The organism is Micromonospora sp. NPDC023869 (assembly GCF_055559695.1).
In genome coordinates this window covers 129,866-360,551 of the sequence record NZ_JBVHKD010000001.1, presented here as the reverse complement: position 1 = coordinate 360,551, position 230,686 = coordinate 129,866, and the positions used below count along the sequence as shown (strand labels likewise).

152 protein-coding genes, 2 tRNA genes and 1 pseudogene (1 of these 155 only partly in view) are annotated in these 230,686 nt (G+C 71.8%); 95 read left to right on the top strand and 60 right to left on the bottom strand.

What is annotated here, in order from left to right:
* The 6 genes from ACZ31C_RS01360 to ACZ31C_RS01335 form a co-directional block, all read left to right on the top strand.
* Positions 1 to 32,727, top strand: partial view of a hypothetical protein gene (locus tag ACZ31C_RS01360; protein ID WP_465793714.1) — the 3' portion only. It extends 12,057 nt beyond the left edge of the window; 32,727 of the gene's 44,784 nt are visible here — the last part of the coding sequence; its start codon lies off the left edge, out of view; its stop codon occupies positions 32,725 to 32,727.
* A 63-nt stretch (positions 32,728 to 32,790) separates the two neighbouring features.
* The gene (locus ACZ31C_RS01355) at positions 32,791 to 34,953 is read left to right on the top strand and encodes a hypothetical protein (protein ID WP_465793713.1); all 2,163 of its coding nucleotides are present in this window, start codon (positions 32,791 to 32,793) and stop codon (positions 34,951 to 34,953) included.
* A 73-nt stretch (positions 34,954 to 35,026) separates the two neighbouring features.
* Positions 35,027 to 39,076: a type VII secretion protein EccCb gene (gene eccCb, locus ACZ31C_RS01350; protein WP_465793712.1), complete on the top strand. Its 4,050-nt coding sequence runs from the start codon at positions 35,027 to 35,029 to the stop codon at positions 39,074 to 39,076.
* 549 nt (positions 39,077 to 39,625) lie between these two features.
* Entirely contained in the window at positions 39,626 to 39,940 is a 315-nt protein-coding gene (locus ACZ31C_RS01345; protein ID WP_465793711.1) for a YbaB/EbfC family nucleoid-associated protein, read from the top strand.
* Between the two features lie 9 nt (positions 39,941 to 39,949).
* Positions 39,950 to 40,651, top strand: coding sequence for a hypothetical protein (locus tag ACZ31C_RS01340; protein WP_465793710.1), 702 nt, complete (start codon positions 39,950 to 39,952; stop codon positions 40,649 to 40,651).
* Positions 40,652 to 40,692: 41 nt separating this feature from the next.
* Positions 40,693 to 42,165 (top strand): hypothetical protein, encoded by a 1,473-nt coding sequence (locus ACZ31C_RS01335; RefSeq protein WP_465793709.1) that lies wholly within the window; start codon positions 40,693 to 40,695, stop codon positions 42,163 to 42,165.
* Between the two features lie 10 nt (positions 42,166 to 42,175).
* Here the strand turns inward: ACZ31C_RS01335 and ACZ31C_RS01330 are convergent, their stop codons facing one another.
* Positions 42,176 to 42,874, bottom strand: coding sequence for a LuxR C-terminal-related transcriptional regulator (locus ACZ31C_RS01330; protein WP_396740929.1), 699 nt, complete (start codon positions 42,872 to 42,874; stop codon positions 42,176 to 42,178).
* 163 nt (positions 42,875 to 43,037) lie between these two features.
* Here ACZ31C_RS01330 and ACZ31C_RS01325 point away from each other — a divergent pair, with 163 nt between their 5' ends.
* The 6 genes from ACZ31C_RS01325 (at position 43,038) to ACZ31C_RS01300 (ending at position 91,754) form a co-directional block, all read left to right on the top strand.
* Positions 43,038 to 46,196: a hypothetical protein gene (locus ACZ31C_RS01325; protein WP_465793708.1), complete on the top strand. Its 3,159-nt coding sequence runs from the start codon at positions 43,038 to 43,040 to the stop codon at positions 46,194 to 46,196.
* A gap of 153 nt (positions 46,197 to 46,349) precedes the next feature.
* Positions 46,350 to 46,904, top strand: coding sequence for a sigma-70 family RNA polymerase sigma factor (locus tag ACZ31C_RS01320; protein WP_465793707.1), 555 nt, complete (start codon positions 46,350 to 46,352; stop codon positions 46,902 to 46,904).
* A gap of 57 nt (positions 46,905 to 46,961) precedes the next feature.
* Complete coding sequence (locus tag ACZ31C_RS01315; protein ID WP_465793706.1) at positions 46,962 to 48,602, top strand: S8 family serine peptidase; 1,641 nt, start codon at positions 46,962 to 46,964, stop codon at positions 48,600 to 48,602.
* Between the two features lie 7 nt (positions 48,603 to 48,609).
* The gene (locus ACZ31C_RS01310; RefSeq protein WP_465793705.1) at positions 48,610 to 51,351 is read left to right on the top strand and encodes a right-handed parallel beta-helix repeat-containing protein; all 2,742 of its coding nucleotides are present in this window, start codon (positions 48,610 to 48,612) and stop codon (positions 51,349 to 51,351) included.
* Between the two features lie 25 nt (positions 51,352 to 51,376).
* Complete coding sequence (locus ACZ31C_RS01305) at positions 51,377 to 52,756, top strand: EsaB/YukD family protein (protein WP_465793704.1); 1,380 nt, start codon at positions 51,377 to 51,379, stop codon at positions 52,754 to 52,756.
* 163 nt (positions 52,757 to 52,919) lie between these two features.
* Entirely contained in the window at positions 52,920 to 91,754 is a 38,835-nt protein-coding gene (locus tag ACZ31C_RS01300; RefSeq protein WP_465793703.1) for a hypothetical protein, read from the top strand.
* Positions 91,755 to 91,761: 7 nt separating this feature from the next.
* On the opposite strand, the gene ACZ31C_RS01295 is transcribed toward ACZ31C_RS01300, so the two are convergent.
* Together ACZ31C_RS01295 and ACZ31C_RS01290 are read right to left on the bottom strand one after the other, a co-directional pair.
* On the bottom strand, positions 91,762 to 92,211 hold the full coding sequence (locus ACZ31C_RS01295) for a hypothetical protein (protein ID WP_465793702.1): 450 nt from the start codon (positions 92,209 to 92,211) through the stop codon (positions 91,762 to 91,764).
* Positions 92,212 to 92,365: 154 nt separating this feature from the next.
* Positions 92,366 to 93,214, bottom strand: a complete 849-nt coding sequence (locus ACZ31C_RS01290; protein WP_465793701.1) for an SDR family oxidoreductase — start codon at positions 93,212 to 93,214, stop codon at positions 92,366 to 92,368.
* 105 nt (positions 93,215 to 93,319) lie between these two features.
* Between ACZ31C_RS01290 and ACZ31C_RS01285 the strand changes: the two genes are divergently transcribed.
* A complete protein-coding gene (locus ACZ31C_RS01285) occupies positions 93,320 to 93,697 on the top strand; it encodes a winged helix-turn-helix transcriptional regulator (protein WP_465793700.1) in 378 nt (125 codons plus the stop codon).
* A gap of 2 nt (positions 93,698 to 93,699) precedes the next feature.
* Here the strand turns inward: ACZ31C_RS01285 and ACZ31C_RS01280 are convergent, their stop codons facing one another.
* Positions 93,700 to 94,299, bottom strand: coding sequence for a ClpP family protease (locus ACZ31C_RS01280; protein WP_465793699.1), 600 nt, complete (start codon positions 94,297 to 94,299; stop codon positions 93,700 to 93,702).
* A 204-nt stretch (positions 94,300 to 94,503) separates the two neighbouring features.
* Positions 94,504 to 95,157: a helix-turn-helix domain-containing protein gene (locus tag ACZ31C_RS01275; protein WP_465793698.1), complete on the bottom strand. Its 654-nt coding sequence runs from the start codon at positions 95,155 to 95,157 to the stop codon at positions 94,504 to 94,506.
* A gap of 157 nt (positions 95,158 to 95,314) precedes the next feature.
* Between ACZ31C_RS01275 and ACZ31C_RS01270 the strand changes: the two genes are divergently transcribed.
* Entirely contained in the window at positions 95,315 to 96,328 is a 1,014-nt protein-coding gene (locus tag ACZ31C_RS01270) for a potassium channel family protein (RefSeq protein WP_396740909.1), read from the top strand.
* 13 nt (positions 96,329 to 96,341) lie between these two features.
* Here the strand turns inward: ACZ31C_RS01270 and ACZ31C_RS01265 are convergent, their stop codons facing one another.
* Positions 96,342 to 96,824: a MarR family winged helix-turn-helix transcriptional regulator gene (locus ACZ31C_RS01265; RefSeq protein WP_465793697.1), complete on the bottom strand. Its 483-nt coding sequence runs from the start codon at positions 96,822 to 96,824 to the stop codon at positions 96,342 to 96,344.
* Positions 96,825 to 96,907: 83 nt separating this feature from the next.
* On the opposite strand from ACZ31C_RS01265, the gene ACZ31C_RS01260 reads away from it, so the two are divergent.
* On the top strand, positions 96,908 to 97,549 hold the full coding sequence (locus ACZ31C_RS01260) for an FMN-dependent NADH-azoreductase (RefSeq protein ID WP_465793696.1): 642 nt from the start codon (positions 96,908 to 96,910) through the stop codon (positions 97,547 to 97,549).
* A 67-nt stretch (positions 97,550 to 97,616) separates the two neighbouring features.
* Here the strand turns inward: ACZ31C_RS01260 and ACZ31C_RS01255 are convergent, their stop codons facing one another.
* Together ACZ31C_RS01255 and ACZ31C_RS01250 are read right to left on the bottom strand one after the other, a co-directional pair.
* Positions 97,617 to 98,651: a 2-oxoacid:ferredoxin oxidoreductase subunit beta gene (locus ACZ31C_RS01255; protein ID WP_465793695.1), complete on the bottom strand. Its 1,035-nt coding sequence runs from the start codon at positions 98,649 to 98,651 to the stop codon at positions 97,617 to 97,619.
* Positions 98,644 to 100,491: a 2-oxoacid:acceptor oxidoreductase subunit alpha gene (locus ACZ31C_RS01250; protein ID WP_465793694.1), complete on the bottom strand. Its 1,848-nt coding sequence runs from the start codon at positions 100,489 to 100,491 to the stop codon at positions 98,644 to 98,646. The genes ACZ31C_RS01255 and ACZ31C_RS01250 overlap by 8 nt, the downstream gene beginning before the upstream one ends.
* 329 nt (positions 100,492 to 100,820) lie before the next feature.
* Between ACZ31C_RS01250 and ACZ31C_RS01245 the strand changes: the two genes are divergently transcribed.
* Complete coding sequence (locus tag ACZ31C_RS01245) at positions 100,821 to 101,198, top strand: NADH-quinone oxidoreductase subunit A (RefSeq protein ID WP_396740900.1); 378 nt, start codon at positions 100,821 to 100,823, stop codon at positions 101,196 to 101,198.
* A gap of 6 nt (positions 101,199 to 101,204) precedes the next feature.
* Here the strand turns inward: ACZ31C_RS01245 and folP are convergent, their stop codons facing one another.
* Positions 101,205 to 102,074, bottom strand: coding sequence for a dihydropteroate synthase (gene folP / locus ACZ31C_RS01240; RefSeq protein ID WP_465793693.1), 870 nt, complete (start codon positions 102,072 to 102,074; stop codon positions 101,205 to 101,207).
* A gap of 144 nt (positions 102,075 to 102,218) precedes the next feature.
* Between folP and ACZ31C_RS01235 the strand changes: the two are divergent.
* Together ACZ31C_RS01235 and ACZ31C_RS01230 are read left to right on the top strand one after the other, a co-directional pair.
* Positions 102,219 to 102,579 (top strand): annotated as a pseudogene (locus tag ACZ31C_RS01235) (DivIVA domain-containing protein); the annotation flags it as partial.
* Between the two features lie 436 nt (positions 102,580 to 103,015).
* Complete coding sequence (locus tag ACZ31C_RS01230; RefSeq protein ID WP_449945425.1) at positions 103,016 to 103,513, top strand: SRPBCC family protein; 498 nt, start codon at positions 103,016 to 103,018, stop codon at positions 103,511 to 103,513.
* A gap of 126 nt (positions 103,514 to 103,639) precedes the next feature.
* On the opposite strand, the gene ACZ31C_RS01225 is transcribed toward ACZ31C_RS01230, so the two are convergent.
* Both ACZ31C_RS01225 and ACZ31C_RS01220 read right to left on the bottom strand, forming a co-directional pair.
* On the bottom strand, positions 103,640 to 104,023 hold the full coding sequence (locus ACZ31C_RS01225; protein ID WP_465793692.1) for a PIN domain-containing protein: 384 nt from the start codon (positions 104,021 to 104,023) through the stop codon (positions 103,640 to 103,642).
* Complete coding sequence (locus tag ACZ31C_RS01220; protein ID WP_131056284.1) at positions 104,020 to 104,268, bottom strand: type II toxin-antitoxin system Phd/YefM family antitoxin; 249 nt, start codon at positions 104,266 to 104,268, stop codon at positions 104,020 to 104,022. The genes ACZ31C_RS01225 and ACZ31C_RS01220 overlap by 4 nt, the downstream gene beginning before the upstream one ends.
* A gap of 107 nt (positions 104,269 to 104,375) precedes the next feature.
* On the opposite strand from ACZ31C_RS01220, the gene ACZ31C_RS01215 reads away from it, so the two are divergent.
* Both ACZ31C_RS01215 and ACZ31C_RS01210 read left to right on the top strand, forming a co-directional pair.
* On the top strand, positions 104,376 to 104,966 hold the full coding sequence (locus ACZ31C_RS01215) for a DNA-3-methyladenine glycosylase I (protein WP_465793691.1): 591 nt from the start codon (positions 104,376 to 104,378) through the stop codon (positions 104,964 to 104,966).
* Between the two features lie 4 nt (positions 104,967 to 104,970).
* Positions 104,971 to 105,594, top strand: coding sequence for a hypothetical protein (locus ACZ31C_RS01210; RefSeq protein ID WP_465793690.1), 624 nt, complete (start codon positions 104,971 to 104,973; stop codon positions 105,592 to 105,594).
* A 10-nt stretch (positions 105,595 to 105,604) separates the two neighbouring features.
* Here ACZ31C_RS01210 and ACZ31C_RS01205 read toward each other — a convergent pair whose 3' ends face one another.
* Together ACZ31C_RS01205 and ACZ31C_RS01200 are read right to left on the bottom strand one after the other, a co-directional pair.
* Complete coding sequence (locus ACZ31C_RS01205; RefSeq protein ID WP_465793689.1) at positions 105,605 to 106,396, bottom strand: enoyl-CoA hydratase/isomerase family protein; 792 nt, start codon at positions 106,394 to 106,396, stop codon at positions 105,605 to 105,607.
* Positions 106,393 to 107,217, bottom strand: coding sequence for a PaaX family transcriptional regulator (locus tag ACZ31C_RS01200; protein ID WP_131056292.1), 825 nt, complete (start codon positions 107,215 to 107,217; stop codon positions 106,393 to 106,395). The genes ACZ31C_RS01205 and ACZ31C_RS01200 overlap by 4 nt, the downstream gene beginning before the upstream one ends.
* A 191-nt stretch (positions 107,218 to 107,408) precedes the next feature.
* Between ACZ31C_RS01200 and ACZ31C_RS01195 the strand changes: the two genes are divergently transcribed.
* Together ACZ31C_RS01195 and ACZ31C_RS01190 are read left to right on the top strand one after the other, a co-directional pair.
* Positions 107,409 to 107,576, top strand: coding sequence for a DUF3117 domain-containing protein (locus ACZ31C_RS01195; RefSeq protein ID WP_013283866.1), 168 nt, complete (start codon positions 107,409 to 107,411; stop codon positions 107,574 to 107,576).
* 142 nt (positions 107,577 to 107,718) lie between these two features.
* The gene (locus ACZ31C_RS01190) at positions 107,719 to 109,182 is read left to right on the top strand and encodes a leucyl aminopeptidase family protein (RefSeq protein WP_465793688.1); all 1,464 of its coding nucleotides are present in this window, start codon (positions 107,719 to 107,721) and stop codon (positions 109,180 to 109,182) included.
* Between the two features lie 28 nt (positions 109,183 to 109,210).
* Here the strand turns inward: ACZ31C_RS01190 and ACZ31C_RS01185 are convergent, their stop codons facing one another.
* Positions 109,211 to 109,885, bottom strand: a complete 675-nt coding sequence (locus tag ACZ31C_RS01185; protein WP_396740882.1) for an O-methyltransferase — start codon at positions 109,883 to 109,885, stop codon at positions 109,211 to 109,213.
* A gap of 257 nt (positions 109,886 to 110,142) precedes the next feature.
* Between ACZ31C_RS01185 and ACZ31C_RS01180 the strand changes: the two genes are divergently transcribed.
* Positions 110,143 to 111,399 carry a S1C family serine protease gene (locus tag ACZ31C_RS01180; protein ID WP_465794338.1) on the top strand — a complete coding sequence of 419 codons (1,257 nt, stop codon included), beginning with the start codon at positions 110,143 to 110,145 and terminating at the stop codon, positions 111,397 to 111,399.
* Positions 111,400 to 111,472: 73 nt separating this feature from the next.
* Positions 111,473 to 111,907: a twin-arginine translocase TatA/TatE family subunit gene (locus tag ACZ31C_RS01175; protein ID WP_396740881.1), complete on the top strand. Its 435-nt coding sequence runs from the start codon at positions 111,473 to 111,475 to the stop codon at positions 111,905 to 111,907.
* 15 nt (positions 111,908 to 111,922) lie between these two features.
* Here ACZ31C_RS01175 and ACZ31C_RS01170 read toward each other — a convergent pair whose 3' ends face one another.
* From ACZ31C_RS01170 to ACZ31C_RS01160, 3 genes are all read right to left on the bottom strand, one after another.
* Positions 111,923 to 113,071 (bottom strand): Mrp/NBP35 family ATP-binding protein, encoded by a 1,149-nt coding sequence (locus tag ACZ31C_RS01170; RefSeq protein ID WP_465793687.1) that lies wholly within the window; start codon positions 113,069 to 113,071, stop codon positions 111,923 to 111,925.
* Between the two features lie 74 nt (positions 113,072 to 113,145).
* The gene (locus tag ACZ31C_RS01165) at positions 113,146 to 113,772 is read right to left on the bottom strand and encodes a DUF1003 domain-containing protein (RefSeq protein ID WP_396740880.1); all 627 of its coding nucleotides are present in this window, start codon (positions 113,770 to 113,772) and stop codon (positions 113,146 to 113,148) included.
* The gene (locus ACZ31C_RS01160; protein WP_396740878.1) at positions 113,765 to 115,075 is read right to left on the bottom strand and encodes a magnesium transporter MgtE N-terminal domain-containing protein; all 1,311 of its coding nucleotides are present in this window, start codon (positions 115,073 to 115,075) and stop codon (positions 113,765 to 113,767) included. Before ACZ31C_RS01160 ends, ACZ31C_RS01165 begins: the two co-directional genes overlap by 8 nt.
* Before the next feature lie 81 nt (positions 115,076 to 115,156).
* Between ACZ31C_RS01160 and ACZ31C_RS01155 the strand changes: the two genes are divergently transcribed.
* Positions 115,157 to 116,026: a PhzF family phenazine biosynthesis protein gene (locus tag ACZ31C_RS01155; RefSeq protein ID WP_465793686.1), complete on the top strand. Its 870-nt coding sequence runs from the start codon at positions 115,157 to 115,159 to the stop codon at positions 116,024 to 116,026.
* Positions 116,027 to 116,100: 74 nt separating this feature from the next.
* On the top strand, positions 116,101 to 116,565 hold the full coding sequence (locus ACZ31C_RS01150; RefSeq protein WP_465794337.1) for a hypothetical protein: 465 nt from the start codon (positions 116,101 to 116,103) through the stop codon (positions 116,563 to 116,565).
* A 14-nt stretch (positions 116,566 to 116,579) separates the two neighbouring features.
* On the opposite strand, the gene ACZ31C_RS01145 is transcribed toward ACZ31C_RS01150, so the two are convergent.
* Positions 116,580 to 117,323 (bottom strand): HAD family hydrolase, encoded by a 744-nt coding sequence (locus tag ACZ31C_RS01145; protein WP_465793685.1) that lies wholly within the window; start codon positions 117,321 to 117,323, stop codon positions 116,580 to 116,582.
* Positions 117,324 to 117,430: 107 nt separating this feature from the next.
* On the opposite strand from ACZ31C_RS01145, the gene ACZ31C_RS01140 reads away from it, so the two are divergent.
* Entirely contained in the window at positions 117,431 to 118,351 is a 921-nt protein-coding gene (locus ACZ31C_RS01140) for a DMT family transporter (RefSeq protein WP_465793684.1), read from the top strand.
* Here ACZ31C_RS01140 and ACZ31C_RS01135 read toward each other — a convergent pair.
* Together ACZ31C_RS01135 and ACZ31C_RS01130 are read right to left on the bottom strand one after the other, a co-directional pair.
* Positions 118,348 to 119,193, bottom strand: a complete 846-nt coding sequence (locus tag ACZ31C_RS01135) for an SDR family NAD(P)-dependent oxidoreductase (RefSeq protein WP_465793683.1) — start codon at positions 119,191 to 119,193, stop codon at positions 118,348 to 118,350. The two genes, ACZ31C_RS01140 and ACZ31C_RS01135, sit on opposite strands and share 4 nt — an antisense overlap.
* A gap of 111 nt (positions 119,194 to 119,304) precedes the next feature.
* Entirely contained in the window at positions 119,305 to 119,811 is a 507-nt protein-coding gene (locus tag ACZ31C_RS01130) for a DUF4190 domain-containing protein (RefSeq protein WP_465793682.1), read from the bottom strand.
* 187 nt (positions 119,812 to 119,998) lie between these two features.
* On the opposite strand from ACZ31C_RS01130, the gene ACZ31C_RS01125 reads away from it, so the two are divergent.
* Positions 119,999 to 120,835: an SDR family NAD(P)-dependent oxidoreductase gene (locus tag ACZ31C_RS01125; protein ID WP_396741486.1), complete on the top strand. Its 837-nt coding sequence runs from the start codon at positions 119,999 to 120,001 to the stop codon at positions 120,833 to 120,835.
* 28 nt (positions 120,836 to 120,863) lie between these two features.
* Here ACZ31C_RS01125 and ACZ31C_RS01120 read toward each other — a convergent pair whose 3' ends face one another.
* The 3 genes from ACZ31C_RS01120 to ACZ31C_RS01110 all read right to left on the bottom strand — a co-directional run bounded on the left by ACZ31C_RS01120 (position 120,864) and on the right by ACZ31C_RS01110 (position 123,477).
* On the bottom strand, positions 120,864 to 121,370 hold the full coding sequence (locus ACZ31C_RS01120; protein WP_465793681.1) for a DUF4190 domain-containing protein: 507 nt from the start codon (positions 121,368 to 121,370) through the stop codon (positions 120,864 to 120,866).
* Between the two features lie 625 nt (positions 121,371 to 121,995).
* Complete coding sequence (locus ACZ31C_RS01115) at positions 121,996 to 122,403, bottom strand: CoA-binding protein (RefSeq protein ID WP_465793680.1); 408 nt, start codon at positions 122,401 to 122,403, stop codon at positions 121,996 to 121,998.
* Positions 122,404 to 122,433: 30 nt separating this feature from the next.
* Positions 122,434 to 123,477 carry an Rv2578c family radical SAM protein gene (locus ACZ31C_RS01110; protein WP_465793679.1) on the bottom strand — a complete coding sequence of 348 codons (1,044 nt, stop codon included), beginning with the start codon at positions 123,475 to 123,477 and terminating at the stop codon, positions 122,434 to 122,436.
* A 92-nt stretch (positions 123,478 to 123,569) separates the two neighbouring features.
* Here ACZ31C_RS01110 and ACZ31C_RS01105 point away from each other — a divergent pair, with 92 nt between their 5' ends.
* Positions 123,570 to 123,974: a thiol-disulfide oxidoreductase DCC family protein gene (locus tag ACZ31C_RS01105; RefSeq protein ID WP_465793678.1), complete on the top strand. Its 405-nt coding sequence runs from the start codon at positions 123,570 to 123,572 to the stop codon at positions 123,972 to 123,974.
* A gap of 24 nt (positions 123,975 to 123,998) precedes the next feature.
* On the opposite strand, the gene ACZ31C_RS01100 is transcribed toward ACZ31C_RS01105, so the two are convergent.
* From ACZ31C_RS01100 to trxA, 3 genes are all read right to left on the bottom strand, one after another.
* Positions 123,999 to 124,931 carry an MFS transporter permease gene (locus tag ACZ31C_RS01100; protein WP_465793677.1) on the bottom strand — a complete coding sequence of 311 codons (933 nt, stop codon included), beginning with the start codon at positions 124,929 to 124,931 and terminating at the stop codon, positions 123,999 to 124,001.
* Positions 124,928 to 125,368, bottom strand: coding sequence for a hypothetical protein (locus tag ACZ31C_RS01095; RefSeq protein ID WP_350695945.1), 441 nt, complete (start codon positions 125,366 to 125,368; stop codon positions 124,928 to 124,930). The genes ACZ31C_RS01100 and ACZ31C_RS01095 overlap by 4 nt, the downstream gene beginning before the upstream one ends.
* A 148-nt stretch (positions 125,369 to 125,516) precedes the next feature.
* Positions 125,517 to 125,879, bottom strand: a complete 363-nt coding sequence (gene trxA, locus ACZ31C_RS01090; protein WP_465793676.1) for a thioredoxin — start codon at positions 125,877 to 125,879, stop codon at positions 125,517 to 125,519.
* 544 nt (positions 125,880 to 126,423) lie between these two features.
* On the opposite strand from trxA, the gene ACZ31C_RS01085 reads away from it, so the two are divergent.
* From ACZ31C_RS01085 to ACZ31C_RS01045, 9 genes are all read left to right on the top strand, one after another.
* Positions 126,424 to 126,900: a hypothetical protein gene (locus tag ACZ31C_RS01085; RefSeq protein WP_465793675.1), complete on the top strand. Its 477-nt coding sequence runs from the start codon at positions 126,424 to 126,426 to the stop codon at positions 126,898 to 126,900.
* A 70-nt stretch (positions 126,901 to 126,970) separates the two neighbouring features.
* On the top strand, positions 126,971 to 127,594 hold the full coding sequence (locus ACZ31C_RS01080; protein WP_465793674.1) for a TrmH family RNA methyltransferase: 624 nt from the start codon (positions 126,971 to 126,973) through the stop codon (positions 127,592 to 127,594).
* A gap of 127 nt (positions 127,595 to 127,721) precedes the next feature.
* The gene (locus ACZ31C_RS01075) at positions 127,722 to 128,420 is read left to right on the top strand and encodes a TFIIB-type zinc ribbon-containing protein (protein ID WP_350695941.1); all 699 of its coding nucleotides are present in this window, start codon (positions 127,722 to 127,724) and stop codon (positions 128,418 to 128,420) included.
* A 116-nt stretch (positions 128,421 to 128,536) separates the two neighbouring features.
* Positions 128,537 to 128,695, top strand: coding sequence for a hypothetical protein (locus tag ACZ31C_RS01070; protein WP_007455302.1), 159 nt, complete (start codon positions 128,537 to 128,539; stop codon positions 128,693 to 128,695).
* A 6-nt stretch (positions 128,696 to 128,701) separates the two neighbouring features.
* Positions 128,702 to 129,577, top strand: a complete 876-nt coding sequence (locus ACZ31C_RS01065; protein WP_350695939.1) for a PH domain-containing protein — start codon at positions 128,702 to 128,704, stop codon at positions 129,575 to 129,577.
* A 102-nt stretch (positions 129,578 to 129,679) separates the two neighbouring features.
* Entirely contained in the window at positions 129,680 to 130,456 is a 777-nt protein-coding gene (locus tag ACZ31C_RS01060) for a SigE family RNA polymerase sigma factor (RefSeq protein WP_465793673.1), read from the top strand.
* A 56-nt stretch (positions 130,457 to 130,512) separates the two neighbouring features.
* Positions 130,513 to 131,718 carry a hypothetical protein gene (locus tag ACZ31C_RS01055; protein ID WP_465793672.1) on the top strand — a complete coding sequence of 402 codons (1,206 nt, stop codon included), beginning with the start codon at positions 130,513 to 130,515 and terminating at the stop codon, positions 131,716 to 131,718.
* Between the two features lie 24 nt (positions 131,719 to 131,742).
* Positions 131,743 to 132,603, top strand: coding sequence for a PHP domain-containing protein (locus tag ACZ31C_RS01050; RefSeq protein WP_396740854.1), 861 nt, complete (start codon positions 131,743 to 131,745; stop codon positions 132,601 to 132,603).
* A gap of 170 nt (positions 132,604 to 132,773) precedes the next feature.
* The gene (locus ACZ31C_RS01045; protein WP_465794336.1) at positions 132,774 to 133,631 is read left to right on the top strand and encodes a RecB family exonuclease; all 858 of its coding nucleotides are present in this window, start codon (positions 132,774 to 132,776) and stop codon (positions 133,629 to 133,631) included.
* 81 nt (positions 133,632 to 133,712) lie between these two features.
* Here the strand turns inward: ACZ31C_RS01045 and ACZ31C_RS01040 are convergent, their stop codons facing one another.
* Together ACZ31C_RS01040 and ACZ31C_RS01035 are read right to left on the bottom strand one after the other, a co-directional pair.
* Entirely contained in the window at positions 133,713 to 134,570 is an 858-nt protein-coding gene (locus tag ACZ31C_RS01040) for an oxygenase MpaB family protein (protein ID WP_396740852.1), read from the bottom strand.
* 31 nt (positions 134,571 to 134,601) lie between these two features.
* A complete protein-coding gene (locus ACZ31C_RS01035; protein WP_350695929.1) occupies positions 134,602 to 135,030 on the bottom strand; it encodes a Fur family transcriptional regulator in 429 nt (142 codons plus the stop codon).
* 197 nt (positions 135,031 to 135,227) lie between these two features.
* Here ACZ31C_RS01035 and ACZ31C_RS01030 point away from each other — a divergent pair, with 197 nt between their 5' ends.
* Positions 135,228 to 135,713 carry a DUF2231 domain-containing protein gene (locus ACZ31C_RS01030; protein ID WP_396740850.1) on the top strand — a complete coding sequence of 162 codons (486 nt, stop codon included), beginning with the start codon at positions 135,228 to 135,230 and terminating at the stop codon, positions 135,711 to 135,713.
* A gap of 13 nt (positions 135,714 to 135,726) precedes the next feature.
* Here the strand turns inward: ACZ31C_RS01030 and ACZ31C_RS01025 are convergent, their stop codons facing one another.
* Positions 135,727 to 136,182, bottom strand: a complete 456-nt coding sequence (locus tag ACZ31C_RS01025; RefSeq protein WP_465793671.1) for a hypothetical protein — start codon at positions 136,180 to 136,182, stop codon at positions 135,727 to 135,729.
* A gap of 136 nt (positions 136,183 to 136,318) precedes the next feature.
* On the opposite strand from ACZ31C_RS01025, the gene ACZ31C_RS01020 reads away from it, so the two are divergent.
* Positions 136,319 to 136,495, top strand: a complete 177-nt coding sequence (locus ACZ31C_RS01020; RefSeq protein WP_465793670.1) for a hypothetical protein — start codon at positions 136,319 to 136,321, stop codon at positions 136,493 to 136,495.
* Between the two features lie 98 nt (positions 136,496 to 136,593).
* On the opposite strand, the gene ACZ31C_RS01015 is transcribed toward ACZ31C_RS01020, so the two are convergent.
* Together ACZ31C_RS01015 and ACZ31C_RS01010 are read right to left on the bottom strand one after the other, a co-directional pair.
* Positions 136,594 to 136,974: an FmdB family zinc ribbon protein gene (locus ACZ31C_RS01015; RefSeq protein ID WP_465793669.1), complete on the bottom strand. Its 381-nt coding sequence runs from the start codon at positions 136,972 to 136,974 to the stop codon at positions 136,594 to 136,596.
* Positions 136,975 to 137,014: 40 nt separating this feature from the next.
* Positions 137,015 to 137,653, bottom strand: coding sequence for a 5-formyltetrahydrofolate cyclo-ligase (locus ACZ31C_RS01010; RefSeq protein WP_465793668.1), 639 nt, complete (start codon positions 137,651 to 137,653; stop codon positions 137,015 to 137,017).
* Between the two features lie 118 nt (positions 137,654 to 137,771).
* Here ACZ31C_RS01010 and ACZ31C_RS01005 point away from each other — a divergent pair, with 118 nt between their 5' ends.
* The 6 genes from ACZ31C_RS01005 to ACZ31C_RS00980 all read left to right on the top strand — a co-directional run bounded on the left by ACZ31C_RS01005 (position 137,772) and on the right by ACZ31C_RS00980 (position 144,496).
* The gene (locus tag ACZ31C_RS01005) at positions 137,772 to 140,024 is read left to right on the top strand and encodes a GGDEF domain-containing protein (protein ID WP_465793667.1); all 2,253 of its coding nucleotides are present in this window, start codon (positions 137,772 to 137,774) and stop codon (positions 140,022 to 140,024) included.
* Between the two features lie 9 nt (positions 140,025 to 140,033).
* A complete protein-coding gene (locus tag ACZ31C_RS01000) occupies positions 140,034 to 140,987 on the top strand; it encodes a UTP--glucose-1-phosphate uridylyltransferase (RefSeq protein WP_465793666.1) in 954 nt (317 codons plus the stop codon).
* Complete coding sequence (locus tag ACZ31C_RS00995) at positions 140,984 to 142,297, top strand: molybdopterin molybdotransferase MoeA (protein ID WP_396740838.1); 1,314 nt, start codon at positions 140,984 to 140,986, stop codon at positions 142,295 to 142,297. Before ACZ31C_RS01000 ends, ACZ31C_RS00995 begins: the two co-directional genes overlap by 4 nt.
* Before the next feature lie 30 nt (positions 142,298 to 142,327).
* Positions 142,328 to 142,969: a GNAT family N-acetyltransferase gene (locus ACZ31C_RS00990; RefSeq protein ID WP_465794335.1), complete on the top strand. Its 642-nt coding sequence runs from the start codon at positions 142,328 to 142,330 to the stop codon at positions 142,967 to 142,969.
* A 179-nt stretch (positions 142,970 to 143,148) separates the two neighbouring features.
* The gene (sepX, locus tag ACZ31C_RS00985) at positions 143,149 to 144,042 is read left to right on the top strand and encodes a divisome protein SepX/GlpR (protein WP_465793665.1); all 894 of its coding nucleotides are present in this window, start codon (positions 143,149 to 143,151) and stop codon (positions 144,040 to 144,042) included.
* 380 nt (positions 144,043 to 144,422) lie between these two features.
* Positions 144,423 to 144,496 (top strand) — tRNA-Ala (locus ACZ31C_RS00980).
* An 89-nt stretch (positions 144,497 to 144,585) separates the two neighbouring features.
* Here the strand turns inward: ACZ31C_RS00980 and ACZ31C_RS00975 are convergent.
* Positions 144,586 to 145,281, bottom strand: coding sequence for a proteasome protein (locus tag ACZ31C_RS00975; protein WP_465793664.1), 696 nt, complete (start codon positions 145,279 to 145,281; stop codon positions 144,586 to 144,588).
* Positions 145,282 to 145,377: 96 nt separating this feature from the next.
* Positions 145,378 to 145,959, bottom strand: a complete 582-nt coding sequence (locus tag ACZ31C_RS00970; protein ID WP_465793663.1) for a DM13 domain-containing protein — start codon at positions 145,957 to 145,959, stop codon at positions 145,378 to 145,380.
* Positions 145,960 to 146,224: 265 nt separating this feature from the next.
* Here ACZ31C_RS00970 and ACZ31C_RS00965 point away from each other — a divergent pair, with 265 nt between their 5' ends.
* Both ACZ31C_RS00965 and ACZ31C_RS00960 read left to right on the top strand, forming a co-directional pair.
* On the top strand, positions 146,225 to 146,968 hold the full coding sequence (locus ACZ31C_RS00965; RefSeq protein WP_396740828.1) for an SDR family NAD(P)-dependent oxidoreductase: 744 nt from the start codon (positions 146,225 to 146,227) through the stop codon (positions 146,966 to 146,968).
* 133 nt (positions 146,969 to 147,101) lie between these two features.
* Positions 147,102 to 147,875 carry a M23 family metallopeptidase gene (locus ACZ31C_RS00960; protein ID WP_465793662.1) on the top strand — a complete coding sequence of 258 codons (774 nt, stop codon included), beginning with the start codon at positions 147,102 to 147,104 and terminating at the stop codon, positions 147,873 to 147,875.
* Between the two features lie 34 nt (positions 147,876 to 147,909).
* On the opposite strand, the gene ACZ31C_RS00955 is transcribed toward ACZ31C_RS00960, so the two are convergent.
* Both ACZ31C_RS00955 and ACZ31C_RS00950 read right to left on the bottom strand, forming a co-directional pair.
* The gene (locus tag ACZ31C_RS00955) at positions 147,910 to 148,911 is read right to left on the bottom strand and encodes a HEAT repeat domain-containing protein (RefSeq protein ID WP_465793661.1); all 1,002 of its coding nucleotides are present in this window, start codon (positions 148,909 to 148,911) and stop codon (positions 147,910 to 147,912) included.
* Positions 148,898 to 149,590, bottom strand: coding sequence for a HEAT repeat domain-containing protein (locus ACZ31C_RS00950; protein WP_465793660.1), 693 nt, complete (start codon positions 149,588 to 149,590; stop codon positions 148,898 to 148,900). Before ACZ31C_RS00950 ends, ACZ31C_RS00955 begins: the two co-directional genes overlap by 14 nt.
* Positions 149,591 to 149,659: 69 nt before the next feature.
* Here ACZ31C_RS00950 and ACZ31C_RS00945 point away from each other — a divergent pair, with 69 nt between their 5' ends.
* From ACZ31C_RS00945 to ACZ31C_RS00920, 6 genes are all read left to right on the top strand, one after another.
* Positions 149,660 to 150,139: a hypothetical protein gene (locus ACZ31C_RS00945; RefSeq protein ID WP_465793659.1), complete on the top strand. Its 480-nt coding sequence runs from the start codon at positions 149,660 to 149,662 to the stop codon at positions 150,137 to 150,139.
* Between the two features lie 25 nt (positions 150,140 to 150,164).
* Positions 150,165 to 150,599: a VOC family protein gene (locus ACZ31C_RS00940; protein ID WP_465793658.1), complete on the top strand. Its 435-nt coding sequence runs from the start codon at positions 150,165 to 150,167 to the stop codon at positions 150,597 to 150,599.
* A 101-nt stretch (positions 150,600 to 150,700) separates the two neighbouring features.
* The gene (locus tag ACZ31C_RS00935; RefSeq protein ID WP_465793657.1) at positions 150,701 to 150,985 is read left to right on the top strand and encodes an SgcJ/EcaC family oxidoreductase; all 285 of its coding nucleotides are present in this window, start codon (positions 150,701 to 150,703) and stop codon (positions 150,983 to 150,985) included.
* Positions 150,986 to 151,248: 263 nt separating this feature from the next.
* Entirely contained in the window at positions 151,249 to 152,646 is a 1,398-nt protein-coding gene (locus ACZ31C_RS00930) for a family 43 glycosylhydrolase (RefSeq protein ID WP_465793656.1), read from the top strand.
* 36 nt (positions 152,647 to 152,682) lie between these two features.
* Positions 152,683 to 153,078, top strand: coding sequence for a hypothetical protein (locus tag ACZ31C_RS00925; RefSeq protein WP_465793655.1), 396 nt, complete (start codon positions 152,683 to 152,685; stop codon positions 153,076 to 153,078).
* The gene (locus tag ACZ31C_RS00920) at positions 153,078 to 155,495 is read left to right on the top strand and encodes a DUF4132 domain-containing protein (RefSeq protein WP_465793654.1); all 2,418 of its coding nucleotides are present in this window, start codon (positions 153,078 to 153,080) and stop codon (positions 155,493 to 155,495) included. Before ACZ31C_RS00925 ends, ACZ31C_RS00920 begins: the two co-directional genes overlap by 1 nt.
* 70 nt (positions 155,496 to 155,565) lie before the next feature.
* Here ACZ31C_RS00920 and ACZ31C_RS00915 read toward each other — a convergent pair whose 3' ends face one another.
* The 4 genes from ACZ31C_RS00915 to ACZ31C_RS00900 form a co-directional block, all read right to left on the bottom strand.
* Positions 155,566 to 156,369, bottom strand: coding sequence for a peptidase (locus tag ACZ31C_RS00915; RefSeq protein ID WP_449945509.1), 804 nt, complete (start codon positions 156,367 to 156,369; stop codon positions 155,566 to 155,568).
* A complete protein-coding gene (locus tag ACZ31C_RS00910; RefSeq protein ID WP_465793653.1) occupies positions 156,369 to 157,673 on the bottom strand; it encodes a VWA domain-containing protein in 1,305 nt (434 codons plus the stop codon). Before ACZ31C_RS00910 ends, ACZ31C_RS00915 begins: the two co-directional genes overlap by 1 nt.
* Positions 157,674 to 157,770: 97 nt before the next feature.
* Positions 157,771 to 158,922 (bottom strand): DUF4352 domain-containing protein, encoded by a 1,152-nt coding sequence (locus ACZ31C_RS00905; protein WP_465793652.1) that lies wholly within the window; start codon positions 158,920 to 158,922, stop codon positions 157,771 to 157,773.
* A gap of 169 nt (positions 158,923 to 159,091) precedes the next feature.
* The gene (locus tag ACZ31C_RS00900; protein ID WP_465793651.1) at positions 159,092 to 159,748 is read right to left on the bottom strand and encodes a 4'-phosphopantetheinyl transferase family protein; all 657 of its coding nucleotides are present in this window, start codon (positions 159,746 to 159,748) and stop codon (positions 159,092 to 159,094) included.
* A gap of 261 nt (positions 159,749 to 160,009) precedes the next feature.
* On the opposite strand from ACZ31C_RS00900, the gene ACZ31C_RS00895 reads away from it, so the two are divergent.
* Positions 160,010 to 160,300, top strand: a complete 291-nt coding sequence (locus ACZ31C_RS00895) for a hypothetical protein (protein ID WP_465793650.1) — start codon at positions 160,010 to 160,012, stop codon at positions 160,298 to 160,300.
* 325 nt (positions 160,301 to 160,625) lie between these two features.
* Here the strand turns inward: ACZ31C_RS00895 and ACZ31C_RS00890 are convergent, their stop codons facing one another.
* Positions 160,626 to 162,305 carry a dolichyl-phosphate-mannose--protein mannosyltransferase gene (locus tag ACZ31C_RS00890; protein ID WP_465793649.1) on the bottom strand — a complete coding sequence of 560 codons (1,680 nt, stop codon included), beginning with the start codon at positions 162,303 to 162,305 and terminating at the stop codon, positions 160,626 to 160,628.
* A gap of 66 nt (positions 162,306 to 162,371) precedes the next feature.
* On the opposite strand from ACZ31C_RS00890, the gene rsmI reads away from it, so the two are divergent.
* A complete protein-coding gene (gene rsmI / locus ACZ31C_RS00885) occupies positions 162,372 to 163,241 on the top strand; it encodes a 16S rRNA (cytidine(1402)-2'-O)-methyltransferase (RefSeq protein WP_465793648.1) in 870 nt (289 codons plus the stop codon).
* A gap of 52 nt (positions 163,242 to 163,293) precedes the next feature.
* Here rsmI and ACZ31C_RS00880 read toward each other — a convergent pair whose 3' ends face one another.
* Positions 163,294 to 164,235 (bottom strand): hypothetical protein, encoded by a 942-nt coding sequence (locus ACZ31C_RS00880; protein ID WP_465793647.1) that lies wholly within the window; start codon positions 164,233 to 164,235, stop codon positions 163,294 to 163,296.
* A gap of 149 nt (positions 164,236 to 164,384) precedes the next feature.
* Here ACZ31C_RS00880 and metG point away from each other — a divergent pair, with 149 nt between their 5' ends.
* Positions 164,385 to 166,199, top strand: coding sequence for a methionine--tRNA ligase (gene metG, locus ACZ31C_RS00875; protein ID WP_465793646.1), 1,815 nt, complete (start codon positions 164,385 to 164,387; stop codon positions 166,197 to 166,199).
* Between the two features lie 114 nt (positions 166,200 to 166,313).
* On the opposite strand, the gene ACZ31C_RS00870 is transcribed toward metG, so the two are convergent.
* Positions 166,314 to 167,165, bottom strand: a complete 852-nt coding sequence (locus ACZ31C_RS00870; protein WP_396740794.1) for an alpha/beta fold hydrolase — start codon at positions 167,163 to 167,165, stop codon at positions 166,314 to 166,316.
* A gap of 310 nt (positions 167,166 to 167,475) precedes the next feature.
* Here ACZ31C_RS00870 and ACZ31C_RS00865 point away from each other — a divergent pair, with 310 nt between their 5' ends.
* The 6 genes from ACZ31C_RS00865 (at position 167,476) to ACZ31C_RS00840 (ending at position 173,970) form a co-directional block, all read left to right on the top strand.
* Positions 167,476 to 168,366, top strand: a complete 891-nt coding sequence (locus ACZ31C_RS00865; RefSeq protein ID WP_465793645.1) for a TatD family hydrolase — start codon at positions 167,476 to 167,478, stop codon at positions 168,364 to 168,366.
* 2 nt (positions 168,367 to 168,368) lie between these two features.
* Positions 168,369 to 169,241 carry a 16S rRNA (adenine(1518)-N(6)/adenine(1519)-N(6))-dimethyltransferase RsmA gene (rsmA, locus tag ACZ31C_RS00860; protein WP_465794334.1) on the top strand — a complete coding sequence of 291 codons (873 nt, stop codon included), beginning with the start codon at positions 168,369 to 168,371 and terminating at the stop codon, positions 169,239 to 169,241.
* Positions 169,242 to 169,338: 97 nt separating this feature from the next.
* Complete coding sequence (locus ACZ31C_RS00855; RefSeq protein WP_396740789.1) at positions 169,339 to 170,286, top strand: 4-(cytidine 5'-diphospho)-2-C-methyl-D-erythritol kinase; 948 nt, start codon at positions 169,339 to 169,341, stop codon at positions 170,284 to 170,286.
* Positions 170,287 to 170,882: 596 nt separating this feature from the next.
* The gene (locus ACZ31C_RS00850) at positions 170,883 to 172,685 is read left to right on the top strand and encodes an ABC-F family ATP-binding cassette domain-containing protein (RefSeq protein WP_465793644.1); all 1,803 of its coding nucleotides are present in this window, start codon (positions 170,883 to 170,885) and stop codon (positions 172,683 to 172,685) included.
* A 117-nt stretch (positions 172,686 to 172,802) separates the two neighbouring features.
* Positions 172,803 to 173,258 (top strand): DUF4383 domain-containing protein, encoded by a 456-nt coding sequence (locus ACZ31C_RS00845; protein WP_465793643.1) that lies wholly within the window; start codon positions 172,803 to 172,805, stop codon positions 173,256 to 173,258.
* A 232-nt stretch (positions 173,259 to 173,490) separates the two neighbouring features.
* Positions 173,491 to 173,970, top strand: coding sequence for a DUF4383 domain-containing protein (locus tag ACZ31C_RS00840; RefSeq protein ID WP_465793642.1), 480 nt, complete (start codon positions 173,491 to 173,493; stop codon positions 173,968 to 173,970).
* A gap of 39 nt (positions 173,971 to 174,009) precedes the next feature.
* Here the strand turns inward: ACZ31C_RS00840 and ACZ31C_RS00835 are convergent, their stop codons facing one another.
* Positions 174,010 to 174,699, bottom strand: a complete 690-nt coding sequence (locus ACZ31C_RS00835; RefSeq protein WP_396741478.1) for a TetR family transcriptional regulator — start codon at positions 174,697 to 174,699, stop codon at positions 174,010 to 174,012.
* A 112-nt stretch (positions 174,700 to 174,811) separates the two neighbouring features.
* Positions 174,812 to 175,777, bottom strand: coding sequence for an acyl-CoA desaturase (locus ACZ31C_RS00830; RefSeq protein WP_449945536.1), 966 nt, complete (start codon positions 175,775 to 175,777; stop codon positions 174,812 to 174,814).
* Positions 175,778 to 175,909: 132 nt separating this feature from the next.
* On the opposite strand from ACZ31C_RS00830, the gene ACZ31C_RS00825 reads away from it, so the two are divergent.
* The 9 genes from ACZ31C_RS00825 to cysN all read left to right on the top strand — a co-directional run bounded on the left by ACZ31C_RS00825 (position 175,910) and on the right by cysN (position 184,379).
* Positions 175,910 to 176,767, top strand: coding sequence for a helix-turn-helix domain-containing protein (locus ACZ31C_RS00825; RefSeq protein WP_465793641.1), 858 nt, complete (start codon positions 175,910 to 175,912; stop codon positions 176,765 to 176,767).
* A gap of 26 nt (positions 176,768 to 176,793) precedes the next feature.
* Positions 176,794 to 176,865, top strand: a tRNA-Gln gene (locus ACZ31C_RS00820).
* A gap of 100 nt (positions 176,866 to 176,965) precedes the next feature.
* On the top strand, positions 176,966 to 178,492 hold the full coding sequence (glmU, locus tag ACZ31C_RS00815) for a bifunctional UDP-N-acetylglucosamine diphosphorylase/glucosamine-1-phosphate N-acetyltransferase GlmU (RefSeq protein WP_465793640.1): 1,527 nt from the start codon (positions 176,966 to 176,968) through the stop codon (positions 178,490 to 178,492).
* Between the two features lie 60 nt (positions 178,493 to 178,552).
* The gene (locus ACZ31C_RS00810; RefSeq protein ID WP_131051673.1) at positions 178,553 to 179,533 is read left to right on the top strand and encodes a ribose-phosphate diphosphokinase; all 981 of its coding nucleotides are present in this window, start codon (positions 178,553 to 178,555) and stop codon (positions 179,531 to 179,533) included.
* 308 nt (positions 179,534 to 179,841) lie between these two features.
* Positions 179,842 to 180,522, top strand: a complete 681-nt coding sequence (locus ACZ31C_RS00805; protein ID WP_465793639.1) for a 50S ribosomal protein L25/general stress protein Ctc — start codon at positions 179,842 to 179,844, stop codon at positions 180,520 to 180,522.
* Between the two features lie 109 nt (positions 180,523 to 180,631).
* Positions 180,632 to 181,222: an aminoacyl-tRNA hydrolase gene (gene pth / locus ACZ31C_RS00800; RefSeq protein WP_465793638.1), complete on the top strand. Its 591-nt coding sequence runs from the start codon at positions 180,632 to 180,634 to the stop codon at positions 181,220 to 181,222.
* 30 nt (positions 181,223 to 181,252) lie between these two features.
* Positions 181,253 to 182,074 carry an inositol monophosphatase family protein gene (locus ACZ31C_RS00795; protein WP_465793637.1) on the top strand — a complete coding sequence of 274 codons (822 nt, stop codon included), beginning with the start codon at positions 181,253 to 181,255 and terminating at the stop codon, positions 182,072 to 182,074.
* A gap of 74 nt (positions 182,075 to 182,148) precedes the next feature.
* Positions 182,149 to 183,060: a sulfate adenylyltransferase subunit CysD gene (gene cysD, locus ACZ31C_RS00790; protein ID WP_396740773.1), complete on the top strand. Its 912-nt coding sequence runs from the start codon at positions 182,149 to 182,151 to the stop codon at positions 183,058 to 183,060.
* Complete coding sequence (gene cysN / locus ACZ31C_RS00785) at positions 183,060 to 184,379, top strand: sulfate adenylyltransferase subunit CysN (RefSeq protein WP_350695850.1); 1,320 nt, start codon at positions 183,060 to 183,062, stop codon at positions 184,377 to 184,379. Before cysD ends, cysN begins: the two co-directional genes overlap by 1 nt.
* A 663-nt stretch (positions 184,380 to 185,042) precedes the next feature.
* Here the strand turns inward: cysN and galK are convergent.
* Together galK and galE are read right to left on the bottom strand one after the other, a co-directional pair.
* A complete protein-coding gene (gene galK, locus ACZ31C_RS00780; RefSeq protein ID WP_465793636.1) occupies positions 185,043 to 186,200 on the bottom strand; it encodes a galactokinase in 1,158 nt (385 codons plus the stop codon).
* Positions 186,197 to 187,180: a UDP-glucose 4-epimerase GalE gene (gene galE / locus ACZ31C_RS00775; protein WP_465793635.1), complete on the bottom strand. Its 984-nt coding sequence runs from the start codon at positions 187,178 to 187,180 to the stop codon at positions 186,197 to 186,199. Before galE ends, galK begins: the two co-directional genes overlap by 4 nt.
* 116 nt (positions 187,181 to 187,296) lie before the next feature.
* Here galE and ACZ31C_RS00770 point away from each other — a divergent pair, with 116 nt between their 5' ends.
* The 5 genes from ACZ31C_RS00770 to ACZ31C_RS00750 are packed head-to-tail and all read left to right on the top strand — an operon-like array spanning position 187,297 to position 191,368.
* Positions 187,297 to 188,295 (top strand): hemolysin family protein, encoded by a 999-nt coding sequence (locus tag ACZ31C_RS00770; RefSeq protein ID WP_465793634.1) that lies wholly within the window; start codon positions 187,297 to 187,299, stop codon positions 188,293 to 188,295.
* Between the two features lie 33 nt (positions 188,296 to 188,328).
* Positions 188,329 to 189,354, top strand: coding sequence for a tryptophan--tRNA ligase (gene trpS / locus ACZ31C_RS00765; protein WP_465793633.1), 1,026 nt, complete (start codon positions 188,329 to 188,331; stop codon positions 189,352 to 189,354).
* 49 nt (positions 189,355 to 189,403) lie between these two features.
* Positions 189,404 to 189,949, top strand: a complete 546-nt coding sequence (locus tag ACZ31C_RS00760) for a 2'-5' RNA ligase family protein (protein ID WP_465793632.1) — start codon at positions 189,404 to 189,406, stop codon at positions 189,947 to 189,949.
* Positions 189,950 to 189,952: 3 nt separating this feature from the next.
* Complete coding sequence (locus tag ACZ31C_RS00755) at positions 189,953 to 190,876, top strand: YihY/virulence factor BrkB family protein (protein ID WP_465793631.1); 924 nt, start codon at positions 189,953 to 189,955, stop codon at positions 190,874 to 190,876.
* Positions 190,877 to 190,930: 54 nt separating this feature from the next.
* Positions 190,931 to 191,368, top strand: coding sequence for a hypothetical protein (locus tag ACZ31C_RS00750; RefSeq protein ID WP_465793630.1), 438 nt, complete (start codon positions 190,931 to 190,933; stop codon positions 191,366 to 191,368).
* A 127-nt stretch (positions 191,369 to 191,495) separates the two neighbouring features.
* On the opposite strand, the gene ACZ31C_RS00745 is transcribed toward ACZ31C_RS00750, so the two are convergent.
* Together ACZ31C_RS00745 and ACZ31C_RS00740 are read right to left on the bottom strand one after the other, a co-directional pair.
* Positions 191,496 to 193,127 (bottom strand): glycoside hydrolase family 13 protein, encoded by a 1,632-nt coding sequence (locus tag ACZ31C_RS00745; RefSeq protein WP_465793629.1) that lies wholly within the window; start codon positions 193,125 to 193,127, stop codon positions 191,496 to 191,498.
* Between the two features lie 205 nt (positions 193,128 to 193,332).
* Positions 193,333 to 194,415 carry a LacI family DNA-binding transcriptional regulator gene (locus ACZ31C_RS00740; protein WP_465793628.1) on the bottom strand — a complete coding sequence of 361 codons (1,083 nt, stop codon included), beginning with the start codon at positions 194,413 to 194,415 and terminating at the stop codon, positions 193,333 to 193,335.
* Between the two features lie 326 nt (positions 194,416 to 194,741).
* Here ACZ31C_RS00740 and ACZ31C_RS00735 point away from each other — a divergent pair, with 326 nt between their 5' ends.
* The 11 genes from ACZ31C_RS00735 (at position 194,742) to ACZ31C_RS00685 (ending at position 207,149) form a co-directional block, all read left to right on the top strand.
* Positions 194,742 to 196,046, top strand: a complete 1,305-nt coding sequence (locus ACZ31C_RS00735; protein ID WP_465793627.1) for an extracellular solute-binding protein — start codon at positions 194,742 to 194,744, stop codon at positions 196,044 to 196,046.
* 98 nt (positions 196,047 to 196,144) lie between these two features.
* On the top strand, positions 196,145 to 197,164 hold the full coding sequence (locus ACZ31C_RS00730) for a carbohydrate ABC transporter permease (RefSeq protein WP_465793626.1): 1,020 nt from the start codon (positions 196,145 to 196,147) through the stop codon (positions 197,162 to 197,164).
* Positions 197,164 to 198,036 (top strand): sugar ABC transporter permease, encoded by an 873-nt coding sequence (locus ACZ31C_RS00725; protein WP_465793625.1) that lies wholly within the window; start codon positions 197,164 to 197,166, stop codon positions 198,034 to 198,036. Before ACZ31C_RS00730 ends, ACZ31C_RS00725 begins: the two co-directional genes overlap by 1 nt.
* Before the next feature lie 50 nt (positions 198,037 to 198,086).
* A complete protein-coding gene (locus tag ACZ31C_RS00720; protein WP_465793624.1) occupies positions 198,087 to 198,428 on the top strand; it encodes a hypothetical protein in 342 nt (113 codons plus the stop codon).
* A gap of 275 nt (positions 198,429 to 198,703) precedes the next feature.
* The gene (locus ACZ31C_RS00715; RefSeq protein ID WP_465794333.1) at positions 198,704 to 199,768 is read left to right on the top strand and encodes a BMP family lipoprotein; all 1,065 of its coding nucleotides are present in this window, start codon (positions 198,704 to 198,706) and stop codon (positions 199,766 to 199,768) included.
* 158 nt (positions 199,769 to 199,926) lie between these two features.
* Positions 199,927 to 201,669: an ABC transporter ATP-binding protein gene (locus tag ACZ31C_RS00710; protein ID WP_465794332.1), complete on the top strand. Its 1,743-nt coding sequence runs from the start codon at positions 199,927 to 199,929 to the stop codon at positions 201,667 to 201,669.
* A 76-nt stretch (positions 201,670 to 201,745) separates the two neighbouring features.
* The gene (locus ACZ31C_RS00705; protein ID WP_465793623.1) at positions 201,746 to 203,068 is read left to right on the top strand and encodes an ABC transporter permease; all 1,323 of its coding nucleotides are present in this window, start codon (positions 201,746 to 201,748) and stop codon (positions 203,066 to 203,068) included.
* A 3-nt stretch (positions 203,069 to 203,071) separates the two neighbouring features.
* Positions 203,072 to 204,352, top strand: a complete 1,281-nt coding sequence (locus ACZ31C_RS00700; protein WP_465793622.1) for an ABC transporter permease — start codon at positions 203,072 to 203,074, stop codon at positions 204,350 to 204,352.
* A 16-nt stretch (positions 204,353 to 204,368) separates the two neighbouring features.
* Positions 204,369 to 205,082, top strand: a complete 714-nt coding sequence (locus ACZ31C_RS00695) for a cytidine deaminase (RefSeq protein WP_465793621.1) — start codon at positions 204,369 to 204,371, stop codon at positions 205,080 to 205,082.
* On the top strand, positions 205,079 to 206,359 hold the full coding sequence (locus ACZ31C_RS00690) for a thymidine phosphorylase (RefSeq protein ID WP_465793620.1): 1,281 nt from the start codon (positions 205,079 to 205,081) through the stop codon (positions 206,357 to 206,359). The genes ACZ31C_RS00695 and ACZ31C_RS00690 overlap by 4 nt, the downstream gene beginning before the upstream one ends.
* 109 nt (positions 206,360 to 206,468) lie before the next feature.
* Positions 206,469 to 207,149: a DUF4272 domain-containing protein gene (locus tag ACZ31C_RS00685; protein WP_396740741.1), complete on the top strand. Its 681-nt coding sequence runs from the start codon at positions 206,469 to 206,471 to the stop codon at positions 207,147 to 207,149.
* Here ACZ31C_RS00685 and ACZ31C_RS00680 read toward each other — a convergent pair.
* The gene (locus ACZ31C_RS00680) at positions 207,146 to 208,141 is read right to left on the bottom strand and encodes a putative RNA methyltransferase (protein ID WP_465793619.1); all 996 of its coding nucleotides are present in this window, start codon (positions 208,139 to 208,141) and stop codon (positions 207,146 to 207,148) included. The genes ACZ31C_RS00685 and ACZ31C_RS00680 overlap by 4 nt on opposite strands.
* Positions 208,142 to 208,215: 74 nt before the next feature.
* Between ACZ31C_RS00680 and ACZ31C_RS00675 the strand changes: the two genes are divergently transcribed.
* Complete coding sequence (locus ACZ31C_RS00675; RefSeq protein ID WP_465793618.1) at positions 208,216 to 209,295, top strand: adenosine deaminase; 1,080 nt, start codon at positions 208,216 to 208,218, stop codon at positions 209,293 to 209,295.
* A gap of 15 nt (positions 209,296 to 209,310) precedes the next feature.
* Here ACZ31C_RS00675 and ACZ31C_RS00670 read toward each other — a convergent pair whose 3' ends face one another.
* Positions 209,311 to 209,919, bottom strand: a complete 609-nt coding sequence (locus ACZ31C_RS00670; protein ID WP_465793617.1) for a uridine kinase family protein — start codon at positions 209,917 to 209,919, stop codon at positions 209,311 to 209,313.
* Positions 209,920 to 210,113: 194 nt separating this feature from the next.
* On the opposite strand from ACZ31C_RS00670, the gene ACZ31C_RS00665 reads away from it, so the two are divergent.
* The 4 genes from ACZ31C_RS00665 (at position 210,114) to ACZ31C_RS00650 (ending at position 215,079) form a co-directional block, all read left to right on the top strand.
* Entirely contained in the window at positions 210,114 to 213,605 is a 3,492-nt protein-coding gene (locus ACZ31C_RS00665) for a sensor histidine kinase (RefSeq protein ID WP_465793616.1), read from the top strand.
* Positions 213,602 to 214,006 carry a roadblock/LC7 domain-containing protein gene (locus tag ACZ31C_RS00660; RefSeq protein WP_131057168.1) on the top strand — a complete coding sequence of 135 codons (405 nt, stop codon included), beginning with the start codon at positions 213,602 to 213,604 and terminating at the stop codon, positions 214,004 to 214,006. The genes ACZ31C_RS00665 and ACZ31C_RS00660 overlap by 4 nt, the downstream gene beginning before the upstream one ends.
* Positions 214,007 to 214,106: 100 nt before the next feature.
* The gene (locus ACZ31C_RS00655; protein ID WP_396741472.1) at positions 214,107 to 214,484 is read left to right on the top strand and encodes a DUF742 domain-containing protein; all 378 of its coding nucleotides are present in this window, start codon (positions 214,107 to 214,109) and stop codon (positions 214,482 to 214,484) included.
* Position 214,485: 1 nt separating this feature from the next.
* Positions 214,486 to 215,079 carry a GTP-binding protein gene (locus tag ACZ31C_RS00650; protein WP_334628720.1) on the top strand — a complete coding sequence of 198 codons (594 nt, stop codon included), beginning with the start codon at positions 214,486 to 214,488 and terminating at the stop codon, positions 215,077 to 215,079.
* A gap of 74 nt (positions 215,080 to 215,153) precedes the next feature.
* Here ACZ31C_RS00650 and ACZ31C_RS00645 read toward each other — a convergent pair whose 3' ends face one another.
* The 10 genes from ACZ31C_RS00645 to deoC form a co-directional block, all read right to left on the bottom strand.
* On the bottom strand, positions 215,154 to 216,371 hold the full coding sequence (locus ACZ31C_RS00645; protein WP_465793615.1) for an ABC transporter substrate-binding protein: 1,218 nt from the start codon (positions 216,369 to 216,371) through the stop codon (positions 215,154 to 215,156).
* A 130-nt stretch (positions 216,372 to 216,501) separates the two neighbouring features.
* Positions 216,502 to 218,871 carry a transposase gene (locus ACZ31C_RS00640; protein ID WP_465793614.1) on the bottom strand — a complete coding sequence of 790 codons (2,370 nt, stop codon included), beginning with the start codon at positions 218,869 to 218,871 and terminating at the stop codon, positions 216,502 to 216,504.
* A gap of 40 nt (positions 218,872 to 218,911) precedes the next feature.
* Positions 218,912 to 219,973 carry a DNA primase gene (locus ACZ31C_RS00635; protein WP_465793613.1) on the bottom strand — a complete coding sequence of 354 codons (1,062 nt, stop codon included), beginning with the start codon at positions 219,971 to 219,973 and terminating at the stop codon, positions 218,912 to 218,914.
* Between the two features lie 170 nt (positions 219,974 to 220,143).
* Complete coding sequence (cydC, locus tag ACZ31C_RS00630; RefSeq protein WP_465793612.1) at positions 220,144 to 222,009, bottom strand: thiol reductant ABC exporter subunit CydC; 1,866 nt, start codon at positions 222,007 to 222,009, stop codon at positions 220,144 to 220,146.
* A complete protein-coding gene (gene cydD / locus ACZ31C_RS00625) occupies positions 222,006 to 223,676 on the bottom strand; it encodes a thiol reductant ABC exporter subunit CydD (RefSeq protein WP_465793611.1) in 1,671 nt (556 codons plus the stop codon). Before cydD ends, cydC begins: the two co-directional genes overlap by 4 nt.
* A 127-nt stretch (positions 223,677 to 223,803) precedes the next feature.
* On the bottom strand, positions 223,804 to 224,679 hold the full coding sequence (locus ACZ31C_RS00620; protein ID WP_465794331.1) for a M56 family metallopeptidase: 876 nt from the start codon (positions 224,677 to 224,679) through the stop codon (positions 223,804 to 223,806).
* A gap of 40 nt (positions 224,680 to 224,719) precedes the next feature.
* Positions 224,720 to 225,202 (bottom strand): BlaI/MecI/CopY family transcriptional regulator, encoded by a 483-nt coding sequence (locus tag ACZ31C_RS00615; RefSeq protein ID WP_465793610.1) that lies wholly within the window; start codon positions 225,200 to 225,202, stop codon positions 224,720 to 224,722.
* Between the two features lie 479 nt (positions 225,203 to 225,681).
* Positions 225,682 to 226,506, bottom strand: coding sequence for an aldehyde dehydrogenase family protein (locus tag ACZ31C_RS00610; protein ID WP_465793609.1), 825 nt, complete (start codon positions 226,504 to 226,506; stop codon positions 225,682 to 225,684).
* Positions 226,499 to 227,929, bottom strand: a complete 1,431-nt coding sequence (locus ACZ31C_RS00605) for an aldehyde dehydrogenase family protein (RefSeq protein WP_465793608.1) — start codon at positions 227,927 to 227,929, stop codon at positions 226,499 to 226,501. The genes ACZ31C_RS00610 and ACZ31C_RS00605 overlap by 8 nt, the downstream gene beginning before the upstream one ends.
* Before the next feature lie 5 nt (positions 227,930 to 227,934).
* Complete coding sequence (deoC, locus tag ACZ31C_RS00600; RefSeq protein WP_465793607.1) at positions 227,935 to 228,894, bottom strand: deoxyribose-phosphate aldolase; 960 nt, start codon at positions 228,892 to 228,894, stop codon at positions 227,935 to 227,937.
* Between the two features lie 132 nt (positions 228,895 to 229,026).
* On the opposite strand from deoC, the gene upp reads away from it, so the two are divergent.
* A complete protein-coding gene (gene upp / locus ACZ31C_RS00595) occupies positions 229,027 to 229,659 on the top strand; it encodes a uracil phosphoribosyltransferase (RefSeq protein ID WP_465793606.1) in 633 nt (210 codons plus the stop codon).
* A gap of 79 nt (positions 229,660 to 229,738) precedes the next feature.
* On the top strand, positions 229,739 to 230,413 hold the full coding sequence (locus ACZ31C_RS00590; protein WP_465793605.1) for a GOLPH3/VPS74 family protein: 675 nt from the start codon (positions 229,739 to 229,741) through the stop codon (positions 230,411 to 230,413).
* Positions 230,414 to 230,686 lie beyond the last annotated feature (273 nt).

Sequence of the window (230,686 nt, the reverse complement as noted above, 5' to 3'; positions counted from 1 at the left end):
GATGGGCGCTGGCTGGCCTCGCTGCACGCCGACCCGGCACTACGGGCCCAGGCTGCCCTGCTGATCCTGACCGGTAGGGACGAGCCGTACCAGTTCGGGTCTTCCCGGCCGGTCGTGCCGGGGCTGGGTCCGGTGTGGTCCGACCCCGTCGTCACGTCTGCGTCCGCCGCGACATCGGTGGCGTCGAGCCCGGCCCCGGTGGACGACGACGGCGACGTGGAGATGGACGGCAGCCCGCCCGACCCGACCGAGGCACCGGTGGCGGTCGGATCGTCGCCGCCCGTGCTCGTACCGTTCGCGGCGTTTCCTCTGGCGTACGACCAGGAGAGCCTGACCGCGCCGGATCCGGCGGTGCCGAATCCGGCGGCGGACGCGGCGACCGACCTGATCGACGCGTACGCACGGAGACTCGTACAGAGTCGGTGGGAGACGGTCGGTGCGCCGGCCCGATCGACAGGTCAGTTGACCGAGCTGCTCTCCACCAGGCGACTCGAGGACCTGCCGCCCGCGCAGCTTCGGGCCGGCGTGATCATGCGGCCGGTCCGTTCCGGAGATACCGGGAACGAGCGGTTCCGGCTCATCGTGCGGACCGAGCCGGCCGGCCCCTACCAGCACGTCGATTCTGCTGGTGGTGCGCATCGGTTCGACGCGTCGCTGTTGGTGACGGTGCGGCTGGAGCACACCGGGCCGGTGCCGGCCAGAAACACGGGACCCGAACCGGTCAGGGACCTGCCGCAGACCCGCGCGGCGCTGCTCGACCAGCGGGTCACGGTGGCGGACGAGGTGCTGGCGCAGCCGATGCCACGGACGGCTGCCACCGGCGTCGAGCGGGTGCCGGCGCTGCCTGGTGGCCCGCAGGAGACGCTCCGCGCGCTCGGCCTACGGCCGCAGACGGTGACCGGGCACGACGTACGGAACGGACAGGTTCGGGTAAGCGCGATCGCCCCGACGGCGGTGCGGACGCTGCACGACGCGGTGGTGGCGGAGCTGACCTCCGGCCGCTGGGCAAGGCACCGGCCGGCTTCCGCCCCGGGCGGCCTCCGGTCCCACCCGGTGCTGGCCGATCCGGTCGCGGTGGACCGGATCCATCACGCGCTCTCCGCGCGGGGACTGACCGCGCTGCTGCCCGGTGCGCTCGACGGACCGGGCGCGGCGGCGGGTCCGCTCCGGGTCGAGCTGGCGATGTTCGGCGGGGTACGGCTGGGCCGGTCGAACCAGAGCGAGACCGCGCGCGAGCGGATCCGAGTCGGCCTGCTGGCGCAGGTGACTCCGTCGGGTTCGCCGGGCGCGTCACCACTGGCGGTCCGCCTGGACGACGCGGTGGAGCTGTCGGTGTCGCCCGACACCGCCGACCGGATCCAGCGTGACGCCCTTCCCGTGCGCGAGGAGTCGCCCACCTACGAGCGGAAGTCACCGTCGGCGTCGGGGCTGAACGCCGAGCAGCAGGCCATGCTCACCGACGCGCTCGGCGGCTCCGACGCCTGGGACCACCTGCTGAGGAGTCAACCGAACGGGTTCGACGGTGCCGCGTTCCTGCGGTTGGCCGGGGCGCTGGCGGTGCTCGACGAGAACGGTCAGGTCGCCGACGCTGCCCGGCTGAACCGGATGTTGCGCTGGGTGCAGCTCATCGAGCGGGTGCCGGAGCCGTCCCAGATCGAGCCGCTGGCGTTGGCGGCGGTGCTGACCCAGGCGCGCGACGCGTTGGCGCACGCGGAGGCCGAGCTGGTCCAGGCCGACAAGACGCACTGGTCGGCGGAATACCAGCACCGCTACTGGCAGTCCAAGGCGACCGGCCTCGACCAGAAGGCGGAAGGTCTCCGGGGCCGCGCGGAGGACCTGCGGCGTCGGGTGCACCCACACCGGGAGTCGCTTCCCGACGCTGCGGCACCGGTCACGGGACTCGCCGATGTGCAGGCGGAACTGGCGAACGTGTCGGCGGACATCGACAAGGTGCGCGCCGCGTTGGCCGGCGCCGCCGATGAGAGAAGTCGTGCGGCGCGGCAAGTCGCCGCACTGCGCATCGAGGTCGCCGGACTCCGCCGAGGTCTGGCGTCGCTGCACGCGAACCCGTCGAGTGCGGTGCAGGTGCCCGTGGTCCGGCAGGCCTGGTTTGCGCTCGCCGTGGAACTCGGCGTGGACCCGTACGCGCTTGAGGTGTTCGGTGGCGAGTTGGCCGCGACGATGGTCGGGCGGAGTGAGATCGCGCCCGGGGACCTGTTGGCCGAGCTGCGACGGCGGCTACGTCAGTACGGGGTGTACACCGACAACGACCTGATCATGTTGGCGGATGTCGGCAGGCGGCTGATCCTGGATCCGGCTGACCTGCCTGTCCTGCGGTGGCTCAACGACCGGGGCGTGTCGTTGGAGTTGTTGGAGGCGTTGCCGGCCGACCTGTTGGCCACGTCCTTCAACTGGGCCTGGCAGCAGCATCATCGTGGTGATCCGGCTTCGGTGCCGGAACTCGGCCATCGTGATTCCGGTGCGCCGGACGGTTGGCCCGCTCTGCTGAGCGGTCGGCTCGGCTTCCCGATCACGTCGCTGCTGGCGGATTCGTCGTCCCGGCACCTGAAGCTGCTGCTCTACCGGATGCTCAGCGACCGACCGATGGACGACGTCAGCGAGTTCCTCGACTCGCTGACGCCGCCTCCTCCGTCGTACCGCAGCGTGCCCCCGGTCAGCGAGGAACAGGCGGCCCGGTGGGCGGCCCGGTTCGGGGTGACCGCCGACGAGGTGCGGGCCTTGGCTGCGAACGCCTGGGCCGACCTGCCCCGCATGGTCGGTCTGGCCGATCGGATGGCACTGGACGACGGCGAGGCGCACTGGCTGTTCGACCTGATCCGCACGATCGGCCGGATGACCGCCGACCTGCCGAGACTGGCGTATCGGATGGGCGTGCGGCCGCAGGTCGTGCTCGAATGGAGTTGGCGGATGGCCGCCGACTCGCGGGACCTGATGCCGTTCCGGTCGGCGGTGCGACTGCTCTCGACCTCACCTCCGCCGGTGTCGGATGAAGGTCGACTCTCTGTCGCGGAACTGGTGACGAACCTTCGGGACAGCCTCGACACCGTGACCGACGCGCCGTGGTGGGCGTTGTGGATCGCCACGCACACCCCGTCGACCCTGGGCCCTGACGGACTGACGCCGGGAGAGCTGTACGACCTGCTGGGCGAGGAGACGCAGGACGTCTTCGTGTATCCGGGGACGCTAAGCGCGGTGAACCTCCTCGACCGCATCAGGGACCCGTACCGGCCCCTCCGGGACTACGCGGAGATCAGCCCGTTGCCCGCCGACCGGGCCGCCGACCAGTGGTTCGCCACGTGGTTCGGCGACCAGTTCGGCGTTGGTGAGCTGGTCATCCACCACGACCTGATGAGGCGGCCGGGTCTGGACCACCTCGCGGTACTCGACGAGGCCGCCAGGATGGAGGTGGAGCCGTCCGGGCCCCTCGAGTACGCCCGCTGGTCGGGCGGCGGCGACCTGGCGGCGACGCGGGCCTTCGCCCTGCCGACCGGAGATCCACAGGCCGTGCTGATGCAACTGGCCTATCGGTGGGACTTGCACCTGCACCAGTTCGCTCCGGTCGTGGACGTGCTGCCTCGGGATCCCGACGCCGGGGAACAGGATCTCGAATCGATCGCGAAGAACGTGCTGACTCCGATCTGGGGCGACGCGGAGTCGATTCCGGACGACCCCTACCAGGCGGCCACGCTGCCGCTGATGCTCATCTCCGATCTGGGACTCAGCGCGAATGCCTGGCAGGCGATGGAAGGCCAAGAGCAGAGAGGTCTGATGGCCCGGTGGCTCGCCTGGCAGTGGGGAATCGCCGCCACTGCGGAGCCGGAGGTCGCCCAACTCCTCGACCACTTGCCCGAGTTGGAACCGCGTAGCTTCCTGGACCTGCTGCCGAGACTCGCGGAACGGAGGGGCCTGTCGGGGGCGGCGCGGACGGCGTTGGCCGACCGGTTGGGAATCAGCAGAGGGTGGGTGGACGCGTTCAGCCTCCGGATCGGGGCGGTTCCCGACGGGGTCGCCGACCAGGCCCGCCGCCTGGGGGTGACCGATCCGGCCCGGCTGTTCGCCCTCGCCGCCATGCTCGGCGTCGACCCGAGGGTGCTCGGACCCGACGACGGTCTCGACCGCCTCAACCAGGACCCCGGCGGCGATCGCTTCGGCGTCACGTACGACGTCGCCACGTCGATCCGGGCCCGCTCCGACTGGCCGGGGCGGTCGTCGGGCGACACGATCACCGATCGGCTGTTCCGGTTGGTGAAGCGGTCGTGGACCGTCCCGTCGAACCTGCCGACGCTGCTCAACGACGACGGCAGCTGGCTCGGTGTCGACCGGCTGCTGGAGGTCGCGGAGCGGCTGCACAGTGCGCCGGAGTCGGTGGCTCTGTACGCGAACACCCAGCGGCCACCGGCCGTGTCGGGCGATGGGCAGCCCACGACCGAGCAGGTGGTCACTGACTACCAGGCGTGGGCGGAGTCCGCATACCAGAAGTACGCCCTCGGTCCGAAGCAGCTCTGGCGGGTGTGGAACCGGGAGGGCACGGCCTCCCTCGACCGTTACAGCGTCCGCGCGATCCAGGCCGCCGCGCTGGCGTCCGCAGAGCCGACCGAGGCCACCGAACTGTTCGACCGGTTCACCGCCGGTGCCAACCCGCTCGGGGCGGTCGAGGAGCTGGCGCGGGCGCGTGTACCCGGCGCCTGGCTGGTGCCGTTCCTGCCGGAGGCCCCCGAGCCGGCCGGTGTGACGATCTGGCTGTCTTTGACGCCTATCACCGGTGACCAAGCCGGTGAGCTGCAACAACAGGTGACGGAACTGCCCGGTGCCACCCTGTTGGGGAACGATCTGCTCTACGAGTTCGGTGCCGGTCGCGGCAACTGGGCTGGACTGGCCCGCCTGGTGGACATCGTGCCTCGGCAGGCCGCCGCAGAGTCCGTGACGATCTCCGTGCGGTCCGAGTACGGCATGGACGCGGCCGCCTACCTCCGGCTGGCTCACCTCTATCACACGCAGGCCGACGTGTTGACGGCTGCCGGACTGACTCCCTTCACCGACGAGAGCGCCTACGCGGCCAGAGAGTTCGACTCCTTCGAGGAGTTCCTTGAGCACCACCGCAATGGCTCATTCCTCATTCGCGCGAACTGGCGTTCCGGCGACCATGTCGCGTTCGTCATGGCTCCCGGTCAGGTCTGGCCCGGTGTCCTGCAGGCCCGCGTACGGATCGCGGCGGAACTCGTCCGGATCGCCCGGCAGCCGTTGTCGCCGCAGTGGTGGAACCAGCGGTTCACGGGCCCCGGCTTCCAGGACCCGTCGCGGGTGGGTGACCCTCACCGCCTGGGGGACCGGGCACACCGACTGATCGAGCTGCTCCCCGATCCGGCGCTGCGGGTCCGAGCGGCCGGGCTCGTTCTCGGCGGCCCACAGGTCCACCACCACGCCGAGCCACAGGCATCGGGGCTGGGCCGGGTACTCGCCGATCCCAGCCTCGCCCACACGTCGTTCGCGGTGCCACCGACGCCGAGCACAGACCGCGTACGCGAGATCCTCGCCTCCGACACGTCGACGTACGGCCTCGACGTCGAAGGTCTGACCGCCCGGCTGAGCAACGGCATCGACCTGCGGGGCGAGCAGGTGAGCTGGCAGGAGGCGGTGCTCCGCGCGGCGATCCACGGGAGGGTGGATTTCACCGGCCTGCTGACCGGGCAGCCCTGGCCGATCCTGGCCCGCCAACTGATCACCGGCCGGATGGCGCTGCCCGACGAGTTCGTCCGGACGGCGTACCGATTCGTCGCCCAGACCTCGGACGCGGACTGGACGAGCCTGCTCTCCGCGCGAATGCCGCGGCCACCGTGGAACCTCACGGCGTCGAACCGGGTCGACGCGGAGGCCGCGGACGGGCGGGGCGACTGGCCGGACCTCGGTGTGCCCGGAGCGCGACCGCCCGCGCAGAGTCTGGTGCCGTGGTTGCGGGGCCGTGTCTCGGTCGGCGAGGACCCGCTGCCGTACCTCGTCGAGAACGCGTTGGGTGGTCTGGCGGGACCCGACACGAGCACCACCTTCGGCCTGCAGATCGTCATCGAGCAGGAGGATTCCGCAGACGGCGTATCCCACCCTGCGTTCGACGAGATCAGCTACTACATGGCCCCGGTGTGGCAGGGGCTGCGGGATGCCGTGCCCGATGTGGGTCTGATCAACGAGCTGGTACACCCCGGGGGGTATCGGCTCACGGCACAGGAGTTGGTGGACAGCCCTGCGGTGTGGCGGGCCCTCGGTCTGCTGATCGACACATTGCGGCAGTTGACCGACCGGGCAGAGGTGCCACTCTCCATCGACGTGCAGACGCCCGCCACACGGAACGGACTCTTCTCGTCCGACGCTCTCCACCGGGCCGCCGAGACGTACTCGGAACTCCTCCAGCGGATGTCGTCCGGCCCGGACCGCGCGGCCAGCACGCGGACCGACTCGGAGAGCACGTTCGAGAGCACCGGCGACGGCGTGCGCACCTCGTCGATGCCGCTGCACCTCGCGTTCGGGCTGGCCGGACTACAGGCCCGGCTGCGGGTCGTGCTCGCGCTGGTCCGGGCGGTGGAACGCGGCGGCGCGGGGACCGACGGGGACGTCCCGTCGCTCGCTGACGGGGCCGGGCGGTTCGATCCCGACCTGGTCTGGCTCGACGACTGGCTGCTCGACCTGTCCGGCTGGACGGATCTGCACTCCCTGCTGGACACGCTGGACCTGGACCCGCCGGGTGCCGCGCAGGTCGCGACGCTGTTCCAGCTGACGTCGTGGTATCCGCCCGGCGAGGAGCGTGTAGGTCTGCCGCGTGGGATCCGGTGGCGGCCGGACGTGCCGCTGCTCACCCCCGACGAGGAACACCCGGCCGCTTTCCTCGCTGCGGTCGTCGAAAGCGCCCCGGAGACCCCCGTTCGGGACATCGTGCAGGGCAGGGATTCGGGCCAACTGCCGTTGCGGTTCCTGCACGGGCTCTACGCCCGGTTCCACACGTTCGCCGCCGCGCTCCCACCCGACGCGGACCTCGAATCGGCACGCGCTGTCCGGCGTCGGGCCGCCGCGAGAGCGTGGCACGAGCTGGACCGCAGCAACGAGCCGGTGAGCGTGTGGCACGAACGGTTCCAGGCGCAGAACCGGGTATCGGAGTGGACCTCACCCACCTCCGTCCCGGCCGTCCCCGATGCGTACGAGGCGGCCCGCTCGATCTGGCTGGCCACTCCGGCCCGTCCGGAGACCGCCACCGCGGAGGACGTCGCGACGCTGCGGACCGCAGCCGGTTGGCTGGACACCGTGCCGTCCGATTCCGCCGCGCGCCTGCAGCACCACGTCGGCACATGGCTGGTACGACAGAACCCGGATCGGTTCTCCGTGTCGATGCCCGAGATGCAGGTGCGGCCGGGCCGGTGGGCGCAGCACGGTCTCCTCGGTGCCGTCATCGACGCCGCCCGGTGGCAGGGTGTCCGCCTGCCGTCCGGTGTCCGCGCACCGGGGGGACTCCGCCGCCACGTGCTGGCGCAGATCGGGCAGCACGACGACCTCGTCCGCGACCTGCTCGGCGCGGGACCGACACAGCTCGCCGAGGAGGTGCCCCCCGGAGCGCTGGTCGATCTGGTGACGAGCCTCCCGGCGGTGGCACCAGCGCCCGAGCCGGCCGCGCATCGAAGGACCGTCATCGAGCGCAACACCCGGCGCGAGCATCCGGGGATCAGCGGTCAGGAGTTCGCGCACCGGGTCCAGGCCGCGCTCGACGGATGGCTATCCGAGAACCGGCGGCAACACCTGCGCGCGGAGCTGGTCCGGTTGCTCCAGACGCAGGAAACGGCAGCGCAGGTGCACCAGGCCGTGACGGCCAGAATCGGACCGCGTCCGACGCTGGCCGCCGCGTTGCGGCGTGCCATCGACGGCCGGACGGGCGATCTGGCGGGTTACCTGGGTTCCTGGGAATCCCGCAGTCCGACGGCGAGCCGGCACCTGGTCGTCCTCCTGGCCCGTGCACTCGACATCGACATCGTGATCCGCAGCGGTGCGATCGCCGAGAGCACCAATCCGGGCGAGCGTCCGGTCCTGCACCTGGACCGGTCCGCCAGCATGACGTACCGGCCGCTGTCGCCGGTCGCGTCCGGAGCCTCGACTCATTCCGAGACGTCGGTCCTGCCGCAGTTCGACGCCGCCGACCCCGAGTTGACCGCCGAGGTGCGGACCTGGGCCCGTGACCACTACGCGGCGCTCGCCGGTGGCGACTCCGCGCGGTCGCAGGCGTGGACGGCGCTGACGGACCTGCTGACCGACTGGGTCGGCCTTCCTGAACTCGCCATCGAGGTGGTGCCGGGGTTCGGCTTAGGTGTGGACTACTCACAGTGGGCGGTGCAACTCGCCCCCACCTCGGTCGATCACGACCTCGGCGCGCTGTTCGCCGAGATTCTGCGCGCCGAGCAGCGGATGCTCGTGGAGCAGGCGTCGTACGCGGGGAGCGCGAACAGCGAGTCGTTCGTCAGCCCCTTCACCCAAGATCGGGTCCGGCGTCTCATGCGACGGACGCTCGTTCCCGGCGATCGCCGCTTCGGTCCGGCGGTGCAGATGTGGTCCCCCGAGGACGAAGGGCAGCGAGCTGAGCTGCACGCCGCTTTGTCGGCCGCCGAACGCTGGTTGATCGCCGGGGAGACGCTCACCGCCGGGGGCGGTCAGGTCTCGGCGCGACTGCGGGGACGCCTGGTGCGTGACCGCAGCCGGGTCGAACGGTTCCACGCCGACACCCTCGCCCTGCTGCACAACCAGCCGATCGAGACGCATGTCCGGGCCCTGCAGGCCCGCCTGAGTGCCGGCGGTTCCGTTCGGGACTGGCGGGTGGGGCCCGACATCCAGGTCGACCCGGACTCGGGCGTCGAGGTGACGTGGTTCGGTCCGGCGGGCGTCCAGCTCCGACTGGCGGGCGGTGCCGTCGCACCACAGCACCGTCTGGTGCATCCCGAGCGGCCGATCGTGCTGGTGCACGCGACCTCGACGGCCGAGGCCGCACAGATCCTCGGGCGGGTGGCCGCCGGACTACCGGCGAACGCCCTCGTCGAGCTGGTCGTGCCCCGTCCGGTGGACGCGACCCGGGCGATCACCCTGGCCGGTCTGCTGCACGCCGACCAGGAGCTGGCGCTGCGGCCGGACCTGATCACCCGTGGGGCACGGGAAGATCATCTCGTCGGGTACTCGCGGGCACACGCTCGGGCGGTCGGGCCCTTCGTCTCCTACTACACCGTGCACACCGAGCCGCAGGCCGAACCGCTGTCGGTGTCGTACCTGAAGCAGCTGCCCCACCTGGGCGGCGGTCGGTTCGCCCTCGTGCCGGGCTGGACGGTGGTTGCCGAACCACACCGGATCTGGATCCGGCCCGACGACGTCGGGGACACCGTGCCCACCTTCGGAGACGAGTCGGTCGCCATCGGCAGCCCCGGAGCCTTCGTGCCGTGGACGGTCGTTCGTCTCGGAATCTGGTTCACCAAGTGGTGGGCCACGCAGAACGGCATGAACGTCGATGATGGTCTGTGGAAGGTGTACGGGAACGTCGCCTCGCCACCGGCGATCCGCAGGCTCCGTGACGTGATCGCCGCCGATCCGGTGGACGCGATGGTGTGGACTTCCGCCTTCTCTGTCGTCGACCTCGACGGGATCGATCAGCGCCTGGGCGGTGAGGACGGCTTCCTGCCGTTCATGCTGCTCGACCAACTGGTCGGTGTCGCCGGCGGAGACGGGGAGGCCGACCCGGACCGGGTCGTCGATCTGTTGACCGAGCTGACGCGTCGGCTCGGACTGCACGACGGAGGTCAGGGAGACGGAACCGACCTGATTGCCCGGATGGCTCTGCTGGGCGTCGCACTCGGCGTGCACGAGACGCACGGCATGGCCGGTGTCACGGAGGACCGCCTCAGGACCGTGGTAACCGAGGAGCGCCTCAGGAACGCCGAGACGGACGTGGATCTCGACTCGCTGGACGCCAGCGCGCCCATGCCGGCCGAGGAACCGGTGCCGGTCGCCGCCCCCGGGGACGACCTCGGGTGGCAGCGTGCCGCCGACGGCACGTACACGCATCCCGAGGAGGGAGCCGACGACCTTCCCGAAGCACTGCGCGAGAACCCGTCGTCGCCGCTCAACGAGGTGGGCTTCCTGGCGGCGCTGCGTCGCCTGGTGATAGCCCGGACCGCTCCGGAGCAGGTGCCGACGGAGAACCAGTGGGTCGACCACCTGCTGCGCCGGACCACCCGGGACATGGAGCTGGCCGGTGGTCGGTTCATGACCGGGCTGACCGAGGCATCGCAGCGTCTGATGTCCCGCGAGCCGGATTTCCGGCTGCAGTACTTCGTGCGGGAGGCGAACGATGCCCCCGTCAGGGCGCAACCGGTGCAGGGCGACAGCGGTGACGTCTTCTACATCTACCACGAAGTGAACGAAGACGCTTTCGACATCTACCTCCTGGGGGAGGCCGCACGCCTGGTCGGAGACATCGCACGACCCGAGCCGGTGCCCGGACTCGCGCGTCGGATCCGGCAGGCACGACTCGGCATCCCCGCCACGGTGACGCCGGGCGGACGGTACGCATCCGACTCCGCCAGCGGCTCGGACCCGACTGCGGTGACCGCGACGGCCCGGCAGTGGCGTCGCAACGTCCTCTGGCTCCGGTCGCTCGCCGTGGATGGGACACCGCTGGTCGAGCAGGAGGTGATCGAGCAGATCGACCTGCTGCACGGCGAATCGCGGACCGTGATGGAGGCCGGCTGGTCCGTGCTACGGCGGCGGATCGGCCAGGCATGGCAGTGGGCGACGCGACCCGGTGTCGAGATGCAGACCCCCGGCAACGGTCAGCGAGAGCACGCGGGCCGGCTGGCCGGTGGGCTGCACGCGGACCTGGCCACCTTCCGGGGTGAGCTGGCCGAGGCGGTCGACGCGGCCACGCAGGAGAGCCCGGAGAGCCACCCGGGAGGCCGTCGGGGATCCGCGTTCAGCGTGGTCGGGTCGGAGCCGTTGTCGGCCGACCTGTCATCGATCCTGGTGGCGCCGGTGCGGAACACCGGCGGTTGGGACCTGCGCCCGGATGGCGGTTACCAGGCCGGGGAGGCCGCCGGGCTGCCCACGGGTCTGTGGTTCGACGACTCGGACGCGGTCTCCGAGCAGAGCGAGGACGACCTCCTCCGGGTGGGGCGCGAGTTGCTGGCCGCCGGGGCCCGTCCGGCACGGATGCCCACGGTGCGGGAGCTCCGGGATGCCGGGCCACCGGCCGGGTCGACGGCCCCCGAACCGGAGCGGTGGGACGAGCAGCTCTACGCGTGGCTCGGGGCGGCGGCGGCCAGCGGGGGTGGCGTCCCGTTCCGGTTGCAGGCCTTCGAGCGGAGTGCTTCGGGTCGCATCCTGGCGTACCCCGTGCAGGGCGAGACCGGTGACGTGGTGTTCGCATACCTGCAGGGGGAGACGCTGTATCGGCTGCGCGGGTGGGCAGTCACCTCGACGGGCGGATATCAGGAGACCACCGCTTCGGAACTCCCACCCGGACTGTCGGTCGTCAGCACCGGAGAGTCCGAACAGCGCAGCCAGATCCTGTACACGGTGCAGATGCTGCTGACGCAGGTGATGGGTGCGAACCGGTCCCCGGAAATCTCCGAGATGCTTGCGAAGTTGGAGACCTACTCGCACCTCACCTGGCCCAAGCAGGTCTTCCGGCTTCTGCGGTGGGCGGTCAAACAGTTCGCCGGCGAAACGCCGTTCCGGCTACAGGCGTTCGAGGACGTCGAGCGAGGTGTGTACCGGGCGTACCCGATCGAGGGTGACTCCGGGCCGCTGATGCTCGTCTACCGGGCGGCGCTCGGCGAGATCTTCCCACTGCGCATGCGGGAATGGGTGCGGTCCGGCAACGGTGGCTACGAACCGGTCCCCGGTGTTCAGGCCGTCCGCCTGCCCGACGGCCTGAACACCGGTGCCAGCACCGGTGCCGACGCTCCGGGCCTGGCTGACGCGGTGGCCCGACTGATGACCGCGCACGGACACCCGGCGACCGGCGAGGGGCTGTGGCGGCACCTCGTCGACCGAGATGCCGTACCCGCAGGAACGGTGCCGGCACCACCCGCCGATGCGGCCCTGCTCGGGGTGATGGGGCAGGAGCTCGGCTTCCGGACGCAGGTCTTCGTGACCGACGGCGAGACCGTCGCCACCGAGCCGGTCCGGGGCGAGATCGGTCCGCTCTTCCACCTGGTGCGTGACTCCCGCGACGGCACGTACGCCCCGCTCTGGTCCGGGCCGTCCACCCAGCTGCGGCCGGCGCCGACGCAGCCACCGCACGACGACCTCTGGCCGATCACCGACGACGGTGAGTACCAGCGGGAGGGGACGGCTCCCCGACTGCCGCAGGCGCTGTCGCCGGGAATGGGCGGGTCGTCGTCGCGGGCCGTGCTGCAGGCGGTGCGGGAGCTGGTGGTGGCCACCGGTGTCCGGCGGGTACCGACCTCGGCGCAACTGCGGCGGTTCACCGAAGCGGTGCCCGCCGGACTCGACTGGGACCAGGAGATCTTCGAGTGGCTCCAGCTCGCCGCCCAGGGCCTCGGCGGCAGCGGAGCGTTCCGTCTCCAGGCCTTCGACGAGATCCAGCCGGGCCGGATCAGGTCGTACCCGGCGTGGGGCGAGTCCGGTCCGATGCTGTACCTGCTCCGGACTCACGGCGACCGCTACCACACGCTGTGGGGCGACCGTCCGGAGCAACTCGTCGTCTCGCTCGACGCCCTCGTACGCGAGGGGCGTCCGGTGGCGGCGGCCGAGGTACGGGACCGACTGACCCGCTTGAGCCGCGCGGACCGTGGTCGGTTCGCCCGCCGCTGGTCGCAGCTCAGCGACCGGATCGAGCGGGCACGGCGCAGCCTGAGCGCACGCCAGGAACTGGCCTTCGGCGGTGAGAACGAATGGGCCCGTACCGTCGGGCAGGCACTGGCACTGCTCCGCGCGGACCTGAGCCGGTTCGATGGCGAGCTGGAACGGGCGGTGGCCGACGCGGAGCTGACCTCCTGGTTCGGGTTCGGGACAGAACTGTCCGACTGGCACCGGCAGGTGTGGGAGCTATTCAGCCGGTGGGGTGTCGACGGTGGTTTCGGGTCCTGGCTGTCGGAGACCGCGCGGGCGATCGGGCTGTACCACCAGCCGAGCACTGCGCAGTGGGGACAGGAGATGTCCCGGCTACGTCCGTGGGGCCAGCGGCCGGACGTTCCGATCTGGGCCCGGCGACGCCTGTTCCACATCGTCGGTCTCACCGAGGAGCTGTACCCGGGACGACTCGCCGAGGGCAGCCCGACGCAGCGTGCCGCCCTGTTGCAGCGGGTGCGGCGGCTGGTGGACGCCCTCCGCCGGGACCCGCTGTGGCGACGCACGCCAGGTGTGCAGGATCGGGTGCGTCCGGAGCTCCTGACCGCCCTGCTGCGCGGCTGGCAGAGGTCCTCCGCCGAACGGCCGATCACCAACGACGACCTCCGTGCGCTCGTGGACGTGGTCGACGAACTCAAGCAGCCGGGACGGTCGGTTCGGCTGCACCAGGTCCTCGACGCCTGGCAGCAGCGGTACCGGGCGGCCACGGCGCAGCAGGTGCCGCCCACTGCCGACGAGGCACTCGCCCTGCCCGTCCAACGGATCGCCGACCGGTGGGAGTTGCCGCACCACCTGGTCGAGGGTCAACTCCTCGGTCCGGCCGACGCGACGCTGCTCCCGGCCGAGGCCGCTCAGGTGTTGGAGCTGGTCCGGACTGCGGTCGGGGGCGGCGTACCCGACCAGGACCCCGGCATGGTGCGGCTGCGCTACGACCTCGAACACCGGTACCGCGACTTCCTCGTCAACGGCAACCGCTACTTCATGCGGCGCGATGGCATCCCGATCGAGCTGCACGTCGGTGCGAAGCTGGTCAACACCCTGGTCGAAGAGACGTCGACGGGGCCAAGCTCCCGGCGGCTGGACAGCGCCACCATGTCCGCGCGCAAACAGAAGTACCTCAAGAAGTTCCTTCGCCCGCGTACCGTCCACCTCCCGTTCTCGGCGCTGTTCGGTGCCCTGACGGCTGGTTTCGTCGCCGTGCACGTCGCGATCACCCGTAACGAGCCGGCGAGCACCATGAGCAGGTCGACGGGAGTTCTGCACACCCGGATGCTGCGCAGCGGCACCACCGCCACGGCCTTCCGCGCGGACAGCAGATGGACGGTGACCAGCAGCGCCCCCGGTGCGGAACCCGGCCAGGCGGTACGCGGTGAACCGCACAGCCGACTGATGCCGCAGTCGGTCCTGCTCGACGTGCCGGTCTACCTGACGCGTCCGACGGCGAAGGCGAAGGGCAAGGCACGGGCGGTCGAACCGTCGGTGTCCGGCTCGAACAGGTCTGCCTCCGACATCGCCGAATCGGTGATCTCCGGGTCGAGCCACCAGGCGCCGTCCCCACCGTTGCGTCAGGGTTCGTGGGGTGCGGAGGCAGCGGGTGAGCAGTCGCCGACAGCTCTCTCCCGCCGCAGCTCGACCGACTCGTCCTCGTCGTCGGTCGTTCGGCCGATCAGCGGCTTGAGCAGGAGCGACCGCCCGGGATGGCGCTTCATACAGCGGGTGACGTTCCGGACGAGCAAACGTGAGCAGCCGCCCGTCGACCTGAAGCAGTTGCGGCGTACGCCCTCCGGGCGGCTGGTACCGCCATCGAGCGTCAGTCAGCCCGTCGGGGAACAGGTGACCGCCGGTGACCTCCCTCCGACGCTCGACTTCCAGGGCGAACTCCCACGGGCGTTCGTCGTCGATGACGTCGGTGACACGACGGCGTTGACCGAGGCGATGACCTCGACGGTGGGACAGCCCCTTGTGGTGGGCGGCTCGGCCCGAGCTTCGTTGTTCGAGTTCTCCCAGCGGAGCGACGTCGGCAACAGGATCCACGAGATGGTGGACACCTACCAGTACACCCCGGTCCTGGCCGACGACGAGACCCGCAAAGCCATCGGGGCCGAGCGGGTACGAGCGCACTTCGGCACCGCCCGACTGCTCTCGGTCACCGAGCAGGCAGACGACGTGGCGATGCGGCACATCTTCGCCAGAGTGATCGAGGTGGCCGCCGAGACCGGGGTCATCGACGGACTGAGCGGCACGGTGGGTGCCGGCCCCGGATCGCGTTACCGGGGGCCCGGCCTGACCGTGTCCGGCGGTCTGCGCTGGTTGTTCGCCAAGTCGTTCCGACGGACTCGCGGCGGTGCCGCCGGCAGCGGTGCGGTCGGCCAGAAGTTCGCCGAGACCGTCGGCCCGACGGCCCTGTACGCGGTCGAGGTCACGTTCGACGTCGAACCGATGGGTGACGAGCCGGCCGGTCAAGCGAACGTGATCCTCCTCATCCGCATGCAGGTCGAAGAGGCCCAGCGGCTGGCTGACGCGGGCCGGGTGGTCAGCCCGCAGCGAGTGACCGACCTGACGTACCGCTACCAGGGTGAGTCGACCGCGCCGCGGGGCGTAGGGCGCCTGCCCAGCAACGGCGACGTGATCCAACCGCCGAAGTACCTGATGAGGGAGCACCCGACCACGATCGGCAGCTCGGTGGTGGCCGACCTGACCGGTATGCGCGAACTGCACGACCGGCTGCTCGGCGAACTCGAGTCGCGCAAGCCGGAGCTGTTCCCCGGTTGGCGGACGGTGAAGCCGTCCGGCCGATCCCTGCGGGACGTCGATGCGATCGTGCAGAACTACGGCACCCTGGCCGCCGGCCTGGCGCGGACCTCGTCGATCGGCGGTGGCCTGTCACCGCTGATCGGCAACGGCACGCGGATGAGCTTCCGGCAGTTCGGCGTGGTGCACTCCGACTACTACGAGCTCGTGGTCAAGGGGACGCTGAGCAACCGGCGGCACGCCGGTAGCACGAGCCTGATCAAGCCGGTGGACGTCGCGGTCCTGACCGATCTCGTGAATTTCACCCACTCCCGTGAGCAGGCGTACTCGACCGGCCCCGAGATCGCGGTGGCGGTGAAGTCGTTGCTCACCGATATCGGTGGCCGGTTCGGTGTGGTCGGGAAGGTGAGCTGGCCGCGGGTCCGATCCGGCGGGTTCGGCGCGCCGGTGTTGGCGTACCGATGGTCGAACCGGGCGACCGGGGTGGAGGTGTTCGACTTCGACCTCGACTTCGAGGCGCTCTGGTCGCATCACCAGCGCCCCGCGCGGTGGCGGCGGTCGGCGCTCGTGGCGTGGGCCAACGCTGGCTGGCGGATGCAGGTCAGTCCGCCGGAGCGGCTGTTGGCCGAGGATGAGCCGGCACGGGGGACGGTGAGTCTGTGGACGCCGTCGGACATGTCCTGGCGCGTCGAGTCCGGCGTCACGCCGGCCACCGTTCCGGCCGCGACACACACCGAGCCGCTCGAGATCGCCGCCCCTGACGCCCGACTGGCCGTGGGCGGGGCGCGGCCGGAGCTGTTGACCCGCGCCTTCCACGTCGACGCGATGGACGTGCCACCGGGGCTGTTGGGCGAACTCGCCCAACGGGCGCTCAGTGACGTCAGCCATGGTTCGCCGATCATGACCATCTCGGGAACTCCGGTGAATGTGGCGCTGACGGAGTCGTTCGAGGAGTCGGTGCAGAAGGGACACTCCAGCACACTCACCGCGCCTGGCGGGTTGCAACTGGGCGGTCTGTTCGGAGACGGCAGCTACGCCGACTGGCACGCCGGAGTTGCGGCGCGGATCACGCCGGTGAACTGGCGATTGGAGCACTACATCGAGTCGCTGGCCGTCGAGGACTACTACCGGGGCACCAGCGGCGCGCATGCGTCCCGAGGCGGTGGGATCAAGTGGACCGGTGGCGTGGTGTTGGGGCCAGGCTGGACCCCCGACCACCCCGGTGGGCGATTCGCCGGCCGTCTCTTCGGCAACTACAACTACGACCGGGAGCGGACCCGGGCCGAGCGTCGGGAGGTCACCGGCGCGCAGGAGCGCAACCGGTCGCACACCGGCCGATACCTGGTGCTGAAGGCGGACCTGGAGTACATCGCCCTCGCCACCGCCAGATGGGGCAACCTGCTCACCGAACTACCCCTCGTCGAGGACCTGCTGACGATGCTCCCCGACGGACGAGGTCCGCTGCTGCGGTCGTCGGCCTGGCAGGCGACGGTCCCCGACGGGCTGTACGTGTACGTCGCCGAGTCCGACCTCCAGGACCTGGCCCTGTTGATCCGTGCCTCGGATCCGACGACGGCGGGATTGCTGGCGGGACTGCTGCCGCCTCCACTGGGACGGGAGCGGGCCTGGCGGGCGCCCGAGCCGATGCGGCTCGGGCAGGGCCTGACGGTCAACGTCCTGGAAGACAAGATCGACCTCGATGAGCTGAAGGCGTTGCTCCACGACCGCCTCGCCGGGCAGATCAAGGGAGTGCTGCCCACCGATCTCGCCGACGACGTGCTCGGTGGTCTGCGGCACCTGCTGGCCGGGCTCCGCGCCGACGGCGTCAACGCCTTCCTCGACGACCTGCTCGAAGACGGGATCCCGCTGGTGCTGCGCCGGCGGGCGTACCTCGGTCGGCGGGTCGTGCAGGTCTCGGTGCGGCTGCGGCAGGAGGGCGAACCCGTCTTCCGGGACCTGCGCCACGACGTCAGCATCGAACACCATCACATCGCGCACATCCGGCAGGAGGAGAACGACACGACCTCCCGGCGACACCTGGGGACGCTGCAACTACTGGCCGGCGACGGCATGCCGCACGGTCCGGTCTTCGCCCTCATGCCGGGGGCGGCAGTGGGCACCGCTCGGGGCCGTTCCACCCACCGCCACCAGGCGCGCCTGCTGCGCGTGCACACCACGGTGACCTCCACGGGGCCGACGGTGCGATTCGCGATGAACCTCGTCCCGGAGGTCGTCATCGAGCACGCCGACGGGACCACCGAGGTCGTCTCCGGTCACCCGGTCCAGCCGTTGGTCCGGGTTCCGGAGACGATGAGCCGTCCGGCGGTCCGGGATGCCATCGAACGGGTGGACCCCTCACCGGGGGTCGTGACGATCCGGTTGCTGGCATCGTGGGAGGTGGAGCCGGCTCGACTGGTCCGGTGGAAGAACGACCCGTTCGCGGTTCGCCTGCCCACCTTCTTCGGACCCGGCCAGGCGTGGGGATCGAAGGTGCTGCGGCTCGCGGCGCAGCGTCTGCTCACCATGATGGTCAGTGGCCGGACCGGCCTGCCGGGCAGCGACCTGGCGGGCATGGACCGAATCGGTTCGTCCTATCAGGTGGCTGGATCCGATGCGAGCGCCACCCTGGGATCCCTCTTCACTCGAACCGTCCTGAGCAGCACCTTCTTCCAGATCAACGACGCGAGCGACCGAGACTCCGCCGGCCGCCTGCCGGATGTGGACGGAGAACAGGCCGGGCTCGCCCTGCCGACGGTCTCGGTGCTCTCGACCCTGAGCGCGGCGGAGGGCACCTGGCTGGACGTGGACGCGCGCCTCCTCGCCAACCTGCGTAACGTCCGCCTGCACTCGGTGTCCGGGGCACAGGGCGAGGCCGTCCGGATCGAGCGTCGCAAGGTGCTGCTGACCCCGGCGGGCACCGATCACCAGAGCGCGGACAGCGGGATCCAGGACGTCCTCTTCCAGACCTCGTTCGACCACCAGAACCAGCGCGACGGTGAGATCAACGAGACCGACCTGTTCGCCCTCACCGGTGTGACCGAGACGTCCAACACCGAGGACGACGCCGCCGGCGGGGAGGGTGAACCGGGCAGCTACCGCAGCGTCCGCGACATCGGGCGCACGTACGAGTACCGGGCCGACGTCGTGTACCGGATCGTCGCGACGCTCGACGGTCGGTCCGAGGGCATCGAGGTCGTCATCCCCGACGGCTTCTGGTTCCGGCTGCGGGAACGCGAGGCGTTCCCCACCGGCCTGCTGACGGTGCCACTAGCCCGGGCACTGTCGCCGTATGTCGACGTGGTCGACCATGCCGCCGCCGCGTATCGCAAGGCCGCTCAGGAGTCGGAGGACGCCTGGCACCGCGTCGTCGTGGCCGGGCAGGAACTCGCGCAACGGATCGAGGCCGAGCAGCAGGCATGGCGACACCTCCTCGAGTCGTTCGCGGCGGCCCGCGAGACCGGCGACTCCCCGCTGCCCGACGGTGTCGAGCGGTGGCTCCAGGAACGGACCGGCGACCGTGACCGCGGGTATCTGCCGGAGGTCCAAAACGCCCAGCAGGTTCGCGAGAGTTACCTCGACGCCCACCGGAAAGCCCTTCGGGCCAACCAGGATCTGCGCGAGGAGCAGGCACACAGCCAACGCGGCATCACCTTCTACCCGAGCGCCGCAGCCGACCTGTCGGCCGGACAGGAGGCGGTGGAGCGGGCGGACGACCGGGAGACGGACCAGCGGGAGGAACTCCAAAAGGCCCTGGCGCAGCTGGCCGGGCCGGCCACCATACCGGCGCTCGCCGCGGATCTGACGCACGATCATCCGGAGCTGACGCGGCGCGGTGCTGCCTGGCGCGAGGCGGCGGGCCGAGCGCGTGCGGCGGCGGGTGAGGCGAGAAAGCACCTGGCCGACTTCCCCAAGTCGCGTACGAAGACCGAGGAGTCCGCCACCTCGCTGCGGAATCTGCGTCAGTCGCTCAAGCAGCAGGTCGCCCGCCTGGTCCCGGGCAACGTGTGGGCGGCCGAGTCGGGGACCCGGTCGGTGGACGACAGTGGCCTGCCTGCCACGCAGACCGTCGGTGATCTGGGCGGACCGGCCGCAGGGGAGTTCGCGAACGCGGGGATCGGGTTCCCCGGTGGGTGGTACTGGCCGCCGGAGGTGGACGGCCCGGACGTCGCTGCGGTGCAGCCACTGCCGGTCGTTCCAGGTGCCTTCGTGGTCGCGACGCACGGCGACGCCCGTGGCGTACGGATCCGGGGCCGGCACGTCTCGGTGGCCCATTTCGCCGAGGTCATCCGTCAGACGCCGGGGTGGCGGGGACAGCCGTTGGCGCTGGCGGTCTGCAACTGCGCCACGAACGGCTGGTCGAGCCGGTTCGCCGACAGGCTGCGGCGGATCCTGCAGGTGGACGTGTACGCCAGCGACGGTTGGGCGGAGACCGGGCGTGGGCGGTTGCGGGCCCTGCACGTGGGCTTCGAACCGGACCACGAGCGAGGGCTCGACCAGCCAGCACCGAGCGGTTCCGCACGGATCACGCTGCGGCCGGCGGCGTTCTGGCACTACCCGGCCGACGGTGGTGACCCCGTCGAGGTCGGGCCGGACCTGACCGCCGTACCGGCCACCGGATCTTTTCCCGCACCGCCGCAGTCGTTCGCCCCGGATTCGGTGAGCGGGTTCCCCCTGTCCGGTCCTGAGGTGCAGCGGGCCTCACACGCCCTGGCCCGGATCCACTTCGAGGCGCTGACCCGCGCCTGGCAGAGCACGGCCGTCGCGGGGGCGGCCGTCGCACCTGCCGAGCCGGCGTCGACCTCCGACCCGTCCGACACCGGTGCGGTCGTGTCCACCGCCGAGGCGGCGTTGCAGGAACTGGCCGACCACCTGGCCGTCGCTGAGCAGATGCCGTCACCCTCGGTCGAACTCCTGCCGCCCCCCGGCACGACCGTCGGCTTCGACCCGGCTGCCTGGACGGTGCGGGTGGTGGTGGACGAGCCGGACCGCATGCTGGTGGATCTACGGCGCGCGGTGCTGGCGGCGGCGCAGCACTTCCTGGTGTCCCGCCTGATGGCGGGAACCGGTGACCCGCAGGCCGGTCGGGAGGCCGCCGACCGGGTCGCCCTGCACGCCCGTGGGATCCCGCTGTTCGTCGGGGACGCCCAGTCGGGATTGGCTGCGGCACTCTGGCACGATCTGCACCACCCCGAGCAGGGTGACGTGGCCCACCGCCCGGTGCGGGAGCGACTGCACCAGGCCGCCCGCGACGCCGACCGTCGGCTGGCCGACGCCGGGGCCACCCCCGGGTTCAGCCCGCGAGTACGCCGACGGCTGGCGGAGGCACGGGACGAGGCGTGGCGGCGGTTCACGCACGCCGTGGAGTCGTACCGCAGGTCGTTGGCGCAGACCCAGGCCGACGCGCTCGAACTGGCCGCGTCGCAGCTCGGCTCGGCCCGGGACTGGCGCACCGACCTGCTCGGTGCCGACATCGACGCACCGACCGGCCAGTGGCTGCTGCCCCGGCCCGGCGGCCTGTACGTCGGCCCCGACATGCAGCGGCTGGGTGAGCTGCCGGACCGCCCGGCGCATCCGTCGCGGCTGCGCCTGGTGGTGGACGCCCGGGACACCGGGTCGCTCCGCAGGGTGCGGCGGCAGGTGTGGGCGGCGGTGCAGGCACTGCCCGGTCACCTCGCGGACCGGGTGATGGTGGAACTGCTGCCGCCCGCATCGCTGGACACCACCAGGGCGATCAAGCTGGCGGACCGGCTCGGCGGCTCCGGCCGTTCGCTGCTGCTCGGCCGGGACGCGGTGGCCGGCGTACCGGCCCGGTCGGAGCGGGTCCGGCCGCTACGCCCCGGAGGCTGGGACAGCCTCGTGGCGACGGCCACCGAGTTCGAGTTCCGCCCGAGGGACGCCGCACCGCCATCGACGCTGCGCCTCAGCCCGTCCCTGCACCTGCCGCGTCGGTCGGACGGGACCTACCGGCTCGCCGGTGAGCGCGACCGCTGGCTGATCCTGGACGAGGAACTGTCGCTGGACGGCGCCGTGCCCGGCTCGGCCCCGTGGGCGGCGCTGGCACAGGCACGCCGCGTGGCGTGGGCGCTGGCCGGGGGCGACGACCTCCACCCGGCACCGCTCCGGACGCCGGACGAGGTGGCCGCACTGCCGCCGCTGCCCACGTCGTCCGCGCCGGACGCCGTCGGGCCGGACCTGCTCGGCCCGGTCGACCCGGCACGCTACGTCTGGTCCGGCGGTGCCGGCGATCTCGGGTTCGCGCTGCCGGACCTGGTGTACGCGCTCGGTGACCTGGCCGGCGTCGCGTCGGATGCGCCGCCGGACACGGCCCGCGAGGCGTGGGGGCGGCTGGCCGAATCCGTCGGCGTCGGCTCCGGCGACCCGCTGGCGCTGCTCGACGTCGGTTTCGCGGCCGCGCTCGCGTACGGCATCGGCGGCCTGACCTCGGCCCGGGTGACCGCTGCCCGGCAGCTCGTTGCCCTCGACCGAGGGATCTCCGCCGGTCCGGCGGACGCCTGGTATCGCAGCCCGGCCCAGCTCACCGCTCTGCTGCACGAACTGTGGGGCCTGTCCGACCCGGATCCGGACACACCGCTGGCTCTGGACTGGTTGATGGTCGCCGTCGAGCTGGCTCCGGGCGCCGCCGACTTCGCCGAGCTGGCCCACCGCAGGCGGCAGCTCTACGCGACGGTCGACGCCTGGATCGACTCGGCCCGTCCCCTGTTCGCCGGCCGGGTGTGGTCGGTCGGCGATGCCGGTCCCGAGGACCCGTGGCCGGACGCGGTGGTGATCGCCTACCCGGCCCACGACGACGGCCGGCCGCGGCCCCTGGACCCGGCGATCGGTGTGCCCGGTGGGGCGGGCTGGCTGACGGTCCTGCTCGACCGCGCACGCACCGCCGATCCCGATCTGTTCGGCGGCCCGGTCGTGGTCCGGCCGGTCGGCATCGACGCCCGGTGGCTTCCGGAACTGCGTCGGCAGGCCGCCGCACTCGACCACCGGCTGTCGCAGGGCCTCCTGGTGCAGCCTCCCCGCGCCCATGCCGAGCCGATCCTGCGGTTGCGAGGTGGGCGGGGAGCCCGGGAGCTGGAGTTGCCGGTTCTCATCAAACGGCTGGCCCCGGGGCGGACCGACGCGCAGCGGGATATCGCCCGTTCACCGCACGGGCTTCGGCTCGACGCCGACGGTGACGTGGGCACGATCCTGGAGGTGGTGGAGCCGCCGCTGCTCGTGCTCGACGACGAGGTGGTCGGGGCCGACTCGGCGGCCGTACACGCCGCCACGGCCGAGGCGGTCCGACGCGCCACGCGGTCAGGCACGCTCGGCTCCCTCTTTCCCGACTACACCGTGGCACCCGAGATGCGGGACGTGCCGCTCACCCCGCTTGCCGGGCGGCCGTACGTGCAACACAACTACGGCTTCCCGGTCGAGGACATGTACGAGTTCCTGGGGGACCTGGTCGACTACCGCGACCAGGCCAGGAACGAGGCGTTCGGGAAGGCTGCCGCGCTGACCACGCAGGGCCTCGTCTTCGGTGAGCACATCGCCACCGCGTTCAACGGCGGCGTGAAGCCGGACCTGACCCGGCCGTCGCCCGCCACCACCCTGGCCGGTTACCTGGCGCAGGAGTACACCCGGGTGGGCGCGGTCGCGTCGGCGTACCACACCAAGGAACACCGGCCGAAGAACCTGCTGCTCTGGGCGACCCGGGAGACCTGGCGGGCCGCGCTCGCCGCGCTCCCGGCCGAGCTGCGGCGCTACCTGCACACCCATGCCGAGTGGGTGCAGGAGCAGTTCGTCACGCGATACCGGACCCACCACGCCGAACAGCTCTCGCAGGCCGGACGTGGCGCGGACCTGCTGGACGTCGAGGTGCCGGGCAAGTCGTTCACCCTGCGCCAGGTGCTCGACAACGTGGTCCGCCCCAACCCCGACCGCGTGATCACCCCGGCCGAGGCGCTGAACATCCGGACCTACACCGACGAGATCGACTCCAACGAGGGCCACCTGCGCCATGTCGGGCTGCGCGTCGGAGAGGGACGTAACTTCGGGCTGGCGCACTCGATCTTCTCCTCGGTCCTCGAACGCGACGGCCGATGGCTGTGGCGGCGGGTTCGCCGGGGATATCAGAAGGTCGCTTTCGCACGTACGGCGTCGGCCGCCCCGCCCACCGTCGAGCTGGCCGACCTGGTGGCGGACCTGCGACGCCAGGTGGCGTCCGGTGAACCGGCCCCGGGCGGCCCGGCCGGGCCCGAACCGGTCTGGCAGGGCGCACTCCGGCTGCTGACCGGGCTGATGGAGCACCCGGACCGGCTCGACCTCTCGGCGGCCGGCGACGTGCTGGACCGGGTGCCGCCACAGCGGCGCATCGACCTGGCGACGGCAGTGCTGGAGAGCGTGCACCTGCGGCTCGACCCCGCGTTGCGCCGCCGGATCCAGATCGTCGACCTGCGCGCGGTCGACCTGCCCGAGCGGTCGTGGCCGAAGATCCACCAGTGGTTCCCGAAGGCGGAACTGCGCGTCGTCGACGAGCCGGTCCAGTTCCCACCGGGCTGGGCGCAGCTCAGCGACCGGTTCGCGGGGGCCAACAGCGCACCGGTCCGGGTGCCCGTGCGCGACGTGGCCCGACGCCTGGACGAGCTGGCCGGGGACCGACACCGGGTGGCAGGGTTCGCGCACGGTCTGGGACTGACCGACGACCCGGCCACCGGCGCCGCCGCCCGGGAGGCGCTGCACGATCTGGCGTACCTGACCGCGGCGGTCTCCGGGCCCACGTTCGACCGGGCCGACCTGGAGCGCCACGCCGGCCTGCTGACGGCGCTGCGCCCGAAGCACCGCGTGGTGACCTGGAGCGACCTCGAAGCGGCGGTCGGCCGGCTCTCCGCCGACCAGCCGTGGGCCGTGACGCTCTCCGTGCCGGACGTCCGCTGGTTGCTGGAGGTGCTGGCCGACGGCGACCGGCGGGCGGCGGACGCGCTTCTGCGTGCGGCGGCGGCGCTGGCCCGCTGGGTGTACGGCCCCGAGCCGCGCGAGGGCAGCCTGGCCCGGTTGGGGCGGACCATCGAGGTCTTCACCGGGCGGACCTTCGTCGGGGAGACCGACCTGCGACAGGCCGTCGTCGCCGTCACCGGCGGCGACCCGGCGCAGCTTCGCGGAACCGACGTCGCCCTGACGGCCACGCTCATCACCGACCTGGACAAGCGTGAACCGGCGACGGTCGACCTGCTGCGCGAGGTGCGGGCACTTGCCGCGCGGCTCTTCGACGACGAGGCCAAGGCGGCGGACCTCGTCGGTACGGCCCGGCTGGTCTCCGTGCTGCCGGACCGGCCGAGACTCGACGATCCGGCCGCCCTGATCGCACCGTTCCGACGGCTGGTCTTCGAGCATCTGCGGATCTCCGAGGTGGAGCCGCGACACCTGCGCTGGCTGGCCCGGACCCTCCAGCACTTCCATGACGACGCGGTGGAGATGCTCCACATGCTAGCCCGGGACACGAACGTCCTGTTCGGCCCGACGGCCACCGCCGACGACATGGTCGGGCTGGGACGCCTGATCGGCCTCCTGGCCGGCCCTCGCCGATGGAACCTCCGGCTGGACGACGTCGTCGATCTGGTGGGTCACCTGGAGGCGCCGGCCGGCCGTGGGCCGCTCCGGCTGGCCTACGTCGACATTCAGGCGCTGACCCGTGTGGTCCGGCAGGCTGCCGACGGCGGCGTCGTCGCCGCCGTACGCGGCACCCTCCAGTCCGTCTGGTCCGTGTTCGGCTCGTCGGACGATCCGCAGCCGACGGCGGGGGACCTGGCGGGCCTGGTGCACCTGGTCCGGGCGCTGGGGAGCGGCCGAGCGTCGGTGGACCGGGATGGACTTGCCGCCGCCGTACGGCGGGAGATCTTCGCCGACGACCCGCTCTGGACGGGCAGCGTCGCCGAGATCAGAGCGGTGGCGAGCGCTCTCCTCGGATACGGCGCAACCGACGGGGCCGCACGGCAACTCCGGCGTCAGGTGTGGGCGTTCGAGCCGCCCGGTCATCCGGCCACCCGCGAACTGGTGCAGAGCTGGCGGCAGACGCTGAGTGACTGGCTGACGGGCCTCGCCCCGTTGGACGCCGCACCGGGTTGGTTGGCGCAACAGACCGGTCTGCGACACGGCACCAGCCTGCGGAAGCGGTTCGGCCGGCTGCTCAACGAGGGCCTGCCGGCGGACAGTGACGAGCAGGAGTCGTTGCTCACCCTGGGCGTGTGGGCGCGGGCGTTGTTCGGCGCGCGGACCACCGTCACGCAGGTCGCCTCGGTGCGCCGGCTGTCGGCCGCGCTGTCGGCGGAGGACCGGAGCCCGGTCCAGTGGGGCAACCGCTTCGACCTGGCGGTGTGGGCGCTGCGCGGTGGCGACTCCGCAACGGTCACCGACAGCGAGCTGAGGCGGCTGCTGGCGGCCGTGGAGCACGCCAAGACCACCCGAGGCGACCGACCGGTCCGGGTGGCGGATCTCCCGGCGGCCTGGGCGGCGGTGGGCAGCGCACCGGAGACGGCCGGGGACTCCACTGCGACATCACGCGCCAGCCGCAAGAGCCGGGTCGGTGGCCAGGTGTCCGGCGACGTGTGGGCAGTCGACGGCGCGTCGCGTGCCTCGGACGACGGCGACCTGCCGGCCCCGTCCACGCCCACACTGCACGACGGCGGCGTCGGCGGAGAGTTCCCCGACGCGGGAGTCGGCTTCCCCGGCGGGCGGTACTGGTCACCCGAGGCGAGCGGCCCGGAAGCCGCCGTGCCGCAGTCGTTGTCGACCATTCCCGGCGCCTTCGTGCTCGCCCTGCACGGCGACGCCCGAGGCGTACGCGTCAACGGCCGGCACGTCTCGGTGGCCCGGTTCGCCGAGATCATCCGGGTGACGCCGGGGTGGCGGGGACAGCCGCTGGCGTTGGCGATCTGCGACTGCGCGACGGATTCGTGGTCGACCCGCCTCGCTGACACGCTCCGCCGCATCCTGGGCGTGGACGTGTACGCCAGTGACGGCTGGGTCCAGAGCGAGCCGGGGCGGCTGCGGGCGCTGCACGTCGGCTTCGACGCGACCGGCGAGTACGCGCTGCGTCGCGACCTGGCGGCGTTCTGGCGGTACCCGGCGGACGGCGGCGATCCCACGCGGATCGGACCCGAGCTGACCGAGGTGCCGACGGTCGGGCAGCCGTCGGCACCGCCCACGTCGATCGACCCGCACCCGGCCAGCGGGTTCGCCATGGCCGCCCCCGAGGTGCAGCGGGCCTCCCACGACTTGGCCCGGACCCACTTCGACACGCTGCTGCGAGCCTGGCAGAGCATGGCCGTCACGGGGGCGGACGATGCCGCTGTCACCGCCGCCGAGGACGCGCTGCGGGAACTGGCCGCTCACCTCGCCAGCGTCGAACAGATGCCGCCACTCTCGGTCGACCTGCTGCCGCCGGACACCGACGGCATCCTCGGCGTGGCCTTCGACCGTTCCACCTGGACCGTGCGGGTGGTGCTGGACGAGCCGGACGGGATGCTCGTCGGACTGCGGCGGGAGGTGCTGGTCGCCGCGCAGCACTTCCTCGTTCACCGTTCGGTCGCGGCGACCGACGACGAGCGGTCCTGGCAGCAGGTCACGCAGAGGGTGACCGACCAGACCGCGCTGGACGCTGCCCGCACGAACCCGCTACCCGTCGACGACGATCGGCACGGTCTGGCCACGGCGCTGCGGCAGGACCTGTACGACCCCGCGCACGGCGACGGGGTCCGCCGGCCGACCCGGGAGCAGCTTCACCAGGACGGCCGCGACGCCGACCGGCGACTGGCCGAGGCGACGGAGACCCCCGGCTTCAGCCCCCGGACACTGGCCTGGCTCGGTGTCGCCCGCGAGCAGACCTGGGAGCGTGCGACGACCGCCTCCGCCCTGCACCTCGCGTCGCTGGCCCAGACCCAGATGGACCACCTGGAACTGACCTCGGCGGCCCTCGGCTCGGCCCGGGACTGGCGGGTCGATCTGGCCGACGTGGACCTCACCGCCCCGCCCGGACAGCACCTGCTGGCCCGCCCCGACGGCCTGTTCGTCGGCCCCGACCGTGAGGCCCTGCATGGGCTGCCGGAACGCCCGGCGCACCCGAGCCGCCTGCGGGTGGTGGTGGACGCCCGGGCGGCTGCCGTCGCACCGGCGGTGCAGGCGATGCTGGACGTGCTGCCCGGTCACCTCGGGGAACACGCGATCGTGGAGGTGCTGCCAGCGGCATCGCTGACGACCGATCAGGCCGTGGAGTTGGCCGACCAGCTCGGCGGGAGCCGGTCACTGCTGGTGGGCCGTGATGCGCTGGCCGAGGTGCCGGTGCGATCGGGGTGGATCCGTCCGCTGCGTGCCGGCGGCTGGGACAGCCTGGTCGCGACGGCCACCGAATTCGAGTTCCTGCCGTCGCACGCGGCGGCGTACTCGGTGCTGTGGCCCGGTCCGGGCCTGACGCTGCCGTCGACCCGTGGTGGCGGCTACGCGCTCACCGACCACAACGACTGGTGGCTGACGCTCGACGACGAGCTGACCCTGCACACGGGACCGGCGGACGAGCTCGCACCCTGGGCGGCGGTGGTGCTGGCTCGCCGGGTCAGCCGGGCCCTGGCCGGGGGCGACAGCGTCCATCCGCACCCACTACGGGTCCCGAACGTGGTGGCCGGTCAACCTGCGTTCCCCGACCGACCCGCACCGACGGCTGACACGTCCGACCTGATCGAGGCCCTGTTCGGGCAGGTCGACCCGGGCCGTTACCAGTGGCCCGGCGACGACGGTGGCATCGCCTTCGGCCTGCCGGACCTGGTACGCGCCATCGGTGACCAGGCGAGCACCACGTCAAGTGATCCACCTGCGGTCCGCCTGTCCTGGTCGCACCTGGCCGAGGCGGTCGGTGTCGACCCGCGCACTCCGTCGGCCCTGCTCGACGCCGGTTTCGTCGCCGCGCTCGCGTACGGCATCGGTGGGTTGAGTTGGCCCCGGCTGGCCGCAGCCGGTCGGCTCCTCGCCCTGGGCGGACCGACCGACGGTGTGGATCCGGCCCGCCTCACCGCCCTCGTACACCGGCTGTGGGGCCTGCCCGCACCGCCACCGGACGAGCCGTTGGCGCTGGACTGGCTGGTGACGGCGCTGGAGCTGGCCACCGGGGCGGTCGACGCCGACGACCTGGCACGGCGGGTGACGCAGACGCACGCGACGATCGACGAATGGATCGGCTCGGCGCGGTCCTCGTCCGAGGGACGGGTGTGGGCGCTCGGCGGTGTCCGTGCCGAGGAACCGTCGCCGGACGGCGTGGTGGTCGGCTACCCGGCCCGCGAGGACGGCAGGCCCCGGCAGCAGGACCCGGCGGTGGGCGTACCCGGTGGTGCGGCCTGGCTGACGGTGCTGCTCGACCGGCTGCGGGCCGCCGACCCGGACGCGTTCGACGGTCCGGTGGTGTTCCGGCCGGTCGGCCTGGGCACCCGATGGTTCCCGAAGCTGTGGTTCAGCGCCGACGAACTCGACCACCGGTTCGGCCTGGACTTCCAGGTGCTGCCGCCGCGCTCGTTGACGGCCGGTGACGGCGAGCAGGCCGACGCGGCCACGCCGCCGACCGGTACGGCACCGACGTCCGCCCTCGCGCGCCATCGTGCCCTGGCCGGGCTGGCGGGGGTCGCGTCGGGAACGAACGCGCTGGCCGACGTGGCCCGGCGGGAGGCCTTCCGGCTCCGGCGGAGGATGGCGGCGTACGCGGAGACCTCGACCGTCATTCACGTCGCCGAGGCGGGCCGGGGTGGCACGACCTTCCGGCCGGTGCCGGTGCTGGTCGACGAGAGCGGTCTGCACGGCCTCGACCCCGAGACCGGGCTGCCGGACCGGGACTACCGATGGGCGGGCAACGGCCGGTGGGAGACGGTTGGCCGGCTGCGTGGCGGACGGGGCGGCAAGGAACTGGAGACGTCCGCCCTCAGGTGGCCCGGTGACGCGTCGCCTCGCAACGCCAGACGGATCGCGACGTCCAGGGACGGATTCCGTCTCGACGCGGATGGGCGGTGGGGCGACGTCCTGGAGATCGTCGAACCGGCGACACTCGTGCTGGACGACGAAGAGGTGGGTGCAGACCCGCACTCCGTGGCCCGGACGACCGCCGTCGCGATTAGGCGAGCATCGCGGCGCTCCACTCTCGGCGAGGCGTTCTCGGACTGGACGGTCGCTCCCTATTTCCGGCAGATGTTGATCGTTCCCGACAGGCGCTACGCCTTAGAGGCCCAGCACAATTACGGTCTGCCAGTCGAGGACATGTATCGCTTCCTGGAAGACCTCGTCGACCATCAACGTCGGCACCACCCCGAAACGCGCGTCGACAAGTTGGCCCTGCTCGACGAAGGTCTGGACTTCGGCCGGCTGATCGCCACGGAGTTCAACGGTGGCCTGCGCCCCGATCTGACCACGCCCTCCCTGGCCACGACCCTCGCTGGTCACCTGGCCCACGAGTACACGCGGGTCGGTGCGGTCGCGTCGAGGTTCTATCAGGTCAGGTCTATGCCGAAGAGCCTGTTGCTGTGGGCCACCAGGGAGACGTTCCATGCCGCGCTGATGGCGCTTCCACAGGAGTTGCGGAACTACCTGGCGACGAACGCCGCACGGATCCAGCGCCTGTTCGCCGACCACTATCGTCGGCGCTACGGCACCAACCTGGACCTGAACGTTCTCCCGGGTAAGTTGCGGAACCTGCTGGACGACCGGATGCCGGGCGGGATGTTCACCGTGCGGGAGCTGCTGGACAACGTCCTTCGCCCGAATCCCGGCCGGATCATCGGAGTGGCCGAGGCGCTCGGCATCACCACGGAATTCACTGCGGTCGACACCAACGAAGGGCATCTGACCCACGTCGCGTTGCGGGTAGGGGAGGGGCGGGGCTTCGGCAATTTCGCACCGTGGTTCCGCGCCGAGGTCGAACAGGACGAGGAGTGGCTCCGAAAGAGGGTGCGTAGGGGCTACCGGCGGATCGTCCTCGAACGCTCGGCACAGAAGTTGCTCAGCGCGGTCGATCTCGTCGAGGTGGAATCCGATCTTGTTCGCCAACTGGCGTCGCTCGACAGTTCGGCCGAGGGGGCGGGCCGAGAGGCGGCCGACCTGCGCCGCATCTGGCAGGGCACGTTGCGGTTGGTGGTCGGCCTGCAGGACCTACCCAGCCGGCTCTCCCTGTCGACGGTCGCACCGTTGTTGGCGCAGGTCCCCGAGGGGCACCGACCGGTTCTGGCGATGGGCCTGCTGGAGAGTGTGAACCTGCGACTGGATCCGGCGCTGCGACGGCAGATCTTCCACGTGGACGTGCGCGGAGCAGGCCTGGCCGGCCCGGTCTTGCTCAAGGTCCAGCGGTGGTTCCCGAAGGCCTGGCTCCGGGTGGCGGACGACCAGACGTGGCCACCACTGCGGTGGGCGCAGCTCAGTGACCGGTTTCGTGGGGCGAACACCGCACCGGAGCGGGTGCCGGTCCGGCGGGTTGCTTATCGTCTGGCGGACGTGGCCGGGGGCGCGCACCGGATCACGGAGTTGGCCCGGAACCTGGGGGTGGAGGCCGATCCGCCCGGCGACGCGGATGCGGAACAGGTGCTGTATGACATCGCCTACTTCACCGCTCCCGTGTTCGGGCCTTCGTTCAGCGGGAACGACCTGGTGCGGATGAGCCGGCTCCTGCTGGTGCTGGGTCGCGGTCACCGTCCGTACACGTGGGAACAGATCGAGGTCTCGGTCGGTCGGCTGCTCGGTGCGCCGACGCCTTCGATCACCTTGTCGTCGCGGGACGTGGCGGCACTGGCGGCATTGATCAGCCCCACCGACTCGCCGGAACGGAATCGGGCAGCGCTCCGCAACCACGTGACCAGAGCCGAGATGATCTTCGGTGGCGAGTTCAAGGCCGGAGACATCTCGCGACTCAGCCGTGCCGTGCCGGTCCTGTTGTTGCAGGGACTTCTGGTCGGTGACCTGAATGCGGCCGAGGTCAGCCGAGCGAGGGTCGCCATCGACGTCGTCGCAACGTTCCGCACAGCCATCATGCCCGCTGAGGTGAGGAGTCGATTCCTGCACATGCAGCGGCTGGGCCAGGTCGTTTTCGGTGCATATCTCGAAGAGCCGGACCTGGTCGGTCTGGCGCGGATGTTCACCGTGCTACCGCAGGGGCTGCCGCTGGACCAATCCTCGTTGCAGCGAGCGGTCGCCGCCCTGCTGCGGCGCCGTCTGCCGATGCTTGGCGAGATCCGGCCGATGCACCTCCGTGCGCTGAGCCGCCTCCTCATCCACCCGTGGGGTGACGTCGGGGAAGAGATCGATTCCCTCGTCAAGGACACCGCCTTCGTCTTCGGGCGCGATGCGAATGCGGAGGACCTGATCGGGATGAGCCGCCTCACCCAGGTTCTGCGCTCCGTCGCCACTCGCCGCCGGCCCGACCTGATCGCCGTGACCGCACTGTGGGCAGCGGCGAACGGTCTCGCCCTGGCGCCGGATCGCTCCGATCTGCGGGCACTCTCGAACATGGTGCGCGATGCCGACAGGCGCGACGCGGATCCCTACCCCGAACTGGTCGACCTCATCACCCTGGCTCGACAGGCGCTGGGGAAGTCGGCGAAAGGCGGGGACCTCGCGACGCTTGCCACCCTCCGGGCAGGCGCGCCAGTCCGGCGTCCCATGCCTCCGACAGCCGCGGCGGGAACACTCGTCGTCGTTCCCCGGCCCGGTCCGGCCGGGTCACAAGATGCCGCCGACACCCGCGCCAATCTGCTGGTCCGCGCCATCGCTGGTGGTGATACCGCGACGATCCGGATGCTCTCCGATCGGGTCTACGATGCGGGACCGACGAGCGTCGAACGTGCAGCGGTCGCGTTGCTGGATCGGGTACGGGCCATCCTCGACGGTCGGCCGGGCCCCCACGTCATGCCGTTCACTCTCGTCATCGCTATCGAACCGCACAAGCTGGACGCGAGTCGATCATTCCGTGCGCTGGGAGTTCGCCGGCCGGAGCTCCACGAAGAGTTGGCCGCGCTCAACCGATCGCTCTTCGTCTGTCCGCCGGGGACGTCCCGGCGGCCATAACGGGGACTGTCGCGCGTCCCGTCCGGGATGGCACGGTGACGCCTGACGATGAGGAGCCGTGGCGTGGTCACCCACCTTCCCTTGATCACCCGTCCGATGGCGGAGCTGTGTGCCGACGGACGTACGGTGTTCCTGCCCGGCGGGGCGATGGCCGTCGGGACCGACGCGATGCCCACGGCCGACGATCCGTTCGTCCGGCGGGCCGACGCCGCCGCCAGGTTCTCCGGCCCGGTGGCCACGCCACTGTTTCCGCAGGTCGACTCGGATCTGTTGGGTCGCATGCTGGACCGGCAGTCGGCCGAGCAACTCGATCTGATGCCGGTGCACTGGCCGGACTCGGCCGGACCGGCGTCTCTGCCAGGGCTGGCACAGTGGGCGGACGACCTGCGACTGTCGACGCAGGTGCTGCGTACCCAACTCGACGGCGCGACGGGCGGCGCGGTGCCGATCGGAGCGCACCGCGTCGTCGATCTGGATGCCGAGGGCCGGATCACCGCAGCCGGCACGGGCGTCACGGTACGGGTGGTGCCGTCGGACCACCGGGCGTCGAAGCCGTGGGCGGAGGCATCCGCCGAAGTGCTGGATATCCTGTCCGGGAAGCCGTACCTCTCCGGGCGGATCGTCTTCTCCGCCGACGGTGTCGAGGTCGGCCTGCCGGCGGCGCTGACCAACCACCGGTACCGCGCGGCACTGCGTACCCACGGTCTGCGGTTCGCCTCCGGCGACGACGCCCTCGCGGCGACCGGCGCTGAGCGGGTGGACGAGCCGACCGGGTACGTCGATCTGGCGTACCGGATGGACCAGGCCGGTGCCGGCGCGCACGCCGTGGTCGTCGTGGACGGCCCGGACGGCGAGTCGATCCATCTGGCGGTCAACGACGAGGCCCGCAACCTCTCGCTGCTCGGCCCGGACGGGTCGGTGCTGCTGCCTGCCACCGAATCCGGCCGGATCCGACTCGCCCGGTACCCCGGGGAGCCGATGAGCGTCGAGGAGCGACTGGTCCAGATCGCTGCGGCTTCGACTGGTAGCTCGGCCGCTGTGTCCACCGGCCCCTCCTGGGCGGAGACCACCCGCAACGAGGTCGCGCTCCACACCTGGCAGGCGGCCGACGGCACGGGCCGGGTACTGGAGATCATCGGCCCGGCGGCGGCGGTGTCCACACACGACCTGGGCGTACTGGCGGAGGCGGCCGAGTACCTCGACCAGCCGATCATCGTGCTGGCCACCGAACGGCGCGGTCAGCAGCCCTCCGCGGAGCAGGTGTCGCTGCTGAACCGGCGTCTCTTCGTGCACCTGGGTGAGTCGGTCCTGGCCGGCGGTCACGACCCGGTGCCGGTCGTCTACACCCGCGCGTCCGTGTCGCCGGAACTCACCCGGGTGCTCGACGAGTACGGCGCGCCACTGGTGTACGAGGCACCCGGGCTGTCTGCCTCCGGCAGCGGCGGGATGCTGAACCTGGGCAGTGCGTGGACGGCGCGGCGACCGGGCGGCACCACGGGCGGGGATGGCCAGGCGGCACCGCCCGTCGTGGACGCGCTCAGCGTGGACCTGATCGAGGCGGCCACCGGTCTGCGCCGGGCACCCGCGTTCACACCGCCGACCGTCCCGGTGGTGTCGTTCCTGTCCACCTCGCTGACCGATCCGCAGGCCATCGTGTCCGGGCTGGACCGCGCCGGACCGGCCCTGCCCGACCAGCACTCCCAGTTGCGGGAGGCGGTGGAACGGGTCCCGTCCCTCGCCGGCTACCACGCGGTGCTCAGCCTGGCCAAGCCGTTGCTGCTCGACGGCCCGGCCCGGCCCGGCGGCGCGGCTGGCACCCGAGGTGCGGCCGGTGCCGGCGGCGCGGCTGGCACCCGAGGTGCGGCCGGTGCCGGCGGCGCGGCTGGCACCCGAGGTGCGGCCGGTGCCGGTGGCGCGGCCGGCTCCGCAGCGCAGCTCGGCGCGATGGCACCGATGCTCGCCGACCTCGCCGGTGTGTCGTTCGACGACCGGGCCAGCCACGCGATCCTGGGCGCGATCGGCGACCTGATCGAGGGCACCAAGTCGGCCGAGGAGGTGACGACCGCCATCTGGGAGTTCAAGGACGACCTGCCGAGCACGGGTGGGGTCCGGCCGAACTGGATCCGCAAGATCAACGCGCTGGTGCCGCTGGTGGCGGAGGGCCACCGGGAACCCCTCGCGCAGATCCAGAAAGCGATCATGACCTGTCCCGACCCGGACAGATGAGCCCGTCGCGGCGACTGAACGGGAGGTCACCCCGGCCCGTCGTGGAGGACATGAACGAGCGGAGCGTGGCCGGATGAGCCGGGTCGCCTTCCACCGTCCGGCCCGTCACATCCTTCCGGCGCTGCCGACGGACCGGATCGTGCTGCCCGTACCCCCCGAGGTGCCGGACGCCTCGACCGGTTCGCACGCCTGGAACCTGGTCCTGCCGCTGATCAGCAGCGTCGGCATGGCCGCGTACATGGTCAGCTTCGGGCAGCCGGCGACCATCATCCTCGGCTCGGTCTTCTTCTTCTCCTCGATCGCCGCCGTCGTCTTCCTCTTCCTCGGGCAGCGGCGTACCCGGGGGGTCACGGCCCGCAAACAGCGCCGCCGGTACCGCAGCCACCTGCGGCTGGTGCGGGACCAGGCGCGGCAGAGCGCCAACGCGCAACGCGCCGCCTCCGCGCTCGCCAACCCCGAACCGGCCCGGCTCTGGTCGATCGGTGTCGGCGGCCACCGCGTCTGGGAGCGCCGTCGCGACGACGCCGACTTCCTCCAGGTCCGGCTCGGCCGGGGTACGGTCCGACTGACCACCCCGATCGAACTCGATGCGAAGATCGACCCGCTGACCGACTACGACTGGGAGTCGCAGGAGGCCGCCGAACGGCTGGTGGAACGGCTCGGCGTGGTGCCCGAGCAGCCGATGGTGGTCGACATCGGTCGGGCCGGGGTGATCAGCCTGCTCGGCCCGCCACCGGCCACCACGCAGGTCGCCCGCGCGATGCTCTGCCAGGTCGGCGTCTTCCACGCGCCGGACGACGTGCTCGTGGCGGTGGAGGCCGGCGGGGACGACCAGTGGCAGTGGGCGAAGTGGCTGCCGCACACCACCGACCCGGAGCTGCGCGGCGAGGCGGGGGAGTTGTCGCTGGTCGCGGAGAGCCCCGCCGCGCTCACCGACTACCTGGAGGCCGAACTCCGGCGTCGCCTCGACCAGCAGGGCAACCGGCGTCCGACCACCGGCGGACCGACCCTGCCCCGGCTGATCCTGGTGTTCACCAGCTTCGACCCGTTCTCCGAGTGGGGGCGTGGCGAGCTGATGGCCGCCCTGCTGGCCGGAGCCGGTCCGCATCTCGGCATCACGCTCGTCTTCCTGGTCCAGCGCGAGTCCGACGAGCCGAGCCGGGTCAACCTGCGGCTGCGGTGCGGGCCGGACGGCCAGCTCACCACGGAAGGCAGGGCGGAACTGGTCGTCACACCCGCCACCGACTGCCACGTCGACCAGGTGAGTCTGGGCATGGCCGAGCTGGTCGCCCGCACCCTGGCGCCGCTACGGCTCAGCGACGAACGAGAGCAGGTCCTCGCCCGCACCGTTTCGCTGACCGAGATGGTGCTCGGCGGCGACCCGATGAACTCCGAGATCACCAGCCGCTGGATCGGTGCCGGTGACCCACGGCTGCTGCGCGCGCCGATCGGCACCGACGGGGACGGCCACCCGCTGGTGCTGGACATCAAGGAGTCGGCGCAGGGCGGCTCCGGCCCGCACGGCCTGATCGTCGGTGCCACCGGTTCCGGCAAGAGCGAGTTGCTGCGGACGCTCGTCACCGGCCTGGCGCTCACCCACCCGCCGGAGCTGCTCAGCTTCGTGCTGATCGACTTCAAGGGCGGTGCCGCCTTCGCCCCGTTGACCGGGCTGCCGCACGTCGCCGGTCTGATTACCAACCTGGCCGACGACGCCGCGATGATCGACCGGGTGCTCGCCGCGCTCATGGGCGAGCAGCAACGCCGGCAACGCATGCTGCGCGACGCCGGCAACATCGACTCGGTACGCGAGTACCAGAGCCGCCGCGCGGAGGGTGCCGTCGGCACCGACGGCCGTCCGCTCGACCCACTGCCGTACCTGCTGATCGTGGTCGACGAGTTCGGTGAACTGCTCTCCGGCCGACCGGACTTCGCCGAGTTGTTCGTGCAGATCGGCCGGGTCGGTCGAAGCCTCGGCATGCACCTGCTGATGGCCACCCAGCGGCTGGAGGAGGGGCGACTGCGGGGCCTGGACTCCCACCTGTCCTACCGCATCTGCCTGCGTACGTTCAGCGCCAGCGAGAGCCGAACGGTGATCGGCACCACCGACGCGTACAACCTGCCACCGATTCCCGGATCCGCCTACCTCAAGGTGGACGAGTCGATCTACCAGCGGTTCCGGGTAGCGCACGTCTCCGCCGGTTACGTCTCGGCCGAGGAACGTGAGCGGATCAGGGGCGCGAAGCCCCGCAACACCGTCGCGCAGTTCCCGCTGCGGGGCATCAGCCGGATCAGCGAGGAGGAGCTGGACGAGCCGCCACCGGCACCGGAGCGGGGCGGCCAGACCGAGCTGGGCATCGTCGTGGACCGGCTCACCTCGGTCATCAGCCCGGTGCACCAGGTCTGGTTGCCGCCGCTGCCGAAGGCGCTCGCCCTGGACCACCTGCTCGGCCCGGTCGCCCACCACCCCGGCCGGGGCTACAGTGCGAAACACTGGCCGATGACCGGTTCGTTGGCCGTTCCCATCGGCCTGCTCGACCTGCCGCTGAAGCAGGAGCAGGAAACGCTGATGATGGACTTCGGCGGGGCACACGGCAACATCGCGATCGTCGGCGCACCGCAGACCGGGCGCAGCACGCTGCTGCGGACCCTGATGCTCGCCGGGATGCTCACCCACAGCCCCGACGAGATGCAGTTCTACTGCGTCGACTTCGGCGGCGGCACGCTGCACACGATGGCCGAGGCGCCGCACGTCGGCTCGGTGGCCGGTCGCAGCGATCGTGACCTGGTCAGCCGGATGATCGTCGAGGTCCGGTCGTTGATCAGCGAACGGGAGCAACTGCTCCGCTCCCTCGGCCTGGACTCCATCGCCGACCTGCGGGACCTTCGCCGCGCCGGCAAACTGCCCGAGGGCGTACGCGCCGCCGACGTCTTCCTCTTCGTCGACAACTGGGGCGCGCTACGGACCGAGTTCGACTGGGCCGACCCGGTCATCAACGAGATCGCCGCCCGGGGACTCGGCGTGGGCGTACACCTGATCATCACGACCGGCCGGTGGAACGACATCCGCCCCGCCCTGCGGGACAGCATCGGCACCCGGATCGAGCTGCGCCTCAACGACCCGGCCGAGTCCGAGGTGAACCGCCGCCTCGCCGCCCGGGTGCCGGCCAAGGTGCCCGGCCGGGGGCTGAGCCAGCCGGGCGTCTACTTCCAGCTCGTCCTGCCCCGGATGGACGGACAGGACAGCATCGACGGTCTGCGCGCCGCCCAGCAGGACGTCCTCGGAAAGATCGCCGCCGGGTGGTCCGGCCCTCCGGCCCCACCGGTACGCCTGCTCCCGGCTCGGATCGACGCCGCCGAGGTGCCGGCACCACCGGACGCCGCGCCGACCGCCGTACCCCTCGGCATCGGCGAGTCCGACCTGAAGCCGGTGACCATCGACCTGATCCGCGACGACCCGCACTTCCTCGTCTTCGGCGACGCCGGTTCCGGCAAGTCGTCGGCCCTGCGTACCTGGCTGGCGGCGCTCTGCGCGCGACAGTCCGCCTGGGACGCGCGGGTGGTGCTGCTCGACACCCGTCTCTCGCTGCTCGACGCCGTGCCGCAGGACCACCTGGCCGCCTACGCCGGCGACCCGGACACCGCCAGCGCCTACGTCCAGCAGGTGGTCGCGAAGCTCACCGAGCGGCTGCCACCGGCCGGGATCAGCCCGCAGCGGCTGCGCCAGCGGGACTGGTGGGAGGGGCCGGACATCTACGTGGTGGCCGACGACTACGACCTGCTGCCCACCGGCTCCGCGGCCCCGCTCGCCCCGCTGTCCCGCTTCCTGCCGCAGGCCCGCGACATCGGCCTGCACCTGGTGCTGGCCCGCCGGGTCAGCGGCATGGCCCGTGCCATGGCCGACCCGCTGCTCAACCGGGTCAAGGAGATGGGCTGTAGCGGCCTGATCCTCTCCGGCGACAGCCGCGAGGGCGTCGTGCTGGGCAACGAACGCGCCGCCGCCCGCCCACCCGGCCGAGGAACCCTCGTCGAGCGGGCCCAACCGGGCCGACTGATCCAGGTCGCGCTTCCGCCGCCCGTCGACGAGACACCCGAGCAGGACGAACCCGACACCGCCTCGGCCTGACGGTTCCAGCGTGGATAGACGTGGCCCGGTCGTGGCTCAACCACCGCGACCTGCGTCGGCGGCCGACCGGAACCGACCGCCGCGGACTCCCTCCTGCCCGCCTTTGCTCTGCTTCAACCCGCGCAACGATCAGGGCGTTAAGGACCTATTGCCGGGAAGATCCACTTTCGCATAGCCGTTCCTTCTGCTCGAAGCCGTGCAAATCGTCGGAAGTGTTGCGTGGAGTGAAGCAGAGCAAAGGCGGCGCGCAGGTGGGTACGGACGGGAGCGGGGAAGCGTCCGGGCTGAGTCTCGGCCCCAACCCCGAACCCCGAACCAAGAGCCCGAATTCCGAGCCTTGGGTGCGGGGCCTCAGAGGGGGAGGCATGACGTCCCCGTTCTGGGACATCGGTGTGTCCCCTGGGGAAGCGGGTGGTGCCTCGCCTTGCCGGAGTGCGTGCCGGATGAGGGACTACCGGGTGCTCCGTGTGGCCTGCGAGGCTGGGGCCATCGTTCGGACGGCCGTGCGCGGTCGGGTGGACGCGGATCGGCGAGGAAGGGGCTGGTGCGGTGAGCGAGCAGGCGGATTTCAGCGGGCTGTTGGCTCGGACCCAGGCGCTTGAGTACGAGGTCGCCGAGCTGGCGCAGTCGATGAGTAACTCCGAGGTGGTCGGGTCCGCGGCTGGCGGGGGCGTGACGGTCACGCTGGCCGACAGCCAGTTCCAGGCGGTGCACATCGACCCTCGGGTGATGGAGACCTGTGACGCGGAGGAACTGGCCGACCTGGTGTTGGCGGCGTTGCAGGACGGGACCGAGCAGTTGCGCGTGCAGGCTGCCGAGCGGATGACGCTGCTGACCGAGTCGATCAACAGGCTGGCCGGGTAGCAACCGATCGTGGACCCCACCGAGGCGACGCAGACGCCGGCCCGGCGGGCGGTGCGGTGGCGCTCGGACTTCGTCGCCGCGTTCGTCGAGCACGCCGGGTCGAAGCCGGCCAGTGACCGGTTGTCGGTCAGGCTACCGACGCTGATCACGGTCACCGCGGTGTGTGTGCTGCTCTCCCTGGTGGTGGGGATCTTCTGGCAGCTCATCAGTCCACGGTCCAGGGCCGGGGCGGCGGACCCGGGCTACATCGCGACTGCGGGCTGGGGCTGCGACACCACCAACGACCGCGGGTTCGACGTGCAGGGGCGGACCGACCAGTGGCGCACGGTGGCCGACGGGGGATGGTCCGAGGGCGGCTGCCGGGGCACCTTCCAGACCCTGCCGATCAGCAACGACGCCGACCAGTCGGTCCAGTGGTGGTTCGTACCGTCCACCGGCGGGCAGTGTCGCGTCGAGGTGTACGTGCCTCGTGACCCGTCCGGCGGCGGTAGCTGGGTGACCAGCGTCCGCTACGAGGTGCTGGCCGGTCGCGGCGGCGCCGCGTACGCCGAGTTCGAGATGAACCAGGCGCAGAACACCGGGCGGTGGGTGGACGTGGGCGCGTTCCCGCTGCGCACCAGCGAGTTGGCGGTACGGGTCACGGCGCGGGCGGCGGGAGAGGCCGACGCCCGACTGGCGGTCTCCGCCGTACGTGCCACCTGCGGCCGGTGACGGTCGCCGGCAGGCAGTGAGCCGGAAGAGGGAGGGGAACAGTGCGAGGGCTGCGCCGGATCGTCGTGGTGTGCCTGACCGCCCTGGCCGTGCTCGGGCCGGTCGGTCCGGTCCACGCTGCCCCGGCCGACCCGCCGCCCGCCCCGGTCGGGTCCAAGTACTACGTCGTCGGTGAACCGGTCGCCGGTCAGCGCGAGTCGCTGTACGAGATCGCGGCCCGTACCCTCGGCACCGGCCGGCGGCACCTGGAGATCTTCGAGCTGACCAGGGGCCGTCCGCAGCCGGACGGCGGGCAGCTCAGCGACCCGATGGTCCTGAAGCCGGGCTGGATTTTGACGCTGCCCGCCGACGCCAGCGGCCCCGGCGTCTACGACGAGTACCCGGTGGTGAACCAGGCCGCACCGCCACCGACCCGGGATCTCGCGACTCCCGGGCGGCAGGGTGCGCCCATCTTCGAGGCCATCGGGGTGTTCGCGGCCGTCATGCTGTTCGCGGTGGCGGTGGCGGTGCTGCGTGGAGGCCGTGGCACGAGAGGGGCCAGCGCGCAGGCGGTGTCCGCTGCACCGCCGCCGTTGTCGGACCCGCCGCCGTTGTCCGACCCGCCCGCGCCGTCGGACGCACCACCCGTGCAGGGCCACCCGGCCCGCTCCGCCCCACCAGCGGCCGACGCCGAGCGCGAGCTCGTGCTGGCCGGGGCACACTCCTCCGCGACGCCGGTCGTCGACCCGTACCCGGCGACCGCCACCTCACGTGCACCGCACCCGCCGGCGACGGCGCCCGAGCGACCGGCGGCACCCGAGCGACCGACGGCGCCGGAACGGCCGACGTCGCCCGAACGCCCGGCACGGCCGTCGCTGGGCGGTCGCCTGCGGCCGGTGGGACCGCCCTCTCCCGAGCTGCCGCGCCGGACGCCGACGCCGGCTCCGGTGCCGCCGCTGGTGGAGCCGCCCGCCGGGCCCCGCCGGCCGGAGGTCGGCGACGCCACCGAGCTGAGCGCCGACCTGCGCGTCGAGGGGCTCAACCTGAGCGTGTCCCTGAACGGGGCACGGGACGCGGCGGCAGCGCCGTTCGGCTGGTACGGCCCGGGTGAGGCGCCGCCGGCCGCCACCCTGCCGCTGCTGCTCGGCGACCGCGACGGCTGGCGGCTCTATGTCGACCTGGTCCGCTGCCCGGACGTGCTCACCGTCGCCGGGAGCCTGCCCGACGGACAGCGGTACGCGCGTCGACTGATCCGACAGGCCCTGGCCGACGGCAACGAGGTGACCGTGGTCGGGGACGTGCTCGGCGAGTCGCTGCCGAACGGCTGCAACCGGGCGGCGCAACTGTCCGACGTGGAGCCGTCGCCGACCCCGGGCATCGTGGTCTGCGCCCGGCTCGGCAACGGTGACGGGCGGGTGGCCCGCGAGTTGCGGACGGCCGGAGTGCAGGTGCCGGTGGTCCTCGGTGAGGTGACGCCGTCCCGCTGGTCGATCACGGTGCGGCCGACGAGGGAGCCCGATGCCGAGCTGTCCTGAGCGGAGTGGGCTAGGAGGCGGCGCGCCAGCCGTGGCTCAGGTGACCGTGGGTCAACCGGCCGTGCGCCACGCGTCCCTGGGTAACGTGGCCCAGCTCGATCGCCATCCGGGTCAGCTCCGCCTTGTTGGTCACGTTGAGCTTGGCCCGGATCCGCTTGGCGTACGTGTTGACGGTCGCCTGGGACAGCCCCATCCGGGTGGCGATCTGCGCGTGGGTGAGCCCGAGCGCGATCCAGCGCAGCGTCTCCACCTCGCGCGGGGCGAGACCGTTCTCGTCGGCGTCCGCCGGGCGCGACAGGTCCGCCGCGAACCGGTCGGCCAGCTCCGCGCCGATGTGCAGCCCACCGGTCGCCACCACGCGCAACGCCAGGCGTACGTCGGGTTGCTCGGCGTACCGGGTGATCACGCCTCGGGCACCGGCCCGGACGGCGGAGAGCAGGCCTGGTGGCTGCTCCCAGGTGGCGCAGACCAGCGGGGCGCCACGGGTGGCGAGCTTCCCGATCAGCTCCAGCACGCTCGCGCCGGGAAGCGCCGGCAGGTCGATGAAGATCACCCGGTAGTCGGCCGGTCCGGCCTGCTCCAACTCGCCGACCGAGCCGACCGAGGGGCCGAGCGCGAGCCCCGGCTCGTCCTGCACCAGCCGCTCCATCCCGACCCGCGACAACGGCTGGTCGCAGACGATCGCGACCGTACCCAGATCCTGTTCCATCGCCGTACCCCTTCTCTGCCCGGTGCATCACACGACGGACGCGGGACCCGCCGTGTTCAGTGCGGTGATGGCACGGACTCGCCGACGTCGGATTGAGAAAACCGGGTACCGCCGTCCGTTGAGAGGACGTGCAAGGGGGGACATCGAGGAACGGACGAGCGTCATGACCGGCAGGCTGCCGCCGACACCGGCTACCCGGGCGCGCCCGGAGCACCGGCGCATCGACGGGCTCTACGACATCTGGCTGCGTACCGGCCCGGACGGTCTGCCGGTCGCGCTGCGGGGCAACGGGACGCCGCTCGACGCCGTGCAACTCGCCGACCTGGTCCGTCGGGGCGGTGGGGCGGGCGACGACGTCCGGATCATGATGGATGGCGGCGCGGAGCACGCGGAGATCTTCGCCGAACTGGCCGGGATCCTCGGGCGGGACGTGCTGATCAGCCCGGCCGGCAGCATGCTCCGGTACGACGGGGACCGCGAGCCGGAGCCCAGCCTGGTGGACGCCCAGACCGGGCGACCGGCGGAGTGGCTCGTCGTCCAGCCCCCGGCGATGGCCACCGACCTGCCCGGCTGGTACGAGACGACCGGCGGCGTGCTGCGTCCCCGGTCCGGTGTCGTCGCCGCACCGCTGCCCGGTGGGCTGACGCTGGCCACCCGGGCCGACTTCGTGGCTCGTCGGGCCGCTGCGGTGGACCTGGCCCCGGGGCACCCGGAGCTCACCACCATCGGGGTGTCCGTCCGGGGCGGCGGCTTCGTGGTCGGCGACTACACCGGCTCCTACCGAGTGACCGGTGGGCGTCAGCTCGCCGCCGCCCTGTCCGAGGTGCCGCTCTACGGCAGTGAGATCCGGATGTGGCTGCACTGGCCCTCCGACCCGGACGAGCGGCAGCGTCTGCACGCCAACCTGGCCGCGTTCGCGGACAACACCGGCGCGATCGTGTGGGCGCCGGAGCGTACCGCCGCCCTGGAGGTCCTGGAGAGCTGCCAGGACCTGAGCGCCGTGGACCGCGCCGGGGGCCCGGCCGAGTGGCGTACGTACCTGCCGCCGATGGCCGGCTCGCCGCGCTTCGAACCGGACCAGGACGGCCGGCTGTCCCCGGCCGGGCGGATGGTCGTCACCCCCTATCCGGGCGCGCCCCTGGTCAGCGTCGCGCCCGCCCGCCAGCGGGCGATGAACTCGCGGTACAGCAGCCTGCGGGCCCAGCATGGGTTGTTCCGGATCGACCTGACCATCCTCAACGACGGCCGGTGGGCGGTGCAGTACGCCGACTCCGGGCCGCACGCGCTCGGACCACGGGTGCTGCAACGGATGCTGCGTACGGCCGGGTGGCAGGGCGAGGACCTGCTGCTGCTGGCGAGCTATCCGGCCTCCGCCGAGGCGGGGGTGCGCCGCTACGGCAGCCGGCTGGTGGAGGGACTCCGCGCCGAGGTGTGGGTGCTGCCGCCGGAGGCCGCCTTCGACAGCGTCGACGGTACGGCCCGTGCGGTCGACGAGCGGGGCCGTCCGATGGACTGGCAGCGCCTCGACCTGGACGACTCGCAGCGACGCTGGCAGAGCGACGACGGTGTGCTGGTGACGGCCGAGAGCAGCAGCCGTCCGATGGGCGCCGGTCGCGGGGCCGGCATCGGCCGCCCGACCGAGGCAGCTCTCCGCGCGCCGGAGAAGATCGCCCCTGCCCCGGACAGCGCTGAGCGGAGCACCGCGTCCGAGGCGACGCCCTCGATCGACCGGCGGCAGGCGGGTGAGCCCGGCCTGTCGACCTCGCCCTCGGTGTCCGACGTCCGGGCGTACCCGGGGCCGCCGTCGACGGGACGCCCTGCGGCGGTGACGTCCGGCCCGGTGTCCCCGGTCCCGGTGCACGCGGTCCTGCCCCTGCCCGCACCGACGTCCCCGGCCTCGCCCCCGGCCCCGGCGGTGCCACCGTTCCGACCGGCACCGCCGCGACCGGCCCCGGGTGCGCCGGACGCGACGGCCGTGGCCTCTGTGGCCCCCGCGTCTCCGGCCGCGCCGGTGGTGGCCCCCCTGCCACCGGCCGCCCCGACTGGTGCCCCTTCGTCGCCCGCTGTGTCCGCCGGGTTCGACTCCCATGGGGAGCCGTCCTCGCCCGTGCCGCCACTTCCGCCGCAGGCGCGGGCGGGTGGCTGGGCTCAGCCCAACCGGACCGAGCCGAGGCGCGTCGAGCGGCAGGTCGGGCCGCCGCGACCGGTGGTCGGGCCGGTAGCGGGCCCGCGCGCGATCGCCGGTCCGGCGCGGGAACCTGCTCCGCGAACGGTGCGACACGACGGCACCGGGCCAGCCGTAGAGCCCGGGCCAGCCGTAGAGCCCGGGTCGCTGCGGCGTCCGGGTTTCGGGCCGAGCGCGGCGGCGGAAGCAGGGCGTCCCGACCGCCCTGCCCCGCCGGGTGGACCCGAGCTTCCGGTCGGTGCCGCGCCCCGGCTCGGCACCGTCCGGCGGCCCGTCGCGCACGCGATCTACTGGATCGCCGAGCGTCCGACGGTGAACGCCGAACCGGTCGAGCTGTACGTGGTGGCCGGTTGCTCGCCGACCGACGCCACCGGCGCCGGCGTACCCACCTCGAACCTGTTCCTGGTCGGCACGCTCCGCCCGCCGGTGCCCGCCGCGCTGCGGGCGGACGAGCACCTGCTGCGGGTACGCGTCCTCGCCGGTGGTGCGGTGGACATGTCCTCGATCACCGTGCACGAGCCACCGGCCCTGCACGAGCTGCTCGTCGACCGGGACGAGTCGTACCTGCTCCCGGGCGGTCTGCTGGACCGTACCCAGCTCGTCGCCGGCTACGGCGTCGACGCATCGGGGCGGTACGTGGAGCAGTCGGTCGCCTCGTCCACGCCGCCGCTGGCGTTGCGCTGCACCGGGGCCGGGCACGGCATCGAGGGGTTGCCGGCCGACCTGCCCCGCTGGCCGTACGAGGCTGACGCGCTCGCCTACGCGTTGGTGCGCGACCCCGGCTCCACGACCCGCAGCCAGGGTCTGGTGCTGCTGCGTAACCGGCCGCGAGCCCGTCGGGGCCGGCTGCTGGTGCAGGTGCGGGTGCCGTGGCGGTGCGCCGTCGACGTACGGGCGACCGTGGCGCAGATCGGCGACCTGCCGCAGATCCGGTCGGCGGCCGGTCAGATGCTGGAGGCCGGCGCGGGCCTGCTGCTTCCCCGCGAGGCGAACGAGCAGGTCGAGGTCGTCCGGCTGCTCTCGGCGGGCCGGCTCGGCTGGCGGACGGTGGGTGAACCGGAGATGTCGCTGGCCGACTTCCTCGCCAGCCGGGCCGATGCCACGACCCGGCAGGGCAGCACCGCACCGACCCGGTAGGGCAACATCGTTCCGTCCCGGCCGGACCGCGCTGCCGGGACCAGACCTGGGCCCCACTGAGTCCTTCGGCTCACGCCGCCCGCCTCCCCGGTCACTAGCGTCCCGTTTGAGCGGTGCTGGTGAGAGGTCCGGGTCCTGGGGAGGGCTACAGCGATGGGTGCCAACGTTGGTGTGCAGGAGCGCGTCGATGTCGATGTCGACCTCGATCACCGGATGCGTCGCGTCTTCGCGGACAACGCCCAACCGTTGTACTACTACCTTCTCCGACTGACCCGGGGACAGGGCCAGCTCGCCGAGGACCTGTTGCAGGAGACCATGCTGCGGGCCTGGTCCCGGTTGAGCGAGCTGCCCGCCGACGACGCCACGATCCGCCGGTGGCTGTTCATCGTGGCGCGGAACCTCTCGATCGACGTGGCCCGGGCGCGGGCCGCCCGGCCGACGGAGGTCTACGGGATGGACGTGAGCTGGGCCCACTCGCCGGACGACGAGTTCGACGGCCTGCTCGACCGGGCCGCCCTGGCCGACGTGCTGCGCAAGCTCACTCCGGAACACCGGGCGGTGCTGGTGGAGCTCTACTACGGCGACGTGTCGGTGGCCGAGGCGGCGGCCCGGATCGGCATCCCGGAGGGGACCGTCCGGTCGCGGTCGTTCTATGCGCTGCGGGCCGCCCGGGGCATCATCGGCGGGCCCGGCGCACTGGCGGCCTGAACGGAAACTCCCGACGCGACGGCTGAACGTCGCGGCGAGTGGGACCGTCGTGGAGTCGTGAGTCCGCACCGGGACGGGCACGACGAGGGGGCGAGGGAGATGTTGGTCAGCCGGTACCCGTCACGGGTGGGACGGTACGTGGTGGTGGTGCTCGGCGTACTGCTGGCCGCGCTGCCCGTCCTCCCGGCCCGCGCCCAGGCGGCACCGTACGTCAAGTACTACACGGTGGAGTCCGCGTACGCGGGCAAGCCGGAGGGCCTGCGCGACATCGCCGAGCGTTTCCTCGGCGCTCGAGACCGGGCCGAGGAGATCTTCAACCTGAACGTCGGCCGGGCCCAGCCGGGCGGCGGCGCCCTCACCGACCCGAGTCAACTGCGCGCCGGCTGGCACCTGGTGCTGCCGTGGGACGCGGTCGGTAACGGGGTCGAACGCGGCTCGCTGCCGTCCCCGACGTCGCCGACCTCCCGTCCACCGTCGCCCGGGGCGTCCGCCGCACCACCTGCGGCAAACCCACTGCCCCGACCCTCCATCCCCAGCCCCAGCCCCACCCCGAGTCCGAGCGGCACCAAGAAGCCCGGCTCGGGAGGTGCCAAGTGCGGCACCGCGGCGCGCGGCGACAAGGCAAGCGCGGACTGGGCGGAGCGGCGCATGTCACCGGAGCGGGCGTGGTCCCGTAGCCGGGGCGAGGGCCAGATGATCGCGATCGTCGACTCCGGTGTGGACGGCAGCCTGTCCGAGCTGCGCGGCCGGGTCACCCAGGGCATGGACGTGGTGGCCGGCAGCGGCCGGGGCGACATCGACTGCCTCGGCACCGGCACCGCGATGGCCGGTATCGCCATCGCGCAGTCCGGCTCCAAGGGCAAGGTGACGGGAGTGGCTCCGGAGGCGACCGTGATGCCGGTCCGGGTGGTCACCACCAAGGCCGAGGCACAGCCGGCGGACCAGGCGGCCGGTATCGAGGTGGCGGTGGCCGCCGGTGCCACCGTGATCGCGCTCGGGTCGTACGTGGACCCGAACGTCCCGGCGGTCGCCGAGGCGATCGCCACCGCCGTCAAGCACGACATCGTGGTGGTCTCCGCCGCCGACCTGGACTCGAGCGACCCGGAGTCGGGCCTGCCGGACCAGGGCATGTTGCGGGTCGGCGGCATCGGCGGCGACGGCAAGATGGCGGCCAGTTACCGCGCCGGTGGGGTGGACGTGGTCGCGCCCGGCGTGGACGTGGCCAGCCTGGGCATCGGCGGTGCGGGCGACTTCGTCGGCAGCGGCACCCAGTACGCGGTGGCCTACGCGGCCGGCCAGGCCGCCCTGGTGCGGTCCGCGTACCCGAACCTGTCGGCCGGTCAGGTGACCGAACGGATCCGGAACACGGCCAGCCGGACCGCCGACACCCCGGAGGACCCCGCCTCCTACGGCGACGGCGTCATCGATCCGTTCACCTCGGTCAACGCGGCGCTGGAGAACGACGGCGGGGTGGCCGCGCCGAACGGCCCGCCCGCCGGTGACAGCGGATCGTCGACCAGCGGCGGCCAGGTACTCATCTTCGTGCTCATCGGGTTGGTGCTGGTGGCCGTGACGGTGCTGTCGGTGTTCCGGCTGCGTACCGTGCTCCGCTCCGACGACCGCAAGGATTCCGAACCGGAGTTCGACCCGCCCGCGAACCGTCCGACCGACCACTCCGATGCACAGCGGTTGAGGTGATCGCCCAGTGACGGGGCAGCCCGCGGTCTCCGCCCCGGCCAGCGCGCCGTCCGGCCGGATCGAACGGGTCTCCACCCGCCCCTGGAGTCGGCACCGCACCATCTCCTCGGCGATCCGGGCGGCCCGCGACGGCGGGGTGGTCTCGGTGGTGGCCGGCGTGTACCGCGAGTCGTTGACCGTCGACAAGTCGGTGACGCTGGTGGCCGAGAACGACGGCGGCGCGGTCGAACTGGTCGCGCCGCACGGTCCGGCGCTCGCCGTACGGTCCGGGTCGGCCACGATCCGTGGGTTCGTGCTGAGCGGCACCGGTGCCGTGGTGGTCGCCGCCACCGGTCGGCTCGCGCTGGAGTCGACCACGGTCACCGGGGGCGCGGTCCAGGTCAGCGGCGATGCGTCAGCGACGCTGCGGGACTGCGCCATCCTGCGTACCGGGGCGGCTCCCGGGCTCATCGTCGCCGACCAGGCGACGGTGGTGGGCACGTCGGTCGAGGTGACGGAGACCGGTGGCGCCGCGGTCGAGGCCGCCGGCAGCGCCCAGGTCACCCTGGCCGACAGCCGGATGGGCGGCGTCGGAGGTGGCGCGCTGGTGGCCGAGAACGCCACGCTGACGCTCACCCGGTGCGAGATCGGGCCCAGCGGCGGCGTGGGCGTCGAGGTCAGCGGCGGTGCCCAGGCCCGGCTGACCGACTGCCAGCTGCACGACCTGGCCGCCGAGGGCATCCGGATCAGCGGCAGCGCGACGTTCGGACCGGACTGGTGGCCGCCGCTGCGGCCCGAACACGCCGGAACGCCGGGCGCGGGGGAGACCGGTGAGACCGGCGGGGTGCTGGTCCGGCGGTGCACGATCAGCCGCGCCGCCTCCGCCGGGGTGCTCCTCGCCGGGTACGGCCACCTGCACCTGGACGAGTCGACCGTGGATGCCGCCCGAGGCCCGGGCGTGCTGGCCGGTGGCGACAGCCGCCTCTCGATGGCCGGCAGCCGGATCAACCAGTCCGGTCAGACCGCGCTCGCCGTCCGGGAACGCGCCGAGGTGCGCCTCACCGACGGCGCCTTCGCCGACTCGGCCGCCAACGGGCTCTACGCCGCCGACGACGGGCGGATCCTGATGCACGGCTGCGAGGTACGGCGCTCCGAGTACAGCGCGGTGCACCTCACCGGCACGGCCAGTGCCGCGCTGGTCGAGTGCACGATCGCCGACACCCCCGAGTTCGGGGTACGCGCCTCCGACCGCGCCCTGCTGCGGGTGGAGGGCGGCACCATCACCGGCGCCGGTCTCGGCGGAGTGCAGATCGACGGCGGCGCCGACGCCGAGTTGCGCGGGTTGACCGTCAGCGACTCCCGGGCCGGCGTACGCGTGGACACCCCGCACCGACCGCTGCTGACCGACTGCGAGGTCCGCGACGTCGAGCAGACCGGCATCGAGGTCGCCCCGCACGCCGGGCTGCTGGCCCGGCACTGCCGGATCGCCTCCTGCGGCGCGGCCGGGGTGCTCGTCGACGCGTACGCCACGCCGACGCTCGAAGAGTGCGAGATCACCGACATCGGCGGCAGCGGGCTGGTGCTCTGGGAGGGCGCCGCGCCGATGATCCGCAGCCTGACTGTGCGGGAGTGCCGCAAGAACGGCGTGTACGTCGGCGACGGCGCGCACGGCAGCCTGACCGACTGCGACATCTCCCGAACCGACTACCCGGCGGTGCACGTCGGCGTCGACGCCGATCCGGCGTTGCTGCGCTGCCACGTGCACGACGCGGCGACCGACGTCGACCAGACCGACCAGGGTCGGGCGACCTTCGAGGAGTGCTGGAGCACCGACGTCGCCGAGGCGACCCTGCCGACCGAGCCGGTCGCCGCCCGCGCGGTGCCGGCCGGTCCCGGTCCGCGCCGCCCCGCCGCCGCGCCCCGAGCCGGTGCCACGAGCAAGGTGCCGGAACTGGCCGACCTGCTCGGCCAGCTCGACGACCTGGTCGGGATGGCCCGGGTCAAGCGGGACGTGGGCACCATGGTCAAGCTGGTGCAGACCGTCAAGCGCCGTCGGGAGGCCGGTCTCGCGCCGCCGCCGATGTCCCGGCACCTGGTCTTCGCCGGCAACCCCGGCACCGGCAAGACCACCGTGGCCCGGCTCTACGGGCAGTTGCTCGCCGCGCTGGGCATGCTCGAACGCGGACACCTGATCGAGGTGGACCGGGGCACGCTGGTCGGCGAGTACGTGGGCCACACCGCACCGAAGACCCAGGCGGCCTTCCGCAAGGCCCTCGGCGGGGTGCTCTTCATCGACGAGGCGTACGCCCTGGTGCCGACCGGTGGTGGCACCGACTTCGGCCAGGAGGCGATCTCGACGCTGGTGAAGCTGATGGAGGACCACCGCGACGAGGTGGTGGTGATCGTCGCCGGCTACCCGGACGAGATGCGGCAGTTCGTCGCGGCCAACCCGGGCCTCTCCTCCCGCTTCTCCCGCACGCTGACCTTCGCGGACTACTCGTCGGTGGAACTGGTCCAGATCGTGGAGAAGCAGGCGAGCCGGCACCAGTACCACGTCGCGGAGGGCGGTCGCGCCGCGCTGCTGACCTACTTCGACGGCATCCAGCGGGGCGAGGGCTTCGGCAACGGCCGGTTCGCCCGCAAGGTCTTCCAGATGATGACCGAGCGGCACGCGGCCCGAATCGCCGAGATGGACGCGCCCAGCACCGCCGAGCTGAGCACCCTGGAGGCCGACGACCTGCACGTCGACGACCTGGAGGTGGCCGGATGACACGGCTCGGGTGCAGGGAGGACCGATGAGCGGCGAACGGAGCCGGATCACGGTGGTCGGCACCCGCCGCCGACTGGACGTGTCGGTGCCCTCCGGGGCGCCGGTCGGCGAGTACTCCGCCCGCCTGGCCGAGATGTGCGGCCAGGACCGGGCCGACGTGCTCCCGCCGGCCTGGTCCCTGGCGCCGGCCGGCCACCCGCCGCTGCCGCTGGACGCCACCCTGCTCGACGTCGGCGTGGTCGACGGCCAGGTGCTGTATCTCCGCGACGCGGCCCAGGAGCCGAACGACGCGCCGCTGGTGGAGGAGATCGAGGAACTCGTCGCCGACGAGACCCACCGGCATCGTCAGCAGCGACTTCGCGGCGGCACGATCGTCCTCAGCCTTGGTCTGCTCTGGACGACGGTGGCCGCGATCACGGCGGGACTCCGGTTCGAGGGGGGTGCCGGCACCGCCGCCGGGCTCGTCCTGGCCGGGTTGGGGCTGCTCGCCGGAGCGTGGAGCCTCACCCAGCACCGCGAGGTGGTGCCGGACTGGCTGCGGATGGCGGTCGCGTTGACCTCGGTGCCGTGTCTGGCGGCGGCCGGCATGCTGGTGACCCGGGTGCTGGGTGTGTCGGCGTACCGCTGGGACGGCGCGGTGTTCGGCGCCTGCCTGGCCGCGCTGATGGCGCTGGTGGTCATCCCGACGGCCGCGTTGGTCGTGGTGCAGTTGCACCTGACCGTCGGCTTGGCGCTGGTGTCCCTGATCCGGGCGCTGGACACCGACCGCGCCGGTGCCGCCGCGGTGGTCACCGTGACGGCGATGGGGATCATCGCGGTGGCCCGGCGGATCGCCGCCACCGTGGCGTCGTGGGGACAACGCCGACCACCCGACCAGACGGCCGCCCTGCCGGTCACGGTCGGCCTGGTCGACCGTTCCCACCGCCTGCTCTCGGTGGTGCTCGTCGGCCCGGCGTTGGCGTTGGCCGCAGCGCTCCCGGTGCTGGCCTGGAACGGCGGCGGCTGGGCGGTCGCGTTGACCGCAGTGGCGAGCATCGCGTTGATGGCCCGCTGTCGGCTCGTGGCGTTCTCCGCCGAACTGCTCCTACTCGGCATCGCCGCGCTGGTCGGCTGCTTCAGCCTGATCCTCGCGGTCGTCGGGATGTTCGGCGCGGGTCCCGGCGCGACCCTGGTCGTGTTGGTGCTGGCCGGGCTCGGCGTCGCCGGAGCCGGGGTGGCGCTGAGCCTGCTGCGTCCCTCGACGCCCGAGCCGCCACGGGACGGGCCGATGGTGCACCCCTCGGCCCGTCGCCGCAGCCGGGCCGAGGTGTTCGGCGTGATCACCAGTCTGCTCATGGTGCCGTTGGCGCTGGGCGTGCTCGGCGCGTTCCGACACATGGTCGAGGTGGGTCGCAACATCTTCTGACTCCGTGGGGACGAGACCACGGCCCGAATGGGGACTTTCGGGCATCCCGCTTCGGGGTGCCATGGTGTACGACGGGTGCGGCGTGACGCAGTGGCGGCGACCCGCATGAAGTGGCGACAAGGCGAGGTATCAGGTGCCCGGCGGCGACGGTTGCAAGGAGATCATGGCCGTTCCGGGCCGATTCGTGCTCACCGGCGCGATGACCCAGACGGCGCACCTGTACGCCCATGCGGTCGCGGTCGCCACCCCGGCGCCGGACGACGGCACGCTGATCCACCTGATCGAGGAGACGCCGCGTTCCGCGGTCGGCCTGGACTACCTGCGCGGACAGCGGTTCCCCGACTCGCTGGTGCTGGTGCCGTGGGACCTCGACCGCTGGGCCACCGGGGGGCAGCCGCTCCCGGACGACCCGGAGGGCCTCGGTAACCTCGCCGACCTCTACCGCCTCCAGGTGCAGGTGCCGGTGGGCGAGGCCCGTGCAGACCAACTGGTACCGGTCGACGCGCGAGGCCGGGAGGCGTCGTGGGACGACGCCACGTCGGTACGGGTGCTGCCGTGGTCACACGTGGCCGGACGAATGGCGCTGCGGGCCGCGTACGACCGGATCGTCGCCAAGGAGGAGCCTGGCCGCCGACGCGTCGAGGCCCTGCTGGCCGACCTGGAGGAGATCCAGCGGGCACTGCGGGTGATCATCCCGCCCGGGAGCCTGGCCGCCGCGATCCACCTGGTCCGAGCCGGTACCGAGCCGGAGGCGGCGGCTCTACTCCGAAAGGTGCTGCCCGTCGCCGTTGCCGACGTGCCGACGATGGTCGGCGGGTCAGCCCAGCCGATCGCCGCCGACGTGCTGCGTGCCACGCTGCGCGCCGCCCCGGAATCGGCAGCGCTGGTGTCCTACCGGGCACCGAACGGCGGGCCGGCGGTGGCCTGGCTGCTGCCGGACGGCGAGGACGTGTGGTGGATCGGGACACCGGAGTCGGACACCACACCGATCAAGGTTCCACTCACCGACGACTGGCGGATGGTCGCGCTGCGCGACGCGGCCACCACGGTGGTGCTGCTCGACGCGGACCATCGGCCGGTCAGCGTGGACGTCGAGACCCCGCCCGTGCCTTCCCCGTCCGGCGAGACTGCCGAAGAGTGGGCGGATCACCCGCCGGTCATCGAGCAGCGCTCCGCAGAGCTGGAGGCGCGCCTGGCCGAGATGCGGCGCACGTTCATCGAGACAGGCACCGAGCTCTGGGAGTTGCGCTCCGCATCGACTGCCATAGACCATGGCCGGGACGCCGAGGAACCGGCTGCCTCCTCCGGGACTGCCGACCTGGCCGCACGGGAGTGGGAGATCGCTGCCGAGGTCGATCGTCAGCGGACGCGAATCGCCGAGCTGACCAAGATCACTAAGCATGAGCCGATCGAGGAGACGCCGGACGGCGTTCTGCACAGCTACGTCTGGGTGCGGCAGGCGGTGGAGGGGCGCGCCGGATACGTCCGAATCCCAGTGCGCGTCGACGAGGCGGGCGTGCGTAGCAGACACCCGGACACGGGTGCCCTGACCGGTGAGTTCCACCTGGACCGGGGGGAGTGGTTGCGCCCGTTGCGTGGCGGTGGTCCTGGCCTCGCCCCGGCGTGGGGATCCCCGGTCGGCCCTTCCGCGACAGCCGGACCGGTCGATGCCAGTCCCGCCGCCAGCGCCTCGGGGACGACGCTGCGCAGGTTGTTGGATGGCATGCCGCAGCAGTACCGGCCAAGCCAACGGTCGGACTGGACAGCCACCCCGCTGTTCGCCGTCGTCGCACTACCGCCCGAGGTGGCCTTCACGATCGGTCTGGAGGCGAGGACGACCGAGGACCACGCTGATGTGCACGTGCTGCGGCCCGTGCTCGAAGGGTCCGCCGGAATGGCCAACGGGCTGGTGGGATTCGGAGTGGGGCGACTTCCCCGGATCCCGCTGGACGGCGACGTCATTTATGTCGCCCTTGCTCCGGGCGGTATTGACGTATCGGCGAGCCCGGCCTTGGCGGCGGTTTCCCCATCGGTACCCGAGGTGCTGGGTCAGGTAACGGGCAACAACGTGCTCGCCGCGTGGCGGGTGTCCGTCGACGCGTCCGGTGCGGTCCGCTTGGGGCCGGTACGGCCCAACCCGTTGGTCGATGTCCGTGACGAGACCGGTGCGACGGTCGGACTCCCCGACGTCGACCGGCTGGACGCCGAGATCGTCGAACTCCTCCACGTAATGGTGGCCCAGCAGGGCGTAGCGCTGGGCCGAGAACAGGACGATCCGGTCCGGCCGGCGAACTATCGGTCTTTCTGGTCGATGGATCCGGACTACTGGGCGGAGGTGCGTGGCCAGGTCCGGGACAACGTCGCAGCCTTCTCCGACGAAGTCGACGTGATTCGACAACAGGGGGCATGGCAGGAACTCGCCGACCGCTTCGCCGAACGGCTCCGTGCTCCGAGAATCGAAGTGCTGCTCCTCGACATCGACGGCCAGGGGTCCTTCGATCCGAATAGCTGGATCATGCATGTCGGTCGGAGAGGTCCGCTCGACCAACGGCTGACCACGTTCATTCACGAGTCCTTTCACGTCGAGCAGCATCTGGTCATGTTCGGAGCGGTTGCGCGGTCCACGAACGACTTCGCCGTTCTTCGGGCCATGGTGTCGCAGCCCAGCATCGCTGGGTCGCTGTGGAGGCATCCCCTTCCGGTGGAGGACACGCGTTACGACGCGGCCATCCGCACTCTGTGGGACAGGAAGGTTGTGGACCGCGAGGGCGGCGCCATCTTCATGGCGCGGAACTCCGCCTCCGCTGCTCTCAGCAGGGCCAAGCAAAGGTTGGCAACGGCCGATGCCGGGTTCAATCCGGTGGTGCGGGACCGCCTCGCCGCCGACCTGACTCGTTCGTATCGCCTGTGGCTGGAGCGGACCGTGCGCGCTCTGGCGCGTCCAATGGAGATCCCGGCGTACGTGGTGGAGCGGGCCTTCACCACGGGAGGGTCCGTCCGTGACTGGCAACGGGTCCACCCTGAGGCACCGCGCCTGCCCGGATACCGGGCCGAGACGAACGCGGCCGGTGCCCACCTGTGGCCGGAACACGCCGAGCGGCTGGAGGACCAGGCCCGACTCGTTCATCCGGCGCGCCCGCAGATCGTCGTCGAGGTGGGCGATACCGGAAACGCCGCGTCGGTCCTGTCGCAAGCGGCGGAGGTGCTTCCCTCGTCGGCGATGGTGGTCCTGGTGACACCGCATCGGCTGAGCCCGGAGGAGGCGGTCGAGCTGGCCGGACTCCTCGCCGACGACCAGGTGCTGGCCGTCGGCGCTGCTACGGCCACTCCCCCCGCCGGCGATGATCGGCTGATCGAACACTTCGTCGGTCACTCACCCTGGCACGACGTGTCGATGATCCCCTTCGCAGCCTATTTCACCGTGCATCGTGTTCCACAAGCTCCCGAGATCGTGGGCTCCGGGCTACCACAGATGTCCAGCCTCGGTGGTGGGACGTTCGACGTCTTGGGGTGGCAGGCGGTCCCGGTCGGTGACAACCTGTTTGTTCGCCCGGCGGACGAATCGCCGCAGGCGCAACCGGTCCCAGTCGATGCTGCGGCCGGGGTACCCCGCCTGGTCGTCGGGGTCCCGGGCCGCGACACCCCGTGGGGTGTGTTCCAGGTTGCGAACGCACTGGTCGACTACCTCACCGGAGTGCCGAACGCCGCGTCGGATCCACGCCTTCTCCAGGTTCACCGACCTGTCGTCAAGGCACCTCCGCTGCCCAGGCTCTCGATCGAGCCGGAGCCGAACGCACCGGGCTGGACTGACCGGTTGCCCTCGCTGATCTTCGGCGCGGACATCGACCGAAACGAGCCGCGGATCGACGCGTCGGCAGGAGACCTCGGTCTCGACCGGCATCTGCTGACGTACGCCCTGCTCGGTGCAGTGGACGCCCGGCCGGCGGAGGTGATGCCCGAGCAGCTTGTCGTCGCGATCGACGAGTTGACCGACCGGCTCAGCGTGACCCGGTCGGAGTTGCTGACGGTCGGCTACGTCACCGCCATGGCGTACGGCGTCGGTGGGGTGACCGAGCCACGTCTACGCCAGGCGCAGCGACTGCTCAGGGCACTGCTCGACACGGCCCCCGGCGTTCCCATGCCGGCCGGCGATCTCGCGGTCCGGTATCTGCTACAGGCGGTCGGCCACAACTCGGACGATCACGGTGACGTCACCGGTCTCCTACGGCTCTTCGAACTGGTCGAAGCGCGGCCCTCGGAGGGGAACGCCGTGAGCCTGACCATGGCCGAGCTGGCCGCCGCCTTCGACGACGACCGTCAGTGGCGGGAGAGCCCGGCGCTGTCGCCCCGGCGACTCGACTCCGGCGAGGAGACCTGGTGGCTGGGGCCACCGACCGAGCAGCACGAGGTGTCCGCAGTTCCCGGCCATATCGTCGTGGGATACGCGGCGAACACGGATCTCATGCCGGCGCAGATGCCGGTACCTGCCGGCGTCGCGGCCCTGGCGATGACCGCCGTGGCGGTCCGGGAACGCCTGCCGAGGCAGTGGGGACCAGATCCCCTTCCCCTGCTGCTGGTGCCGGTGACGTCCGAGTTGGTGGACGCCGACGGGCTGCGGACCGGTCTGGCTCGGCTCGATGATCGGGTGCGGTTCGGTCAGTTCCGCATGGAGCGTTTGAACCTGATGCTCACGGAGCCGGTGATTCGTCCCGAGACGACGCCACAGGTGGCCGTGGGGCCGGCCCATCTCGCCGGAATGCGGCGCGAACTGATGGCGCGGGCGGAGGAGTTGCGAAGACTGCGGTCGCGCCTGGAAGAAGCGAAGCGGGAGCGTGACCGGGCGGGCCAGGACCAGGTCCGAATGGCCGACGCGATCCGGCGTATAGCCGATCTGTCCACCCGTGAGTGGAACATCCAGGCCGACATTCACCATCGGCACAGTCGGATCACCGAGTTGACCAGGCTCGTGGGCGACGGTCCGGTGACGGCGAAGGCATCGGGCCTGACCAGCCACGCCAGGGTGCGGATCTCGGCATCAGACGGTCGGCTCGATTGGCTGCGAGTCCCGGTGCTCGTCGATGAGGCGGGGGTGCACAGCACCCACCCGGAGACAGGCGAGATCACCGGTGACCTTCGCCTGGTCGACGGTGAGTGGACGCCCCGCCTCCTAGGCGGCGCGCCCGGCTCGTCGCAGCGACGGGTGGGTTCGTCGTCAGCTCGGCGGAGCGGGCCCGGACCATCGTCGGCGGCTAGGACGGCCGTGCCCGGTGCGACACCGAGTGCTTCCGCCATCGTGGTGCCTGCCGGTTACACCGAGCAGAACCTGCGGCGGACCTTGCCCGACCGGTATGTCGAGAGCCGGCGGCCGGACTGGGAGACGAGACCGCTCTGGGCCTCCGTACCGATTCCGCCGGAGCTTGCCTTCACCACCGGCCTGCAGCAGCGGGTGACTCCGGACGGTGACCCGGGTGGGATCCTGCCGGTGTTCGGCGGCACCGCAGGCATGGCGAACGGGCTGGTGGGCTTCGGAGTCGGCCGGTTGCACCGGATGCCCGCCGACGGCGAGATGGTCTATGCCGTCGTGGCGTCCGGCGGGATCGACGTGTGGGGAAGCCCGGCCACGGCGGCGGCACCGCGCACCGCACCCGACGTCCTGGGCCAGTTCACCGGGACCAGGGTCGTCGCCGGATGGCCGGTGTCGGTGGACCCGCACACCGGTCAGGTCATCCTGGGCCAGGCGGCGGCGAACCCCAACCTGGCGGTGTACCGAGAAGGCTCACCCACACCCGGGTTGACGGCTCTGGACGGTGCGCTCGCCGCCATGCTCACCCGCCTCGCGGGAGATCGCGGCACGACGCTCACTCGCGGGAGTGCGGGGTGGACGCCAAGCAGGGTCAGCGAGGGCTACGGGTCGCTGAAGGCGACGAACCCGGCCTACTGGGCGGAGCTGCGGCGTCTGGCCCGCAGCGACTACCGCGCCCTGGGCAGTGGGAGCGGCCAGAGCCGTGCCTGGCAGGAGGCCAGCGACCTGCTCTTCCGGCACCTCAACGCCGGCACCGACGGCATTCCCGCAGCCAGCACCGTCGTCACCGACTTGTCGGAAGAGGGCTCCTCAGCCACATTCGTGGGCGAGAGTTGGACGGTGGAGCTCGGAGAGTCGAACTCCGTCGACGACAGGCTCGCGTTCTTCGCGCACGAGGGGCTCCACGCCGAGCAGTACGCGCTGATGGGGCGGCTTGTTGCCGGTGCCAGCAATGACGACGAGACCATAAAGCTGATCACTGAGAACGCCGATGTGGTTGCGGCGTTGCGGGCACAGCCGCTTGATCGCGGCGATCCACGCTACTCGCTGGCACTGCGGTTGTGGTGGCAACACCATTCAAGCCTCGATGTCCAGATCGGGAGCGCGCGCCAAGATGCGGCACTGCTGCGCAGGCGGACCGAAGCCCAGTTGGTCAAGCTCCTGGGGATGGGGCAGTTCAGCGCACCCGTTCGCCAGTTGCTGACAGCGCGGCTGGTCAGCCGGACGGCACACCACTTCGAACTGGGCATTCTGCTGGTTCGGCTCGGTTTCGAAGGCCCGGCGTACCGCGCGGCTCTGGAGTTCTCAGCCGGCGGTTCGGTGCGGGACTGGCGGGAGGTCTCTGCCGCCGGGGTGCCGCCGCTCGCCGGCTACCGGGCCGAGACAAGCGAGGTCGGCACTCACCTGTGGCCGGCGTCGACCGAGCGGCAGGACTTCTCCCCGCGGCTGGTGCACCACTCTCGCCCCACCGTGGTGGTGGAGTTGGGGCCAGTCGAGAACTTGCTGTCCCGCCTTGCCGACATCGTGCGCCGGCTGCCGGCGGACGCTCTGGTGGCGGTGGTGACCTCCGATCCACTGACGCCGACCCAGGCAGTGGAGCTGGCGGCGACGGTCGGCGAGGGACAGATGGTGGCCGTCTCCGCCTCGTCCGGTCCTCGGATCGATCCGGCCGATCCACTGTTCGACCACTTCGTGCCGTACTCGCGGTGGCACACACAGTCGATGAGCATCTTCGCCGACTACTTCACCGTCCACACCGAACCGCAACGGCCCTTGCTCCGACTCAACTACGCGCTGAAGCCGCTGTACAACGTCGGAGGCGGGGTCTTCATCCGGCAGGACCTGAGCGACTGGCAGATCAGGCCGGTGGGACAGACGCTCTGGGTGCGTGCTTCCGACGAGCCGGCCGGAGCGTTGCCGGTGCCGGTGGAGCCTCACAACGGGATGCCGAGGATCGTCGTCGGCGCTCCCGGTCGGGACACCCCCTGGGCGATCGTCCAGCTCGGGCTGCTGCTGGCCGAGCAGTTCACCGGTGTTCCGGACAGTCGCGGTATGCCGGACCTGGTGCAGATTCACCGGCCTGTCCTGGAGCCACCCGAGCTGCACGACCTGCCCCCCGTCGAGACCGCCGCACCGTGGACCCGGCAGCTCCTGGTCAGCGCCTTCGGTGAGCGCGGCGTCGACGACCCGAGGCTCACCCACACGTCGAAGATCGAGGACTTCGACATCGACCCGTACGTGCTGACGGCTGCTCTGGTGGGTGCGGTGGACCCGGCACCGCAGGCGATGTCGGACTCCCACCTGGTCGAGGTGTTGACCGGCCTGGCCGCCAGGCTCGGCGTGACCCGCGAGGAACTCCTTCCGGTGGGTTTTGTCACGGCGTTCGCTCACGGCATCGGTCATGTCACCGTGCCACGTCTGACCGTGGTGACGCGGGCGTTGCAGGCCCTGCCCGACCGGGGGAGGGAACAGCCGGACGAGAGCCGGATCCTGAACAGTTTCCGCAGCCTGGTGCCGGACGACAACGAGCGTCGTGCCAAGCACGAACTCTTGCGGCTGCTGGAGTGGCTCGGACATCCGGGCACGACCTGGCCCGCCGAGGGACTGTCCTCCGAGTACCTACAGCAGGTGGTCGGCAGGGACAGGAGTTGGACCGACCAGTTGCTGTCGCAGCGGACGCCGGACGGCAGTGGGGTCTGGTGGTTGGGGCGGGTGGTGCAGCGGCACCTCGTCGCTCCCGTCGAGGACACCCTCGTGCTCGCGTACGCGGCTGGTGCTGATCTTCTGCCGGTGGGGATGCCGGTCCCCGGGGGTGCCGCCCTGCTGGTGCGGGTGGGCCAACTGGTGCGGCGACAGCTACCGGAGGAGGAGTGGGGCACTCCGGTGCTGCTGGTCCCGGTGATCTCTGCCCCGGCCGACAGCGATTGGCTGCGGGCCGAGTTGACAGAGACGGAGAACCGGCTCAGCCTCGGGGTGACGATGGCCGATCCGGTCGTTGTCGCCGTGGAGGACGATGCGGCCGCCGACCCGATGGACCTCGACGAGAGCGTGGTTGGGTCGGCGATGGGGCAGCAGCCCGAGGACGCCGGTCGGGTGCGCCTGGCCACGATGCGGGAGCATCTCACCAGGTGGGCGGAGCATCTGGTGCGCCTGCGTGCGGACGGTGTCGGCGCTGACACGTCGACGGAGGTGGCGCGGGCCCAGTCGGAGATCGACCGGTTGCGGGAGCGCATCACCGAGCTGACCGAGGTCGTGGCGTACGGTCCGGTCACGGCGACGGGGAGTGGGCTTGTCGGTCGCGTCTCCGTGCGGCAGTGGATGGAGGGCCGCTTCCAGCGGGTCGAGATCCCGGTGTTCGTCGACGATGCCGGGGTGCACGGTCTGCACCCGGAGACCAACGAGCTGACGGTCGACCTTCGCCTGGTCAACGGCGAGTGGATGCCCCGGGTGCTGGGCGGCGCGCCCGGCTCGTCGTCGTCACGGCGGGGCGGCTCCGGGTCGTCCTCAGCGCGGCGGGGCGGCTCCGGGTTGTCCTCGGCGGGGACGGCTGCGGCCGCCTCGGCACCGAGCGTTCCCGCCATCGTGGTGCCTCCGGGGTACACCGAGAAACAACTACGGCGGAACTGGCCCGCCTGGTTTGCCAAGAGCCGGCGGCCGGGCTGGGAGACGGAGACGCTCTGGGCCTCGGTGCCGATCCCGCCGGAGCTTGCCTTCACCACCGGTCTGCAGCAGCGCGTACACGACGGCCCGGACGGCGTCATGCCGGTGTTCGACGGTGTCGCGGGCATGGCGAACGGCCTGGTGGGTTTCGGGGTCGACCGGTTGCACCGGATGCCCGCCGACGGCGAGATGGTGTACGCGGTCGTGGCGCGCGGTGGTATCGACGTGTGGGGGAGCCCAGCCACGGAAGCGGCGCCACCGACGGCCCCCGACGTCCTGGGGCAGTTCCCCGGGAGCACCGTCGTCGCCGGGTGGCTGGTATCGGTGGATCCGGACACCGGTGAGGTCACCCTGCACAAGGTGGCGGAGAACCCGAATTTCTCGGTACGCCGCAAGGACGACCACTTCCATCGGGTGACCCCACCGGACCTGGGGGACCTGGACGCTGCGCTCGCCGCCATGCTCGCTGCGATGCTCGCCGACCCGGCCGGAAATCGTGGCACGACGCTCGTTCGCGGCGTCGAGGTCTGGCCACCGCGCAAGGTCGTCGATGAGTACGGTTCGCTGTGGGCGACAGGCCCGGCCCTGTGGGCGGAACTCCGAGTTCGGGCACGGAAGGAGTACCACACCCTGGGCGGCGGGGACCGGCAGCGCCGCGCATGGCAGAAGAAGACCGATTTGATCTTCGGGCACCTCCGCAGGGGTGCCGACGCCGACGTTCCTTCGGCTTACACCAGCGTCGCCGACGTGTCGGATGAGCATCATGCGGCCAGGTTCGACGGCACGACCTGGGAGTTGGAGGTCGGGCAGTCGGATTCGGTCGACTACATGCTGGCGGGTCTCGCGCACGAGGGGGTCCATGCCGAGCAGTACATGCTGATGGGCCGGCTCGTCGCGGGTGCCACCAACGACCGTGAGGCCATGGACCGGGTGACCCGCGCCGGGCACGTGCAGGACGCCCTGTGGGCACAGCCACTGCGTCTCGACGACGAGCGCTATCCATTGGCACTGAACCTGTGGTGGAACCACTACACAAGGATCGATCAAGACCACAGCAACCTACACATCAGAGCGGCGCAGTTGGCTATCCGGAACGCGGCCCAGGTGTTCAAGGTCAGAGGGATTGAGCAGTTCAGTCCGCCCGTACGTGAACTGCTCGAAGCGCGGATGATCGACCAGGCGGCCCGTGACTTCGATACCGGCACCATGATGTTCCGGCTCGGTCTGGAAGGCGCGGCGTACCGCGCGGGCCTGGAGTTCTCGACCGGCGGTTCGGTGCGGGACTGGCAGAAAGTTCCTGCCGCGAAGGTGCCGTCGCTCTCCCGGTACAGGGCCGAGACGAGCGAGGCCGGGACCCACCTGTGGCGGGCGTCGGCCGAGCGGCAGGACTACTCCCCGCGACTGGTGCACCACTCTCGCCCGACCGTGGTGGTGGAGCTGGGGCGAGCCGAGAACGCACTGTCACGTCTTGCCGGCATCGTGCCCAGACTGCCTGCGGACGCCCTGGTGGAGGTGGTGACCTCCGATTCACTGACGCCGACTCAGGCGGTGGAGCTGGCGTCGACTATCGGCACGGGGCAGATGATGGCCGTCTCCGACGCGGCCGGCTTCCAGATCGACCCGGCCGATGCACTGTTTGACCACTTCGTCCCGTACTCGCGGTGGCATGCCCAGTCGATGAGTCTCTTCGCCGACTACTTCACCGTGCACCCGGAACCGCAATGGCCCGATTTCCACCTCACCAACACCCTTGAGTCGCTGATCAATCTCGGGGGCGGCCTCTTCACACGGAACAACCAGGTGGACTGGCGGATCAGGCCGGTGGGGCAGACGCTCTGGGTGCACGCCACCGACGAGCCCTCGACCGCGCTGCCGGTGCCGGTGGAGCCCGATCACGGTATGCCGAGGATCGTGGTCGGTGCACCCGACCGAGACACCCCGTGGACGATCGTTCAACTCGGACTGTTGCTGGCCGAGCTGTTCACCGGTATCCCGGACAGTCGGGGTGACCTGAGTCTGGTGCAGGTCCACCGGCCCGTCCTCGAACCACCCGAGCTGGACGAACTGCCCCCTGGCGAGACGGCGGAGCCGTGGACCAGACAGCTCCTGACCAGCGCCTTCGTTGCCGAGGGCGACGTCGACGATCCGCAGTTCGGCCCCGGGTACGACGTCGACATCGACGATCCGCAGCTCAAACACATATCGGACACGGGCGACTTCGACATCGACCCGTTCACGCTGACGGCCGCCCTGGTGGGAGCGGTGGAGCCGGCACCACAGTCGCTGTCGGAGTCTCAACTGGTCGACGTGCTGACCGGCTTGGCCGCCACGCTCGGCATCACTCGTGCGGAACTGCTCCCGGTCGGCTTCGCCACGGCGTACGCCTTCGGCATCGGTCACGTCACCGTGCCACGCCTCGTCGTGGTGACGCGGGCTCTGCTGTCCCTCACCGGCTATCGGGCCGACCTCGACTTCGGTGACGGATACGAGTCGAACGCGCCCAGGGACACCGGTGAGCCGATCCGGAGTTGGCTCCTCACCGATTTCCGCCGCTTGGTCCCGCAGGACGACGAGCGTCGCGCCAAGCAGGAACTCGCCCGACTCCTGGAGTGGCTTGCCCATCCGGACACGACCTGGCCGTCCGACGGACTGACCTCCGAGTACGTGCAGCAGATCCTCGGCCAGGACCGGAGCTGGATCGGCGGGTCGTTGGCGCGACGCACCAGGGACGGCAGCGGTGTCTGGTGGCTGGGGCCGGTGGCGCAACGGCACCTCGTCGCCCCGGTCGAGGGTGCGATCGTGCTCGCCTACCAGGCGGATGCCGATCTTCTTCCGGTGGGCTTGCCGGTCCCCGGTGGCGCGGCGCTGCTGGTGCTGGTGGGCCAACTGTTGCACCAGGACCTACCCAGGGGCGAGCGGGACAAACCGGTGCTGCTGGTGCCGGTGACGAGCGGGCCAGTCGAGAACCACTGGCTGCGGTCGGACCTGACGGACTTCGAGAACCGGCTGGCCTTCGGGGTGACGATGGCCGAGCCGGTCGTGCGGTCGACCGACGACGTCGATGCGGCACTCGCGCAGATGAGCCTGGACGACTCGATGGACCCGCTCTGGTGGACCGGTAGTCCGGTGGAAGCCGATGCGGAGCCGGTGCCCATCGGCAGAGCCAGGCAGGAGTCCCGGTCCACACCGTCCACCCCGCCGGCTGTCCCCGCCGATAGGAACGCGGTCGAGGACGAGCTGGTCGTGGCCCGGGCGCAGGCGCGGCTGGTCAGTTGGGCGGTGCCGGACCGGCTCGTCGAGCTGCGGCGGTTGGCCGACGAGGGCCGTCCGGGCGCCGCCGACGCGCTGGCCGCCGTCGAGGCGTACCGGAGCGCGTTGGCGCGGGCCGAGAAGGGGTCGCTGGACGAGGCCGGAGAGGTGGCCACCGCCTACCGGAGCCTGCACGATCGGTTGGCGGCGTTGAACCTGCCGCATCTCGCTCCGCCGACCTCGTCGACCGATACGGACGTCGAGCCTGGCGTTCCGGTGCCGGCGGCGACCTTCCCGGTGGAGCTGACTCCCCCCGACGCACCGAAACCGCTCCCACTCGGCGATCTGATGACGGATCCGCAGGAGGTGCGGTGGGTCGAGCGCGTGGGGGTTCCGGCCGCTCAGGCCGCCCGACTGCTGACCGACGGACGGCTGCGGATCGACCCGACCGAGGTCGACCGACTGGCCACCGCCCTGCGATTCGGCGAGGACGAGGTCCGTGACCTGGTCGATCTGGTCGAGGTGCTCGGCACGGTACCGCTCGACCTGCTGACCATCTCTCGGGCCATGGGGCTCGCCGGGCCGGGGCCGCTCTTCGGTGTGGTCCGCGAGTTGGGGGTGCCCCCGGACGACGTCACCGCGATCGGTGACGTGCTGGCGCGGGCCGCCGCGGGCTCGCGGGACGTCGAGCCCGACGAGGGGACGTGGGCTGACCGGTTGCGGTCGGAACTGGCCAACTCCGGGGTACGCACCAACAGCGATCTCGTGTGGTTGATGCGATTGTCCCGCCGACTGGAGTTGGCGCCCGCCGACCGGCCGAGGTTGGGGGAACTGCGCGAGCTCGGGGTGTCCCTGGAACTGCTGCACGAGTTGCCCGACGAACACGTGCGGGCGGCGCTGGAGGGCCGGCGCCTGGCCGCGACGGGTGTGGCCACCTTGGCCGTTGCCGCCGGCCTCGGCGGTCCCGTCGCGTTGGAGGCGGCGGCCGAGCGGCTGGACGTATCTCCGATCGACCTGGCGGTGGCGCTCGGCGGCCAGCTCCGGGAGGCTGCGGGCGGGGTGCCTCCCACCGGGGCGAGGGACCAACTGCGGCTCCAGGGGCAGCAGGTGGCGGACCGGCTGTTGGCCCGGTTCGAACCGGGCGGGCCCACGCTGAGCGACTGGGTGCGGTGGAGCGCCCGACTGGGCTTCCCGGTGGACCAGCTCCGCCCGCTGGCCTCCGCACCGGTCATGTCCGGGCTGATCTGGGAGGCGCTCGGGGACGTGCCGAGGGGTCGGGTAGCCGACGCCCTGGTGCCGGTGTTCCCCGCGACGGCCGCGTCGGAACGACTTGACGCAGCGCTGGCCTGGCGAAGGAGCGCGGCGGCACCTCGTCCGGTTGAGCTGGCCGCCTGGGCGGCCCGGCTCGGTGTTCCCGGCCCGTACCTGCGTCGGGTCCTGGTGCGGTCAGACGTGGACGGAAGCGACGTGGTCGCGTTGGCCGACCATCTCGGACTCGCCCCTGACCAGGCGGCGGCCCTGGTCCGGCTGACCGAGGTGACCGGCCGGGTGCCGGGCGACGCGCTCGCTCTCGTCTACAGACTGGGTCTGTCGCACCATCCCTATCTGCTGATCTGGCTGGCCGCGTACTGGGAGACTGATCCGCGCCGGTTGATGCCACTGCGTCCGCTGTTCGCGAGGATCAAGGAGCTGCCTCCAGACAGTCGACCCGACCCATGGCAGGTCGAGGAGTGGGTCCGTACCTGGGCGGCATCGCATGATCAGGACGAGGAACGGCTCCTCTTGGCTCCGGAAGACCTGGACTTCACGCTCTCGAACATCGCCGATGACTTCGCCGACTTCCCGGAGTTCCCGACCTTCCCGGCCTTCTCGGGCGACTTCCCGGACCTCCCCCGGCAGCAGGTTCCGAGCGCGGACGACAGCAGCGCGAGTAGCGTTCAGAGTGGCCGACCGGCCGGTGAGCCCGAGGCCGGCTCCGACCGTGACTCGGCATCGGGCTCGGAGAGTTTCCCGGCCATCTACCGGGATTCTCTTACCGGCGACTTGTCGGTCCGGAGTCCCTGGGGACGGCGGCGGGCCATGGCAGAGCAGCGCGGAGTGCTTGCCGCGCTGGACCACCACAACGAATCAATAGTGGTCGATTCTGATGACGCCGCCCCGGACCGCCGAGATGTCGCTGCGCTGCTCTGGTTCGCGAGCAACGGCGTGGGTCCGGACGGGGTCGGGCTGCGGGTGGTGAATCCCCTTCGCCGGATGCGGTTGGCTGCCGTCACCGAGCGGTACGAGGCGCTGCAGCGGTGGCAGGACCTCCCCGGACGGGCGATGACGGAGTTGTGGCGAGACGCCGACTTCATGGCCAACGACCCCGACCTGGGTTACCTGATCGGGCGGGTGGCGGTGGTCGCTGCGGCGGCCAGGGCGGCCGTTTCTGCCATGACCCTCGAGACCACCGCCTCGAACCGAGGTGAAGCCGTCCGCGCCGCCAGTCGTGCCGTCGATGCAGTGATCGATGGTGTGCGATGGTGGAGGGACCTCCAGGCTGGCCGGCCGATACCTCCGGCCGATGCCGACACGGTGGCGTCCGGAGACATCCCAGGGCTCTTGGCCGCATTGCGCCAAGAAGCAGGGCGGAGCCCGGCGTCACGAGGTGACGATCTCGGCCCGATGGTGGCCGAACTGCGTGGACTCCTCGACACGTGGAGTGGTTCGGACTCGACCCGGAACACCTATCAGGTGCTGTCCCGGGTCCTTCACACCGTGGTGGCGCAGGTCGCCCGCATGGTCGTGGCAGCCGTCGCCGACAAGCCGACATCGACGACGCTGGCCGCGTACGGCATGGTGGCGCAGGCGATCGCAGGCGTTCGCAACGTCGCGTCCGCGCTGGCGGACTGGGACCGGTTGGCCGGTGGCCTGACGGCGGTGCAGGTGAGCGGAGCCGCAGCCGACGTCGTGGCGAAGGCCGAGACCATCCGGGACAGCTGGAACCAGGACGGGGACGTCCTGCTCTCTTCGTGGTGGTCGGAGCGGATCGGCGTGTCCACGGAGGAGGTCGAATGGAGTTATCACCACCGACCTTGGTTGGACTTCTCGGCGGTTCTCGAGACGGCCGCCGAGTTGCGGCTGGAGCCGGGTCTCGTCTATAAGCACGCCAGCCGGCATGAACACCTTTCTCGTCGGGATCCGGAACTGATCACGCGGTGGAATCTGCACCACACGAGTCGGGCACTGTACGAGTTGGCGGACGAATTCCGGGTGCCGGTGCGACTGCTGGCGCCGCTCAGGGCCCTGCTGACCGAGCAGCCTCCGGCCAGCGAGCGCCGGATCCGCCGCTCATTGGACCGGCTACCCGGCATCCCGAAGGCGATCATCGAGGATCCGGCGCGACAGCTCGCCCTCCTGACCGACCTCGGGACCGGCCTACCCGACGCCATCGCTCCCGATCAACTCCGTGTCCTGGGTGAGCAGTGGCTCACCGAGGTCCTGGCAATCGATCCGGTCGATCTGGAGATCCTCGACCGCTACTGGTTCGACAAGCTGCACTCGGTGGTGAAGCTGGTTCGCGAGCACCACGAGGAGCGCGAGCCCAGCGGAGGCTGGAGCGAGCACGACATCGAACTGCTGGCTGACGATCTGGGTCTCAGCGGCCTGTTGGTGACGGGCTTCAGCGTACGGATCGGCCGGGTGCCGAAAGAGCTGGCAGACCAGGCGCACGGCACGAGCACGCTACTGGTGGCCAGCCGGCTCGGGGTGGACCCGCGCGACCTGCCACCGATCCACGACCTGGTGGAATCCTCCGTTCATTCCGATGGACCGCGGCACCTCATGGTGGACGCGCTGGTGGCGCAGCTACGCAGCGCCGACCGGGCCCCCGCTCCCCGGACGTCTCTCGCCGGTCGGCTGTTGCGCCTCGGTGCCGAGAACAAGCGACTTCCGGCCTCACTCGGCGCGGTGACACGAGACGCTGGCATGTCCGTCGACGACCTGGTCGAGACCGCGGAACTGGCAGGCAATGTCGACCTGCGGACGGTGTCGGAGTTCGTCGGCTTCGCGTTCGGTGGCGACCCCGCGACGACCGGTCCGAACCGTTCACCGGCCGCCGTCGGCACGGCCACCTCCCGTGCTGACCTGTCGCCGGAGGTCGTTGCTGGTCACCTGCGCGACTGGATCGGCCGACTCCGCGACGAGTTCCAGGTCGAGCGGAACGACATGCTGACGGTGTTGCGGACCGCCAACCACGGGGGTTGGACCTCAGCGGCACTGACGACGCTGCCGGCCGACGCTGCCGACCAGGTGCTCAAGAGCATCTCGAGCTTCTCCATCGGGAGAGTGGTCGACGAACTTGACGACTTCGCCTACGACATCGCCAACGACGGGGCCGCCGCTGCACAGATGTTCGACCGCCTCGTTCCGTTGGTGAACGGAGCGGTCGACGCACGCATCGACGACCTGCTGCCGCTGTGGCTGAAGATCGGTGAATCCCCTCCCGCGCTCCTGGAGTTCACGCTGCCGCCGGCCGCGCCGGAGCAGCCGCCGACGGCCTCTTCCGGGTCGTCAGAGCGCCACCTGGCGCTGCGGCTGTGGGAGTTCTCGCGTGCTCAGGACCGGGAGGTGGTGGCAGCCGAACTACGTCGACTACGGCAGGCGGGTCACCGATCCGTGCCTGCTCTCCTGTCCACCGGCGTCGCGGGCGACTCCCGGGCAAAGGTCTGGATCAGCGAACTGGACCCGCAACCGCTGTTGGTCGGCGCCCTGATCGCCGTGAACAGTCTGCCCGGCGGGCTGGCAGGGTATCCCGATCTCCTGGCGTACCTGGGCTACGAGGTCTCTCCGTACGACGCGAACCGACTCGACCGCCGAGTCAGCTGGGTCCGGCCGTTGCACACCGAGGCGTTCGCGCCGTTGACGGCCGGAGCGGCTCGGGCCGTGGTGATGACGGCGGCCGTCTGGCACCAACGACAGTCTTCACCGCCTGATCCGGTTGCCCGGCTGGAACCATCGACGACCTGGCTGCTGGACGGTCCCGATCCCCACCCGACCCCGGCAGCGGAATACCGGCTCGGCCCGCAGGATGTGGGAAGCGAGGCGGGCAGCCTGCTTCGGTCGATCCTCGACGGCGCCCGTGCACAGGGAGTGGACCTTCCCGCCGGCGTACGCGACGAGGCCACACTGATCGAGCGCGCGGCGCAGACCGCGCACGACGATCCGCATCGGTTCGTGCTCCGCAGCATCGGCACGGTGCTCAGTGCCGACCTCGACGAACGGACGATGCTCCGACTCGCCGAGGTGCTCTGGCCCACCGAGCAGGCCGGCCCGCGACGTGACCTGCTGCGTCTGCGGATCGCACTTGCTGCCGACCAGGACGATCCGCGCCTCAACCGGCTTCTCGCCATCTCACCACCGCTGTCCGGCGTCGGTCCGGAATGGATCGTGCGTCGGGCGACGACGAGAGAGAGCACCCGGACCCGTGACGTGTCGCGTCTCCTGCAGGATGCGATCCGTGATCCGCGACTCTGGGATTCGACGCTGCTCGAAGAGGTCACTGCGGTTCTCGCTGTCGCACTCGGCGTCGACCTGGTGGTCGTGGAGGACGACACTGCTCGTACCTATCCGGGCGGTGGCTCCACTCTCTTCCTGCACCGGGTCGAACGGGATCGTTTCCAGCCCTATCTTCCGGCCGGCGTCGCCGGCGGACCGGTCGACCTGGGGGCGGCGCAGGGGATATTCGGCGACTACGACCCCGCCTCGGACGTGGTACGCCTTCCCGTCGTCCTGGCTGGTGCCGACGGCCAGCAACAACGTGGTCTGACCGCCCGCCTCGGCGGCGAGGAGTTGATCGGTCTCTGGGCCGTGCGGCAGGCCGGTGCCGCGACTCCTGTGGTGTTGGTCATGGGCGGAGCGGCTCAGCAGGTCGGTGCAGATGGCGTGCTCGCCGCCCGATTCCGGGACCGGCTCGGTCTGGGCGTCATCGCCGGCACGGACGACATCGTGCTCGACACCGACGGCCGGGTGTCCGCGGTCGCGCTACGCCATCTGCCCGACGGCGCCGTCGACCTCGACAGTCCGGAGCGAAGCGAGTTCTGGTATTTCCCGCCGGATGGTGAAGCACCCGTTCCGCTCGGTGCCGACCTGGTGGCAGGCGCGGGATCCGTCGGCCTACGGCTCGTGGTGGACCTTCCGCCGGCCGAGGACACGCCGATCGTCCTGGCTGTCCGGCCCGCCCCGGCGGCCGAGGTCGAGGCGCGGGAGCCACACCTGTTCACGGACGGCGACGGCGTCATCCACATCGGTCGGTACGCCACGCCGCCGGACGGGTGGGTACCGCTCGGTGGTGCCAGCCCGTACCTCGCCCTCCGCTGGCTGCGGAACGGCGGGTCCACGCGCGTGCCCGACGCAGCAGTCGAACAGCGAGACCTCCAGACCTTCGCGTCGGACAGCATCAGACTCCGACTGGGCCAACGGGCGGTACGTGATCTGCCGGACCGGATACGGTCGGTGCTCGCGGAGCAGCCCAGGGGTGGAGTGCGGGTACACCCGCGGCTTCCCGCAGTGTTGCCTGGTGACGAGGTCGTCTTCGTCAGCGTTGCGGGTTGGGCACATGCCGCCACCGTGCGGCCCAACGGCGAACTGCTCGTTCACCGACCCACCCATGGCGACGCCTCGGCCGAGCGGATGTCACATGCCCGGTTCGTCGACGAGTCCGGCTCCGGGTGGTATCTGGTTCGCCGTCGGCTTCGGAGTGACTGGACTCCGGTGTACCCGGCCGATCGGTCGTCCGGTCCGATCGCCTCGGGGTGGTCTGAGCGCCCGCCGGACGTGCTACCCACCCGGGTACTGAAGGTTGAGCGGGAGCCCTGGAGCGAGGAGGCACGCGGAGACGACATTCGTGGTGCCGAGGCGCGGCTGAATCCGCTGTGGATGCCCCTCGCCGACTTCACCCCGGAGCTGTGGGCGGGGCGGCCAGGGCATACGTGGCTGTACCTGGTGCTGGAGCGTCGGGCGTACACCGGTGACTCGGAGACGGAGGTCGCTACCGGACGCCCCGACGACCTGCTGGTCTTCGTCGGTTCGGAAGCGGCGTCCGGCGCGCTCTCCGATGGTCAGTTCGACGACCTGCTGGCCTCGCTCCGGCAGGTCGATCCGGACATCACGCCGGGGATGGTCAGGGACCTGGTCGACGGTCCCGGGCATCCTTCCCTGGGGGTCCGGTTCACCACGGGGTCGCAGGGGCAGGGGACCGCAGTCGTCACCTCGGCGGGTGTCGCGGGCGAACTCCGCAGGATCCTGGACAGCGGAACCTGGGAGATGAACGAATCCTCCGGTAGGTACATGTTGGGAGAGACGCGTTCGGTCCCGCCAGACGTGGCGCAACGATGGTTGCGCGTCGCCGCGCAGCTCGTCGCAGACCAGGTCGGCGAGCCGGTCCTCCCGCGCACGGTGCAGCTGGACGCCGGGATGGCGACGGGCGGAAGCCTTCAAGGAGTCCATTCCGGGATCTATTTCGTACATCCCGACGACACTCAGGACACTTTCGCAGCGGTTCGGCGGATGCCTGCCTACGCCGGCTTCAAGTCCGTGTACGCCACCGTGGATCCACGATCTTTCGAGGTGGTGACGAAGGCGGGCCGATTTGGTCCGAGGAATTTCAACAACCAGATCGACCGCTTTTATGTGGAAACCGACACGAACTTGCTGCTGGTGCTGTTCCTGCCCACCGGTTCGGAGGAGTCGGCGTCGGACGCTGAGGCAGTGGTGCGGTTCGCGAGGCAGCTCCAGGAGGTCCGCTTCAGCGACATCGTGACCAACTACGGGGTTGCCCGAATCTTGCCCGGCCTTGACGATGTGCAGCTGGGAAACTTGGTGACGAATGGCAGCGGCGTGCCGGTGGTGGCGTCGAGTGGATTGTTCGTGTTGCTCGGCTCGGGCATGCAGCCCCAACCGCTGCAATCCTCGGCGTCCATGTCCATGGAATCGCTCGGTGCCTATCGCATTCCCTACCACGGTAACGAAACAGGGCAGCAGTATCCGGTTCCGTTCAGTGCACCTGGCATCGAGCCGCCGCCGGGTGCCTATTACGACCGGGGCGTGTTGGTCGTGGGTGACCTGGCCAGGTGGCGGGAGTGGCCGGAGGCCGACGCGGTGGTGGAGGCTGCGCGGCAGTCGGCTCGTCCGATCGTCGTGGCCGAGGTCGGTTCCGGCCCGGTTTTACGGGCTGCCGAGATGGCCTCTCTTGCCGAGACGATGCAGCGGTTCGTGCGTTGGCCGCTTCGGCCGCTGGTGGTCGCGACTGCGGATCTCGCCGATCTGAGGGCGATGGCGCACCTTCACCACGTACCGATGGTGCTCGCGGAGACCGCCGGCCATGGCACGCGGTGGCACGCGATCGGTCCGGACGGCGTGGCCCGGTGGTCCACGACAGTGTTCACGCCGGCCCTTTTCGTGGCCGCCACGGAACCCGCATCCGGACCCGCGATCGAGTCGCGGTCGGTGGATGTCGGTCAGGTCCGTTTGGCGGAGATGCGGGCGCGTCTCGCCAGATGGGAGGCGCATCTGGGGTGGTTGCAGGCGGGCGAGCGGAGCGGTCGCGCCGACAGTTCGGCGGAGGTGGCGCAGGCTGAGTCGGAGATCGCCCGGTTGACGGCGCGTATGACCGAGTTGACCGCGATCACCGCCGACTACCCGGTTGAGGAGACCGCGCGGGGCCTGCTGAGCTACATCAGGGTTCGTCGGCGCTCGGCTGGTGACCGGGGGTTCGACGAATATCGGGTGCTGATCGACGACTCCTTGGGGGTGCGCAGCATCCACCCGGAGACGGGCGAGGTGACCGCTTCCTTCTGGTTGTCGAACGGCGAGTGGATGCCCCGCCTTCTGGGTGGCGCGCCCGATTCGACGGCGGTGCAGGACGTCCGGCGGACGCCGCCCATCCCGCCACCGGTTCCCGGCCGGACGAACGGGGTCGAGGACGAGCTGGTCGTGACCCGGGCACAGGCACGGCTGGTCAGTTGGGCGGTGCCGGACCGGCTCGTCGAGCTGCGGCGGTTGGCCGACGAGGGCCGCCCGGGTGCCGGCAAGGCGTTGGCCGACCTGGAGAAGTACCGGGAGGTTCTGGCGCAGACCACCGCACCGAACCGGCAGCAGCCCGGCAACGCGCGGCGGGACGTCGCTGCGGTGGCGACCGCCTATCGCGTCGTGCACGACCGGCTGACGGCGTTGGCGTCGGCGCTGGACCTGCCGCATCTGGCACCGCCCGGCCCACCGGCGGTCTTCGTCGACGACAGCGTCGTGCCGGTGCACGCGGTGCCGGTGCCGGCCTTCCCGGTGCAGCTGGTGCCACCCGGGTCCAAGGCGGAAAAGGAGGCACCCGGGTCCAAGACGGCATCCGGGTCCAAGAAGCCACCCGCGATCGCCGACCTGGTGGCCGACCCGGCGACGCGGGCGTGGCTGATCTCGAACACCATCCCACCCCACCAGGTCGCGCGACTGGTGACCGGCGGACGTCTGCGCTTTGAGCCGGGACAGGTCGACCGGGTGGTGCGGATGCTGGGCGAGGAGGCAGACGCCCGGGAACTGGTCGCGCTGACCGAGGTCCTCGGCACGGTGCCGCTGGACCTGCGGGAACGGTCCGAGGCGGCCGGGCTCGCCGGACCCGGTCCGCTGTTCGGTGTGGTCCGTGAACTGGCGGTGTCCCCCGCAGACGTGGCAGCGCTCGGCGATGTGCTGGCCCGGGTCGCGGACGGCTCGTCGGCGGTCGAACCGGACGAGGGCACCTGGGTCGACCGGCTACGGCCGGCACTGGCCGACGCCGGGGTCCGCACCGACAGCGACCTGGTGTGGCTGATGCGGCTGACCCGCCGGATGGACCTGGCCCCCGCCGACCGCAGGTGGTTGGGCGAGCTGCGCGACCTCGGGGTACCGCTGGAACTGCTGCACGAGCTGCCCGACGAGTACGTCCGGGCGGCGCTGGACGGCCGGCGTCGGGCCGACACCGGTCTGGCGGCGCTGGCCGCCGATACCGGCTTCGCCGGCCCGGCCGCGTTGGAGGCGGCGGCCGAGCGACTCGGCGTACTCCCGGTCGACCTGGCCCTGGCCCTCGGCGACCGGCTGCGGGCGGCCGTGTCCGATGCTCCACCGCTGTCCGACGCGGGGCCGGACGGCCTCCGGGAGCAGGGGCAGCGGGTCGCCGATCGCCTCCTGGCCCAGGTCGCGTCGACCGGACCCGGACTCGACCGCTGGGTGCGCTGGAGTGCGCGGCTCGGATTCCCGGTGGACCGGCTCCGCCCGCTGGCCGAGATTCCGATGCTCGAAGGTCTCATCTGGGAGGCCCTGGGTGACGTGCCCGGGGGCCGGGTCGCCGAGTTCCTCGGACCGCTGATGTCGGGGACGGAAGCCCCGACGCCGATCGCTCCCCAGCACACCGCCGTGCCCACCCCGGAGGAGTTGGCCGCGTGGTCGGCCAGACTCGGTGTGCCTGACTACTACCTGCGACGGGTGCTGGTCATGCCCGGCGTCGACGGGCGAGCGCTGCCGGCGATGGCCGACCGCCTCGCGTTGCCTCCAGACCAAGCCGCCGCACTGGTCCGGCTGGTCGAGGTCACCGGTCGGGTGTCGGCTGACGACCTGCTCATGTTCGCCTACCGGCTGGGCATGCCAGCGGGTCCCTATCTGCTGGTCTGGCTCGCCAGCTACTGGGAGATCCATCCGCGCAGGCTGATGCCGCTGCGTCCGCTGTTCGCACGGATCTTGGAGATGCCCAGTCAGGGGCGACCGTCGATGCAGGAGATCGAGGAGCTGGTCGGTCGCTGGGCGGACCCGGGCCGCGCTGGTGCGGAGTACCACGCAGAGCCTGCTGCCGACCTCGCGGACGGACTGCTGCTCGACCGGCACGACACCTTCGACGACGACGACCTGTTCCGGATGTGGCCCACTGCCGAGGAGACGGCGCCGAGCGTACGCACGCCGCAGCCAGCCACCCGGACGGCCAGTGGTCGCGACGACGACTCGGACCTCAGTTCGTCGTCGGAGTCGCACCGTTCCCGCAGCCTCCTGTCCATCCCGGACGATGACGAGCAGCAGCCTCAGCACACGAGCCTGGCCGCGCTCGTCTACAGCGGTCGCTCGACCTGGACCAGGGCGGACGGTGCCGGCCGGAGCCGCCGGAACGCCTCGGCACTGTTCTGGGCAGCCGGTCTCGGATCAGGCCCGGAGGGAGCCGGGCTGGAGGTCCTGGACCGCCTCCGGACGTTCGTGCCGACGGCGGTCCGCGATCGGCGCGACAGGCTGCGTCGGTGGGCGGAGATCAGTTCCGTCGAGGCCGAGGAACTGTGGCAGGACACCGAGAAGGTCGCCGCCGACCCCGACCTGGGAGCGCTGACCCGGCAGGCGGCGATCGTCGCCTCGGCGGCGACCGCAGCGGTACCCGCGCTGACCCGCGACATCACCGCACCCGACGTGGCGGAGGTGGTTCGGGGAGCCGTTCAGGCTGCCGACGCCGTGGTCGACGCCGTACGCGCCTGGACCGAACGGCACGCCGACCGGCCGATACCGTCGGCCGGAGACGATCCGGCCCGGCCGGTGCGCGTTCCCGACCTGCTGCGGTCGCTGCCAGCGGGCGGGGTATTGACCTCGGCGCAGGCCGGTCGTGACGACCTGGCCGCGATGTTGACCGGGGTACGCGCACTGCTGCACACGTTGACCCGGACGACCGAGGCGGGCAGCGTCTATCGGACGGCTGCCATGGTGATCGAGGCGGCCGCCACGCACATCGCTCGTCTGGTGGTGGGGGCGGGCATACCCGCTCGGCCCGGTGCGGCGTTGATCGCGAACGCGGTCGCCGCCCAGGCGATCGAGGCGGCTGCGCGGCTCACCGCGGCCGTGGCGGCCTGGGACCGGCTGGCCGGTGGCCTGTCCGCAGCCGAACTCGCCGCAGCCGTGACCGACGGTCAGGCAGAGGTCCGGAACAGAGCGGAGACCGACGACCAGAGCGCGGATGTCATCCTGGCCTCGTCGTGGGCGAAGCTCATCGACGTACCCGAGTCCGAGATCGAGGAGGACCGCTACCTCCGCCCCTGGTTGGATCACCTGGCGATCGTGGCGACGGCTGGCAGACTCCAGGTACCGCCCGACCTGGTCTACGAGTACACCCGACGCAACGGGTACCACTCCGAGCGCGCACCTGGTCTGCGGGCGAGCTGGAGCCTGGGACCGTCGCACGAGGACGTCTACCGCCTGGCGAACGATCTGTCGGTGCCGGTGCGGTTGCTGTCGCCGCTGCGGGCCCTGCTGAGTGCGAGGGCGGGCACCGCGCCCGACCTGGAGCAGGTGAAGCGTTCCCTGCTACGGGTACAACTGCCTGATCGGATCGCGAAGTGGCCCCGGCGCCGGCTCGCTTTCCTGACCGACGTCGGCCTGCGGACGACCCAGGCCACCCGCCCCGGCGAACTTGAGGACTGGCCGAATCGATGGGTGGCCGACATCCTCGGCATGGACCCGGAGGATCTGGAAGTCGCCGACCGGGTCTCCCTCCAGTCGCTTCTCGCGCTCATCGATATGGTGCGTCGCGAGATCGCCGTCCGCGAACCCGACGGAAACTGGGAACGGCACGACCTCGAATCGCTGGCCGACGCGCTGGGCCTCAGCAGCTACCTGGTCACCGGCCACAGCGTCCGGATGGGCCGAGTGCCGATGGAACTGGCGGACAAACGGGACGGTGCGTACCTGTTCCTGCTCGCCACCGCACTGCGGATGGACTCGCGGGAGGCGACGAAACAGTTCCGGACGGTGCTGACCGAGGTGATGGATCGTTCACTGCCCCGACAGGTCGTGGTGGACCGGGCGCTCGCGCGAATCCGGGCGAAGGGGAAGGCCCCGGCACCGAGGGAATCCCTCACCGGCAAACTGCTCCGGATCGGTGTGGCCTCGAACGACCGGGTACCGCGACACCTGGGACTCCTCGCACAGCAGGCCGGCGTCTCCGCGACGGAACTGGTCGAGACTGCCTACCAGGCAGGTGAGGTCAACCTCTGGCTGACCGCCGACGCCATCGGACTGGCGGTCGGCTCCCGTCCCGTACCCCAGGGCCGGCCGGAGGCCGAGGCGCCCGTCCGCACCGTGGACCTCGCGGCGCTGCCACGCATGGTCAACGAGTGGGTCGACTGGCTCGGCGGGATCGCCTGGGCGTCCACACGCCTCCACCCGCCGTTGACCGCGCAGGCGCGGCGGGTCGGCTGGACGTTCGACGAACTGTCGGCGCTGCCCGTGGACGAGCGGGCGAAGGTGCTCGAAGCCCTCGCGGCGTCCGCCTCGGAGGCGGGGCTCATCGGGGGCTTCCACAACACCGTCTCGAGGTACCGCCACGACCCCGATCAGCTTCTCCAGGCGCTGACCGAATTCGTCGACGAGGTCGCCGGCGCCCGCCTCGAGCTGCCGATGCCCCAGTGGGCTGAGCTCGATTCACCGGTTCGCGTCAGCGTTCACGTGTCGCACTCGGTCGACGCTGATTTCGCCGCGTTCGCAGCGGTCGAGACCCGGCGGGAATGGGTCCTCACGAACGAACCGGTCACCTGGGAGGAGTTGGAGCGGGGCCTGCGTGAGCTCCGACAGGACGGAACACGTGTCGCTGCCGCGACCGTCTCCCTCGCTGCCTCTCCCGACCTGGCCGTGCGGATCGCGGAACTGGACCTGACGCCGCTGACCGTCAGTGCGTTGATCGCCGTGATCCTCCTCCCGGGCGACCTCACGATGCACCCAGAGCTGCTGGGATATCTGGGGTACGAGGTCGACCCGTATGACTCGATGCGACTGGATCGTCGGGTCAGCCGGCCCGAGCCGCTACACGTCGACCCGTTCCTGTCCATCGAACATCCGCCGACCGCGGCCGTCGTCATGGCGGCGGCGATCGCACGCCTGCGGCAGCCCGCACCCCTGGTCGTAGCCGACCGTCCGAGTACGACCACCACCTGGTTCCTGGACGACAGGGATCCCGCCCCCGTCGGGGCCGACGAGCACCACCTGGTGCCGCACGACGTGGGTGACGCACCCGGCAGCCTGGTCCGGGCCGTCCTCGACGGCGCCCGCGCCCAAGGGCTGCGGCTACCGTCGCAGGTGCGCGACGAGGACGATCTGATCCGGCACGTGTGGCAGGCGGTCCAGGACGACCCGACCAGGTTCCCGTTGCGGACCATCGGTGACCTGGTCGCCGAAGACCTCGACGACCGGGCGCTGCTCGGCCTGGCGGAGGCGCTGCCGATCGGGGTCGAGTCACTTCAGAACCTGGTGAGCCTGCGGTGGACGATCATGAGAATGATCAGCGAGGGCAATCCGCGCCTGCGCAGACTTCTCGGCACCGCCGTCGCTTCGCCGAGCAGTGGCGCGGCATGGACACTGAGCCGCGTCGGCGCGGGCGGTGCCACCGCTGCCAGCCAGGTCGCACACCTGTTGCCGGACGCGATCGGTGACCCGACGCTGTGGGACTCCGCGCTGGTCGAGGAGATCCTCGGTGTGATCGCCGTCGTGCTGGACGTGGACCTGGTCGTGGTGGGGTCCGACGCCGCCCGCCGGTACTCGGGCGGGGGAGGCTCGACCCTCCACCTGCTCAGGGGCGAGCGGGGCCGCTTCCAGTCCTACCGCCCCGCACCGGTGCCGGCCCAGCTCACCGCGATCGAACCCGCGCAGGTGATCTTCGGCGAGTACGACGCGACCACCGACGCGGCGCGTCTGCCGCTCGTGGTGACCGGGCTGGACGGTCGGCGCCTGCGGGACCTGACCGCCGACCTCACCGGCCAGGAACTGATCGACCAGTGGGCGGTCCACCCCGCCCGGGGACCGCAGCCGCTGGTCCTGGTGATGGGCGGGGCCGCCGACGAGTCCGGCCCGCACGGTGCGCTCGCCCGCCGTTTCCGGGACCGTTTCGCCACCCCGGTCATCGCCAGCACCGTCGACATCGTCCTGGGTGCCGACGGGAAGGTCTCGGCGGCCTCCGTGGTCCGCGCCCCGGACGGAACCGTCGACCTCACCCGGACGGAGCCTGGCGAGTTCCGTTACTTCCCGCCGATCGGAGGTGGGTCGGAGTCGCTCGGAGACGACCTCGCGGTGGGCACGGAACCCCTCGGGCTGCCGATCGTGGTGAACCTCCCGCTCCCCGACGCCGGGGCGACCGTCCTGGCGGCCCGACCGGCCCGGCCGACGGTCGAGGAAGCGCCGGTGCCGCACCTCTTCGTGGACGGCGACGGCACGGCGCGACTCGGTAGTGCCGCCGCACCACCGCAGGGCTGGCTGTCGCTCGGCGACGCCACGCCGTACCTCGCCCTGCGATGGCTGCTCGACGGCGGTCCGGATGAGGGGCTCGACCTGAGCGCATTGCGGCAGGAGGAGTTGGAGTTCGCCGCTGCGCAGGCCGTCAAACTGCGCGGGGAGCGGATGGCGCCGGCGGACCTGACGACACTGGTGCTGGCCGCGTTCGCCGAACAGCCCGAGGGAAATGCTCGGGTGGATGACCGGCTGACCGACGTCTGGCCCCGTGACTCCATCGTCTTCCTCAGCCAGAACGGGACGGCCCGCGCGGCCGTCGTACAGCCCAACGGGGAACTGCTCGCCTACCGGCCGGTCCACGGCGGCGTCGGTGTCACCCGGCTGTCCCAGGGCCAGTTCGTCGAGGAGGCCGGACCCGGCTGGTACGTGGTGCGCGAAGGACTTCGGGGCATTCAGCAGCCGGTGCTGCCGTCCCCGGAGAGCGTCGATCTCAGCGAGTCACGACGGTACGACCGCCCGGCCGGCGTACTGCCGCGTTTCGTCAAGCCGGTCGAGCAGATCTCTGCCGTCACCGAGAAGACCGACGTGGACGGACTGGAGGTACGACTCAACCCGCTCTGGATGCCGCTGGCCGAGTTCACGCCGGAGGTGTGGGGCAGGCGGCCCGGTCACACCTGGATGTTCGTGGTGCTGGAACGTCGGGCGCACACCGGGTCGGAGCAGGAGGATCCTGAGGCCGGGACGCATCCCGACGACCTGTTGATGTTCGTCGGCTCGGAGGCCGCGTCAGCCGCGATGTCGAGCTGGCAGTTCGACGAGCTGTTGGCGATGCTGCGTCGGACCGACCCGGAGGCCACTCCGGGTCACGTCAGAGACCTCGTCGACGGCCCGGGCCATCCCTCCCTGGCAGTGCGGTTCTCCACCGACCCGGCGACACGTGACGCGGCCCTCGTGGCACCTGCCGGTGTCACGGGCGAACTGCGCTGGAACCCCGACGCCGACATCTGGTATATGAACGACTTCTCGGGCAGGTTCAACGACACGGAGGAACGTCTCCAGCACCACCCTCATGCGATGCATGACTGGTTGACCGTCGCGGCGCGGTTCGTCGCCGACCAGGTGCGGGCACCGGTGCTCCCGCTGAGCGCCCGGGTCGGGTCCGGCACGGGACGGCCTGCCGCCCGACACGAGATCCATGCCGGGCTCTACTTCGCCCATCCTGCCGACAATGAGGACACCTTCGCCGCCGTCAGGCGGATGCCCAGGTACTCGACCTACACCTCGGTCTTCGCCACCCTGGAGCCGGCGACCGGCGAGGTGGTGACCCGAGAAGGCCGATACGGTCCACAGACCTTCGACCACCAACTCCACCGTGCGGGCCTCGACGACACGGTCTCCCTGCTGCTGGTGCTCTTCCTGCCCGGTGGTGCCGAGGGATCCGCAACGGATCGGCGAGCCTTGATGCGGTTCGCGCAGGCCGTTTACGGCCGCCGGATTTTCGCGGATGTCGTCGTCAACGACGGCCCTGCCCGCATCCTGCCCGGGGACACCGACGTGTGGCTGGGGACGCTGACCGCCGACGATCGCGGCGGTCCGCTGATCGAGGAGGAGGGCCAGTTCGTCAAGCTGACCTTGCACGGCGAGCCGAGGCGACTCGCTTCCTCGGCCGATGCGGCGATGCGGCGCCTGTACAAGCGTAGGGAAGCGTCCGATGCGGAGGCGGAGACTCAGCGGTATCCGGTGCCGTTCGGCGCACCCCGCATCGAGGCGCCTCCCGGCACGGCTTACGACGGCGGCGTGCTGGTCGTGGGTGACCTGGACCGGTGGCGGGAATGGCCGTTCGCGGAGACGGTGGCCGAGGCGGCAGCCTCCTGGGCGCGTCCGGTGGTGGTGGTCGGCCCGGAGCCCGAGCCGAGACACGCGGCGCTGACCGCGCTCGGCGCGACGCTGACGCTGTTCGGCGCTCGACGTCAGCTACCGCTGGTGCTCGCGGCCACGCACAGTGCCGAACTGACGGCCCTGGTACGCCGGCACGGCCTGCCCGTGGTCGGTGCGGACGAGGCGGGTCCCGCCGCACCGTGGCGGGTGATCGGTCCGGACGGTCGGGTGCACTGGTCCACCGCTGGGTTCACGCCCGCCCTGTTCGTGGCCGCGAGCGAGGTCACCCCGGTAGAAGCAGCGGGTGTCGACCGCGTCCGCCTCCGTGAGATGCAGCGTGCCTTGATCGACAGGGCGAAGGCTCTCACGGATCTGACTGCCGACCGGACAGCCGTTGAGGAGGGCCGCAACCGCGACGAGCTCGAACCGACGGCAGCCGCTGCGCGGATCGCCGATCTGTCGGACGAAATCCTGTCCGTGCAGACGGAGATCCACCGCCTGCGGGAACGTACGGCCGAGCTGACCGAGATCGTCCGGCACCAGCCGGTCGAGGCGACACCGGAGGGCTTGACCAGCCACATCAGGGTCGAGCAGTCGGTGCCGGGCGCCGATCGGTGGCTGCTCGTGCCGGTGCTGGTCGACGACACGGGTGTGCACGGCCGGCACCCGGAGACCGGCGAACAGACCGCCGACTACTACCTGACCGCGAGCCGGCAGTGGCTGCCCCGCCTGCGCGGTGGCGCACCCGGTGCGATTCGTGATGCGTCTGTCGTGGCGCCGACCACGCGACGGACCGACACGGCACCGACCGGGTCGAGCAGTTCTCCGGCATCACCCGATGCCGGCTCGCCATCCGATCTGCCGGATGCGCTCGCCACGGCCGAGGCCCAGGTGCGGTTCGTCGCCTGGGCGATGCCGGACCGGTTCGCGGACCTGCGACGCCTGGCTGCCGACGACCATCCCGGAGCCGGTGCGGCGTTGGCGGCGGTGGACTCCCACCTGCGGCTGCTGTTCGGTGCGGCGGACGGCCGGACGGCGCGGGTCTCGGCGGCCGATCGCACCACCAGCTATCGGAACATGCACGAGCGATTGGCAGCACTGGATCTACCTCACCTGGCGCCGCCCGCGTCCGATCCGTCGGGCACCGGCGAGGCGCTGCTCCCCGCAGTGCCCGCGACGGACTTCCCGGTCGACCTGGTCGCCCCTGCGCCGAGGTCCGGACCAGGGCTCGACACTCGGGTGGCGGACACCGAGGACGCGCGTTGGCTGCGGCGCGTCGGGATGACCGGTCCGCAGGCGGCTCGTCTGCTGGACGACGGGGAACTGCCGTTCGACCGGACCGAGGTCGACCGGCTGGCTCAACGGCTGGCCATGGAGGGTGACGAGGTCACCGAACTAGTGAACCTGGTCGAGGTGCTCGGCACGGTTCCGCTCGACGTGGGCACCCACGCGCGAGAGATCGGGCTCGCCGGGGCCGGGCCGCTGTTCGGTGTGGTCCGCGACCTGGGGGTGCCGCCGGAACTCGTGGTGGCGGTGGGGGACGTGCTGGTGCGCGTCGCGGCGGGCTCCCGCGAGATCGAGCCGGACGAGGGGTCCTGGGTCGACCTGCTGCGCACGGAGTTGGCCGGGGAGGGCGTCCGCACCGACAGCGACCTGGTGTGGTTGATGCGCCTGATCCGCCGGTCGAAGCTGTCGCCCGCCGACCGGTCCGCGCTGGGAGAGCTGCGCGAACTCGGCGTACCGCTGGAACTGCTGCACGAGCTGCCCACCGCCCACGTGCGGGCAGCACTGACCGGCCGAAGCCGGGCGGCCGGGAGCCTGGCGACGTTGGCCACAGAGTCCGGCCTCGCCGGCCCGGCGGCTCTGGAAGCGGCGGCCGAGCGGTTCGGCGTACCCCCCGTCGACCTGGCGCTGGCCCTGGGGGACCAGCTGCGGATGGCCGCCGCATCGGTGCCCGTCGCCAGTCCGGACGACACGGCACAGCTGCGCCGTCAGGGGCAGCGGGTCGCCGAAGCGGTGTCGGCGCTGCTGCCGGCGGACGCCGACGTGGTCAGATGGGTGCGGTGGACCGCGCGCCTCGGGTTCCCCGTCGAGCACCTACGTCCGCTGGTGGACTCCCCGACGATCGCAGAGTTGGTCTGGGCCGCTCTGGGCGATGTGCCGAGCGAGCGGGTGGCCGATGCCCTCGTGCCGGTGGCACCCGAGACGGCGACCACGGCCGAGCTGACCCGGGCGCTCGCCCGGAAGCTGGACGTTGCCGCGCCCGCCCAGACCGACCTGGCGCAGTGGGCGGAACAACTCGGTGTGCGGGTCGCCTATCTCCGTCGGGTGACGGCATTGCCGGGAGTAGACGGCGCGCGCCTGTCGGAGTTGGCCGACCGCCTCGGGCTGTCGGCCACGCAGGCACCGGCGTTGGTACGACTGGTCGAGGTGACCGGTCGGGTACCGGTCGAGCTGCTCTGGATCGCCTACCGGCTCGACAGGATGCAGCTCCCGTACGACGTGGTCTGGCTGGCGGCCACCTGGGAGACGGACCCGCGCGGGCTGCTGTCGCTGCGCCCGCTGTTCGACCGGATCCGGGAGATGCCCTCCGAGGTACGGCCCAATGCGGGACAGATCGAGGAATTCGTCACCCGGTGGGCCGCGCTCGGCCGGCCGGGACCGCATAGCGACGGCGGTGGTCACGCGCAGGAGTGGTCGGCCTGGCCGGATCGGAGCGACGCGTCGATCCTCAGCGAGTCCGCCGACGATCAGCGGCCACGGTACGTCCGGGAGCTGCTGCGGTTCGCCGAGGTCGGCGCCGGTCCGCAGGGCGGGGGACTGCACCTCGCCGATCGCATCCGGGCCGTACACGTCGCGGAACTGACCCGCCGTGTCGAGCAGTTGCGCCGGTCGCGGGACGTCGTCATGGCCGACCCGACCTCGGTGTGGCGGGAGGTCGACGCGGTCACGGACGATCCGTACGTCGGAGCGTTGACCCGGCAGGCGGCGATCATCGTCGGTACGGCCCGCTCCGTGACCCTGACGCTCCACCACCCCGTCGCCGATCCGGGCGACGTGATCCAGGCAGCCACCCGTGCGGCCGGAGCCCTGACCGCCGCCGTCCGGTGGTGGACGGAGCACCACGCCGACCGATCGATACCCGGAGTGGACGAGACGACCACGCCGGCTGGTCTCGCCAACCTGGCGGCTGCGCTACCCGGGCAGAAGCCGGGCGGGCGACGGGACGCGCCCGTGCAGATGCTGGCCGAGGTGCACGCCCGACTCGAACCGCTGAGCCGGCCCGGCTCCACCTGGCACGCCTACCGCAACGCCGACCTGGTGATCCGTACGGCGGCGGTGCACGTCACCCGGCTGCTGGTGTCGGCCGGGTCCGCCGCGTCGCCGTCGGCGTCGCTGATCACGGCTGCGGTGGCGGACCAGGTGGTCGAGGCAGCTGGACAACTCGCCACGGCGATGCGGACCTGGGACCGACTGACCGGCGGCATGTCGGCGACGGAGGTGTCGGCGACGGCGGATACTCCGGCTGGCACCGACGATCTCCCGCCCGCGCAGTTCGTGGACAACCTGCTGGCCGTGTTCTGGGCTCGGCGATTCGGTGTGCACCAGCGCGAGATCGAGGAGGATCGACGCGAGCGTCCGTGGCTGGACCCGAAGGTGGTGCACTCGGTGGCAGCCGAGGCGCAGGTGCCGCCGCAGCTCGTCTACCAGCAGGCCAGGGCGCAGGGGCAGCTGTCCGAGCGGACGCCGGGCCGGCTCCGGGCATGGGGTGTCCAGCCGCCGTACGAGGCGGTGTACCAGTCGGCCCTGGATCTGCAGGTGCCGGTGCGGCTGCTGCAACCCTTCCTGCGGGCCGGAGGGGTGGCGGCGCAGTCCGATGCCGCTTGGATCCGGGGCGTTCTCGGTGACGTGGCCCAGCGGGTAGGAATGATCACCGAGAAGCCGGGCCAGCAACTGGCCTTCCTGGTCGACGTCGATTTCGACTCCCACCAGCCGGTGACCGGGCGCGAGCTACGTTCCTCGGACAGGCAGTGGACCGCCGACGTGCTGGGCATGGACCCGTCGGACCTGGACCGGATCGGCACGGCGACGTTCGACGACCTCGCGCAGGTCGTCGAGAGGGTCCGTGAGTACCACGACGCCAGGACGCCCGGCGGTTCCTGGGGCCGGCACGAGATCGAATCCCTGGCGGACGCGCTCGGTCTGAGCTACCTGCTGGTGCTGGGACACAGCGTGCGGGTCGGCCGGGTGCCGGTGGAGCTGTCGGACGACCCGTACGGGCCCTCCGTGTTCCTGCTCGCGAACCGGGGCCGGGTGGACGCGCGCGAGCTGGCCCCGATCCGCAGCGAGATCGCGGTCCGCGTCGACCGTGGTGGTCCTCGGCACGTGGTGCTGGACGAACTGACCACCCTGCTGCGCGAGCAGGTGGGCGAGGTACCGCCGCGCGACTCGCTCACCCGTCGTCTGCTGGGAGTCAGCGACGCGGAGGAACTCAAGTTGCTCCACCTCAGGGAGCAGTACCAGCTTGCGGGTGTGCCCATCGAGGACGCCCTCACGGTCGCGGAACTGGCCGAGGTCACGCTGGACGTGGCGCTGGAGTTCGTCACGTTGGCGGCGGCCCACCCCCAGCCCGGCGCGGACGGTGCGGCGGCACGCGAGGTCGCCGAGCTACCGGCGGCCTCTCTCACGCCCGAGGCGACGGCGACCCGGCTCCGGGAGTGGATCGCCCGGTTGCACGGCATCCAGGACTTCGACGGCGACGTCGCCGAGGTCTTCTGGGCCGCGCGGGACGCCGGCTGGACCCTCGAAGACCTCTCGGCGTTGTCGGTCGACGACGCGGAGCGGGTGCTCACGGCCCTGGGTATGGCCCTCAGACTGGACGTCGAGTTCCGGAGCATCACCGTCGGATACGGCCGTCACATCGAGGAGATGTACGCCCGGCTGGAAGAACTCGTCGGGTACACCGCCGACAGCCGATTCGACCAGCAGAACATCATGTGGGCGCACGTCGACCTCCCCGGGGTCCGGATCGACGTCGACCTGCCCGGGGTCACCGGATCGGAGCCAGAGTCCCGCGACTGGGATCTGGAAGACGAGCACGACCGCCGGTCCGCCCACACCGAACTGAGCCGGTTGTACAGTGCCGGGACCACGACGGTCTCCGTGAAATTCCAGACCCCGGCCGGCGACGTCGTCCGGGTGGCGGAGGTGGACACCGCGGGACCGGTCTTCGGCGCGTTGGCCGCGATCCACGGGCTGCCGGGCGGGCCGGCTCGTCATCCCGACCTGCTGGCTCACCTCGGATACGAGTTCGCCCCCTACGACCACAGTCGACTGGACCGCCGGGTCAGCGCGGTGCCACCGCTGGCCCTCGCCTCCTTCGCGCAGGTGGCGGATCCGTCGCTACGCGCCGTGATCATGATGGCGGTCATCTGGCGGGTACGGCAGCCCGCGCCTCTCGTGCCCGCGAGTCGCGTGGAGCCGCTCACGACCAGGCTGCTGGCCGACGGCGAACCCACCGTCGTCGACGAGTGGGAATACCACCTGGGCACCGAGCCCGGCAGTCTGACTCGGGCGGTGCTCGACAGCGCCCGCGCCCAGGGCCTGGAGCTGCCGGCGCACGTACGGGACGAAGCCACCCTGCTCCAGCACGCCGGACAGGTCGTCCGCGCCGATCCGCACCGGTTCACGATCCGGTCCATCGGCGAGCTGATCATCGGCAGCCTGGCGGACGAGGCGGTCACCCTGCTCGCCGGGGCACTGGGCCTGAACGAGCTGTCACCCGGTGAGCCGTCGCTGCGCACCCGGTTGGTCGCGATGGCGGACGAGGACACGCCACGCCTGTACCGGTTCCTCGGCACCACCCTGCTCACCCCGGACTCCGACGCGGCGGGGGCGCTGGTGCGAGCGGGGTCGCCCGAGGCGAACCCGGCCCGGGATGCCGCCGCGCTGCTGGTCGCGGCGATCGGTGCGCCCCGGATGTGGAACTCCGCCATCCTCGACGAGGTCGCCGCGGTGTTCGCCGTCGCGTTGGGAGTCGACCTGGTGGTGCTGGGCGACGAGGACGCCCGTACGTACCCGGCGGGCGGCTCGACGCTGTTCGTGCGCCGGGTGGGCGGAGACCTCTTCCAGTCGTACCATCCAACCGGCTCGTGGGGTCAGCCGGCCGCCTTCGGCTCGTCGCGGGCCCTGTACGCCGAGTACGACCCGACCACGGACGTGGCGCGCGTGCCGGTGGTGCTCGACGGCCGACGCCACCGGGACGTGACCGCCCGGTTCACCGGAGCCGACCTGATCGACCGCTGGGCGGCGCGGGCACCGGACACCTCGGCGCCGCTGGTCCTGCTGGTCGGCGGTGCCGCCCGTGGCGACGGCACACACGGCCCGCTGGCTGATCGCTTCCGGGACCGGCTGCGGCAGGGCGTGCTCGCTCCCCTCGACGACATCGCACTCGACCCGCAGGGAAGGGTGTCGGCGGTGCGGGCGGATCGGCGCTCCGACGGCACGGTCGATCTCCACGGGGCACAGCCCTCGGAGTTCTGGTACTTCCCCGCCGACGGCGGCACCGCCACACCGCTCGGCGGTGACCTGGTGACGGGTGCGGCCACGGTCGGCCTGCGGCTCGTGGCGGACCTGCCGACGACCGGCGAGGTGCGTACCGCGCTGACGCTGCGGCCCGTACCTCCGCTCGGCGACGACGTGCCGGCCCCGAAGCTGTTCGTGGACGGCGACGGCTCGGTCCGGCTCGGTCGTCTCGCCTCGCCTCCGGAGGGCTGGTGGCCGGTCGGCGACGCGTCGCCGCTGCTCGCCCTGCGCTGGCTGACGGCCGGCGGACCGGCCGACGGGATCGACCCCTCGGCCCTGGAGCAGCCGGACCTCCAGGCCGCCGCCGAGCATGCCACCCAGCTGCACGAGCAGCAGATGGTGATGATGGACGTGCCCTACCGGATGCGCTCGCTGCTCGCCGCCGAATCCCCACGGGCGACCACGGTGGACGACAGACTTCGCGCGTTGCAACGGGGTGACGGCGTCATCTTCGTCAGCGTCTCCGGACAGGCGCAGGCAGGCACCCGACTACGCAACGGTGACCTGCTCGTCTACCGGCCTGCTCGCAGCGACACCTCCACCGAGCGACTGTCCTGGGCCCGGTTCGTCGAGGAGGCGGGCGACGGCTGGTTCCTGGTCCAGCACCGCGCGGCGGACCCGGCGCCGTTGGTGCTCCCCACCGACGGCCCCGTCGATCCGACCGCCTCACGGTGGTACGACCGGCCGGAGAACGTCGGAGCCTTCGTGGTGCCGGAGATCGAGCAGGCGCCGCAGAGCGGTGTGGTGTGGGGCGACGCAACGGACGGACTCGACGTCCGGCTCAATCCGTTGTGGATGCCGCTGGCCGATTTCACACCCGAGGTCTGGGCCGGGCGTCCGGGCCACGACTGGCTCTTCCTCGTCCTGGAACGCGGGTCGTTCGCCGAGGCGCAGGAGGGTGAGGACCCCCGCGACCTCCTGGTGTTCGTCGGCTCGGAGACCGCGACCGACGCGATGTCGCGGGCGCAGCTCGACGACCTGCTCACCTCGATGTGGAAGGTTGACCCGACCGTCACGCTGGCCGATGTCCGGGACATGCTCGACGGTCCCGGACATCCCTCGCTGGCCGCGCGGTTCGAGGGCGACGGCACCGCGAGACTGACCCGGGCCGGGGTGGCCGGGAACATGCGTCGGGATCCGCAGACCGGCACCTGGGCGTTGGACGGTCTCTCCGGTCGGTACTCGTCGGGCCGAGTCGGGCCGCTTGATGATCTGGACCGGTGGTTGCGCGAAGCGGCCCGGCTCATCGCCGACCAGGTACGCGAACCGGTCGCGCCGAGCGTGTACAACAGCAGGTCGAAGGTCGAGTCACGGTACGAGTTCAACTCGAAGATCTACTACCCGCACCCTGAGGACTCCCTGGACACGTTCCACGCGGTGCGGCGGATGCCCGACTTCCGGCCGGGGGTGTGGTCGGTCTACGCCACGCTGGATCCACAGACGGGCGAGGTGGTCACCCGCAACGGACGGTACGGCCCCCGGAACTTCACCCGGGAACTCGCGCGCAGCAGCGCCAGGTTCGAGGGCGCGTTGCTGTTGGTGCTCTTCCTCCCCGGTGACGCGGAGGGCACTGCGGCGGAGCTCCAGGCTCTGTCCCGCTTCGGGGAGCGCGTGCAGGAGGCGCGCCGCACCGACGTGACGGTGTCGGTCGGGACCGCTCACATCCTGCCCGGAGACGGGGACGTGCGGTTGGGCACGCTGACCGCCGATGTCGTCGGTGCTCCGATGGTCGAGCCTGAGGGTGCGTTCGTCCGGTTCCGGCAGCCGGAGCCGGGGAGGGAATCGGAACCCAAGCCTCCGCCGGAGTCGCTCGACGCGTCGGCCGACGCGTCGATGATGGCGCTGCTGGTGATCGGCTACCCGTCTGGCGTGCACGATTCGCCACAGCGGCACCCGGTGCCGTTCGGACCGCCTCGGATCGACGCACCCCGGGGTGCCGCGTACGACGGCGGATTGTTGGTCGTGGGCGACGTCGACAGGTGGCGGCAGCGACCGGTCGCCGAAGCGGTGGCGCGGGCGGCACGCGCGGTGCGACGTCCGGTGGTGGTGGTCGAGGGCGGTGCCGGAGTCGACGAACGAAGCGCCGTGCTGACCATGCTCGGCATGACGCTGATCAAGCTCGGCGAACGGAAGCTCCAGCCGATCGTGGTCGCCGCCGCGCCCGCCGCGGCCCTGACCGCGCTGGTTAACCGCTACAACCTTGCACTGATCAGTCCAGAGACCACCGGCGCGGACGCCGGCTGGCAGGTCACCGGGCCGGACGGTGCGCAACGCTGGTCGACGTCGGCGTTCGTCCCGACGCTTCTCACCAGCGCCGGTCAGATCACCACGGGTCCGGTCGCGCGCTCCGGATCGGTGACCCTCTCCGAGTGGCTGGGGCAGCCCGACTGGCCCACCGCAGAGGAGTACCTCCGCGAGAACGTCGCAGACCTGCGGCACCCGTACGTCGCCGACGAGCTCGCTCACCTCCAGGCGCGGGACCCGGACAACCGACTGCTCTCCGCCCACAAGGCGGTACTCGAACTGGTCAGGGCGGCAAATGGGGCGATCGACCCGGCCGAGTCCCGTTACCAGCCGACCGAACCGATCCAGACGTTCGACATGGAGCCCCGCACCAGCGTGCAGGGCCCGATGATGGTCACCTTCGCCCTCGACTACCTCGAACCGAAGCCGGATGCGCTGTCCCGCAAACCCTGGGACGACCGCCTGCTCCGCCTCATGTACAGCGACGGTCGGGCCCGCGAGTGGGCCGCCGCCCTGGCCGCCGGGGTCGTCGGCGAACAGCAGGACCGCGTCGACGACGGACGCTGGAACGCCACCGTGTTCGGCGCGGTCGCCATCGTGCTGCGGATGACCCGGGAGGAAGCCCGCACACCCGGCTTCGTCGACGCCTGGGGCAAGGCACTGGAGGACGTGGCCTGCTGCGAGGCGAACCCCACCCACCGCATGTACTGGGTGCCTCGCCTGGACGAACTCCGCGACGAGGTCGGTGCCCACGGCATCCCGGGCCACGTGGACGGACCGGCGGAGCACCACGCGGCCCTGCTGGAGGTGCTCACCTACACCCTGGCCAACTGCTGACCGGCCGTCAGGAGCCGGGCAGGGTGCCGTAGCTGTTGCGGTAGACCTTGCCCGGCTTGGGGTGGGTGAACTTCAAGCCCGCCCACACCTCGTCCACGCGCAGGCAGGTGCTCTCGACCAGCCCGAAGTCGTAGCCGATCCGGATCACACTCTTGAGCTCCAGGTCGGAGCCGAGCCGGCCGCCCTTGGGCCAGGAGAGCCAGAGCATGCCGCCCCGGCGCAGGTGTTCCCGCAGCACCGGGAAACGGTGTCGCATCTCCTCCTGCGTGGTGACGAAGAGGTGCAGGTAATCGAACTCCCCGGTCAGCGTGTCGGCGACCGCCAGCTCGGGCAGCCGCAGCGCCTCGACCGCCGATGCGGGCGCCGCGTCCAGATAGGCCCGGCTGCCCGGCTTGACGCCCATCTTCTGCGCCACCGTCCGACCCGACGTCACTCGTTCCCCCGTTGCCTGCGTCATACCGTGGACGCTAACCCGCCCCTGTGACAACGCCCCGTCCGTCACCGGCGACGAGCCCACGTCACCGCGGACGGAGGCCCGCCACCCAGAACAACGGCCCGCCGCCACCCAGGACACCGCGTGCCAGCACCGAGGGCGACGGGCCGTCCGTGGGTCAGAGCGCCGTGCGGATCGCCTCGGCGAGGGTCACCGGCGGCCGTCCGATCAGCGTGGCCAGGTCGTCCCCCTCGACGTACAGCTCACCCTCGGCGGCACCCCGGTCGGCGTCGGCCAGCACCTCCGCGTACCCCTGCGGCAGTCCGGCGCCGACCAGCACCTCCACGTACTTCTCCACCGGCAGGTCGAGGTAACTCACCTCCCGACCGCTCTGCCGGGATACCTCGGTGGCCAGCTCGCCCAGGGTGAACGCCGGCCCACCCAGCTCGTACACCCGGTTGGTGTGCCCCTCGCCGGTCAGCACCACGGCGGCGGCCTCCGCGAAGTCCGCGCGGGTGGCGGCGCTGATCCGGCCGTCACCCGCCGCCCCCGCCACCCCGTGCTCCAGGTACGTCGGCACCTGCGGGAGATAGTTCTCCAGGTACCAGCTGTTGCGCAGCAGGACGTACGGCAGCCCGGAGGCGACGATCTCCTGCTCGGTGGCGCGGTGCTCGGTGGCGAGGATCAGGCTGGACGTTTCGGCCTTCGGGATGCTGGTGTAGACGACCAGCCCGACGCCGGCCTCCCTGGCGGCGGCGACCACGTTGCGGTGCTGTGCGACCCGCCGGCCCACCTCGCTGCCGGAGACGAACATCAGCTTCTCGGCACCGGCGAACGCGACCCGCAGCGACTCGGGATCGTCGTAGTCGGCCTGCCGGACGGTGACGCCACGCCCGGCCAGGTCGGCGAGGCGGGCGGTGTCCCGGCCGAGTGCCACGATCCGCCCGGCCGGTACGCCCCGATCCAGCAGCGAGGTGACGATGAGCCGGCCGAGGTGCCCGGTGGCACCGGTGACGACGATGGACATGGGTACTGCTCCCTCCACGGAAACTGCCTGACGTCGGAGGCAACCGGAAGATCGCCCGACGACTTCCCGTTGGAGAGTAGGCACCTTGAAGTGCGCCACATCCTGATGGAGAGTAATAGCGTGGAACCCGACCTGTACGACCGGAAGTGCGGCAGCCGGCAGGTCCTCGACCGGATCGGGGACCGGTGGAGCGTCCTGGTGGTGCTGACCCTCGCGAACGGCCCCAAACGGTACGGCGAGCTGGCCCAGCGGATCGACGGGGTGAGCCAGAAGATGCTCACCCAGACCCTGCGCGGCCTGGAACGCGACGGCCTGGTCACCCGCACCGTGCACGCCACCGTCCCGCCCCGCGTCGACTACGAGCTCACCGACCTGGGGCACGACCTGCGGTCACTGGTCGCCGGCCTGGAAGCCTGGGCGACGGACCACCTCGTCGAGGTGGAGGCCGCCCGCGCCCGCTACGACGCCCGCCAGCCGACCTAGCGTCACCCGCTTGTCAGGGGCGTCGGGAGGTCGGTGGCGGCGCGGACCACCTGGTCGATCAGGCCGTACTCGCGGGCCTCGTCGGCGGTGAACCAGCGGTCCCGGTCCCAGTCGCTCTGGACCTCCTCCAACGGGCGACCGCTGTGCTGGGCGATCAACTCCAGCATGGTCCGCTTGACGTGCAGCATGTTCTCCGCCTGGATGGTGATGTCGCTGACGGTGCCGCCGAAGCCGCCGTGCGGCTGGTGCATCACCACCCGGGTGTGCGGCAGCGCGTACCGCTTGCCGGCGGCACCCGCGCAGAGCAGGAACTGGCCCATCGAGGCGGCCAGGCCCAGCGCCAGCGTCGCCACGTCGTTGCGGACGAAGCGCATCGTGTCGTAGATCGCCAGTCCCGCGCTCACCGAGCCGCCCGGCGAGTTGATGTACAGGTGGATGTCCCGGTCCGGGTCCTCCGCCGCGAGCAGCAGGATCTGGGCGTTGATCCGGTTGGCGACCTCGTCGGTCACCTCGCTGCCGAGGAAGACGATCCGCTCCCGCAACAGCCGCTCGTACACCTGGTCGCCGAAGGTCCGCTGACCGTCGTCCAGCATCGTGACCATCTCGTCCACCTCCACCCGCCGGTGGGCGACGACCTCCGCCGCTCGGGAACCGGCCCGTCCAGCGTGCGCCGGTCGGGTGGCCGGTCCCCAGCACTTCTGCCCCGGGCAGATCCGCCCACGGCAGAACGGTTCCGGCGAGCAGACGGGGTGGGCCGTCGGCGATCTGGTCGATGCGATGCCGACGCCCGTGACAGCGTGGGCGGATCAGCTCGACAGCGGTTGCAGGTGACGTCCGGTCGGCTCGGGTGTCGCCTGGTCGGGACCGTCGGCTCCCGCGTCGACCTCTGCGGTGTCGCCGAAGACGATGATGCGGAGACCGCCGCCGAAGCCGAATCCGCCGCCCGGCCCGGCGACGACAACACCGGCAGCAGCACGACCGGTGTCGAACTCGCCGCCCAACCGGGCGTACCCACCGATCGTCGTCGTCCCGCCGTTGTCCCGGAAGCCACCGACCAGGTCGGTGCCGAGTGACGCGGTGTCGATCAGGCTGCTGCCGAAACCGATGCCGCCGAACTGCGCGACCGGGTGGGCGAAGCCGTCCGTGCCGCGCGGGACGGAGGCGGTGGGGTTGCCACCCCGGACGGCCGGGACGTAACTGCCCTGGGGAGTGGTCGGGGTCGGCCGTTCGACCCGGCGCAGCTCGTCGCGTACCTCTCCGAGCAGGTCGGACAGGGGGAGGCCGAGTGCCCGGGAGACGGCACCGAGCACCTCGGAGGAGGCTTCCTTGCGCCCCCGCTCGACCTCGGAGAGATAGGGCACCGACACGCCGGCGGCCTCGGCCACCTCGCGTAGCGTGCGGTGCTGTCGTTGGCGCTGGCGGCGCAGCACCGCACCGATCACCCGTCGCAGCAACGTCATGCGTGGGCCTCACTCTCGCTGGTCTGCGCTGACCGTACCCATCATGCCGGGCCGACGCCCGCCGCGCCGCCCCTCGCTGCGCCACCCCGCCGTGCGGATCGGCGGGCAGGGGCTATCTTGTGGGCGTGCAGTCGACCGAGTCGGGCCAGGCCCCGCGGTGATCCACTTTCCCGCGCAGCGGCGAGGTCCGCTCAGCGCGTTGAGTCTGCGGCTGGCCGCCGCCGTCGGACTGGTGCTCGCGGTGGTCACGGTGGTCTACCTCGACCGCGACGGGTACCGGGACGTGAACGAGGACGGCATCACGCTCCTCGACTGCTTCTACTACGTGGTCGTCTCGCTCTCCACCACCGGGTACGGCGACATCACCCCGGTCAGCGACTCGGCACGGCTGATCAACGTCCTGTTCATCACGCCGGCCCGGGTGCTGTTCCTGATCATCCTGGTCGGCACCACCCTGGAAGTCCTGACCGAGCAGTACCGGACCGGCCGCCGCCTGCACCGGTGGGAGAGAAAAGTGAAGGATCACGTCATCATCTGCGGCTACGGCACCAAGGGCCGTAGTGCCGTCTCGGCGCTGCTGGAGAACGGGTTCGAGAAGTCCCGGATCGTGGTGGTGGAGCGCAACGGCGCGGCGCTGCGGCAGGCCACCTCGAACGGGCTGGTCGCCATCGAGGGCTCCGCCACCCGATCCTCGGTGCTCAACCAGGCGCATGTGCGGACCGCCAAGGCGGTGATCATCGCGACCGACAGCGACGACGCGTCGGTGCTGGTGGCGCTGACCGTACGGCAGCTCACCGCCGGACAGGTCCGGATCATCGCCGCCGCGCGGGAGGCGGAGAACGCGCCGCTGCTCAAGCAGAGCGGCGCACACCACGTGATCGTCTCGTCAGCGACCGCCGGGCGGCTGCTGGGCCTGTCGACCTCCGCGCCACCGCTGATCGACGTGGTCGAGGACCTGCTGACCCCCGGTCAGGGGATGGCCCTGGCCATGCGGTCGGCGGAGCGGAACGAGGTGGGCCGGAATCCGCGCGAACTGGAGTCCCTGGTGATCGCCCTGGTCCGGCGCGGCAAGGTGGTCACCCTGGCCGACCAGGCGGGCGCGGTGGTCGAGACCGGCGACATGCTGGTCCACGTGCGCGACGACCGACCCACCGCCAACACCCTGCCCTGATCGCCGACCCGGATCAGCAGAGGACGTCGGGGTTGTCCCGGATGGCCTCCGTGCAGGTCGCCGGCCCGCCGCTGCTGGCTCGCCGCAGCAGGTCGTAGAGCGTGTCCCGCTCGACGGGGTCGAGTGCGGCGAGCACGTCGTCCTCGGCGCCGGCCAGGGCGCACTCGGCCTCGTTGAGCCGCTTCGTCCCGTGCTCGGTGAGGCTGACCACGTGTCGGCGGCGGTCCTCGGGGGAGCGGCGACGCTCGACGAGATCCGCCGTCTCCAGGTCGTTGAGCAGCCCCACCACGTTCGTGCCGTCGAGTTGCAGGCTGCCCGCCAACGCCTGCTGACTCATCTCGCCGGCCTCCCGCAGCACGGTGAGCGCGACCAGGTGGCGGGGGCGTAGGCCGAGCGGTGCCAGCACCGACTCCGATCGCAGCCGCATCCGGCGGGCCAGGAACTCGAGCAGGGCACCGGAACGGCGCTCCCTGTGCTCGGCCGGCCCGGCAGTCATGTGACCGAGTTTACCCCCACCACAAAACATTGGCCTGCTATAAATAGTTGGCGCTACACAAACCATCTGTGAGGGGTTAGCCAATGCCGCACCTGTTGCACATCGACTCGAGCATCCGGGGAGAGCAGTCGGTCAGCCGCCGGCTCACCGCCCGCGCCGCCGCCGCGTGGCAGGCCGCGCACCCCGGCGGCACGATCACCTACCGCAACCTCGGCAAGGAGCCGCTGCCGCACCTCGACGAGGCCGCCGAGGCGGCCCGGCGGACGCCGCCCGACCAGCGCACCCCGGAGCAGCACCGCACCTGGGAGCTGACCGAGCAGGTGGTCGCCGAGGTGCGGGCCGCCGACACCGTGCTGCTCGGCCTCCCGCTCTACAACTACGGTGCGCCGAGCAGCGTGAAGAGCTGGGTGGACCTGCTGATCGCGCCCGGCCTGTCGTACGACCCGGCCACCGGCGCCGGCCTGCTCGGTGGCCGGGAGTTCATCGTGCTGGCCTCCCGGGGCGGCGGCTACGGCTCCGGCACCCCGCGCGAGGGCTGGGACCACGCCGCGCCCTGGCTGCCGCACGGCCTGTCGATGACCGGCCTGGAGCCGAGGTTCATCGGTTGCGAGCTGACCCTGGCGTCGAGCGTCCCGGCCATGTCCGAGCTGATCCCGCTGCACGAGGAGAGCCTCGCGGTGGCGCAGCGGAGCATCGACGAGCTCTGGGTGCCGGCCACGGTCTGACCCGGAACGGAAACGGCCGGGCCGCCCCGTCAGAGGGCGGCCCGGCCGTTTCGGATGATCCGGTGGCTCAGAGAATCGTCCAGGTATCGCCGCTGCCCAGCAGGCCGGCGAGTTGCTGCTCCGGCGTCTCGGTGACCTTGGCCTGGGCCTCGGCCACCTGCCCCTGGACCACGCTGTCGTACGACGGCCGGCGCACCGAGCGGAACACCCCGATCGGGGTGTTGCGCAGGTCGAAGCCGGGCAGCCGGGACAGCGCGAAGGCGTACGCCGGGTCGTCGACCGTGGCGTCGTGCACCACGATCTCCTCCGGCGGGGTGGACGCCGTCTCGCGGACCTCCAGGCCGAACCCGCGCGGCGGGTGCACCACGCAGAACTGACCGTCCTTGCCGAACGTGATCGGCTGACCGTGCTCCAGCCGGATCAAGTGGTCGTCCCGAACGCCCGGGTCCTTGAGCTGCTCGAACGCGCCGTCGTTGAAGATGTTGCAGTTCTGGTAGATCTCCACGAAGGCCGAACCCTCGTGCTCGGCCGCCGCGCGCAGCACCGACTGGAGGTGCTTGCGGTCCGAGTCGATGGTGCGGCCGACGAAGGTGGCCTCCGCACCGAGCGCCAGCGACAGCGGGTTGAACGGCGCGTCCGCCGACCCGACCGGCGTCGACTTCGTGATCTTGCCGACCTCGGAGGTCGGCGAGTACTGCCCCTTGGTCAGACCGTAGATCCGGTTGTTGAACAGCAGGATCTTGAGGTTGACGTTGCGGCGCAGCGCGTGGATCAGGTGGTTGCCGCCGATGGAGAGCGCGTCACCGTCCCCGGTGACCACCCAGACCGACAGGTCCGGGCGGGAGACCGACAGGCCGCTGGCGATCGCCGGGGCACGCCCGTGGATCGAGTGCATCCCGTAGGTGTTCATGTAGTACGGGAAGCGCGACGAGCAGCCGATGCCCGAGACGAAGACGATGTTCTCCCGGGGGATGTTCAGCTCCGGCATGAACTGCTGGACGGCCGCGAGGATCGCGTAGTCACCGCAGCCGGGGCACCAGCGCACCTCCTGGTCGGACTTGAAGTCCTTGGCGGTGAGCTTCAGAGCGACGGGCTCAGACATTCTTCAGGACCTCTTCCAGCATCGACTCCAGCTCGGCGGCGGTGAACGGCAGGCCGCGGACCTGGTTGTAGCCGATCGCGTCGACCAGGTAGCGGGCCCGGATCACGTGGGCGAGCTGGCCGAGGTTCATCTCGGGGATGACCACCCGGTCGTACGCGCCGAGCACCGTGCCCAGGTTCGCCGGCATCGGCGCGAGGTGGCGCAGGTGCGCCTGGGCCACCGGCAGCCCACGCTGGCGCAGCGCCCGGCAGGCGGCACCGATCGGGCCGTACGTGGAGCCCCAACCGAGCACCAGCACCCGGGCGTCGCCGTCCGGGTCCTCGACCTCGACGTCCGGCACCGGGATGGTCTCGATCCGGGCCGCCCGGGTCCGCACCATGAAGTCGTGGTTCGTCGGGTCGTACGAGATGTCGCCGGTCTTGTCGGCCTTCTCCAGACCGCCGATCCGGTGCTCCAGCCCGGGGGTGCCGGGCACCGCCCACGGACGGGCCAGCGTCTGCGGATCGCGGAGGTAGGGCAGGAAGGTGGTGCCGTCCTCGCCGTTCGGCGCGGTGGCGAACTCGACCCGCAGGTCGGGCAGGGACTCCACCTCGGGCAGCAGCCACGGCTCGGAGCCGTTGGCGACGTAGTTGTCCGACAGCAGGATCACCGGCGTGCGGTAGGTCAGCGCGATCCGCGCCGCCTCCAGCGCGGCGTGGAAGCAGTCCGACGGCGACTTCGGCGCGATCACCGCCACCGGCGCCTCGCCGTGCCGCCCGAACAACGCCATGTTGAGGTCGGCCTGCTCGGTCTTGGTCGGCATACCCGTGGACGGCCCGGCCCGCTGCACGTCGACGATGACCAGCGGCAGCTCCAACGCCACCGCGAGCGAGATCGTCTCGCCCTTCAGCGCGACGCCGGGACCGCTGGTGGTGGTCACCCCGAGCGCGCCGCCGTACGAGGCGCCCAGGGCCGCCCCGATCGCGGCGATCTCGTCCTCGGCCTGCATGGTGGTGACACCGAACCGCTTGTGCTTGCTCAGCTCGTGCAGGATGTCCGAGGCCGGGGTGATCGGGTACGCCCCGAGGAACACCGGCAGGCCGGAACGGACCCCGGCGGCGACGAGACCGAGCGAGAGCGCGGCGTTGCCGGTGATGTTGCGGTACGTTCCGGACGGCATCTTGGCCGGCTTGACCTCGTACCGGACGGCGAAGTCCTCGGTGGTCTCGCCGAAGTTCCAGCCCGCCTTGAAGGCGGCGATGTTGGCGGCGACCAGCTCCGGGCGCTTGGCGAACTTGCGCTCCAGGAACCGCAGCGTCGACTCGTAAGGTCGGGAGTACATCCAGCTCAGCAGCCCGAGAGCGAACATGTTCTTGGCCCGCTCGGCGTCCTTCTTGGACACGTCCTGCTCGGCCAGCGCGCCGATCGTCATCGAGGTCAACGCCACCGGGTGCACCGCGTACGCGTCGAGGCTGTCGTCGTCGAGCGGGCTGCTGGCGTACCCGACCTTGGCCAGGTTGCGCTTGGTGAACTCGTCGGTGTTGACGATGATGTCGGCCCCGCGCGGCAGGTCGGCGAGGTTGGCCTTGAGGGCCGCCGGGTTCATCGCCACCAGCACGTTCGGCGCGTCGCCGGGCGTGAGGATGTCGTACTCGGCGAAGTGCACCTGGAAGCTCGACACACCCGGCAGGGTGCCGGCGGGTGCCCGGATCTCGGCCGGGAAGTTGGGCAGCGTGGAGATGTCGTTGCCCAGTTGCGCGGTCTCGGAGGTGAACCGGTCGCCGGTCAGCTGCATGCCGTCGCCGGAGTCACCGGCGAACCGGATGACCACCCGCTCCAGTTGGCGGATCTGCTTGCTCACGGCCGCACCCCGCTCCGTCGTGCGTGGCCCGCTCGGCTGAACTGGATGGTGACCTCGCCTTGCCCGGCCACGAGACCTCCTTGACGCGCCGCTGCACCGGCCGTCCGCGAAAGGTCCGGCCCGCCTGTCATTCCTCACCCAGAGCCTACGTCGGATCGAGGCTCCGCCTGCCCCGGAGGTCCGCCGACTGGGACTGGATTGTGGGGGTCTATGCGGCCCTCTGGGGGGTTTCGCCCGGCACGCCGTAATCCAGATCACCGCCCAATCCGGGCGGACCGCCAGGGATTGACCCGACCCGCCGACGGTTTCCGCCGGTAGGCTGATCGATCGTGACCGGTTACCTGGGCTCGTACGCGACGCTCGGGCTGTTGCTGCTCGCCGGCGTCCTCTTCCTCGTCGTCGCCTTCTCGGCCAACCGGGTGCTGCGCCCGGCCCGCCCGGCGGACCCGCCCGGCAAGCGGGCCAACTACGAGTGCGGTGTCGACCCGGTCGGCGGCGACTGGGCGCAGATGCAGATTCGCTACTACGTCTACGCCTACCTGTACGTGCTGTTCGCGGTCGAGGCGGTGTTCCTCTTCCCCTGGGCGGTGGTCTTCGACCGGCCCGGCTTCGGCCTGGTCACGGTCGTGGAGATGGCGATCTTCGTGGCCATCCTCGCGCTCGGCCTGCTGTACGCCTGGCGTCGCCGGATCCTCGACTGGACCTGACCCTGGTCAGGCCAGCCCGCGCCGGGTCACCGTGGGCGGGCGGGTGCCCCGGATGGACGCCACCATGTCCAGCACGCGGCGGGTCTGGCGGACCTGATGGGCCCGGAAGACCCGGGCGCCCAGCCACGCGGAGACCGTCGTGGCGGCGAGCGTCCCCTCCAGCCGCTCGGCGACCGGCAGGTCCAACGTCTCGCCGACGAAGTCCTTGTTCGACAGCGCCACCAGCAACGGCCACCCGGTGTCGGCCAGCTCACCGAGCCGCCTGGTGATCTCCAACGAGTGCCGGGTGTTCTTGCCGAAGTCGTGCGCCGGGTCGATGAGGATCCCGTCGGGGCGTACCCCGAGGGACACCGCCCGCTCGGCGAGCCCGGTCACCGTCGTCACCACGTCGGCCACCACGTCGTCGAAGGCCGCCCGGTGCGGCCTGGTCCGTGGGCTCAGCCCTCCGGCGTGCGAGCAGACCAGCCCGGCCCCGGTCCGCGCGGCGACCCGGGCCAGCGCCGGGTCCGCACCCGACCAGGTGTCGTTGAGCAGGTCCGCACCGGCGGCCACCGCCTCCACCGCCACCTCGGCCCGCCACGTGTCGATGGAGATCACCACGTCCGGGAAGGCGGCCCGGACGGCGGCGATGGTGTCCACCGTCCGCCGGATCTCCTCGGCCACGTCCACCTCGGCACCCGGCCCGGCCTTCACCCCACCGATGTCGACGATCTGCGCGCCCTCGTCCACGGCACGGGCCACCGCCCGCAGCGCGCTGTCCGCCTCGTACGTCGCGCCCCGGTCGAAGAAGGAGTCCGGAGTGCGGTTGACGATCGCCATCACCACCAGCTCGTCGGGACCGAACGTCTGTCCACCGAGCCGCAGCTCCCCGGCCACGCCGCCTCCTCCATCGCCGTACGCCGCCGGCCGCTCACCCGGCCGCCGACCACGACGCTATCCCGCGCCAGGTCACGGGCACCGTCCGGTACGGCGCGCCGGGTGGGGTCGCTCCGGGGCCGTCGACATGCCACGATCAGTGGTATGGGTCAGCTTCTGCTCCTGCTGGTCGTGGCGGTCGCCGTCGCGGCGGTGGTGTTCGGGGTCACGGTGCTGGTCACCGGCCGGGATCCCGGCCTGGTGCCGGTCGAGGCGGACGGGCGGGCGGTGCCGCTGCCCGGCGACCGTCCCCTGCGCGAGTCGGACGTGGGCGAAGTGCGTTTCGACACCGCCCTGCGCGGATATCGAATGGCCCAGGTCGACCAGGCGCTGCGCCGGGCGGCGTACGACATCGGCTACAAGACCGAGCTGATCGGGGTGCTGGAGGCAGAGGTGACCGCGTTGCGCGACGGACGGACGGCCGAGGCCGACGCTCTGCAGCGCGCCCGCGAGCAGTCTGTGGGCCTGGCCACCGGCCCGGCCGCCGACGTCACCCCGCCCGCACCCGACCCCTCCACCCCGTCGGTCTCCGACATCACCGTCACCCCGGCGGAACCGGACGTCCCCGCCACGCCTGCGAACGCCGCTACGTCCGGCACCGCCACGTCCGACAGCGCCGTGTCCGCCGCGACCAAGGCCAAGGACGCGCCGACGACCGCCCCGGCGGCGACCGCCCCGGCGGCGACCGCCCCGGCGGCGACCGCCCCGGCGGCGACCGCCCCGACCGGCGGCCACGGCGACGCCGCGACCGGTGAAGGTCAGATCGCCGAGACCGGCGGTACGGGCGTCACGCCGACCGGCGATCAGCAGATCACCCCGCCCGTCGAGGCAGCAGGCCACACGTCCGACGACGACGCGCCGGAGGCCGAGCCGCGCGGGCCGGTGGTCCGCTCGGAGTCGGCGTGAGCGATCCGGAGGGGCAGGACGATCTGCGCCAGGCGGCCCAGCCGGGCGCCGGTGAGGTCACCGCGACCGTGATCGTCGACGCTCCCGCCGAGAAGGTCTTCGCGGCCCTGCTCGCCTGGGAACGGCAGTCCGACTGGATCCCGTTCACCAGAGTGCGGGTGGTCGAGGGCGACGGCGGCGAGGGAAGCCTGGTCGAGGCGGTCACCGCGCTCGGCCCGGCGGTGCTGCGGGACAAGATGCGGGTCGTCCGGGTGGACGCGCCATACGAGATCGGCGTGGTGCACTGCGGCACCCTGCTGCGCGGGCCCGGCGTGCTGCGCTGCACCCCGTTGGCGGGCGGGCGTACCCAGGTGGTCTGGCACGAGTGGTTCCACCTGCCCGGCGGCACCGCCGGGAGGGCGGCCTGGCCGGTGCTCTGGCCCGGCTCGAAGTTCAGCCTCACCCAGGCGCTGCGCCGGTTCGCCCGCCAGGTCGAGCAGGGCCGCCTCCCCTGACCCGGTCACCCCACCGGTCGCTGAGCCGGCTCTCGGTCTTTGGAGGCAGGGTGGGCGCTGGATCTGTTCCGTGCTGAGCAGGCCCGCGAGCACCACGAGCTTCCTTGCCAGCGGGCGGTGTGCAAGTCAGATCGTGTGAATCGTGATGAGGTCTTCGAGACCTGCAAGGTCCCCGGCGTTACGGGTGTACACGGCGGCGTCATGGGCGTGTGCAGTTGCCGCGATCAGCAGGTCCATCACCCTGGCTCGCGGCTGGCGGCCGGTCTCGACGACGCGTGCGGCCAACCGTGCGTAGCTGTCGGCGACCACGTCGTCGATGGGAAGTGGATCAAATCGACGTTGAATGGCGCTCAACCGTGCCAACCGGAGTGCCCTCGCCTCGGCGGTCTTCGCGACCAGGACACCGAACTGGAGTTCGGCGAGGCTGGCGACGCTGATGGCCAACTCACCGGGAATCGGGGTTACGTCGGTGGCGATAAGGATGCTGGTGTCGAGGATGCCGCGACTCACCGTTCGACCCACGGATCGGTGATGGCGTCGTCGAGCAGGTCCCGATCACCCGCCCACCCTGGGTCTGTGGGTTGGTCGAACACGCCGGCAAGGTCGTCCCACTCACGCCAGGTTCGAGGACTGACCGGGCCGAGCACGGCTGCCGGTCGGCCAGCGACGGTGATCGTCACACGTTCGCCCGCCTGCGCCCGACGTACCAGGTCGCTGGCGTTCTGCCGCATCTCCCGCAGCCCGACCTCATGCATACGGGCACCGTAGCACATGTGCTACCCGCCCCGAGGGTCATTAAGTACCTCGCTGCGGCCGATCCTTCGGACTTCGACGGTCACACCCGCGACGTAGCCTCGGGGCCGTGACTGAACTGGTGATCGGTGCCGACGGGCTGGCCCGCTGCGCCTGGGGGGCGAGTACGCCCGACTACGCGGTCTACCACGACACGGAGTGGGGCCGCCCGCTGCACGGCGACGACGCGCTCTACGAGCGGATGACACTGGAGGCGTTTCAGTCCGGGCTGTCCTGGTTGACGATCCTGCGCAAGCGTCCGGCGTTCCGGGCGGCCTTCGCCGACTTCCGGATCGAGACGGTGGCCGGCTACGGCGAGGCCGACGTGGCGCGGCTGTTGGCCGACGCGGGCATCGTCCGCAACCGCGCCAAGATCGAGGCGGCGATCGCGAATGCGCGGGCCGCGCTGGAGCTGCCGGAGGGGCTGTCGGCGCTGCTCTGGTCGTTCGCGCCGGCCGCCGACCGAGACCGTCCCACCGCGCTGACCGGGGTGCCGGCGTCGACCGACGCCTCCGCCGCGATGGCAAAGGCGCTCAAGCGGCGCGGCTTCCGGTTCGTCGGCCCGACCACGGCCTACGCGCTGATGCAGGCGACCGGGATGGTCGACGATCACCTGACGGGCTGCCACGTCGTGGCGACCCGGGCGAACGTGATGAGATGAGGACATGACGACCGACACCGCGCACCGGCGCAACGGCGCGAGCCACGCGGAGGGCACCGGAGCCTGGGCGGTGCTGCTGCCGCCCGGCAGGTACGACGCAGAGCGGCTCGTGCACCACGACACGCTGGAGCTGACCGGCCTGGACGACCGCCTTCTGCCCGGCCCCGGCGACCAGATCGCGGTGCTGGCCGACGAGCCGCCCCGGCTGGTGGCGCTGGGCCGGGTCGCCGTGCCGACCGGTCCCGTCCCCGACGACCCGGAGGACCCGCAGTCCGACCGGGGGCCCGACGCGTTGGTGGTCACGTACACCCGGCGGGCCTTCGACGAGCCGGTGCCGGCGGAGACGCTGACCCTCGACGGGCCGGTCACCGCGCTCGACCCGGTGACCTTCCGCGAGCTGGCCGACCGGCTCGGCCCGGCGCCGCAGCGGCAGACCTGGCTGGTCAGCCTGGACCTGCCGATCGAGGCCGACTCGCCGGCCGAGGCGGTCCGGCTGTTCTGGGCCTACGTGCAGGAGTTGGGCCCCCGGGAGCTGCCTGCCTTCGTCTCACCCTCCGGCGACGAGTTGGCCATGCAGGCCTTCGTGCTGGGCGCCGAGGCGAACCAGGATCCGGAGGAGGACGACTGACCCGTCCGGGTCAGCGTCCCTCGAAGACCGGCTTCTGCTTGTTGACGAAGGCCAGCGTGGCCGCCCGGTGGTCGGCAGTGCCACCGCAGATCGCCTGCGCCTTCGCCTCGGCGGCCAGCGCGTCGGCCAGCGTGCCGGCGTCGGCCACGGAGAGCTGACGCTTGATCGCCCCGTAGGCCACGGTCGGGCCGGCGGCGAGTCGGGTGGCGAGTTCCTGGGCGGTGGCGAGCACCTGCTCGTCGTCGTCCAGCAGCCGGTTGAGCAGGCCCAGCCGGGCAGCCTCGTCGGCGCGTACCGGCTCGGCAAGCATCAGCATCTCGACGGCCTTGGCGTGGCCGACCAGCCGGGGCAGCGTCCAGGACGCGCCGGTGTCGGCGGCGAGCCCGACCTTGGCGAACGCCATCAGGAAGCTGGTCGACGGCCCGCCGACGCGGAAGTCGGCGAGGAACGCCAGCGAGGCCCCCGCACCGGCGGCCATCCCGCGTACCGCCGCCACCACCGGCTTGGCCAGGTTGGCCAGCCGGGCGGCGATCGGGTTGTAGTGCAGCGCCACGGTGTCCAACGGCCGACCCGCGCCCTCCTGGAGGGTGGTCACGTGTTCGCGCAGGTCCTGACCGGCGCAGAAGTTCCCGCCGGCACCGGCGAGCACCACCGCCCGGACGCCGCGGTCGGCCTCCAACTCGGCGAGGGTGTCCCGGAGCGCCTCCTTGAGCGCCACGTCGAGCGCGTTCATCGCCGTCGGGCGGTTCAGGGTGAGCGTGGCGACGGCGTCCGTGCGGTCGACGAGTAGCGGCTCTGTCACGTGTGGCGACCCTTCTGTCGGGCGATCCGGTGTCCTCCGTCGAGGCACTGTTCGACGTACCGGTCGGCGGCCGGCCGGAGCCGGGCCGCGTGCCGGTCGAAGAAGCCGGCCGCGGCGGTGCCGGGCCAGCGTTCGGGAAGCAGCGCCGGTGGTAGCTGCGGGTCCCGGAACAGGAAGGTACGCCACGCGTGCACCAGCCGGAACCGGGCCGCGTACGCCTCCTCGTCGCCGCTACGTGCGGAGACTCCGCTCAACAGGGCGCGCTGCTCGGTGACGAACTGCTCGTACGCCCGGCCGATCTCGGCGAGGTCCCAGGCCCGGCGGACCAGGCCCATCGCGCCCGGCGTGCCGGCGGCGTGCGCCGCGCTGAACCGCTCGAACCGGACGCCCGCCTCGCTGAGCAGCAGGTCGACGTCCTCGGCCGGGCGGGTGGCCACCCAGGTCTGTTCGTCGAGCGTGCCGTAGCCGAGATACCGCAGGTTGGCGGCGAGGCGCTGGCGGTCACGTCGCGCCGTCGGCGCGTCGAGCACCAACAGGTCGAACCGGCCGTCCCAGGTGACCCGACCGGTGCGGTAGATCCGGGAGGCCGCCTCGTCCAGCCGTCGGGCCGCCTTGGGTGTGATCGAATAGCCCGGTCCGGAGGTCAGTTTGACCGGTTCGAGCCACCCCTGGCGGACCATGCGGGAGACCGCCGTCCGTACGGCGGGTGGAGCGATCCCGAGCGGCGCCAGCAGCTTCACCAGGGCGGCAACGGGTGCGCGGCCACCCCGGGGTCGAAGGTGGTCGCCGTACAGGTCGAAGAGTGCCGACCGTGCCTGCATGACCGCACATTGTGACAGGCCATCTCGCGATAAGCTAGATGCTGTTACATCAATGCTGCTTCGGTTTGGGTCCGGCGGTGTTCATCAGGGAAAATCGTTGGTCGACACCTCCCGTGCACATTGCGGGTGGTCATGGCGAAGTGGCTGTGGGGCAACCCACCGACCCTGGTGTAGGTCTGAGGGGAGACAACATGGCGGCGATGAAGCCGCGGACGGGCGACGGTCCGCTGGAAGTCACCAAGGAGGGCCGGGGCATCGTCATGCGGGTCCCGCTGGAGGGCGGTGGCCGGCTCGTCGTCGAGATGACTCCCGACGAGGCGACGGCGCTCGGTGACGCGTTGAAGGCGGCCGCCGGCTGAACAAGGCCGGTTCGTCGGCGACGCTCGCCGCCGCGGACGGTTCGTCAAACCCTGAGCCACCGGCTGAGCCGGTGGCTCAGGGCCTTCACACCATCTCGCCGGGCAGCCGCCCCGCGATCGTCCTCAGGAGGTACGGCTCCGCGTGCTCGCCATCCGTCTGACCGCCGAGCCGGACCGGCTCGACGTCCTGGCCCTGCCCGTCCGACCCGGCAACGACGACACGTCGGCCGAGCCGGTGCCCACCGGGGCGCCGCTGCCCACGGGGGTCGCCGACGAGGCTGCCGCGCTGGTCGCGCCGGCCCGGGTCACCGGCCGGTCCGGTCAGGTCCACACCCAGGTGCGGCCCGGTGGCACCCCCGCCCGGCTGCTGCTGCTCGGTGTGGGTGAGGCGGATGAGGCGGCCTGGCGTGCGGCGGGTGCCGGACTGGCCCGGGCAGCCCGAGATGAGACTCATGTCACAGTGGCGTTGCCGACGGAGGTCTCGCCCGAGGCGGTGCGCGGGCTGGTCGAGGGTCTGCTGCTCGGCTCGTACCGCTTCCGCCTCGGTGACGACGGGGACGCCCCGACGCTGACCGGGGTCGACCTGGCGGTCACCGACCCCGACGCGTACGCGCCGGCCGTCGCGGCGGCCCGGACCACCGCCGAGATGACCCGGCTGGCCCGGGACCTGACCAACACGCCCTCCTCGATCAAGAACCCGGAATGGTTCGCCGCCCAGGTCACCGACGCCGCCGCCGACCTGCCCGGACTCCGGGTACGGGTACGCGAGCCGGAGCAGCTGGCCGCCGAGGGGTTCGGCGGGATCCTCGCGGTGGGCGGCGGCTCGGCCAGCGGCCCCCGCCTGGTCGAGATGGACTGGCACCCGGCCGACGCCCGGACCCACGTGGTGCTGGTCGGCAAGGGCATCACCTTCGACACCGGCGGCATCTCGATCAAGCCCGTGCCGGCGATGAAGTTGATGCGCAAGGACATGGCCGGGGCGGCGGCCGTCGTCGCGGCCACCCTGGGCGCGGCGGCCCTGCGACTGCCGGTCCGGATCACCACGCTCACCCCGCTGGCCGAGAACATGGTCAGCGGCTCGGCGTTCCGCCCCGGCGACGTCATCCGGCACTACGGCGGCCTGACCAGCGAGACCACCAACTCCGACGCCGAGGGCCGGCTGGTCCTCGCCGACGTGCTGGCGTACGCCGTGCAGGAGCTCAAACCCGACCTGCTGATCGACCTGGCCACGCTGACCGGGGCGAACGCGGTCGCGCTCGGCACCCGCATCGGCGCGCTCTACAGCGACAACGACCAGTTGGCCGCAGACCTGCTGGCGGCCATCGACACGGCCGGCGAGTCCGCCTGGCGAATGCCGCTGGCCGCCGACTACGTCGAGCACCTCGGCAGCGACGTGGCCGACCTGCACAGCGCACCGACGCAGGGGGCCGGATCGGTGCTGGCCGCGCTCTACCTGCGCGAGTTCACCGGCGAGCTGCGTCAGCAGTGGCTGCACATCGACATGTCGGCGCCGTCGTGGTGCGACCGCGACGACGCGGAGCTGACCCGGGGCGCGACCGGCTGGGGCGTACGCGGCCTGCTGCGCTGGCTGGCGACCCTCTCCTGACCGACGGCTCGGCGGCGGTGCGCGCGGATCAGCAGCGCACCGCGGCCAGCAGCCCGTGCCCCACCGGCAGCATCGCCGGGATCCAGTGCTCCGACTCGCGGATGGCCTTGATCGTCTCGCGTACCGTCACCGTCTCCGCGTCCCGGGCGGCCGGGTCACCGATCCGGCCCCCGGCCAGCGTGCCGTTGAGGACCAGCACCCCGCCCGGCCGCAGCAGCCGCAGCGCGGCCTCCACGCAGGCGGTGAAACCGGTCGCCTCGGCGTCGACGAAGACCAGGTCGTACGCGCCGTCGGCGAGCCGGGGCAGCACGTCCAGCGCGCGTCCGGTGATGATGCGGGTCCGACCGGCGACGAAACCGGCCTCGGTGAAGATCCGGCGGGCGATCCGCTGGTGCTCCACCTCGACGTCGATGGTGGTGAGTACCCCGTCGGCCCGCATCCCGCGCAGCAACCAGACGCCGCTGACCCCGGTGCCGGTGCCGATCTCGACCACCGCCCGCGCGTTGCCGGCGGCGGCGAGCAGGCGCAACGCGGCGCCCGCACCCGGGGTGACCGCGTCGAGTCCGACCTCCCGGGCGAGGCTGCGCGCGGTACGCAGCACGAGATCCTCGGTGACGTACGACTCGGCGAACTGGAGAGCCGGGTTCGTCGAACTGCCGGAACCGGCGACCGTGGCGATGGGACACCTCCGGGCGGCGAGCATGATGCGCAGGGCGGGTGGGCACTGTGACTCTAGAGGCGGCCCGCCACCGGCGCAGCCGCGCGTCCACCCGCAGTGACAACCGCTGACCTCATGCGGCACATCCGTGCAATCCTGGAAGCGGTATCCCGTCGACGGCATCGGGGCGGCGTCCGATCGCCGGATCGCGGGACACCGGGGGACGGACTGGGAGGCACCGAGTGACCGACGGCTGGGACTGGCGCCAGCCCGGCGCGAGCGGCGTACCGGCGGGACAGCCGGTGCCCGGAACTCCGCCGGCAGGCTCGTCGGCACGCGAGGGCGCCCCGCCGGGCGTCTCACCGTGGTGGTCCGACGCGCTCAGCGACCCGTGGCGGGACCCGAACGCTCCGACGGCGGTGGTGCTGCCGGCGGCACCGGTCGCCGGTGCAGAGCCGGAACGGGTCACCGACCCGGACGCGCCCGGGCGCCCGAAACTGCACCAGATGCTGCTGGTTCCCCTGCTGGCCGCGTTGCTCGCCGGCACACTCGGCGGTGCCCTCGGGTACGCCTTCGCGGTCCGTGGCGGCGCGGCCGGGCCGGTGCTCGGCGCCGCACCCGGGACCGCCCCCACACTCGCCCAGCGCCCGCCGGAGTCGCTGGCCGGGGTGGCCGAGCGGGTCCTGCCCAGCGTGGTCACCGTCCGGGTGGCCGGGGTGGGCGGCACCAGCGAGGGCTCCGGCTTCATCGTCAGCACCGACGGACACGTGATCACCAACGACCACGTCGTCGCCGGTGGCAGCGGCAAGGCGTCGGTGGTCTTCAACGACGGCAGCACCGACTCGGCGACGGTGGTGGGTCAGGATCCGGAGTCCGACATCGCCGTGATCAAGGTCTCACGTACCGGCCTGCGCCCGGTCGAGTTCGGCGACTCCGACGCCCTCGCGGTCGGCGACCCGGTGCTGGCCTTCGGCTCGCCGCTGTCGCTGGCGAACACGGTCACCTCGGGCATCGTCAGCGCGCTGGACCGGACCATGCAGGCCGGCGAGCCGGGCGGCCCGACGCGCTACTACGCCGCGATCCAGACCGACGCCGCCGTCAACCATGGCAACTCGGGTGGTCCGCTTGTCGACGCGGCGGGACGGGTGATCGGCGTCAACTCGACCATCAAGTCCCTGGTCGCGGACGGCCAGGAGGCCGGCAACATCGGTCTCGCCTTCGCCATCCCGATCAACCAGGCGAAGCGGATCACCCAGGAGATCATCGGCACCGGCAAGGCCCGGCGTACGGTGATCGGCGCTCAGGTGGGCGGACCCGGCGCCAACACCGGCGGCTCGGGTGTCCGCCTCGCCGCGGTGGAACCGGCGGGGCCGGCGGCCGGCGCCGGACTCCGGGCCGGCGACGTGATCCTGCGGCTCGACGGCCGACCCATGACCGAGCCGACCGACCTGATCGCCCTGGTCCGCAAGTACGCCCCGGGCTCAGTGGTGACCGTCGAGTACCGGCGGGGCAGCGACCAGCAGAACGCCTCGGTCACACTGGCGGCGGATGCGAAGTGACCTCGCAGAACCCCTTCTGGCCGGGCCCCCGACGTGCGTACTCTGGCTGCGGTAGCCGGGGGAGGAGGACGGGGTGTTCGAGAACCTGAACGTGTGGGAGGTCGGCGCGCTGCTGCTGCTGGCGCTGCTGATCTTCGGCGACCGGCTGCCGCAGGTGATCAGCGACGGCCTGCGGATGGTGCGCAACCTGCGGAACATGGCGCGCAACGCCACCACCGACCTCAGCAAGGAACTCGGCACCGACATCCAGCTCGAGGACCTGCACCCCAAGGCGTTCATCCGCAAGCACCTGCTGAGCGAGGAAGACGAGCAGGCGATCCGCAAACCGTTGCAGGGTGTCTACGACAACCTCCGGGCGGACGTCACCGGCGTGCACAACGACCTCAAGGACGTCGCCACCGCCGCCGACCCGCGTACCCCGGCCGCCACGTCGTCGGCGGCGCGCACCACCGCACCGGCGGCGTCCCCGCCGGCCCCGCGCGCCGCCAGCTACGACGAGATCACCTGACGGCGCGCCTGGCGGTCAGCGACCGGCCACCGTGAGACCGAGCGGCTTGCCCAGCAGCGATTCCCGGCGCAGTGCGAGCCGGTCGGCGACCTGGCCCAGCGCCTTCGCCGCCGGGGAGTCCGGCGCGGCCAGCACGATCGGGTTCCCCTCGTCGCCGGCCTCGCGCACCCGGGTGTCCAGCGGCACCTGACCCAGCAGCGGCACCTGCGCGCCGATGGTCTGCGTCAGCGAGTCGGCGACGGTCTGGCCGCCACCGGCACCGAAGACCTCCATCCGGGAACCGTCCGGCAGCTCCAGCCAGGACATGTTCTCGATCACACCGACCACCCGCTGGTGGGTCTGCAACGCGATCGCGCCGGCCCGCTCGGCCACCTCGGCGGCAGCGGCCTGCGGCGTGGTGACCACCAGGATCTCGGCGTTGGGCAGCAACTGGGCCAGCGAGATGGCCACGTCGCCGGTGCCCGGAGGCAGGTCGAGCAGGAGCACGTCCAGGTCGCCCCAGTACACGTCGGCGAGGAACTGCTGCAACGCGCGGTGCAGCATCGGCCCGCGCCACACGACCGCGGCGTTGCCGGCGGTGAACATGCCGATCGAGATGACCTTCACACCGTGCGACTCCGGCGGCATGATCATGTCCTCGACCCGGGTGGGACGGCCGTCCGCACCGAGCATCCGAGGCACCGAGTGTCCGTAGATGTCCGCGTCCACCACGCCGACGGAGAGCCCCCGGGCGGCCAGCGCCGCCGCCAGGTTTACCGTCACGCTGGACTTGCCCACGCCACCCTTGCCGCTGGCCACCGCGTACACCCGGGTGCGGGAGCCGGGCTGCGCGAACGGGATGACCGGCTCCTCGGACGCCCCACCGCCGCGCAGCGTGGCCTGGAGCTGCTGACGCTGCTCGGCGCTCATCACCCCGAAGTCGATCTCGACGCCGGTGACTCCGCTCACCGCGCCCACCGCGGCGGTGATGTCCGCCCGCAGCTTGTCCTTCAGCGGGCAGCCGGCCACCGTGAGCAGCAGCGCGACCCGGACCACACCGTCGTCGCCGATGTCGGCGGACTTGACCATGCCGAGTTCGGTGATCGGCCGGCGGATCTCCGGGTCGTTGACGGTGGCCAGGGCGGCCTGGACGGCGTCGTGGACGGTGCTGACGGGAGCTGACATGCCCGCAATGCTACGTCGGTCGTGATCCGCCTTCGGTGGCAGCGGCGACGGTGTGAGCCAGTCGATGACCAGGGTCAGGAGTGGCGGGGGGTGTCGCTGTCGCGCCGACCGTCCCCGAGAAGGTCCCCGTCCATCTCGTCGCGCGGCTCGTCCAGCGGGTCGGCGTCGTCGCCCCGCGCCGCCGACTCCTCCCGGAGCCGTCGCTCCAACCGCTGACGACGCTGCGCCGCCTCGTCCAGCTCCTCGGCCATCCGGGCCAGCTCGGACCGCAGGAAGTCCCGGGTCGCCACCTCACCCATCGCGATTCGCAACGCCGCGATCTCCCGGGCCAGGTATTCGGTGTCGGCCTTCTGCATGCCCGCCCGCCGCCGGTCCTCGTCCAGCGCCACCCGGTCCCGGTCGGCCTGCCGGTTCTGCGCCAACAGGATCAGCGGTGCCGCGTACGACGCCTGGATCGACAGGACCAGGGTGAGGAAGGTGAAGGTGTACGGGTCGAAGCGCAGGGCCGTCGGGGCGAGCGTGTTCCAGACGAACCACAGGGTGATGAACAGCGTCATGTAGACGATGAAGTTCGCCGTGCCCATGCCCCGGGCGATCGCCTCCGACCAGCGACCGAAGGTTTCCTGGTCGACCCGGGGCAACTTCAGGCCACGCGGCTCCCGGGGCAGGTCCAGCCGCTCTGTGCGCCGCTGCTCAGTCATCGACTCGCTCCGTGCTCACGTCGGCGGACTCCGCGCCGTTCGCGGCCTCCGGTGGGGTGCTCGGCACGGCGTCGCGGTCCCGCCAGTCCGGAGGCAGCAGATGGTCCAGCACGTCGTCGACCGTGACGGCACCCACCAGCCTGTTGTTCAGGTCGATCACCGGCATGGCGACCAGGTCGTAGGTGGCCATCCGGCGGGTGATCTCCGGCAGCGGCGTGGCCGGCCGCAACGGGTCGATGTCGTTGACCACCACCCCACCGAGCAGGTCCGCCGGCGGCTCGCGGAGCAACCGCTGGAAGTGCACCATGCCCAGGTAGCGGCCGGTCGGCGTGGCCATCGGCGCGCGGGACACGAACACCTGCGCGGCGACCGCCGGGGAGAGCTGCGGTTCCCGGATCCGCGCCAGGGCCTCCGCCACCGTCGCGTCCGGCGGCAGGATGACCGGCTCCGAGGTCATCACGCTGCCGGCCGTGCCCGGCGTGTACTTGAGCAACTGTCGGACCGGATCGGCCTCGTCCGGCTCCATCAGGTCGAGCAGCACGTCCTGCTCCGGCGGCGGCAGCTCACCCAGCAGGTCGGCGGCGTCGTCCGGATCCATCTCCTCCAGCACGTCGGCGGCCCGCTCCCGGCCCAACGCGGTGAGGATCTCCACCTGGTCGCGCTCGGGCAGCTCGCTCAGCACGTCGGCCAGCAGAGGGTCGTCCAGCGCCGCCGCGACCTCGTTGCGGCGGGCGTCCGGCAGATCCTGCAACGCGTTGGCCAGGTCCGCCGGGCGCATGTCCTCCAGCACGGCCAGCAGGTTGGCGGTCCCCCCGGGCTCGGCGAGGCCGCTGAGCCCGCGTACCTTCTCCCACTCGACCTGCTGGAGGTTGCCCCGACGGGCCAGCCGGCCGGTCTGCTCCCGGGCTGCCACCCGGGTCAGCGACCAGTCCCCGGCGCGGCTGCACTCCATCGCCACGTCCACCACCGTGGCCGCCCGGTTCTCCGGGCCGAGCTGCACCCGACGGTCGAGCAACTCCTGGAGCACCAGCAACTCGTTCGGGCGCTTCTCGAAGCGGCGCAGGTTCAACGTGCCACTGCCCAGCACCACCGCGTCCGCGTCGATCGAGATGATCCGGTTGATGGAGAGGAAGATCCGCCGTCGCATCGGGATCTCGGCGACCAGGCCCACCACCTCGGGCGGCCGTGAGCCGGTGCGGAGCCGGGCCACGGCGTCGCGTACCCGGCCCACCTGGTCGCCGTTGGGATCGAAAACGGCGACTCCGGCGAGACGGGCGAGGTAGACCCGGGTCGGCGTGCTCACGGGCACCAGCCTAGGGCGTACGCGGAACTCAGCACCCGGCTGTCACTTCCGGACAGCCCGGAGGGCCTAGTCTTTACCAACATGTCGACCTTGGCTTACGAGATCGTGGACGTCTTCACCGATCGTCCGTACGCGGGGAACCCGCTCGCGGTGGTCTTCGGTGCCGACGGGCTGGCCACCGAACAGATGCAGGCCCTGGCCCGGGAGTTCAACCTCTCCGAGACGGTTTTCGTGCTGCCCGCGACCCAGGTCGGTGCCACCTATCGGGCCCGGATCTTCACCCCGACCGAGGAGTTGCCGTTCGCCGGCCACCCCAGCGTGGGTGCGGCGGTGACCGCCAGCCGACGCGGCCTGTTCGGGACGGGACAGGTCAGCCAGGAATGCGGTGCCGGGGTCCTGCCGATCGAGGTGACCGACGGCGGCGCCACGCTGACCGGCGGCACCCCCACCCTCGGGCCCGAGTTCGACCCGGAGCCGCTGCTGGAGGTGGCCGGACTGGCCGCCGACGACCATCTCGGCCCGGCACCCCGGGTGGCCGGCTGCGGGCTGGAGTTCCCGTTCCTGCCGGTACGCCCCGACGCGCTGGCGCGGGCCGAGGTCAATCCGGTGGCGGCCCGGCGGTACGGAATCGAACACGTGAGCGTCTTCTCCTGGAACGCCGACACGCAAACCGCACAGGCTCGGGTCTTCGTCCCCGGCCTCGGCGTACCGGAGGACCCAGCGACCGGATCAGCCGCACTCGGTCTCGGCGTGTGGCTGGTCGCCACCGGCCTGCTGCCCGGCGAGGGACGTTCGTCGTACACCGTCCGGCAGGGCGTCGAGATGGGCCGACCGTCGACGCTGAGCTGCACGGTGACCGCCGCCGGTGGCACGGCGCTGGGCGCCAGCGTGGCCGGCCACGTCATGCCGGTGGCCCGGGGCGAGATCCTGGTGCCGCCGTTCGTCGGCTGACCGACCGGGCACACGTACGGGAGGATGTGGTGGTGACCGACGAGCGTGACAGCACCCCCCTGGTCGCCGAGGCGATGAAGAAGGCCTTGGTGGCCTGGGTCGCGGTGGCGGGCGGACCCTCGCTCGCCCTGTGGTGCGTGCCCCTGGAGAACGCCCTGTTCGTGGTCAGCGGCCCGGGGGAGCAGAGCGCGCCCGGACTGGCCGAGGCCGACGAGGCCCGGGTGACGCTCCGGGGCGACCACGGCGGCGCGATCGTCACCTGGCCCGCCCGGGTGACCCGGGTGAGGCCCGGCACCGACGAGTGGGACACCCTGGCCCCGCTGGTCGGAGCCAAGCGGCTGAACGCCCCGGGCGCCACCGTCGACCTGGTCGCCCGCTGGGCCGCCGACGACTGCGCACTGCTCCGGCTGACTCCCGGCGGCACGCCCGTCCACGGCGCTGACCTGCCCGCCGACTCGCTCGCCGAACCGCCCCGACCCTCACCGGCCATCCGTGCCGTCCGCAAGCCGTTCCGGCTGCACCGCGTCCGACGGCGCTGACCGCAGCGCCGCCGCTACGGCACCGTCACCGGTGTGGCCCGCCCGGCCGGCACCCGCTGCCGCCGGTCCACCTCCGCCGACTCGACCAGGTCGATCACCTCGCCGAGGGCGCCCAGCACCCGACCGGTCCACTCGGTGTCGACGTTGAAGACCAGATGGTCGACCAGGTCCGGGGCGGCCAACCGGGCCGCGCTCAGCCCGGCCCGCCGCGCGCCGCTCAGCTCCTGACTGCCGCCGTCGCCCACGTACAGGCAGTCCTCCGGACGCAGGCCCAGTCGCGCGCACGCCGCCACGTACAACGCCGCGTCCGGCTTGCAACGCCCCACCTGCACCGAGTAGATCCGCACGTCGAGCAGCGGCGCCACGGCCAACTCCGGCAGGAGCACCGGCAGTTCGTGCGTACAGTCGCTGATCACACCGGTCCGCATCCCCCGGTCCCGCAACGCGCGAAGCGTCGGGACCGCCTCGTCCCGCAACCGGGTGTCGCTACGCACGGCGTCCAGCCGGGCCGCAGCCGCCGCCCGCACCGCCTCCTCGGTCGGCCGTACGCCGGCCTGCTCGCACAACCAGCGCAGGGTCGCCTCCGCAGAGCCGAAGCGCCCGGCGGCGCGCTCGTAGAACGTGCGGTCGAGCAGCTCGACGAAGGTCTCCGGCGGACAACCGAGCAACTGGGCGGTGACGTGGTGACCGGGACCGCGCTGGACCGGACGGGTCAGCGTGCCGAAGAAGTCGAACAGCACCGCCTGGAACCTGGGCATGGGGAAGCGCCTCCGGGCGGGGTGAGGGGGGTCCCGACGGGCTGCGCATGATCGTAACGGACCGCTGACGGAAAGTGGTCATCGCGGTCGTGTGAGGATTGCGTCTCGTGCCACCCGAACCACACCGTCCCCCGGTCGACCTGCTGACCACCGGCGCACTCGCCATCGCCGTGGTGGCCGTCTCCTCGTCCGCGCCGCTGATCGCGTTCGCCGCCGCGCCTGCACTGGCCCTCGCCTTCTGGCGCAACGTGCTCTCGGTCGCCGTGCTGAGCCCGTACGCGCTCACCCGTCGACGGACCGAGTTCCGCTCACTGCTGACCGGCGCGAACCGGCGTCAGGGCATCTTCTGCGCACTCTCCGGGGTCGCGTTGGCCGCACACTTCGCCACCTGGATGCCGAGTGCGAAGCTCACCACCGTCGCCGCCGCGACCGCCCTGGTCGCCACCCAGCCGGTCTGGCAGGGGCTGATCGCCCGCCTCCAGGGCCGCCGACTGCCGCTGGGCGTGTGGGCCGGCATCGGGGTGGCGGTGCTCGGCGCGGTCCTGGCCACCGGTGCCGACTTCACCGTCTCCGGCGCCGCCTTCGCCGGTGACCTGCTGGCTCTGGCCGGTGGCCTGTTCGGGGCGATCTACACCGCGCTCGGCGAGCGGGCCCGGGTCACCGTCAGCACCGCCACCTACACGACCATCTGCTACGCGGTGTGTGGACTCGTCCTGCTGGTGGTCTGCCTGGTCGGCCGGGTGCCGTTGGGCGGCTTCGACACCGGCACCTGGCTCGCCGTGATCGCGCTGGTCGCCGGGGCCCAACTGCTCGGCCACTCGATGTTCAGCTACGCGCTGCGACGGATCCCGGCCACCACGGTCAGCGTGCTGATCCTGCTGGAGGCCCCCGGCGCCGCCCTGCTCGGTTGGGCCTGGCTGGGGCAGCTGCCCGCCGCGTCCAGCGTGCCCGGCCTGCTCCTGCTGCTGGTCGGGGTCGCAGTGGTGGTGCTCACCAGCGCCCGGTCCGCCCGCCGGGTCAGCCGCTAGGCGGGCAGGCCGACCGCTGCCGCGCTGGCCGCCCAGAGTCGGGCCGCGAGCTGCGGATCGGACGCCTTGCGCAGCGGACGGCGCGGTCGGCAGTCGAAGTAGTAGCCGCCGCCGATCAGGCGGGACCGGTCCTGGTTGGCCAGCCACACCAGCGTCTGCGCCCCCTTGACCGGACCGCGCAGCGGCAACAACCGCATGCCCAACGCGACCAGCCGGCTGTCGCTGCCGAACCGGGTCCGCACCACACCGGGATGGAAGCAGTACGAGTCGACCGCGGACCACCGCCGGGCCGCCTCGGCCGTGAACAGGATGTTGGCCTGCTTGCTGGTGCCGTACGCGCCCATCGGGCGGTACCGCCGCAGCGGCCGGTTCAGGTCGTCAGGGTCCAGCGAACCGCTGCGGTGCGCGCCGGAGGCGGTCACCACCATCCGCCCGACCCGGTCGGCCAAAAGGTTGCTGAGCAGGAACGGCGCCAGATGGTTGGCCTGGATGGACAGCTCGAAACCGTCGACCGTGGTGATCGGTTGGAGCACGATCGCACCCGCGTTGTTGGCCAACACGTCGATCCGGTCGTACGCGGCCCGCACCTGCTCGGCCAACCGGCGTACGTCGTCGAGGGCCGCGAAGTCGGCACGGAACGTCTCGGGACGCTCACCGGACGCCTCGCGTACCTCGTCGGCGGCGGCCCGCAGCCGGGCCGGGTCCCGCCCGACGAGCACCAGCCGGTCACCACGGCGCGCCAGGTCGATCGCCGCAGCCAACCCGATTCCGGAACTCGCTCCGGTCACCAGCACGAGTCGACGGCCGGTCAGATCATCCGCAGGTCCATCCACCCCGGTCACGGCACGAGATTACCGTGATCGCCGATCTCGCTGTACCTCGACTTCCCACCGATCTGACGACTGTCGGACCGTCCGCCCGCCCCGAGTTGTGGCCGGGGCGGGCCGACCTGTTCAGACGGTGGTCACGCTGGTGGCCCAGATGATGAAGATCGACACGTAGGCGAGCACCGCCAGTCCGATGAAGGCGGTGAGGATCCAGCCGACGATGATGGCCGCCTTCGCCATCCCCTCGCCCTCCTCGCCGGTCTCCCGGATCTGGCGCATGGCCACATGCCCCATGATCGCGCCGATCGGAGCGGTGACGCACGAGCCGATCCCGATCAACGAGAGAATCAGGGCCACCAGGGCCAGCGAGTTGGTGCTCCGCGGCGGGTAGCCGTAGCCGTAGCCAGGCTGCACCGGCGGCGGGTAGCCGGCGGGCGGGTACTGCGCCGGAGCCGGCGGGAGGTCGGACTTCGCGGCGTACTGGTCGATCGGCGGGTAGGGATCGGCCGGCCGGTACGGGTCGTACCCGGCGGGCTGCGAGGGGACCGACAGGAGAGGATCGACCGGCGGACCGGAAGGCTGACCGGCCGACGCGGGGTCGGGCCAGCCGCCGGCCGGTGGGGGCTGTGTCATCGGGCTCACTTCCGTCGCGATGTTGTGGCAGTCAGGGTAGCCACCGCCGGGTAGGCCGCGACGCGCCCGACAGCGGGTGCGCGTTGCCCGGCACGGCGGCAGCAGGCAGGATCGCGGCATGGGGATTGACGCGCGCGCGGCGGACCGTTCCGGCAGCAGACCGAGGCGGGACGTGAGCCGGCCGGGTGTGGCCCGACGCCCCCGCCCGGTCGCCACACCGAACGCGGCGGACGACGACGCGCCGGCACCGCTGCCCGAGCCGGTGACCATGCGGCTGGACGGCAAGGTCGCCCTGGTGACGGGGGCCGGCAGCCCGGACGGCATCGGGTACGCCACCGCCCGTCGGCTGACCGACCTCGGCGCCCGGGTGGCGATCGTCTCCACCACACGGCGCATCCACGAGCGGGCCGGTGAACTCGGGGTGACCGGCTTCGTCGCCGACCTCACCGACGAGTCGGAGGTCGGCGCGCTGGCCGACGCCGTCGCCGAGCAGCTCGGCGACGTGGAGGTCCTGGTCAACAACGCCGGGCTGGCCAGCCGGGCGAGCCCGGAGGTGCTGCGGCCGGTCGCCCAGCTCAGCTACGAGGAGTGGCGGGCCGAGATCGACCGGAACCTGACCACCGCGTTCCTGTGCAGCCGGGCCTTCATCGGCGGGATGGCCGAACGCGGCTGGGGTCGCATCGTCAACCTGGCGGCCACCGCCGGGCCGGTCAACGCCCTGCCCACCGAAGCGGCGTACGCGGCGGCCAAGGCCGGCGTGGTGGGCCTGACCCGGGCCCTGGCCATGGAGATGATCGCCGACGGGGTGACCGTCAACGCGGTCGCGCCCGGCACCATCTACACCGCCGCCTCCACGATGGCCGAGATCAAGCAAGGTCTGGGGACCCCGGTCGGGCGTCCCGGCACCCCCGACGAGGTGGCCGCCGCGATCACCTTCCTCTGCTCACCGGCGGCGTCGTACATCACCGGGCAGATGCTGGTGGTCGACGGCGGCAACAGCGTGCGGGAGTCGCAGTTCCGCTGACCGCGCCCAGGCATTCGGGTGGCCGTGGTCAGGTGTTCGTGCCGCTCGATCCGGCCCAGACGACCAGCGCCAACCAGCCGCAGCAGGCCACCAGGTAGAGGCCGGTGAAGATGTAGCTGAGCACCAGCCCCCAGGTGGCGAGCTGGTCGCCGTCCTCGCCGCTGGTGCGGAGTTGACGCTTGGCCAGATGACCGAGGGCGATGCCGGCCGGGGCGAAGACGAACGCGAAGACCAGCGACAGGATCGCGAGCACGTTGGTGCCGCCACCGCCACCGCCACCGCCATAGCCACCTCCGCCTCCGCCCGGATGTGGTGACGGCGGTCCGTACTGCCCGTAGGGGCCCTGCGGCGCGTACGGCGGCTGCTGCCCCCACTGCGGCCCGTGCGGCGGCTGCCCCGGATGCTCGTACGACGGCTGCCCGTAGGCCGGCTGCCCATACTGCTCACCCGAGGGCGGGCCGTACGGCGGCTGTTGGCCGCCCGGCGGCGGCTCGTAGGGCGACGGTGGCTGGTCCGGCTCCGGTGGCTGGCTCACGTTTCTCGACGTTACCCGCAGTGATGGACCCTGTCCCTACGGTTGTCAGGAAGGGGTCCGCCCCGATCGTCCCCGGGAATCGCTGCCGAGCGGGATCGTTCGTGCCGTCGCCGTTTCGGGCCGGCCGTCTCATGGGTGTCCTTCGGGCTCCCTGTCGAGCTGAGCCGTTTGTGCGGTCGCGGCTCCGGGCTGGTTGTCCCCACGGTGTCCTGCGGGCTCGCTGTCGAGCTGAGTCGTTTTTGCGGTCACTGCCCTGGGTCGACCAGCGGCCTGGACAGCGCGATCCGTCTTCGCTCTCAGCTCGATAGTGCCCGTGCCCGTGCCCGTGCCCGTGCCCGTGCCCGTGCCCGTGCCCGGCACAACAGTCGTCGAGGGCCACCACCCGGATCCGACGGCGGCCGGCCCGATCGCATCTGACGTCCCAGCCGTCTCAACCGGCCGTATCGGCTGAGCGGGTCAGTGCAGCCCAGTTCCGCCCAGTTCGGATCAGCCCCTCAGAGTCAGCCCCATCCGGATCGGTCTGCAGAGCCGGCCACCCGGGTCAGCCCACCCGGTCAGGCGAGCCGGGTCAGCCCAGCGGGGGCAGCCCAGTCGGGTCAGCCCAGCGGGGGGCAGCTCAGCCGGGTCAGGCGAGTCGGGTCAGGCCGGCGGCGGCACGCTCGACGATCAGGCAGCGGTCCTCGACGTAGTCGATGCCGGCCTGCTCCGCGATCTCCCGTGCCTGCGCGGAGACGATGCCGAGCTGCAACCAGACCGCCGGGGCGCCGATCGCCACCGCTTGGCGGACCACCTCGATGGCGTCCTCCGCCGGGCGGAACACGTCGACCAGGTCGACCGGGTGCGGGATGTCGGCCAGGGAGCGGTACACCGGCTCGCCGAACAACTCGTCGGCGGTCGGGTTGACCGGGATGATCCGCCATCCGTACCGCTGCATTTCGGCCGGTACGGCGTGCGCGGCCTTGCTCGGGTCGCGGGACGCGCCCACGACGGCGATCACGGCGGAGTCGGCGAGGATCTGCTGAGCGGTACGCACCAGCCGACTCTATCCGTGCCCGAAAGGCTGTCAGAGCAGGCTGAGCTGTTCGGGGGCGGGTGGGGCCGGCGTGGCCACCTGACGGTGCTCACCGGCGTCCGGCCGGTGCAGCCCGTGCCGCCGTGCGGCGATGCGAACCCGTGCGGTCAGCTCCCGCTGGTAGGACTGCGGGGCGTAGGCGCCCGCCCGGTACAGCTCCCGGTAGCGGGGAACCAGGTCGGGATGCTCCCGGGCGAGCCAGCGCGCGTACCACTCGCGGGCGCCGGGACGCAGGTGCAGCGGGAGCGGCGTCACGCTGGCCGCACCGGCGGCGGCGATCGCGGCCACGGTGGCGTCGATCGACTCGTCGGAGTCGCTGAGGCCGGGCAGGATCGGCGCCATCAGCACCCCCACCGCGAAGCCGGCGTCGGCGAGTTGGCGTACGGCGTCGAGTCGCCGTCGGGGGCTCGGGGTGCCGGGCTCGACCGACCGCCACAGCCGCTCGTCGACGAAGCCCACCGAGAACGACACGCTGACCCGGGTGACCTCGGCCGCCTGCCGCAACAGCGGCAGGTCACGCAGGATCAGCGTGCCCTTGGTGAGGATCGAGAACGGGTTCGCGAAGTCGCGCAGCGCCTCGATGATCGGTGGCATGAGGTGGTATCGGCCCTCGGCCCGCTGGTAGCAGTCGACGTTGGTGCCCATCGCCAGGTGCGCGCCCCGCCAGCGCGGCGCGGCCAACTCGCGCCGGACCAACTCACCGGCGTTGACCTTGACGACCACCTGCCGGTCGAAGTCCGCCCCGGCATCGAAGTCCAGATAGGTATGGGTATTTCGTGCAAAACAGTATAAACAAGCATGGCTGCATCCCCGGTACGGGTTGATCGTCCACTCGAACGGGACGCGGGAGGTGCCGGGGACCTTGTTCAGGATGGACTTGGCGCGTACCTCGTAGAAGGTCATGCCGGCGAAGCCGGGGGTGTCGAAGGTGCGCACGACCGCGTCGGGCAGCGCCAGCGGCAGGGGTGGCGTCGCTGGCGCTGCCCTTCCGGGATCTCCCTCGTCCGGGGGAGCGGCGAGGTTCTCCCAGCGCATGACCGTCATTCGAACACACGTACGACAGTGGTGCAAGTGGCGCGCCGGACACCCTGGTGTGCACGGGCCGGTGGCGGGGCAGGATGGCAGGTATGGAGAGGTCGACCTTCGTCTACGACGGGGACTGCGCGTTCTGCACCCGCTGTGCCGAGTTCATCGAGAGTCGGATTCCGACCGGCGCGACGGTGCTGCCCTGGCAGTTCGCCGACCTGGATCGGCTCGGGCTGACCGAGGCCGAGTGCGAGGAGGCGGTGCAGTGGGTCGGCGACGACGGACACCGGGCCGCCGGTCCGGACGCCATCGCCGCGCTGCTGGCCGGCAGCGGCCGACTCTGGCGGATCGCCGGGGCCGGGCTGCGGTTCCCGCCGGTACGCGCCGCCGCCTGGCCGGCGTACCGCTGGGTGGCCCGCAACCGGCACCGGATGCCCGGCGGTACGGCCGCCTGCTCCCTGCCCCAGGAGACGCGCGACCGCCTCTACGGTCCGTCGGCGGGTTGAGCCTCGGAGCGCGCGACCGCGTCGCTACGGTCCGTCGGCCGGCGTAGTCCCGGACGTCGTCGGCGACGTCCCGGCGCGCGGCGGCGGTGGCGTGCTGATCCCCACGTCCGGCGCGGCGCGATCGGTCGTGCTCCGGCGGGTCATCAGTCGTCGTGCCAGGAGGATCGGACGGACCTTCTCCAGCGGCAGGAAGCTGGTCATGGCGACCAGGTGCGGCGCGAACGAGATGGTGATGGTGGCGATGGTGATCAGGTGGAACGAGTAGAAGAAGCCGACCGTGGCGTGCCGCCAGCGCGCCGGTAGTACGAAGATCGCCGGGCTGAGCAGCTCGAAGGCGAGGATGCCGAACTGCGCCACGAGCAGCAGGTGGGGCACCTGTGCGAGCAGGTCGGCCAGGTCGGTGCCCCGACGGATGATCGCCTTCGCCAGCACCGAGCCGGTCGCCCAGTCCAGGCCGCCGAAGCGGAACTTGGCCAGGGCGGCGAGGAAATAGGTGCAGATCACGGCGATCTGGGTGACCCGCAGGGCCCAGCCGCCGGCCTCGGTGGGCGTGGCGTCCCCGTGTCGGGCGCGGCCTGCGGTCGGTAGCACCGCGAGCGCGACGAGCAGGGCGAACCGGTCGTGGTCCACCTTCCCGTAGCTCATCGCGACGATCATCCACTGGAAGTAGAGGGCGAAGACCGTCCAGCCGAGCAGCCGGGGCGCCCGTCCGCTGGCGGCGACCAGGGCGAGCACCAGCAGGGCCCAGAAGACGATGCCGACCAGTGCCGGGTTGGGCGTGGGCAGCGGCAGGAGGCGGCCGACGAACAACGGCTGGTACATGTCGCCGGGCACGTCCACCTTGGCGCGTACCCAGGGGGTGAAGACGACCAGGTCGGCGGCGACGAAGAGATAGACCAGGGTGCGGAAGGCGGCCACCCGGCCGCGGGGCACCGCCTCGGTCAGCCAACGGATCACGGGTTCACCTGCCAGCGCACGACCGTCTCGTCGGACCACAGTCCGGTGGGGCGGCGGTCGGTGATGTCGTGCCACCGGATCACGATCCGGACCTCGGTCAGTCGAGGCGCGTCGGGTTGACGCCGGGCGTACGCGTCGGCGACCTCGCGCAGTCGGCTCGGGTCGGCGGCGTACTGGGCCTGCTGGCCCTCGATCTCGGCGCGGCGGATGCCGGTCGCCCGCTCGCCGAGGTCGACCACGGTGCCGGTGGTGTCCACGCCCTCCACCCGGGTGTCCGGGGCGTCGGCGTCGGCCGGGTCCGAGGTGGAGTACATCCGGAAGGGCCCGAACGGGAAGTGGTCGTCGTCGCCCCAGGCCGTCCCGGCGAGCAGGAGAGTCAGGCCGAGTGCGGTGGCCGCCACCCGGATCGCGCGGCCGTGGTTCGTCAACGCATCCATCGGGTGCCGAAGATACGGCACGGAGGCCCTGGTACGGCTCCCGCCGACCGGCCTGTGTCGCAGATGTGACGAGCGGGCCGGTGGCGGTGAGCAGAAGCGCCGACGGCCGGGCCCCCGGTGTCGGAGGCCCGGCCGTCGGCGGGGGAGGTCAGTGGTTGTGCTCGGCGAGCTTCTTGCGGACGTCGTCCATGTCGAGCGCCTGGACCTGCTCGATGAGGTTCTCCAGGGCAGACTCGGGCAGCGCGCCGGGCTGCGCGAAGACGATCACGCCGTCGCGGATGGCCATGATCGTCGGGATGGAGCGGATGTCGAACTTGGCGGCGAGGCCCTGCTGCGCCTCGGTGTCCACCTTGCCGAAGGTGATCTCCGGGTGCTTGTCCGAGGAGCGCTCGTAGACCGGGGCGAACCGCTTGCACGGACCGCACCACTCGGCCCAGAAGTCGACCAGCACGATGCCGTCGCTCTCGGTCACCTGGTCGAAGTTAGCCGTGGTCAGCTCGACGGTTGCCATGTCTATCTCTCCGATCACGCGGAACGTCTACGCCTGGTGGAACCCGACCGTACCCCGACGCATTCCCGCCGGGGTGCCACCAAAACCCGGTCCTGGCCGCCTTGGGAGCCTTTGTCCGCATCGATCGTCATCGGTCTTGTCGTGCGTCCGCAGATCGCAAATGCACGTCGCAATTGCGTGACCGGGTGTGATGGGAGCGGTTCCAAGGAGATCAAGGCCAGTTACTGCTACGACACGGTAACTTTGGCGTTGACGAGCACCGATTCGACCTGCGGAGATCCCTTCTGGGCGGATGTTTGGTCACTTTGCGTAATGTAACGAAAAGATAAATGTGACCCCGGTCTCTGTGCAGTCGGAGGGTCGTACGGCAGAATCTTGAAGCATCAGAGCGTGGGCGGCGGGTGCCGGGGAGGGCCCCGCCGCTCATTGCGTCCGGCCCCGGTTTTGACCGCTGAGTCCGACCCGGCGCGGCCACCGCAGAACGGCTCTTCTTCCTGACTCCGGACCGAGCCGGCACATATGCTCGGAGCCGGAGGTCCCGCAGATGAGCGAGCGCAGCGCGCAGGTCACGATCGCCGCGGGCTATTCCGCCACCGAGTGGGAGTTGCTCACCGGGCTGCCCGGCCGGGTGATCGTGGTCGCCGCCCGGTCCGGTCCGGGGCACGCGTACCCGTCGGTGGCCGCCGGCCTCGCCGGTCTGGACGCGGTGGCGGCCGGCCGGGTCTTCGACAGTGATCTCATCCGAGCGGTGGTGGCCGCCATCTACGCGCGCCACGATGGCGCGCCGGAGACCGGTGTGGGCCCCGGCGACGGCGCGGACCTGCTCGCGGCGTGCCGGACGGCGGTGCGGGTGCTGGAGCGGCGGGCCGACCCGGCGGACTCGGCGGCGTACCGGCAGTGGGTGCAGTCGGTGGGTGCCCGGGTGTGCCGTACCGCGTCGGCGGTGGTGCCGGACGCGGCGTTGGATCCGGCCGACCGCCGCTTCCTGGACCGGCTCGGCGGCGCGCTCGCCCTGCGCTGAACCCCGCACCTCGCCCTGGCGTCAGGGCCGCGCCGAAACCGGCGCGGCGGCGCGCGTACCCTGCGTGGTCGTGACCGGTGAGCAATTCGACGTCGGCGTGGGCCCGTGGCCCGGCGACCCGCCGGACGACCCCCGCTACGACCCGGAGCTGCTCGCCGAGGGCGACCGGCGCAACGTGGTCGACCGCTACCGGTACTGGCGGCGCGAGGCGGTGGTCGCCGACCTGGACCGGCGGCGGCACGACTTCCACGTGGCCATCGAGAACTGGCAGCACGACTTCAACATCGGCACGGTGGTCCGCAACGCCAACGCCTTCCTCGCCGCCGAGGTGCACATCGTCGGCCGCCGCCGGTGGAACCGGCGCGGCGCCATGGTGACCGACCGGTACCAGCACGTACGACACCACGAGACGATCGAGCAGTTCGCCGGCTGGGCGACCATGCAGGGCCTGTCGCTGGTCGGCATCGACAATCTGCCCGGCTCGCGTCCGATGGAGACCACCACGCTGCCCCGGCGCTGCGTCCTGCTGTTCGGTCAGGAGGGTCCCGGTCTCTCCGACGCCGCACGGGCCGCCTGCGACCAGCTCTTCTCCATCGCCCAGTACGGCTCGACGCGATCCATCAACGCGGGCGTGGCGAGCGGGATCGCCATGCACGCCTGGATCCGCGCGCACGCCGGTCCGCCGCCGGGCTGAGCCGCTGCCGGGCTGAACCGCTGTCACGGCGCACTCCGGCGGCCCGCCGGCGGTGGTTCGACGACGCGCCACGCCGGGCAAAGGCGCCGCTCCGCTTGACGGCTCGGCCGGACAGGACGACGGTGGAGTGGTGACTGTTGCGGTGAGTTGTCCCAGATGTGGGGGGTCCGTGCGGGCACCGGACCTGATGCACGCCGAGTCGCGCTGCCCGGACTGCGGGCCGGTGGCGCCGTTACACGTACCCGAGAACATCGGCGCCGAGATCGTGGCCAGCGTGGTGGAGCGGATCCAGTCGGTGGCGCAACCGGAGCAACCGCCGGTCCCGCTGTGGTGTCCGTGGCCGCTGCCTCCGGGCTGGACCACCACCGGCGTGGCGTGGGCCGGCGACGATCGGATCGGAGTACGCGCCACCGCCGTCGCCTGTGCCGGCCCGGCGCCGCTCGGTGGTGGACCGGCCGATCTGGTCTTCGTGGCCGAGGAGCCGGGCGTCGGGCTGGGCACCAGGTACGCGGGTGTTCCCGGGCCGGATGCCGGGCCCGAGTTGGCGGAGGCGTTGACCGAGCCCGGTCCTGGGCATCCCGGTCATGTCGGGCGCGCGGGAATCCGGGTGGGTGGTCATCCCACTCCACTGTGGCTCGTGAGTTCACTGACAGATCGAAGCGCGTACGCCGGCGAGGCTCGGGGAATGTGGCTGTATGCGATAGCCTGGCCGGCGAGTGCGGGGCATCTGCTCGCCGAGGACGTGGTCTTGCACGACCTGGTCGAGTGGACGCCGCCCGAACTCGTGTACGGCGCACCATCTCCGTACCTGCACGGGAAGGCCTGACGGCCCCCCGGAATGTCGGAGAACGGACGCAGATATTCACGGTAAGACACCACGCTGATACTCTGGGTGCCGCTGCGGTAACTGGAACCCGGCGCCGTGCGAGAGGATGGCCCGCCATGGTCAAGAAGGTCCTCACCTGGGCCGGTATCGCTTTCTTGATCTTCTTCGTCGCCTACCGGCCAAATTCTGCCGCGGACGTGTTCAAGTCTTTGGGCGGCGGGATCATGGATATCGCTCAAGGCTTCGGCGACTTCTTCACCAGCCTGGTCGCCTAGCCTCCGATGGGAAGCCCCTCCGGCCCACCCTTCGACCCCGACGACCCGGACCGGGCGCGCCGGGAACGCGACACCGAGCCGATACCCCGGATCGATCCTGACGACGGTCCGGGCTTCGGGTCCGGTGCGCGGCTCTCCGACGGGCCCGCCTTCTCCGACGACGCCGGCTACGGCGACGGCCCGGCCTACGCCGGGGAGGCACGCTCCGAGCGAGCCTGGGTGCGAGATCCCGAGGGCGGCTACCAGCCCCCGCAGATCTCCGAGGAGGAACTGGCCGGGCTGCGCTCCGACGCCAGTGGCATGACACCCCGACGGGTGCTGCCGCTGGAGGACGAACCCAGCTCACTGGTCGCCCGCTATCTCTTCCCGACCGAGCGTTACCGGGGCGAGTGGAAGCGGCACTGGATCCACCTCGTCACCCCGATCCTGGTCGGGATCGCCGCCACCTTCGTGCTCGGCTACCTCTCCGGCTTCCTCGCCGGGCAGAACGTCGGTGCGCTCACCACGATCGCCGTACTCCTCTGGTTCGGTGTGATGGGCTGGGTGGCCTGGAAGGTCGCCGACTGGTGGTACGACCGGTTCATCCTGACCAACAAACGGGTGATGGTCGTCAACGGCATCATCACCCGGCGCGTCGCGATGATGCCGCTGGTCCGGGTCACCGACATGAAGTACGAGCAGACGCCGGCCGGGCGGGCGCTCAACTACGGCACCTTCGTGCTGGAGTCGGCCGGTCAGGAGCAGGCGCTGCGCGAGGTCAAGAACCTGCCCAACCCCAACGAGCTCTACCTGCGTGTGGTCGAGGAGATGTACGAGCCGCAGGCAGTCGAGGCGCGGTTGGGCAAGGAGCAGGACGAGGCCAAGGCCGACGACGGCGCCTGAAACTTTCCGACCGAACATCGGAGTCGCCGCGCACCTTTCGCCCTCGACCCGCTACCCCGGGTCGTGGCAGGCTGCCGAGCAGGATCAGTTCGGGGGTGGCGCGTGGGCGGCAGCAATCCGTTGGAGGACGAATTCCGTGACTTCGTCACGGCCCGTTCCGCCGCGCTGCTGCGCACCGCGTACCTGCTCACCGGCGACTGGGGCACCGCCGAGGACCTGCTCCAGACCGCGCTGACCAAGACGTACCTGGCCTGGAAGCGCCTCGGCGGCATCGAGGCCATCGAGCCGTACGCCCGGCGCGTCATGGTCAACACGTCCACGAGTTGGTGGCGGCGTCGCTGGCACGGCGAACGACCAACCGAGGTGCTGCCGGAGCGTGCCGCCGCCGACGCGATCGAGCAGCAACTCGACCGCGACGTGCTCTGGCGGCACCTCCGCGCGCTGCCCGCCCGGCAGCGCGCGGTGCTGGTGCTGCGCTACTACGAGGACATGTCGGAGGCGCAGACCGCCGCCCTGCTGGAGATCTCACCGGGCACCGTCAAGAGCCAGACCTCGCGGGCCCTGGCCACTCTGCGGCGGCGGCTCGGCGCGGAGGAGGCGGCCACCCTCCCCGGCGCGCCGGCGACTCCTCCCGCACCAGCAGCCACGCCGACGCCGGCCGCCCGCCGGACCGGTCGCCCGGCCGCCCGGTCCACGTCGACCGCCCGCCCCCGCCCGGCCACCGGAGTCGACGCACCGCCTCCGGCCGCCCGAGCCGACATCCTGCCTCCGACCGGCCGGCCCGACACGCAGGTCCCGGCCCTGCGACCCGGGACACCGTCCGAGGCGGCGGAACGACTGCGGCAACCGGACGACGCCCTGGTCGGTGAGCACCGGTGAACACCGTTTCCGGAGGTCGTGACAACCAGAGCGGGACTCCGGATCGTCTCGTCAGCATGTCGCAGGACGAGTTGGAGCGCGCCGTCCGGGAGACGTTCTCCCGGCAGGTGGCGACCCCGCGCGCCCCGCACGACCCGGCGAGTGCGGTGCTCCGCCGGGCCGCCCGCGTTCAGCGTCGCCGTACGGTGGCCGGGATGAGCCTGGCCGCGTCGGCGATCGTGCTGGTCAGCGCCGGTGCGATGCAACTGGGTGACGACCGTCCGCCGCACGGCGCCGACACGGTGGTGATCGCGGACCCGTACCCGGCACCGGACAGGTTCCGCACCAGCCTCCCGCCGCCCGGCCCGAGCACCGAGACCCCGCTGGCCGAGGTCGATCTGCTGGTCAACCGGACGATCGCCACCGCGCAGGGTCGCCGGGTGACCCTGATCGGGATCGGTGCGGTGGAGCGCGTACACCGTCTCACCGACGGGCGGGGCTGGCTGGCGGTCGGCGAACCGTCGCTGTCCGGGCGGTCGCTGTGGGCGGTGGCGGCCGACGGGACCTCCCGGGCGCTACTGGCGGGCGCCGACGAGATCGTCCTCGACCGGTCCGGCCGGCAGGTCGCCTGGAAGCAGGACCGGGTGTTGGCCGCCGCCGGCATCGTGGACGGCGAACTGACCGGCACCGTACGCGCCGACGCGCCGGCCACCGCCGTACCGCTGCGGTTCGTCGACGACGCGGTGCTGGTGCGACTCGACCCCGCCCTTCCCGGCCACGTGCTCTGGCCGCTGCGTCCGGGCCCGCTCGACGAGGGCACGGACCGGACCAGCCGGCGGATCTTCGGCGCGCTGCCGGACGGACGCCTGGTCGGCGAGGTACCCGCCGAGCCGACCGAGGACGTCTGCCTGACCCTGCTCGACCCGGTGGGCCTTCGCCCACCCGACCCCCCGGCCTGCGGCCCCACGATCGAGGGCGACGGCCTCGGTGCGGTCTCCCCGGACGGGCGGTGGCTGCTGGTCAACGGGCGCGTCGGCGAACAGGACCGGGCACTGCTGGTCGACCTGACCCGACTCGATCCGACCGTTCCGGCCCGGACCGCCGGACCGGCGATGACCGGCACGGTGTCCTGGAGCCAGCCGGACGTGGCGCACTACGCCGACGCGACCGGCGCGCTGGTCCGGGTGGACGTCGAGCGGGTCCGTGCCGGTCGGTCCGCCATCCGGGTCACCGTCCCCGGCCTGCACGACGACCAACCGCTGGTGGTGGTGACCGGTGGCTGACCGCCGGCCCGGTAGCGTCGGGCGATGACCCCCCGGATCGACCTGCACACCCACTCCACGGCCAGCGACGGCACGCTCGGTCCCGCCGAGCTGGTCCGGGCCGCCGCCGAGGCCGGGCTGGACGTGGTGGCGATCACCGACCACGACACCACCGCCGGCTGGGTGCCGGCCCTGCGGGCGCTGCCGCCCGGGCTGCGTCTGGTACGCGGGGCGGAACTGTCCTGCCGCTGGTACGGCGAGCAGCCGCCGATGTCGCTGCACCTGCTGGCGTACCTCTTCGACCCGGACCATCCGGAGCTGGTCGCCGAGCTGGCCCGGATGCGGGCCGCCCGGCTGACCCGTGGCGAACGCACCGTGGAGCTGCTGCGCGCCGACGGTGTCGACGTGCGATGGCCGGAGATCCTCGCCACGGCGGGCGGTGGGACGGTCGGGCGACCGCACATCGCGCAGGCGCTGATCCGGGCCGGGCTGGTCGCCACCACCAGCGCGGCGTTCGGCCCGGAGTGGCTGGGGGAGCGGTACCGCCTGCCGAAGGAGGACATCGACGTCTTCCAGGCGGTCCGGTTGGTCCGGGCGGCCGGCGGGGTGCCGGTGTTCGCCCATCCCCGGGCCAGTCGACGTGGCCCGGTCGTGCCGGACACGCTGATCGCCGAGCTGGCGGCGGTCGGCCTGGCCGGTCTGGAGGCCGACCATGAGGACCATTCGCCCGCCGAGCGGGCCCACGTCCGCGGACTCGCCGCTGACCTGGACCTGCTGGTGACCGGGTCGTCGGACTTCCACGGCACGCACAAGACCGTCCGACTCGGTGCCTTCACCACCGCGCCCGAGGCGTACGAGCGGCTCGTCGCCGCCTCGTCCGGGGTGACCGAGGTCGCCTCGGCCTGACCTCGCGTTCCGTCCAGGCGGCATCGAGGTGCTCACCGCCGATGCGACTGTCGGGGGTGGATGGCAGGATCGGGGCCGTGCGACGAGCATCCCCAGCAGGACGACCCGCCGCCGGTGGCCGCGCGCCCCGGCCCCGCGACGGGCAGCCCGAGCAGCTCGGCTTCGAGGGCATGCCGGAGCGGCTGTTCGTCTGCACCCCGAGCAAACTGGGTGCGTACGCGGACTGCCCCCGGCGCTACCGCTACTCCTACGTCGACCGGCCCGCCCCGCCGAAGGGGCCGCCGTGGGCGCACAACTCACTCGGCGCCAGCGTGCACACCGCCCTGAAGAACTGGTATGCCCTGCCCGTCGACCGGCGTCGCCCGGAGGTGCTGCCGACCCTGCTCAAGGGAACCTGGGTGCGGGACGGCTACCGCGACGACGCGCAGGAGCGGGACGTCTACCGGCGGGCACTGGGCTGGCTGGAGGCGTACGTCGGCGGGCTCGACCCGGCCGACGAGCCGGTCGGCGTGGAGCGGGTGGTGGCCACCAAGACCGGGGTGCTGGCGTTCAACGGGCGCACCGACCGGATCGACTCCCGACCCGGGCCGGACGGCCCCGAGCTGGTCATCGTCGACTACAAGACCGGCCGCACCGGGATGGACGCCGACGACGCCCGGGGCTCGCAGGCGCTGGCGCTCTACGCGTACGCGGCCGAGCGGGTGTTCCGTCGCCCGTGCCGCCGGGTCGAACTGCACCACCTGCCCAGCGGCACGGTCGCCGCGCACGAGCACACCGTCGAGTCGCTGGCCCGGCAGGTGACCCGGGCCGAGCAGACCGCCCAGGACATCATGGCCGCCGAGCGGTCGGTCGCAGGCGGCGGCGACCCGGACACCGCCTTCCCGACCACGCCCGGCCCGCGCTGCGCCTGGTGCGACTTCCGGCGCACCTGCCCGGCCGGAGCCGAGCAGCCGGGCAAGGAACCCTGGGCGGCCGTCGACCGTCCCGCCGCGCCCCAGGCCGAGCCGAGCCGAACGGTCGTGCCCTGAGCCGAGTCGGGCTGAACGGCCGCCGGGGCCGGCGTCGACCCGGCCGCGCATCCGGTCGGCCAGGTCGGAGCAGCCGTCCGGTCAGCCGGACAGGGCCGCCGCCCGGGCCGCCCGCTCCTCGGCGGCACGCCGCATCGGCCCCTCCCGCCAGTCACGCGGCAGCGCGGTGAGGGCGAGCCGCAGCGCGCGTACCGACACGTCCGCCGACAGGGCGGTGGTCGGCAGGCCCAGCCCGCCGTACAGTCGCCGGGCCCAGCCGGGCAGCAGCGCCAGCGCGGTGCCGGCCACGCCGAAGTACGCCCACCTCAGCGGCCCGAGGTTGAGCCCGACCCGGGCGGGCAGGCTGAGCTTCCACGGCAGCGGCGGCGCGGTCAGGAACAGGGCCGTCTCGGCGGCCTCCTTGGTCATGCGCAGCTCCGGGCGCACCCGGCGGTAGTAGTCGGCCACCTCGGCGGCGGTGCCCGGGACCGTCTCCGGGTCCAGTCCGACCAGTGCGGCGGATCGGCGCTGCTCGGTGTAGTAGCCGTCCACCTCGGCGTCGTCCAGCGGTACGCCGGCCCGGCGCGCGGTGTCGAGGAACGACTCCACCTCGGTGACGTGTACCCAGCGCAGCAGGTCCGGCTCGTCGACCCGGAACCGCTCCCCGGTGGCCGCGTCGACGGCCGTCATCCGGGCGTGCAGCCGGCGTAGCCGTAGCCCGGCCTCCTCCGCCTCGGCCGTGGTGCCGTAGACGGTGGTGCCGACGTAGTTGGCAGTGCGGATCAGCCGACCCCAGGCGTCGCGGCGGTAGTTGCTGTTCTGGGCGACCCCGGCCATCGCCCGAGGGTGCAGCGCCTGGAGATAGAGCGAGCGCAGTCCGGCGAGGAGCAGGATCGGCTCCGCGTGCAGTTTCCAGGTGACCGAGTCAGGACCGAACAGGCCGGTGTCAGTGGAATCCACCCACCAAGCGTGCCACGCCCGGCCGGGGCGCTCAGGAGTCGGCGGCGCGACGGGCCTGGCAACCGGGGCAGAGCCCCCAGAAGGTGACCTCGGCCTCGTCGACGTGGAAGCCGGCCGCAGTGCGCGGATCCAGGCAGGGGGCCTCGCCGACGGCGCAGTCCACGTCGGCGATCTCCCCGCAACCCCGGCACACCACGTGGTGGTGGTTGTCACCCACCCGGGCCTCGTAGCGGGCCGGGCTGCCGGCCGGTTCGATCCGACGGGACAGCCCGGCGCGGGAGAGCGCCCCCAGCACGTCGTAGACCGCCTGGGTGGAGACCGAGTCGATTCGCTCGCGTACCCGCCGGGTGATCTCGTCGACGTCCAGGTGACCGCCGTCCGCCAACACGTCGAGTACGGCGAGGCGTGGCCGGGTGACCCGCAGGCCGTGCGACCGCAGCAGATCCGCACCGCTGGACATGTGTCAATGACAGCACGGTCGCCTCCACCGGACAACAGACCGGCGAGTTCGGTGGCTCGGGCCACAGCCAGTCCTCCCGGGTGACGTCTCGGTGAACCCTGGACGCCGGAGAGCCGTGTCAAGCAGAAGCGCACTGGGCGGGGCCATCCCCGGCCCGTACGCTGACAGGTCACGATCACCTATCGCCGGAGGTGCGGATGTTCGAGAAGGCGCTGGGCCTGCCCATGCACGTGCTCGTCGTGCATGCGGTTGTGGTCTTCGTACCACTGCTGGTGTTGCTCGCCGCCGCGTACATCGCGCTGCCGAGATTCCGTCCCCGCCTGGACTGGGCGGTGGCGATCCTCGCGGTCGTCGCGCCGATCACGGCGTTCGTCGGCAAGCAGTCCGGCGAGGCCCTGCAGGAACGGCAGATCGCCCGGGGCTTCTCCGGCGAGATCATCGACCAGATGAACGCGCACGCCGCCTACGGTGACGTGCTGTTCCTGATCACGCTGGGCCTCTCCCTGGTGACGATCCTGCTGCTGGTGGCGACCAGCAGCCACCCTCGGGCGCCGAAGCTGCCGACCTGGCTCACCCCGGTGCTGTCGGTGCTGGTGATCGGTGCGGGGGTGGCCGCGCTCGTCTACGTCTGGCTCACCGGTCACTCGGGATCCGAGATGGTCTGGGGCAACACCTTCGACTGACGGCCCGCCGCCGTCAGAGGAAGGCTCGCGAGCAGAGCAGGCAGACCACCACCACGAGGACGGCGCCCGCCACCCCGCCGATCACCCAGGTGAGCCGCTGCGCCCGCTGCTCCTGCGCGTCCAGCGCCGCCATGTCCTGCGCCGGTAGCCGCCGTGGCGGTGCCGCCTGGAGGTGCACTGGTGGACGCCAACCCGGCGGCGGCGCGGTGGTGGGCGGCGGGCCGCCGTACCCGGCCGGTCCGTGACCGCCCGGCGCGACGCCACCCGGGCCGATCGTGGCGCCCGGGGCGGGAGCCGTCGGCGGACGCCAGGGATCGTCGGACGCGGGTCGGCGTGGCGCGGGGCCGGGCGTGAACTCCGGCCGGGCCGCGGCGGTGGACTCCGCACCGGTGCCGGGCGTGGGCCCGTCCCCGGTGTCGGGCCGGCGCCATGGGTCGTCGGAGGCCGGGCCGGGGTGGGGCGTCGTCACGTCGTCCGACGCTACCAATGACCGGTGCGCCACGCTGCCGGGCCGCGCCGTGCCCCGCACACCGCGATCGGTCAGCCCGCACACCCCGTTGTCGACGGCTCGGGAGCGGTCCGGAGGTGCGTTAGCCTTGGCGCTCGTGACGAGTGGGGAACCAGGCGGGCGGCGCGACGACGATCGCGCGGTCGACCTGAGCGACGACGACTTCGTGGTGCTGCCCGAGCAGAGCACCGACGACACCGATCGCGGCTGGGGCGAGCGGGCCGGCGGCAACGACCACTGGCTGCTGGCCGAGCGCCCGCCGCACTGGGACTGAGCGCCGGGCCGAGCCTGGAACGAACGCCCGGCCGGGCCGTCGCCCGGCGACCGTCGCGATCGACGACGCGGGGCGACGGGTGCCCGGTCAGGTCACCGTCAGGAGGTGCTCGCCGCCGCCGGGGCCTTGCTCGTGCCGCCGCCGGACGAGTTGCCCGAGGAGCCGGTGCTGCCGGCGGACGAGCTGCTCGACGAGGAGGTCGAGCCGGTCGAGGAGGACGACGACTCGGACGAGGTCGACTTGCTCGGGCTCGACGCGGTGTCGGTGCTCGCCGAGCCGTTGGAACGGGAGTCGGTGCGGTAGAAGCCGGAGCCCTTGAAGACGATGCCGACGGAGTTGAAGAGCTTCCGCAGCCGCCCCTCGCACGCGGGGCAGTCGGTCAGCGGCTCGTCGGAGAAGGACTGCACCGCCTCGAGCTGGTGACCGCACGCGGTGCAGGCGTACTGGTACGTGGGCACGTTCTCCTCCGGGTCTGACACGGCCGGTTGGCACTCGACGTATTCGAGTGCCAATGGTGCGTCATCGGGGGCCGGTTCGTCCAGCGGAAGTGTGGGGCGCGACACCCGAGGAGGTCGGCAGCGGGTGCAGGCCGCCGCTCGGGGTGAGCGCCGCGCGTACCGGACGGTCGTGCGGCTTGGCCGGGACCTCGTCGAGCAGTTCGCCGTCGTACAGGGGCGTCACCGTGAGGGCGGTCGCGGGCACCCGGGCCAGCGCCCGGTCGTACGATCCGCCACCCCGGCCCAGCCGTACGCCCCGACGGTCGACGGCCAGCGCGGGCACCACGACCACCTCGGCCGTGGCGATCGCGTCGACACCCAGCCGAGGGGTGTCCGGCTCGCGGATGCCCCGACCGGCGGCGACCATCGCGCCGGCTCCCGCCCAGCGGGCCCAGTCCAGGTCCAGGTCGTCACGGAGCACCGGCAGCAGCAGGTCGGTGCCGGGCGGCAGCGCGTCGGCGAGCACCGCCGGCAGGTCCGGGCCGCCCGGCTCGCCGCCCACCGGCGCGTACGCGGCCACCCGGGTCGGCCGCAGCCTGCGTACCAGGGCCACCAGTGCGGCCTGGACGGCTTCGGTCGCGGCCTCGCGCTCGGCGGCGGTGAACGCCCGGCGGCGGGCCAGCAGCGTCACCCGTGTCGCCCGCTTCGCGTCATGCGTCACTTCCGCTCCTTCCGCAAATTCCGGCACGCAACACCCCTCACGCAACGCGTGTCGCACCGTTGCTCTGTGTCAGCATCGCAGGCGACGGTCGCGCAACTTCCGGGGGGAAGGGGAAGCGTTGACGCTACGGGGGCGGTTGACCGCAGCGTTCCTGGCCGTGGCGTTCGGCCCGGTCCTGCTCGGCGCCGTCTTCGTCGCCTCCACCGTGGCGACGATGGACCGCAGCCGCGCCACCGAGCGACTGGCGGTGGCGGCCACCGCCGTGCGTACCTCAATCGACGCGCTCTGCCAGCAGCTCCGTGCCGCGGCGGACGCGGTCGCGCTCACCGCCGACCGGCCGGGTGCCGCCGGCCAGGTGGTCAGCCGGGGCCTGGCCTCGGCGGTGCTGGTCACCGACGTCACCGGCCGGGTCAGCTATGCCACCCCGGACGCCCCACCGGCCCCCTGGCGGGACTGCGGCCCACCGACGCCGCCTGCGGTCGGTCTCGGGCCGGCCTCCGTCGGGCCGGTCGGTGCGCTCGCCGTCCGGGTGGAACTGCGCGACCCGGCTGGCGCGGCGCTCGGCACGGTCTCCGCCGCCCAACCGGTCGACCCCCGTTTCGTGGCGCGTCTCGCGGCGGTGACCGGCGTCGCGGTGACGCTGCTCGACGGCGGCGGCGCGCCGCACGTCGCGCACACCACGGAGTCGGCGAACGGCCGGGACGAGGTGCTCGCCGCAGCCGCGTCACTGCGCGGCGAGCGGGTGACCGGCACACCGGACGGCCGGTACCTGCGGAGGGCGGGTCCGACACCCGGCCAGCCGCTGCACCTGGTGCTCTCGGTCCCCAGCGACCAGCCGCCCGGGCTGCACGCCGTGCTGGTCGGCGTGGTGCTGCTGGCCGCCCTGGTGGGAGTGGCCGCCGCCTGGCGACTGGCCCGGGTGACCACCCGCCCGCTGGTGGAGCTGGCTGGCGCGGTCGACCGGGTGGCGGCCGGCGACCTGACCGCCCGGGTGCCGGTACGCAGCGACGACGAGGTCGGCCGGTTGGCCGCCGCGTTCAACCGGATGGCCCAGGAGACCGGTGGCTATCTGGCGGCGCTGGCCAGCAGTCGCGACCAGCTACGCGGGCACCTCGCGGTGCTGGGCGACACCCTGGCCAGCACCCACGACCTGCAACGGATCCTGCGGGTGATCCTGCGCAGCGCGCTCGCCGCGACCGGCGCCCGGGCCGGTGCGGTGCTGCTCACCGAGCCGGGTGGCGTGCTGGTCGCCCAGTGCTCGGAGGGGCTCGACGGACGCTGGCCCGGCACCGGGTCGGTGCCGGTCGGCAGCGGGTTGCTGGGCGAGGTCGCGGCGACCGGCCGACCCTGCCGGGGACGGGTGGACCCGGCCGACGACGCCTCCGGCGAACCGCCCTGCCGGACGTACGTCGCGGTGCCGTTCACCACGCCCGAGGCGACCGTACGCGTCGAACCCGGCCCGGGGTGCGACGCCGCGACCGCCGGGACCCGGCCGGACGCGCCGGAGACCGTGCTCGGCGTGCTCGCCCTCTACGACCGACCGGGCGGAGCCGAGTTCGACGACGACGACCTGGCGACGCTGCGCACCTTCGCCGGGCACGCGGCGGTGGCGGTGGAGAACGTCCGCGTCCACGAGGAGGCGCAGCGGCTCTCGCTCACCGACCCGCTGACCGGGCTGTGGAACTACCGCTACCTGCGCGAGTCGGTACGCCGGGAGGTGGAGCGGGCCAGCCGGTTCGGCCGGACGGTCAGCGTCCTCGTGCTGGACCTGGACCGGTTCAAGCGGATCAACGACACGTACGGGCACCCGGCCGGGGACACCGTGCTGGCCGAGTTCGCCCGGCGCGTCCGGGGCGAGATCCGCGAGGTGGACCTCGCCTTCCGGCAGGGCGGGGAGGAGTTCGTGGTGCTGTTGCCGGAGACCGACGCCCGGGGCGCGACGATCGTCGCCGAGCGGCTCGCCGCGGCCGTCCGGGACAGTCCGGTCCACGTGGCACGGCACACCGGAGCGCCGGACACCGTCTCGATGACGGTATCGATCGGGATCGCCGTCTTTCCGGACCACGCCGACACCGGGCCGCAGGTGCTCCAGGCAGCGGACGAGGCGCTGTACGCCGCCAAGACGGGTGGCCGGGACACCTGGCGGCTGGCTCCCGCCCGGGAGGCGTCGGCCACCCGGGAGCTACCGGTGCTGGTGGCGACCCGTACCCCGCAGGACGGGCTGCCCAGGGCCGGACCGGAGGGCGATCCGGGCGAACCGGCCACCGACGACGAACCGGCCCCGGCCGGTTCCGCCACGACCGGCAGAACTGCTCCGGCGGGCGGCGCGTCTTCCGGTCCTCACCCGCCGCGTCACGGCCTCGGCCGATAGTCTCGCGACATGTCGGAGCACTCAGCGAACCCCTCAGCGACCGCCGCCACCGGTCGTCCCCGTGCCGTCAAGGCCGTCATCCCGGCCGCCGGCCTGGCCACCCGGTTCCTGCCGGCGACCAAGGCGGTACCCAAGGAGCTGCTGCCGGTCGTCGACCGCCCCGTGTTGCAGTACATCGTCGAGGAGGCCGCCCAGGCCGGTATCGGCGACGTGCTCCTGATCACCGGGCGCGGCAAGACATCGATGGTCGACCACTTCGACCGCCGCCCCGATCTGGAGGAGCGGCTCGCGGAGAAGCCCGAGCTGCTGGCCGCCGTCAAGCGCACCGAGGAACTGGCCGCCATCTACACCTGCCGGCAGCCCGAGCAGCTCGGCCTCGGCCACGCCGTCGGCTACGCCGAGTCGCACGTCGGCGACGAGCCCTTCGCGGTGATGCTCGGCGACGAGTTCGTCAACCTCTCCGAGCCGCTGCTGCCGGCCATGTTGGAGCTGCAGGCGCGTACGGGTGGCGTGGTGCTCGCCTTCTTCGAGGTCGACCCGGCCGAGACCACGCGCTACGGCATCGCCTCGGTCGAGCCGGCCGAGTCCGAGCTGACCGACATCGGGGAGGTCGTCCGGGTCACCGGCATGGTGGAGAAGCCCAAGCCGGAGGAGGCGCCGAGCAACCTGGCCGTGCTCGGCCGGTACGTGCTGCCGGGCAAGATCTTCGACGCGATCCGGCGTACCAAGCCCGGCAGCGGCGGCGAGATCCAACTCACCGACGCGATGGAGCTGCTGCGGACCGAGGGCACCCCGGTGCACGCGATCGTCTACCGCGGCATCCGCTACGACACCGGAATGCCGCTGGGCTACCTGCAGACCGTGGTCCAGATCGCCAGCGAGCGCGAGGACCTGGGTGCCGAGTTCCGCAAGTGGCTGGCCGAGTTCGTCAACTCCGACGCGTCGGGCGGTCCGAATACATGACCGCGACGGCCGACGCCGAGGCGGCCGAAAACGGGTTGACGCCGCTCGCCGACTACCTGGGCAGTGTGCTGCGCAGGTTACGCGCGCTGCCTCCGCTCGACCTCGACCTCACCCAGGCGCACGGCAACGTCCTCGCCGAGGACGTCGTCGCACCGCACTCGTTCCCGGCCTTCGACCAGGCGGCCGTGGACGGGTACGCCGCGCGCTGGGAGGACATCGCCGGCGGGGCCCGGGGCGTGGGATACGTCCCGGCCCAGTCCGGCCGTCCGGGTGGCCGTACGGTACGCCTCAACGTGGTCGGTGACCTCGGCGCGGCGAGCTGGCGGCCGGTCCGACTCACCCCCGGCTCGTGCTTCTCGGTGGCCGCCGGAGCACCACTGCCGGTCGCCGCCGACGTGGTCGTCCCGGTCGAGTGGACCGACCAGGGCATGGCGGCGGTGGAGATCTTCCGCGCCCCGAAGCGGGGCTACGGCGTACGCCGGGCCGGCGAGGAGGTGACCGCCGGCGCCCTGCTCGCCCGCGCCGGCACGTACGTCTCACCGGCACTGGTCGCGGTCTTCGCCGCCACCGGTATCGGGCACGTGGTGGTCCGCCCCAGCCCCCGGGTGGTGATCGTGGCCACCGGAGACGAACTGGTGGACGTGGGCCGGGGCAGCCAGCCCGGTCAGGTGGTCGACGCCAACTCGCACGCGCTGACCGCCGCGGCGGCGGAGGCGGGTGCCCTGGCGTACCGGGTGGGTATCTGCGACGACGACCCGGAGGGGCTGCGTGGCCTGCTGGAGGACCAGACCCTGCGGGCCGACCTGATCATCACCACCGGCGGCACCGGCACCGGGCCGGGCGACATGGTCCGCCGCATCCTGTCCCGCCGCGAGGGCAGCCGCGCCGGACCGGTCACCTTCACCGACGTGGCGCTCTATCCGGGCACCGCGCTCGGGTTCGGCACCGTCGGTGCCGAGGAGGTGCCGGTGGTGTGCCTGCCCGGCGATCCGGGCGCCGCGATGATCGGCTTCGAGGTGCTGGCCCGCCCCGCGATCAACCTGCTGGCCGGTGCCGAACCGGTGTTCCGCCCCAGCGTGCGGGCACACCTGCTGGAGACGGTCTCCTCACCCGTGGGCCTGCGCGAGTTCCGGCCCGCGCACGTCGCGGAGCGTCGAGGTGGGGGTTACACTGTCCAACCGCTCAGCGGTGGTCCGTTCACCCTCGCCGGCCTGGCCGAGGCGAACGGGCTTCTCGTTCTCGGCGAGCGGGTCACCGCCGCCGCTGCCGGCTCCACCGTGGACGTGCTGCTGCTCGACCGTCGACGGTGAATCCGGGTGACGCTCGGGAGTGGAGGAGTGGTGCTGTTCCGACGGGCGCCCGGCTGGCCGGTGGTGCTCTCCGACGGGCCGGTGCTGCTGCGGCCGTACCGACGCTCCGACGCGGCGGCCTGGTCCGAGGTGCGCTGCGCCAACCGGGAGTGGCTGGCCCCGTGGGAGTCCACGCCGGCCGGTGACTGGGCCGATCTGAACTCGCCGGCCACGTTCCGCTGGGTCCACCGCGACCAGCGGCGCTCGGCGCGTACCGGTGAGGGCATGCCGTTCGCGGTCTGCCTGTACACCGACGGCGCGGAACGCCTGGTCGGGCACATCAACATCGGCAGCATCGTGCGCCGGGCGTTCTGCTCCGGCTACGTCGGCTACTGGGTGGACCGTCGGGTCGCCGGCCAGGGTGTGATCCCCACCGCGATGGCGCTCGCCGTCGACCACGCCTTCGGCCCCGGTGGACTGCACCGGGTGGAGGTCAACATCCGGCCCGAGAACGGGCCGTCCCGCCGCGTGGTGGAGAAGCTGGGCTTCCGCGAGGAGGCGTACCACGCGCGCTACATGCACATCGACGGTGCGTGGCGGGACCACATCGGGTACGCGATGACGAGCGAGGAGATCGCCGCCGAGGGCGGGCTGCTGGCCCGTTGGCACCGGCTGCGCGCCCGTACGCCGTGAGCCGTCCCACGTGCGGAATCGGCGCGGCGCGGTTGTTCCGGCCAGCCTGACCCGTAACCTCAGGTAACTGCAAGCTGCGGCAGGCGCTGCCCGCTCCGCATGATTCACGTCGCCGATGCCGATCGGTGAAAGATCCTGCGGCCGGTCGGCGGTTGCTCCGAATCTTGGTGACGGGAGGGGTGAGGGTGCCGACCTCGGTGCTCCTCGCCGTCCTCGCCGCCGCCGGTCTGCTCGCTCTCGCTCCGGCGCTGGTTCGCCGGTACGACGCCGCCGAGCGGTTGGTGGCGGAGCGGGCGCAGTCGACGGCGCGGGTGCTCCAGCGCCGCCGACGACGCCGCACTGTCCCCGGCCGCAGACCGGTCAACCCTTCCCGTGCCCTCGTCGTCACACTCAGCGAGGATCCCAGCTCGGGGCAGCTCGCCGCCCCCGTCTCCGGGCCACCCGCACCCCGCACCGGTGACGCCCCGGACGCACCTGCTCGCTCCGGTGGTGCGGCTGGCGACCCGTCCTCCGCAGGCTCGGTCGACAGCGCTCCCGCATCGCGCCGGTCCGGGCGGCCGAGTCGGCTGCGCTCCGTCGCGCCGACCGGGAACCGTTCACGCCGCCGGCCCGCCCGCCGCCGCCCACACACCCCGGCTGTCTACCGCCGCCGTCGGGTCCTCGCCGCCCTGGTGCTGCTCAACGCCGTCGAACTGGTCGGCGTCCTGGTGGTCGGCCCCGGCTTCTGGATCAGCTTCGCGGTCACCGGCACCCTGCTCGTCGTGTACGTCGTCCACCTGCGTGCCCGCGCACTCGCCGATCGCCGTCGACGGCGTGCCCGGGCCCGCGAGGCCGCCTGGCTGGCCGCCCGACAGGCCGAGGTGCGCCGCGAACAGGCACGCCGCGCCGCAGCCCGTCGGGAAGCCCAGCGTCGCCTGGCCGCCCAGCGGGAGTCCGTCCGGCGTTCCGCCATGGGCCTGGACCGCCCCGCAGACCTGCCACAGGCCGCCAGCGGTGGCTCGGTCTCCTACCGCCGCGCCGGTGGCCTGCGCGGTCGCCCCTACGAGGCCGGGCGCGGCTCGCACAGCGCCTGATCCGTCCCGCCCTGCCGGCGACTCGCACAGTGCACCTTCCGCGCTGCGGCGGACCGCCGTACACCCGCCCGTCCCGCCTGTCGGCTGGCCTCTCCGGTGCCCGGCCTCGCCGGCGCCTGGTCGCGGACGAGAGCGTGCGACTCGTGGCGGGTCGAGGCAGCAGTTTCAGGGATATTGCTGCCTCGACGGTGGTGGGAGGCAGCAATATCGGTGATGTTGCTGCCTCGTGGGGTCCGAGGGGCTGGCGTCCGGTGAGATCGGGTGGATCTTGGGGTGTCGGGCGGGCGGGGCGGTTCGCGGCGAAGGCGGCCGACCTGTTAGCCTTGTCGCCGGCCCGCCCAGTGAAAGCCGGACGGGACCAACGCCGGTAAACCGGCGGAGGGGCTGTGGCGCAGACTGGTAGCGCACCTCGTTCGCATCGAGGGGGTCAGGGGTTCAAATCCCCTCAGCTCCACCCAGTTCAAAGGCCGTCTCCCAACGGGGAGACGGCCTTTTTCGAACTCGTTAAGCAGTGGCCTCCAGCAACCAGCTCGTCCGCCGGTGTCAGTCGAACAGCCCGTCGAGCGCTTTCTGTTCGAGGTCGCGCCAGCGCTGGGAGTCCTTCAGCGCCTTGGCGATCTCCTTCTCGTCGAGGTGGTGGGCGCCCTCCTCGCGGATGCACGCGACGCTGAACGGTCCGCCGACCGACGGCGAGGTCCGCTCCAGCGCCTCCAGCACCCGAACCACGCCCACCACGCCGTACTCGACGGTGCGCGTGGTCATCCGGAAGTGGGACAGCAGCGCGCCGGCCTGCTGGGCCATGGGCGCGCCGGAGCCGATCGCGTGGAAGCCCACGTCCTCGTAGCGGCCGATGAGACCGTTGGGGTTGATCTCCACGATCCACGGCCCGCCCTGGCTGTAGCCGACCGCGAGCAGGTACGCCGACACCCCACCGCCGCCGTCCTCGCCGGGCACGTCCGGGATGTAGTTCTCGTAGTGCTTCTTGAAGACGGGCAGGACGCGCTCCTGCAACTCGCCGCCGATGTCGGGGGCTTCCAGGATGGCGGTGGCCGACTCCTCAAGGAGTGGGCGCAGGTCGTTGAGTACGCCCCGCGCACCGCTGCCGCCCCAGGCGGCGCAGGAGCCCAACGGGTGCAGCTTCTGGGCGGGGAAGCTCAGACCGCGGTCGCTCTCGGTGATCTGGGAGTCCGCGCCGATCACCACCCCGTCGCTGCAGACGATGGCGAGTACGACGGTCATGGGGTCCTCCTGGGCAGGGGTGCGGGGTTGGGCGCGAGGTACCCGGCATCCCGTCCGCCTACACCCCGACAGGTGTCGGGCCAGCCACAGCGCGGGTCAGGACGGTTTCCGCAGCTCGGCTGCGCCGAAGGACACCGAGAACCGCTTGCACCAGATCGAGACGCTGCGGAAGTCATCGAGATTCGCGTCTGCGGGAATGTCGTAGACCTGGTCGCCCCGGTTCCCCTTGAGCCGGTCGAGTTCGAGCCATCGCCCGTCGTCGAATACGTGCCAGCCGGCCCGGCCGGGGAGCACCGGCTGGTCGGTGAGCCAGACTCGCAGGTCGGGGCCGTTGGAGGTGGCGAGGTCCTGTAGTGCCAACTGGTGACTGCCGTCGGAGAGCCGGATCAGTCGGGCGGTGCCGGTGGTCTCGTGCTCATGCGTGACGAACTCTCCGCTGGCCAGCAGCACGTTCCTCGGACTCGGCGCGACGGAGGCCTCGGCGGAGGGTGGCGTCTCGGCCGAGGGGCCCACCTCTGCTGACGGTGATCCCTCAGGCGCGGCTGCGTCGGTGATCGGCAGTATCTCGGCGACCACCTGGTTGGTGAACAGCTTCCATGGCTGGAACCAGAAGAGACCGAATGCCGCACCTCCGCCCAGCAGGACGGCCAGGAGCCAGGTCAGGGGTTTGCGCGTCATCGCCGGAGCCTATGTCGATGAACGCTCCGACAGGCGGCTCCAGTCCATTTCGGATTCTTACGTCACGTTGTGTGTGGGAGCCGGTGGACGCAGCGTCCGCGCGGGGGTCTCGTCGAGGGTGCGAGGCCGCCCCGATCCGGGAACGGGACGCGTTCGGAAGCCGGCACGGTGCTCATCGCCGGATGTGGATGAGGGCCGCGCAACAGCTTGTGGTGACAGGTGACCCGGATGATCGGGATCCTGAGTGAACTGTCAGGATTGCGGTATGACGGTCAGAACTGCCGGCAGGGTTGCCCTGGTCACGGGCGGGAGCCGGGGCATCGGCGCCGCCGTCGCGCGCCGCCTCGCCGAGGACGGGATCGACGTGGCGTTCACCTACCGCACAGCGGGGGACAACGCGAAGTCCGTCCTGGCCGACATCGAGGCGTACGGGCGCACGGGCTTGTCGATCAGCGCGGACAGCGCGGATTCGGGGGCGGTCGTCGGTGCGGTGGAGCGGACCGTGGCCGAGCTGGGGCGGCTGGACATCCTGGTCAACAACGCGGGGGTGTTCGCGGGTGGACCCATCGAGTCGGTCAGCCTCGACGCGCTGGACCGGGCGGTCGCGGTGAACGTCCGCGGGGTGTACCTGGCCACGCAGGCGGCGGTGCGGCACATGGGCGAGGGCGGGCGGATCGTCAACATCGGCAGCAGCTTCGCCAGTCGCGTCCCCGCACCCGGAGTCAGCGCGTACGCGATGACCAAGAGTGCGGTGAACGGGCTGACCCGGGCGCTCGCCCGTGAACTCGGCCCGCGCGGCATCACCGTCAACCTGATCCTGCCCGGCTCGACCGACACCGACATGAACCCGGCCGACAGCGCCGGCGCCGACGCGCAGCGGACGCAGATCGCCCTCGGGCGGTACGCATCGCCGGCCGACGTGGCCGCGACGGTCAGTCATCTGGTGGGTGACGGTGGCCGACACATCACCGGTGCGTCGATCGCGATCGACGGCGGCGCGACCGCCTGAGGCGTGGTGCGACCGCCTGAGGGGTGGCGTCCCGACCGAACGGTGACCTAAACTCCAAACTCCGCTCGATCGAAGATCGTCGTTTCGCTCGGCGGTGTCGGCGGACGTGTCCCGGCTACCGGCTGGAGCGGTTGTGGACGAAGGTCACCTGGTCGATCGTCGACGCCTGTTGGGTCTGATCACCGCCACCCTCGCCGTCGGTGTCATCCCCGAGGCGTGGCTCGCCGAGGCGGCGTACGGGGCGACGCCCCGCTGGAACCGACCGTTCGACAAGTGGGTCCCGATCACCTCGTCGTTCGGGGTACGGGTCGACCCGATCACCGGCGAGCGGCGGCAGCACAACGGCACCGACTACAGCGCCGCTGGCATCCTCGGCTATCCGGTCCGGTCGATCGCGGCCGGCACCGTCACCGGCGTCACCTACAGCGCCGCCGGGCTCGGCCACCACGCCACGGTCACCCACGCCGACGGGTGGCGCAGCGTCTACGGCCACCTGCGGGACGTACCCGTGGTGCGGGTCGGCACACAGGTCGCCGCCGGGCAGCACCTCGGCAACGTCGGCTCGACGGGCCGGTCCACCGGGCCGCACCTGCACCTGGAGATCTTCCATCCGAACGGGCACCGCGTGGACCCGGAGTCGATCCTCACCGGCGCTCCCTACGCCGGGGCGCCCGGCCAGCCACCCGCGATTCTCACCAAGGACGGACTCATGTACCTCATCTGGAGCACCGGCGGCACCGGGTACCTGGTCACCCCCAACCGCGTCATCGGGCTGCGGTCGATGGCCCACTACAACCTGTTCAAGCGGATCATCAACTCGAATCAGGCCGCCGACCAGCCCGAGGTCTTCAACCAGTTGGAGATCGACCAGATCAACGCGTACCTGAACGGGCACGTCCCGGCCTGACCGGCGTCAGGTCGCGCCGCGCTGCTCACCGGCGTCACCCACGCCCGTCGAGGACGGCCAGCAGGGCCGACGCGACGAGCGCCACCGGTCGGTCGTCGTCGCGGGTCAACCGGCGCAGCGTGTCCGCCGCCAGGGTCCCCGGCATCTCGGCGAGGGCCTGGGTCAGTCGCATCCGCGCCGCCGAGTCCGCCCCCGGATCGGCGAGTGCGTCGGCCCACGCCGCCATGATCCGTACCGCCCACGTCGGGTCCTCGGCGATCGTGCCCAGCAGCTCTGCCGCCTCGACGTCGTTCGGGCCGTCGACCACGAGGCCGACCAGCGTCGGTACCGCCCGGGTGTCGCCCCGGGCACCGAGCGCGAGCGCGGCCGGCCCCCGTACCGTCGGCTCGGCGTCGGCGAGCGCGTCGACCAGGGCGCTGCTGGCCTCGTCTCCGGGCAACTCGGCGAGCGCCTGGACCGCGCGCCGCCTGACCTCGGCGTCATCCGAGGTCAGGCCGGACGCCACCCGGGCCGCGCCGCCGCCGGACGCCCGCGCGAGAGCCCACCGCAACGCACCGGCGACGTGCGGATCCGACTCGTTGAGCACCGCCTCGGCCAGCAGCTCGGCGGGGACCGCCTCGTGCTCGGTCAGGACGGCCTGCTGACGCCGGGCGGCACTACCCGAACCGAGACCGTGCAGCAGCTCGATCAGGCGCGCCACCTCCGGCCAGTCGGCGGGCTCGGCGGCATCGACCGTGCGGAGCCGGTCGAGCAGCTCGCGCTCCCGGTGCAGCCGCTCCTCGGTCCGGCGGATGAGGTCGCCGACCAGCGCCGCCGGGGTGAAGCCGGGATCATCGAGGGTACGACCGATCTCGCGCAGCGACAGTCCCAGCGAGCGCAGCCCCTCCACGTGGAAGATCCGCCGGATGTTCTCCGGGGTGTACTCCCGGAAGCCGCCCACCGTGCGGCCGGTGGGGCGGACCAGCCCGAGCGTGTCGTAGTGCCGGAGCATCCGGGCACTGACCCCCGAGCGGCGCGCCACCTCACCGATCAGCACCAGGCGACTCCTCCCGGTCCGGTCCGAGGACCGCGACCCGTCTGGCCTCGTGCACGGCGAGGTCGAATCCGGCGTCCGGGTCGTACAGCAGCCGTTCCGTGGCGCGGGCGTGCACCCGTACCGCCGGGTTCCGGTGGGTGGCCGCCACCTCCAGGACCGGCTCGACCACGTCGGCCAGCGCGACGAGCGCCTGGCTCAGACTGAGCTGGACCTCCCGGTCGCCGCGACCGAACTGCGTGGCCAGCTCCGTGGCCAGCGCCGCCCGCTCCGCGTCGGGCACCAGGACGACGGCCGCCCGCCAGGCGGTCCGGGCCACCGTGTCGTCGGCGTCGCGAAGCAGCGCCGTGGTGATCGCCGGCCAGGCGCTCCGGTCCCCGATCTTGGACAGGGTGTGCAGCGCCTGACTGCGGGCCTGGGCGTGGGCGGAGCCGAGTTCCGCCAGCAGCCTCGGCATCGTGGTCTCCGGCGGGAAGCGGGTCAGCGCCCAGGTGAGCATGTCGCGCACGAAGAAGTCCGGCTCGACCCCGCACCGGGCCACGAGCGCGTCCACCAGGCCGGGGACCGGGTGTGTGCCGACGGCCAGCGCCGCGTTGAGTCGTGTCGACGAGTCGTCGGCGGCCAACGCGGCGACCACTCGCGCGTCGGGCGTGGGCTTGCCTGTCGAGTCGATGGGAACCACCTCCGACCACCAGTGAAGACCTTGACACTGTGACAGGGTCAAGTCTCACCTGTTCCCTAGACTGCGCTGGTGCGATACGACCAGCTCGAAACAGCGATTCGTCGGCTCGTGGATACGGCCGGGGAGGGCGACCTCCGGGTGTTCGGCGCCGAGACGGTGGCCCGCCTCGTACGCGACGAGGGGCTGGTCGACGTCGCCGCCGACGGGGAACTGGACGAGGACGCCACAGCGGCGTTCGCGCTCGCCCGGGAGACCGTCGGGACGGCCGACGCCGCCACGTCACGTGAGCTGATCACGCGGATTGAGGAGGGCGCCCTCACCGACGGCGACATGGACCCGGACCTGCTCATCGCCCTGATCGCGCTCGAACACTGGACGACGTACCTGGAGACCGGGCAGCGCGACGAGCTCTACGAGCTGGCGCTCCGCTCCGTCGAGGAGGTCGACCACCAGGTCTCCGCCGACCTCGACGACTTCCTGGCCACCCCCGAGATGGCCGCCGAGTACGAGCGGATCGCGGGCCTGCTGCGGGGCGGGCCTCCGGCCTGAGAGACGGTCGCCGTATGGTGGGTCGATGGCGTCCGTGAAGCAGGTCCAGGTCACCTTCGACTGCGCAGAACCCGAGCGCGTCGCCCGTTTCTGGTGCGAGGTGCTGGGATACGTGGTGCCGCCGCCACCGGAGGGATTCGCCGACTGGGCCGAGTTCACTCGCGCGCTGCCGCCCGAGCGGCAGGGCGCGGCGTTCGCCTGCGTCGACCCGACCGGCGCGGGTCCGAGGCTGTTCTTCCAGCGCGTACCCGAGGGCAAGGTGGCCAAGAACCGGCTGCACCTCGACGTACGGGCCGCCACCGGGCTGGTCGGCGCGGAACGTGTGGCCGCGCTCGAAGCCGAGGGCGCACGGCTGGTCGCGCTCGGCGGAGCTCGGGTACGGCTGCTGGAATCCGACGGCTTCAACGAGTCCTGCCTGGTGATGCAGGACGTCGAGGGCAACGAGTTCTGCCTCGACTGACCGGTTCAGGCAGTTTCGGGTACTCCGGGTGCGCGCGGCGCGCGAAGACCAGCGCTTTCCGCGTTGACCTCAAGTGAGGTTCAACTCCTAACTTGGTCGACATGAGTGACGTCGATCAGTCGAACCCTGAGGCCGAGATCGAAGCGATCAAGCACGTGATCGCCACGGTCGAGCGCGCCCAGAACACCGAATCTCCGGACGAGTTTCTCGGCCTGTTCCGCGCCGATGCGATCTACACCACGGCTGGGGGCACCCGCCTCTTCGGCCTCGATGCGATCTCGGCGTTCACCCGTCAGGTGCTCCTGGCGGCATGCCAGAACACCGCAGCGCCCGCCGACGAGGTGGCCTCGACGTCGAACAGTCGCCCCGTCTTCGACCCCCACTGACGCCCCACCCACCCCACCCACCCCACCCACCCCGCCGTGCCTCCGCCGGTTGATCAAGAGGTTTGGTCGTTCCAGGACGTCGTCGTGGGCGCAAACTTCTTGATCAACGCGTGGGGTGGGGTGGGGGTTTCGGATAGATGAACGTCCCTTGACGGGCGTGATTTGTTAACGCTATCAATGCGGTGGTGGTGTTCCTGTCGTGGTGGAAGGGCGGGGCGATGGTGCGACGCGGTGTCCGCAGGGTCGTGGCGATGACGGCGGTCATGGTCTTGGTGGGAGGTGCCGCGATGGTGGTGGGGGCGGTGCCGGCGCAGGCCGCTGCGGTCACCTTCACCAACCCGCTGGCCGAGCAACGTGCCGACCCGCACGTCTACCGGCACACCGACGGGTACTACTACCTCACTGCCACGGTCCCGGAGTACGACCGGATCGTGCTGCGCCGCGCCACCACGCTCCAGGGGCTGGCCACCGCCACCGAACGGGTGATCTGGCGTAAGCACGGCAGTGGTGAGATGGGCGCGCACATCTGGGCGCCCGAGATCCACTTCATCGACGGCAGATGGTACGTCTACTTCGCCGCCGGACGGACCGACGACATCTGGGCCATCCGGCCGTACGTGCTGGAGAGCAGTGCGGCCAACCCGCTGGACGGGCCCTGGGTGGAACGTGGCCAACTCCAACCGGCACGCAGCAGCTTCTCGCTCGACGCCACCACGTTCGTCCACAACGGAGTGCGCTATCTGGCCTGGGCCGAGTACGCCGGCAGCAACTCGAACATCTATCTGGCCCGTGCGGTCAACCCGTGGACGTACGCGGGCACCCCGGCCCTGATTGCCACCCCCACGCACGCCTGGGAGACCCGGGGATACCGGGTGAACGAGGGGCCGGCGGTGCTGATCCGCAACGGGCGGGTGTTCATGACGTACTCGGCCAGCGCCACCGACGCCAGTTACGCGGTCGGGCTGCTCACCGCCTCGGCCACCAGCGACCTGCTCAACCCGGCGTCGTGGAGCAAGCGGTCCACACCGGTGCTGGCCAGCGACGCCAGGACGGGCCAGTGGGGGCCGGGGCACAACTCGTTCACCGTCGCCGAGGACGGCAGCGACGTGATCGTCTATCACTCCCGCAACTACGAGCGGTACCTCGGCAACGGCTACGACCCGCTGACCGACCCGAACCGGCGTACCCGACTCCAGCGGGTCTACTGGAACGCCGACGGTACGCCGAACTTCGGCGTACCGGTGCCGGACGGTCTCAGCCCGGTGCGGCTGCGCGCGCACGACCTGCCGGACCGCTACATCCGGCACTGGGAGTTCCGGGCGCGGCTGGAGCCGAACGTCACCGCCCTGGCCGACTCGCAGTTCCGGATCGTCGCCGGCCTCGCCAACTCCGCAGCGATCTCGCTGGAGTCGACCAACTATCCCGGCTACTACCTGCGTCACCGTAACCACCAGCTCTGGGTGGAGCGCAGCGACGGCTCCACATTGTTCCGGCAGGACGCCACGTTCACCCGCCGGGCCGGGCTCGCCGACGCGGCGAAGGTGTCGCTGGAGTCGGTGAACTTCCCCGGCCAGTACGTCCGGCACCGCGACGGGCTGCTCCACCTGGAAGCCGTGTCGGACGCCGCCGGGCGGGCGTCGGCCACCTTCGCCCTGGACTGAGCACTCTGTCGGGGGCCGTACCTAGACTCCGGCGGCATGGCGACGGTGACATTCGTAGACGAGAGCACGGCCGGTGCTCGTACGCCCGCGTGGGCGCTGCAGATCTTCGAGGAGCGGCTGACGCTGCGGGAGCTGATCCGGCGGCGGATCCACCAGGAGGTGGCCGAGTACAACGCCGCCGTCCCGCAGCCGCGCCGGTTGCTCGTCGCGCCCCACGCGACGGAGCAGGCCCTCAACGGTGACCGGGCCGAGCGTGCGCGTCGGCGGGTCGACGCCGAGCGGCAGGTCGCCCTCGCCGAGGAGGCGTTCGGACGCAACGGTTTCGTGGTGCTGGTCGACGACCGTCAGGTCACCGAGCTCGACGACGAGGTCGACCTGCGCCGCGACACCGAGGTCACGTTCCTCAAGCTCGTCCCGCTGGTGGGTGGCTGATGACCACCGCCACCGACACCGCCTCGTTCGCCGCCCGGGCCCGCGACCTGATCGCCGCCGACGACCTCACCGAGCTGGCCGGTCACCTCTACGCCCACGCCCGGCACTGCCGCGACGACGTGGGCGTACGCGACGCGCTGCGTCCACTGCCCGGCCCGGACGTGGCCCGACTGGTGCACGCCATGGTCCTCATCGCGATCAAGCGCCGCAGACACGACTGGACCGCCTGCGAACTGATCAACCAGGTCGCCCGCCGGCTCCCCACCGAGCTGACCCCGGAGCAGCTCAAGGACCTGACCAGGTACGCGGTGCGGGGCTGGCGTGCGCTCACGCCCGGCACGCTGGAGATCGTGGCCCGAGGGGTGGCCGCGACCGGTCCGCTCCCGGCCGACCTGCTCAAGGTGCTGACCGACCGCTCCGGGGAGAGTCAGCGACTACGGCAGGCGTTGACCGAGCTGGTCGGCCCGCAGCTCGACCCGCGCGACCCGTGGGCCGAGCAGGTCGGCACCGAGGTGGCCACCCTCGGTCCAGCCTGGCAGCGGCTGGTGGCCCACGCCAGCACCGCGGTCGCGGCACGTCCCACGGTCGGCTGGTCGACCGAGGCGTCCCGGCTGCTCGCCGAGGTCGACCCGGCCGAGGTGACGCAGGTGCTGGACCGGTGGCTGGCCGCCGCCTCCCGTACCCCGCAGTCACCGCCCGCCCCGGCCAACGCGGACGTGCTGCGCGGCCTGCTCTGGCTGGTCGAGCGGTCCGCACCGACCCCCGAGCAGGTACGCCGCGTCGGCGGCCTGGTCGAGACGATGCTGCGGCGGCTGCCCGGGATCGGGCCGGCCTGCCCGAAGGTGGCCAACGCGGCGGTCGGGGTGCTCGGTCGGGTCGACGGCGAGGCGGCGCTGGCGCAACTCGCCCGGCTGTCGGCCCGGGTCACCTACAAGGGCACCCGCAACGAGATCGACAAGGCGCTCGACGCCCGCGCCACGGCGATGGGCATCGGGCGGGACGAGATCGAGGAGTTGGCCGTCCCGGACTACGGCCTGACCGAGGTGGGCCGGCACCGGACGGCCCTCGGCGGCTGCCGGGCCGAGCTGCTGATCGGTTCCACCGGCACCACCCTGGCCTGGTTCACCGAGTCCGGCCGACAGGTGAAGAGTCCGCCGGCGGCGGTACGCCGTGACCACGCCACGGAACTCGCCGAGTTGAAGGGCCTGGCCAAGGAGATCACCGGGATGCTCGCCGCCCAGGCGGCCCGGCTGGACCGGCTGTTCCTGGCCCAGCGCGTCTGGACCCTGACCGCCTGGCGGCAGCGATACCTCGACCATCCGTTGGTCGGCACGCTGGCCCGCCGGCTGCTCTGGCTGGTCGACGGGGTGCCCTGCGGCTGGGTCGACGGCGAGCTGCGCACCCTGGACGACACCCGGGTCAGCGCCGCCGACGACGCCGAGGTACGGATCTGGCACCCGATCGGTCGTCCGGTGCCGGAGGTGGTGGGTTGGCGCGAGTGGCTGGAACGGCACCAGGTGGTCCAGCCGTTCAAGCAGGCCCACCGCGAGGTGTACCTGCTCACCCCGGCCGAGGAGACCACCGGCACCTACTCCAACCGGTTCGCCGGCCACATCCTGCGCCAACATCAATATCACGCACTGGCGGCGGTCCGGGGCTGGTCGGACCGGCTGCGGCTGATGGTCGACGACACCTACCCGCCGACCAGCCGTGAGCTGCCCGGCTGGGGCCTGCGTGCCGAGTACTGGGTGGAGGGTGCCGGCGACGACTACGAGTCCGACTGCACCGAGAGCGGGTCGTATCTGCGGCTCGTCACCGACCAGGTGCGCTTCTATCCGATCGACGCCGCGCAGAACTGGACGCACGCGTCCGGTGGCGGCTACTCCACGGGCGCCTGGACGAACGGCAGACCGGCCGACGCGCTGCCGCTGGACCAGGTTCCCCCGCTGGTGTTCAGCGAGGTCATGCGGGACGTCGACCTGTTCGTCGGGGTGGCCAGCGTCGGCAACGACCCGACCTGGGCGGACGGCGGACCGCAGGGCTGGTTCCGCGACTACTGGACGTCGTACAGCTTCGGGGAGTTGTCCGCGACCGCCGAGACCCGGCGTGACCTGCTGACCCGGCTGCTGCCCCGGTTGGCGGTGGGGCAGCGCGCCCACGTCGACGGCCGGTTCCTGGTGGTCCAGGGTGACCTGCGGACCTACCGCATCCACCTCGGCTCGGGCAACATCCTGATGAGCCCGAACGACGAGTACCTCTGCATCGTGCCGGCCCGCGGCGCCACCAACCCGGGGGAGCGGCACTTCCTGCCGTTCGAGGGGGACGGCATGCTCGCGGTCATCCTCAGCAAGGCGATGCTGCTGGCCAAGGACTCGGAGATCACCGACCCGACGATCACCCACCAGATCAGGACCTGAGAACGATCTTGGTTCGAGACGGCCCTTTCCGGTGCCGTCTCGAACCAAGATCTTCGGCGGTCAGGTGGTGCTAGGCGCGGACCCGCCGGGCGGACGGGCGGCGGGTCAGGGCGAAACCGACCACACCAGCCACGGCGGCGAGGACACCACCGGCGGTGGTCCAGATCCAGCGGGAGCCGGCCTCGGGCAGCCACCCGGTGAGGTCGATGTTCCAGCCGTCGTCGTCCTCGTCGACCGGTGCGACCGTCGGCTCCGTGGCCAGCACGGCACCGGCGTTGGTCGGTGCCACCAGCGGGGCTTCCAGCCGGCCGTCCTCCGGGGCGCTGCCGGCGTCCCCGCTGGCGGAGATCAGCAGGTCCACGTCGATCGGACGACCCAGGTCGGGCTCGGGCACGTCGACCACCGACAGGCGCACGTAGTACGTGCCGGGCAGCGGGTCCGCGGACCACGGCTCCGCCCAGGGCCGGACGCGCCGCAGGGTGCAGCCGATGGCCACGGTACGCACCGAGGAGTCGGCGGTCGGGGTCTGCGCCCCGGCCGTACACGCCTGGCGGCGGCGCAGCCCGTCGAAGACCTCGACGGTCCACGTCGACGTGCCGGTGCGCTGCTCGGCGAGGGAGACCGTCGCGGTGATCTCGTGGGTCTCGCCCGCCGCCGCCGGGAACGACCAGTAGAGGTACTCACCGGTGGAGGCACCCACCCGGACCGGTTGGCCCGCCGCGATCGGGGTGGCGCTGAGGAACGTGGTGCCGGCCTTGGTTACGGTGGCGGCACCGGGCGACGGGGTGGGGGTGGGTGCGGCCAGCGCCGCACCCGGGGCCAGCGCGATGCCGGCGGCCAGCAGCGTGGCCACGGTTGCCGATCGGGTACGCATCAGTTCTCCCTCCAGGTGGCGACCCACCAGCGGGTGAGCAGGCCGGTGACGAGCCCGGTGAGCAGACCGGCCAGGGTCAGCAGGAGCAGCAGCACCCAGCCGCGACCCAGGTCCGGCCCGTCCGGGGCAGGGGAGGCGGCGACCACGTCGACGGTCAGTTCGACCGGCATGCCGGGGTCCTTGGCGGTGCCCGCCTGGGGCGAGAACATGTTGCTGACGACCAGACAGACGGTGGTCACGGCCGGGGTGGCGCTCGCCGTCGGGCGGGGGGTGGCGTCCTCGTCGCGCTCGGCGTCGTCGTCCTCGGTGGCCGACCAGCGCAGGCCGGCCGAGACGACGTCGGTGCGTCCGCTGCCGGCGTCCACACCCCGGACCAGTTCCCGACCGTCGGTCGCGGTGGCCCGCAGCAGGACGCCGTGGTCCGGGTTGATCGGGCGGTCGAGCGCGACGCTGACCGAGGCCCGCAGTTCCTGTCCCGGGCGGACCGGCACCCGGTACCAGCGGTGCTCGGAGAAGGTCTCCCGGTCGGTGTAGACGCCGGGGGAGAGCAGTGGCGCGCCGTCGCAGACGTCGGTCCCGTCGACCTTGGCCGGCGTGGTGGCGTACGTGTCACGGGCCCGGTCGACGAGTTGCTTGAGCCGGTCGGTGAGGTCGTCGGCGCTGTTCGCGGCCGTGTACGTGCCACCCGTGGCGGCGGCGATGCAGAGAAGCTGCTTGCGGACCTTCTCGTCGGGTGCCAGGCCGAGGGTGTCCACCACCAGCGTGGTGCCCTGGGCGGCCAGTTCCCGGGCCACCTGGCAGGGGTCCGGCGGGGCGCAGGTGTCCTCCCCGTCGGTGATCAGCACGATCCGCCGGGCGGTGGTGCCGGTGCCGAGGTCCTTCGCGGCCTCCCGCAGGGCGAGCCCGACCGGGGTGAAGCCGGTCGGGCGCAGTGTCGCCACCGCGGCCTTGGCCTTCGCCCGGTCCACCGGGCCGACCGGCACGATCTGCTGTGTGTCCCGGCAGCCCTGCTGCTTGTCCTGGCCCTTGTAGGTGGCGCCGAGCACCCGGATGCCGAGTTGGGTCTCGTCGGGCAGGGCGTCCACCACCTCGCCGAACGCCTGCTGCGCCACCGAGATGCGGCTGCGTCCGTCGATGTCGGTGGCCCGCATCGAGCCGCTCACGTCCAGTACGAGCTGGACGCGAGGCGGCTCGGCGACGGGTTCTGCCTGGTCGTCGTCGGCCCGGGCCGACGCGGGGCCGGCCAGTGTGGTCGCCGTCAGCAGCCCCAACAGGGCGGCTGACGACCATCTCTTGTTGATCACCGGGCGGAGTGTAGCGATGTCCACTCAGGACGATCACTCCGGTCGTCGGGCGAGCCGGCCCACTCGCGCGGCTCGCCCGACGTACCACCGGTGTGCGCTACGGCCGCCAGGAGCCGGCGGAGCGGAACAGCGGCTTGTACTCCACCACACCGTTGGTGTCGGCGACGTCGAAGACGACGGTGCCGGTCCGCTTGGTGCCTTCGGGCAGGTTGTTGCCGGAACCGAGGGACTCACCGCAGCCGGCCAGGATCCCGGCCAGGCCGTTGACCGAGGTCCCGTCGGCGGCCACCCACTCGAAGTAGATCGGGTTGATGGAACCGGTGCCCTTGGTCACCGTGGCCGTCACGTCGGCGATCAGGTAGCGGCCCTTCCGCGGCTCGGGCGCGAACGACCGGCAGCCCTCGTTCACCGTCCGCACCCGGGTCACGGTGATCTCGACGGTGCCGTTGTTGTCGTTCACCACGAGGGTGGTGCCGATGCTCAGGTTGTACGTCTCGCCGCTGGGCGGCGAGTTGGTGGGCGGGGGCGGCGGCGGTGGCGCGGCCTCGGTCGGCGCGGCGCTCGGCGATGGGTCCGGTGCCGGCGAGGCGGCCGACGGTATGGGCCGCGCGCCGGTCTCCCGGTCGTCACCCGACCCGTTGAGCAGCGCGATGACGCCGCCGCCGCAGCAGAGCAGCGCCACCGCGGCGATCACGGCCACCACGATCAGCGCGGTCTTGTTGCCGGAGCCGCCGCTGGGCTGTGGTGGCCCCAACGGGTACCCGGGCGCACCCGGTGGGTAGCCGGTGCCGCCGGGCGGATAGCCGCCCTGCTGGTAGCCGCCGGACGCGTACGGTCCGGGCTGCTGGTAGGCGCCGGGCGCCTGGTAGGGGTCGTGCGACGGGTACGCGGCACCGGCCTGCGGGTACCCGGCACCCGCCTGGTACGGGTCGTGCTGCGGGTACCCGCCGGCGGCGGCCTGGTGCGGCGCGTACGGCGATCCCGAGCTGGGCGGCTGGGGGGCACCCGAGGCCGGGTAGTGCGGCGACCCGGAGACCGGCGGCTGGGGCGCGCCCGAGACCGGTGGGGCGGGCGGTGGCTGCGGGGCGGCCCAGGCACTGTCGTGGTCGTCGGGCAGGGCGGACCACGTGCCGTCGGGCTGCGCGTCGTTCGGCTGCCCGACCGGCGGCAGGGGCGCCCACGGATCGCTGGGCGGCTGCGGCGGCTGGTAGGGGTCCTGCGGCCCGGATGGGGGCTGGGGGTCGCTCACCGTACTCCTCGGGCACCTGACGTCGAACGCGAACCGCCTGACGCTACCTCGGGCGGGCAACACCGAGCGGCCACCGGTAGGGGTCCGAGCGGAGGAGGACCAGGGGCCGTACGGCCCGGTCAGGGGTGGTGACGCTCAGGCGCGTACCGGCGACGGGGGCGTGGCGGGCTCACTGCGGCAGGAGTACGGCGGCGGTGCGGACCAGTTCCGCGTCGACCGCGTACCGGCCGGTCACCCGGGTCGGTGGGTGGTCGACCGGGGCGGCGTCGATCCGCGCCGGTGCGATGCGCGCCGTGAAGGTCCCGGTCTCCGGGTCGAGTTCCACCACCGCGTCGTGGAAGTCCAGCCAGGTGCCGACGATCGGGTGCCACAGCTTGTAGACCGTCTCCTTGGCGCTGAACGCCACGGTCGGCCAGGAGACGCCGGAGGGCAGGCGCGCGTACCGGTCCTCCTCCTCGGGCAGGCAGATCAGTCGGCGTACCCCCGGGCTCAGTTCCTTGTGCTGCTCGGCGTCCATGCCGACCCCACGCACCTGGCTGCGGCGCGCGACCGCCGCCGCGCAGTAGCCCCGGGTGTGGGTGATGCTGCCGACCGTGCCCGCCGGCCAGACCGGCGCGCGGTCCTCGGCGGCGGGTACCGCGACCGGCGGCAGGCCCAGCTCCGCCATGGCCCGTCGGGCGCAGACCCGGCCCGCGGTGAAGTCACGACGCCGGCTGTCCACCGCGCGTTCCCCGAGACCGGCCGCCTCCTCGGCGTAGAGCTGCCCGGACCAGTCCTGCTCCCGGGCCACCGCCACCGCCACCTCGGGAGGCAACAGGTCACGCACGCGCGATCACCGGGTGGTGCGTTCGGCGGGCCGCCCCGGTACCGTCGACCGGCGGCGAGTGCTCTGCGTGAAGGTGACGCGTACGGTGTGTCGCGGCGGTCATGGTTGGTCAACGTACCGCAACGACGTAACGCCGTGCCGACCCCGGACGCTGTTGGGGCGCACGGTGCTTGTGGCGCGGCGGCGGGTGCCCACCCGCGGTCCTGTGTGGAGGCGGAAGGGAGCGCGATGACAGGTGTGGCGGATCGCTCGGGGAGTGCGGTGACCGAGACCGGTGGTGAGGTGCCGTCGCAGCGGGTGGCCGAACACGCCCCGGTGACTCCCGACTGGACCTGCGGCACCTGCGGCGCGGACTGGCCCTGCGAGCCGAAGCGTGCCCAGTTGCTGATCGAGTACGGGACGGACCGGCCGATGCTCAGCGTCTACCTGGGCGCGTGTCTGGCCGCCGCCGTCGAGGACCTGCACGCACCCGGATCGACCTCGTTGCAGGACCGGTTCCTCGGCTGGCTGCCCCGTCGTCCGAGGCACGTGGCGAGCCCACCGACGACGTGATCCCGGCCACCACGCTGCCCGGACCGGGTACGCCACTGGCCAGGTGAAATGTGAGGCGACTTCCGGTTCGGCGCGGCGCTCGTCCGGCGTCGCCCGGGGGTGCTGTCCGCCACGGATCGCCCCCGTGACAGGCCCCGGTCGGAAATCTGACCCGAGCCGCCCCGTTGTGCCGCTGGTCATGGGTGGTTAAGCTGCAGATGCGCGCCCCAATCGCCCGCTTCCCCCGTGGCAGGCGATCGGGGCGCGTCCTATTGTCCGGACTGATCGTCGGGACAGACGTGAAAGGGCCCGCACGCCACGGCGTACGGGCCCTTCGCCGTCGGCGTCAGATCCAGCGACCGTCCAACCACATCCGTGCCGACCACTCCGCGTACGGCAGCGACTGACCGACGAAGATCGGATAGAAGTACGCGAAACAGAGGACGACGAGCACCATGTACGCCCCCACGACCACCCCACCCACCAGGCGGCGGTCCCGGGTGGCCTCGTCGTCGGCGACCGGTCGGGTGCCGCTCGGCCCGGCCGGCGAGGCGATCGCGCCGAGCACGTAGACCACCGCCAGCACGAGGAACGGCAGCGCGGGCGCGGTGTAGAAGGAGAACATCGTCCGCCCGTCCAGGGCGAACCAGAACCACGGCAGCAGGCCGGCGGCCACGCTGAGCAGGATCGCGCCGGCCCGCCAGTCCCGGCGGGCCAGGCCGAGCCAGACCAGCGCCACCAGCGCGGGCAGGAACGACCACCAGAGCAGCGGGGTGCCGAGCAGGAGGATCTCCTCGGCGCAGCTCGCCGCGCCGCAGGGACTGTCGCTGGTCCAGTGGAAGGCGACCGGTCGGCCCAGCAGCAGCCACTGCCAGGGCCACGACTGGTATTTGTGCGGGTCGTCGAGCTGACCGTGGAAGCCGAGCGCGGCCTGGTGGTACTGCACCAGGTTCCACAGCGCCCCGATCACCGGCGTGTCGCTGAGCCCGGCGTCGGGGTAGCGCTCGGCGACCCGGTAGTAGCCCTCCTGGCTGCGTAGCCAGCCCGACCAGGACGCCACGTAGGTGACCGCCAGCAGGAGGCCGGCGAGGGCCATCCACGGCACACCGTCGAGCATGGTGGCCCGCCACGGCCGGGGCACGCCTGCGGAGCGGCGGACGCCGACGTCCCAGAGGAACATCAGCAGTGCGAACGCGGGTACGAAGAACAGCGCGCTCCACTTGACCGCGAAGGCGCAGCCGAGCAGCACCCCGGCGGCGAGCCGCCACCAGGGCCAGTTCCGCCAGCCGCCGGGCGGGCGGCCGGCGCGGCCCCGGGCGGTCGGGTCCAGCCCCGCCTCCAGCGCCCGGGCCCAGCGCCGACGCTGCGCGTCCCGGTCCAGCACCAGCGCACCGAAGGCGGCCAGCACGAAGAAGAGCAGGAAGAGGTCGAGCAGGGCGGTGCGGGACAGCACCAGGTGGAAGCCGTCGAGCGCGAGCAGCAGACCGGCGGCGCAACCGAGCACGGTGGAGTGGAACATCCGGCGGCCGATGCGGATCAGCAGCAGCACCGAGAGCGTGCCGAACAGCGCCGCCGAGAAGCGCCAGCCGAACTCCGGCGAGGTGGTCGTCAGCGCGCCGGGCACCGAGATGCCGTGTTCGGCGTCGGCGTAACCGAAGGCCCACTCACCGAGACCGATCAACCACTTGCCCAGCGGCGGATGGACCACGTACGACGGTCCACCGTCCTTGTAGTTCCACTCGACGCCCTTGTCGATCAACCCCCAGGCGTCCCGGGCGTAGTAGACCTCGTCGAAGATCTTGCCGGGCGGATGGCTGAGGTTGGCGAAGCGCAACACCGCCGCGATCGCCACCACCACGGCGGTGGCCAGCCACGATCTCCGGTCCACGCGGGCCTCGACGGTGGCCAGCCGACGGCGGATCGTCGCCGGTATGCCACCGCCGCCCGGGTCACCGGTCGAGGTGGCCGGCTGCTCCGGCCCCGGCTGGTCCGTGTTCGCGCTCTGTGCTGTCGACGCACTCGTCACCCGGCGATCGTAGGCTGCGGAGGGGGCCGCTGGCGTACATCGTCTCCGAATCCGGTACGACCGTCGATGAAGGAGTGCCTACTCGTGGGTGAAATGTCCGAAACTGGCCGCCTGGTCCTCCTCGGCGCGCCGCTCGGCAACCCCGCCGACGCCTCCAGCCGACTGCGAGACGTGCTCGGCACCGCCGACGTGGTCGCCGCCGAGGACACCCGGCGGCTCAGCCGACTGGCCCGCGACCTGGACGTGAGCATCCCGGGCCGGATCGTCTCCTACTTCGAGGGCAACGAGGAGCGCCGTACCCCCGACCTGGTCGACGTGCTCACCGCCGGGTACCTCGTCGCCCTGGTCACCGACGGCGGCATGCCGAGCGTCTCCGACCCCGGCTACCGGCTGGTCCGCGCCGCCCTGGACGCCGGGATCCCGGTCACCGCCGCCCCCGGACCGAGCGCCGTCACCACCGCCCTGGCGCTGTCCGGGCTGCCCTGCGACCGGTTCTGCTTCGAGGGTTTCCTGCCGCGTACGCCCGGCGCCCGTCGGACCCGGCTGCGGGCGCTGGCGACGGAGGAACGGACCCTGGTGCTGTTCGAGTCCCCGCACCGGATCACCGCGGCGCTGACCGATCTGGCCGACGCGTTCGGCGCGGACCGGCCCGCCGCGCTCTGCCGCGAGCTGACCAAGACGTACGAGGAGGTGCTCCGCCGCCCGCTCGGTGACCTCGCCCGATGGGCCGCCGACGGTGATCCGCGCGGCGAGATCACCCTCGTGGTGGCCGGGGCGCCGGCCACGCCGCCGACCCGGCCGGACGACGACGCCCTGCGCGCCGCGGTCGCCGAGCGGGAAGCCACCGGCCAGAGCCGCCGAGACGCCATCACCGAGGTGGCGACCGCCTTCGGACTGCGTCGTCGCGACGTCTATGCCGTCGTGCACCAGGTGTAAGGAAGGGCCCCCTACTAACGCCTCGTGTATAGGAAGGGTCCCTTCCTTGCACCTACCAAGCGGCGACGAGGAAGCCGAGCGTGGTCACCAGCGGGCCGACGAAGGCGGCGGTGACCGCCCAGCGGCGGCCCCGTGGATCGGGCAGTCGGGTCGCGCCGGTCCACCGGGCGATCCCGGCCGCGCAGCCGAGCACCCCCAGCAGGCCGAGCAGCCAGCGCAGGTGGGCACCGACGCCGTGATCGGCGTACGCGACGGCGGCGTCCGGCCCGGTCACCCGGGCGGGTAGCGCCGCCCCGCTGGTCGTCCGCTGCTCCGGCACCCCGCTGATCCGTACGCCGTGGGTGCGGAACTGCCCGCCCACGGCGGTGAAGATCCCTCGGCAGCGCTGGGTCAACCCGTCACCGCTGCACGCGGTCACCACCGCGGTCCCCGAGGTGCCGTGCCCGACGGCGAGCAGGAGCGGCCCGGCGCTGACCCAGGCGAAGAACGCCGCCACCAGGCTCAGCCCGACCAGCGCGGCCATCCCCGGCAGCGGGTCCGGCGGATGACTGCTCCGCTCCCGGCGGCGTACCGGCCGGAGCCGACGCCACCAGGCCCCGCGCTCGCCGGGCGGATCCTGCCGCACCGGCGTGCCGTCCCAGTGGACCTCCTCGATCGGCGCCCAGAACGTGTCCTCGTCGGCGTCGGCCGGATCGGCGTACGGTGCCGCGCCGAGATGCCGCGCCGTGCGCACCGGCACCCGGTGCGGCAGCGTGTCGACCGGGGCGCCGGTGGTCGGCTCCACCGCCACACCCTGCTCCACCGCCACGCCCTGCTCTGGCGTTGCCGCCGCGTCGACGACGTCGGACGCCCGGGCCACCCCGTCGGGCGCCACCGTCCGGGGGTGCGGGGCCACGGCGTGGGTACGCGTCGACGCGGCCGGGTCCGGCCAGGTCTCGGTGGGGAGGCCGTCCTCGTGGTCGCGGGCGGCGCGGCTGCCAGTCACGCGGTTCATTGGACACCGGCGCGGGTGTTGGGACGCGCAGCTCAGACAGCGTGTCGGCGACAAATCGGACCAGCCGTTCGCCCGTAATGGCCGGATTGTCGAGCGGGCAGCCCTATTGGTTCGCAGCCGCCCCAGGGGGGTCACTACGCTTGCTGGGCATGAGTCACGTTCTCGCGGCGGTCGCCTGGCCGTACGCCAACGGCCCGCGCCACATCGGCCACGTCTCCGGTTTCGGCGTGCCCTCCGACGTCTTCGCCCGGTACATGCGGATGGCCGGCCACGACGTGCTCATGGTCTCGGGCACCGACGAGCACGGCACCCCGATCCAGGTGCAGGCCGACGCCGAGGGGCTCACCCCCCGCGAGCTGGCCGACCGGTACAACCGGGTGATCGTCGAGGACCTGCACGGACTGGGCCTCTCCTACGACCTGTTCACCCGCACCACTACGCGGAACCACTACGCGGTGGTGCAGGAGTTGTTCGAGGGGATGTACCGCAACGGGTACATCGTGCCGAAGACCACCATGGGCGCCATCTCCCCGTCGACCGGCCGGACCCTGCCCGACCGCTACATCGAGGGCACCTGCCCGATCTGCGGCTACGACAGCGCCCGCGGCGACCAGTGCGACAACTGCGGTAACCAGCTCGACCCGATCGACCTGATCGACCCCAAGTCGAAGATCAACGGCGAGACGCCGAAGTTCGTCGAGACCGAGCACTTCTTCCTCGACCTGCCCGCCCTCGCCGACGTGCTGCGGCAGTGGTTGGACACCCGGGAGGGCTGGCGGCCCAACGTGCTGCGGTTCTCCCGCAACCTGCTGGACGACCTCCAGCCCCGGGCCATCACCCGGGACCTGGAATGGGGCGTACCGATCCCGCTCGACGGCTGGCGCGACCGCACCGACAAGCGGATCTACGTCTGGTTCGACGCCGTGATCGGATACCTCTCCGCCTCCGTGGAGTGGGCCCGCCGCTCCGGCCACCCCGAGGCGTGGCGTCAGTACTGGAACCAGAAGGACGCCGAGGGCGGTGCCGACGGGGACGCCGAGTCCTACTACTTCATGGGCAAGGACAACATCGTCTTCCACTCGGTGATCTGGCCCGCGCTGCTGGCCGGCTACTCCGGCGAGGGCGACAAGGACGGCGAGCCGGGCCGGCTCGGGCGGCTCCACCTGCCCACCGAGGTGGTCTCCAGCGAGTTCCTCACCATGGAGGGACGCAAGTTCTCCTCCTCCCGCCGGGTGGTCATCTACGTCCGGGACTTCCTCGAGCGCTACGACGCCGACGCACTGCGCTACTTCATCGCCGTCGCCGGCCCGGAGAACAACGACACCGACTTCACCTGGGCCGAGTTCCTCCGCCGCAACAACGACGAACTGGTCGCCGGCTGGGGCAACCTGGTCAACCGGTCGGTGTCGATGGCGGCGAAGAACTTCGGCGCGATCCCGCCGGTCGGCCCGGACGGTCTCACCGAGGCCGACGAGGCGCTGCTCGCGGTGGCCCGCACCGGTTTCGCCACGGTCGGCGACCTGATCGCCCGGCACCGGCAGAAGCAGGCCATCGGCGAGGCCATGAAGGTGGTCGCCGAGGCCAACAAGTACCTCTCCGACCAGGCGCCCTGGAAGCTCAAGGACGAGGCGGACAAGCCCCGGATGGGCACGATCCTGCACGTCGCCCTTCAGGTGGTCAGCGACGCCAACACCCTGCTCACCCCGTTCCTGCCGCATTCCGCGCAGAAGGTGCACGAACTGCTCGGCGGCACCGGCGTGCACGCGCCGATGCCGGTGATCGAGGAGGTCGACGACCTCGACGGCGGGCCCGGCTACCCGGTGCTGACCGGGGACTACACGCAGGGCGCGCGCTGGGAGTCGGTGCCGCTCGCGGTCGGCCGGGCGCTCGCTGCGCCCAAGCCGGTCTTCCGCAAGCTCGACCCGTCCATCGTCGACGAGGAACTGGCCCGGCTGGAGAGCTGACCCGGGCCACCGGCCGACGACCGGTGACCACACGTTCGGCGGGCGCGACCCCGACATCGGGATCGCACCCGCCGCGCGTCGACCGGCCCGGCTACGCCCGCGCCGGGTGCCGGGTCAGGCCCGGACCATCGACGGCGACCCGATGAACTCCATGATCGCGTCGTTGACCTGGTCGGCGTTGGTCCACGGGATACCGTGCGGAGCACCCTTGAGGGTGACCAGCCGGCTGTCCGAGATCAGCGGCTGCAACCGCTGACCGGTCTTCGGGTACGGCAGGACCATGTCCTTGTCGCCCTGCACGAGCAGGATCGGCACGTCGATCCGCGACACGTCGGCCCGGAAGTCGGTGCCCCAGGCGTCCACGCAATCGTGCGTGGCCTTGGCAGAGGCCCGCGCGCCGATCTCCCAGTGCGCCCGGTACGCCTCCTCGCTGACCAGTTTGCCCCGGTTCTCGTCGTAGTTGAAGAACGCGTTGCAGAAATCGGTGAGGTACGCGAACCGGTCCTCGATGATGGCCTTCTTGAACCCCTCGAAGAGGCTCCCCTCGACACCCTCCGGGTTGTCCGGAGCCTGCCGCAGGTACGGCGCCAGCGGCGCCAGCAGCACCGCCCGGTCCACCCGGTCCGAGCCGTACGCACCCAGGTAGCGGGTCACCTCGCCGGTGCCCATCGAGTGCCCGACCAGGATCGTGTTGCGCAAGTCCAGCTCGGTCATCAGCACGTCGAGGTCGGCGGCCAGGGTGTCGTAGTCGTACCCGAACGCCGGCTGGGCCGAGTTGCCGAAACCACGCCGGTCGTACGTGATCACCCGGTAACCGGCCGCGAGCAGGGGACTGACCTGCTTCTCCCAGGTCGCCCCGTTGAACGGGAACCCGTGGATCAGCACGATCGGCTGACCGGAGCCGTGGTCCTCGTAGTACAGGTCGATGGGCGCGGAGTTCTCCGTCCCGACGGTGATGAAGGGCATGTCCACTCCTACGATTCGGACAACGCTGTCGCCCACGCATTCCCGCGTGACCTCCCGATATGCCCGAGCCGGTCCGGCGTCAGAGGACGTACGGGTGGTCCACCACACGGTCGTCGGTCACCTCGGCACCCGGTGCCCAGGTCTCGTAGACGCCCCGTTCGTGACACTGTGCCCCGGTGACCAGCACCGCGTCCGAATTCGTAACGCGGCCCGATACTCACCGGAGCGACGGTAGGGGTCTCCGGCGTAGCCGAGGTGAACCACGGGTGGCGGGCGGGTGGACTCGGGCGGTGTGTGATGCTGTCGACTGATGAGCGAGCCCACCGAGTCCCGCCGCCAGCGCGCCTCCCGCCGCGCAGGCGAGTTCCCACCCGCGCCGGAGCCGCTGCCCCGACCGGTGCTGGACAGCCACACCCACCTGGACATCACGGTGAACGAGGTCGGCGTCCCGCAGGGCGGCGCCGCCGCCGATCCGGTCGCCGCCGCGATCGACGTCGCCGCCGCCGTCGGCGTGGACCGGCTGGTGCAGGTCGGCGTCGACGTGGAGTCCTCCCGCTGGGGCGCCGAGGTGGCCGGCGCGTACAAGGCGGTGGTCGCCACCGTCGCGCTGCACCCCAACGAGGCACCCCGGTGCCGCGACCTCGACGCATCGCTGCGCGAGATCGAGACGCTGGCCGCCGAGGACCGGGTCCGCGGCATCGGCGAGACGGGCATGGACTTCTATCGCACCGGCGACGAGGGCCGGGCCGCGCAGGAGGAGAGCTTCCGGGCCCACATCGCCATCGCCAAGCGGTACGCCAAGACGCTGGTCATCCACGACCGCGACGCACACGCCGACGTGCTGCGCATCCTCGACGACGAGGGCGCACCGGAGACCGTGGTGCTGCACTGCTTCTCCGGCGACGCCGAGTTCGCCGCCGAGTGCGTCCGCCGGGGCTACCTGCTCAGCTTCGCCGGCACCGTCACCTTCGGCAGCGCCGGGGCACTGCGGGAGGCCGCGGCGCTCACCCCGCTCGACCAGATCCTGGTGGAGACCGACGCGCCGTACCTGACCCCGATGCCGCACCGGGGCCGCCCCAACGCCTCGTACCTGATCCCGCTGACCGTTCGGGCGCTGGCCGACACCACCGGCGCCGACCTGGACGACCTCTGCGCCGCCATCTCCGCCACCGGCGAACGCGCCTTCGGGCCGTGGTCCTGACCGTGCCCGCAGACCTGCTCGGCCCGGCGGAGATCCGGGAACTCGCCGCCCGCCTCGGCGTCGCCCCCACCAAGAAGTTCGGCCAGAACTTCGTGCACGACCCGAACACCGTCCGCCGGATCGTCACCACCGCCGGGCTGACCCCGGACGACGTGGCCCTGGAAGTCGGCCCCGGGCTCGGCTCGCTCACCCTGGCCCTGCTCCGCGCCGCCGCCCACGTGCACGCCGTCGAGATCGACTCGACGCTGGCCGGCGCGCTGCCGGACACCGCCGCCCGGCACGCCGGCCCGGACGCCGTCCGACTCACCGTGCACCACGCCGACGCGCTCCGGACCACCGCCGCCGACCTGGCCGAGCCCGCGCCCACCGCGCTGGTCGCGAACCTTCCCTACAACGTCGCCGTACCGGTCGTGCTGCACCTGCTCGCCGAACTGCCCAGCCTCCGGCACGGCCTGGTGATGGTGCAGAAGGAGGTCGCCGACCGGCTCGTCGCCGGACCCGGCTCCAAGGTGTACGGCGTGCCCTCGGTCAAGCTCGCCTGGTACGCCCGTTCCCGGGCCGCCGGCAAGGTGCCCCCGAACGTGTTCTGGCCGGTACCCAACGTCGACTCCGGCCTGGTCGCCTTCACCCGCCGCGAACCACCCCGCACCGACGTGTCCCGGGCCGCCGTCTTCGCCGTGGTGGACGCCGCCTTCGCTCAGCGTCGCAAGACCCTGCGCGCCGCTCTCGCCGGCTGGGCCGGCGGTGCCGACCGGGCCGCCGTGGCGCTCACCGCCGCCGGAGTCGACCCCGGCGCACGTGGCGAGTCACTCACCGTGGAGCAGTTCGCCGCCGTCGCCGCGTCGGCCCCGAACCACCCGCCGGCCGCGCAGTAGGCTGACGCGGACGCCGGTACGCCGTCGCCGACATCGCCGAGGAGCTGATCGTGGAGAAGCCGTTCGACATCCGGGTGCGTCCACGGGACACCGTCCGGTGACCGAGGCATGGCGACCGGAGGGTGAGGAGCGGCGTGGTGCCGGCGGACCGGTCCGCGTACGGGTGCCCGCGAAGATCAACCTGCACCTCGGGGTCGGCCCGCTGCGACGCGACGGCTACCACGAGCTGAACACCATTTACCACGCGATCTCGATCTACGACGAGCTGACCGCGCGGCGGGGCGACACCCTCACCCTCACCATGGAGGGGGAGGGGACCGGTGAACTCGCCCTCGACGACTCCAACCTGGTCATCCGCGCCGCGCACGCCCTCGCCGGCTACGCCGGAGTGATGCCGCACGCCCGGCTGCACCTGCGCAAACAGATCCCGCTCGCCGGCGGTCTGGCCGGTGGCAGCGCCGACGCCGCCGCCGCACTGGTCGCCTGCGACGCCCTCTGGGGCACCGGCCTGGCCCGCGACGAACTGGCCGGCATCGCCGCCGACCTCGGCTCGGACGTCCCCTTCCTGATCCACGGCGGCACCGCACTCGGCACCGGCCGGGGCGAGGCGGTCAGCCCGGTGCTGGCCCGGCCCACCTCCTGGCACTGGGTCGTCGCCATCGCCGACGGCGGCCTCTCCACGCCGCAGGCATACCGGGAGCTCGACCGGCTCCGCGACGCCGGCACCGCCGGAGAACCACTCGGCAGCACCGACACGCTGCTCGCCGCGCTGCGCCAACGCGACCCCCGGGTACTCGCCCCCACCCTCGGCAACGACCTGCAGGACGCCGCGCTGGCCATGCGCCCCGCCCTGGCCGACACCCTCAAGGCCGGCGAGGCGGCCGGCGCGCTCGCCGGCATCGTCTCCGGGTCCGGCCCGACGTGCGTCTTCCTCACCGCCGGGTCCGCCGACGCCGAACGCGTCGCCGCCGAACTGGAAGCCGCAGGGGTGTGCCGCGAAGCCCGCATCGCCCACGGCCCGGTCCACGGCGCCCGTGTCACCTGACACCACTGGCCCGCCCTGCACAGGGCTGGTCTCTCGCCGAGCCGGTCAGGCGCGCGGCCGTGGTCTAGTGCGGCCCGTGTCGAGCTGACGGCGAGATCGGATCGCAGGCACCGGGTCGTGACCGACAACGGTGCCTGTCGAGCTGACGGCGAGGATGAATCATGCTCGGGAGAGCGTCGACCTGCGCCACGTCCCGCCGCGCCGCTGTCCCCGCCGGCATGGTCGCGCTGAAGCGACTGGCGAGACCGTGCGGTCCGGGTGCGGCACCAGCGGAAGTCGACGCCGAACCCAGCCGCGGCGAGAGCACGGACGGATCAGCTCGACAGGCAGCCGACCAGAGAGACCGTGCCGGGCCGCCGTGGGCACCCGCACGTCGAGGTCTATCCGTACCGCCGGGGCCTATTCGCGCCACCGAAGTCCGACCACACCGAGCGTCACCCGGCCGTGCGCGCTCCGCTGCCCGGTGGATGTCGGCGCGCGTCTCGGGCGTGGTCGGGCGGGCGCCGAGGGGTGACGGTGTTCCGCGTACCCTGGAAGGCCAGGCGTCCCCAGGTGCCCGCCGGCACCGGGACGCCTTGATCATGAAAGGTGGGTTCGTGGCCAACATCGTCAACCTCGACCGGGTGTCCAAGGGCTACGGCGCCGCCGGGCCGCTGCTCACCGACGTCTCGCTCGGTCTGGACGACGCCGACCGGATCGGTGTGGTCGGGCTCAACGGCGCCGGCAAGTCGACGCTGCTGCGGCTGCTCACCCGGACCGAGGAACCCGACGACGGGCGGGTCACCCACCGCCGTGACCTGCGGGTCGCCTGGTTGCCGCAGAACCTCACCCTCAGCCCCGAGGCCACCGTCCGGGACGTCGTCCTGGGCACCGAGTGGCTCGCCGAGAGCATGGGCGCCGAACACGAGTGGGCCGGCGACGCGGGCGTACGCGCCATCCTCGACGGGCTCGGCATGCCACACCTGGGCCTCGACGCCCCGGTCGGGCCGATGTCCGGCGGCGAGCGCCGTCGGGTGGCGCTGGCCGCGCTGCTGGTCCGCGACGCCGACCTGCTGATCCTCGACGAGCCCACCAACCACCTCGACGTCGGCGGCGTCGACTGGCTGGCCCACCACCTGCTCGGCCGCAAGGGCGCCCTGGTCGTGGTCACCCACGACCGCTGGTTCCTCGACGCGGTCTGCACCCAGACCTGGGAGGTCGCCGACCAGGCCGTCCGGGCCTACGAGGGCGGCTACGCCGCCTGGATCCTCGCCCGGGCCGAACGCGAACGCATCGCCGCCGCCACCGAGGCCCGGCGGCAGAACCTGCTCCGCAAGGAGATCGCCTGGCTGCGCCGGGGTCCGCCCGCTCGGACCTCCAAGCCGAAGTTCCGCATTGACGCCGCCAACGCGCTCATCGCCGACGTGCCGCCGGCGCGCGACACCATGTCGCTGCAACGGCTGGCGACCGCCCGGCTCGGCAAGCAGGTGTACGACCTGGAGGGCGTCCGCCTGCACGCCGGTCCCAAGACCATCCTGACGGACGCCACCTGGCAGGTCGGCCCCGGCGACCGGGTCGCGATCCTCGGCGCCAACGGCGCCGGCAAGACCACCCTGCTGCGGATGCTCGCCGGCATCACCCACCCCGACGGCGGGCGGCTGGTCACCGGCTCCACGGTACGACCCGCCTTCCTCTCCCAGGAACTCGCCGAACTCCCCAGCGAACTCCGGGTCCTGGAAGCCGTCGAAGAGGTCGCCCGACGGGTACGCCTCGGCGACCGGGAGATCTCCGCCGCGCAGCTCGCCGAGGTGTTCGGCTTCGACGACCGGCGGCTCTGGACACCGGTCGGTGACCTCTCCGGCGGGGAACGGCGGCGGCTCCAGATGCTCCGCCTGCTCGCCGCCGAACCGAACGTGCTGCTGTTCGACGAGCCCACCAACGACCTCGACACCGACACCCTCGCCGCGCTGGAGGACCTGCTCGACTCCTGGCCCGGCACCATCGTGGTGGCCAGCCACGACCGCTACCTCATCGAGCGGGTCGCCGACTCCACGTACGGCATGTTCGGCGACGGCCGGCTGGTGCACCTGCCCGGCGGCGTCGAGGAGTACCTGGCGCGTACCGCCGACCGGCCCGGCCCGGGACGCAGCGTCACGCCCTCTGCCGCCGCGCCCACCGACGGTGGCGGGGGGATGAGCGCCGCCGAGGCCCGGCAGGCGCGCAAGGAGCTGACCCGCCTCGAACGACAGGTCGGCAAGCTGGAACAGAAGGAGGCGACGCTGCTCGACCAGCTCGCCGCCAACGCCACCGACTACACGAAGGTCGCCGAGCTGGACGCCCAGTTGAGTCAGGTACGCACGGAGCGGGAGCAGGTCGAGGAGGCCTGGCTCGCCCTGGCCGACGAGATCCCCGCCGGCTGACCGTCGGCCCGCCCGCCCCGACCTGCGACCCTCGGGGGACCCCGTGTGCGGCGTCACACGGCCGGGTACGGGAGAATCGCCGACGACCCCTCACCCAACGGCGTTGGAGACACAGACATGGCGCACACTCCCGTCAACCACCCCGCGCGGCCGATCTACCGGGCGATCGGCGGGCTGACCGGTCTGTACCTGGTGGTCTTCGGTGTGCTCGGACTCGTCGGCAGCACCGGTGAGCCGGCCTTCGGGCTGAGCGACACCCGGGTCCTGGGGCAGGGCACCAACCTCGGCTTCTCGATCTTCTGCCTGGTGGTCGGCGGCCTCATCCTGTTCGGCACGGTGATCGGTCGCAACCTCGACGTGCTGATCAACCAGTGGACCGCGTACGTGATCATGGTGGTCAGTCTCGGCGGGCTCGCCTTCATCCGTACCGAGGCCAACGTCTTCAACATGAGCGTTTCCAGCATCGTCGTGCTGATGGTGCTCAGCCTGGTGCTGCTGATGGCCGGCATGTACGGCAAGGTCGGCAGCGACGACGAGCACGAGGCGTGGCAGAAGGCTCGACTGGTGCTCTGATCCTTTTTGCTCCTTCGGCTGTGGGTTTTCGCCGGGGTTGCGGTGGGGGTTCTCGCCGGAGCCCGACCCGCTCCGGGCGGTCAGGCTTGATCCCTGCGCGGGTCGGGCTCCGGCGAGAACCTGTCGTGGTCGCGCTCCGTCCAGGCTCGGTCGGTTTGATTGGTGTTCCGCCCTATGGCGCCTTCTGCGTGGGGGACAATTGTCCTGATTGTTCCCTGCTGGTGGAGGACCGATGCCGCACTTTCCGATCAACCACCCGGCGCGGCCGATCTACCGGGTGCTGTCCGGCCTGATCGGGCTCTACATCCTGGTCTTCGGCGTCTGGGGCACCGCGCTCACCTGGGGTGAGCCACTGTTCGCCCGAGGTGGCAACTGGGCCCTCGGGCTCCGCACCAACCTGGCCTTCTCCCTGGTCTCCGTCGTCTTCGGGATCGTGCTCATCGTCGGCGCGTCCCGGCGCGGCAACCTCGGCCACTACATGAACCTGACCGCGGGAATCGTCTTCCTGGTCACCAGCATCCTGATGATGTCGGTGCTCCAGACCGAGGCCAACTTCCTGAACTTCTCGATGTCGACCGTGGTCGTCTCGATGCTCTTCGGCCTGATCCTGCTCGGCACCGGCCTGTACGACAAGGTCGGCCCGCCCGAGCACGCCGAGGCCGAACGCAACCTTCGCTACCACCCGGTCGCCGAGATCCACCGCCGACGCTGACCGGCACCGCCACTGACCGGCACCGCCTACGGGCGGATCTCAGCGGACGCGCGTCGTGATCAGCCCCGGCTTCGCCTCCAGGTGCGACAACCCGTTCCAGGACAGGTTCACCAGGTGCGCCGCCACCGTCTCCTTACGCGGCTTGCGCACCTCCAGCCACCACCTACCGGTCAACGCCACCATCCCGACCAGCGCCTGCGCGTACAGCTCGGCCAGCTTCGCGTCGTACCCCCGGCTGGAGAACTCCGCGCCCAGGATGTGCTCCACCTGGTGCGCGACGTCGTTCATCACGCTGCTGAAGTTGCCCGTCGCGGAGAGCACCGGCGACTCCCGCACCAGCACCCGGAAACCGCTGGTCTCCTCCTCGATGTACCCGAGCAGGGCCAACGCCGCCTGCTCCAGCAGTTCCCGAGGATCGCCCGCCGTCAACGCGGTGGTGATCCGGTCCAGCAGCGAGCGGACCTCCCGGTCCACCACCACCGCGTACAGCCCCTCCTTGCCGCCGAAATGCTCGTACACCACCGGCTTGGAGACCTTGGCGCGGGACGCCACCTCCTCGATGGAGGTGGCGTCGAAACCGCGCTCGGCGAAGATCTGCCGACCGATCACGATCAACTGCTCACGGCGCTGCGCCGCCGACATGCGTACCCGGGAAGGTGCCTTCGTCGACGTGGCCGGCACCGCGCGCCGACGGCGCTTGCCGCTCTCGTCGCTGGAGACCTCGGCCACCTCGTCACCTCGCCGGCGCTCGGTGACGCCCTGTCGTGGGATCCTGCTCGCGCTCTGCCCGGTCACCCGAACATACTGCCAGGTAACTTGACTGTCGGTGGTCCGGTCACCGTCAGGCCGCCCCGGGCTCCGCCGGCTTTGCCATCTTTGCCGCGAGCCGCTCCGGCTTCGGCCAACGGACGTCCCACGCGGCCCCCACCTTCTCGAACAGCCAGATCACCCGGGCCGAGATGTCGATCTGGCCACGCAGCACCCCGTGCCGGGCGCTCGTCGGATCGGCGTGGTGCAGGTTGTGCCAGCTCTCCCCGAACGACACCAGCGCCAGCGGCCAGAAGTTGGCGGCCCGGTCACCCTGCCGCATCATGAACGGCCGCTCGCCGTAGACGTGGCACACCGAGTTGATCGACCAGGTGACGTGGTGCAACAGGGAGATGCGGACCAGGCCCGCCCAGAACAGCGCGGTCAGCGCGCCCTGCCAACTCCAGGTCAGCAGCCCGCCCATCAGCGCCGGACCCAACACCGAGGCGGCCGCAAGCAGGGGGAAGAGCGCGCTCGTCCGGCGGATGTCCCGGTCGGCGAGCAGGTCGGGCGCGAAGCGCTCCCGGTTGGACAGCTCACGGCCGAACAGCCAGCCGACGTGCGCGTGGAACAGCCCCTTGGTCAGTCCGCGCAGCGTCGTCCCGAAACGCCACGGCGAGTGCGGGTCCCCCTCCAGGTCCGAGAAGGCGTGGTGACGCCGGTGGTCGGCGACCCACTGGATGATGTCGCCCTGCACGGCGAGCGAACCGGAGACCGCCAGTGCGACGCGCAGCCACCGCTTGGCCTTGAACGACCCGTGGGTGAAGTAACGGTGGTAGCCGACCGTGATGCCCAGGCCGGCCAGCACGTACCAGAACGCCGCGATGCCCACGTCGACCCAGCTCAGCCAGCCGCCCCAGGCAACCGGCACGGCGGCGACCAGCGCCGCGAACGGAATCACCACGAACGCCCAGAGCGCGACCAGGATGCCGCGCGACTGGGTGCCCTCGGTGAGAGGCTTCGGACCGGTCGGGTGGGAGTCGAGAACAGCGCTGGACATGGCACCTCGCAGGGGACGGTGAGACAGCAAACTACGCCTACGTCACCGTAACTTACGGCGTCGGAAGATCACATCAGGCAGTGACGCATGCCGATGCCCGAAGTGTCACACCCCGGTCCTAACCTGCACCCCATGACCGATTTCGACGCCGCTGAGGTGCGCCGACTACGGACCGAGGAGCAGCTCTCGGTCCGCGAGATTCGGGACCGTACGGGGCTGGGCCGCAACCGGGTGTACGAGCTGCTGCGCGGCGTCCCGCCCCCGGAGCGGACGCGGCGGCCCAACGCCAAGGACGCGCTGCGCACCGAAGCGGTGGCGCTTCGTTCGGCCGGGCACTCGGTGCCGGACATTGCTCAGCGACTGGGCGTGAGTCGATCCACCGCGTACCTCTGGGTCCGGGATCTGGCGCTCGACGAGCAGTCGCAGAGCGGCCTGGAGCGCCGTCGCGTCCGGTCGAGAGCCGCCTCCGAGGCGCGGTGGGCGGCGCACCGCCGGACGCGCGACGAGGCGCAGGCGGCGGTGCACGCGACGGCTGCCGAAGTGGTCGGTGGCCGTCTGGAAGAGCTCGATCTGCTGCTGCTCGGTGCGGCGATCTATTGGTGCGAGGGGGCGAAGTCGAAACCGTGGCGACGCTACGACCATGTGCAGTTCGTCAACAGCGACCCCGGATTGCTCGCTCTCTTCCTGCGCTTTCTCGAGACGTGCGGGGTGGATCGCGCTGCTCCGACCTATCGGGTCAGCATCCACGAGTCGGCGGATGCCATCGCCGCCGCGGGGTGGTGGGCGGAGGAGTTGAGGTTGCCGCTCTCCCGGTTCCTGAGAGCGAACGTGAAGAAGCACAACCCGGTGACCGTCCGCCGCAACACCGGAGAGGGCTACCGGGGTTGCCTCGTGATCAATGTGCCGCGTAGCCGCGAGCTCTATTGGCGGATTGAAGGTATGATCGCCGAGCTGTTCCGGTCTGCGGCAGACCGCACAAGCATGAATTGATGTGGTGTCGCGGCTTGACACGTCAATGGGGTGTGGGGTAACGGCAACCCGCAGGCCTTTGGAGCCTTGAGCTCCTGGTTCGAATCCAGGCACCCCAGCACTTCGGGGGACCGCCGATCCTCGTGGCCATGCTAACCAGGCCGGATTGTCTGGTTAGCATGGCCGCGAGACTGTCCGCGTTCCGACGGGAGCCACCTCGTGTCCGAGCCCCACCCCCGTACCGTCGTCGTCCTTGCCGCCGGGGAGGGCAAGCGGATGAAGTCCGCGTTGCCCAAGGTGTTGCACCCGTTGCTCGGCCGGACGCTGCTCGGGCACGTACTCAACGCGGCGCAGCCGCTGGCGGCGGAGCGGACGATGGTGGTGGTCGGGCACGGCGCGGACCAGGTCCGGGCGCATCTGGCCGAGGCCGCGCCGGACGCCGTACCGGTGTTGCAGGCCGAGCAGCTCGGCACCGGGCACGCGGTCCGGATCGCGCTGGAGGCCGCACCGGAGGCATCCGGCACCGTGGTGGTGCTCAACGGCGACGTGCCGCTGCTGCGGCCGGAGACGGTGGCCGGGCTGGTCGCGGCGCACGAGAGCGAGCGTGCGGCGGCGACCGTGCTGGCCGCCGAGGTGCCGGACCCCACCGGTCTCGGGCGGATCGTGCGTGACGCCGACGGCCGGTTGGAGCAGATCGTCGAGCAGCGCGACGCCACCCCGACGCAGCTCGCCGTCCGGGAGATCAACGCCGGCATCTACGCCTTCGACGCGGTACGGCTGCGGGACGTGCTCGGCAAGCTCTCCACCGACAACGACCAGGGCGAGGAGTACCTCACCGACGTCTTCAAGCTGCTGGTGTCGGCCGGCGAGCCGGTGGGCGTGCACCTGGCCGACGACCACGCCGAGACGCTCGGCTGCAACGACCGGGTGGAGCTGGCGGCGCTGCGGCGGCTGCTGCGGGACCGGGTCAACGAGCGTTGGATGCGTACCGGGGTGAGTCTGCTGGACCCGGAGACGACGTGGATCGACGTGACGGTGGCCCTGGACCGGGACGCGGTGGTGGACCAGAACACCCAGTTGCGCGGCGGCTCGGTGGTGGGCGCGGGGGCGGTGGTCGGGCCGGACGTGACGCTGATCGACACCGTGGTCGGGCCGGGTGCGACGGTGCTGCGCAGCCACGCGGTCGGTGCCGAGGTGGGCGCGGGCGCGAGCGTGGGGCCGTACGCGTACCTGCGGCCGGCTGCTCGGTTGGCCGAGAAGTCGAAGGTGGGCACGTTCGTCGAGGTGAAGAACTCCGAGGTGGGGGCGGGCGCCAAGGTGCCGCACCTGTCGTACGTGGGTGACGCGACGATCGGGGCGCGGGCCAACATCGGCGCGGCGACGATCTTCGTCAACTACGACGGGGTGAACAAGCACCGCACGGTGGTCGGCGAGGCGGCCTTCGTGGGCTGCGACACCAGCCTGATCGCCCCGGTCGAGGTGGGCGCCGGTGCGTACGTGGCGGCGGGCAGCGCGATCAGCAAGGACGTACCGCCCGGTGCGTTGGGTGTGACGCGGGCGCCACAGCGCAACGTGGAGGACTGGGTGACCCGTCGACGGCCGGGTACGGCGTCGGCGGCGGCTGCCGAGCGGGCCTTGCAGGGTGCTCCGGGTGCGACCTCGCCCGCAAGTGAAGGTGAGGCAATCCACGGCGCAGCCGAGTCGGTGGGCGGTGCGCCGGAGGCGGGAGATACTGCAACCGAATAGTCCCCGGTCGACCACCACCGTGGCCGGGTACCACCGACCAAAACGGGAGCAGACGGGCCCATGGGCAGCATCGTCGCCGAAAACCGCAAGAGCCTGATGCTCTTTTCCGGACGTGGGTTTCCGGAGCTGGCCAGGGAGATCGGTGAGGTGCTCGGCGTCGCGCCGACGCCGGCCGACGCGTACGAGTTCGCCAACGGCGAGATCTTCGTACGGTTCAAGGACTCGGTGCGTGGGTCGGACGCCTTCGTGGTGCAGTCCGTCACGCACGGGGTGAACACGTGGGTCATGGAGACCCTGATCATGGTCGACGCGTTGAAGCGCGGGTCGGCGAAGCGGATCACTGTCGTGCTGCCGTTCTATCCGTACGCGCGGCAGGACAAGAAGCACCGGGGGCGGGAGCCGATCTCGGCGCGGCTGATCGCCGACCTGTTGAAGACGGCGGGGGCGAACCGGATCCTCACCGTGGACCTGCACACGGCGCAGATCCAGGGCTTCTTCGACGGCCCGGTGGACCACCTGTTCGCGATGGACATCCTGGCCGAGTACGTGGAGCGCAAGTACGCGGGCCGGCCGATGACCGTGGTCGCGCCGGACTCGGGCCGGGTGCGGGTGGCCGAGCGGTGGACCGACCGGTTGGGCGGCTGCCCGCTGGCGTTCATTCACAAGACGCGGGACCCGATGAAGCCGAACCAGGTGGTGGCGAACCGGGTGGTCGGTGAGGTCGAGGGTCGGGTCTGCCTGATCGTCGACGACATGATCGACACGGGCGGAACGATCTGCAAGGCGGCGGACATCCTCAAGGAGTCCGGCGCGGCGGACGTGATCGTGGCGTCCACCCACGCGCTGCTCTCCGACCCCGCGACCGAGCGGTTGAAGAACAGCCCGATCAGCGAGGTCGTGGTGACCAACACGCTGCCGTTGCCGCCGGAGAAGCAGCTCGACAAGCTCACCGTGCTCTCCATCGCGCCGCTGTTGGCCCGGGCGATCCGTGAGGTGTTCGACGACGGGTCGGTGACCACCCTGTTCGGTGGTCTGAGCTGACGTCGGTGCGGGCGGGTCGGTCGTTTTCGGGCCGGCCCGTCCGAGGGTGTGGTGAGCGCTGCTCGCAGCGCTGACGAGCGGTCCGGCGGGGTGCGGCGGGGACTGCCGTAACTCCGGGAATCCGCTCGGGTAGACTGGTGCGGTTGCCACGGCGAGGGTGCCCTGCGGGCCGCTGAAAAGCGCCGCACGGAGGCACCGTGATCGACGCGGTGCTCCGGGCAGTCGTTCTGACGCATGAGCCCCTGCGAGCCCCCCGCCCAGCACCGCCAGACGACAAGCTGCCGTAGCGAAGCATCAGGAGTTTCCCCGTGTCCGAGGTAAAGATCAGCGCCGAGCCCCGTACCGAGTTCGGCAAGGGTGGTGCCCGTCGTACCCGCCGGGCCGGCAAGGTGCCCGCCGTGCTGTACGGCCATGGCGAGAAGCCCAAGCACATCGCGCTCCCGGCCCGCGAGTTCGCGGCTGCCATCCGTAACGGTGGCGCCAACCAGCTCCTGGCGCTGGACATCAGCGACGGCACGCAGGCGCTGGCGCTGCCGAAGGCGATCCAGCGGGACCCGATCAAGGACACCTTCGAGCACGTCGACCTGCTGCTGGTGCGTCGGGGCGAGAAGGTCACCGTGGACGTGCCGGTGCAGCTGACCGGTGAGGCGGCGCGAGACACGCTGATCGTGCACGACCACGACACCCTCTCGGTGACCGCCGACGCCACCAAGGTGCCGGATCACCTGGAGGCGTCGATCGAGGGCGCCGAGGCGGGTTCCCAGGTCACCGCCGCCGACGTGCAGCTTCCGGCGGGCGTCGAGCTGGCTGCCGACCCGGAGATGGCGGTCGCCACGGTCACCGCGGCGCCGACCGCCGAGCAGCTCGAGGCGACGCTGCCCGAGGTCGAGACGGCGGACGCCGAGGCCGAGGCCGAGGTCGGCGAGGAGACCGCCGAGGCGGGCGAGTCGGCCGGCGAGGAGAACGCCGAGGCCAAGACCGAGGCCTGATCGGTCCGCAGGCTGTGCGACAGGCGTCCCCGTGCTTCGGGGGCGCCTGTCGACGTATCGGGGACGGCCGCCGGGTGGCGGTCCGCCGGGACGAGGGAAGGGGCGGGCGGTGACGGAGGAGACCGGGCCCTGGCTGGTGGTCGGTCTGGGCAATCCGGGCCGGGAGTACGCGGGTAACCGGCACAACGTCGGTTTCCTGGTCGCGGACCTGTTGGCGGGTCGGCTGGGCGACCGGTTCGGTCGGCACAAGCGGGCGGTGGCGGAGGTCGCCGAGGGGCGGCTCGGGTTGGGTGGCCCGAAGTTGGTGCTGGTCAAGCCGTTTACGTACATGAACCTTTCGGGTGGGCCGGTGGCCGGTCTGGCCCAGTTCCACAAGGTGCCGCCGGGGCAGGTGATCGCGGTGCACGACGAGCTGGACATCGCGTACGGCCAGGTGCGGGTGAAGTGCGGTGGCGGCGAGGGCGGGCACAACGGTCTGCGCTCGATGTCGAAGTCGCTGGGCACGAAGGACTACGTGCGGGTGCGGTTCGGCATCGGGCGGCCGCCGGGGCGGCAGGATCCGGCGGACTACGTGCTGTCGGATTTCGGCGCGGCGGAGCGCAAGGAGTTGGACTTCCTGGTGGATCGGGCGGCGGACGTGGTGGAATCCGTGGTCATCCGAGGCGTCGAACCGACGCAGAACCTCTACCACGGTGCGTGAGGTGCGGCTGTGACGACGGGAGCCCAGAGTATGAGCAGTCCACCCATGGCCGACGGGGCGTTCGCCCGGTGGTTGGCGGGCCGCGCCGGTCAGGCGTTGCTGCGACTGCGGGCGGAGACGGGGTTCGCCGACGCCGGTGCCTTGAAGGCGGCGGGGGACAAGGTCTCGCACGACCTGATCCGGACCGAGCTGGCGAAGTGGCGTCCGGGTGACGCGGTGCTCTCCGAGGAGGACGAGGGTTCCCGGCTGGCGTGGACGACCGAGGTGAACGAGGCGTCGCTCTCCCGGCTGACCGCCGAGCGGGTGTGGATCATCGACCCGCTGGACGGTACCCGCGAGTTCAGCGAGGAGGGGCGCGCGGACTGGGCGGTGCACGTGGCGCTCTGGGCGCGGGACGCGTCGACGTCGCACGGTCTGGTGGCGGGTGCTGTCGGATTGCCGGCACAGCAGCAGGTGTTGGCCACGGACGCGCCGCCGGCGTACCCGGCGGAGGGGGCCGGGGGTGCGCACCGGCGGCTGCGTCTGGCGGCCAGCCGGAGTCGGCCGCCGGTGTTCCTGACCGACCTCGCCGAGGAGGTCGGGGCGGAGTTGGTGCCGATGGGATCGGCCGGCGCGAAGATCGCCGCGGTGGTCACCGGCGAGGTGGACGCCTATATCCACGCCGGGGGCCAGTACGAGTGGGACTCGGCTGCGCCGGTGGCTGTGGCGACGGCCACCGGACTGCATGCTTCCCGGATCGACGGTTCTGCGCTGAAATACAACGAGGCCGACCCGCGTCTGCCTGACCTGCTGGTGTGCCGGGCGGATCTCGCCAGCCGGTTACTTGCAGCGTTGCACCGGCATTGCGGGTAGCCTGGCGCTACTTTCTGACATCCCCGACCGGAAAGGTCTGGAAATCGGATGACCGAGCGAATCGAGCCGGTGTCATGACCGCCACCGCTGCCTACCAGGTGACGCATCTCGACGCGTTGGAAGCGGAGAGCATCTTCGTGATGCGCGAGGTGGTCGCCGAGATGGAGCGGCCGGTCCTGCTGTTCTCCGGTGGCAAGGATTCGATCGTGATGCTGCGCCTGGCGCAGAAGGCGTTCGCTCCGGCCCAGATCCCCTTTCCGGTGATGCACGTCGACACCGGCCACAACTTCCCCGAGGTGCTGGACTACCGGGACCGGCGGGTCGCCGAGCTGAACCTGCAACTCGTGGTGGCCAGCGTGCCGGAGGCACTGGCCAGCGGGTTGGTCCGCGAGTCGGCGGACGGGATGCGCAACCGCATCCAGACGCCGGTGCTGCTCGAAGCGGTGGAGAAGCACCGCTTCGACGCCCTCTTCGGCGGGGCCCGGCGGGACGAGGAGAAGGCCCGCGCCAAGGAGCGGGTGTTCAGCTTCCGCGACGAGTTCGGCCAGTGGGACCCGAAGAACCAGCGGCCGGAGCTGTGGTCGCTCTACAACGGCCGGCACCACCCAGGCGAGTCGATCCGGGTGTTCCCGCTGTCCAACTGGACCGAGCTGGACGTGTGGCACTACATCGCCCGGGAGCGGATCGAACTGCCGTCGATCTACTACGCGCATGAGCGCGAGGTGATCGAGCGCGACGGCATGCTCTACGCGGTCAACGAGTTCCTGCCCGCGCGGGCGGGGGAGGAGCGGTTCAAGGCCCAGGTGCGCTACCGCACCGTCGGCGACGCCTCCTGCACCGCGGCGGTGAGTTCGGACGCGGACACCGTCGAGAAGGTCATCGAGGAGGTCGCCGCGACCCGGATCACCGAGCGCGGGGCCACCCGGGGTGACGACCGGGTCAGCGAGGCCGCGATGGAGGACCGCAAGCGGGAGGGCTACTTCTGATGACCACCGAGACGCTCGCGCCGGGCGACGCCGAGGGCCGGGCCGTCGGGTCGGAAGGCCGACCGATGGACCTGCTGCGCTTCGCCACCGCCGGCAGTGTCGACGACGGCAAGTCGACCCTGATCGGCCGGCTGCTGTACGACACGAAGTCGCTGTTCACCGACCAGCTGGCCGCGGTGGAGGCGGTCAGCGCGGCCCGGGGCGACGAGTACACGAACCTGGCGCTGCTCACCGACGGCCTGCGCGCCGAGCGGGAGCAGGGCATCACCATCGACGTGGCGTACCGGTACTTCGCCACGCCCCGGCGCAAGTTCATCATCGCCGACACCCCGGGGCACATCCAGTACACCCGGAACATGGTCACCGGGGCATCGACCGCCGACCTGGCGCTGATCCTGGTGGACGCCCGTAAGGGCCTGGTCGAGCAGTCCCGCCGGCACGCCTTCCTCTGCTCGCTGCTGCGGGTGCCGCACCTGGTGCTCTGCGTCAACAAGATGGACCTGGTGGACTACTCGCAGGACGTCTTCGAGCGGATCGCCGACGAGTTCACCGCTTTCGCGGCGAAGCTGGACGTGCCGGACCTGACCGTGGTGCCGATCTCCGCGCTGAAGGGCGACAACATCGTCACCCGCTCGGAGAGCATGCCCTGGTACGAAGGCCCGGCGTTGCTGCACCACCTGGAGCGGGTGCACATCGCCAGCGACCGGAACCTGGTCGACGTCCGATTCCCGGTGCAGTACGTGATCCGGCCGCAGTCGAGGGTGGTCACCGACTATCGCGGCTACGCCGGTCAGGTCGCCTCGGGCGTGCTCAAGCCGGGCGACGAGGTGATGGTGCTGCCGTCCGGCTTCACCAGCCGGATCGCATCGGTGGAGACCGCCGACGGGCCGGTCGCGGAGGCGTTCCCCCCGATGTCGGTGACGGTACGGCTGACCGACGAGATCGACATCTCGCGGGGCGACATGATCTGCCGCCCGAACAACGCCCCGGCGGTGGCGCAGGACATCGAGGCGATGGTCTGCTGGATGGACGAGAGCCGTCCGTTGCAGGTCGGCGGCAAGTACGCCATCAAGCACACCACCCGGTCGGCGCGGGCGATCGTGCGTGGCCTGCACTACCGCCTGGACATCAACTCGCTGCACCGCGACGAGGCGGCGACCGAGTTGCGGCTCAACGAGATCGGCCGGGTGCGGCTGCGGACCACCGTCCCGCTGCTTGCCGACGAGTACCGCCGCAACCGGACCACCGGTGGTTTCGTCATCATCGACGAGACCACCAACCGCACCGTCGGCGCCGCCATGATCGTGGAGACCGCCTGAGCACACGGCCGACCGGGTGGCCCCGTCCCTAACGGCGCACCCTGGCGGCTCTGGTCACCCTCACCACCGACGTCACCCTCACCACCGACGTCACCCTCACCGCCCTCACCCACGTCACCCGATGACCCAAGGTGCGGCGACTCGTCGCAAGGTCATGCTCGATCCAGGATCGAGTGGTCTCGGTGCCACCACGAGACCACTTCATCCAGGATCGAGCGTGATCATGCAGCGCGATGCGGCGAGAGCGGGGCCGATGCGGCGAAAGCGAAGGCGGTAGGCGCGTGGGTCAGCTCGTCGGGGTGGTGCGCTGTCGGCATGTCGAGCTGATTCGTCCACGCCATCAGCTCGACAGGCGGCGTGCGAGACACCGCGGGCCTGCGAGACATCTCGGGCGTGCGAGACACCTCGCGCAATGGTTGTGAGACCCCCGGGCGTGTGAGACACCTCAGGCGTGTGAGACCCCCCGGGTCTGTGAGACCCCCCGGGTCTGTGAGACCCCCCGGGTCTGTGAGACCCCCCGGGTCTGTGAGACCCCCCGGGTCTGTGAGACCGCCCGGGCGTGCGAGACCGCCCGGGCACTGCGAGACACCCCGGGCACGCGAGGCACCCCGCGGAGCTGTGGGCGGCTGCGCGGGGTCTGCGGGTCGGGTCGGGCGGGGCGGGTCAGTCCAGGCGGGTTGCGCCGGCGGACGGGAGCACGGTGAACCGGGTGGGGGTGGCGTAGCCACGGGCGGCGTAGGCCGCGCCGACGGCGTCGCCCACCTCGACGGCCCGGTCCGCCTCGACCAGGGCCAGCACGCAGCCGCCGAAGCCGCCGCCGGTCATCCGTGCGCCGAGCGCCCCGGCGGCGAGCGCCGTGTCGACGGCGGTGTCGACCTCTCCGACGGTGATCGCGAAGTCGTCGCGCATGGAGGCGTGCGAGGCGGTGAGCAGGGGACCGATCCGCCGGATCTCCCCGGCCCGCAGCAGGGCGACGCTGTCGCGTACCCGCTGGTTCTCGGTGACCACGTGCCGGGTCCGGCGTCGCGTCTCGTCGTCGGGCAGCCGGGCCAGCGCGTCGTCCAGGGCGTCGGCGGGTACGTCCCGCAGTGCCGGTACGCCCAGCAGGCTCGCGGCCTTCTCGCAGGTGGCGCGGCGGGACGCGTACTCGCCGTCGGCGTGCCGGTGGGGGGCGCGGCTGTCGATCACCAGGATCGCCAGGCCGTCGTGGTCCAGGTCGAACGGGATGTGGTCCACCTGCTCGGTGCGGCAGTCGAGGAAGAGGGCGTGGCCGGCCCGGCAGCGGATCGCGGCCGACTGGTCCATGATGCCGGTGGGCGCGCCGACGTAGTGGTTCTCGGCGCGCTGCGCCAGCCGGGGCTGGTGTGCGGCGGGCAGGTCCAGGCCGCCGAGGTCGACCAGCGCGGTGAGCACGGCGGCCTCCAGCGCGGCCGAGGAGGACAGACCGGCGCCGAGCGGCACGTCGGAGGCGACGGCCAGCCGGGCACCGGGCACCGGGTGACCGGCCTCGCGCAGCGCCCACACCACCCCGGCCGCGTACGCGGCCCAGCCGGTGACCCGGCCGGGGGCGGTCACCTCGTCGAGGCCGAAGTCGACCGTCTCGCCGGTCAGTTCGGACCAGACCGTCCAGTCGTCGGTGGGCCGGGGCGCTGCGGCGACGACGGTGCGCAGCGGCAGCGCGAACGGCAACACGAAGCCGTCGTTGTAGTCGGTGTGCTCGCCGATCAGGTTGACCCGGCCGGGAGCCGCCCAGCGGCCGGCGGGTGACTCGGCGTACACGTGCCGGAAGCCGGACTCGGCGCGGGCGGCGACGTCGGTCACGGCCGTTCCAGCACGTGCGCGCGGTAGAAGGCCCAGGCGTCGGAGACCATGTCGTGCAGGGTCGGCTTGCGTGGCTCCCAGCCCAGCTCGGCGCGGGCCAGCGCGGAGGAGGCGACCAGTTCGGCCGGGTCGCCCTCGCGGCGCGGTGCCACCTCCACCGGCACCGGGTGGCCGGTGACCTCGCGGACCACCTCGACGACCTGGCGGTTGGTGAAGCCGTTGCCGTTGCCGAGGTTGTAGATGCGGTGCCGTCCCGGGGTGGCCGCGTCGAGAGCGAGCAGGTGGGCGCGGGCCAGGTCGGCGACGTGGATGTAGTCGCGGACGCAGGTGCCGTCGGCGGTGGGGTAGTCGTCGCCGAAGAGTTGCAGCTTCTCCCGCCGGTCGGCGGCCACCTCCAGCGCGATGGGGATGAGGTGGGTCTCCGGGTCGTGCCGTTCGCCGAGGGCGGTGTCGCCGTCGAGGTACGCCCCGGCGACGTTGAAGTAGCGCAGCGAGACGGCGGCCAGGCCGTGCCCGATCGCCTCGGAGGTGAGCGCCATGTCGACGGCGAGCTTGGTCGCGCCGTACGTGTTGGTCGGGGCCTTGACGGCGGTCTCCGGGATGGGCAGCTCGGTCGGGTTGCCGTAGACGGCGGCGGTGGAGGAGAAGACCATCCGGGGTACGCCGGCAGCGCGCACGGCGTCGATCAGCGCCAGCGACCCGACGGTGTTGGTGTGCCAGTACTTCTCCGGGGCGGTCATCGACTCGCCGGCGGCGATCAGGGCGGCGAAGTGCAGCACGCCGTCGAAACCCGCCTGCGGGGTGAGCACCCGGGCCGCGTCGTGGATGCCGGCCTCGACGTGGACGGCATCGGGCGCGAGCGCCTCCCGGTGGCCGGTGCACAGGTCGTCCAGGACCACCACGTCGTGCCCGGCGTCGAGCAGCATCCGGGTCACCACGCTCCCGATGAAGCCGGCGCCGCCGGTGACGAGCAGTTTCACGTCGCTCTCCTCCTACCTGGACCTGTGGTGGTCACCCTACAACTCCACCACGACCAACCATTTCTGAACAGAGTCGAACACCGCCAGGGCGCGTCCCGCTGACTACCATCACTGTCATGCGGGCAGCGCGTCGGCGCGGACCCAGGCGACGGGGCGCACAGCGGTCCCGCCGCCAGCCCGGGCCGGTGGCCAGAGCCGTCGCCCGGGTGGTGGTGCGGGCGGCCGACGGCACCCTGCGACTCGTCACCGACCTGCTCGGCGCCGGGTCGGCCGCCGGACGGGAACGCATCAGCGAGGCCGAGCTGCGGGATCTGGTCGCCGCGAACACCGTGCTCGACCCGGTCGGCCGCCGCATCATCGACGAGGTGCTGATGGCCGGCGCCAGCCTGGTCCGCGAGGTGATGATGCCCCGCACCGAGGTGGTGTTCCTCTCCGCGGCGCTGACCGTCGCCGAGGCCGCGCCCCTGGTCCGGGCCGGCACGCACACCCGCTATCCGGTGGTCGACGGCACCCACGACGACGTGGTCGGTGTGGTGCACCTGCGCGACGTGCTGCTGCGCCCGGACCGCGACCCGGGCACCACCGTCGGCGAGCTGGCCCGGGAGGTCAAGCGGTTGCCGGCCAGCAAGCGGGTGCTCGCCGCGCTGACCGAGATGCGGCGGGAGGGACACCACCTGGCCGTGGTGATCGACGAGTACGGCGGCACCGCCGGCATCGTCACCTGCGAGGACCTGATCGAGGAACTGGTCGGCGAGATCCACGACGAGTACGCCGACACGCCCGAACCGGCCCTCGCGGGCCTGCCCACGGTGGTCGACGGCCGGCTCAACCTGACCGACTTCGCCGAGCGCACCGGCGTGCACCTGCCGCACGGTCCGTACGAGACGGTGGGTGGCTTCGTGATGGCGTCGCTCGGCCGGTTGCCCGGACCGGGCGACGAGATTCCGGTGCCCGGGGCGGGCGACGATCCCGCCTCCGGCGGCTGGCTGCTGCGGGTGCTCACCCTGGAGGGGCGCCGGGTGGCCCGGCTCGCGGTCACCGTCGCCCGCCTGCCGGAACAGCGTCGCGATCCGGATGGCGTCGTCGAGCGGGCGCGACCTGCCGGCCCGTCATGACGGACGCCGGGTGTTGCTGACAGAATCGGCGGCATGTCCGACGTTCCCGCCCGACCTCGCGTCTTCTCCGGCATCCAGCCGACGGCCGACTCGTTCCACCTCGGCAACTACCTGGGCGCGGTCCGGCACTGGGTGGCGTTGCAGGAGTCGCACGACGCCTTCTACTGCGTGGTCGACCAGCACGCGATCACGGCGGGGCACGAGCCGAAGGTGTTGCTCCACCGGTCGCGGACGGCCGCCGCGCAACTGCTCGCCGTCGGGCTGGACCCGGAACGCTGCACCCTGTTCGTGCAGTCGCAGGTGCCCGAGCACGCGCAGTTGGCCTGGGTGCTGGGCTGCATCACCGGCTTCGGTGAGGCCAGCCGGATGACGCAGTTCAAGGACAAGTCCCAGAAGCAGGGCAACGAGCGGGCCAGCGTCGGGCTGTTCACGTACCCGATCCTGCAGGCGGCGGACATCCTGCTCTACCAGGCCCACGCCGTGCCGGTCGGCGAGGACCAGCGGCAGCACCTGGAGCTCTCCCGCGACCTGGCGCAGCGGTTCAACTCGCTGTTCGGCAAGACCTTCACGGTGCCCGCACCGCACATCGTGAAGGAGACCGCCAAGATCACTGACCTGCAGGACCCGACGGCCAAGATGTCGAAGTCGTCGTCCTCCCCGGGCGGCATCGTCGACCTGCTGGAGGACCCGGCCCGCTCGGCCAAGAAGATCCGCTCGGCGGTCACCGACACCGGCCGGGACATCCTCTTCGACGCCGAGACCAAGCCGGGCGTCTCCAACCTGCTCACCATCTTCTCCGCGCTGAGCGGGCGCGGCATCGACGACCTGGTCGCCGCGTACGCCGGCAAGGGCTACGGCGATCTCAAGAAGGACCTCGGCGAGGTGGTGCGGGAGTTCGTCACCCCGATCCAGCAGCGCACCCGCGCGTATCTCGACGACCCGGCCCAGCTCGACAAGCTCCTCGCGGCGGGTGCGGAGAAGGCCAGGTCGGTGGCGGCGCCGACGCTGCGGACCGCGTACGAGCGGGTGGGCTTCTTCCCGCCGGTACGCGGCGAGTAGTCGCCCGCACGAGGGCGAGCAGTCGGTGGCCGGAGAGGTGACGCGGAGCGTGGATCAGGGCAGCGGTGTCCCGTCGACCGGTGACATCGTCCAGATCGGCATCGCGGTCGACATCCCCGAGCCGTGGGGCGGCGAGCTGACCCGGCGTCGACTGGCCTCCGGCGACCCGAACACGGTGCCGGCCCACGTCACCCTGCTCGGGCCGACCGAGATCCCGGTCTCCGCGCTGCCCGAGGTGGAACGGCACCTCGACCGGGTCGCCGCCGAGCACCTGCCGTTCACCCTGCATCTGCGCGGCACCGGCACCTTCCGGCCGGTGACACAGGTGGTCTTCGTGACGGTGGCGGCCGGCATCAGCGAGTGCGAACTGCTCGCCGCCGCGATCAACTCGGCCCCTCAGCTCCGTCGTGAGCTGCGCTTTCCCTACCATCCACACGTGACGGTGGCCCAGGACGTCGCGCCGGAGGCCCTCGACCGGGCATACGAGGACCTGGCCGACTTCTCCGCCCTGTTCGAGGTGGAGGGCTTCACCCTGTTCTCGCACAGCGGGCAGACCCGGTGGCAGCCCCGCCGGGACTTCCGGCTGGGCGGCTGACCGGTGAACGTGCTCGGGCGGGTCGAGGCGGGCGTCGACCGTGGGTTGCGGGCCGCCCGCCACCGCTCCCCGGCCTTCGGGCACCTGTGGCGGGCCGGGGTGCGCTACACCGACCTGCACGGCGGGCGGCTGGCCGCCGCGATCGCCTACTACGGGTTCTTCGCGGTCTTCGCCCTCGCCCTGGTGTCGTACGCGGCCTTCGGCGCCATCCTGGACGAGAACGACGAGGTACGCGCGGGGGCGGAGGAGTTCCTCCGGGAGAACCTGCCCTTCCTCGACCCGGCGCAGGTGGCCGAGAGCAGCGGCACGGTCGGCGTGGTCGGTCTGCTGATCCTGGTCCTGACCGGGATCGGCTGGGTGGAGGCGATCCGCTCGTCGCAGCGGCTGATCCACGGGCTGGACCAGCATCCCGGCAACCTGATCGTCCGCCGCCTGGTCGACCTCGGCGTCCTGCTCGTGGTCTTCGTGCTGCTCGGCATCTCGGTGGCGGCGGTCGACGCGCTGGAGACGCTGCTGCGGTTCCTGCTGCGCAGCACCGGCTCGGTCGGGCTGACCACGGTCAGCGCGGTGCTCAGCGTGGTGGTGAACGCGGTGCTGGCGACGCTGCTGCTGGTGGCGGTGCCCCGGCTGCGGATGAGCCGGGCCCGGTTGCGGCCGGTGGTGTTGCTCGTCGCGGTCGGCATCACGCTGCTCAACACCGTCGGGCGGTTCTGGGTGGGGCGGGTGGAGCACAACCCGGCGTACACCGTGGTGGCCACCGCCGTGGGCCTGTTGGTCTATCTCTACCTGCTCAACCAGTTGGTGCTCTTCGGCGCCGCGCTGGCCGCGACCAGCCGGCGCGGCCAGGTGATCGACCTGGCCAGCCGCCCCCGACCGGTCGACCTCGACGTGGAGAGTGATCCCGGCACCCCGGGCGGGGCCGGCTGACCGTGATGTGAGGAACCCGCCCCGACCTCGTCGGCCACCGACGATGATGGGCCCGTGGGGGCACTCGTGACGCTGGACCTGCCGACCGATTCACCGCTGCTCGACCTGCCGTGGATCGTCACGTTCGGGCCGCTCGGTGACGCCGACGAGTGGGAGCCGGTGGTCTGCGGGCCGTACGAGCGGCCGCACGCGTTGGCGCTGGCCGAGTCGGTGGTGGCCGAGGAGCAGTTGATGGCGGTGGTCGAGCCGCTGGTGCCGGCCGTGAACGTGGCCCAGATCCGGGGTGAGATCGCCGCCGCGCAGCTCGCCGCCACCGACGAGACGGTCCGGGTGGACGAGGCCGACCTGTACGGCGACTACGAGGACCTCGTCGACGAGGAGGAGATGGCGGCGGCCGAGCGGGAGGACGCGAGCGGGCCGCTGCCGGTGCCGGACGAGGCGGAGCTGCGGGCCGGGTTCGCCCGGATCGCGACGCGGCTGCCCGGGGGCTGACGACCACCCGGCAACCGGCGCCCGGACGTCGTCGTCCGGGCACCGGTGCCAGCACCGCACCCCCCACCACAAGGGGTCGTCGTCCCAGTCGCCACAGGGGAACCAGGTTGTCGAGGTGATACCCCGGTCAGCGCCGTTCGAACCAGGCGGCCGTGTCGCCGGGGAGCAGGTGGCCGCCGTCGCGTTCGGTGAGCGGTGCGCTGGCCACGAGCGGCGTGCCGTACCCGTCGATCAGGACCGGCGAGTCGCCGGTGTTCACCACACAGGTCAGCACCGTGCTGCCGACCTCCCGGTGGAACGCGAGCACGTCCGGGCCGGTCTGCCGCCAGGTGATGCCGCCGGTGCCGGCCAACGCCGGGTGGGTGTGCCGGATCCGCAGCGCCGTCCGGTACAGCTCCAGGGTCGAGCCGGGCACGTCGGACTGTGCGGCGACCGAGAGGGCCTGCCAGGTCGCCGGGGCCGGTAGCCAGCTCAGCGCGCTGCCGGCCGGTCCGAAGCCGTACGGCGCCAGGTCGCCGCTCCACGGGATCGGGACCCGGCAGCCGTCCCTGCTCTCCCCGGTGCGCAGGAAGGCCGGGTCCTGACGCAGCTCGTCGGGCAGGTCGAGCACCTCGGGCAGCCCCAGTTCCTCGCCCTGATAGAGGTAGGCGCACCCGGGCAGGGCGAGCATCAGCAGCGCGGCGGCTCGGGCCCGGCGCAGCCCGACCTCTCCGTCGCCGTACCGGGTGACGTGCCGTTGCCGGTCGTGGTTGGAGAGCACCCAGGTGGTGGGGGCGCCGACGATGGTGGACTCGCCCAACGCGGTGTCGATCACCTTGCGGAACGAGTCGGCCGACCAGGTGGCGTCGAGGAAGTCGAAGCTGAACGCCTGGTGCAGCTCGTCCGGGCCGATGTAGCGGGCCAGCCGCTGCGGGGTCTCCGCCCACGCCTCGGCCACCGCCATCCGGTGGCCGGGGTAGCTGTCCAGGATGGGGCGCCAGGCGCGGTAGATGTCGTGCACCTCGTCCTGGTCGAAGTAGGGCAGGCGGCCCTTGCCGAGCAGTTCGGACTGGCGGCGGCCGGTGGTCATCGAGCTGAAGCCGACGTCCGGCAACCCCTCCGCCTTGATCATGCCGTGGGCCACGTCGATGCGGAATCCGTCGACGCCACGGTCCAGCCAGAACCGCAGCACGTCCTCGAACTCGGTGCGTACCTCCCGGTGGCGCCAGTTCAGGTCGGGTTGGGCCGGGTCGAACAGGTGCAGGTACCACTGGCCGTCGGGGACCCGGGTCCAGGCCGGGCCGCCGAAGATGCTCTCCCAGTCGTTCGGGGGCTGCTCACCGTGTTCGCCCTTGCCGTCGGCGAAGAGATACCGCGCCCGCTCGGCGGATCCGGGGGCGGCGGCCAGCGCCGCCTGGAACCACGGGTGCCGGTCGGAGGTGTGGTTCGGGACCAGGTCCACGATGATCCGCAGACCGAGCGCGTGCGCGTCGGTGATCATCGCTTCGAAGTCGCCGAGGGTGCCGAACATCGGGTCGACATCGCGGTAGTCGGCCACGTCGTAGCCGCCGTCGACCATCGGCGAGGTGTAGAACGGGGTCAGCCAGAGCGCGTCCACCCCGAGGCCACGCAGGTAGGGCAGGCGTTCGCGGATGCCCTGGAGATCACCGATGCCGTCGCCGTCGGAGTCGGCGAAGCTGCGGACGTAGATCTGGTAGACGACGGCGGATCGCCACCAGTCGGCGTCGGAGGTCAGCGGCGACGGAGGGCTGACGGTCATCGGGTGTTCCCCGTTCTGTGGTGCGGGACGGCGGCACCCGGGCATGGGCGAGGTGGCGCGGGTGTCTGAGAAGGATGCCGGGACGCCGCTGCAAGAGTCAAGCATCTCTTGCGCAAGGGTGGCGGTGGATGTGTCGTGCCGATGGGCGGTGGGCGGCCGAAATCAGCCCGATCTCAGCTGAGGCGGCGGTGGCAGGTGTCCGGCGTCACGCCGGAACGGACAGCGCCGGCGACGACGGTCGCCGACCCTGGTCGCCCTGCGGGGCGCTGTCGTCGCGACGGACCACCGCGGTCGAGCCACGGACCACCAGCTCGGGACGGAACAGGTACTCCGAGTGCGGGGCGGCGTGGCCGTTGATCTCATCGACCAGGGCCCGGACCGCGGCGACCGCCATCGCGGCCACCGGCTGACGCATGGTGGTCAGCGGCGGGTCGGTGAACGCCATCAGCGGCGAGTCGTCGTACCCGACCACCGACAGGTCCTCCGGAACAGAGAGTCCGCGCTGCCGGGCGGCCCGGATCGCGCCGAGTGCCATCAGGTCCGAGCCGCAGACGATCCCGGTGGCGCCCCGCTCGATCAGGCGGCCGGCGGCAGCCTCGCCGCCCTCCACGCCGAACAGGGAGAGCTCGGTCAGCTCGCGCAACTCGTCGTCGGCGAGCTGGACGAGGCGACTCATCGCGGTCTTGTACCCGCTGACCTTGCGCTGCACCGGCACGAACCGGTCCGGCCCGGTGATCAGGCCGATCCGGCGGTGGCCCAGGGCGCCCAGGTGCGACACGGCCAACTCCGCCGCCTCGCGGTCGTCGCAGGAGACGAAGGGGGCCGGGATGCCGGGGGCGTACCCGTTGATCATGACGATCGGCAGCGGCCGGGCGATCAGGGTGCGGTAGCGGTCGTGGTCGGCGGCGGTGTCGGCGTGCAGCCCGGAGACGAAGACGATCCCGGAGACCTGCCGGTCGAGCAGCATCTCCACGTACTCGTCCTCGCGGACGCCGCCGGGAGTCTGGGTGCACAGCACCGGGGTGAACCCGGTCGGGGCCAGCGCCGACTCGATGATCTGGGCGAAGGCGGGGAAGATCGGGTTGTCCAGTTCCGGCACCACCAGGCCGACCAGCCCGGCACTGCGCTTGCGGAGCCGGGCGGGGCGCTCGTAGCCGAGCACGTCGAGGGCGGTCAGAACGGCCTGCCGGGTCTCGGGTGCCACACCGGGTCGGTCGTTGAGCACCCGCGACACCGTGGCCTCGCTGACATCGGCCTGCTGGGCTATGTCGGACAGGCGAGCGCGCATGGGCGCACTGTAGCTCACCCTCAACTTCTTGCGCAGTGGTCGGCAAGAACTTGCAGAATCGAGCAGCGGGCGGCGGTTCGCCCCCGCAAACGCGCTCTCGCAACGGCTGTCGTCGGGACGGTGGGTGCCTTCCCGGTGCGCAGAGCGTGATCCGGTCGCCGTCCACAGTCTGCGCGAGCCCTGCGAAATGCCGGTAAAGCCGCAGTTGTGGAGTGGTCGGGTTGCGGATCCGGCTCGGTTGTTGCGGTGATGTTCGCAAGGGGTTTCGAGTTACGAAAGTTCTTGCTACTGTCCCGCCGACACCCGGCAGGAATCTAGGAGCGAACATGCGTCGCACAGCCAGGGGGATCGCCGTACTCGCCTCCGCCACCCTCGCCCTCTCCGTCGCCGCCTGCGGCGGCGGAGAGGACAACCCGGCTGATGGGCAGTCCACCGTCGACCCCGCTTCCCTCACCGCAGAGCTGACCTGGTGGGACACCTCGGACCCGCAGAACGAGGGCCCCGCGTTCCAGGAACTGATCGCCAAGTTCAACCAGACGCACCCGAACGTGAAGATCAACTATCAGTCGGTCCCGTTCGGTGAGGCGCAGAACAAGTTCAAGACCGCCGCGCAGGCCAAGAGCGGCGCTCCGGACATCCTCCGCGCCGAGGTGGCCTGGGTGCCGGAGTTCGCCTCGCTGGGCTACCTCTACGCGCTGGACGGCTCCGAGCTGCTCGCCGACGAGGCCGACTTCCTGGAGACGCCGCTGGCCTCCAACAAGTTCGACGGCAAGACGTACGGCGTCCCGCAGGTCACCGACAGCCTGGCGCTGATGTACAACAAGGAGCTGCTCAGCCAGGCCGGCGTCGGCGCGCCGCCGAAGACCTGGGCGGAGCTGAAGACCGCCGCGCAGGCGGTCAAGGAGAAGACCGACGCCGAAGGCGTGTACGTCAACCCGGCCGGCTACTTCATGCTGCCCTTCATGTACGGCGAGGGCGGCGACCTCGTCGACACCGCGAGCCAGAAGATCGTCATCAACTCGGAGCAGAACGCGGCCGGGCTGGCGATCGCCAAGGACCTGATCACCAGCGGCGCGGCGGCCAAGCCGTCCGCCAACGACGCCTACGGCACCATGATGACCCTCTTCAAGGAGAAGAAGGTCGCCATGATCATCAACGGCCCGTGGGAGGTCAACAACGTCACGTCGGCCCCCGGCTTCGGCGGCCTGGAGAACCTGGGCATCGCCCCGGTGCCGGGCGGGTCGGCGCGGGCCGGTGGCCCGGTCGGCGGCCACAACTACGTGATCTGGTCCGGCATGCCGCAGGAGAAGGTGGACGCCGCCGTCGCGTTCGTGAAGTTCATGAGCTCCGCCGATTCGCAGGCGTTCCTGTCCGAGAAGCTCGGCCTGCTGCCGACCCGCACCTCCGCGTACGCCCTCGACCCGGTCAAGAACAACCCGGTCGTGGCCGCGTTCCAGCCGGTCGTGGAGGCCGGTGTGGGCCGCCCGTGGATTCCCGAGGCCGGTCAGTTCTTCGGCCCGCTCGACCAGATGGCCACCGAGGTCCTGATCCAGAACAAGGACCCGAAGGCCGCGCTGGACACCGTCGCCAGGAAGTACAAGGCCGAGGTCGTGCCCGGCTACGGGCTCTGACCGCCCGCGCCGGCTCCGGCCGGTGACCTTTCGGCACCCGGCAGGGTCGCGGCCGTCGCGGCCGCGCGCCCCTGCCGGACTTCTCCTCGGGAGCGCTGATGACCACCGTGACAGCCGACCCGGCGCCGTCGTCCACGACGCCGCCCGGCCGGTCCGCTCGAACGTCCCGGCTGCGCCGCAGTTGGGACAAGCACTGGTACGCCTGGGCGATGGTGCTGCCCGTCGTGATCGTCCTGGCGGTGCTGATCTTCTACCCGCTGTTCCGCGGGATCTGGCTCTCGTTCACCGACCTCACCGAGGCCAACCAGGTCGCCGAGATCTGCACCAAGTCGATCACCGGCAGCGAGGTCTGCCGGGACAACCCCAACAAGTGGGAGTTCATCGGCCTCGACAACTACGTCCGCGTCCTCACCGGCCAGGTCGGCGACTTCTGGCAGTGGACCGGCACCACGCTGATCTGGACGTTCGTCTGCGTGGCCTGCCACTTCGGTCTCGGTCTCGGTCTGGCCACCATGCTCAACCGGCCGATGTGGGGCCGCAGCATGTACCGGGTGCTGCTGGTGCTGCCCTGGGCGGTGCCGGCCTTCGTCAGCGCCTTCGCCTGGAAGTTCATCTTCAACGAGCGCTTCGGCCTGGCCAACGCCCTGCTCACGGCGGTCGGGATCGACCCGGTCTCCTGGTTCGCCGACCGCTGGACGGCGCTGCTGACCGCCATCGCGACCAACATCTGGCTCGGCGTGCCGTTCATGATGGTGGCCCTGCTCGGCGGCATGCAGACCATTCCGTCCGAGCTGTACGAGGCGGCCGAGATCGACGGCGCCACGCCGTGGCAGCGGTTCGTCAACATCACCCTGCCCGGCCTGCGTCCGGTCAGCATGACCGTGGTGCTGCTCGGCACCATCTGGACGTTCAACATGTTCCCGATCATCTTCCTGGTGACCGAGGGACAGCCGGCGGGACAGAGCGAGATCCTGGTGACCGGTGCCTACCGGGCGGCGTTCGAGGGCATCCGCAACTACTCGCTCGCCTCCACGTACGGCGTACTGATCCTGTCGATCCTGCTGGTGTTCTCGATGTTCTACCGGCGGGCCCTGCGCAAGCAAGGCGAGGTGTGGTGATGGCGCAGGCACAGCGCCCCGCGCAGGCGCGCAGACCCGGCCGCAGTCGCCGTTCTCCGCTGAAGTCGGTCCTGCTGCACGGCACGTTGATCCTGGCCTCGCTGATCGCGGTCGGCCCGATCGCCTGGGTGCTGCTGTCGTCGCTCAAGCCCGGGTACGCGATCCAGAGCAGCGAGCTGACGCTGTTCCGGGACACCACGCTGGCCAACTACAGCTATGTGCTGACCAGCACCAACTTCCCCCGGTGGTTCCTCAACTCGGTGATCGTCGCGGCGTTCACCATGGGGATCGGCATCTTCCTGTCGGCCACCACCGGCTACGCGGTGTCCCGGTTCAACTTCCCGGGTCGCCGGCCACTGATGATGATCTTCCTGGTCACCCAGATGTTCCCGGTGGCCATCCTGATCGTGCCGATCTACACGATCATGGCGCGGCTCGGGCTGATCAACACGATGCCCGCGTTGATCATCGCGTACCTGACCATCGCGGTGCCGTTCTGCGCCTGGATGTTGAAGGGCTACTTCGACTCCATCCCGACCTCGCTGGACGAGGCGGCGGCGCTGGACGGGTGCGGCCCGTTCGCCACCTTCTGGCGGGTCGTGCTGCCGCTGGCCCGCCCGGCGGTGGCGGTCACCGCGTTCTACACCTTCCTCACCGCGTGGGGCGAGGTGGCGTACGCGTCGGCCTTCATCCAGACCGACAACAAGTTCACCCTGGCCTACGGCCTCCAGCAGTTCGTGCCGCAGTTCAACCCGCAGTGGGAGTACCTGACGGCCGCCGCCGTCCTGGTCACCGTTCCGGCCGGGCTGGTCTTCTTCTTCGCCCAGAAGCACCTCGTCTCCGGCCTGACCGCGGGTGGCACGAAGGGCTGACCGGAAGGCCCTCTACTACAAACCGTCGTTGATAGGGCAGGATGGGTCGGGTGGAAGCACTTCGACTCATCCTCCTCTACGGCCACCTGATCGGCTTCGCGCTGCTGCTCGGCGGCGCGATCGCCCAATACCTCACCGGCAAGATCCGGATCAACGCCGCGATGCTCTGGGGCGCGGTGATCCAACTTGCCACCGGCATCGGACTCTCCGCCCCGCTGCGCGACGGCGACGAGCCGGCACCGGCGAAGCTTGTGACGAAGCTGGTGTTCGCGCTGCTGATCTTCGTAATGGTCTTCTTCTCCCGCAAGCGGGACGAGGTCAACCGGGGGCACTTCCTCGCCATCGCGGGATTGACCCTGGTCAACGCCGCTGTCGCGGTCTTCTGGCGATGAGCGGCGAGCCCGCCGATCTTCACTGGAAGCGGACTTAACGGACGCAGCCCCGCCCGCCTGTCGCCACCCTGAGTGATCTGCCCCACCGGAGCATTACGTACGGGTAACAGGCCTCCAACAGTCCTGCACGATTGTCGTTCGGCAGGTGGGCGCGGGCGTACGCTCTGCGTCCGTAACGTGGGATGCCGGCGGCACAGCGCAGGCCGGTTTAAGGGCAGCCACCGCAACCACGCGGTGTGCAGTGGGAAGGAGACGTCTTGCGCTCGGTGCGTGGGATGCGGATCGCCTCGGTCATCGCGGCTGGTGGGCTCGTACTGAGCGCCGCCGCCTGTGGCGAGGCCCCGGATGAGGACAACAACGCCGGTTCGGGCGGCGAGAAGTACACCGCCTGTATGGTCACCGACGTCGGCGGCATCGACGACAAGTCGTTCAACGCCTCGGCCTGGAAGGGGCTCGAGGAGGCCAAGGCCGAGAACAGCAACGTCGACATCAAGTACGTCGCGTCCAAGGCCGAGGCGGACTACGAGCCGAACCTCACCCAGTACGTGAACCAGGACTGCGACTTCATCCTGGCCGTCGGTGGCCTGATGGGCGACGCCACCAAGAAGATCGCCGAGGCGAACACGGACCAGCAGTTCGCGATCGTCGACGCCAACCCCGGGGTGGGCAACGTCTACCCGATGGAGTTCGACACCGCCCAGGCCGGCTTCCTCGCCGGATACGTCGCCGCCGGCATGAGCGAGAGCGGCAAGGTGGCCACCTACGGCGGCATGAAGATCCCGCCGGTGACCATCTTCATGGACGGCTTCGTCGACGGCGTCGCGCACTACAACCAGGCCAAGAGCGCCAACGTGCAGGCCCTGGGTTGGAACAAGGAGACCCAGAACGGGTCGTTCACCAACGACTTCATCAAGCAGGACGAGGGCAAGAAGGTCAGCGACGCGCTGGTTGCCCAGGGCGCGGACATCATCATGCCGGTCGCCGGCGGCGCCGGACTCGGCACCACCGGTGCGGCCAAGGCCTCCGGCGGCAAGTACAACACCATCTGGGTGGACGTCGACGGCTGCGAGAGCACGCCGGACTGCTCGGCGATCATCACCACCGTGGTGAAGAACATCCCGGGCGCGGTCAAGGAGGCCGTGCTCAAGGCCGCCGGTGGCGAGAAGCTCAACGCCGAGGAGGGCTTCGTCGGCACGCTGGCCAACGACGGCGTCTCGATCGCCCCGTACCACGAGTTCGACAGCAAGGTCCCGGCCGAGCTCAAGGCCGAGGTCGACAAGCTGAAGGCGGACATCGCCGCGGGCACCGTCAAGGTCGAGTCGGCCGCCCAGCCGAAGTGACCCGTCACCGGTCGCCCCGGTGAGACGATCACCAGGGCGACCGGTACGCGGAGCCGAATCATGATCCGGCCGCTCCGGCGCGGGGAGACCCGCGCTCGGGGCGGCCGGTCCGTGCCCCCGGTCGGGTCCCGGCCGCAAACCGTTCGCGAGCAGCTACGCTGCACCATCGCTTCGCACTCCAGGAGGTTGCGCTGAGACTCGAACTGCGCGGCATCACCAAGCGGTTCGGTGATCTGGTCGCCAACGACCACATCGACCTGACGGTGGAGCCTGGAGAGATCCACGCCCTGCTCGGCGAGAACGGCGCGGGCAAGTCAACCCTGATGAACGTCCTGTACGGGCTCTACCAGCCCGACGAGGGCGAGATCCTGGTCGACGGCAAGCCGCTCAAGCTGCGCGGCCCCTCCGACGCGATCGCGGCCGGCATCGGCATGGTGCACCAGCACTTCATGCTCGTACCGGTCTTCACGGTCACCGAGAACATCATGCTCGGTGCCGAACAGGTGCGCGGCGGTATCGCCGGGTTCCTGGACCGGCGCCGCGCCCGCCGCGAGGTCGCCGAGGTCTCGGAGCGCTACAACCTGCGGGTCGACCCGGACGCGGTGATCGAGGACCTGCCGGTCGGAGTCCAGCAGCGGGTCGAGATCGTCAAGGCGCTGACCCGCGACGTCGACCTGCTCATCCTGGACGAGCCCACTGCGGTGCTCACCCCGCAGGAGACCGAGGAACTGCTCACCGTGATGCGGTCGCTCAAGGCCGCCGGCAAGTCCATCGTGTTCATCACTCACAAGCTCGGCGAGGTCAAGGCGATCGCCGACCGGATCACGGTGATCCGGCGCGGTAAGACGGTGGGCACCGCGTCGCCCGAGGCCAGCCGGGACGAGCTGGCCGCGCTGATGGTCGGCCGCAGCGTCCGGCTCACCGTCGAGAAGGCGCCGGCCACGCCGGGCGAACCGGTGCTGGAGATCTCCGGCCTGGTCGTCGACGACGACCGGCAGGTCCGCGCGGTGGACGGCGTCGACCTGACCGTACGCGCGGGCGAGGTGCTCGGCGTCGCGGGTGTGCAGGGCAACGGGCAGACCGAACTCATCGAGGCGGTCATGGGGCTGCGTCCCGTGCTCGCCGGCACGATCAGCCTCGACGGCCAGCGGGTCGACGGCTGGAGCACCAAGAAGGTGCTGCGCGCCGGGGTCGGCTACGTCCCCGAGGACCGCAGCGTCGACGGCCTGGTCAAGGAGTTCAGCGTCGCGGAGAACCTGGTGCTGGACATCTACGACCGGCCGCCCTTCGGCAGCGGGTTGTCGCTCAAGCCGGACGCGATCGCGAAGTCGGCGCAGGAGCGGATCGACCAGTTCGACGTCCGGACCTCGTCGGCCCAGGCGCCGGTGGGCACGCTCTCCGGCGGCAACCAGCAGAAGGTGATCGTGGCGCGGGAGCTGTCCCGGCCGCTCAAGCTCTTCATCGCCGCCCAGCCCACCCGGGGCGTGGACGTCGGTTCGATCGAGTTCATCCACAGCCAGGTCATCCGCGAGCGCGACGTGGGCACCGCCGTGCTGGTGGTCTCCAGTGAACTCGACGAGGTGATCGGGCTGGCCGACCGGATCGCGGTGATGTATCGCGGACGGGTCATCGGCATCGTCGGCCCGGACACCCCGCGCGAGGAGATCGGCCTGCTGATGGCGGGCATCAGCCCCGACGCGACCGGCGGTTCCCCGGACAGCACCGCAGCCGCCGACGGCACCGCCGCGGCGACCAGCGACCGGGACGAACCGGCGGTGACCGACGCGGACGCGGTGAGCGCCGACGGCACGACCGCGACCACCGACCGCGACGTCACGGCCACCACCGACGGCGTGGACCCGGCCCCCGAGGGGCCCGGCAACGAGGACGAGAAGGCATGAGCGAGCTCTGCGAGCGAATCATCAGGCTCAGTGCGGTGGTGCCTCATGACGGTACGGAGCGAAGCGGAGTGCCGGCATGACCACTTCTTCCCAGCCTGGCTCGCCGGACAAGGAACCGGCGAGCGAGGAGCAGGCCAACCGGACCGCGATCGGCAACACCGAGCGCGCCGAGACGGCCACCACCGGGCAGCCCCCGCAGGAACGACCCACCCTGGGCCGGCTGTTCCTGGAGAACCTGTGGGCGGCCAACACGTTCACCGTGACGTTGCTGTCGCTGGTGCTGGCGATGCTGGTCGGCGCCATCCTCATGATCATTTCTGATCCGGACGTGCTGGCCACCTACGCCTACTTCACCGCCCGTCCCGCCGACGCGCTCAGCGCGAGCTGGACGCTGGTCAGCGAGGCGTACGCGAACCTGTTCAAGGGCAGCGTCTTCGACCCGGCCGCCTCCACGGTGAACGCGGCGCTGAGCCCGATCTCGGAGACGCTCACCTACACCGCGCCGCTGGTCTTCACCGGTCTGTCGGTGGCGCTGGCGTTCCGGGGCGGTCTGTTCAACATCGGTGCCCAGGGCCAGGCCACCATGGGCGTGATCCTGGCCGCGCTGGCCGGATTCCTGCTGCCGCTGCCGCCCGGGCTGCATCTGCTGGTCGCCGTTCTGGCCGGTGCGGTCGGCGGCGCGATCTGGGGTTTCATTCCCGGCATCCTCAAGGCGCGGACCGGCGCACACGAGGTGATCAACACGATCATGCTCAACTACATCGCGGTCTACTTCCTGACCTGGCTGATCGTGCAGAACGGCGTGCAGGACCCGAATCGCACCGACGCGATCAGTCGGCCGGTGGACGCCTCCGCCCAACTGCCGCGCCTGTTCGGGGACGGGCTGCGGGCGCACACCGGGATCATCCTCGCCGTGCTGGCCACCCTCGCGGTCGCCTGGCTGCTCAACCGCTCCACGCTCGGCTTCGAGCTGCGTGCGGTGGGCGCCAACCCGGACGCCGCCCGCACCGCCGGCATCAGCGTCACCCGGACGTACGTGCTGATCATGGTCTTCGCCGGGGCGCTGGCCGGACTGGGCGGCTCGCAGATGGTGCTCGGCACCACCGCCGCCGCACTGACCCCGCTGGTGGTCGCGCAGATCGGCTTCGACGGCATCCTGGTCGCCCTGCTCGGCCGGGTGAAACCGTGGGGAGTGGCGCTGGCCGCGCTGCTGTTCGGCGCGTTGCAGGCCGGCGGCAACCGGATGCAGTCGTACTCGGGGATCTCGCTGGAGCTGGTCACCGTGCTCCAGGCGCTGATCGTCATCTTCATCGCCGCGCCGGCCCTGGTGAAGGCGATCTTCCAGCTCCGGGCGGCGCGGGCCGCCCGGTTGCAGACGAGCCTCGCGAAGGGCTGGTGAGGCATGTCCACCATGGCAGTCCCCGACGTCGCGGTCGCGCAGGTCGACGAGGGTTTCTGGACCCGTACCCGCAAGGTGGGCCTGGTGCTGCTGGCCCTCGGCCTGCTGGCCACCGTGCTGTTCGGCGCGCTCGCCACCGGTGAGCAGGCCCGCTTCACGCTGAGCGAGGACTCCGCCGGGGCCGCGCTGGAGATCCACGGGACGGTCGGCGCGATCCTCTTCGGACTGATCACGTTGGCCGCCGGGGCGGCGATGCTGGCCGGTCTGCCGAAACGTTGGTTCGTCCCGGTGCTCGCCGTCGGCCTGATCGGCTTCGTGCTCTCCTTCCTCTGCTGGCAGGTCTCCGCCGCACCGACCGGGCAGAACTTCATGCCGCTGGTCAACATCGTGCGCGGCACGTTCCTGCTCGCCCTGCCGCTGATCTTCGGTGCGCTGGCCGGTGTGCTCTGCGAGCGTTCCGGCGTGGTCAACGTCGCCATCGAGGGCCAGTTGCTGATGGGCGCGTTCAGCGGCGCGCTCTTCGGCAGCATCAGCGGCAGCGTCTGGGTGGGTTTGGTCGCCGCCGCGATCGGCGGCGCGTTCATCTCGCTGCTGCTCGCCGTGTTCTGCATCCGCTACCTGGTCGACCAGGTGGTCATGGGCATCGTGCTGAACCTGCTCGCGGTCGGCATCACCGGCTTCCTCTACGAGCGGCTGATGCAGACCGACGCGGCGCGCTACAACAGCGCTCCCCGGTTCAGCAACTGGGAGATCCCGCTGCTCTCCGACATCCCGGTCCTCGGGCCGGCGCTGTTCCGGTCCAGCATCTTCCTCTACCTCGCCCTGCTGCTGGTGCTCGTGATCCACATCGCGCTGTTCCGCACCCGATGGGGTCTGCGGACCCGGTCGGTCGGCGAGCACCCGACGGCGGCGGACACCCTGGGCGTGAAGGTGCTGCGGGTGCGCTACCGCAACGTGCTGCTGGCCGGTGTGGTCGCCGGCATCGGTGGGGCGTCGTACACGCTGGCGCTCTACTCGTTCACCAAGAACATGATCGGCGGTAAGGGCTTCATCGCCCTGGCCGCACTGATCTTCGGCCGGTGGAGCCCGACGGGGGCGCTGCTCGCGGCGCTCTTCTTCGGCTTCGCCGACCAGTTGGCCACCTACCTGGGCGCGATCAACAGCATCATCCCCGGCCAGTTCCTGGCCATGCTGCCGTACCTGGCGACGATCCTGGCGGTGGCCGGGCTGGTCGGCCGGGTCCGGGCACCCGCCGCCGACGGCAAGCCGTACATCAAGGGCTGATCCAGGGGAGCGCAGCATGGATATCGACTGGGCGCGGTTGCGCGCCGCCGCCACCGAGGTCATGCGGCACGCGTACGTGCCGTACTCGAAGTTCCCGGTGGGCGCGGCGGCACTGGTCGACGACGGCCGGGTCGTGGTCGGCTGCAACGTCGAGAACGCGGCGTACGGTGTGGTGCTCTGCGCCGAGTGCGGCGTGGTCTCCTCGCTGCACGCCACCGGCGGTGGCCGGATCGTCGCGTTGTCCTGCGTCGACGCCACCGGCGAGCCGCTGATGCCGTGCGGGCGCTGCCGGCAACTGCTCTGGGAACAGGGCGGGCCGGAGTGCCTGATCGAGGCCAAGGGCGGTCCGCTGCGGATGGCGGAACTGCTGCCGCACGCCTTCGACGTGGCCGACCTCGACGCGGTCACCCGGGAACGGCCGGTGCCGGTGGTTCCCGACCGGCTGGCCGCCTGGCGGGGACGCGGCACCGTCTTCGTGCACCCCGACCTCTCCGCCGGCCAGCAGATCTGGACGGCCTACTGGGAACGGTCGGCCGGCGACGACGCGGGCGCCGAGACCGGGGTGCTGGAGGAGGCGCCGAGCTGGAACGACCCGGCAGAGGCGATCACCTGGGGGTTGGCGCGTACGCCCCGGGTCGTGGTGGTGGACGCGTCGGGCACCATCTTCTGGGCCGGTGAGGGTGAGCCGCCGGTGGAGATTCCGGTGCGTTGGGATGGGACTCAAAGGTGAGTGTGTTTACTGCGGTTGATGTCATTCGGGCCAAGCGGGACGGGGGTGTGCTCTCCGACGCGCAGATCGACTGGGTGGTGGACGCGTACACCCGGGGGGCGGTGGCCGACGAGCAGATGTCGGCGCTGGCCATGGCGATCCTGCTGAACGGGATGACGGGCCCGGAGATCGCCCGGTGGACGGCCGCGATGATCGCCAGCGGCGAGCGGCTGGACCTGTCGTCGGTGTCCCGGCCGACCGTGGACAAGCACTCGACCGGCGGCGTCGGTGACAAGATCACTCTGCCGCTCACCCCGTTGGTGGCCGCCTGCGGCGCGGCGGTGCCGCAGCTCTCCGGGCGCGGCCTCGGGCACACCGGCGGCACGCTGGACAAGCTGGAGTCGATCCCGGGCTGGCGGGCCGCGCTCAGCAACGAGGAGTTCACCGCCCAACTGCGCGATCTCGGGGCGGTGGTCTGCGCCGCCGGGTCGGGACTGGCCCCGGCCGACCGCAAGCTGTACGCGTTGCGCGACGTCACCGGCACGGTGGAGGCGATCCCGCTGATCGCCAGCTCGATCATGAGCAAGAAGATCGCCGAGGGCACCGGTGCGCTGGTCCTCGACGTGAAGGTCGGCTCCGGCGCGTTCATGAAGTCCGTCGACGACGCCCGCGAGCTGGCCCGGACCATGGTGGAGCTGGGCGGCGCGCACGGCGTCCGCACGGTCGCCCTGCTCACCGACATGTCGACGCCGCTCGGCCTGGCCATCGGCAACGGCGTCGAGGTGACCGAGTCGGTCGAGGTGCTGGCCGGTGGCGGCCCGGCCGACGTGGTGGAACTGACGCTGGCGCTGGCCCGGGAGATGCTCGATGCCGCCGGGCTGCCCGACGCCGATCCCGCCGCCGCGCTGCGCGACGGGCGGGCGATGGACGTGTGGCGGTCGATGATCCGCGCGCAGGGCGGTGACCCCGACGCATCCATGCCCAGCGCGCCCGAGGTCGAGGTGGTGCGCGCCGAGACGGACGGCTACGTCGCGACCGTCGACGCGTACGCCATGGGGGTGGCCGCGTGGCGGCTCGGCGCCGGCCGGGCCCGCAAGGAGGACCCGGTCAGCGTGCCCGCCGGTGTGCTGTTGCACAAGCGGCCCGGTGACCCGGTCCGGGCCGGTGACCCCCTCTACGAGCTGCGGTCCGAGAGTCCGGAGAGGATTCCGGCGGCGCTGGCGGAGGCGGCCCGCGCGGTGACTCTCGCGGCCACACCGCCGGCCACCGTTCCGCTGGTGCTCGAACGGGTGGAGTGAGTCCACCCTGGTCGCGCCCCATGGTGCCGGGCCGGTCTGGCCGCTATCCTCGCAGGCCAGGGGGGACTACCCGGCGCCCGAGACATCACGACCAGACAGGGATGTTGCCGTGATCGTGCCTGCTCCCGACCCCCGTGCGGTGCGTGAAGCGAGCCTGGAGGAACTGTCCCGGCTGCGACTGCCGTTGCCGCCGCCGCAGTTCCCGCTGGTGTGGGAGCCCGGCGACGAGATCGAGTTGCGGCCGACACCGGAGGTCGAGGCGCGGATCGCCGTGCTGCACCTGATCCAGGCGCGCTGCTTCGGCATGCCGCCGCAGGCGGCGATGAGCTGGTTGCTGGCGTCGCACCTGCTGGAGATGGTCACCCCGCCGGAGTTCCAGTTCGTCACCGGCGCCAAGGGCGACCACCGCTCGTTCGTGCTGCATCACGACGCGCTGTTCGCCCTGACCTGGGTACTCGGCCTGACCAAACAGCTCGACCCCACGCTGCCGGTGGACGAGCGGCTGGTGGAGCGCCTGCCGAACATCGTCGAGGGGGAGACCTTCCGGCGCTGGCAGGCCCGCATCCTGACCGCCCCGCAGCATCCGGCCGACGCCGCCGCCCTGCTCGACCTGCACTACTGCCTGGACTGGGCGTACCTGGAGGTGAGCCGGGCCGGGCGGTTGTTGCCGGGGCTGGTGGACGCCAACGCCATCGGCCAGCGCCGCTGGGCTCTGGAGTGGGCGGTGATGCTGCGCGGGCCGTACCATGACGAGCCGCCCGGCTGGGAAGAGGTCGACCTCTCCACCTAGGACCTGGGACGCGGGCGGTACACGCCGAGCCGGACCGCGACGGTCACCCGGACCGGCTCGCCGAGGGCGGCGGTCCGGTCGGCCAGCCCGCCCGGGTCGGTGTGCCAGGCGCTCGGGCCCATGCCGACGAGCGTGGCCACCTCCGGACCGGCCAGGCTCAGCTCCTGCCGGTGCTCGGTCTGCGACTCCTCGACGAAGTGCCCGCCGAGGCCGGCGGCGATCCGGTCCGCCTTGGCCGGGTCGACCCGGAGCAGGTCGAGCGCGTCGACCAGTTCGGTGAGGTGGTCGGCCACCGGCGTCACCACCAGCAACCGCCCGGTCGGTGCGAGAACCCGACGGAACTCAGCGCCGTTGCGGGGCGCGAAGACGTTGAGCAGCAGCGCCGTCGAGGCGTCCGCCAGCGGCATGCGCTGCCAGGTGTCGGCGACCGCCGCGGTGATCCGGGGGTGCGCCCGGGCCGCCCGGCGCAACGCCGGCTTGGAGACGTCCAGGGCGAGACCGACGGCCGCCGGCACCGCCGCCAGCACCGCGGCGAGGTGCCGACCGGTGCCGGCGCCCGCCTCCACCACCAGCGGGTACGCCCCGAGTCCGCCGCTCGGGACATCCTGGTGCGGCCCCTTTGCTCTGCTTACCTCGGCGCAACAGACACGCCCGGATACCGGTGCGTCCGTTGAAGCAGAGCAAAGGCAGCGCGGGACACCTGGGTGCGGGGTGGCGGTCTGCCCGGTGACGCGGGTGGCGAACTCAGCGAGGGCGGCGGAGATCAGGTCGTAGTGGCCGGCGGCGAGGAAGTCCGCCCGTGCGGCGATCATCTCCGCGCTGTCCCCGCCGTGCGGGGCGCGGCCGGCGAGCAGGTTGACGTAGCCCTGTCGGGCGATGTCGAAGCTGTGCCGGCGCGGGCACCGCAGCGCGCGGGCGGCACCGGCGGACACCTCGCCCAGCGGCTCTCCACAGACCGGGCAGCGCAGTCGCTCGACGACGCGAGGGTCCATCACCACAGCAGGTCGCAGGCCAGATCCACGCTCCCGAGCGTACCCAGCTGTCCGCTGCGGACTAGGGTCTGGTCATGGCCGCGAACATCGGGTACGAGGACATCGTCAAGGCACCGAAGGCGTTGCTGCACGACCACCTGGACGGCGGTCTGCGGCCCGCGACGATCGTCGAGCTGGCCGCCGAGGTCGGTCACGAGCTGCCCACCACCGACCCGGCGGAGCTGGGGCGCTGGTTCGTGGCGGCGGCCGACTCGGGTTCGCTGGAGCGCTACCTGGAGACGTTCGCGCACACCGTGGCCGTGATGCAGACCGCCCCGGCGCTGCGGCGGGTGGCCCGGGAGTGCGCGCTGGACCTGGCCGCCGACGGGGTCGTCTACGCGGAGGTGCGCTTCGCCCCGGAGCAACACCTGGAACGCAACCTGAGCCTGGACGAGGTGGTCGAGGCGGTGCTGGCCGGGTTCGTCGAGGGCAGTGGGCTCGCCGCCGAGGCCGGTACGCCGATCCGGGTCGGCACCCTGCTCACCGCGATGCGGCACGCGGCGCGTTCGCAGGAGATCGCGGAGCTGGCGGTCCGGCACCGCGACCACGGGGTGGTGGGGTTCGACATCGCCGGAGCCGAGGCGGGTTTCCCGCCCACCCGGCACCTGGACGCCTTCGAGTACCTCCAGCGGGAGAACTTCCACTTCACGATCCACGCCGGTGAGGCGTTCGGGCTGCCCTCCATCTGGCAGGCGATCCAGTGGTGCGGTGCCGACCGGCTGGGCCACGGCGTACGCATCGTGGACGACATCACCGTCGGCGCAGAGCCGGTGCTCGGTCGGCTGGCCGCGTACGTGCGGGACAAGCGGATCCCGTTGGAGCTCTGCCCGTCGTCCAACGTGCAGACCGGTGCCGTCGCGTCGATCGCCGAGCACCCCATCGGGCTGCTGCGTGACCTGCGGTTCCGGGTCACCGTGAACACCGACAACCGGCTGATGAGCGGCACCTCGGTGTCCCGCGAGATGGCGCTGCTCTGCGAGGCGTTCGGCTACGGCTGGCGCGAGGTGCAGTGGTTCACCATCAACGCGATGAAGAGCTCCTTCATCCCGTTCGACGAACGGCTCCGGATCATCGACGAGGTCATCAAGCCCGCGTACGCCAAGCTGCTGGCCTGAGCGCCCGACGCCGGTTCAGCGGGCCGGTGGACGACCGGGGCGGTGCAGACCGGCGACCTGACGCAGGATCTCCCGCGCCCGGGCGGCCTCGGCACCCAGCCCGGTCTGGCGGCGCAGCACCGCCGGCTCGGCCCGCAACAGCGTCACGCCCCGCCGCAGCAGTACCCGGGGACCCTTGCGCTGCTCGGCCAGGTCGCGGGCGAGCCGACGGAGGAAGGTCGCCCCGCGTGGCCGGCGCAGCGCGTACGCCCCGGCGACCAGGCCCCGAAGTCGGCATTCCTCGACGATCTCGGCGGCGAAGATCCCTTCGGCCACGAAAAGTGGCGAATCGGCCAGCTCGAACGGCCGAGTGGCCACCCGCCGGTCCTCATTGATGGCGTACACGGGGACATCTGCCCGACCGTGCCTCGCCAGTCGGGTTATCACCTCAACGGCCGTTTCGGCGTCCCATGAAGCGGGCGACTCCCAGTCGATCTGGCCATCCCGGCGCGGTAACGATGGGTCATCGCCATTCTTGTAGAAATCGTCCAAACAGAGCACTGGCAGCCCGGTTTGTCGCGCTACGTATGACTTCCCGGAGCCGGATGGGCCGGCGAGCAGGACAACTCGGTGCGGGGGTTCCATTACCTTCAGTGACTCCGAACAGACGGACCGCGATCAAATTGCGTCAACATCTCATCACACCTTTGGCTGGGGCCAACCTGGGCTTTCTCTTTCCCCAGAGGCGTGATGGAATCTCGGATGGTCCGACCCGCCGGGTCGGCTGCTGGGCGTTGTCCGCAAGACAACGCGGACGCTGCAATCACGAGGGCGGTGACGTGAGCAAACGACCGAAGACGGCAGGCTCCTTCCTGTCGCGTATGGGTCGGCCGGTCGGTCGGCTCCGCGACATGCCGATCTGGTCCAAGCTCGGTCTCATCATGATCGTGCCGACCATCGCCACGGTCGTCGTGGGCACCAGTGGTCTGGTCGACCACCTGGACTCGCTCAGCGACGCCAACCGGGCTGGCGACCTCGCCGAACTCATCGGGCACTCCGGTGCGCTGGTGGACGGTCTGCAGGACGAGCGGACGGCTGCCGTCCTGCTCCTCGGCGTGCAGCCGCAGTCGGCCGGGCAGGCCGAGTCGGAGGAGAAGAAGAACGCCTCCGCGCTCTACAGCGAGGTCTCCGGCGCGGTGGACCGGGCCACGGACCCCTACTCGTCGCAGCGCTCCGACCTGACCGACCTGCCGCCCAGCCTCCAGGAGTTGCTGACGCAGATCGACGAGCGACTCGGCGACCTGCCCGGCACCCGGAGCCAGGTGATCAACGGTAAGTTCAAGATCACCGACACGCTCCAGTCCTACGACGAGCTGATCAACCAGCTGCTCTCCGTGCGGGACTCGGCCAGCCAGCTCGCCGGTGACAACGACCTGAGCGACCGGATGCGAGCCTCGGCCGCCGTCGCGCGGGAGAAGGAGTGGCTCTCCGTCCGCCGGGTGGTCGTGCACCGCGCCCTGATCCAGGGCGGCATGAGCGCGACCCTGCGCACCGACTACATCTCCAGCGAGACCGGCCAGCAGCAGGCACAGCAGAGCTTCAACGCGGTCGCCACCGAGTCCGAGGCGGAGTTCCACGCCCAGACCATCGGTGGTGGTGACCGGCGGCAGGCGACGATCTACATCAGCCAGGTCAACGCCGACGCCTCCGCGAACCTCGCCGGCCTCTCCTTCACGCCGGAGGAGTGGGACGCGGCGCTGGTCGCCAACGGCAATCTGATCCGGTCGGTGGAGTCCAAGTTCGACTCGGACGTCGCCGCCGAGGCCGCCAACCTCCGCTCCGACGTACAGCGGCAGGTGTTCCTGGAGACCGGCCTGCTGCTGACCACGCTGCTGTTCGCCATCTTCCTGGCGTTCCTGGTGGCCCGCTCGATGGCCCGCTCGCTGCGGGAGCTCCGGCAGGGCGCGCTCTCCATCGCCCAGTACGGCCTGCCCCAGGCGGTGGCCCGGCTGCGTGACCCGCAGGTCACCGGCCAGCTCTCACCGATGCAGTTGGCCAACCAGATCGCCGAGCCGCTGCCGGTCCGCAGCAAGGACGAGTTCGGGCAGGTGACCGAGGCGTTCAACGCCGTCCACCTGGAGGCGGTCCGGACCGCCGCCGAGCAGGCCGCCCTGCGGGCGTCCGTCGCAACCATGTTCGTCAACCTCGCCCGCCGTTCCCAGATCCTGGTCGACCGGCTGATCGGTCACCTCGACCGGCTGGAGCGCGGCGAGGAGGACCCGGACCGCCTGGCCGAGCTGTTCCAGCTCGACCACCTGGCCACCCGGATGCGCCGTAACGACGAGAACCTCCTGGTCCTCGCCGGCGCGGACTCGACCCGTGTGCAGCGGGAGCCGGCTGCGCTGATCGACGTGCTCCGGGCCGCCCAGTCCGAGGTCGAGCACTACACCCGGATCGAGTTCGGCGTCATCGACCGGGACATCGAGGTCGCCGCGCACGCCGTCAACGACCTGGTCCACCTGGTCGCCGAGCTGTTCGACAACGCGACCGCCTTCTCCCCGCCGGACTCCCAGGTGCTGGTGGAGGCCCGTCGGGTCGGTGACCGCGCCTCGCTGTACGTCGAGGACCGGGGCATCGGTATCAGCGCGGAGCAGCTGACCGACCTCAACGAGCGCCTCGCCACGCCGCCTCAGGTGGACGTCGCGGTCTCCCGGATGATGGGCCTGGTCGTGGTCGCCCGGCTGGCGTCCCGGCACACCGTCCGCGTGGAGCTGCGTCCCGGCAACGACCGGGGCACCGTCGCCGACGTCACGCTGCCGCCGACCGTGCTCGTGCCGCGTGGGCTGTCCGGCCGTGGGCAGCAGCCCGCCGCGCTGCCTCCCGCCGGCCCGCCGCCCGGCCCGGCCCCCGCGTTCGGCGGCATGCCGCCGATGGGCAACAACGGCAGCGGTCCGGGCCTGCCGGCGGCTCCCGCCCCGCGTCCCGGTGGCTCCGGCAACCAGGTGACCCTGGGCGGGCGACCCTTCGACCCGGCCAGCCGCAACGGTGCCGGTACGCCGGGCTCCATGGCCGGTGCCGGCAACCTGCCCGCCTGGTCGGACCTGACCGGTGCCAGCGGCGTCCCCGGCGGCAACAACTTCGCGTCGCGTACGTCCAACGGGTCGTCGCACGACCCGCTGCCGCAGCGCCGCCACACCGACGAGTCGAACCCGGGGCAGCAGCCGACCATCCCGCGTCAGCTTCCGAGCAGCCCGGAGGCGGCTCCCTACACGCCGCCCGCGGTGTCCGCCCCGCCGGTGCCGCCGGTCTCGTCGCCGCCGGTCTCGGGTACGCCGTACTCCGCGCCGCCGGTCTCCGGCGCGCCGGTCTCGGGCTCCCCGGTCTCCGGTTCGCCGGTCTCGGGCGCGCCCGGCGGGTTGCCGCAGCGGCCCGTGTCGCCGGGCACCGGTCACCAGCAGCCCTCGGCACCTCCGGCCTGGCCGCCGGTGGCCGGGGAGACGGCCGCCCCGGCGGTGCCCGAGCGGCTGGCCGCCGCGCTGGACATGACCACCGAGCTGCCCCGGGTGTCGCGCCCGACGCCGCAGCAGACGCCGAGCGCCTGGCCCGCCTCGGCGCCGCAGCCCCAGCCGACCACGCCCACGCCGCCGCAGGCACAGAACCGGCAGCGGTACGCGGATGAGACGATGGAGCTGCCGATCTTCCGGGAGCTGGAGTCCGCGTGGTTCCGCACCCGTCGTCCGGGGCCGGAGGAGTCGGCCGGTGCCCGCCAGCCGGCGGCCAACGGTGCCACGACCCAGCAGATCACCGCGATCGACGCCACGGGTCGGCCCGCACCGCAGACCCCGAGCGCGGCGACGACAGGTAACGCACCGATGGCAGAGACCCCGACGGCCGCAGGCGCGCCCGGCGGGAACGGCGCGAACGGTGGGTTCCGTCCCGGCGGCGGTGGCGAGAACAGGCCCTCGTACCGGCCCGCGCCGCAGGATAGTGTGTGGCAGACCGCGGCCGACGACGGTTGGCGGGCCGCCAGCGCGGCCAGCCAGGCACCGGTCGCCGCCACCGCCACCACGCAGACCGGGCTGCCGAAGCGTACGCCGATGGCCCAGCTCGTGCCGGGTGCGGTGGAGAAGCCGGCGGCTACGGTGCAGAAACGCAACCCCGAGTCGGTGCGCGGTCTGCTCTCCGCCTACCACCGGGGTGTCCAGCGGGGACGTAACCACCCGTCGGACAGCAACCCGACCGGCCCGGAGGGAACTTCGGGCGGGCAGCAATCCTCGCAGTCTGGCTCAGGCCCGGTGGCCGGGAGCGGGCAGAAGGAGCAAGAAGGATGACTAGTACGCAGGATCTCGGTTGGCTGCTGGCCAACTTCGCCGATCGGGTACCCGGTGTCGCGCACGCGGTCGCCGTCTCCGCGGACGGCCTGCTCCTGGCGTCGTCACGAGACCTTCCGAGGGACCGGGCGGACCAGTTGGCGGCGATCGCCTCCGGCCTGGTCAGCCTGACCCAGGGTGCGGCCCGCTGCTTCGAGGGAGGGGCGGTGTTGCAGACCGTGGTCGAGATGGACAACGGCTTCCTGTTCCTGATGTCGATCTCCGACGGCTCGTCGTTCGCGGTCCTCGCCGCGCGCGCCAGCGACGTCGGACAGGTCGGGTACGAGATGGCCCTGCTCGTGGACCGGGTGGGCGATGCGCTGACTCCGGCGCCACGTACCGCCGTCGGGATGATGGGCTGATCGTCGCGCCAGCCGGTGGGGCGGGCGAGGCGCGAACACTACATACGAGGAGTAGCGCTGGCGCGAGCCGGTGCCGGGTACGAAGGAGGTGAGCGGCGACATGGCCGATCGTGACGAGCCGACCGGCGCTTTGGTCCGTCCATACGCCGTAACCCGCGGTCGTACCCGTCCTCGCCTCGACATCGCCCTGGAGGCGCTGGTCGAGACCACGGTGCGCGGTCGGGCCGTTGCCACAGGCAACGGCGGACAAGGCCGAGAGCACCAGTACATCGCCGCGCTGTGTGACGGACGTGTGCAGTCGCTCGCCGAGATCGCGGCGCGCATGCAACTTCCGCTCGGCGTGGCCCGGGTGCTCATCGCCGACATGGCGACGGACGGCCTGGTCGCGGTCCACGAGCCGACCACTTTGGACGACTCGGACGACGCGGTGGGCACTGAATTGCTGGAGAGGGTGCTGAGTGGACTTCGCAGGCTCTGACATGTCGCACCGTCCGCCGACTCCGAGCGGGCGCGTGACGTCGGCGAAGATCGTTATCGCCGGTGGATTTGGCGTCGGCAAGACGACGCTGGTCGGCTCGGTCTCGGAGATCACGCCGCTGACCACCGAGGCCATCATGACGTCCGCCGGTGTCGGCGTCGACGACACCCGGCAGGTGCCGGGTAAGACGACGACCACGGTGGCCATGGACTTCGGTCGTATCTCGATCGATCGTGACCTGATCCTGTACCTCTTCGGTACGCCGGGTCAGACCCGTTTCTGGTTCATGTGGGATGAACTGGTCCGGGGCGCGATCGGCGCGGTCGTGCTGGTGGACACCCGCCGGCTGGCGGACTGCTTCGCGGCGATCGACTTCTTCGAGCACCGGCGGCTGCCGTACCTGGTGGCCATCAACTGCTTCGACGGCATGCAGTACCACGATCCGCAGGACGTCCGGGACGCGCTCGCGATCTCCAGCGACGTCCCCGTGGTGGCCTGTGACGCCCGGAACCGCGAGTCGACGAAGCACGTGCTGATCTCGCTGGTCGAGTACGTGCTCACGATGCGCCGTACCCGGGCCGTCGCACCCGCCTGACGATCGGCTGCCGCGCCCGGTGTCGACCAAGACGACACCGGGCGCGCAATGCTGTCCGTGACCCGGCGGGCGGCTCAGCTCAGACGGTTCCAGGCGCCGGCGTCGACCCGGTAGACGCCGAGCGAGTGACGCTCCATGCCGCTGTGTCGGATGGGCGTGAACGAGTACATGCCCGCCATCCCGTCGGTCACCTGGTTCTGCAGGTACGCCCGGAGTCGCCCCCGGTCCACGCTGGAGGCCAGCCGGGCCGCCGTGGTGATCAGCAGCAGGGCGTCCGAGGCGTACGGGGCGAAACCGTTGTAGGCGCCGTGCTCGCGGATGTACCGCGAGACCAGGTCACGGTACGCGCGCCCGGCGGCGCTGCTGTTGGCGATGGTGGAGCCGCCCAGCGACGACGGGTGGACGGCGTACGCCCCCTCCACCGCGCGCAGGTTGGCGTCCTCAAGCGTCTCCTCGGCGACCGCCCCGGCGTCGAAGAACAGTTTCCCGTCGTGTCCGGCCCGGCGCAGAGCGCGTGCGGCGGCTCCGGAGCGGGGTGCGGTGGCCCAGACCACCACGGCGTCCGATCGGGCCGTCACGGCGCGCTCGGCGGCGCGGGTGATGCCGGCGGACGATGCGGGGAGCCGCACCGTGCGGACCAGTCCCACCCCCGCGGTACGCAGTGCGCCGGTCATGGCGCGCACCCCCGAGTCACCGTGCAGCCCCGTCTCGGCCAGCAGCACGACCCGGCGTAGCCCTTCGGCGTCGACGAGCTGGGCCAGCCGACGGGCCACGTCCCCGGCGTCCGGGGTGACCTTGTAGACGAAGGCCCGCTGGGCCAACGGCACGGTGATGGAGTCGCCGAAGGCCAGCGACACGAACGGCAGGCGCAGCTCCTGTGCCACCTCGATGACCGACATCGAGGTCTCCGCCAGCGTGCCCCCGACCAGGGCGTGCACGTCCTCGCGCCCACCCAGCTCGGCGGCCTGCTCGGCGGCGAGGCGAGGATCGCTGCGGTTGTCGCGCAGCTCCAGGCGTACGGTCCGGCGGAGGTTGCCGACCTGTACGCCCTTGTCGTTGAGGGTGGCCGCGCTGATCGTCAGGGCTCGCTGCTGGGCCACTCCGAGGGCCGCACCCGACCCGCTCAGCTCCAGCGTCGCCCCGACGACCAGTTCCTGACCCGGGGTCGGCCGGGTGACGGCGTTGCGTCGCTCCCGGTCCCGTCCGCAGCCGCTGAGTAGCAGGGTGCTCGCCGTCGCGGCGAGCACTCCCCGTCGGGTGAGCACGGATCGACTGGTTGCCGGTGTCGCCATGAGTCGCCTTCCCCCGCCCGGCGACCTGCCGCCGGCTGTTCCGCCGGTATGCTCCCGGCCCCGTCGACCCGACGTCAAATTATCCGGGTGTGGGTAGGAACACGCAGGTGAGCGGGGGTATAGCGGGGCGTCAGGACCGGTAGCCGGCGGAACGGTACTCGTACTCCCGGTCGTCGTCGCGCTCGCCGGTGTCCCGGGTGAAGTCCCAACCACCGGCGGACTCCCGGCCCGGTCGGCCGCCGACCGCGAAACCGCCGATCTCCTGCCCGCGACGCCAGCCGCGGAAGTAGCCGGTGGTGTTCTCGGCGAGGCTGGCCGCGTCCCGGACGATGCGCAGCGGACGCTCCTCGCGCAGCGGTGAGCCGGGCACGAGGTTGGCCTGGGGCACCCGCTTGGGCAACCCGGCCCCGGTCGCGTCACCCACCGCCGGACGGGCGGCCTGTTCGGCGGCCTCCCACCCGGTGTCGGCCATGCTGGACCAGTCCAGGTCGGCGCTCTCGCCGTGTCCGACGAACCAGGCGGACCTGGCCTGAGCGAAGATCAGCAGGTCGCCGTCGCCCTCGTCGGGGACCGGCGGCGGCCGGTGCTCCACCGAAGGCTCCGCACGACGGGTCGGCGGGGTGAGGTCCAACCGCTCCATCGGCCGGCCGTCACGTGCCGGTTCACCCCGGTCGACCAGCCGCAGCGGCGGGTTCTCCTGGGCCGACTCGGCGGAGCTGCGCAGGGCGCGGTCGGCCAGCGGCGGAGGCTCGACCAGTCGCAGCACCGGCGGCTCCGGCGGCAGGTCGTCGGCGAGCCACGGCGGGGTCACCCGACGCTCGACGCCGAGGTCGGCGGGCGGCTGCGGCGCCTCGTGCCGCTTCCGGTCGTCGTAGGCGGAGGTGACCACCGGGTTGAGCGGCGAAGTGACATCCGCCGGGTTCTCCGGGTTGTTCACCAGCGGCCAGTTGGCCCGCGATCCGGGGGGTGCCGCCGGCTCCTGATCGGGCCGGGGCGCCGGCACCGGAACGCTGAGGTCGGTGGCGCTGAATCCGCCGGTCGGCGGTTCGCCGCCGTTGGTCTTCGGGCGGGGCGGGATGATCGTGCGCTGCCGCTCGGCCCGCGCGCTGTTGATCGCCGCGGTGGTGAGCGTCGGCCGGAACGGCTCGCCCGCCTCGGCGGGCGGCACCGTCCCACGCTGCGCGGGCGCGATCGGCGTGATGCCGGGCGGCGGCGGGGGCGGCGCCGAGATCGGACGGTTGGTTGGACCGTCGATCCGCGACGGGATGGACTCGGCGTGCGTCGGCGGCGCGGAGACCGGCGGGCCGGCCATCGCGGCCGGGGTCAGCGGCGTGGGTGCGACGGGCGGCGGCGCGAGCGGTGCCGGGGCCGTCGGCGGCGGGCCGAGCGGACGCGGCGACGCGGGACCGCTGCCGGGCTGCGGCTCGGGGCGGCTGCGGCGGCCACCGCCGGCCGGCTCGGGGCCGGTGGGGCGGACCGGGCGCAGGCCGGGGGCGGGAGCCGGAGCAGGTGCGGCGGCGGTGGAGGCCAGGTCACCCACCGGCTCGCCACGCCGGGCGGCGGCCCGACGACCGGCGGTCGGCGTGGGGGTCGCGGTGCGGGCGTGTAGGGCGCCGACCAGCGCCTCGCAACCGGCGTCGCAGGCCCGGACCGAGGCGACCGCCTGGCGGATCGTCTCGGCGGCGGCGGAGGTGAGGGCCCGGTTGACCGTGGACCGGCGCGGCGTCTCGGAGATCGCCACCCGCAGCGCGGTGACCGCCTCGTCGATCGCCTCCGCCTCGCCGGCGCCCTCCGCCGCGAGCTGTGCGGTGACGGCGTCGGCGGTGACCGCCGCGTCGCGACCGCGCCCTGCGGCGTCGGTGAGCATGCCCGGCTCGGGCAGGGCGTCCAGCACCGCCAGCGGGATCGAGTCGGCCGGATCCGGGTAGGCGCGCAACGCGGCCGGGTAGAGCTCGCGCAGCACCTCGCGCAGCGCGACCGCGGCGGAGTGCCGGCCGGTGGCCAGGGCGGCGTGCGCCGCGAGCACCTGCTTGTAGCCGGCGAGGTCCCGAGGAGCCGGCAGGGTCACCGCAGACAGGGCGCCCGCCTGGAGAGCGCGGGCCAACCCGACGGCCCGTCGTACGGCCGGAGGCGCCTGCATCTCCTCCAGGGAGTCGTCGTCGGCGAAGCGCTCGGCGAAGTCGTCGACCGAGTCGTCGTCGGCGATCGCCAGCGGACGACCGGCGGCGCTGAGCAGCGAGGTGACGGTGTGGTCGTCGCTGTCGGCCGCTATCGCCGCACCGCTCGGCCCGCCTGAGCGCTCCACGAGCAGCGTGACCAGCAGGGCGTAACCCGCCGGGTCGTCGCTCACCTCGCAGACATGCAGCAGACGGCCTGCGTCGTCGACCACAGCGGACGTCAGCGTCGAACCGGCCGAGACCGGTCGGCCGGCCGGATCCGCCGAGGCCAGACCGCAGTACACGCGCACGAGCGCCACGGCGTCGTCCTCCTCCCGGGACACAAGGTGTTCTCTGCCAGAGACTGATGCTCCCTGGTGCGCCTCAGTCGCGCCAGTCCACGACCGCAGAGATCTTTCCGACAATGGTCCGCCAACCCAGACTTGCGGTTTGTGCCCCAATTTTCTTCAGCTTACGTCGACCGAGGAATCCACCGATCCCGCCCTTGACAGAGGCACGCAGCGCCTCGTCCAGGTCGTCGAGGCTGGAACCGCTGGAGAGCATGTCGAGCACGGCGGGCAGGCGCAGCGCGTACGACATGTCGCGAGCGACCTCGCCCGCCTCGATGAGCAGCGTCGCGTCCCACGCGTCGTGGCCGCCCCGGAGGTTCTCCACTACCAGGTCGAGCTCGTACACGTCTTCGTCGAGCGGGGCGATGTCCGCCGGTTCCACCCGTTCGGACAATTCATTCCAGCTGTCCAGCTGGGACAGATCGTTGGGCGCACCGGAACGGACGAAGCTGACCAGCGATTCCGGGGTCTTGAACAGCAGCAGCCGTCCCCGGTGACTCAGGAAGACCGGCACTTCCTCGTCGCCGGCGTCGTCCTCCGCCGTCTCGTCGTCGTCCTCGTCGGCGGTGTCGTCGTCCTTCTTCGAGGCGGTCTTGCCCGAGGCGGTCTTGCCCGAGTCCCCGTCGGTGTCCCGCTTCTCGTCCTCGTCGCTCTCGGCGAACTCACGGGCGACGTCCTCGTCGAGGATGACGACGTCCTCGTCGTCCTCGTCCTCGGTCTCGACGACCTGCCGACGCGCCAGGAACGGGTCGTCGGCGTCGCGCTCGGCCACATCGGTGGGGGTCAGGTCACGGGCCGGCCGGTAGGCCCGCAGGGTGAAGCCGGTGCCGGCGGGCAGAGCGACCTCGATCGGGTCGATCCGCAGCTCGTCCCAGAGCGCGCGGGACGCCTGGGCCGACGCGTCGGCCGCCTCCTCGACGTCCGACGACTCGTCGTCGGCCTCCCGCTCGGCGGGGTCCGGCTCGGCGACGGCCTCCGGCTCGGTGGCGTCCGGCTTGGCGGAGCCGGTGGTGTCATCGAGCTCGGGCTCGTCGGCGTCCGGCCGTTGGGGCGACTGGCGGGCCACGGTGACCTCCGTGTGCGTCGGGCTGCCCACTCACCGACTCGATGTCGGTGAGTGACTCTGGGCACATACCCTAGTGGGCTGCTCTGGGTAATCGGTGCCCGCACCCCGATGGCGGCATCGCCAACCGGTGCGACGCGCCACCGTCGACCGCCTGGCCGGTCGGTGCCGGGCGGTCCGGCACCGGCGACGCGCCCTACAGGTCAGGGCCGGTGCCGGCCGGAGAGCGCGAGGTAACCGTGCTCGGCAGCCTGCTGCACCACCCACTGGTCGCGGTACCAGCCGTCGGTGTCGACCAGATCCGCGTGCGGTCCCCGCTGGATCACCCGACCGGCGTCGAGCACCAGCACCTCGTCGAGCCCGTCGAGCCCGGTGAGTCGATGCGTGATCAAGAGCACCGAGTGCCCGGCCGGCGTGGCGGCCAGGGTCGCGGCGAGCACCTCGTCGGCGGCGACCGGGTCGAGACCCTCGGTCGGCTCGTCCAGCACCAGCACCCCGGGTGCGGCGAGCAGCGCGCGGGCCAGCGCCAACCGCTGCCGTTGACCACCGGAGAGCTGCCCGCCCTCCTCGCCGACCACGGTGTCCCAGCCCTCCGGCTGCGCCCGTACCCAGTCCGCCAGGCCGGCGGCCTCGGTGGCGGCGGCCAGCGCGGCCTCGTCGGCGTCGGGGCGGCCGAGGAGCAGGTTGTCCCGGACGGTGGCGTGGAAGACGTACGCCTCGGCGAGCAGTCCGCCGACCGCCCTCGGCAGGTCCTCCGGCGGGTACGCCGACACGTCCCGCCCGTCCAGGCGCACCCGACCGGTGTCCGGGCGCACCGCGCCGGTCAGCACGGCGGCGAGAGTGCTCTTGCCGGCCCCGCTCGGGCCCACCACCGCGATTCGGCGGCCGGGCGGCAGGTCGAGGTCGAACCGGTCGAGCGCGGCGGGCGCCCCGGCCCGGTAACGGACGGTGACCTCGTCGAACCGGACGCGGGGAACGTCGCCATCGCTCGTAGTCCGCCCACCGGTGGCCTTCCCGGTGGCGTCCGGGCGCGGCGTGGCCGACGCGTCGGCCCCATCGGTGTCGCGGCGCGACGGGACCGGTGCGTCGGAGCGGTCGTCGGTCGACGTCAGCAGCGGGGCCACCCGGGCGAGTCCGGACCGCAGGGCGGTCCACTGCCGAGCGGCGCCGACCAGCGCGAGGGCGATCTCCACCGCGGCCAGCGTGCCGACCGCCAGCACTCCGATCAGCGCGCCGGACACGTCGGCCCGCAGTGCCACGACCACCACGGCACCGGTGGTCAGCCCGGCCACCAGCACCCCGAGGCCGTCAACGGCGAAGCCGAGCGCGGCGAGCCGCCGCTCCAGCCGCGCGAGTCGACGCGCCCGCCCACCGGCGGCGTCGAGCGCACCGGCGGTGGCGCCGAAGGCGGCCAGGTCAGCCGCGCCGTGGGTCAGGTCGACCGCGTCGGCGGCGAGCGCGCCGCGCAGCGGCGCCATCTCGGCGGCGGCCCGGCGGGTCAGCGCGGTGGCCAGCAGCGGCAGGCCCACCCCGGCGACCAGCAGGCCGACGGCGAGGGCCAGCGCGGCCGGGGGCGAGACCAGGGCGGTCAGGCCGACGGCCACCAGGCTCACCGTCGCGGCGGCGGCAGCCGGGACGAGTACCCGCAGCAGCAGGTCCTGCACCGCCTCCACGTCGGAGACCAGGCGGCTCAGCGCGTCGCCGGTGCGCGGCGGGGCACCCCGTCGGGCGGCGAGGGTGGCGAACACCCGGGCCCGGACGTCGGTGACGAGCCGGAGCACCGCGTCGTGCCCGGCCAGTCGTTCGGTGTAGCGCAGGACACCCCGGCTCACCGCGAGCGCCCGTACCGCGACGATCGCCACGGTGAGTCGGTCCAGCTCCGGCTGACCGGCGGCGGTCATCAACAGCCAGGTGGCGGTGGCCATCAGAGCGAGGGCGGCGAACTCGGTGGCCGCCGCGAGCAGTCCCGCACCGACCAACCGCCGCAGGTACGGCCGGGCCAGCCGGAGTACGGCCGCTTCGGGCGAGGAGCCGACGCGACCGGTCGTGGTGGCCCGGGTGGTGCTCATCGGGCCTCCCCGGCCGCCTGTGGCGTCAGCTCGGTGACCCGGCCGTCCTCGACGCGCAGGATGCGGTCCGCGTCCTCCAGCAGCGCCGGCCGGTGCGCGACCAGCAGCGCGGTCCGTCCGCTCACCAGCCGACGGGTGGCCGAGAGCACCACCGCCTCGGCGGCGGCGTCCAGGCGCGCGGTCGGTTCGTCGAGCAGCACCACCGGTGCGTCCCGCAGGAAGGCCCGGGCCAGCGCGACCCGCTGCCGCTGACCGCTGGACAGGCCGTGCCCACGTTCGCCGAGCCGGGTGTCCAGCCCGTCGGGCAGGGACTCGACCACCTCGTCCAGCGCCGCGCCGCGCACCGCGCTGTCGACCGCCTCCGGTGCGGCGTCGGAGCTGCCGAGGCGGATGTTGTCGGCCAGCGACGCGGCGAACAGGTGGGCCCGCTGCGGCACCCAGGCCACCTGTCGACGCCATCCGTCGACGTCGGCGTCGGCCAGGTCGACACCGCCGACCGTGACCCGCCCGGAGGTTGGTGCGACGAAACCGAGCAGCAGGCCGAGCAGCGTGCTCTTGCCCGCGCCGCTCGGGCCGATGATCGCCACCCGCTCGCCCGGCCGGATGGTCAGCGTGACGTCCCGCAGCGCGGTGGTGCGCTCGTACACGACGGTCACCGCGTCGAACCGGATCTCGCCGTGCCCGTCGGGCGACGCACCCGTCCGGTGCGTGGGCGTCGGGGCGGAACCGGAGAGCGTGAGCGCCTCGTCCAGCGCGGTGAGCCCCTCCATGCTGGCGTGGAACCGGCTGCCGGCGGCCCGCAACGGCAGGTACGCCTCCGGGGTGAGCAGCAGCACCAGCAGCGCGGTCTGGAGCACCAGCCCGCCGTCGAGCAGGCGGAGACCGACCGGGACCGCGACCAGCGCCACCGACAGGGTGGCCACCAGCTCCAGCACCAGGGCGGAGAGGAAGGCGATGCGCAGGGTCTGCATGGTGGCGACCCGGTGCCCGTCGGCCATCCGCCGCACCGCGTCGGTCTGCGCCCGTGCGCGCCCGAACGCCCGCAGCGTGGGCAGCCCCGCCACCATGTCCAGGAAGTGCCCGCCGAGGCGGGACAGCCGCCGCCACTGCCGTTCGGTGGCGGCCTGGGCCTGCCAGCCGAGCAGCGCTCCGAAGATCGGGATGAGCGGCAGCGTCAACGCGATGATCACCGCCGAACTCCAGTCGGCGAAGAGGACCCGACCGAGCACCGCCACCGGCACCGTGACGCTCAGCACGAGCTGCGGCAGGTAGCCGGTGAAATAGGCGTCGAGCGCGTCCAGCCCACGACCGGCCAGCGTGGCCAACTGTCCGGCCCGCTGACCGGCGACCCAACCCGGTCCGTGTCGGGCGACCGCGCCCAGCAGGTCGGCCCGCAGCGCCGCCTTCACCGTGGCCGCCGCTCGCGCCGACACCACGCCCTGCGCCCACACCACCAGCGCGCGGGCCGCGACGGCGACCACCAGACCGGACAGCGCGACGCGGTCGAGCCGCCCGGTGAACGCGGTCGCCAACAGTGCCGCCAGGGCGGTCGCCTGCGCCACGACCAGCCCGGCGGCGAGCACCCCGAGCAGCGCGAGCAGGGTGAGGTCGCGTCGGGCCGCGGGGACCCGGCGCAGCAGCCGCGGGTCGAAGGGGCGGCGGTTCACCGGTACACCGGTGCCCTACCGTCGGTCCGTCCCGGGAGAATCCGCCAGCACATCGCCTGGCAGCCTAGTAGGGCCGCGACGAGCGCCGACGGGCGCGGAGCCGGTACGCGGGACACCACGTCGGTCGTCAGCTCAGGAACAGCGAGATGGGCAGGGCGGCCACGGTGGTGGCCACGGTCAGCGCGGCGGCACCGATCAGCCGGGCCGGACGCTCGGCGACCATCAGCCGCTGCACGCGTACGTCCAGGTCCCGATCGCCCAGACCGAGGGTGCCGGCCGGGGTGATCCGGTTCTCAGCGGCGGCGAACCGCCGCAGCGCACCGGCCAGCGGGGCTTCCGCGTGCAGTTCCCGGGCCTTGTCGTCGGCGCGCATCTCGACCAGCAGCGACACCCGCTCGTGCGCCTCGTGCACCCAGCGCAGCCAGGGCAACGCCCGGCACAGCGCGGTGAACGGCAGCAGCACCAGGTCGTGCCGCTCCTCGGCGTGCGCCCGCTCGTGCGTCAGCACCGCCGCCAACTCGGCCCGGTCGAGCAAACTCAGCGTGCCGGCACTGACCACCACCCGGGGCTTCACCCCCGGCAGGCAGTACGCCGCCGCGCTCGGATGGTCGAGCACCAGCGCCCCCGGCACGGTCGGGTCCCGCCGGGCCACCAGCGCCAGCAGGTCCCGGTGCCGACGCTGCGCGCGTACCGTGCCGTGGATGCTGCGTACCGTCGTGGTCAGCAGCACCACGCCGATGCCGAGACCGATGCCGACCAGCCCCAGGTGCACCGGGCCGACGCCCACCGGAAGTGTGCTGTGCCACAGGTCGTTCGCGAGCGCCAGCAGCGCGCTGCCGGTGCCCCGGTCGTACGCGGCCAGCCCGATCGCGATCGGCAGGCCCATCGCGGACAGCCCGGCGGCCAGGCCGACCGCCTGCCAGCACAGGATCGCGACCCGAGGGGTACGCCACGTCCACGTCGAGCGGCTGAGCACCTGCGCGATCAGCCAGCAGGCCAGCATCGCGGCGGCGAAGTGCACGGTCTGCGCCACGTCGTCGCCCCTACCGCTCCGCGGTCTCGTCGGTCCGACCCGGCCGGGTCGTCCGGTCCGGTGCGGGTGCCTCCACGCGATCGGTCAGCGCCGCACCGTCACCCGGCCCGTCCGGCGTACCCGGGGTCATCCCGGCCTCGGCGGAGAGCGCGGCCCGCAGGACGTCGGCCTCGGTGCCCGTCACCGAGCGGGCGAAGCGGACCAGCGCCGCGTCGCGGCTGCCACCCAGGTCCAGGGCGTCGAGCATGATCTGGGCGATGTACGCCTCACGGCTGGCGGCAGCCTGATACCGCCACGCCCGCCCTTCCCGCTCGCGCTGCACCATGCCCTTGCCGGCGAGCCGGTCCAGCACCGTCATCACCGTCGTATAGGCCAACTCGCGCCCGGCCAGCGCATCGGCGACCTCGCGCACCGTCACCCCACCGGATGCGGCGGGAACCGTGTCCCACAGCACGTCCATCACCGCACGCTCAAGATCCCCCAGCCGAGTCACCCCTGAATCCTACCCCCCGTAGTAGACCCCCCGGTCCGCGCACCACCCCAGCCCCGCTACCCGCTCCCCGCATCGAGCGTCCGCCTCGGGCGTCCGGGTCCGCCGCCGGCCTACGTCCACACAACTTCCTGGAAACTGCTGCCTCCCGACCACCCCGACACAGCAACATCAAAGAAGTTGCGCAGATCTTGACCGCCCCCACCGGCGATGCCAACCGAGCGCGACGTGCGCCAGCCGGGCGCCAGCCGGGCGCGAGGCGGGCGCGAGGCGTGCACGAGAGCGCCCGCCACTCGCCCCGCTGACTCGTGACTCAGCGCAGGGCGGCACCCGAAAGCCGCCACCAGAACTCCGACCGTGCCCAGGTCAGGTTTCCGGGGGGAGCCCACCCGCGCAGGGATCAAGCCTGACCGCCCGGAGCGGGTGGGCCCCCCGGAAACCCCCACAGCGAGAAACCCAAAAGAGCGAGAAGAGAAGAAGAATCACACCCCCTTGGGATGCCACACCGTCTTAGTCTCCAGCAACGCCGTCATCCGCCCGAGCCCCGGATCAGCGGACCAGTCGTGCCCGGAGCCCACCGGACGGAGTACCCGCTTGAGGTTCTCCGCGGCCTTGATCTCCAGGTCGACCGCCAGGTCCGCGTCGGCGACCCCGGTCAGGTCGATGGCGTTGACGTCCATGTGGGCGGCCAGCGTGGGTACGGTCTCCGGCAGCCGCCCGGTGAGGATGTTGACGACGCCGCCGGGCAGGTCGGAGGTGGCGAGCACCTCGGCGAGGGTGATCGCGGCCAGTGGCGCTTCCGGGGAGGCGGCGACCACGACGGTGTTGCCGGTGACGATCGCCGGGGCGATCACGCTGACGAGACCGAGCAGGGCCGGGCTCTCCGGGGCCACCACGGCGACCACGCCGGTCGGCTCGGGTGCGGAGAGGTTGAAGTAGGGGCCGGCGACCGGGTTGGCGCCGCCGTACACCTGCGGCAGTTTGTCGGACCAGCCCGCGTACCAGACCCAGCGGTCGGTGGCGGCGTCGACTTCGTCGGCGGGTACGCCGAGACCGATGAACTGGTCGCGGCGGCCCTCCAGCATCTCGGCGGCGCGGTAGAGGATCTGACCCCGGTTGTACGCGGTCGCTCCGGCCCAGCCCTTCACGGCGGCGCGGGCGGCGACCACGGCGTCCCGGGCGTCCTTGCGGGAGGCCAGCGACACGTTGGAGTCCTGCACGAGATACGACCGTCCCGACTCGCTACGCGGGAACTTCCCGCCGATGAAGAGCTTGTACGTCTTGCGTACCGCGACCCGCTCAGACATTGAGGTACGCCTCCAGCCCGTGCCGGCCGCCCTCGCGACCGTAGCCCGACTCCTTGTAGCCGCCGAACGGCGAGGTGGGGTCGAACTTGTTGAACGTGTTGGCCCAGACGACTCCGGCGCGCAGCCGGTCGGCCATCCACAGGATGCGGGAACCCTTGTCGGTCCAGATTCCGGCGCTGAGCCCGTACGGCGTGTTGTTGGCCTTCTCCACGGCCTCGGCCGGGGTGCGGAAGGTCAGCACGGACAGCACCGGGCCGAAGATCTCCTCGCGGGCGATCCGGTGGGCCTGGGTGACGCCGGTGAAGATGGTCGGCGCGAACCAGAAGCCACGGTCCGGCAGCTCACACGGCGGTGACCAGCGCTGCGCGCCCTCGGCGGCGCCGGCTTCGGTCAGCTCGTGGATCCGGGCGAGCTGGGCGGCGGAGTTGATGGCACCGACGTCGGTGTTCTTGTCCAACGGGTCGCCGACGCGCAGCAGTGCCATCCGGCGCTTGAGCGATTCCAGCACCTGCTCGGCGACGGACTCCTGGACCAGCAGCCGGGAGCCGGCGCAGCAGACGTGCCCCTGGTTGAAGAAGATGCCGTTGACGATGCCCTCGACCGCCTGGTCGACGGGGGCGTCGTCGAAGACGATGTTGGCGGCCTTGCCGCCGAGTTCCAGAGTGAGCTTCTTGCTGGTGCCGGCGACGGCGCGGGCGATGGCCCGGCCGACGTCGGTGGAGCCGGTGAACGCGACCTTGTCGACGCCGTCGTGTTCGACCAGGGCCCGACCGGTCTCGCCGGCACCGGTCACGATGTTGACCACACCCGCCGGGAGGTCGGCCTGCTGGCAGATCTCGGCGAAGAGCAGCGCGGTCAGCGGGGTGGTCTCGGCGGGCTTGAGTACCACCGTGTTGCCGGCGGCGAGCGCCGGGGCGATCTTCCAGGCCAGCATGAGCAGCGGGAAGTTCCACGGGATGACCTGCGCCGCCACGCCGAGCGGTCGCGGGTTCGCGCCGAACCCGGCGTGCTCCAGCTTGTCCGCCCAGCCGGCGTAGTAGAAGAAGTGCGCGGCGACCAGCGGCAGGTCGACGTCGCGCGACTCCCTGATCGGCTTGCCGTTGTCCAGCGACTCCAACACGGCCAGCTCACGCGAGCGTTCCTGAATGAGGCGGGCGATCCGGAACAGGTACTTGGCCCGGTCCCGGCCCGGCATCGGACCCCAGACCTTCTCGTATGCCTTCCGGGCGGCGCGGACCGCGCGGTCCACGTCCTGGCTGCCCCCCTCGGCGATCTCGGCGAGCACCTCCTCCGAGGAGGGGCTGATCGACTTGAAGCTGCCGCCGTCGGCCGGGTCGACGAAGGCGCCGTCGATGAACAGGCCGTACGAGGGCTTGATGTCCACCACCGAGCGCGACTCGGGGGCGGGTGCGTATTCGAACATCGGGTTCAGTCCAGGGTGAAGTAGTCGGGGCCGGCGTAGACACCGGTCGTCAGCTTGGTGCGCTGCATGAGCAGGTCGTTGAGGAGGCTGGACGCGCCGAAGCGGAACCAGTCCGGGTCGAGCCAGTCCGGCCCGACGGTCTCGTTGACCATGACCAGGTACTTGACGGCGTCCTTGGTGGTCTTGATGCCGCCGGCCGGCTTCACGCCGACCTGCCGACCGGTGGCGGCCCGGAAGTCGCGCACCGCCTCCAGCATGACCAGCGTCACCGGCAGGGTGGCCGCGACCGGGACCTTGCCGGTGGAGGTCTTGATGAAGTCGCCGCCGGCCAGCATCGCCAGCCAGGAGGCCCGGCGTACGTTGTCGTAGGTGGCCAGCTCACCGGTCTCCAGGATCACCTTGAGGTGGGCGTCCCCGCAGGCCTCCTTGGTCGCCACGATCTCGTCGTACACCTCGGCGTAGCGACCGGCCAGGAACGCGCCCCGGTTGATCACCATGTCGATCTCGTCGGCGCCCGCCTCGACGGCCGCCCGGGTGTCGGCGAGCTTGATCTCCAAGGGTGCCTGACCGGACGGGAACGAGGTCGCCACGCTGGCCAGATGCACGTTGCTTCCGCGCAGCACCTCGGCCACGTACGGGACCATCGCGGGATAGACGCAGACCGCGCCGACGTGTGGGCAGGAGGGGTCGGCCGGGTCGGGGCGCAGCGCCTTGGCGGCGAGCGCGCGTACCTTGCCGGGGGTGTCCGCGCCTTCCAGCGTGGTGAGGTCGACCATTCGGATCGCGAGGTCGATCGCCTGTGCCTTGGCGGTGGTCTTGATGGAGCGGGTGCCGAGTTGGGCTGCCCGCTGCTCCGCGCCGACCTGGTCCACGCCCGGTAGGCCGTGCAGGAAGGTCCGCAGAGCGGTCTCGGATCGTCCCAGCTCGGAGAGGTCCGACCGGGCCGACGTCGCTGTCGCCGTCATGCGCCGAAGTCTACGCAGGCGGGAGCCACCCCATCTTGATCATGACGGCGGGCGGGCGTCCCGGGTGAGCGACGTCGCTGCTCCGGGCCGGGGCCCGCGCGTCGGGGTGCGGGGCGGGTAGGTTGAGCGATCGTGGACGTACTCGTCATTGACCATCCGCTCGCCCAGTCCCGGCTGACCGCCATGCGGGACGAACGGACCGACTCCGCCTCGTTCCGGGCGGCGCTGCACGAACTCACCACCATGCTGGTGTACGAGGCAGCGCGCTCCTTCCCGATCGAGCGGTACCCGGTGCAGACCCCGGTCACCGGCACCGAGGGCACCCGGCTGGCCAACCCGCCGCTGCTGGTGCCGGTGCTGCGCGCCGGTCTCGGCATGGCCGACGCCGCGTTGGGGCTGCTGCCGGAGTCGTCGATGGGCTTCGTCGGGCTGGCCCGGGACGAGGAGACCTTCGAACCGCGCGCCTACATGGAGTCGCTGCCCCGCGACCTGAGCGGCCTGCCGGTGCTGGTCCTCGACCCGATGCTGGCCACCGGTGGCTCATTGGAGCACTGCTGCCGGCTGCTGGCCGAGCGCGGTTGCACCGACATCACGGTGCTCTGCGTACTCGCCGCACCGGCCGGCATCGCCCGGCTGGAGCGGTCCGGTCTGCCGCTGCGTCTGGTCACCGCGTCGATCGACGAGGGCCTCAACGACAGCATGTTCATCGTGCCGGGTCTCGGTGACGCCGGGGACCGTCAGTTCGGCGGCATGCCCCGGTTCTGATCTGTCCGTCGTCGTCCCACGCTCGTGGTGGCGGGTTTGTCGTGCGGGCGGTGGCATCGAGCGGCTACCGTCTCGGGCCATGACTGGTGTTCCGCTCGCCGAGGAACTGCTCCTGCTGGCGTACGACGACGAAACCGGCAAGGCGACCATGCCCCGGATCAGCCTCGACCTGGGCATGGCCGCCGCGGTGTTGATCGAGCTGGCCCTGGCGGGCCGGATCGCGTACGCCGAGGGTGCTCTGACGGTGGTCGACGCGACACCGACGGGCGAGCCGATCACCGACGACGTCCTGGCCCGGATCGCGGCGGACACCCCGCACAGCCCGTCCTCCTGGGTGCAGCGACTGCGGCACGGCCTGCGCGACAAGGTCCTCGGTGACCTGTGCGCACACGGGGTGGTCCGGGACGTCGACGAGACGGAGCTGGGCTTCATCCACGTGCACCGCTACCCGGTGCTGGACCCCTCGGTGGAGGCGGAGACCCGCCAACGCCTCGCTGCCGCGTTGACCGGCGAAGCGCCCGACGAGCGGACCGCCGCCCTGGCGACGCTGGTCGCCGTACTCCGGATGGAATCGGCGCTGGGAGCGACCGGCGAGGACGCCACCGAGGCCCTCCGCCGGTTGGAGGAGATCGCCAGTGGTGCGGGCTTCTCCGGCGAGGTGGGCCTGGAAAGCTCCGTGGTCCGCCCCTCGGTCGGCCTGGTGGTCGCCGCCCTGGGCCGCGCCGTCCAGGCCGCTCTCGGCCCCCGTCGCTGACCCGCCCGCCCCGCCGTCCTCCTGTCCCGCGTCGCCTTGCCCCGCCGTCGCCCCGCGCGTCGTCGCCTTGCCCCGCCGTCGCCCTGCGCCGCCGTCGCCCTGCGCGCCGATCATGGAGTTGTGGTCGCGAGTTTGTGTTGATACGTCCACATCTGCGGCTGCCACAGCTCCATGATCGACGCCGGACGCCGGACGCCGGACGCCGGACGCCGGACGCCGGACGCCGGACGCCGGACGCCGGACGCCGGACGCCGGACGCCGGACGCCGGACGC

What these genes read in the sequence shown, in the direction of transcription:
- eccCb (WP_465793712.1), top strand. Translation starts at nt 35,027, where the DNA reads ATGAGCCGGGTCGCCTTCCACCGTCCGGCCCGTCACATCCTTCCGGCG.
- ACZ31C_RS01330 (WP_396740929.1), bottom strand. Translation starts at nt 42,874, where the DNA reads ATGGAACAGGATCTGGGTACGGTCGCGATCGTCTGCGACCAGCCGTTG.
- ACZ31C_RS01325 (WP_465793708.1), top strand. Translation starts at nt 43,038, where the DNA reads ATGACCGGCAGGCTGCCGCCGACACCGGCTACCCGGGCGCGCCCGGAG.
- ACZ31C_RS01320 (WP_465793707.1), top strand. Translation starts at nt 46,350, where the DNA reads ATGGGTGCCAACGTTGGTGTGCAGGAGCGCGTCGATGTCGATGTCGAC.
- ACZ31C_RS01305 (WP_465793704.1), top strand. Translation starts at nt 51,377, where the DNA reads ATGAGCGGCGAACGGAGCCGGATCACGGTGGTCGGCACCCGCCGCCGA.
- ACZ31C_RS01300 (WP_465793703.1), top strand. Translation starts at nt 52,920, where the DNA reads ATGGCCGTTCCGGGCCGATTCGTGCTCACCGGCGCGATGACCCAGACG.
- ACZ31C_RS01295 (WP_465793702.1), bottom strand. Translation starts at nt 92,211, where the DNA reads ATGACGCAGGCAACGGGGGAACGAGTGACGTCGGGTCGGACGGTGGCG.
- ACZ31C_RS01290 (WP_465793701.1), bottom strand. Translation starts at nt 93,214, where the DNA reads ATGTCCATCGTCGTCACCGGTGCCACCGGGCACCTCGGCCGGCTCATC.
- ACZ31C_RS01285 (WP_465793700.1), top strand. Translation starts at nt 93,320, where the DNA reads ATGGAGAGTAATAGCGTGGAACCCGACCTGTACGACCGGAAGTGCGGC.
- ACZ31C_RS01280 (WP_465793699.1), bottom strand. Translation starts at nt 94,299, where the DNA reads ATGGTCACGATGCTGGACGACGGTCAGCGGACCTTCGGCGACCAGGTG.
- ACZ31C_RS01275 (WP_465793698.1), bottom strand. Translation starts at nt 95,157, where the DNA reads ATGACGTTGCTGCGACGGGTGATCGGTGCGGTGCTGCGCCGCCAGCGC.
- ACZ31C_RS01265 (WP_465793697.1), bottom strand. Translation starts at nt 96,824, where the DNA reads ATGACTGCCGGGCCGGCCGAGCACAGGGAGCGCCGTTCCGGTGCCCTG.
- ACZ31C_RS01260 (WP_465793696.1), top strand. Translation starts at nt 96,908, where the DNA reads ATGCCGCACCTGTTGCACATCGACTCGAGCATCCGGGGAGAGCAGTCG.
- ACZ31C_RS01255 (WP_465793695.1), bottom strand. Translation starts at nt 98,651, where the DNA reads ATGTCTGAGCCCGTCGCTCTGAAGCTCACCGCCAAGGACTTCAAGTCC.
- ACZ31C_RS01220 (WP_131056284.1), bottom strand. Translation starts at nt 104,268, where the DNA reads ATGCATGAGGTCGGGCTGCGGGAGATGCGGCAGAACGCCAGCGACCTG.
- ACZ31C_RS01210 (WP_465793690.1), top strand. Translation starts at nt 104,971, where the DNA reads ATGACGACCGACACCGCGCACCGGCGCAACGGCGCGAGCCACGCGGAG.
- ACZ31C_RS01200 (WP_131056292.1), bottom strand. Translation starts at nt 107,217, where the DNA reads ATGCAGGCACGGTCGGCACTCTTCGACCTGTACGGCGACCACCTTCGA.
- ACZ31C_RS01195 (WP_013283866.1), top strand. Translation starts at nt 107,409, where the DNA reads ATGGCGGCGATGAAGCCGCGGACGGGCGACGGTCCGCTGGAAGTCACC.
- ACZ31C_RS01185 (WP_396740882.1), bottom strand. Translation starts at nt 109,885, where the DNA reads ATGCTCGCCGCCCGGAGGTGTCCCATCGCCACGGTCGCCGGTTCCGGC.
- ACZ31C_RS01170 (WP_465793687.1), bottom strand. Translation starts at nt 113,071, where the DNA reads ATGTCAGCTCCCGTCAGCACCGTCCACGACGCCGTCCAGGCCGCCCTG.
- ACZ31C_RS01165 (WP_396740880.1), bottom strand. Translation starts at nt 113,772, where the DNA reads ATGACTGAGCAGCGGCGCACAGAGCGGCTGGACCTGCCCCGGGAGCCG.
- ACZ31C_RS01155 (WP_465793686.1), top strand. Translation starts at nt 115,157, where the DNA reads ATGTCGACCTTGGCTTACGAGATCGTGGACGTCTTCACCGATCGTCCG.
- ACZ31C_RS01150 (WP_465794337.1), top strand. Translation starts at nt 116,101, where the DNA reads ATGAAGAAGGCCTTGGTGGCCTGGGTCGCGGTGGCGGGCGGACCCTCG.
- ACZ31C_RS01145 (WP_465793685.1), bottom strand. Translation starts at nt 117,323, where the DNA reads ATGCCCAGGTTCCAGGCGGTGCTGTTCGACTTCTTCGGCACGCTGACC.
- ACZ31C_RS01130 (WP_465793682.1), bottom strand. Translation starts at nt 119,811, where the DNA reads ATGACACAGCCCCCACCGGCCGGCGGCTGGCCCGACCCCGCGTCGGCC.
- ACZ31C_RS01110 (WP_465793679.1), bottom strand. Translation starts at nt 123,477, where the DNA reads ATGCGCTGGGAGAACCTCGCCGCTCCCCCGGACGAGGGAGATCCCGGA.
- ACZ31C_RS01105 (WP_465793678.1), top strand. Translation starts at nt 123,570, where the DNA reads ATGGAGAGGTCGACCTTCGTCTACGACGGGGACTGCGCGTTCTGCACC.
- ACZ31C_RS01095 (WP_350695945.1), bottom strand. Translation starts at nt 125,368, where the DNA reads ATGGATGCGTTGACGAACCACGGCCGCGCGATCCGGGTGGCGGCCACC.
- trxA (WP_465793676.1), bottom strand. Translation starts at nt 125,879, where the DNA reads ATGGCAACCGTCGAGCTGACCACGGCTAACTTCGACCAGGTGACCGAG.
- ACZ31C_RS01085 (WP_465793675.1), top strand. Translation starts at nt 126,424, where the DNA reads ATGAGCGAGCGCAGCGCGCAGGTCACGATCGCCGCGGGCTATTCCGCC.
- ACZ31C_RS01070 (WP_007455302.1), top strand. Translation starts at nt 128,537, where the DNA reads ATGGTCAAGAAGGTCCTCACCTGGGCCGGTATCGCTTTCTTGATCTTC.
- ACZ31C_RS01065 (WP_350695939.1), top strand. Translation starts at nt 128,702, where the DNA reads ATGGGAAGCCCCTCCGGCCCACCCTTCGACCCCGACGACCCGGACCGG.
- ACZ31C_RS01055 (WP_465793672.1), top strand. Translation starts at nt 130,513, where the DNA reads ATGTCGCAGGACGAGTTGGAGCGCGCCGTCCGGGAGACGTTCTCCCGG.
- ACZ31C_RS01050 (WP_396740854.1), top strand. Translation starts at nt 131,743, where the DNA reads ATGACCCCCCGGATCGACCTGCACACCCACTCCACGGCCAGCGACGGC.
- ACZ31C_RS01045 (WP_465794336.1), top strand. Translation starts at nt 132,774, where the DNA reads ATGCCGGAGCGGCTGTTCGTCTGCACCCCGAGCAAACTGGGTGCGTAC.
- ACZ31C_RS01035 (WP_350695929.1), bottom strand. Translation starts at nt 135,030, where the DNA reads ATGTCCAGCGGTGCGGATCTGCTGCGGTCGCACGGCCTGCGGGTCACC.
- ACZ31C_RS01030 (WP_396740850.1), top strand. Translation starts at nt 135,228, where the DNA reads ATGTTCGAGAAGGCGCTGGGCCTGCCCATGCACGTGCTCGTCGTGCAT.
- ACZ31C_RS01000 (WP_465793666.1), top strand. Translation starts at nt 140,034, where the DNA reads ATGTCGGAGCACTCAGCGAACCCCTCAGCGACCGCCGCCACCGGTCGT.
- ACZ31C_RS00995 (WP_396740838.1), top strand. Translation starts at nt 140,984, where the DNA reads ATGACCGCGACGGCCGACGCCGAGGCGGCCGAAAACGGGTTGACGCCG.
- ACZ31C_RS00975 (WP_465793664.1), bottom strand. Translation starts at nt 145,281, where the DNA reads ATGACCGTCGTACTCGCCATCGTCTGCAGCGACGGGGTGGTGATCGGC.
- ACZ31C_RS00970 (WP_465793663.1), bottom strand. Translation starts at nt 145,959, where the DNA reads ATGACGCGCAAACCCCTGACCTGGCTCCTGGCCGTCCTGCTGGGCGGA.
- ACZ31C_RS00965 (WP_396740828.1), top strand. Translation starts at nt 146,225, where the DNA reads ATGACGGTCAGAACTGCCGGCAGGGTTGCCCTGGTCACGGGCGGGAGC.
- ACZ31C_RS00940 (WP_465793658.1), top strand. Translation starts at nt 150,165, where the DNA reads ATGGCGTCCGTGAAGCAGGTCCAGGTCACCTTCGACTGCGCAGAACCC.
- ACZ31C_RS00935 (WP_465793657.1), top strand. Translation starts at nt 150,701, where the DNA reads ATGAGTGACGTCGATCAGTCGAACCCTGAGGCCGAGATCGAAGCGATC.
- ACZ31C_RS00930 (WP_465793656.1), top strand. Translation starts at nt 151,249, where the DNA reads ATGGTCTTGGTGGGAGGTGCCGCGATGGTGGTGGGGGCGGTGCCGGCG.
- ACZ31C_RS00925 (WP_465793655.1), top strand. Translation starts at nt 152,683, where the DNA reads ATGGCGACGGTGACATTCGTAGACGAGAGCACGGCCGGTGCTCGTACG.
- ACZ31C_RS00920 (WP_465793654.1), top strand. Translation starts at nt 153,078, where the DNA reads ATGACCACCGCCACCGACACCGCCTCGTTCGCCGCCCGGGCCCGCGAC.
- ACZ31C_RS00915 (WP_449945509.1), bottom strand. Translation starts at nt 156,369, where the DNA reads ATGCGTACCCGATCGGCAACCGTGGCCACGCTGCTGGCCGCCGGCATC.
- rsmI (WP_465793648.1), top strand. Translation starts at nt 162,372, where the DNA reads ATGAAGGAGTGCCTACTCGTGGGTGAAATGTCCGAAACTGGCCGCCTG.
- ACZ31C_RS00880 (WP_465793647.1), bottom strand. Translation starts at nt 164,235, where the DNA reads ATGAACCGCGTGACTGGCAGCCGCGCCGCCCGCGACCACGAGGACGGC.
- metG (WP_465793646.1), top strand. Translation starts at nt 164,385, where the DNA reads ATGAGTCACGTTCTCGCGGCGGTCGCCTGGCCGTACGCCAACGGCCCG.
- ACZ31C_RS00870 (WP_396740794.1), bottom strand. Translation starts at nt 167,165, where the DNA reads ATGCCCTTCATCACCGTCGGGACGGAGAACTCCGCGCCCATCGACCTG.
- ACZ31C_RS00865 (WP_465793645.1), top strand. Translation starts at nt 167,476, where the DNA reads ATGAGCGAGCCCACCGAGTCCCGCCGCCAGCGCGCCTCCCGCCGCGCA.
- ACZ31C_RS00845 (WP_465793643.1), top strand. Translation starts at nt 172,803, where the DNA reads ATGGCGCACACTCCCGTCAACCACCCCGCGCGGCCGATCTACCGGGCG.
- ACZ31C_RS00840 (WP_465793642.1), top strand. Translation starts at nt 173,491, where the DNA reads ATGCCGCACTTTCCGATCAACCACCCGGCGCGGCCGATCTACCGGGTG.
- ACZ31C_RS00830 (WP_449945536.1), bottom strand. Translation starts at nt 175,777, where the DNA reads ATGTCCAGCGCTGTTCTCGACTCCCACCCGACCGGTCCGAAGCCTCTC.
- ACZ31C_RS00825 (WP_465793641.1), top strand. Translation starts at nt 175,910, where the DNA reads ATGACCGATTTCGACGCCGCTGAGGTGCGCCGACTACGGACCGAGGAG.
- ACZ31C_RS00810 (WP_131051673.1), top strand. Translation starts at nt 178,553, where the DNA reads ATGGGCAGCATCGTCGCCGAAAACCGCAAGAGCCTGATGCTCTTTTCC.
- ACZ31C_RS00795 (WP_465793637.1), top strand. Translation starts at nt 181,253, where the DNA reads ATGAGCAGTCCACCCATGGCCGACGGGGCGTTCGCCCGGTGGTTGGCG.
- cysD (WP_396740773.1), top strand. Translation starts at nt 182,149, where the DNA reads ATGACCGCCACCGCTGCCTACCAGGTGACGCATCTCGACGCGTTGGAA.
- cysN (WP_350695850.1), top strand. Translation starts at nt 183,060, where the DNA reads ATGACCACCGAGACGCTCGCGCCGGGCGACGCCGAGGGCCGGGCCGTC.
- ACZ31C_RS00770 (WP_465793634.1), top strand. Translation starts at nt 187,297, where the DNA reads ATGCGGGCAGCGCGTCGGCGCGGACCCAGGCGACGGGGCGCACAGCGG.
- trpS (WP_465793633.1), top strand. Translation starts at nt 188,329, where the DNA reads ATGTCCGACGTTCCCGCCCGACCTCGCGTCTTCTCCGGCATCCAGCCG.
- ACZ31C_RS00745 (WP_465793629.1), bottom strand. Translation starts at nt 193,127, where the DNA reads ATGACCGTCAGCCCTCCGTCGCCGCTGACCTCCGACGCCGACTGGTGG.
- ACZ31C_RS00740 (WP_465793628.1), bottom strand. Translation starts at nt 194,415, where the DNA reads ATGCGCGCTCGCCTGTCCGACATAGCCCAGCAGGCCGATGTCAGCGAG.
- ACZ31C_RS00735 (WP_465793627.1), top strand. Translation starts at nt 194,742, where the DNA reads ATGCGTCGCACAGCCAGGGGGATCGCCGTACTCGCCTCCGCCACCCTC.
- ACZ31C_RS00730 (WP_465793626.1), top strand. Translation starts at nt 196,145, where the DNA reads ATGACCACCGTGACAGCCGACCCGGCGCCGTCGTCCACGACGCCGCCC.
- ACZ31C_RS00725 (WP_465793625.1), top strand. Translation starts at nt 197,164, where the DNA reads ATGGCGCAGGCACAGCGCCCCGCGCAGGCGCGCAGACCCGGCCGCAGT.
- ACZ31C_RS00715 (WP_465794333.1), top strand. Translation starts at nt 198,704, where the DNA reads ATGCGGATCGCCTCGGTCATCGCGGCTGGTGGGCTCGTACTGAGCGCC.
- ACZ31C_RS00705 (WP_465793623.1), top strand. Translation starts at nt 201,746, where the DNA reads ATGACCACTTCTTCCCAGCCTGGCTCGCCGGACAAGGAACCGGCGAGC.
- ACZ31C_RS00700 (WP_465793622.1), top strand. Translation starts at nt 203,072, where the DNA reads ATGTCCACCATGGCAGTCCCCGACGTCGCGGTCGCGCAGGTCGACGAG.
- ACZ31C_RS00695 (WP_465793621.1), top strand. Translation starts at nt 204,369, where the DNA reads ATGGATATCGACTGGGCGCGGTTGCGCGCCGCCGCCACCGAGGTCATG.
- ACZ31C_RS00680 (WP_465793619.1), bottom strand. Translation starts at nt 208,141, where the DNA reads ATGGACCCTCGCGTCGTCGAGCGACTGCGCTGCCCGGTCTGTGGAGAG.
- ACZ31C_RS00675 (WP_465793618.1), top strand. Translation starts at nt 208,216, where the DNA reads ATGGCCGCGAACATCGGGTACGAGGACATCGTCAAGGCACCGAAGGCG.
- ACZ31C_RS00670 (WP_465793617.1), bottom strand. Translation starts at nt 209,919, where the DNA reads ATGGAACCCCCGCACCGAGTTGTCCTGCTCGCCGGCCCATCCGGCTCC.
- ACZ31C_RS00660 (WP_131057168.1), top strand. Translation starts at nt 213,602, where the DNA reads ATGACTAGTACGCAGGATCTCGGTTGGCTGCTGGCCAACTTCGCCGAT.
- ACZ31C_RS00655 (WP_396741472.1), top strand. Translation starts at nt 214,107, where the DNA reads ATGGCCGATCGTGACGAGCCGACCGGCGCTTTGGTCCGTCCATACGCC.
- ACZ31C_RS00650 (WP_334628720.1), top strand. Translation starts at nt 214,486, where the DNA reads ATGTCGCACCGTCCGCCGACTCCGAGCGGGCGCGTGACGTCGGCGAAG.
- ACZ31C_RS00645 (WP_465793615.1), bottom strand. Translation starts at nt 216,371, where the DNA reads ATGGCGACACCGGCAACCAGTCGATCCGTGCTCACCCGACGGGGAGTG.
- cydC (WP_465793612.1), bottom strand. Translation starts at nt 222,009, where the DNA reads ATGAGCACCACCCGGGCCACCACGACCGGTCGCGTCGGCTCCTCGCCC.
- ACZ31C_RS00620 (WP_465794331.1), bottom strand. Translation starts at nt 224,679, where the DNA reads ATGCTGGCCTGCTGGCTGATCGCGCAGGTGCTCAGCCGCTCGACGTGG.
- ACZ31C_RS00610 (WP_465793609.1), bottom strand. Translation starts at nt 226,506, where the DNA reads ATGTCTGAGCGGGTCGCGGTACGCAAGACGTACAAGCTCTTCATCGGC.
- ACZ31C_RS00605 (WP_465793608.1), bottom strand. Translation starts at nt 227,929, where the DNA reads ATGTTCGAATACGCACCCGCCCCCGAGTCGCGCTCGGTGGTGGACATC.
- deoC (WP_465793607.1), bottom strand. Translation starts at nt 228,894, where the DNA reads ATGACGGCGACAGCGACGTCGGCCCGGTCGGACCTCTCCGAGCTGGGA.
- ACZ31C_RS00590 (WP_465793605.1), top strand. Translation starts at nt 229,739, where the DNA reads ATGACTGGTGTTCCGCTCGCCGAGGAACTGCTCCTGCTGGCGTACGAC.